192 protein-coding genes, 9 tRNA genes and 1 pseudogene (2 of these 202 only partly in view) are annotated in these 230,686 nt (G+C 66.9%); 142 read left to right on the top strand and 60 right to left on the bottom strand.

All coding sequences use genetic code 11. The annotated features are described in order from the left end of the window. Together ACJMKX_RS09940 and ACJMKX_RS09935 are read left to right on the top strand one after the other, a co-directional pair. Positions 1 to 550 carry the 3' portion of an SDR family NAD(P)-dependent oxidoreductase gene (locus tag ACJMKX_RS09940; protein WP_405224349.1) on the top strand. It extends 275 nt beyond the left edge of the window, so 550 of the gene's 825 nt are visible here — the last part of the coding sequence; its start codon lies off the left edge, out of view; the stop codon is at positions 548 to 550. Then, entirely contained in the window at positions 550 to 1,008 is a 459-nt protein-coding gene (locus tag ACJMKX_RS09935; protein WP_405224346.1) for a MaoC family dehydratase, read from the top strand. Before ACJMKX_RS09940 ends, ACJMKX_RS09935 begins: the two co-directional genes overlap by 1 nt. 40 nt (positions 1,009 to 1,048) lie before the next feature. Here the strand turns inward: ACJMKX_RS09935 and glcF are convergent, their stop codons facing one another. From glcF to ACJMKX_RS09905, 6 genes are all read right to left on the bottom strand, one after another. After that, positions 1,049 to 2,317, bottom strand: coding sequence for a glycolate oxidase subunit GlcF (gene glcF, locus ACJMKX_RS09930; protein WP_405224344.1), 1,269 nt, complete (start codon positions 2,315 to 2,317; stop codon positions 1,049 to 1,051). A gap of 1 nt (position 2,318) precedes the next feature. Next, the gene (glcE, locus tag ACJMKX_RS09925; protein WP_405224579.1) at positions 2,319 to 3,371 is read right to left on the bottom strand and encodes a glycolate oxidase subunit GlcE; all 1,053 of its coding nucleotides are present in this window, start codon (positions 3,369 to 3,371) and stop codon (positions 2,319 to 2,321) included. Between the two features lie 35 nt (positions 3,372 to 3,406). Further along, complete coding sequence (locus ACJMKX_RS09920; RefSeq protein WP_405224342.1) at positions 3,407 to 4,906, bottom strand: FAD-linked oxidase C-terminal domain-containing protein; 1,500 nt, start codon at positions 4,904 to 4,906, stop codon at positions 3,407 to 3,409. After that, on the bottom strand, positions 4,903 to 5,913 hold the full coding sequence (locus ACJMKX_RS09915; protein ID WP_405224339.1) for a glutathione S-transferase N-terminal domain-containing protein: 1,011 nt from the start codon (positions 5,911 to 5,913) through the stop codon (positions 4,903 to 4,905). Before ACJMKX_RS09915 ends, ACJMKX_RS09920 begins: the two co-directional genes overlap by 4 nt. 121 nt (positions 5,914 to 6,034) lie before the next feature. Beyond that, a complete protein-coding gene (locus ACJMKX_RS09910) occupies positions 6,035 to 6,400 on the bottom strand; it encodes a SpoIIAA family protein (protein ID WP_405224336.1) in 366 nt (121 codons plus the stop codon). A gap of 191 nt (positions 6,401 to 6,591) precedes the next feature. Then, complete coding sequence (locus ACJMKX_RS09905) at positions 6,592 to 9,342, bottom strand: TonB-dependent receptor (protein ID WP_405224333.1); 2,751 nt, start codon at positions 9,340 to 9,342, stop codon at positions 6,592 to 6,594. Positions 9,343 to 9,553: 211 nt separating this feature from the next. On the opposite strand from ACJMKX_RS09905, the gene ACJMKX_RS09900 reads away from it, so the two are divergent. From ACJMKX_RS09900 to ACJMKX_RS09890, 3 genes are all read left to right on the top strand, one after another. After that, on the top strand, positions 9,554 to 10,549 hold the full coding sequence (locus ACJMKX_RS09900) for an alpha/beta fold hydrolase (RefSeq protein ID WP_405224330.1): 996 nt from the start codon (positions 9,554 to 9,556) through the stop codon (positions 10,547 to 10,549). Positions 10,550 to 10,666: 117 nt separating this feature from the next. Continuing rightward, positions 10,667 to 12,805, top strand: a complete 2,139-nt coding sequence (gene ppk1 / locus ACJMKX_RS09895; RefSeq protein WP_405224327.1) for a polyphosphate kinase 1 — start codon at positions 10,667 to 10,669, stop codon at positions 12,803 to 12,805. 113 nt (positions 12,806 to 12,918) lie between these two features. Beyond that, positions 12,919 to 14,721, top strand: coding sequence for a GGDEF domain-containing protein (locus ACJMKX_RS09890; RefSeq protein ID WP_405224324.1), 1,803 nt, complete (start codon positions 12,919 to 12,921; stop codon positions 14,719 to 14,721). 9 nt (positions 14,722 to 14,730) lie between these two features. On the opposite strand, the gene ACJMKX_RS09885 is transcribed toward ACJMKX_RS09890, so the two are convergent. From ACJMKX_RS09885 to ACJMKX_RS09870, 4 genes are read right to left on the bottom strand one after another with little or no spacing between them, the layout of a single operon-like run. Beyond that, positions 14,731 to 15,018, bottom strand: a complete 288-nt coding sequence (locus ACJMKX_RS09885; protein ID WP_405224321.1) for an encapsulin-associated ferritin-like protein — start codon at positions 15,016 to 15,018, stop codon at positions 14,731 to 14,733. 27 nt (positions 15,019 to 15,045) lie between these two features. Then, positions 15,046 to 15,498: a methyltransferase family protein gene (locus tag ACJMKX_RS09880; protein WP_405224318.1), complete on the bottom strand. Its 453-nt coding sequence runs from the start codon at positions 15,496 to 15,498 to the stop codon at positions 15,046 to 15,048. A gap of 58 nt (positions 15,499 to 15,556) precedes the next feature. After that, positions 15,557 to 16,294, bottom strand: coding sequence for an ABC transporter permease (locus tag ACJMKX_RS09875; protein WP_405224315.1), 738 nt, complete (start codon positions 16,292 to 16,294; stop codon positions 15,557 to 15,559). Next, on the bottom strand, positions 16,291 to 16,746 hold the full coding sequence (locus ACJMKX_RS09870; protein WP_405224312.1) for a YiiD C-terminal domain-containing protein: 456 nt from the start codon (positions 16,744 to 16,746) through the stop codon (positions 16,291 to 16,293). The genes ACJMKX_RS09875 and ACJMKX_RS09870 overlap by 4 nt, the downstream gene beginning before the upstream one ends. 148 nt (positions 16,747 to 16,894) lie before the next feature. Between ACJMKX_RS09870 and ACJMKX_RS09865 the strand changes: the two genes are divergently transcribed. Both ACJMKX_RS09865 and ACJMKX_RS09860 read left to right on the top strand, forming a co-directional pair. Beyond that, a complete protein-coding gene (locus ACJMKX_RS09865) occupies positions 16,895 to 17,335 on the top strand; it encodes a hypothetical protein (RefSeq protein ID WP_405224309.1) in 441 nt (146 codons plus the stop codon). A gap of 24 nt (positions 17,336 to 17,359) precedes the next feature. Beyond that, positions 17,360 to 17,575: a helix-turn-helix transcriptional regulator gene (locus tag ACJMKX_RS09860; protein ID WP_405224307.1), complete on the top strand. Its 216-nt coding sequence runs from the start codon at positions 17,360 to 17,362 to the stop codon at positions 17,573 to 17,575. 3 nt (positions 17,576 to 17,578) lie between these two features. Here the strand turns inward: ACJMKX_RS09860 and ACJMKX_RS09855 are convergent, their stop codons facing one another. Further along, a complete protein-coding gene (locus tag ACJMKX_RS09855) occupies positions 17,579 to 18,013 on the bottom strand; it encodes a nuclear transport factor 2 family protein (RefSeq protein ID WP_405224304.1) in 435 nt (144 codons plus the stop codon). Further along, positions 18,010 to 18,507: a hypothetical protein gene (locus ACJMKX_RS09850; protein WP_405224302.1), complete on the bottom strand. Its 498-nt coding sequence runs from the start codon at positions 18,505 to 18,507 to the stop codon at positions 18,010 to 18,012. The genes ACJMKX_RS09855 and ACJMKX_RS09850 overlap by 4 nt, the downstream gene beginning before the upstream one ends. A 154-nt stretch (positions 18,508 to 18,661) precedes the next feature. Between ACJMKX_RS09850 and ACJMKX_RS09845 the strand changes: the two genes are divergently transcribed. Next, positions 18,662 to 20,305 (top strand): 3-(methylthio)propionyl-CoA ligase, encoded by a 1,644-nt coding sequence (locus ACJMKX_RS09845; protein ID WP_405224299.1) that lies wholly within the window; start codon positions 18,662 to 18,664, stop codon positions 20,303 to 20,305. A gap of 117 nt (positions 20,306 to 20,422) precedes the next feature. Further along, complete coding sequence (locus ACJMKX_RS09840) at positions 20,423 to 21,169, top strand: SDR family NAD(P)-dependent oxidoreductase (RefSeq protein ID WP_405224296.1); 747 nt, start codon at positions 20,423 to 20,425, stop codon at positions 21,167 to 21,169. Between the two features lie 27 nt (positions 21,170 to 21,196). Here ACJMKX_RS09840 and ACJMKX_RS09835 read toward each other — a convergent pair whose 3' ends face one another. Beyond that, positions 21,197 to 21,967, bottom strand: coding sequence for a DUF1499 domain-containing protein (locus tag ACJMKX_RS09835; protein ID WP_405224293.1), 771 nt, complete (start codon positions 21,965 to 21,967; stop codon positions 21,197 to 21,199). Between the two features lie 142 nt (positions 21,968 to 22,109). Between ACJMKX_RS09835 and tesB the strand changes: the two genes are divergently transcribed. Then, the gene (tesB, locus tag ACJMKX_RS09830; RefSeq protein ID WP_405224290.1) at positions 22,110 to 23,009 is read left to right on the top strand and encodes an acyl-CoA thioesterase II; all 900 of its coding nucleotides are present in this window, start codon (positions 22,110 to 22,112) and stop codon (positions 23,007 to 23,009) included. Positions 23,010 to 23,064: 55 nt separating this feature from the next. Next, positions 23,065 to 24,366: an MFS transporter gene (locus ACJMKX_RS09825; protein ID WP_405224287.1), complete on the top strand. Its 1,302-nt coding sequence runs from the start codon at positions 23,065 to 23,067 to the stop codon at positions 24,364 to 24,366. A 45-nt stretch (positions 24,367 to 24,411) separates the two neighbouring features. Here the strand turns inward: ACJMKX_RS09825 and ACJMKX_RS09820 are convergent, their stop codons facing one another. The 4 genes from ACJMKX_RS09820 to ACJMKX_RS09805 form a co-directional block, all read right to left on the bottom strand. Beyond that, on the bottom strand, positions 24,412 to 24,924 hold the full coding sequence (locus ACJMKX_RS09820; RefSeq protein ID WP_405224284.1) for a gamma carbonic anhydrase family protein: 513 nt from the start codon (positions 24,922 to 24,924) through the stop codon (positions 24,412 to 24,414). Positions 24,925 to 24,934: 10 nt separating this feature from the next. Further along, positions 24,935 to 25,675, bottom strand: a complete 741-nt coding sequence (gpmA, locus tag ACJMKX_RS09815) for a 2,3-diphosphoglycerate-dependent phosphoglycerate mutase (RefSeq protein WP_405224281.1) — start codon at positions 25,673 to 25,675, stop codon at positions 24,935 to 24,937. A gap of 48 nt (positions 25,676 to 25,723) precedes the next feature. Next, positions 25,724 to 26,494 (bottom strand): NYN domain-containing protein, encoded by a 771-nt coding sequence (locus ACJMKX_RS09810; protein WP_405224278.1) that lies wholly within the window; start codon positions 26,492 to 26,494, stop codon positions 25,724 to 25,726. A 63-nt stretch (positions 26,495 to 26,557) separates the two neighbouring features. After that, positions 26,558 to 31,396: an NAD-glutamate dehydrogenase gene (locus ACJMKX_RS09805; RefSeq protein ID WP_405224275.1), complete on the bottom strand. Its 4,839-nt coding sequence runs from the start codon at positions 31,394 to 31,396 to the stop codon at positions 26,558 to 26,560. Positions 31,397 to 31,583: 187 nt separating this feature from the next. On the opposite strand from ACJMKX_RS09805, the gene ACJMKX_RS09800 reads away from it, so the two are divergent. Then, positions 31,584 to 32,432: a tryptophan 2,3-dioxygenase gene (locus tag ACJMKX_RS09800; RefSeq protein WP_405224272.1), complete on the top strand. Its 849-nt coding sequence runs from the start codon at positions 31,584 to 31,586 to the stop codon at positions 32,430 to 32,432. Between the two features lies 1 nt (position 32,433). On the opposite strand, the gene ACJMKX_RS09795 is transcribed toward ACJMKX_RS09800, so the two are convergent. Together ACJMKX_RS09795 and zapE are read right to left on the bottom strand one after the other, a co-directional pair. Further along, entirely contained in the window at positions 32,434 to 32,898 is a 465-nt protein-coding gene (locus ACJMKX_RS09795) for a MarR family winged helix-turn-helix transcriptional regulator (RefSeq protein WP_405224270.1), read from the bottom strand. A 102-nt stretch (positions 32,899 to 33,000) separates the two neighbouring features. After that, on the bottom strand, positions 33,001 to 34,101 hold the full coding sequence (gene zapE, locus ACJMKX_RS09790; RefSeq protein ID WP_405224268.1) for a cell division protein ZapE: 1,101 nt from the start codon (positions 34,099 to 34,101) through the stop codon (positions 33,001 to 33,003). 190 nt (positions 34,102 to 34,291) lie between these two features. Between zapE and ACJMKX_RS09785 the strand changes: the two genes are divergently transcribed. Then, positions 34,292 to 35,938 carry an electron transfer flavoprotein-ubiquinone oxidoreductase gene (locus tag ACJMKX_RS09785; protein WP_405224265.1) on the top strand — a complete coding sequence of 549 codons (1,647 nt, stop codon included), beginning with the start codon at positions 34,292 to 34,294 and terminating at the stop codon, positions 35,936 to 35,938. Positions 35,939 to 36,017: 79 nt separating this feature from the next. Here ACJMKX_RS09785 and ACJMKX_RS09780 read toward each other — a convergent pair whose 3' ends face one another. The 5 genes from ACJMKX_RS09780 to ACJMKX_RS09760 all read right to left on the bottom strand — a co-directional run bounded on the left by ACJMKX_RS09780 (position 36,018) and on the right by ACJMKX_RS09760 (position 42,924). Continuing rightward, complete coding sequence (locus ACJMKX_RS09780; protein ID WP_405224262.1) at positions 36,018 to 38,024, bottom strand: acetyl/propionyl/methylcrotonyl-CoA carboxylase subunit alpha; 2,007 nt, start codon at positions 38,022 to 38,024, stop codon at positions 36,018 to 36,020. Positions 38,025 to 38,044: 20 nt separating this feature from the next. Beyond that, positions 38,045 to 39,589, bottom strand: a complete 1,545-nt coding sequence (locus tag ACJMKX_RS09775; RefSeq protein ID WP_405224576.1) for a carboxyl transferase domain-containing protein — start codon at positions 39,587 to 39,589, stop codon at positions 38,045 to 38,047. 67 nt (positions 39,590 to 39,656) lie between these two features. Then, positions 39,657 to 40,838, bottom strand: a complete 1,182-nt coding sequence (locus ACJMKX_RS09770; protein WP_405224259.1) for an acetyl-CoA C-acyltransferase — start codon at positions 40,836 to 40,838, stop codon at positions 39,657 to 39,659. Positions 40,839 to 40,894: 56 nt separating this feature from the next. Further along, on the bottom strand, positions 40,895 to 42,052 hold the full coding sequence (locus ACJMKX_RS09765) for an acyl-CoA dehydrogenase family protein (RefSeq protein ID WP_405224256.1): 1,158 nt from the start codon (positions 42,050 to 42,052) through the stop codon (positions 40,895 to 40,897). Between the two features lie 20 nt (positions 42,053 to 42,072). Then, the gene (locus ACJMKX_RS09760; protein WP_405224253.1) at positions 42,073 to 42,924 is read right to left on the bottom strand and encodes a leucine dehydrogenase; all 852 of its coding nucleotides are present in this window, start codon (positions 42,922 to 42,924) and stop codon (positions 42,073 to 42,075) included. A gap of 263 nt (positions 42,925 to 43,187) precedes the next feature. Here ACJMKX_RS09760 and ACJMKX_RS09755 point away from each other — a divergent pair, with 263 nt between their 5' ends. The 7 genes from ACJMKX_RS09755 to ACJMKX_RS09725 are packed head-to-tail and all read left to right on the top strand — an operon-like array spanning position 43,188 to position 48,731. Beyond that, complete coding sequence (locus ACJMKX_RS09755) at positions 43,188 to 43,979, top strand: DUF3450 domain-containing protein (RefSeq protein ID WP_405224250.1); 792 nt, start codon at positions 43,188 to 43,190, stop codon at positions 43,977 to 43,979. Next, positions 43,976 to 45,373 carry a MotA/TolQ/ExbB proton channel family protein gene (locus ACJMKX_RS09750; protein ID WP_405224248.1) on the top strand — a complete coding sequence of 466 codons (1,398 nt, stop codon included), beginning with the start codon at positions 43,976 to 43,978 and terminating at the stop codon, positions 45,371 to 45,373. Before ACJMKX_RS09755 ends, ACJMKX_RS09750 begins: the two co-directional genes overlap by 4 nt. A gap of 12 nt (positions 45,374 to 45,385) precedes the next feature. Then, on the top strand, positions 45,386 to 45,910 hold the full coding sequence (locus tag ACJMKX_RS09745; RefSeq protein ID WP_405224245.1) for a MotA/TolQ/ExbB proton channel family protein: 525 nt from the start codon (positions 45,386 to 45,388) through the stop codon (positions 45,908 to 45,910). Between the two features lie 19 nt (positions 45,911 to 45,929). Beyond that, entirely contained in the window at positions 45,930 to 46,334 is a 405-nt protein-coding gene (locus ACJMKX_RS09740) for an ExbD/TolR family protein (RefSeq protein WP_405224242.1), read from the top strand. Positions 46,335 to 46,355: 21 nt separating this feature from the next. Then, complete coding sequence (locus ACJMKX_RS09735) at positions 46,356 to 46,763, top strand: ExbD/TolR family protein (protein ID WP_405224240.1); 408 nt, start codon at positions 46,356 to 46,358, stop codon at positions 46,761 to 46,763. A gap of 40 nt (positions 46,764 to 46,803) precedes the next feature. Next, positions 46,804 to 47,433, top strand: coding sequence for an energy transducer TonB (locus ACJMKX_RS09730; RefSeq protein WP_405224237.1), 630 nt, complete (start codon positions 46,804 to 46,806; stop codon positions 47,431 to 47,433). After that, on the top strand, positions 47,430 to 48,731 hold the full coding sequence (locus ACJMKX_RS09725; protein WP_405224235.1) for a tetratricopeptide repeat protein: 1,302 nt from the start codon (positions 47,430 to 47,432) through the stop codon (positions 48,729 to 48,731). The genes ACJMKX_RS09730 and ACJMKX_RS09725 overlap by 4 nt, the downstream gene beginning before the upstream one ends. A 30-nt stretch (positions 48,732 to 48,761) precedes the next feature. On the opposite strand, the gene ACJMKX_RS09720 is transcribed toward ACJMKX_RS09725, so the two are convergent. After that, the gene (locus ACJMKX_RS09720; protein WP_405224232.1) at positions 48,762 to 49,586 is read right to left on the bottom strand and encodes a lysophospholipid acyltransferase family protein; all 825 of its coding nucleotides are present in this window, start codon (positions 49,584 to 49,586) and stop codon (positions 48,762 to 48,764) included. A 210-nt stretch (positions 49,587 to 49,796) separates the two neighbouring features. Between ACJMKX_RS09720 and xerD the strand changes: the two genes are divergently transcribed. Beyond that, entirely contained in the window at positions 49,797 to 50,735 is a 939-nt protein-coding gene (gene xerD, locus ACJMKX_RS09715) for a site-specific tyrosine recombinase XerD (RefSeq protein WP_405224229.1), read from the top strand. Between the two features lie 151 nt (positions 50,736 to 50,886). Next, positions 50,887 to 51,642 (top strand): DsbC family protein, encoded by a 756-nt coding sequence (locus ACJMKX_RS09710; protein WP_405224226.1) that lies wholly within the window; start codon positions 50,887 to 50,889, stop codon positions 51,640 to 51,642. 16 nt (positions 51,643 to 51,658) lie between these two features. Here the strand turns inward: ACJMKX_RS09710 and fdxA are convergent, their stop codons facing one another. The 3 genes from fdxA to ACJMKX_RS09695 form a co-directional block, all read right to left on the bottom strand. Next, a complete protein-coding gene (gene fdxA, locus ACJMKX_RS09705; protein WP_405224224.1) occupies positions 51,659 to 51,982 on the bottom strand; it encodes a ferredoxin FdxA in 324 nt (107 codons plus the stop codon). A 93-nt stretch (positions 51,983 to 52,075) separates the two neighbouring features. Beyond that, positions 52,076 to 52,609 carry an NUDIX hydrolase gene (locus ACJMKX_RS09700; RefSeq protein WP_405224221.1) on the bottom strand — a complete coding sequence of 178 codons (534 nt, stop codon included), beginning with the start codon at positions 52,607 to 52,609 and terminating at the stop codon, positions 52,076 to 52,078. Between the two features lie 78 nt (positions 52,610 to 52,687). After that, positions 52,688 to 52,772, bottom strand: a tRNA-Leu gene (locus tag ACJMKX_RS09695). 107 nt (positions 52,773 to 52,879) lie between these two features. On the opposite strand from ACJMKX_RS09695, the gene ACJMKX_RS09690 reads away from it, so the two are divergent. From ACJMKX_RS09690 to secF, 8 genes are all read left to right on the top strand, one after another. After that, the gene (locus ACJMKX_RS09690; protein WP_405224218.1) at positions 52,880 to 53,479 is read left to right on the top strand and encodes an RNA polymerase sigma factor; all 600 of its coding nucleotides are present in this window, start codon (positions 52,880 to 52,882) and stop codon (positions 53,477 to 53,479) included. A 2-nt stretch (positions 53,480 to 53,481) separates the two neighbouring features. After that, positions 53,482 to 54,051 carry a hypothetical protein gene (locus ACJMKX_RS09685; RefSeq protein ID WP_405224215.1) on the top strand — a complete coding sequence of 190 codons (570 nt, stop codon included), beginning with the start codon at positions 53,482 to 53,484 and terminating at the stop codon, positions 54,049 to 54,051. A 120-nt stretch (positions 54,052 to 54,171) separates the two neighbouring features. Continuing rightward, entirely contained in the window at positions 54,172 to 55,251 is a 1,080-nt protein-coding gene (locus ACJMKX_RS09680; RefSeq protein ID WP_405224212.1) for a PDZ domain-containing protein, read from the top strand. A gap of 14 nt (positions 55,252 to 55,265) precedes the next feature. Further along, a complete protein-coding gene (gene queA, locus ACJMKX_RS09675; protein WP_405224209.1) occupies positions 55,266 to 56,306 on the top strand; it encodes a tRNA preQ1(34) S-adenosylmethionine ribosyltransferase-isomerase QueA in 1,041 nt (346 codons plus the stop codon). Further along, positions 56,303 to 57,439: a tRNA guanosine(34) transglycosylase Tgt gene (gene tgt / locus ACJMKX_RS09670; RefSeq protein ID WP_405224206.1), complete on the top strand. Its 1,137-nt coding sequence runs from the start codon at positions 56,303 to 56,305 to the stop codon at positions 57,437 to 57,439. Before queA ends, tgt begins: the two co-directional genes overlap by 4 nt. Before the next feature lie 37 nt (positions 57,440 to 57,476). Next, positions 57,477 to 57,806, top strand: coding sequence for a preprotein translocase subunit YajC (gene yajC, locus ACJMKX_RS09665; protein WP_405224203.1), 330 nt, complete (start codon positions 57,477 to 57,479; stop codon positions 57,804 to 57,806). A gap of 48 nt (positions 57,807 to 57,854) precedes the next feature. Further along, entirely contained in the window at positions 57,855 to 59,666 is a 1,812-nt protein-coding gene (secD, locus tag ACJMKX_RS09660) for a protein translocase subunit SecD (protein ID WP_405224200.1), read from the top strand. Next, the gene (gene secF, locus ACJMKX_RS09655) at positions 59,663 to 60,607 is read left to right on the top strand and encodes a protein translocase subunit SecF (protein WP_405224197.1); all 945 of its coding nucleotides are present in this window, start codon (positions 59,663 to 59,665) and stop codon (positions 60,605 to 60,607) included. Before secD ends, secF begins: the two co-directional genes overlap by 4 nt. 46 nt (positions 60,608 to 60,653) lie before the next feature. Here the strand turns inward: secF and ACJMKX_RS09650 are convergent, their stop codons facing one another. Beyond that, positions 60,654 to 61,451 (bottom strand): inositol monophosphatase family protein, encoded by a 798-nt coding sequence (locus ACJMKX_RS09650; RefSeq protein ID WP_405224194.1) that lies wholly within the window; start codon positions 61,449 to 61,451, stop codon positions 60,654 to 60,656. A 98-nt stretch (positions 61,452 to 61,549) separates the two neighbouring features. Here ACJMKX_RS09650 and ACJMKX_RS09645 point away from each other — a divergent pair, with 98 nt between their 5' ends. From ACJMKX_RS09645 to metX, 14 genes are all read left to right on the top strand, one after another. Further along, positions 61,550 to 62,272, top strand: a complete 723-nt coding sequence (locus ACJMKX_RS09645; RefSeq protein ID WP_405224191.1) for an RNA methyltransferase — start codon at positions 61,550 to 61,552, stop codon at positions 62,270 to 62,272. Next, positions 62,265 to 63,449, top strand: a complete 1,185-nt coding sequence (locus tag ACJMKX_RS09640; protein WP_405224188.1) for a cysteine desulfurase family protein — start codon at positions 62,265 to 62,267, stop codon at positions 63,447 to 63,449. Before ACJMKX_RS09645 ends, ACJMKX_RS09640 begins: the two co-directional genes overlap by 8 nt. Continuing rightward, positions 63,446 to 63,820, top strand: a complete 375-nt coding sequence (locus tag ACJMKX_RS09635) for an iron-sulfur cluster assembly scaffold protein (protein ID WP_405224185.1) — start codon at positions 63,446 to 63,448, stop codon at positions 63,818 to 63,820. The genes ACJMKX_RS09640 and ACJMKX_RS09635 overlap by 4 nt, the downstream gene beginning before the upstream one ends. Positions 63,821 to 63,865: 45 nt before the next feature. After that, complete coding sequence (iscA, locus tag ACJMKX_RS09630; RefSeq protein ID WP_405224182.1) at positions 63,866 to 64,189, top strand: iron-sulfur cluster assembly protein IscA; 324 nt, start codon at positions 63,866 to 63,868, stop codon at positions 64,187 to 64,189. Positions 64,190 to 64,310: 121 nt separating this feature from the next. After that, positions 64,311 to 64,742: a nucleoside-diphosphate kinase gene (ndk, locus tag ACJMKX_RS09625; protein ID WP_405224179.1), complete on the top strand. Its 432-nt coding sequence runs from the start codon at positions 64,311 to 64,313 to the stop codon at positions 64,740 to 64,742. A gap of 31 nt (positions 64,743 to 64,773) precedes the next feature. Then, positions 64,774 to 65,886 (top strand): 23S rRNA (adenine(2503)-C(2))-methyltransferase RlmN, encoded by a 1,113-nt coding sequence (gene rlmN / locus ACJMKX_RS09620; RefSeq protein ID WP_405224176.1) that lies wholly within the window; start codon positions 64,774 to 64,776, stop codon positions 65,884 to 65,886. A gap of 14 nt (positions 65,887 to 65,900) precedes the next feature. Next, complete coding sequence (gene pilW, locus ACJMKX_RS09615) at positions 65,901 to 66,665, top strand: type IV pilus biogenesis/stability protein PilW (protein WP_405224173.1); 765 nt, start codon at positions 65,901 to 65,903, stop codon at positions 66,663 to 66,665. Beyond that, positions 66,655 to 67,623, top strand: coding sequence for a helix-turn-helix domain-containing protein (locus tag ACJMKX_RS09610; RefSeq protein ID WP_405224170.1), 969 nt, complete (start codon positions 66,655 to 66,657; stop codon positions 67,621 to 67,623). Before pilW ends, ACJMKX_RS09610 begins: the two co-directional genes overlap by 11 nt. A gap of 25 nt (positions 67,624 to 67,648) precedes the next feature. Next, the gene (hisS, locus tag ACJMKX_RS09605; protein ID WP_405224167.1) at positions 67,649 to 68,950 is read left to right on the top strand and encodes a histidine--tRNA ligase; all 1,302 of its coding nucleotides are present in this window, start codon (positions 67,649 to 67,651) and stop codon (positions 68,948 to 68,950) included. Positions 68,951 to 68,998: 48 nt separating this feature from the next. Beyond that, positions 68,999 to 69,667, top strand: a complete 669-nt coding sequence (locus tag ACJMKX_RS09600; RefSeq protein WP_405224164.1) for a YfgM family protein — start codon at positions 68,999 to 69,001, stop codon at positions 69,665 to 69,667. After that, positions 69,664 to 70,860, top strand: a complete 1,197-nt coding sequence (gene bamB, locus ACJMKX_RS09595) for an outer membrane protein assembly factor BamB (RefSeq protein ID WP_405224161.1) — start codon at positions 69,664 to 69,666, stop codon at positions 70,858 to 70,860. Before ACJMKX_RS09600 ends, bamB begins: the two co-directional genes overlap by 4 nt. A 46-nt stretch (positions 70,861 to 70,906) precedes the next feature. Next, entirely contained in the window at positions 70,907 to 72,286 is a 1,380-nt protein-coding gene (der, locus tag ACJMKX_RS09590; RefSeq protein WP_405224158.1) for a ribosome biogenesis GTPase Der, read from the top strand. Between the two features lie 42 nt (positions 72,287 to 72,328). Next, complete coding sequence (locus tag ACJMKX_RS09585; protein WP_405224155.1) at positions 72,329 to 72,871, top strand: DUF937 domain-containing protein; 543 nt, start codon at positions 72,329 to 72,331, stop codon at positions 72,869 to 72,871. A gap of 59 nt (positions 72,872 to 72,930) precedes the next feature. Then, a complete protein-coding gene (metX, locus tag ACJMKX_RS09580) occupies positions 72,931 to 74,055 on the top strand; it encodes a homoserine O-acetyltransferase MetX (protein ID WP_405224152.1) in 1,125 nt (374 codons plus the stop codon). 187 nt (positions 74,056 to 74,242) lie between these two features. Here the strand turns inward: metX and ACJMKX_RS09575 are convergent, their stop codons facing one another. After that, positions 74,243 to 75,139: a peptidoglycan DD-metalloendopeptidase family protein gene (locus ACJMKX_RS09575; protein WP_405224149.1), complete on the bottom strand. Its 897-nt coding sequence runs from the start codon at positions 75,137 to 75,139 to the stop codon at positions 74,243 to 74,245. Continuing rightward, on the bottom strand, positions 75,136 to 76,497 hold the full coding sequence (xseA, locus tag ACJMKX_RS09570) for an exodeoxyribonuclease VII large subunit (RefSeq protein ID WP_405224573.1): 1,362 nt from the start codon (positions 76,495 to 76,497) through the stop codon (positions 75,136 to 75,138). The genes ACJMKX_RS09575 and xseA overlap by 4 nt, the downstream gene beginning before the upstream one ends. Positions 76,498 to 76,630: 133 nt before the next feature. Between xseA and guaB the strand changes: the two genes are divergently transcribed. Together guaB and guaA are read left to right on the top strand one after the other, a co-directional pair. After that, entirely contained in the window at positions 76,631 to 78,091 is a 1,461-nt protein-coding gene (gene guaB, locus ACJMKX_RS09565) for an IMP dehydrogenase (protein WP_405224146.1), read from the top strand. Positions 78,092 to 78,098: 7 nt separating this feature from the next. Continuing rightward, the gene (gene guaA / locus ACJMKX_RS09560) at positions 78,099 to 79,673 is read left to right on the top strand and encodes a glutamine-hydrolyzing GMP synthase (RefSeq protein WP_405224143.1); all 1,575 of its coding nucleotides are present in this window, start codon (positions 78,099 to 78,101) and stop codon (positions 79,671 to 79,673) included. A gap of 18 nt (positions 79,674 to 79,691) precedes the next feature. Here the strand turns inward: guaA and ACJMKX_RS09555 are convergent, their stop codons facing one another. Next, complete coding sequence (locus tag ACJMKX_RS09555) at positions 79,692 to 80,864, bottom strand: L-lactate dehydrogenase (protein WP_405224140.1); 1,173 nt, start codon at positions 80,862 to 80,864, stop codon at positions 79,692 to 79,694. Between the two features lie 75 nt (positions 80,865 to 80,939). On the opposite strand from ACJMKX_RS09555, the gene tadA reads away from it, so the two are divergent. Further along, positions 80,940 to 81,428: a tRNA adenosine(34) deaminase TadA gene (gene tadA / locus ACJMKX_RS09550; RefSeq protein ID WP_405224137.1), complete on the top strand. Its 489-nt coding sequence runs from the start codon at positions 80,940 to 80,942 to the stop codon at positions 81,426 to 81,428. Here tadA and mltF read toward each other — a convergent pair. Continuing rightward, the gene (gene mltF / locus ACJMKX_RS09545; protein WP_405224134.1) at positions 81,425 to 82,879 is read right to left on the bottom strand and encodes a membrane-bound lytic murein transglycosylase MltF; all 1,455 of its coding nucleotides are present in this window, start codon (positions 82,877 to 82,879) and stop codon (positions 81,425 to 81,427) included. The two genes, tadA and mltF, sit on opposite strands and share 4 nt — an antisense overlap. Before the next feature lie 257 nt (positions 82,880 to 83,136). On the opposite strand from mltF, the gene ACJMKX_RS09540 reads away from it, so the two are divergent. Then, a tRNA-Ser gene (locus ACJMKX_RS09540) sits at positions 83,137 to 83,226 on the top strand. Between the two features lie 60 nt (positions 83,227 to 83,286). On the opposite strand, the gene ACJMKX_RS09535 is transcribed toward ACJMKX_RS09540, so the two are convergent. Beyond that, on the bottom strand, positions 83,287 to 84,012 hold the full coding sequence (locus ACJMKX_RS09535; protein WP_405224131.1) for a DUF3667 domain-containing protein: 726 nt from the start codon (positions 84,010 to 84,012) through the stop codon (positions 83,287 to 83,289). A gap of 104 nt (positions 84,013 to 84,116) precedes the next feature. On the opposite strand from ACJMKX_RS09535, the gene ACJMKX_RS09530 reads away from it, so the two are divergent. Continuing rightward, entirely contained in the window at positions 84,117 to 84,968 is an 852-nt protein-coding gene (locus tag ACJMKX_RS09530) for a Rossmann-fold NAD(P)-binding domain-containing protein (protein WP_405224128.1), read from the top strand. Positions 84,969 to 85,123: 155 nt separating this feature from the next. On the opposite strand, the gene ACJMKX_RS09525 is transcribed toward ACJMKX_RS09530, so the two are convergent. From ACJMKX_RS09525 to ACJMKX_RS09515, 3 genes are all read right to left on the bottom strand, one after another. Continuing rightward, complete coding sequence (locus ACJMKX_RS09525) at positions 85,124 to 86,689, bottom strand: WD40 repeat domain-containing protein (protein WP_405224126.1); 1,566 nt, start codon at positions 86,687 to 86,689, stop codon at positions 85,124 to 85,126. Between the two features lie 105 nt (positions 86,690 to 86,794). Continuing rightward, on the bottom strand, positions 86,795 to 88,678 hold the full coding sequence (locus ACJMKX_RS09520; RefSeq protein ID WP_405224123.1) for a LamG-like jellyroll fold domain-containing protein: 1,884 nt from the start codon (positions 88,676 to 88,678) through the stop codon (positions 86,795 to 86,797). Between the two features lie 36 nt (positions 88,679 to 88,714). Continuing rightward, entirely contained in the window at positions 88,715 to 89,665 is a 951-nt protein-coding gene (locus tag ACJMKX_RS09515) for a TMEM43 family protein (RefSeq protein WP_405224120.1), read from the bottom strand. 360 nt (positions 89,666 to 90,025) lie between these two features. Between ACJMKX_RS09515 and ACJMKX_RS09510 the strand changes: the two genes are divergently transcribed. Beyond that, positions 90,026 to 92,164, top strand: coding sequence for a hypothetical protein (locus ACJMKX_RS09510; protein ID WP_405224117.1), 2,139 nt, complete (start codon positions 90,026 to 90,028; stop codon positions 92,162 to 92,164). 16 nt (positions 92,165 to 92,180) lie between these two features. Here ACJMKX_RS09510 and ACJMKX_RS09505 read toward each other — a convergent pair whose 3' ends face one another. The 3 genes from ACJMKX_RS09505 to ACJMKX_RS09495 are packed head-to-tail and all read right to left on the bottom strand — an operon-like array spanning position 92,181 to position 96,401. Continuing rightward, entirely contained in the window at positions 92,181 to 93,053 is an 873-nt protein-coding gene (locus ACJMKX_RS09505; RefSeq protein WP_405224114.1) for a bile acid:sodium symporter family protein, read from the bottom strand. Continuing rightward, positions 93,050 to 93,964, bottom strand: a complete 915-nt coding sequence (gene menA, locus ACJMKX_RS09500; RefSeq protein ID WP_405224111.1) for a 1,4-dihydroxy-2-naphthoate octaprenyltransferase — start codon at positions 93,962 to 93,964, stop codon at positions 93,050 to 93,052. The genes ACJMKX_RS09505 and menA overlap by 4 nt, the downstream gene beginning before the upstream one ends. 10 nt (positions 93,965 to 93,974) lie before the next feature. Further along, on the bottom strand, positions 93,975 to 96,401 hold the full coding sequence (locus tag ACJMKX_RS09495) for a TonB-dependent receptor (protein ID WP_405224109.1): 2,427 nt from the start codon (positions 96,399 to 96,401) through the stop codon (positions 93,975 to 93,977). A gap of 166 nt (positions 96,402 to 96,567) precedes the next feature. Here ACJMKX_RS09495 and ACJMKX_RS09490 point away from each other — a divergent pair, with 166 nt between their 5' ends. The 11 genes from ACJMKX_RS09490 to acs all read left to right on the top strand — a co-directional run bounded on the left by ACJMKX_RS09490 (position 96,568) and on the right by acs (position 108,485). Continuing rightward, on the top strand, positions 96,568 to 98,286 hold the full coding sequence (locus ACJMKX_RS09490) for an MFS transporter (protein WP_405224106.1): 1,719 nt from the start codon (positions 96,568 to 96,570) through the stop codon (positions 98,284 to 98,286). Between the two features lie 90 nt (positions 98,287 to 98,376). Further along, complete coding sequence (locus ACJMKX_RS09485; RefSeq protein WP_405224103.1) at positions 98,377 to 98,772, top strand: DUF3461 family protein; 396 nt, start codon at positions 98,377 to 98,379, stop codon at positions 98,770 to 98,772. 88 nt (positions 98,773 to 98,860) lie between these two features. Next, positions 98,861 to 99,214 carry a metallopeptidase family protein gene (locus ACJMKX_RS09480; RefSeq protein ID WP_405224100.1) on the top strand — a complete coding sequence of 118 codons (354 nt, stop codon included), beginning with the start codon at positions 98,861 to 98,863 and terminating at the stop codon, positions 99,212 to 99,214. Positions 99,215 to 99,226: 12 nt separating this feature from the next. Then, on the top strand, positions 99,227 to 100,135 hold the full coding sequence (locus ACJMKX_RS09475) for a sulfotransferase domain-containing protein (protein ID WP_405224097.1): 909 nt from the start codon (positions 99,227 to 99,229) through the stop codon (positions 100,133 to 100,135). A gap of 66 nt (positions 100,136 to 100,201) precedes the next feature. Then, the gene (hemG, locus tag ACJMKX_RS09470; protein ID WP_405224094.1) at positions 100,202 to 101,545 is read left to right on the top strand and encodes a protoporphyrinogen oxidase; all 1,344 of its coding nucleotides are present in this window, start codon (positions 100,202 to 100,204) and stop codon (positions 101,543 to 101,545) included. A gap of 2 nt (positions 101,546 to 101,547) precedes the next feature. Next, a complete protein-coding gene (locus ACJMKX_RS09465; protein WP_405224091.1) occupies positions 101,548 to 102,918 on the top strand; it encodes a hypothetical protein in 1,371 nt (456 codons plus the stop codon). A 156-nt stretch (positions 102,919 to 103,074) separates the two neighbouring features. Further along, positions 103,075 to 104,157, top strand: a complete 1,083-nt coding sequence (gene hppD / locus ACJMKX_RS09460; RefSeq protein WP_405224088.1) for a 4-hydroxyphenylpyruvate dioxygenase — start codon at positions 103,075 to 103,077, stop codon at positions 104,155 to 104,157. 10 nt (positions 104,158 to 104,167) lie between these two features. After that, entirely contained in the window at positions 104,168 to 104,701 is a 534-nt protein-coding gene (locus tag ACJMKX_RS09455) for a VOC family protein (RefSeq protein WP_405224085.1), read from the top strand. 422 nt (positions 104,702 to 105,123) lie between these two features. Next, positions 105,124 to 105,582 carry a MaoC family dehydratase gene (locus ACJMKX_RS09450; RefSeq protein WP_405224082.1) on the top strand — a complete coding sequence of 153 codons (459 nt, stop codon included), beginning with the start codon at positions 105,124 to 105,126 and terminating at the stop codon, positions 105,580 to 105,582. Next, positions 105,582 to 106,454, top strand: a complete 873-nt coding sequence (locus ACJMKX_RS09445; RefSeq protein ID WP_405224079.1) for an HpcH/HpaI aldolase/citrate lyase family protein — start codon at positions 105,582 to 105,584, stop codon at positions 106,452 to 106,454. Before ACJMKX_RS09450 ends, ACJMKX_RS09445 begins: the two co-directional genes overlap by 1 nt. Positions 106,455 to 106,544: 90 nt before the next feature. After that, a complete protein-coding gene (gene acs / locus ACJMKX_RS09440) occupies positions 106,545 to 108,485 on the top strand; it encodes an acetate--CoA ligase (protein WP_405224076.1) in 1,941 nt (646 codons plus the stop codon). A 38-nt stretch (positions 108,486 to 108,523) separates the two neighbouring features. Here acs and tagH read toward each other — a convergent pair whose 3' ends face one another. Continuing rightward, positions 108,524 to 109,798 (bottom strand): type VI secretion system-associated FHA domain protein TagH, encoded by a 1,275-nt coding sequence (gene tagH / locus ACJMKX_RS09435; RefSeq protein ID WP_405224073.1) that lies wholly within the window; start codon positions 109,796 to 109,798, stop codon positions 108,524 to 108,526. 251 nt (positions 109,799 to 110,049) lie between these two features. On the opposite strand from tagH, the gene ACJMKX_RS09430 reads away from it, so the two are divergent. Continuing rightward, positions 110,050 to 110,382, top strand: a complete 333-nt coding sequence (locus ACJMKX_RS09430; RefSeq protein WP_405224071.1) for a DUF1820 family protein — start codon at positions 110,050 to 110,052, stop codon at positions 110,380 to 110,382. 53 nt (positions 110,383 to 110,435) lie between these two features. Then, the gene (gene purL, locus ACJMKX_RS09425) at positions 110,436 to 114,368 is read left to right on the top strand and encodes a phosphoribosylformylglycinamidine synthase (protein ID WP_405224571.1); all 3,933 of its coding nucleotides are present in this window, start codon (positions 110,436 to 110,438) and stop codon (positions 114,366 to 114,368) included. Positions 114,369 to 114,381: 13 nt separating this feature from the next. On the opposite strand, the gene ACJMKX_RS09420 is transcribed toward purL, so the two are convergent. Next, positions 114,382 to 115,074 (bottom strand): hypothetical protein, encoded by a 693-nt coding sequence (locus tag ACJMKX_RS09420; RefSeq protein WP_405224070.1) that lies wholly within the window; start codon positions 115,072 to 115,074, stop codon positions 114,382 to 114,384. 10 nt (positions 115,075 to 115,084) lie between these two features. After that, complete coding sequence (gene ettA, locus ACJMKX_RS09415; protein ID WP_405224068.1) at positions 115,085 to 116,758, bottom strand: energy-dependent translational throttle protein EttA; 1,674 nt, start codon at positions 116,756 to 116,758, stop codon at positions 115,085 to 115,087. A gap of 81 nt (positions 116,759 to 116,839) precedes the next feature. Here ettA and ACJMKX_RS09410 point away from each other — a divergent pair, with 81 nt between their 5' ends. From ACJMKX_RS09410 to ACJMKX_RS09360, 11 genes and pseudogenes are all read left to right on the top strand, one after another. After that, positions 116,840 to 117,790: an acetoin utilization protein AcuC gene (locus ACJMKX_RS09410; protein ID WP_405224066.1), complete on the top strand. Its 951-nt coding sequence runs from the start codon at positions 116,840 to 116,842 to the stop codon at positions 117,788 to 117,790. A 60-nt stretch (positions 117,791 to 117,850) separates the two neighbouring features. Next, entirely contained in the window at positions 117,851 to 119,101 is a 1,251-nt protein-coding gene (gene glyA, locus ACJMKX_RS09405) for a serine hydroxymethyltransferase (protein ID WP_405224064.1), read from the top strand. A gap of 54 nt (positions 119,102 to 119,155) precedes the next feature. Next, positions 119,156 to 119,671: pseudogene (gene nrdR, locus ACJMKX_RS09400) on the top strand (transcriptional regulator NrdR); the annotation flags it as partial. 49 nt (positions 119,672 to 119,720) lie between these two features. Beyond that, complete coding sequence (ribD, locus tag ACJMKX_RS09395; protein ID WP_405224062.1) at positions 119,721 to 120,860, top strand: bifunctional diaminohydroxyphosphoribosylaminopyrimidine deaminase/5-amino-6-(5-phosphoribosylamino)uracil reductase RibD; 1,140 nt, start codon at positions 119,721 to 119,723, stop codon at positions 120,858 to 120,860. Position 120,861: 1 nt separating this feature from the next. Continuing rightward, the gene (locus ACJMKX_RS09390; RefSeq protein WP_405224061.1) at positions 120,862 to 121,503 is read left to right on the top strand and encodes a riboflavin synthase; all 642 of its coding nucleotides are present in this window, start codon (positions 120,862 to 120,864) and stop codon (positions 121,501 to 121,503) included. A gap of 28 nt (positions 121,504 to 121,531) precedes the next feature. Then, positions 121,532 to 122,641 carry a bifunctional 3,4-dihydroxy-2-butanone-4-phosphate synthase/GTP cyclohydrolase II gene (gene ribBA / locus ACJMKX_RS09385; protein ID WP_405224568.1) on the top strand — a complete coding sequence of 370 codons (1,110 nt, stop codon included), beginning with the start codon at positions 121,532 to 121,534 and terminating at the stop codon, positions 122,639 to 122,641. Between the two features lie 29 nt (positions 122,642 to 122,670). Continuing rightward, a complete protein-coding gene (gene ribH / locus ACJMKX_RS09380; protein ID WP_405224059.1) occupies positions 122,671 to 123,144 on the top strand; it encodes a 6,7-dimethyl-8-ribityllumazine synthase in 474 nt (157 codons plus the stop codon). Positions 123,145 to 123,151: 7 nt separating this feature from the next. Further along, on the top strand, positions 123,152 to 123,598 hold the full coding sequence (nusB, locus tag ACJMKX_RS09375; RefSeq protein WP_405224057.1) for a transcription antitermination factor NusB: 447 nt from the start codon (positions 123,152 to 123,154) through the stop codon (positions 123,596 to 123,598). A gap of 28 nt (positions 123,599 to 123,626) precedes the next feature. Further along, complete coding sequence (gene thiL / locus ACJMKX_RS09370; protein ID WP_405224055.1) at positions 123,627 to 124,571, top strand: thiamine-phosphate kinase; 945 nt, start codon at positions 123,627 to 123,629, stop codon at positions 124,569 to 124,571. Then, positions 124,568 to 125,059 (top strand): phosphatidylglycerophosphatase A family protein, encoded by a 492-nt coding sequence (locus ACJMKX_RS09365; RefSeq protein WP_405224053.1) that lies wholly within the window; start codon positions 124,568 to 124,570, stop codon positions 125,057 to 125,059. The genes thiL and ACJMKX_RS09365 overlap by 4 nt, the downstream gene beginning before the upstream one ends. Then, positions 125,060 to 126,412, top strand: coding sequence for a protein kinase domain-containing protein (locus ACJMKX_RS09360; RefSeq protein WP_405224051.1), 1,353 nt, complete (start codon positions 125,060 to 125,062; stop codon positions 126,410 to 126,412). It abuts the gene before it with no gap. A gap of 31 nt (positions 126,413 to 126,443) precedes the next feature. On the opposite strand, the gene ACJMKX_RS09355 is transcribed toward ACJMKX_RS09360, so the two are convergent. Continuing rightward, positions 126,444 to 126,686, bottom strand: a complete 243-nt coding sequence (locus ACJMKX_RS09355; protein WP_405224049.1) for an exodeoxyribonuclease VII small subunit — start codon at positions 126,684 to 126,686, stop codon at positions 126,444 to 126,446. Positions 126,687 to 126,858: 172 nt separating this feature from the next. On the opposite strand from ACJMKX_RS09355, the gene ACJMKX_RS09350 reads away from it, so the two are divergent. The 5 genes from ACJMKX_RS09350 to parC all read left to right on the top strand — a co-directional run bounded on the left by ACJMKX_RS09350 (position 126,859) and on the right by parC (position 133,650). Next, entirely contained in the window at positions 126,859 to 127,278 is a 420-nt protein-coding gene (locus ACJMKX_RS09350; RefSeq protein ID WP_405224047.1) for a rubrerythrin family protein, read from the top strand. Positions 127,279 to 127,359: 81 nt separating this feature from the next. After that, positions 127,360 to 128,697: a heterodisulfide reductase-related iron-sulfur binding cluster gene (locus tag ACJMKX_RS09345; protein ID WP_405224045.1), complete on the top strand. Its 1,338-nt coding sequence runs from the start codon at positions 127,360 to 127,362 to the stop codon at positions 128,695 to 128,697. A 37-nt stretch (positions 128,698 to 128,734) separates the two neighbouring features. Further along, positions 128,735 to 129,319 (top strand): DUF3501 family protein, encoded by a 585-nt coding sequence (locus ACJMKX_RS09340; RefSeq protein ID WP_405224043.1) that lies wholly within the window; start codon positions 128,735 to 128,737, stop codon positions 129,317 to 129,319. A gap of 142 nt (positions 129,320 to 129,461) precedes the next feature. Continuing rightward, complete coding sequence (gene parE / locus ACJMKX_RS09335) at positions 129,462 to 131,360, top strand: DNA topoisomerase IV subunit B (RefSeq protein WP_405224041.1); 1,899 nt, start codon at positions 129,462 to 129,464, stop codon at positions 131,358 to 131,360. Positions 131,361 to 131,406: 46 nt separating this feature from the next. Then, positions 131,407 to 133,650 (top strand): DNA topoisomerase IV subunit A, encoded by a 2,244-nt coding sequence (gene parC, locus ACJMKX_RS09330; protein ID WP_405224039.1) that lies wholly within the window; start codon positions 131,407 to 131,409, stop codon positions 133,648 to 133,650. 16 nt (positions 133,651 to 133,666) lie between these two features. On the opposite strand, the gene ACJMKX_RS09325 is transcribed toward parC, so the two are convergent. Together ACJMKX_RS09325 and ACJMKX_RS09320 are read right to left on the bottom strand one after the other, a co-directional pair. Further along, positions 133,667 to 135,982, bottom strand: coding sequence for a type IV pilus assembly protein FimV (locus ACJMKX_RS09325; protein ID WP_405224037.1), 2,316 nt, complete (start codon positions 135,980 to 135,982; stop codon positions 133,667 to 133,669). 180 nt (positions 135,983 to 136,162) lie between these two features. Then, complete coding sequence (locus ACJMKX_RS09320) at positions 136,163 to 138,217, bottom strand: EAL domain-containing protein (RefSeq protein WP_405224035.1); 2,055 nt, start codon at positions 138,215 to 138,217, stop codon at positions 136,163 to 136,165. 299 nt (positions 138,218 to 138,516) lie between these two features. On the opposite strand from ACJMKX_RS09320, the gene efp reads away from it, so the two are divergent. Beyond that, complete coding sequence (gene efp / locus ACJMKX_RS09315) at positions 138,517 to 139,086, top strand: elongation factor P (protein ID WP_405224033.1); 570 nt, start codon at positions 138,517 to 138,519, stop codon at positions 139,084 to 139,086. A 9-nt stretch (positions 139,087 to 139,095) separates the two neighbouring features. On the opposite strand, the gene ACJMKX_RS09310 is transcribed toward efp, so the two are convergent. From ACJMKX_RS09310 to ACJMKX_RS09290, 5 genes are read right to left on the bottom strand one after another with little or no spacing between them, the layout of a single operon-like run. Next, positions 139,096 to 139,578, bottom strand: a complete 483-nt coding sequence (locus ACJMKX_RS09310) for a GAF domain-containing protein (RefSeq protein WP_405224031.1) — start codon at positions 139,576 to 139,578, stop codon at positions 139,096 to 139,098. Beyond that, entirely contained in the window at positions 139,575 to 140,594 is a 1,020-nt protein-coding gene (gene epmA, locus ACJMKX_RS09305) for an EF-P lysine aminoacylase EpmA (RefSeq protein WP_405224029.1), read from the bottom strand. The genes ACJMKX_RS09310 and epmA overlap by 4 nt, the downstream gene beginning before the upstream one ends. Continuing rightward, positions 140,591 to 141,478, bottom strand: a complete 888-nt coding sequence (gene asd, locus ACJMKX_RS09300) for an archaetidylserine decarboxylase (protein WP_405224027.1) — start codon at positions 141,476 to 141,478, stop codon at positions 140,591 to 140,593. The genes epmA and asd overlap by 4 nt, the downstream gene beginning before the upstream one ends. 3 nt (positions 141,479 to 141,481) lie before the next feature. Further along, complete coding sequence (locus ACJMKX_RS09295; protein ID WP_405224565.1) at positions 141,482 to 141,934, bottom strand: copper chaperone PCu(A)C; 453 nt, start codon at positions 141,932 to 141,934, stop codon at positions 141,482 to 141,484. Then, positions 141,934 to 142,578: an SCO family protein gene (locus ACJMKX_RS09290; RefSeq protein WP_405224025.1), complete on the bottom strand. Its 645-nt coding sequence runs from the start codon at positions 142,576 to 142,578 to the stop codon at positions 141,934 to 141,936. Before ACJMKX_RS09290 ends, ACJMKX_RS09295 begins: the two co-directional genes overlap by 1 nt. A gap of 189 nt (positions 142,579 to 142,767) precedes the next feature. Between ACJMKX_RS09290 and prmB the strand changes: the two genes are divergently transcribed. The 12 genes from prmB to miaE all read left to right on the top strand — a co-directional run bounded on the left by prmB (position 142,768) and on the right by miaE (position 157,403). Continuing rightward, positions 142,768 to 143,706 (top strand): 50S ribosomal protein L3 N(5)-glutamine methyltransferase, encoded by a 939-nt coding sequence (gene prmB, locus ACJMKX_RS09285; RefSeq protein WP_405224024.1) that lies wholly within the window; start codon positions 142,768 to 142,770, stop codon positions 143,704 to 143,706. 7 nt (positions 143,707 to 143,713) lie between these two features. Then, the gene (gene aroC / locus ACJMKX_RS09280; protein WP_405224022.1) at positions 143,714 to 144,802 is read left to right on the top strand and encodes a chorismate synthase; all 1,089 of its coding nucleotides are present in this window, start codon (positions 143,714 to 143,716) and stop codon (positions 144,800 to 144,802) included. A 47-nt stretch (positions 144,803 to 144,849) separates the two neighbouring features. Beyond that, on the top strand, positions 144,850 to 145,872 hold the full coding sequence (locus ACJMKX_RS09275; RefSeq protein ID WP_405224021.1) for an aspartate-semialdehyde dehydrogenase: 1,023 nt from the start codon (positions 144,850 to 144,852) through the stop codon (positions 145,870 to 145,872). Between the two features lie 105 nt (positions 145,873 to 145,977). Next, positions 145,978 to 149,238: a FimV/HubP family polar landmark protein gene (locus ACJMKX_RS09270; RefSeq protein WP_405224019.1), complete on the top strand. Its 3,261-nt coding sequence runs from the start codon at positions 145,978 to 145,980 to the stop codon at positions 149,236 to 149,238. After that, positions 149,239 to 150,063 carry a tRNA pseudouridine(38-40) synthase TruA gene (gene truA, locus ACJMKX_RS09265; protein ID WP_405224017.1) on the top strand — a complete coding sequence of 275 codons (825 nt, stop codon included), beginning with the start codon at positions 149,239 to 149,241 and terminating at the stop codon, positions 150,061 to 150,063. Between the two features lie 31 nt (positions 150,064 to 150,094). Next, positions 150,095 to 150,967, top strand: coding sequence for an acetyl-CoA carboxylase, carboxyltransferase subunit beta (accD, locus tag ACJMKX_RS09260; protein WP_405224015.1), 873 nt, complete (start codon positions 150,095 to 150,097; stop codon positions 150,965 to 150,967). 16 nt (positions 150,968 to 150,983) lie between these two features. After that, positions 150,984 to 152,375, top strand: coding sequence for a bifunctional folylpolyglutamate synthase/dihydrofolate synthase (locus tag ACJMKX_RS09255; RefSeq protein WP_405224013.1), 1,392 nt, complete (start codon positions 150,984 to 150,986; stop codon positions 152,373 to 152,375). A 70-nt stretch (positions 152,376 to 152,445) separates the two neighbouring features. Then, the gene (locus ACJMKX_RS09250) at positions 152,446 to 153,144 is read left to right on the top strand and encodes an SPOR domain-containing protein (RefSeq protein WP_405224011.1); all 699 of its coding nucleotides are present in this window, start codon (positions 152,446 to 152,448) and stop codon (positions 153,142 to 153,144) included. A 178-nt stretch (positions 153,145 to 153,322) separates the two neighbouring features. Next, positions 153,323 to 153,928, top strand: coding sequence for a CvpA family protein (locus ACJMKX_RS09245; RefSeq protein ID WP_405224010.1), 606 nt, complete (start codon positions 153,323 to 153,325; stop codon positions 153,926 to 153,928). Then, complete coding sequence (gene purF, locus ACJMKX_RS09240) at positions 153,916 to 155,466, top strand: amidophosphoribosyltransferase (protein WP_405224008.1); 1,551 nt, start codon at positions 153,916 to 153,918, stop codon at positions 155,464 to 155,466. The genes ACJMKX_RS09245 and purF overlap by 13 nt, the downstream gene beginning before the upstream one ends. 63 nt (positions 155,467 to 155,529) lie before the next feature. Next, on the top strand, positions 155,530 to 156,762 hold the full coding sequence (locus ACJMKX_RS09235) for a serine/threonine-protein kinase (RefSeq protein WP_405224006.1): 1,233 nt from the start codon (positions 155,530 to 155,532) through the stop codon (positions 156,760 to 156,762). Next, positions 156,750 to 157,403 carry a tRNA-(ms[2]io[6]A)-hydroxylase gene (gene miaE / locus ACJMKX_RS09230; protein ID WP_405224004.1) on the top strand — a complete coding sequence of 218 codons (654 nt, stop codon included), beginning with the start codon at positions 156,750 to 156,752 and terminating at the stop codon, positions 157,401 to 157,403. Before ACJMKX_RS09235 ends, miaE begins: the two co-directional genes overlap by 13 nt. A 393-nt stretch (positions 157,404 to 157,796) precedes the next feature. Here miaE and ACJMKX_RS09225 read toward each other — a convergent pair whose 3' ends face one another. From ACJMKX_RS09225 to folD, 3 genes are read right to left on the bottom strand one after another with little or no spacing between them, the layout of a single operon-like run. Further along, positions 157,797 to 158,519, bottom strand: coding sequence for a UDP-2,3-diacylglucosamine diphosphatase (locus ACJMKX_RS09225; protein ID WP_405224002.1), 723 nt, complete (start codon positions 158,517 to 158,519; stop codon positions 157,797 to 157,799). Positions 158,520 to 158,535: 16 nt separating this feature from the next. After that, on the bottom strand, positions 158,536 to 159,141 hold the full coding sequence (locus ACJMKX_RS09220; RefSeq protein ID WP_405224000.1) for a peptidylprolyl isomerase: 606 nt from the start codon (positions 159,139 to 159,141) through the stop codon (positions 158,536 to 158,538). A 43-nt stretch (positions 159,142 to 159,184) separates the two neighbouring features. Beyond that, positions 159,185 to 160,039: a bifunctional methylenetetrahydrofolate dehydrogenase/methenyltetrahydrofolate cyclohydrolase FolD gene (gene folD, locus ACJMKX_RS09215; RefSeq protein ID WP_405223998.1), complete on the bottom strand. Its 855-nt coding sequence runs from the start codon at positions 160,037 to 160,039 to the stop codon at positions 159,185 to 159,187. Between the two features lie 82 nt (positions 160,040 to 160,121). Here folD and ACJMKX_RS09210 point away from each other — a divergent pair. The 3 genes from ACJMKX_RS09210 to ACJMKX_RS09200 all read left to right on the top strand — a co-directional run bounded on the left by ACJMKX_RS09210 (position 160,122) and on the right by ACJMKX_RS09200 (position 160,757). Continuing rightward, positions 160,122 to 160,198, top strand: a tRNA-Pro gene (locus ACJMKX_RS09210). A gap of 382 nt (positions 160,199 to 160,580) precedes the next feature. Next, positions 160,581 to 160,656: transfer RNA gene (locus ACJMKX_RS09205), tRNA-His, on the top strand. A gap of 25 nt (positions 160,657 to 160,681) precedes the next feature. After that, a tRNA-Lys gene (locus ACJMKX_RS09200) sits at positions 160,682 to 160,757 on the top strand. 385 nt (positions 160,758 to 161,142) lie between these two features. Here the strand turns inward: ACJMKX_RS09200 and ACJMKX_RS09195 are convergent. After that, on the bottom strand, positions 161,143 to 163,797 hold the full coding sequence (locus ACJMKX_RS09195; RefSeq protein WP_405223996.1) for a helix-turn-helix transcriptional regulator: 2,655 nt from the start codon (positions 163,795 to 163,797) through the stop codon (positions 161,143 to 161,145). A 207-nt stretch (positions 163,798 to 164,004) separates the two neighbouring features. On the opposite strand from ACJMKX_RS09195, the gene ACJMKX_RS09190 reads away from it, so the two are divergent. From ACJMKX_RS09190 to ACJMKX_RS09140, 11 genes are all read left to right on the top strand, one after another. After that, entirely contained in the window at positions 164,005 to 167,628 is a 3,624-nt protein-coding gene (locus ACJMKX_RS09190) for a cadherin-like beta sandwich domain-containing protein (protein ID WP_405223994.1), read from the top strand. A gap of 146 nt (positions 167,629 to 167,774) precedes the next feature. After that, positions 167,775 to 167,859: transfer RNA gene (locus tag ACJMKX_RS09185), tRNA-Leu, on the top strand. 98 nt (positions 167,860 to 167,957) lie between these two features. After that, complete coding sequence (gene tig, locus ACJMKX_RS09180; protein WP_405223992.1) at positions 167,958 to 169,247, top strand: trigger factor; 1,290 nt, start codon at positions 167,958 to 167,960, stop codon at positions 169,245 to 169,247. A 137-nt stretch (positions 169,248 to 169,384) separates the two neighbouring features. Next, entirely contained in the window at positions 169,385 to 170,020 is a 636-nt protein-coding gene (clpP, locus tag ACJMKX_RS09175) for an ATP-dependent Clp endopeptidase proteolytic subunit ClpP (RefSeq protein WP_405223990.1), read from the top strand. A gap of 123 nt (positions 170,021 to 170,143) precedes the next feature. Then, positions 170,144 to 171,463 carry an ATP-dependent Clp protease ATP-binding subunit ClpX gene (gene clpX, locus ACJMKX_RS09170; protein ID WP_405223988.1) on the top strand — a complete coding sequence of 440 codons (1,320 nt, stop codon included), beginning with the start codon at positions 170,144 to 170,146 and terminating at the stop codon, positions 171,461 to 171,463. A 192-nt stretch (positions 171,464 to 171,655) separates the two neighbouring features. Beyond that, on the top strand, positions 171,656 to 174,091 hold the full coding sequence (gene lon / locus ACJMKX_RS09165) for an endopeptidase La (protein ID WP_405223986.1): 2,436 nt from the start codon (positions 171,656 to 171,658) through the stop codon (positions 174,089 to 174,091). Positions 174,092 to 174,222: 131 nt separating this feature from the next. Further along, complete coding sequence (locus ACJMKX_RS09160; RefSeq protein ID WP_405223984.1) at positions 174,223 to 174,495, top strand: HU family DNA-binding protein; 273 nt, start codon at positions 174,223 to 174,225, stop codon at positions 174,493 to 174,495. A gap of 81 nt (positions 174,496 to 174,576) precedes the next feature. Next, positions 174,577 to 174,652: transfer RNA gene (locus ACJMKX_RS09155), tRNA-Val, on the top strand. 5 nt (positions 174,653 to 174,657) lie between these two features. Then, positions 174,658 to 174,734 (top strand) — tRNA-Asp (locus ACJMKX_RS09150). Positions 174,735 to 174,798: 64 nt separating this feature from the next. After that, positions 174,799 to 176,694: a SurA N-terminal domain-containing protein gene (locus ACJMKX_RS09145; protein WP_405223982.1), complete on the top strand. Its 1,896-nt coding sequence runs from the start codon at positions 174,799 to 174,801 to the stop codon at positions 176,692 to 176,694. A 140-nt stretch (positions 176,695 to 176,834) separates the two neighbouring features. Continuing rightward, positions 176,835 to 178,130, top strand: coding sequence for a dicarboxylate/amino acid:cation symporter (locus ACJMKX_RS09140; protein ID WP_405223980.1), 1,296 nt, complete (start codon positions 176,835 to 176,837; stop codon positions 178,128 to 178,130). Between the two features lie 384 nt (positions 178,131 to 178,514). Here ACJMKX_RS09140 and ACJMKX_RS09135 read toward each other — a convergent pair whose 3' ends face one another. Then, positions 178,515 to 179,291 (bottom strand): ion channel, encoded by a 777-nt coding sequence (locus ACJMKX_RS09135; RefSeq protein ID WP_405224562.1) that lies wholly within the window; start codon positions 179,289 to 179,291, stop codon positions 178,515 to 178,517. Beyond that, positions 179,291 to 180,598, bottom strand: a complete 1,308-nt coding sequence (locus ACJMKX_RS09130; RefSeq protein WP_405223978.1) for a DUF2254 domain-containing protein — start codon at positions 180,596 to 180,598, stop codon at positions 179,291 to 179,293. The genes ACJMKX_RS09135 and ACJMKX_RS09130 overlap by 1 nt, the downstream gene beginning before the upstream one ends. A 149-nt stretch (positions 180,599 to 180,747) precedes the next feature. Between ACJMKX_RS09130 and ACJMKX_RS09125 the strand changes: the two genes are divergently transcribed. Then, the gene (locus ACJMKX_RS09125; protein WP_405223976.1) at positions 180,748 to 181,533 is read left to right on the top strand and encodes an enoyl-ACP reductase FabI; all 786 of its coding nucleotides are present in this window, start codon (positions 180,748 to 180,750) and stop codon (positions 181,531 to 181,533) included. A 674-nt stretch (positions 181,534 to 182,207) separates the two neighbouring features. On the opposite strand, the gene ACJMKX_RS09120 is transcribed toward ACJMKX_RS09125, so the two are convergent. Next, positions 182,208 to 183,698, bottom strand: coding sequence for a LysM peptidoglycan-binding domain-containing protein (locus tag ACJMKX_RS09120; protein ID WP_405223974.1), 1,491 nt, complete (start codon positions 183,696 to 183,698; stop codon positions 182,208 to 182,210). 208 nt (positions 183,699 to 183,906) lie between these two features. On the opposite strand from ACJMKX_RS09120, the gene ACJMKX_RS09115 reads away from it, so the two are divergent. The 28 genes from ACJMKX_RS09115 to ACJMKX_RS08980 all read left to right on the top strand — a co-directional run bounded on the left by ACJMKX_RS09115 (position 183,907) and on the right by ACJMKX_RS08980 (position 215,470). Further along, positions 183,907 to 184,659, top strand: a complete 753-nt coding sequence (locus tag ACJMKX_RS09115; protein ID WP_405223972.1) for a class I SAM-dependent methyltransferase — start codon at positions 183,907 to 183,909, stop codon at positions 184,657 to 184,659. After that, positions 184,656 to 185,096: a ribonuclease HI gene (rnhA, locus tag ACJMKX_RS09110; protein ID WP_405223970.1), complete on the top strand. Its 441-nt coding sequence runs from the start codon at positions 184,656 to 184,658 to the stop codon at positions 185,094 to 185,096. Before ACJMKX_RS09115 ends, rnhA begins: the two co-directional genes overlap by 4 nt. Positions 185,097 to 185,154: 58 nt before the next feature. Further along, positions 185,155 to 185,856, top strand: coding sequence for a DNA polymerase III subunit epsilon (dnaQ, locus tag ACJMKX_RS09105; RefSeq protein ID WP_405223968.1), 702 nt, complete (start codon positions 185,155 to 185,157; stop codon positions 185,854 to 185,856). 162 nt (positions 185,857 to 186,018) lie between these two features. Further along, positions 186,019 to 187,296, top strand: coding sequence for a Vi polysaccharide biosynthesis UDP-N-acetylglucosamine C-6 dehydrogenase TviB (gene tviB, locus ACJMKX_RS09100; RefSeq protein ID WP_405223966.1), 1,278 nt, complete (start codon positions 186,019 to 186,021; stop codon positions 187,294 to 187,296). Positions 187,297 to 187,336: 40 nt separating this feature from the next. Beyond that, positions 187,337 to 188,368, top strand: coding sequence for an NAD-dependent epimerase (locus ACJMKX_RS09095; RefSeq protein ID WP_405223965.1), 1,032 nt, complete (start codon positions 187,337 to 187,339; stop codon positions 188,366 to 188,368). Positions 188,369 to 188,372: 4 nt separating this feature from the next. Beyond that, positions 188,373 to 190,037, top strand: coding sequence for a glucose-6-phosphate isomerase (pgi, locus tag ACJMKX_RS09090; RefSeq protein WP_405223963.1), 1,665 nt, complete (start codon positions 188,373 to 188,375; stop codon positions 190,035 to 190,037). Between the two features lie 76 nt (positions 190,038 to 190,113). Beyond that, positions 190,114 to 191,124 carry a dTDP-glucose 4,6-dehydratase gene (rfbB, locus tag ACJMKX_RS09085; RefSeq protein ID WP_405223961.1) on the top strand — a complete coding sequence of 337 codons (1,011 nt, stop codon included), beginning with the start codon at positions 190,114 to 190,116 and terminating at the stop codon, positions 191,122 to 191,124. A 170-nt stretch (positions 191,125 to 191,294) separates the two neighbouring features. Continuing rightward, positions 191,295 to 192,719 carry a capsule assembly Wzi family protein gene (locus tag ACJMKX_RS09080; protein WP_405223960.1) on the top strand — a complete coding sequence of 475 codons (1,425 nt, stop codon included), beginning with the start codon at positions 191,295 to 191,297 and terminating at the stop codon, positions 192,717 to 192,719. A 2-nt stretch (positions 192,720 to 192,721) separates the two neighbouring features. Continuing rightward, positions 192,722 to 195,460, top strand: coding sequence for an SLBB domain-containing protein (locus ACJMKX_RS09075; protein WP_405223958.1), 2,739 nt, complete (start codon positions 192,722 to 192,724; stop codon positions 195,458 to 195,460). Between the two features lie 31 nt (positions 195,461 to 195,491). Further along, positions 195,492 to 196,424 (top strand): Wzz/FepE/Etk N-terminal domain-containing protein, encoded by a 933-nt coding sequence (locus tag ACJMKX_RS09070; RefSeq protein WP_405223956.1) that lies wholly within the window; start codon positions 195,492 to 195,494, stop codon positions 196,422 to 196,424. 264 nt (positions 196,425 to 196,688) lie between these two features. Continuing rightward, the gene (locus tag ACJMKX_RS09065) at positions 196,689 to 197,492 is read left to right on the top strand and encodes a sulfotransferase family protein (RefSeq protein WP_405223954.1); all 804 of its coding nucleotides are present in this window, start codon (positions 196,689 to 196,691) and stop codon (positions 197,490 to 197,492) included. 31 nt (positions 197,493 to 197,523) lie between these two features. Continuing rightward, positions 197,524 to 198,669 (top strand): hypothetical protein, encoded by a 1,146-nt coding sequence (locus tag ACJMKX_RS09060; RefSeq protein ID WP_405223953.1) that lies wholly within the window; start codon positions 197,524 to 197,526, stop codon positions 198,667 to 198,669. A 52-nt stretch (positions 198,670 to 198,721) separates the two neighbouring features. After that, positions 198,722 to 199,534, top strand: coding sequence for a sulfotransferase domain-containing protein (locus tag ACJMKX_RS09055; protein ID WP_405223951.1), 813 nt, complete (start codon positions 198,722 to 198,724; stop codon positions 199,532 to 199,534). 130 nt (positions 199,535 to 199,664) lie between these two features. Further along, entirely contained in the window at positions 199,665 to 200,744 is a 1,080-nt protein-coding gene (locus tag ACJMKX_RS09050; protein WP_405223949.1) for a hypothetical protein, read from the top strand. Next, entirely contained in the window at positions 200,734 to 201,642 is a 909-nt protein-coding gene (locus ACJMKX_RS09045; RefSeq protein ID WP_405223947.1) for a glycosyltransferase family 2 protein, read from the top strand. The genes ACJMKX_RS09050 and ACJMKX_RS09045 overlap by 11 nt, the downstream gene beginning before the upstream one ends. A gap of 198 nt (positions 201,643 to 201,840) precedes the next feature. Then, a complete protein-coding gene (locus ACJMKX_RS09040; RefSeq protein ID WP_405223945.1) occupies positions 201,841 to 202,605 on the top strand; it encodes a glycosyltransferase family 2 protein in 765 nt (254 codons plus the stop codon). 131 nt (positions 202,606 to 202,736) lie between these two features. Beyond that, entirely contained in the window at positions 202,737 to 203,387 is a 651-nt protein-coding gene (locus ACJMKX_RS09035) for a class I SAM-dependent methyltransferase (RefSeq protein ID WP_405223943.1), read from the top strand. A 930-nt stretch (positions 203,388 to 204,317) separates the two neighbouring features. Beyond that, positions 204,318 to 205,697: a UDP-glucose dehydrogenase family protein gene (locus ACJMKX_RS09030; protein ID WP_405223941.1), complete on the top strand. Its 1,380-nt coding sequence runs from the start codon at positions 204,318 to 204,320 to the stop codon at positions 205,695 to 205,697. A 25-nt stretch (positions 205,698 to 205,722) separates the two neighbouring features. Then, a complete protein-coding gene (gene gmd, locus ACJMKX_RS09025) occupies positions 205,723 to 206,808 on the top strand; it encodes a GDP-mannose 4,6-dehydratase (protein ID WP_405223939.1) in 1,086 nt (361 codons plus the stop codon). Further along, on the top strand, positions 206,801 to 207,736 hold the full coding sequence (locus ACJMKX_RS09020) for a GDP-L-fucose synthase family protein (RefSeq protein WP_405223937.1): 936 nt from the start codon (positions 206,801 to 206,803) through the stop codon (positions 207,734 to 207,736). Before gmd ends, ACJMKX_RS09020 begins: the two co-directional genes overlap by 8 nt. Beyond that, positions 207,733 to 208,812, top strand: a complete 1,080-nt coding sequence (locus ACJMKX_RS09015) for a mannose-1-phosphate guanylyltransferase/mannose-6-phosphate isomerase (RefSeq protein WP_405223935.1) — start codon at positions 207,733 to 207,735, stop codon at positions 208,810 to 208,812. The genes ACJMKX_RS09020 and ACJMKX_RS09015 overlap by 4 nt, the downstream gene beginning before the upstream one ends. A gap of 226 nt (positions 208,813 to 209,038) precedes the next feature. Beyond that, positions 209,039 to 210,103: a hypothetical protein gene (locus ACJMKX_RS09010; protein ID WP_405223933.1), complete on the top strand. Its 1,065-nt coding sequence runs from the start codon at positions 209,039 to 209,041 to the stop codon at positions 210,101 to 210,103. A 122-nt stretch (positions 210,104 to 210,225) separates the two neighbouring features. Further along, a complete protein-coding gene (gene hflK / locus ACJMKX_RS09005; protein WP_405223931.1) occupies positions 210,226 to 211,293 on the top strand; it encodes an FtsH protease activity modulator HflK in 1,068 nt (355 codons plus the stop codon). Continuing rightward, positions 211,290 to 212,237, top strand: coding sequence for a protease modulator HflC (gene hflC, locus ACJMKX_RS09000; protein WP_405223929.1), 948 nt, complete (start codon positions 211,290 to 211,292; stop codon positions 212,235 to 212,237). Before hflK ends, hflC begins: the two co-directional genes overlap by 4 nt. Before the next feature lie 199 nt (positions 212,238 to 212,436). Beyond that, positions 212,437 to 212,691 (top strand): type II toxin-antitoxin system ParD family antitoxin, encoded by a 255-nt coding sequence (locus ACJMKX_RS08995; protein ID WP_405223927.1) that lies wholly within the window; start codon positions 212,437 to 212,439, stop codon positions 212,689 to 212,691. Beyond that, a complete protein-coding gene (locus ACJMKX_RS08990; RefSeq protein WP_405223925.1) occupies positions 212,684 to 212,944 on the top strand; it encodes a type II toxin-antitoxin system RelE/ParE family toxin in 261 nt (86 codons plus the stop codon). Before ACJMKX_RS08995 ends, ACJMKX_RS08990 begins: the two co-directional genes overlap by 8 nt. Positions 212,945 to 213,082: 138 nt before the next feature. Further along, positions 213,083 to 214,438, top strand: coding sequence for a phosphohexomutase domain-containing protein (locus ACJMKX_RS08985; protein WP_405223923.1), 1,356 nt, complete (start codon positions 213,083 to 213,085; stop codon positions 214,436 to 214,438). A 219-nt stretch (positions 214,439 to 214,657) separates the two neighbouring features. After that, a complete protein-coding gene (locus ACJMKX_RS08980; RefSeq protein ID WP_405223921.1) occupies positions 214,658 to 215,470 on the top strand; it encodes a hypothetical protein in 813 nt (270 codons plus the stop codon). Positions 215,471 to 215,549: 79 nt separating this feature from the next. Here the strand turns inward: ACJMKX_RS08980 and ACJMKX_RS08975 are convergent, their stop codons facing one another. Continuing rightward, on the bottom strand, positions 215,550 to 216,224 hold the full coding sequence (locus ACJMKX_RS08975; RefSeq protein WP_405223919.1) for a PEP-CTERM sorting domain-containing protein: 675 nt from the start codon (positions 216,222 to 216,224) through the stop codon (positions 215,550 to 215,552). Between the two features lie 206 nt (positions 216,225 to 216,430). Here ACJMKX_RS08975 and ACJMKX_RS08970 point away from each other — a divergent pair. The 3 genes from ACJMKX_RS08970 (at position 216,431) to ACJMKX_RS08960 (ending at position 219,201) form a co-directional block, all read left to right on the top strand. Further along, positions 216,431 to 216,506 (top strand) — tRNA-Val (locus ACJMKX_RS08970). Positions 216,507 to 216,553: 47 nt separating this feature from the next. After that, entirely contained in the window at positions 216,554 to 217,783 is a 1,230-nt protein-coding gene (gene serA / locus ACJMKX_RS08965; protein ID WP_405223917.1) for a phosphoglycerate dehydrogenase, read from the top strand. Further along, positions 217,783 to 219,201, top strand: coding sequence for an FAD-binding oxidoreductase (locus ACJMKX_RS08960; RefSeq protein ID WP_405223915.1), 1,419 nt, complete (start codon positions 217,783 to 217,785; stop codon positions 219,199 to 219,201). The genes serA and ACJMKX_RS08960 overlap by 1 nt, the downstream gene beginning before the upstream one ends. Here the strand turns inward: ACJMKX_RS08960 and ACJMKX_RS08955 are convergent. After that, positions 219,149 to 220,138, bottom strand: a complete 990-nt coding sequence (locus ACJMKX_RS08955) for a hypothetical protein (RefSeq protein WP_405223913.1) — start codon at positions 220,136 to 220,138, stop codon at positions 219,149 to 219,151. The two genes, ACJMKX_RS08960 and ACJMKX_RS08955, sit on opposite strands and share 53 nt — an antisense overlap. 281 nt (positions 220,139 to 220,419) lie before the next feature. Between ACJMKX_RS08955 and ACJMKX_RS08950 the strand changes: the two genes are divergently transcribed. The 4 genes from ACJMKX_RS08950 to ACJMKX_RS08935 form a co-directional block, all read left to right on the top strand. Continuing rightward, a complete protein-coding gene (locus ACJMKX_RS08950) occupies positions 220,420 to 221,820 on the top strand; it encodes a TIGR03013 family XrtA/PEP-CTERM system glycosyltransferase (protein WP_405223911.1) in 1,401 nt (466 codons plus the stop codon). Between the two features lie 4 nt (positions 221,821 to 221,824). Beyond that, positions 221,825 to 223,900, top strand: coding sequence for an XrtA/PEP-CTERM system histidine kinase PrsK (gene prsK / locus ACJMKX_RS08945; RefSeq protein WP_405223909.1), 2,076 nt, complete (start codon positions 221,825 to 221,827; stop codon positions 223,898 to 223,900). 87 nt (positions 223,901 to 223,987) lie between these two features. Further along, positions 223,988 to 225,574, top strand: a complete 1,587-nt coding sequence (locus ACJMKX_RS08940) for a cytochrome c peroxidase (RefSeq protein ID WP_405223907.1) — start codon at positions 223,988 to 223,990, stop codon at positions 225,572 to 225,574. A 267-nt stretch (positions 225,575 to 225,841) separates the two neighbouring features. Beyond that, positions 225,842 to 230,686, top strand: the 5' portion of a protein-coding gene (locus ACJMKX_RS08935; protein WP_452233333.1) for a putative Ig domain-containing protein. The gene runs 1,737 nt beyond the window's last position; 4,845 of the gene's 6,582 nt are visible here — the first part of the coding sequence; the start codon lies at positions 225,842 to 225,844; the stop codon falls past the right edge of the window.

The raw sequence follows: 230,686 nt of genomic DNA, 5'->3' as shown, positions 1-230,686 counted from the left end.
CTACACCTGGGACAACGTGCTCCAGAAGATGAGCGACGAGCAGTTCCAGGCGATGCTGGAGATCCATCTCGTGGCGCCGTTCCGCATACTGCGCGCTGCGTTGCCGCACATCCGCAAGGCGGTGACGGCGGAAGGAGAGGTGGGCCGCATCGTGCAGCGCAAGGTGGTCAACATCTCCTCCACCTCCGGCGTGTACGGCAACCCGGGGCAGATCAACTATGCGGCCGGCAAGGCCGGCATCGTCGGCATGACGAAGACGTTGGCGAAGGAGTGGGGGCGTTATCATGTGAACGTGAACGCGGTCGCCTTCGGACTCATCCACACCCGACTCACCCAGCCCCTCAGGGGCGAGCAGGCCAGCATCGACGTGGGCGGGCGTGACATCAGCGTTGGCGTGCGCCAGGAACGGCTCGACGCTGCGGCGAAGACCGTGCCGCTCGGCCGCGGCGGTACGCCGGAGGAGGCGGCCGGTGCCGTCTATCTGCTGTGCACTCCGGAGGCCGACTACATCAACGGCCAGTGCATCGTTTGCGACGGGGGACGGGTCTGATGCCGGTCGTGCGCAGCGTGGCGGATGCGAAGGCGCTGGAAGGCGAGGAGGTCGGCGTCTCCGAGTGGGTCACGGTGGACCAGCACAGCATCGATCTGTTCGCGGAGGCGACGGGCGATCGCCAGTGGATCCACGTCGACCCCGAGCGTGCGGCCGCGGAGATGCCCGAGGGCAGGACCATCGCACACGGCTACATGACGCTGGCCCTCATACCGGCGCTCACCGCCGACTTCGTGGAGATGCCGACGCTCACCCGGACCATCAACTTCGGCTGCAACAAGGTCCGCTTCCAGAACATGGTGCCGTCCGGCAGCCGGGTGCGGGCGCGGGCCACGGTGAAGCAGGCGCGTCAGCGCGCCGGCGCGCTGCATCTGGTAAGCGAGGTCCGCATCGAGGTGGAGGGGCAGAAGAAGCCGGCATGCATCGCCGAGACCATCGGCATGTATTTCCTCGGCTGATATTTCCTGGACTGATATTTCCTGGACTGAGCGGCCGGCCTCAGCGCGTCGCCGGCAGTCGCTCCGCGAGCAGCTCCACCCAGTGGCGCACGGGCCGGTCGGTGCCGGCGGCCAGGTGGTGCAGGCAGCCGATATTCCCGGTCACGATCTCCGCCGGCTCGCCCGCCTCCAGGTCCGCCAGCTTGCGCTCGAGGATGCGTTCGGACAATGCCGGCTGCAGCAGCGAGTAGGCGCCGGCCGAGCCGCAGCAGGCAATGGACTCGCGCACCGGCGCCAGGTCCACCCCCTGGTCCGCCAGCAGCGCCCGCACCGTGTCGGCCTCGCCCAGCGCGTTCTTCAGCGTGCAGGGGCAATGCAGGGCCACCTTGCCGCCCCCGGCAGGCGACGGCTCCGACTGTTGCGGCTCTTGCGATGCTGGCGATTGCGGGGCCTGCAGCGGCGGAAGCTCCTCGGCGGCGAGCACGCGGCCGATGTCCTTCGCGGCAGTGGCAACACGGCCGGCCGGTTCGGCCAGCTCGGGATCGTCGGCGAACAGCCGCCCGTAGTCCTGCACGAATGCGCCGCAGCCGGTGGCGGTGATGACCACCGCTTCCGCGCCCTCGTCCAGCGCGTGCGTCCATTCCCGGATTCGCTGCCGGGCGAGCGCGAGGCCACCGGCCTGGTCGCCGAGGTGATAGTCCATGGCGCCGCAGCAGCCGGGCGGTGCGGGCGTGAGGGAGACGCCGGCGGCGTCCAGCAGGCGCGCCGCCGCCCGGTCGATGCCCGGCGAGACCACCGGTTGCACGCAGCCGTTCAGAGCGATCATGCGCCGCGGATGACGGGGTGCGGGCCAGGCCTCGGCCCGGCCGGGCTGCAGCAGACGGCCCTTGAGGCCCGGCGGCAGCAGGAAGCGGAACGCGTTACCCAGTTGCAGCATCGCTCGCAGCAGCCGGCGCGAGCCGAACAGGAAGCGCAGGGCCCGGCGCTGCAGGCGCTCTGCGAGCGGCCGGGGCACGCGGGCATCCACCCGGGCACGGCCGATATCCAGTAATTCGTGATAGCGCACGCCCGAGGGACAGGTGGTCTCGCAGGCCTGGCAGGTGAGGCAGCGGTCGAGGTGAATCTGGGTTTCCCGCGTCACCTCGCCGCCCTCCAGGGCGCGCTTGATCAGATAGATGCGTCCGCGGGGACCGTCGAGTTCGTTGCCGAGCACCTGGAAAGTGGGGCAGGTGGCGTTGCAGAAGCCGCAGTGGACGCAGGTGCGGATGACCTCGGCGGCGCGCCGGCCCTCGGGCCGGTCTTTCAGGTCCGCGGTCAGGTGCGTCTCCATGTCAGAGCGTCCCGTACATCCGACCCGGGTTGAACACGCCCGCCGGGTCCAGCGCGGCCTTCAGGCGCCGGTGCAGCGCGAGCAGCGCGTCGGGCAGCGGGTGGAAGGCGGGCACGGCGTCATCGCCGCCCCGGTAACGGGTGGCGTGGCCGCCCGCAGCCGCCGCGGCGGCGCGGACGGCGTGCGCATCGGCATCGGTGGCGATCCAGCGCTGGGCACCCGCCCAGTCGATCAGCTGACGCCCGGGCAGCTCGAGCGGCGGCGTGGCGGCCGGGACCGACAGTCGCCACAGGGGCAGCGGCGTCGCGAAGATGCCGGCGCGCTGATCCCGCAGCGCTTCCCAGTGCGCCGGATCGCTCTCCTCGCCGCCCGGGGATTGCTCGATGTCATCCCTGGCCGCGGCGACCGCACCCGCGGCACCGGACAGGCGCAGCCGCAGGACGCCGTCGCCGTAGCTCGCGGCGCTCAGCGGCAGCGGTTGCGCGGCGAGTCGGCACATCTCGCGGATGGCCTCCGCCTCGTCGCACTCCCGCGCCAGCGTGACCGTCACCGGTGGTGCGGGCAGCACCTTCAGGGAGACCTCCGTCAGCAGGGCGAGGCAGCCCATGCTGCCGGCCAGCAGGCGCGAGACGTCGTAGCCGGCCACGTTCTTCATGACCCGGCCGCCGAAGGTGAGTGGCTGCCCGCGGCCGTCGAGGACCCGGCAGCCCAGGACATAGTCCCGCAGCGCGCCGCGGAACGGCCGCGCCGGCCCGGACAGACCGGCCGCGACGGCGCCGCCCAGGGTGCTCTCCGGTGCCAGTCGGGGTGGCTCGAAGGGCAGCATCTGGCCTTCGGCGGCCAGCGCGGCCTCCACCTCGGCCAGCGGCGTGCCCGCCCGGGCGGTGATGACCAGTTCGCTCGGCTCGTGGGCCACTATGCCCGTGCAATCGCCGGTGCCCAGTTCGGTGCCGTGCACGGCGTGACCCAGGAAGTCCTTGCTGCCGCCGCCCCGGATCGCGAGCACCTCGCCGGCGACGGCGGCTTCACGGATGCGCCCGGCCAGGATCGTCATCGCGTCATCGCCCGTCGGCTTCGGCTCCGCCACAATCAGAAGCGTTCCAGCTCGGGATGGGGCAGCTCGCCGCGGTGCACGTGCATGCCGCCGATCTCGGCGCAGCGGGCCAGCGTCGGCACGGCCTTGCCCGGGTTCATGAGGCCGCGGGGGTCGAAGGCGGCCTTGATGCCGTGGAAAGCGGCCAGTTCGGCGTCGGAGAATTGCACGCACATCTGGTCGATCTTCTCCCGGCCCACGCCGTGCTCGCCGGTGATGGTGCCGCCGACGCTGACGCAGAGCTCCAGGATGTCGCCGCCGAGGCGCTCCGCCTTCTCGAGTTCGCCGGGGTTCATGACGTCGTAGAGAATCAGCGGGTGCAGATTACCGTCACCGGCGTGGAATACGTTCGCGACACCCAGCCCGTGGCGTTCGGCGAGGTCGCTGATGCCCTGCAACACCCGGGCGATCTCCCGCCGGGGGATGGTGCCGTCCATGCAATAGTAGTCCGGCGAGATACGGCCGACGGCGGGGAAGGCGCTCTTGCGCCCCTGCCACAGCCGCGCCTGTTCGGCCGCGTCCGTCGCCTCGCGGACGCCGCCGGCGCCGGCGGCATCCAGGATGGCGCGCACCCGGGTCGCCTCGTCGTCCACGTCTCCCTCCACGCCGTCCAGCTCGCAGATGAGGATGGCGGCCGCGTCGGTCGGGTAGCCGGCCCCGCAGAATGCCTCGGCGGCACGGATGGCCGGGGCGTCCATCATCTCCAGCCCGGCGGGCACGATGCCCGCGGCGATGATGGCGGCCACGGCGTCGCCGGCGGCGCCGACCGCGTCGAAACCGGCCAGCAGCACGCGCCGGCATTCGGGTACCGGCAGGAGGTTCACGGTGACTTCCGTGATGACGCCGAGCATGCCTTCGGAGCCGGTGAGCAGTGCCGTGAGGTCGAAGCCGGGGCCGTCCAGCGCAGCGGAGCCCAGGCGCAGGCGTTCGCCGTCGATGGTGACCAGCTCCAGCGAACGGACGTTGTTCACGGTCAGTCCGTACTTCAGGCAATGCACGCCGCCCGCGTTCTCCGCCACGTTGCCACCGATGGAGCAGGCGATCTGGGAAGAGGGGTCCGGCGCGTAGTAGAGGCCGAGCTCCCGCACCGCCTCGGAGATGGCGGCGTTGGTGACACCGGGCTGCACTCGTGCGCAGCGGTTGTCCCTGTCCACCTCGAGGATGCGGTCGAAGCGGGTCATCACCAGCAGCACGGCTTCGGCCAGCGGCAGCGCGCCGCCGGACAGTCCGGTACCGGCGCCCCGGGTCACCACCGGCACGCCCATGTCGTCCATCCGGCGCATGAGCGACTGCACCTGTTCCACCGTCTCCGGCAGCACCACGGCGGCGGGGCGCTGACGGTAGGCGGAGAGCCCGTCGCACTCGAAGGGCGCGATCGCCTCGTCGCTGTCGAGCACCGCTCCGGCGGGTAGCAGCGCGCGCAGGGCGGTGAGCAGCCGGTCGCGGTCCACCCGCGGCAGCGCGCCGTCCAGTCGCGGGTCGTGCATGGCGCTCACCCCGAACTCTCCGCGAGTATCGCAACGGCTGATTCATCGAGCAGTCCGTCCAACCGCTGACGGTCGCGGCCGCCGAGCGCCGCGTAGCGCTCCCGCAGCCGGGCCAGACACTTGGCCTGATAACGGAACGCGCCCTGTCGCCAGACATGGCCGCGGACCGTCAGTTCGAACTCGTCTTCGCCGCCATCGACGGCCGCCGCGTTCGCCGCCAGGAAGGGCAGATAGACCTCCCTGCAGAGAGTGAGCAGGCCGTCCAGCAGGGTGCCGCCCGCCGTCTCGAAATCGGCCCATTCGCCTTCGATGCCACTGGCATCGTCCAGGTGTGCGACCCAGCGGAAGGCGTAGGGCGTCTCGGCGCGCATCAGGCCGGCCGGCGTGGGGTCGCTCGCGAGCTGGGAGAGCTGTCCGTACAGGCCGAAATCGGCCACCGACGGCCGGCTGCCGAACAGGAAATGACGCTCGGTGACGTGATCATCGAGCAGCCCGACGAGTTCGCGGAAGGTCTCCTCGATGAGCGGCCGGTTGCCCTCCGTGCAGCCCACCAGCGGCATGCGGGCGATCTGCCGTTCCGCGAAGGCCGCGGCCGTGCGTTCGATGGCGGCGCGCCCGTGCCCCGCCAGCCGGTCGAAGGCGCCCCAGTGACTGAAGGCCCGCTGGTCGGGCTCCCGGTACCAGCGGTAGTGGAACATCATCTTCGTGCCCCATTCGTCGGCGAAGTCCTCGATCAGCCAGGCGAGAAACGCGAGCGCAGCGTCGTCCGGGAGCAGGGAGCGCATGGGGGGGAGGTCGCGCTCCAGCGTCTCGATGATCGGTGTCGAGTCCACGTGCCAGCTGCCGTCGGGGAACAACAGCACCGGTATCACCGGTGGGCGCACGTGAGCGATAGGCTCGTCGCCGGGCGTGGCACTCACAAAGATATGGGGCAGCCGCCGGTAGCGGAGTACGGCGCGCATCTTCATGGAGTAGGGCGAACCCAGCGCCCCGTAGATGGTGTATGGCCCTTCCATTCGGTACCCGGCGGCAGTCGGACTTCCTGCGGCCAGCTTACCGGCGGGGCCGGCTCAGACCAAGCCGGGAAGCCGGATGGCGAGCGGGCTTTGCCCGGATGCGGGATTCCCGTTTGGCCATTCAGGGCGCGGCGGCCCACTCCGTTGCGGCGTCCAGCTCGCCTGCCGGGAAGTGCCGGGTTTCCGCGGCCACGAAATGGCCGACGATGTGCGGGACCAGCTTCATGACCCTGTCGTCGCCCACCAGCGCCACCTTGGCGACCTGGCGATGGTGCTGGCGGATGAAGGTCAGGTGCTCGACGAGAGCGCCGAAGTCTTCCCAGCCCGGGAAATCCTCGGCGTGGATCACCACGCCGTTCAGGTCGCCGTGCATGCGTATGAAGCCGTCCACTGCCTTGGCCAGCTTGCGGAAGTCGTCCTCGCTCAGTTCGGCTTCGGGCTCAACGAAGAGGAGTCGGCGGCGGACGTCGAATCGGTGCTGCAGCATGTCTGGGCCTCGTCTGGATTGGCGGCTGTCCCGCAAACAGGAAGCGCGCGTCGATTATGTTACATCGTCGCCCCGGTTGAAACCGCGGCGGTCCGCAAAAAAAGGCGGCGAGCCGAAGCCCGCCGCCTTTTCGATCGACCCGTACCCATCGACCAGAACCGATCGACCGTCTCCGATCGACGGATGTCCCGTCAGTCGAAGTTGATGCCGAATGCCAGTCCGTAGCGCCGCGGCTCGAGGGTGAAAACGTTCGTGTACAGGCCGACAGACGGATCGGCGACATACAGTCCGGTGACCGCATCGCTGTCGTCCAGGTTCTGTACGAAGGCCTTGAGGTACCAGCCGCCGTCCTCGGGCATCAGCGTCACCTGCGCATTTATGATGTCCCAGCTGTCGATGCGGTCGATGGGCGAGCCAAAGATGCGGCCCTCGCTGTCGTCCTGCCAGTAGTAGTCGATGCGCGGCGTCAGCTCATGGCCGCCGGGCAGCGTGAACGAGTACTGCGCTCCCACGTTGAACGAGAACTCTGGGGTATTGGGCAGCGAATTCCCGTCCACGTCCTTCTCTACGCCGTCCGTGTACTCGTAGGGCAGGCCGAGGGCGCCGTAGGGGATCGCGGCCAGCGCCGCGCAATCGGAGAACGGAAGGAGGGCGAGACCAGGGTCGACGGCGGGCAGCGTCGTTGCGGGGTCTGGCCCGCCGTTCCACAGCAGCACGCAGTTCTGCGCATTGGTCAGGTCCTTGATGACCGTCGCCTCCTCGGTGCCGCCTGCGGGGTCCCGGGTGTCGATCAGGCTGACGTCCTTGACCTCGGTGCTGATCAGCGAGAGGTTCGCGTTCAGCAGCAGCCGGTCGGTGGCGGCCCAGGTCATCTCGGCTTCCAGGCCGGAGATCTCCGCGTCGACGTTGTCGTTGAATGCCGTGCGGTTGATGATACGCGATATCTGCAGTCCCTCGTAGTCGTACCAGAAGCCCGTGAGATTCAGCTGCATCGCGCCGTTGAGCAGCGTGTTCTTCGCGCCGATCTCGAAGGCATTGATGAACTCCGGCTCGAAGGTGACCGCCGTGTTCGGGAACAGGTTCGGGTCGAACGGCGGGTTGAAGCCGCCCGGCTTGTAGCCGCGCGAATACGAGCCGTACACGAGGGTGTCTTCGGTGACCGCCCAGTCGATGACGAAGCGGCCCGTCATCTCGTCGAACGTATCCGATGCATTGCGGAACGGTGGCAGCGTAGCCGGCCCCTCGGAGCCGAGCGGTAACGGCACGCCATCGAAGAGACCCGCGCCATCCCTTAACGTCTTGTCGTCCCGCGTGTAGCGCAGGCCGGCCGTGATCTTGATCGTGTCGCTGAGGTCGTAGTACAGCTCGCCGAAGATGCCGGTGGACTCCAGTTGATAGAGCGGTGTCTCGTTGCGGAAGTACGGCGAGGGCACGCCGACCCCGTCGATGCCGGTCTGATTGAAGACGGAGACGAACGAGAAATAGTCGGTCGTATTGCTGGCAACGAAATAGTCAACATCATGGCTCTCATACTCGAAGTAGATGAAGCCGGCGAGGAAGTTCAGCGGCCCGTCGAAATCCGAGGACAGCCGGCTCTCGACCATCCACTGCTCGCCGTTGGAGGTCGACCGGTCGTAGGCGAACAGCCGGTCATGGAATCCGCGAACGTTACCACCGATGACGCCGAGATCCGTGTCGTCCACTTCAGACAGGGGCAGGAGCCCGCCCTGATAAAGAGCGCCGGAGACATTCGGCATCAGCGTGGCAAAGCCGTCCGGTAGTGTCAGGTCGCGGCCGATTGTGGCGTCGTAGTCGGTCTCGGAGAAGACCATCGTCTCCTGATAGCCGCCGGAGACGTTCAGTGTGAGACCGTTCTCGAACACGTGCTCCAGAGAAAGGTTGACGAGCAATTCGTCCGATTCGTACTTTGGAAGAAAGTCGTTGTAGACCTCACGCATGTCGGCGGGATTCTCCGTCGCGTTCAGCAGATCCGTTCCGAAGGGAACGAGCCCAAGCGGACCGGCTGCGACATCGGTTGCGACGATACCGAACAACGATGCCATCGAATTCGGGTTCTCGAATTCCAGAGTGTCGGGCAGACAGCCGAGGTTGCCGACCGGATCCCGGTTGCACATCTGCTTCTGGGAGCGCAGGCGGTCCGAGCTCTCGTCGAACCAGGAGACCATCAGATCGACGGTGGTCGCGGCGGACGCCTGCCAGCGCAGCGATCCGCGCAGGCCGTACATGTCACGCCCGTCGATGCTGCCGCCGTCGAACAGGTTGTCCGTATAGCCGTCCCGCTGGGTCAGGATGCCGGCGAAGCGTGCGCCGAGGGTGTCTGATATCGGTATGTTCAGCATGCCCTTGACCTTGCGATTGGAATAATCGCCGACCTCGACCTCGGCGGAACCGAAGAAGTCGTCGAGCTGTGGCTTCGCCGTGATCATGTTCACGAGGCCGCCGGTCGCGTTGCGACCGAACAGCGTCCCCTGGGGACCGCGCAGGATCTCCAGGCGTTCGATGTCGAAGTACTCCAGTTCGTACAGTCGGGCCTGGGTCAGCGGCAGGTCGTTCACGTGCACGCTGACGCCGGCGTCGGCAGCCGCGCCGACGGTGGCATTGCCGATGCCGCGGATCTGGAAGCTGCTGGTCGTGAAGTTGGTCTTGCTGAAACTGAGATTCGGCGTATTCAGCTGCACGTCGGTGAAACTCTCGATCTGATTGCGATCGAGCGCCGCTGCATCGAAAGCCGATACCGAAATCGGCACTTCCTGCAGTGACTGGGCCCGGCGCTGCGCGGTGACCACCACTTCCTCGACGAAAACGCCTTCCGACGATTCCTCCTGTGCCTGGATTGCGGTGCCGGTTGTGAACAGCCCCGAGACGAACAGTATGGTTGCGCCTGCCGGCAGGTACCGGCGGCGTGATGAGACACGCTTCATAATCCTCCCCCTTACAGATTTGAAGCGGCCGGTCACATTGCGTAACCGACCGACGGCACGCCAATTGCCGAGGTCGAGTCTAGCAGGTCGAAAAGGACTTCACATGCTGCGGCTGCGATGACGCAGCGGGCGGCGGGGTGGTCAAAGATGCCCACTTCACATAGTGTATCGGCGTGTTCGAACAGGGACCGCACCGATGCTGAACAGCCCCATGCCGAGAAGACTGAGAACATTCCTCGCCGTCGCACTCCTCACCGCTGGGGGCGTGCAGGCGCAGTCCGTGCAGTTCACGGAGTACCCGACCTACTTCACCCATGCCAACGGCATCTCCATTGCGTACCAGGCGTTCGGGGAGGCGGACGATCCGGCGGTGCTGCTGGTCATGGGGCTCGGCGCCCAGCTCATACACTGGCCGGATCAGCTCGTGCTGGATCTCGCTGACGCCGGCTATCGGGTGATCCGTTTCGACAACCGGGATGCCGGCCTCTCCGAGAAGCTGTGGGAGGCGGACAGGCTCGGCTGGTGGCCGATGGTCAAGTTCCGGCTCGGCTGGGACCTGGATCCGCCCTACGACCTGAACGACATGGCGGCGGATACCGTCGCACTGATGGACACCCTCGGCATCGAGGAGGCTCACGTCGTCGGCGCGTCGATGGGCGGGATGATCGCCCAGATCTTGGCCGCCCGGTACCCGGACCGGGTCCTAACGCTGACCTCCATCATGTCGACCAGCGGCGATGCGGATCTACCGCCCGGCGATGCCGAGGTCACCGAGAAGCTGCTGACCCGGTCGTCTGAGTCGGCCGGCCGGGAGGAGGCGATCGCCCGCACCGTCGACCTGGTGGGAGCCATCGGCAGTCCCACCCACGGCTACAGCGAGGAATACCTCTACGCCTACCTCAGCCGCAGCTACGACCGCAGTCACTACACGCCGGGCGTCGGCCGCCAGCTCTGGGCGGTGCTCGGCTCCGGCGACCGGAACGAACTGCTGCCGCAGATCGGCGCGCCGACGCTGGTGATCCACGGCGAGGCGGATCCCCTTGTGCCTGTCGAGCATGGCCGTCACACCGCCGAGCTCGTGCCCGGGGCCGAGCTGCTCGTCGTCGGGGAGATGGGGCACGCCATGGAGCCGTATTTCCTGCCGGAGATCACGGACGCCCTGCTGGATCACTTCGCCGCCGAGACGGCGCCCGTCGCCGCTCGCTGATGCCGCCGTAACCTGCCCGTCACGGAGTCGGCGGGGAAGTGAGAGCTGTTCCCTGGTTCGCGGCGCGGCGCGGGTGTATTTTGTGATGTCCACATACTCGACAGGGAAGCGACGCACATGTCCACGGCAGCCGACGAGTTCGGTAACGGGTTCGCTAACAAGGGACACGGCGAACCGGGGGAGACCCCGTTCGACCCGGAGGACCCGGCGCTCTATCTGAACCGCGAGCTCACCTGGCTGGCATTCAACCGGCGGGTGCTCACGGAGGCGGAGCGCGAGCGGAATCCGCTGCTGGAGCAGCTGAAGTTCCTGGCGATCGTCAGCTCCAATCTGGACGAGTTCTTCATGAAGCGCATCGGCGGCCTGAAGCAGCAGGAGGGCGCCGGCGTCAGCACGCTGACCGTGGACGGGCGCAGCCCCTCCGAGCAGATCGCCGAGTGTTACGCGGAGATCAGTGACCTGCTGGCCGACCAGTCGGTCATCCTCGGCGAGTTGATGAAGGCGCTCGCGGCCGAAGGCATACGGGTGCTGGATTTCGAGGAGCTGGACGCGGAGCAGCGCGAGCAGACCCGCAGCTTCTTCGAGCAGAACGTCTTCCCGCTGCTGACGCCGCTGGTGATCGACTCGGCCCATCCCTTCCCGTTCATCTCGAACCTGTCCGTCAACCTGCTGGTGCACGTGTGCCAGCGCGGCGACGACAAGCCTTCGATCGTGCGCATCAAGGTGCCGCTGGGCGCGCGCACGCCCCGTTTCGTGCAACTCGGCCCGGGCCACACGTTCGTGCCGCTGGAACAGATCATCGAGCATCATCTCGATCTGGTGCTGCCCGGCGTCGATATCGTCTCCTGCGACTTCTTCCGCGTGACCCGCAACGCCGTGGTCGAGCGTGACGAGGAGCAGGCCAACGACCTGCTGGAGCTGATCGAGTCCGAGCTGCGCGAGCGGCGCTTCGCCCCGGTGGTGCGGCTGGAGGTCAGCCACGCCATGAGCGAGGAGGCGAGGGACTACCTGCGGCGCCAGCTGGAACTGACCAGCGCGGACGACATCTTCGAGACCGACGGGCTGCTCGGCAGGGCGGACTACATGCAGCTGGCCACGCTGCCGGTCGCGCATCTCCTGTACCCGCCTCACACGCCGGCGGCCCACGAGAGGCTGGTGCGCGCCAGCTCGGTCTTCGACGAGATTCGCGCCAACGGCCCATTGCTGCTGCAGCACCCGTACCAGTCCTTCACCAAGACGGTGATCCGGCTGCTGCGCGAGGCGGTGGCGGATCCGGCGGTGCTCGCCATCAAGACCACCCTCTACCGCACGTCGGAAGATTCGCAGATCGTGCCGCTGCTGATCGATGCCGTCACCAACGGCAAGCAGGTGGCGGTGGTGGTGGAGCTCAAGGCGCGTTTCGACGAGGCGGCCAACATCCGCTGGGCCAACCGGCTGGAGGAGGCAGGCATCCACGTCTCCTACGGCGTGGTCGGCTACAAGGCCCACGCCAAGATGATGCTGATCGTGCGGGATGAGGGCGGCCGCCTGCAGCGCTACGTGCATGTGGGCACCGGCAACTATCACTCGGGCACCGCCCGCCAGTACTGCGACCTGGGTGTGATCAGTGCCGACGAGGACCTGGGCGCGGACGCCTCCGAGTTCTTCAATTCCCTGACCACCGGTTCGCCGCGGCGGCGCAACTACCGCAAGCTGGTGACGGCGCCGGACCACATGAAGCCGGCGTTGCTCGCGCGCATCCGCCGTGAGGCGGAGCACCATGCGGCCGGCCGCGGGGCGCTGATCCAGCTGAAGACCAATGCGCTGGAGGACGCGGACGTCACCTGCGCGCTGTACGAGGCCTCCCGCGCGGGCGTGCCGGTGCAGCTCATCGTGAGGGATACCTGCCGCCTGCGCCCGGGCCTGCCGGGCATCTCCGACACCGTGAGCGTGCGCAGCCTGGTGGGCCGTTTCCTCGAGCATACCCGTATCTACTATTTCAGAAACGGCGGCGACGAGGAGTACTTCATCGGCTCCGCCGACTGCATGAGCCGCAATCTGACCAGCCGGGTGGAGACCATCGTGCCGATTCGCGAGGAGCGGCTGCGCGAGACGCTGCGCCACATCCTGGATCTGCAGCTGGCCGACACCGAGAATGCCTGGCAGATGCTGCCCGACGGGGACTACGTGCATTGCGAGCCGGGCGAGCACGCCATCGACTCGCAGCAGCTGCTGGCCGAGTGGGCTCAGGAGAAGGCGCAGTCGCCGGCGCTCTGATCCGCACTCCGACCCGCCCCGACCCGTGGCCCGTGATCGTGTGATCGGGGTCACGCCCGCGGGCGCCCCAAGCGGCTACCCTGCTCCGGATCGAAGACCGGCAGGCACGACCCATGTCGACCCCCAGGCAGCAGAGCATGATCGAAGAGCTCGCCCGCATCATGGAGGAGCGGGCGATAGAGACGCTGTTCCATGAGGTGATCGACCGCCGCGAGCGCCGCGTCTTCGGCTACGAGGCACTCGTGCGCGGCCCCGCGGGGAGCCCGCTGCACCTGCCGCTGAACCTGTTCGCCGCGGCCAGCGCGTTCGGACGTGCGCGCGAGCTGGAGCTGCTGTGCATCGAGGCGGCGCTGGAGGCCTTCGTGAGCCGGGGGCTGCAGGGCCACCTGTTCCTGAACGCCTCTCCGGCCACGTTCCTGCATTTCCGCGAGGAGGTGGACTATCTGCGGGAGGCCATGCACCGCTGGTGCGTGAAGCCGGCGGAGGTGATCCTCGAGCTGACCGAGCAGTCCATGATGCGGGACTACGAGTCCATGCGCGAGGCGGTGATCGGCATCCGCGATCTCGGCTGCCGCATCGCCATGGACGACATGGGCGCCGGCTATTCCAGCATGCGTACCTGGTCGGAGCTGCGCCCCGACTTCGTGAAGCTGAGCCGCGACTTCGTAAGTCACATCGATGTCGACCCCCTGAGGTCGGAGTTCCTGCGCTCGATCATCGACATCGCCCGCGCCGGCCAGAGTGCGGTGATCGCCGAGGGCGTGGAGGGCGCGGGGGAATGCCGCGAGCTGGCCGACCTGGGGGTCGAATACCTGCAGGGGTTCTACTTCAGCGAGCCTGCGCTGGAGCCCCCGGCGCCGGACAGGACGCGCATCGAGGACTGTCTGGCCGAACCGGAGCAGAACGAATTCGAGACGCCCGACGGCGTGCTGGCCGGGCGCCTCCTCAACCCGGCGCCGCCGATCGCGGCTTCAGAGTCCGTGCGGGAACTACTGCGCATCTTCAGCGAGAACGAGGACCGCACGTCCGTCGCGGTGGTGGAGTCGGGTCACCCCGTCGGCATCGTGCGCCGCGCCCGGCTGTTCCTGATCCTGTCCAAGCCGCTGCACATGGAGGTCTACGGGCGCAAGCCGGTCAGCGCGGTGATGGAGACCGACCCGCTGTGCGTCGACGTCGGGCTGCGCCTGGAGCAGGTGAGTCATTTGCTGACGGCCCACTCCAAGCTGCGGCTGGAGCACGATTTCATTCTGACCCGGGAAGGGCGCTATGAGGGCATGGGCCGGACGCTCGACCTGCTGAAGCGCCTGACCGAACAGCAGGTGAGGCGGGCCCGCTCGGCCAATCCGCTGACCTCGCTGCCGGGCAACGAGTCCATCGACCAGCACATCAACGCGCTGCTGCGCTCGGGCACGGCGTTCACGGCCTGCTACGTGGATCTGGACAACTTCAAGCCGTTCAACGACTTCTATGGCTATGCCCGGGGCGACGAGGTACTGATGCACATGGCGCAGCTGCTGACCCGCTACACGAGCCCGGTGTCGGATTTCGTCGGCCACATCGGCGGCGACGACTTCGTGGCCGTCTTCCGCAGCGACGACTGGCAGGACCGTCTGCGCAGCCTGGTGCGCGACTTCGACAAGGAGATCCCGTCGTATTACTCGGAAGAACACCGGGTGGCCCGCGGCATCACGGCCAGGGATCGCTACGGCGTGGAACGCCACTTCCCGCTACTGACGATGACCGTGGCCGGCGTCGCCTCCGATGCCCGCCCCTATACGGATGCCGACGAGGTGGCCGCCGAGCTCAGCCGGGTGAAGCAGAGCGCCAAGACGGCCGAAGGCAGCGGCATGCTGCTGCTGTCGGCTGCGGGGCTCGAGGACATCGGCGGGCCGCGCCTGGCGGTTGTCACCGCCTAGCCGTGCGACCTAGCCGTGGGCGATGGGCTCCTCGGTGAAGAGGTAGTCTTTCAGTTCGTCGTTGAACTTCGGATCCCGGCGCCGGATCCACTCGAGCACCATCGCCGCGTGTTCCTTCTCCTCGTCCCGGTTGTGCTCCAGGATCCGCCTGAGCTCGTCATCCTTGCAGACGTCGATGCGCTGCTGATACCAGTCCACGGCCTCCAGTTCCTCCATCAGTGAGATGATCGCCCGGTGCATGTCCCGGGTCTCGTCGCTCAGTTCGCTGACGGGTTCGTGGTATCCCTCGTTCGCCATTGCCGATCTCCTCCTGGCAGTCGAAAATTACATCCAGCGCCGTACCCGGCGCCGGTAATCCAGATAGTGCTCGCCGAACAGCCGCTCGAGCATCTTCTCCTCGGGGCGGACGAACCAGTGCTGCAGCACGAAAAAGAACAGCGGCACCGGCAGGAAAGCACCGAGCGTGCCCAGCAGTATAGCCACTCCGAGCAGCGTGGAGATCATGCCAAGGTACATGGGATTGCGCGACACCCGGAAGATGCCGTCGGTCACCAGCGCGCTCGCCTCGCGGAACGGACGGACGCTGGTGCCGGCCCTGCCGAAGGCCCGCGCGCCGGCTATGGCGGTGGCGAGGCCCAGCACCAGCGGCACCAGCCCCAGCCAGGTCAGTGGCGGCTCCACGATGTGCGCGACCGGTGCATACCGGTGCAGCGCCAGCATGGCGAGCAGGCTCGCCAGGAAGTAGATCGGCGGCACGATTCTCTGTGCGGGACTCATCGGGATCAGTGTAGGCGGGCGGGATCGCCGGTCCCAGTCGGGATTTACCACGGCGCCGTCAGCCGTCGCGTGCCTCGTCGGCCGGCCGGCCGGGATCCGAGCGGGCGACCAGGGCGAGGAAGCAGGCTGCGGAGAGGCCGGCCGAGCCATAGACCATGCACATCACCAGAATCTGGTAGCGCACGGCCACCAGCGGGTCCACGCCGGAGAGGATCTGGCCGGTCATCATGCCCGGCAGGGACACGAGTCCGACGGCCAGCAGGGAATTGGTCACCGGGATCAGCGAAGCCCGGAATGCGCGCCGGCGCGCATCCGCTGCCGCCACGCCGGCTGCCACTTCCGCCTGCAGGCGCTCGGCTGCGAGACTGACCGTGTTCATGGCGTTCGCATAGACCATGCCGGCCAGCGGTACGAAATAGTCCGGCCGGTACCAGGGGGCGAGGTCCAGCACGATTTCCGTCATCAGCAACAGCGTGACGGTACCGCCCGCTGCGATGGCGATCAGCGACGGGCCGAGCAGCGCGCGGCGGCGCGAGCGGACCGGCTGCAACGCGATCCAGGAAGAAGCCACGATCATGACCGCCACCACGCCGACCACGATCCAGAACGTGTCGGCCCGGAATATCCAGACGAGCAGATAGCCGATCAGGAGCAGCTGCACGACCATGCGCAGTACCGCATAGGCGGCGCCACGCCAGTCCTCGGACCAGCGGACCAGCAGGCCGATGACCACGGCGACCGGTATGAAGGCCAGGGCCAGGTTGGCCAGCGGGATCATGCGGATCGATTCGCTCACGGGCTGCGGTGCTCCTCGCCATCCAGCAGCACGAAGGCGCCGGCAAAACGGGCGGCGGCCGCGCCGGCGTGCTCCAGGTGGCTGTGCAGCTCCAGCCGGGCCCGGCGCCGGCGGTCGAGCCGTTCGATCGTCTTGCGCCAGAGATCTTCGTCCCCGAACTCGCAGACGGCCCTGAGCTCGCCGTCGATGGCGGCGCAGTATTCCATGCTGCTGCGCTGGATTACGACATTGGCCGCCCGGCCCGCCTGGTCGAGGCGCACGCGGACGAGCGACCACGCGGCCAGTGTGGCGAGCGCGGCGACGCTGCCGCCGAAGGCCGTCCCCTGGTGATTGACGTTCGGCGCCAGCGGCGCCGTGAGGACGACACGATCCGGGCGCTCGACATGCACCTCCACACCCATCGCCGCCGTCAGGGGGATGTGTGTGAGGAGATAGTCGCGCAGCCCGGCCATCGCTGCACTGTAGCGGGAGCGCCGGCGCCGGGGAAGCGGCTGCCGGTTACCGGCGCCGCAAACCGCCGGGTGGCAAGAATATGCTGTTGACGACTCAAAAAGAGTAGTATAAGTTACATTAAGAGTCGTTAAGGTTATAGGAGCAGCGATGGATGCGGAAACACTGGAGCGACGGCATACGCGGCGGTTGCAGGTCATGCTGCTCGGAATGGCGGTCGGCACGCTCGGGTTCACCGGTGGCGAATTGCTGGAGATGACCGGCATCGGCGGGGGATGGGCCGTGGCGCTTTCCCTGCTGACGCTGGCCGGCTGGCTGACCTTTGCGGCCGCGCTCATCGCCGCGGCCCGCCTGGACAGCCGGGAACTGTTGACCTCCGTCGTGGACGACGAGCGGGTGGCATATCTGCGCGGGCAGTCGTTCCAGTTCGGCTTCGCGGCCGTGCTGTTGCTGCAGGTGATACTGCTGGTCGGCAGCGACGTGCTGCGCAAGTTTGCGGGCGTCGAGCTCACCGTGGATTTCGTCGTGAATCTCACCATCAGCGTGGGCGTCCTCGCCGCACTCGGTCGCTTCCTCTACCTCAATCGATGATCGCCTGCAGATGACCCGTTAGTCATGACCTCAGAGCGCCTCTCGAACACCTTGAAAGTGCACCGGGCCATGCGCGACTGGACCCAGGCGGAACTCGCCGAACGGGTCGGCGTCACGCGCAAGAGCATCAATGCCATAGAGCGCGGGCATTTCGTGCCGTCGACGGCACTGGCTCTGCGCCTGGCGCGCGAGTTCGGGGTCAGCGTGGAGACACTGTTCCGGCTGCCGGACGAGGGTTGAGACTCAGCTGCCGCCGTCCGCGGCGGACCCGCCGGCCTGCGCGGCTTCGAGCATGCGACGCATCAGTTCGTGCAGCAGGTTGACGGCCTTCAGCGGACGCACCATCACCTTGAATTCGGTGATGCGCCCCTCGTCGTTCCACGAGATCATGTCGATGCCGTCGATCTCGATGCCTTCCATCCGGGTGCGGAACTCGAGCACGGCGCCCCGGGGCGCGTACCACTCGCCGACATAGCGGAAATGCTCGTTGCCGAGCACGTGCATGGCCGCCTGCAGGTACATCCGGGTCAGCGGCTTGCCGGCCTGGGGCGTGTGCACGACGGGCGAGTGGAAGACGACCTCGTCGGCCAGCAGCGCATCCAGCGCCGCCATGTCCCGGTCGGCGACCAGACGGTGCCAGCGTTCGATGACCGGCGGGCGGGCCTCCGGCGCGCTCATCGGCGATGCCGTCCGATGGGGCCGAGGCGTTCGAGTTCCTCGTCCACGAAGCGGCGGAAATCCGGTGCCGCGCTCTTCGAGCCGAAGTCCTGCCACCACTGACGCACGCCCTCGGACTGCAGCCAGTAGCTCAGGTGTGCCCGGCCTTCGTGCCACTGGTGTTCTTCCAGGTTGCCCATGTGCCGCTGGTGGTAGAGCGTCGAGAAATACCAGAACGCCTTCTGGGCCAGGTTGGAAAAGCGGTACAGGTCCTGGCCTTTCAGATTCCAGTAGTCCTTGCGGCCGCGGCGGTAGATGTCCTGCAGGTCCGGGTTCTGGATGATCAGATCGGTGAAGTTGCCGTGCAGCGAGAGGGCGCTCTGGCGCACGTTCATCCGCACCGCTTCGCTGTTGTCCCGGATGTGCCGGGCCAGCAGGACGACGGCGGCGATGACGCCGATGCTCGCGATCAGGTTGGCGATGGCCGCCACCACGATCCAGGCCGAGGAATTCATGGGCAGGCTCCCTGTGCGGACCAGGCATCAGTGTAACCCGCCACATCGTCCGGCGGGCATTCCCACCGTCGCAGCTCATTGTGTAGTATCGGTGGCCACCGTGCCGCCGCCGGCGCGGCAGGAATCATCGACGCACTGTCGGGGGAGGACAACGATGCAAGGTCTCATGATGCAGATGCCGCTGCTGATCTCGTCGATCGTCAGGCACGCGGAGCGGTTCCACGGCGATTCCGAGATCGTCTCGGTCACCGGCGACAACCCGCTGCACCGCTACACCTACCGGGACTGCTTCCGCCGCTCGCGGCAGCTGGCGAATGCGCTGGAGGAGGCCGGCATGAAGCTCGGCGACCGGGTGGCGACGCTGGCCTGGAACGACTACCGGCATCTGGAGGCCTACTACGCTATCTCCGGCATCGGCGCCGTCTGCCACACCATCAATCCCCGGCTGTTCCCGGAGCAGATCGTCTACATCATCAACCACGCCGAGGACCGGCTGCTGCTGACCGACCCGATGTTCGTACCGCTGCTGGAGAAACTGGCGGATCAGATCGAGGTCGTCGAGCGCTTCGTGATCCTCACCGACGACGAGCACATGCCGGCGACCACGCTGAAGGGCGCGGTGTCCTACGAGAGCTTCATCGGCGGCGCCAGCGACGAATACGACTGGCCGGAGTTCGACGAGAATACCGCCTCCGGCCTCTGCTACACCTCGGGCACCACCGGCAATCCGAAGGGCGTGCTCTACAGCCACCGCTCCTCCGTACTGCACGCCTATGCGGGTCTGATGCCGGACATTCTGAACCTGTCGCTGGACGACACGGTGCTGCCGGTCGTGCCGCTGTTCCACGTCAACGCCTGGGGCATCCCTTACGCGGCGCCGATCGTGGGCGCGAAGCTGGTCTTCCCCGGCCCGAAGATGGGTGACGGCGAGGCGCTGTACAAGCTGATGGAGTCGGAGAAGGTCACGATCTCGCTCGGCGTGCCGACGGTCTGGCTGGCGCTGCTGCAGTACATGGATCAGGCGGGAGTGACCACCAGCACGCTGGAGCGCACGCTGGTCGGCGGCGCGGCGGTGCCGGAGTCGATGATCCGCCGTTTCGACGAGCAGCACGGGGTCACGGTGCAGCAGGGCTGGGGCATGACCGAGACCAGTCCGCTCGGCGTCACCAACACGCTGAAGCCCCATCAGCAGCAGCTGCCGAAGGACGAGCAACACCGCATCATGGCAAAGGCCGGGCGCGGCATCTTCGGCTTCGAGATGAAGATCGTCGACGACCAGGGCAACGAGCTGCCCTGGGACGGCAAGTCCTCCGGCGCGCTGAAGGTGCGCGGTCCCTGGGTGTGCAGCGATTACTTCAAGCTGGAGGGCGAGAGCGACGCCCATGCCGAGCCCGGCTGGTTCGACACCGGCGACGTCGCCCATATCGACCCGGAGGGCTTCCTCACCATCACCGACCGCACCAAGGACGTGATCAAGTCCGGCGGCGAGTGGATCAGCTCCATCGATCTCGAGAACGCGGCCATGGGCCATCCCGACGTGGCCGAGGCGGCCGTGATCGGCGTCCATCACCCGAAGTGGACGGAGCGCCCGCTGCTGATCGTCGTGCGCAAGGAGGGCACGGACGTGGCGAGGGAGGACATCCTCGAGTTCCTCGACGGCAAGGTGGCGAAATGGTGGCTGCCCGACGACGTGGTGTTCGTCGACGAGCTGCCCCACACGGCCACGGGCAAGATCCGCAAGACCGACCTGCGCAAGGATTTCGGCGACTACACGCTGCCGGCCGAGAAGGCTTCCTGACCGAAAGTCGGCTGCCCGCCGATCCTCCGCTCCGTGAACCGCTCCCGCGCAAGGGAGCGGGCGGGGCGGTATAGTCCGCAGCCATCACACGCCGATCAGAGGCAGAGGGAAGGAGTTATGACCGTAGATCAGCGGTTGCACGGCATGAAGGCCGTCATCACCGGCGCCGCCGGCGGCATCGGCGAGGCGGTGGCCCTGCTGTTCGCGAAGCACGGCGCCGAAGTGCTCGCCGTGGACGGACCGGACAGCGGCCTTGAGCAGGCCTTCCGCCGGCGGGACGCCATCCTGCCGCTGGCGCTGGAACTCACCGACGACGGCGCGGTGGAGCTCGTCATGGAGACCGTGGCCAAGCGCTTCGGCGGCCTGGACATCCTGGTGAACGGCACCGGCATTCTGCCGGTCGGCGCCCCGGAAGAGGGCGACCGGGAGGAGGCGCTGGATGTCAATCTGGACGCCATGACCCGTCTCTGTCGTGCCGCGATCCCGTACCTGAAGAAGAGCCCCGCCGGGCGCATCATCAACATCGGCTCCGTGATGTCCAGCTTCGGCGCCGAGGATCGGGCGGCCTATGCGGCCTGCCGGCACGCCGTGTCCGGCCTCACGAGGACGCTGGCCGGCGAACTCGGCCGCGACGGCATCACGGCCAATTTCCTGGAGCCGGGCGCCATCGTCACCAGCAATACCCGGCAGGCGTTCCGCGCCGACCGGGAATTCCGCGACTTCTGGATCGGCAAGTCCGCCTCCGGACGGCTGGGCGAGCCGCTGGACGTGGCCAAGGTGGCACTGTTCCTCGCCTCGGACGACGCCGCCTTCGTCAGCGCCCAGGACATCCGGGTGGACGGCGGCGCGATGCAGGCGCCCTGACAACGGCCAATAGCCAATGGCCAATAGCTAGCCGGATGTGGCCAGCGACTCCTGCAGCGCTGCCAGGAACTCGCGGATGCGCGCAGCGTTGGTGCCGAGATCGCTCCGCCCCACCCGGGATTTCGAGCGGACGTCCACCTCGGTGCCTGCCGTCACGGTGCGGGCGCGCAGCACCACGTCGTCGCGGAAGCCGAACCAGAAGGTCGTGTCCACTGCCTCCAGCCGGCCCGCGTCGGGCTCGGCGGCGACGACCTCCCAGCCGAAGGCCCGGGCGATCTCCGCGGCGCGCCGGACCACGTCGGCGGGCGGCGCATCCACGACCAGACTGTCCAGGTCCGGATAGGCCCGGCGCTGCTGCTCGGCGTTCTCCGGCCCGGCCCAGGCGGCCGGATTGGGTGCGCCGGCCCTGAGCGGCGCGATCGCCGAGAACGCCGGCGGATCCTCGAGGTCGGTGCTGATGTCGTGGATGGGCGGCACGCTGCGGGCCTGCGCGAACCAGCCGTAGAGCTGCACCGAGATTGCCGCGCCGATCACCACGGCCACCACCGCGCTGCCGAGGGCGGGCTGTCCCGGCACCCGCAGGATGCCGATGACCGCGATGATGCCGACCAGCAGCGCCACCAGGGCGAGAGCGCCGCCGGCCATCGACAGCCGGATGCCGGGCATGACGCCGACGATGCCGAAGCGGTGGCCGGGTCCCGCAATCACCAGCGCGACCACGGCCGCCAGCGCCGCGTACAGCGCGAGGCGCCCCAGTCGCCGTGGCCACACGGAGCCGCCGCCGAGTTCGTCAGCCATCGCCTTCCTCCTCCGGAGGTTCCTCCACCGCCAGTGAATCCACTATAAACCGGGCTGCCACGTCCCGTCGATTCCGCCGGCCGGGCTGCCGACGGCGCCTGCTAGAATACCGGCCTCGTTTCTCCCGCCACGGAGCCTCCGGATGGACGCCGTACTCGCCGATCTGCTGCAACTGCTGAAGCTCGAGCGCATCGAGGAGAACATCTTCCGCGGCGACAGCCGTGATATCGGCAGTGCGCAGGTATTCGGCGGCCAGGTCCTCGGTCAGGCTCTGTCCGCGGCCCATCACACCGTGGAAGGCCGGGTGGCCCATTCCCTGCACGCCTACTTCCTGCGCCGCGGCGACGTGGAGGCACCGATCGTCTACGACGTCGATCGCGCCCGGGACGGACGGAGCTTCTCCGTGCGCCGGGTGGTGGCCATCCAGCACGGGCGGCCCATCTTCAACCTGTCTGCGTCGTTCCAGGTACCGGAGGAGGGCCTGGAGCACCAGGCGGAGATGCCGCAGGTGACGCCGCCGGAGGAGTTGCGCGACTCCCACGAGCTCGCCTCCGAGATCGTCCACGTGCTGCCCGAGAAGATGCGCCGGTTCTTCACCCAGAAGCGGCCGTTCGAATTCCGCCCCGTGGATCCGCCGGACTTCCTGAAGCCGGAGAGGCGGCCGCCGGTCAAGCATGTCTGGGTGCGCGCCGCGGACCGCCTGCCGGACGACCCCGACCTGCACCGCAATCTGCTTGCCTATTTCTCCGACTACGAGTTGCTGGGCACCTCGACGCTGCCCCACGGGCTGCGCTTCGGCACGGGCAACGTGCAGATGGCGAGCCTCGATCACGCGCTGTGGTTCCACCGCCAGGCGCGGGTGGACGAGTGGCTGCTCTACAGCTTCGACAGTCCCAACGCGTCGGCCGGACGGGGCTACTCCCGCGGCCAGATCTTCAGCCGCGACGGCGTGCTGGTGGCCTCAACGGCCCAGGAGGGCCTGGTTCGGGTCTGGCGCGAGCCGCTGGAGCGCAAGCGCAGAAGCGCCGCCGCCCAGGACTAACCATGGTGTGCGCTTTCCCCTGCGCCTGTCCGGGCGTCCGCGCGATACCGGGTCCATGCGCCACTATCTGAGCTGGTTCTTCTCGGCCCGCATGCCGTTCGTGGCCCGCGCGCTGTACGGCCGCGAACTGCGTGCCTGGACGCTCTTCTCCCTGGGCCTCGGCGCGGTCGAGGGCGGCGTGGTGGGCGTTATCGCCAAGAATGCCTTCGCCGGCGCCGTCGGCGACGTGGCCCTGAACCAGAGCGTCGCGCTGGTGGCCGGTGCGCCGGCGTTCGCCAACATACTGTCGTTCCTGTGGGCCGGCATGGCCAGCGGCCGGGACAAGGTGCGGGTCCTTACCGCGCTGAAGCTCGCCGCCGGATTGAGCCTCCTCGCCATCGCGCTGGCGCCCATCAACGGCTGGGGTCTGGCCCTGTTCGTCGCCGGCGTGATCGGCGCCCGGCTGTTCTGGTCCGGCATCGTGACGGTGCGCTCGGCGATCTGGCGCGCGAATTATCCGCGCCATGTCCGCGGCAACTTCACGGCGCGGGTGACCGTGCTGGCGGCGCTGGGCATGGCCACGACCGGCGTCGTCACCGGCCTGCTGCTGGACCGCGACCCGCTCGCCTTCCGCTACGTCTATCCCGCGGCCGCGCTGGCGATGTTCGGCGGCATGGCGCTGTATGCCCGGGTGCGCGTGCGCGGTCACCGGCGCCTGGTGGCCGCCGAGCGGGCGGAGCAGGCGGGCCCCGGCCGGCGCCGGCGCCGGGATCTGTTCGGCATCCTGCGCACGGACCACGACTACCGGCGCTATCTCACCTGCATGTTCGTGTTCGGCAGCGGCAACCTGATGGTGGTGGCCCTGCTGGTGGTGATACTGAACGAGCAGCTCGGCCTGTCGCGGCTGCAGCAGATGCTGATCACCTCGTCCATCCCCTTCGCAGTGATTCCGCTCTCCATCCCGCTGTGGGCCCGCTTCTTCGATCGGGTGCACATCGTGCGCTACCGCGCCATCCAGAGCTGGTCCTTCGTGGCCGCCATGGCCGCATTCCTCATCGGCGTGTTCACGGCGCGCATCGAGGTGCTGTGGCTCGGCGCGGCGCTGCTCGGCACGGGCTATGCCGGCGGACGCCTGGGCTGGAACCTGGGCCACAACGACTTCGCCTCGGATGCCCGCGCGACGGAATACATGGGCCTGCACGTGACCCTGACCGGGGTGCGCGGTCTGCTGGCTCCGATCGCCGGCGTCGGCGCCTATCAGATACTGCAGGGCGTGGAGGAAGGGCTGGGCATCTACGCGCTGTTCCTGCCGCTCGCACTCACGACCGGCGGCGCATTCGGTTTCGTGTGGCTGCGCTCGCAGCTGCCGGATGCCTGATCGCCTGCGGCCGGGCCCTGCCGACCCGGCTGCGCCACCTCTGCCTCAGTCGAGATCGCGCCGGTAGCGCCGCGCGTTCTCCACGTAGTGCTTCGCCGAGTGCCGGATCATCGCGATCTCCTCGTCGCTCAGCTCGCGCACGACCTTGGCCGGCGCGCCGAGGACCAGCACGCCGTCGGGGAACTCCTTGCCCTCGGTGACCAGGCTGTTGGCTCCCACCACCGTGTTCGAGCCGATGCGCGCGCCGTTCAGGATGATGCTGCCGATGCCGATCAGGCTGTCGGCGCCGACGGTACAGCCGTGCAGCATGACCTTGTGGCCGATCGTGACCCGGTCGCCGACCGTGAGCGGATAGCCCATATCCGTGTGCATCACCGTCCCGTCCTGGACGTTGGAGCCCTCGCCGATCTCGATCCACTCGTTATCGCCGCGCAGCACGGACTGGAACCAGACGCTGGCCCCGGCCTTCAGCCGCACGCGGCCGATCAGCCGGGCATCGGGCGCCACCCAGGCGTCCTCGTGGAGGTCCGGACTCGCATCGCCGAGATCGTGAATCATGGTCCTCTCCTCAGCCTTTCGCCTGGTTCGCCACGGCGGCGGCCGCCTTCGCCACCGCGTCCGGGTCGCCCAGGAACTCCCGGCCGCGCGGTTTCAGGTCGTCGTCCAGCTCGTAGGCGAGCGGGATGCCGGTGGGGATGTTGAAGCCGGTGATATCGTCGTCGGACATCCCGTCCAGCATCTTCACCAGTGCGCGCAGGCTGTTGCCGTGGGCGGCGATCAGTACGTGCCGGCCGGCCAGCAGGTCCGGCGCGATCACGTCGTCCCAGTAGGGCACCACCCGCTCCAGCGTGGTCTTCAGGGACTCGGTGGCGGGCAGGTCGGCGATGCCGGCATAGCGGCGGTCGAAGCGGGGATGACGGTCGTCGTCTTCCTCCAGCGGGGGCGGCGGGGTGTCGTAGCTACGTCGCCAGACGTGCACCTGCTCCTCGCCGTATTTCTCCGCCGTCTCCGCCTTGTTCAGGCCCTGCAGCGCGCCGTAATGGCGCTCGTTCAGCCGCCAGCTGCGGTGCACGGGTATCCACATGAGATCCATCTCGTCCTGGATCAGCCACAGCGTGCGTATCGCGCGCTTCAGCACGGAGGTGTAGGCCACGTCGAAGCGGTAGCCGGCCTCGGCCAGCGTGCGGCCGGCCTCCTTCGCCTCCTCGATGCCTTTCTCCGTGAGATCCACGTCGGTCCAGCCGGTGAACAGGTTCTTCAGATTCCACTCGCTCTGGCCGTGGCGGCAGAGGATCAGTTGTCCTGGCATCTCGCTAGTTACCTCTCTCGGTCCGTTGCCGGTGTCGGCAGTTAGGCCTTACACCGTGTGCACGATGTAGTTGCCCCGCGCGTCGTCGAAGTCGATCCGGATGAGCTTCTCCTTCTGCGCCGATTCCAGCAGCTCGGAGAAGTTCTTGAAGCCGTAGTAGTTCTCGTTGAAGCCCGGGTGCACGCGGCGCATGGTCTGCTTGACCAGTGAGCCCCACAGCGGGTCGTAATCGGCCTCCAGCGAGTCGACGATCTCCACCAGCATCTCCAGCGCCTCCTGGCGCTTGCCGTTGGTGCCGCTCCTCTGCTCGGTCTTCTTCTTCTTCGCGCCCTGGGTCTGCTTGCGCCCGGCCACGCGGGCCAGATCGTCGTAGTAGATGAACTCGTCGCAGTTGCCGATGAGCAGATCCGAGGTGGAGCTCTTGATGCCGCAGCCGATCACGCGCTTGTCGTTCTCCTTCAGTTTCGAGACCAGCGGCGAGAAGTCGCTGTCGCCCGATACCAGGGCGAAGGCGTCGATGTGGCTCTTCGCGTAACAGAGATCGATGGCGTCCACCACCATGCGGATGTCGGCGCTGTTCTTGCCGCTGAACTTGGTCTGCGGGATGTCGATCAGCTCGATGCCCTGCTCGTGGAAGTCGCGCACGTACTTCTGGTAGCGGCTCCAGTCGGAGTAGGCGCGCTTGTACACCAGCCGGCCCTTCTCGAGCAGGCGCTTCAGCACCAGCTTGATGTCGAAGGTGCCCTGGGGCGTCTCCTTGGCGCCCAGCGCCAGGTTCTCGAAGTCGATGAATACCGCGATGAGTTGTTCGTCTGCCATTATCTGTCAGCCATTGTTGTTCGGGGTTGTGTCCGGGATGGTCGTCGGCGTCCCGCGGTCCTGTCAGCGGCCCGTGAGTTTAGTCAGCTCGTCGGTGGCGACCGAGAGCGTAGCAAAATCGGTACGGGCGCTCTTCTGCATCTCGTCGAGCATGTGGCGCGCCACGCGCACCCGTTCGCCGGCGCCGTCCAGCCAGCTGAGCACGGCCTCGCCGGTGCCGAGCTCCGGCCCGGTCTCCTCCAGCAGCCGCTCCGTGAGGGTGCGCTGGACGTTGCGGATATTGTCACGCAGACGGCTGCGCGCCAGGGCCTGCCAGTGGCCGCGCGCCTGCAGCTCGTCGATCCTCTCTCGTACCCAGTCCAGGCGCAGTCCGCGGCCCAGCTCGAAATACAGCCGCGCGACCCGCCTGAGGTCCCGGTCGCCGGCGATGTCGACGATGTCCAGCGCCGAGGTGACCGCCGTCAGCGCGGCGATGCGCTGGGCGAGTCGGCCGGGCAGGCCCATGGACTCGAACTCGTTGCTCATGCGCGCAAGACGCTGGCGCGCGCTGTCGTGCAGCAGCGAACCGAGTTTCTGGAACACGAAGCTGACCCCGGGCTTGAGTGCCTGCACGGCGGCCTCGATGCTCTCGTAGGGCTGCTCGCGGCGCAGCAGCCAGTAGCACGCGTGGCGCAGTTTGCGGCTGACCTCGAACATGACCAGGTACTGGGTCTCGGCCGGTATGACATTGTCCAGCGCCTCGATGTCTGCCCAGATGTCGCGGGCGCCGCAGACCTCACGCGCCACCGCGTAGCCGCGGGCCACGCTCACCGCGTCGGCGCCGGTCTCGTCCGCCGCCCGCCAGGCGAAGGCGGGACCCATCCGGTTGACCATGCTGTTGGTGATCAGCGTGGCCAGGATCTGGCCGCCGAGGCGGTGCTCGCGGATCAGGTCGCCGTAGCGGCGGGGCAGCGGCGCCGGGAAGTACTGCTCGAGTTCTTTCGCCAGATAGCCGTCGGTGGGGATATGGGCGGCCTGCATGCGGGCGTAGAGCTCGATCTTCGAATAGCTGAGCAGCACCGCCAGTTCGGGCCGGGTGAGCCCCAGGTCGCGCTGGCGCCGTTCTTCCAGGGTCTCGTCGTCCGGCAGGTACTCGAGCTCCCGGTCCAGCAGGCCGGTCTTCTCCAGCGCCTGGATGAGATAGAGATGCTCGCTGAGGCGGTCGGCCCCGGTGGCCTGCATCATGCTGATGGCCTGGGTCTGCAGATAGTTGTTGCGCAGAACGAGTGCGCCCACGTCCTCGGTCATGTCCGCCAGCAGCCGGTTGCGCCGCCCCGTGGTCATGCGCCGCGTCTCGGCCACCTGGCCGAGCAGCACCTTGATGTTCACTTCCCGGTCGGAGCTGTCCACGCCGCCCGAGTTGTCGATGAAGTCCGTGTTGATGCGTCCGCCGGCCAGCGCGAACTCGATGCGCGCCCGCTGCGTGAGACCCAGGTTGCCGCCTTCGCCGACCACCCGGCAGCCGAGTTCGCTGGCGTTGACGCGCACGGCGTCGTTGCTGCGGTCGCCCACCTCGGTATGGGACTCGCTGCCGGCCTTGACGTAGGTGCCGATGCCGCCGTTCCAGAGCAGGTCGCAGTCCATGCGCAGGATGGCGCGTATCAGCTGGGGCGGGCTCAGGCTCTCCTCCGTGACGCCCAGCATGGCGCGCACCTCGGCGCTCAGCGGGATGCTCTTGGCCGAGCGGGGCCAGATGCCGCCGCCGGCGGAGATCAGCCGCTTGTCGTAGTCCTCCCAGCTCGAGCGGGACAGGGCGAACAGGCGCTCGCGCTCGGCAAAGCTCGCCGCGGCGTCCGGGTCCGGGTCCAGGAAGATGTGCTGGTGGTTGAACGCCGCCAGCAGGCGGATGGTCTCCGACAGCAGCATGCCGTTGCCGAACACGTCGCCGCTCATGTCGCCGATGCCGACCACCGTGAATTCCTGGCTCTGGGTCTCGATGCCCATCTCGCGGAAATGGCGGCGCACGGCCTCCCAGGCGCCTCGCGCGGTGATGCCCATCTTCTTGTGGTCGTAGCCGGCCGAGCCGCCCGAGGCGAACGCGTCGTGCAGCCAGAAGCCGTAATCCGCCGAGATGCCGTTGGCGATGTCGGAGAATGCGGCCGTGCCCTTGTCGGCGGCCACCACCAGGTAGGGGTCGTCGCGGTCGAGGCGCACCACGCGATCCGGCGGCACCACTTCGCCCTCGACGATGTTGTCGGTGATGTCCAGCAGCGAGCTGATGAAGATGCGGTAACAGGCGATCACCTCGGCCTGCACCGCGTCCCGGTCGCCCTTGTCACCCCCGGGCAGGCGCTTGGGCAGGAAACCGCCCTTGGCGCCGGTGGGGACGATTACCGTGTTCTTGACCGTCTGTGCCTTCATCAGGCCGAGCACCTCGGTGCGGAAGTCCTCGCGGCGGTCCGACCAGCGGATGCCGCCGCGCGCCACCGGGCCGGCGCGCAGATGGGTGCCTTCCACCCGCGGCGAATATACGAAGATCTCGTAGCGGGGGCGCGGCAGCGGTGCCTCTTCCAGCGCGGAAGGGTCGAACTTGATGGCGATGGCCGGCGGCTCCCGGCCGGCTTCGTCGACGCGGAAGAAATTCGTGCGCAGCGCCGCCTCCAGGACACCCGTGTAGGCGCGCAGTATCCGGTCCTCGTCCAGGGTCGCCGCCTCGGCGACCCGTCGGCCGATCTCGCGGCGGCAGTCCTCGAGCCCGGCGCGGGCGGTCTCGGCGTCGCCATCCGGGTCGAACTGCAGCCTGAAACGGCGTACCAGAAGCGCGGCCATCTGCGGATGGCGTGCCAGCACCGACTCCATGTAGGGCTGCGAGAACGGCAAGCCCAGCTGCAGCAGGTACTTGGAGAACGCGCGCAGTATCGAGGTCTCCCGCGCGCTCAGACCGGCCTCCAGTACCAGCCGGTTCAGCCCGTCGTTTTCACACTCGCCGGCGAGTACCCGCGAGAAGGCATCCTCGAAGCGGCGCTCGGCCTCCGCCGGGTCGATGGCGGCGCCGCGCGGATGCTCCAGCTCGAAGTCCTGGATCCACCAGGCGCTGCCGTCGTCCGGTTCCAGGTGGTACGGCCGCTCGCTCACGACCCGCACGCCCAGGTTCTCGAGGATGGGCAGGGCATCGGAGAGCGGCAGAGGCTCGCCGGGACGGAAGATCTTGAAATGCAGCCGCTCGGTGACACCCGGCGGCCGGTACAGCTCGGTGTCCTCGCCGGCGCCGGTCTCGCCGCCCGTCAGCCGGTCCAGCGTCGCCACGTCAGCGCAGGCTGCTGCCGGCAGCACGTCCTCCTCGTAGGCCAGCGGGAAGATGTGGCCGTAGCGGCGGGCGAGTGCGATACCGCGGGCCTCGCCCAGGTGCTCCACCAGCGCGTCGGCGAGACGGTCCTGCCACGTCACCACGGCCGCGCCGATGTCCTTCTCGATCTGGCGGATGGAGATCCTCGGCTTGCGGCCCTGCTCGATGTGCACGATGAGATGCAGCCGGGCCAGCACCGACTCCGACAACTCCACCGACGACTCGATGCTGAGCCCGTCGAACGCCTGCATCAGGATGCTCTCGATGCGCTGGCGCACCCGGGTGTTGTACTTCTCCCGGGGCACGTAGACGAGACAGGAGAAGAAGCGGCGGAACGCATCCCGGCGCAGGAACAGCTTCACCCGCTGGCGCTCCTGCAGGTTCAGGATGCCGGAGGTCGTGCGCAACAGATCCCGTACCGAGGCCTGGAACAGCTCGTCCCGGGGGTAGGTGTCCAGCACGTGCATGAGCGCCTTGCCGCGGTGGCCGCTGGGGTCCAGTTCCGCCCGTTCGATCACTCGCCGGACCTTCAGGCGCAAGAGCGGGATGGCGCGCGGGCTCTCGTTGTAGGCCACCGAGGTGAGCAGCCCGAGGAAGCGCTTCTCGCCCACCGGCTGGCCCGCCTCGTCGAAGACCTTCACGCCGATATAGTCGAGATGGCTGGGACGGTGCACCGTGGAGCGGGCATTCGCCTTGGTCAGGATCAGAAGCTCCCGCCCGCGGGCCTCGCGCCGCATTTCCGGCGTCATCGTGACCCAGCGCTCCGCCGAGCGGCGTTTCGACAGGATGCCGAGGCCCGTGTCTGCCACCGGCCGGAGCTGGGCATCGCCGTTACTGCGCACGACCTCGTATTCCTGGTAGCCGAGGAAGGTGAAGTGATCGTCCGCCATCCACTCGAGCAGATGGCGGCTCTCCTCCACCAGCGTCTCGTCCACGCGACCGGCCGGACCCTCCAGCGCGGCGGCGGCCTCGAGCATCTTCTCGCGCATGCGGCGCCAGTCGCGCACGGCCGCACGCACGTCGCGCAGCGTCTCCTCCAGCGCGCGCTTCAGGGCCGCCATGCGCCGGTCGCTCGTCTCCCGGTCGATCTCCAGGCGCACGAAAGACTCCACATGGCCTTCCCTGGCGGAGCGGGGATGGATGGCGGTCAGGGCCCCCTGTGCATCGCGCTCCAGGCGCAACAGCGGATGGACGGTCAGATGCACGTTGGCGCCCGTGCGTGCCACCGCCATCCCCAGCGAGTCCACCAGGAACGGCATGTTGTCGTTCACCATCTCCACGATGGTGTGGCTGGAGTCCCAGCCATCGCGCCCGGGGTCGGGGTTGTAGATTCGCAGCCGGTGGCGGCCGCGCCGCCGGGTCATGCCGAGTTCCAGGTGGGCGAGGGCCGCGCCGGCCAGGTTATCCGGTGTGGCTGCGCGCAGGTCCTCGACGTCGACGTCGGCGTAGTAGTGGCGGATGAAGGTGCCGAGGCGCGCGCGATTCCTGAACGGTCCGGAGCCGCGTACGGCGCCGACGATCTCTTCCAGGATCCGGTCTTTCTGGTCCGAGTTCCGGCGCAGCGCTTTGGGGCTCACTATGATCGCAGTTCCTGACGCCGCCGGCCGCGATCCCGGCGGGGGTGTGACCGTCTTCCAACGGGGCGCCAGTATACACGAGGACACTGCCCCGCCGTGGTCGCCCGCTTGCTGGTATCCTGCCGCGCATCCAGTCATGACAGGCCGCCGGCCGCGGTGCCGGTCGGCGAGGAGGAGACCGTCCCCCATGGCGTCCGACCATTACGACAACGCGTTCCATACCGACCTCGATCCTCGCGAGGACTATGCCGGTTATCTCCGTCTCGACCGGCTGCTGTCCGCGCAGCGCCCGCTGAGTGATCCGCCCCATCACGACGAGATGCTGTTCGTCATCCAGCATCAGGTGGCGGAGCTCTGGTTCAAGCTGACCGTACACGAGCTCGAGGCGGCAATGGCCGCCATCCGCGATGACCAGATCGCCCGCGCGGCGAAGATTCTGGCGCGGGTGAAGCAGGTGCAGCACCAGCTCTACAGTCAGTGGGACGTGCTGGATACGCTCACGCCCAGCGAGTACGCCGAGTTCCGCCACGTGTTCGGGCAGGCCTCCGGCTTCCAGTCACCCCAGTACCGGCTGGTGGAGTTCATGCTCGGCAACAAGGACCCGGCGAAGATCGCCGTATTCGCCCGCCACGAGGAGTGGCACCGGCGGCTGCGAGCGGCGCTGGAGGCGCCCGCCATCTTCGACGAGTTCCTGCGTCACCTGGCGCGCATCGGCCTGCCGGTGCCGCGGGAGGCCATCGAGCGGGATTTCACGGCGCCGCGGCAGACCGACGACCGGGTGGTGGCCGCGCTGGGCGAGATCTATGCGGAGCCCGAGCGCCACTGGCAGGCCTACGAACTGGCCGAGGCGCTCATGGACGTGTCCAACAACTTCCAGTTCTGGCGCTTCCACCACCTGAAGACGGTGGAGCGCATCATCGGCCACAAGCGCGGCAGCGGCGGCACGGCGGGCGTCACCTGGCTGAAGCGGGCGCTCGACTACGACTTCTTCCCGGAACTGATCCGGGTGCGCACGGAGCTCGCCGACGGCAGCTGACTCAGTAGTGGGGTGCGCCGAGCAGCCGCGCCCGCGCGAGCAGCCGCTCGAGCAGTACGTCCAGCGAGTGCACCTCGTCGTCGCTGAGTCCGTGCAGGAGTTCGCGCTCGAACTTCAGCGCCAGCGGCGCTACCTCGGCATACACTTCCTCGCCGGCCGGCGACAGGTGCAGGATGGAACGACGCCGGTCCTGATCGGCGAAGCGCCGGTTAATGCGCCCGCTCTTGATCAGCTTGCCCACCGCGCGGCTGACGGCGACCTTGTCCATCAGCGTGCGCTCGGCCACTTCCGAGGCCGACAGGCCCGGGTGACGGCTCAGCACGGCCATGATGCGCCACTCGGGTATCGACAGGCCGAAGCGCTTTGAATAGGCGCCCGCAATGGTGGCACTCACCGTGTTGGACAGTATGGACAGCCGGTAGGGGAGGAAGTCCTCGAGTATCAGTTCCTGTTGCTTCTCGGCCATGGTCTCCGTCCAGCATTTCGGCATCTCGCCGCAGACCGGGTGAGGTTAGCCTCCGCGAAGGGCGGTGACCAGCCCGGAGATGCCGCAATAGCGCGGCGGGCATCAGGCGAGGTGGGGCGCGGCGAGATACTCCCGCGACTGCATCTCGATAAGCCGGCTCACGGTGCGCTCGAATTCGAAGGCGAGGCGCCGGCCCCGGTACAGCTCGTCGGGCGCCGCCGCCGCCGACAGGATCAGATTGACCCGGCGCTCGTAGAACTCGTCCACCAGGGCGATGAAGCGCCGGGCGGGGTTCTCGCTCGAGCGGTCGAACACGGGCACGCCCGCCAGTATCACCGTGTGATAGCGTCGGGCGATCTCGATGTAGTCGTCCTGGCTGCGCGGGCCGTCGCACAACTCGGCGAACTCGAACCAGGCGACGCCCTCGGCCAGCCGGACGGTGCGCACCGGCCGGCCCTGGATGGTGAGGGTGCGGCCGCCTTCCTCGCGCCCCGAGGCGATGCGCCGGAAGTAGCCCGCCAGGTTACGGTCTGCGGCCTCGTCGAGTGGCGCGTGGTAGATCTCCGCCTCCTCCAGCACGCGTAGCCGGTAATCGGTCTCGGCATCCAGGTGGAACACCCGGCAGTGACGCTCGATGGCTTCGATCGCCGGCAGGAACTGCTGGCGCTGCAGGCCGTCGCGATAGAGTTCCGACGGCGGCAGGTTCGAGGTGGCCACCAGCGTGACGCCGCGGCGGAACAGCGCGCGGAGCAGCCGGCCGAGGATCATGGCATCGGCGATGTCGGAGACGAAGAACTCGTCGAAACACAGCACCCGGGTGTCCGCGGCCATGTCAGCGGCGACCCGGTCGAGCGGGTCCTCCAGGCGCCCGTGGCGCTTCAGCGCCTCGTGCACCCGCCGCATCATGCGGTGGAAGTGGATGCGCAGCTTGTCCTCGAACGGCAGCTCCTCGAAGAACAGGTCCATGAGCAGGGTCTTGCCGCGGCCGACGCCGCCCCAGAGATACAGGCCGCGCACCGGCTCGAGCGCGAAGCGCCCGGGGAAACGACGCGCCAGGCCGCGGCGCAGCGCCGCCGCCGCCCCGGCATCCCGGGTCAGTTCGTCGTGCAGCCGCTGCAGCTCCGTGACGGCCGCCTCCTGGGCCGGGTCCCGGGTCAGGTCCTCCCGGCGCACGCAGTCCAGGTAGCGGTGACGGATGGTCATGGCGCAACGGAGCGTACACCGTCCGCGCCTCTGCCTCCACAAGGCCTCGACAGGCGCCGCCCGGGCACGGGATGTTAGAATTGTCGGGATACTTCGCAAGCGCACGAATCGCATGCAGGAGGGGCTCCAGCCCCGAGCTATGTAGGAGGGCCTTCAGCCCCGATCCAGCAACCAACAGAGGGGATGACACGTGGAACGCGAATCCATGGAATTCGACGTCGTTATCGTAGGCGCCGGGCCGGCCGGTCTGGCCGCGGCCTGCCGGCTGAAGCAGCTGGCGCAGGACAAGGGCCGCGAGCTCTCCGTCGTCGTCGTGGAGAAAGGCTCGGAGATCGGCGCGCATATCCTCTCCGGCAACGTCTTCGAACCCAGGGCCCTGGACGAGCTGTTCCCCGACTGGAAGGAGCGGGGCGCGCCGGTGAAGACCGGCGTCAGCCGTGACGACATCTACTACATGACCTCGGAGAAGGGTGCCATGAAGGTGCCCGGGCCGTTCGTCCCCGGCCCCATGCACAACGAGGGCAACTACATCATCAGTCTCGGCAAGCTCTGCGTGTGGCTGGCCGAGCAGGCGGAGGCGCTGGAAGTCGACGTATTCCCCGGCTTCGCGGCCGCCGAGGTGCTGTACGAGGACGGCAAGGTCGCGGGCGTGATCACCGGCGACATGGGTGTGGACCGGGAAGGCGGGCAGAAGGACTCGTTCACCCCGGGCTACGAACTGCGGGCCCGCTACACCATCTTCGCCGAGGGCGTGCGCGGCAATCTCGGCAAAGAGCTGATGGACAAATACGATCTGCGCGCGAACTCCGATCCCCAGCACTACGGCATCGGCCTGAAGGAGGTGTGGGAGATCGACCCGGCGAAGCACGAGGAAGGTCTGGTGGTGCATTCTCTCGGCTGGCCCCTGCGCAACGACACCGAGGGCGGCGGCTTCCTTTATCACGCCGAGAATAACCAGGTATATCTCGGCTTCATCATCGCGCTGAACTACTCGAATCCCCATCTCGATCCCTTCGCCGAGTTCCAGCGCTGGAAGACCCATCCGAAGATCCGCCAGTACCTGGACGGCGCCGAGCGCATCTCGTACGGGGCGCGGGCGGTCAACAAGGGCGGCCTGCAGGCGCTGCCGAAGACCTGCTTCCCCGGCGGGCTCCTGGTGGGCTGCGACGCGGGCTACCTGAACGGCGTGAAGATCAAGGGTGCGCATACGGCGATGAAGACCGGCATGCTGGCCGCCGAGTCCGTGTTCGAGGCCTTCGAGGCCGGCGACGAGGGCGGCAGCGATCTGGTCGCCCACGAGGAGCGGGTGAAGAATTCCTGGGTGCACGAGGAGCTGTACAAGGCGCGCAATTTCGAACCCTCGCAGCACAAGTTCGGCACCTTCTTCGGCGCGGCGTTCACGTTCCTGGACCAGAACATCATGCGCGGGCGCATGCCGTTCACAATGCACAACCGGGTGCCGGACCACGAGGAGCTGAAGCCCGCCGCCGAGTGCGAGAAGATCGACTACCCGAAGCCGGACGGGGTGATCACCTTCGACCGGTTGTCGTCAGTCTATCTGTCCGGTACCAACCACGAGGAAGACCAGCCGGTCCACCTGCAGCTGAAGGACCCGTCGCTGCCCATCGAGTTCAACCTCCCCACCTACGATTGCCCGTCCCAGCGCTATTGCCCGGCCGGCGTGTACGAGGTGGTGGAAGAGGAGGGCAGCAAGGTCTTCCGCATCAACGCGCAGAACTGCGTCCACTGCAAGACCTGCGACATCAAGGACCCGAAGCAGAACATCCGCTGGGTCACGCCGGAGGGCGGCGGCGGCCCGAACTACAGCGGCATGTGAGACAGGCCGGCGCCCCTCGCGCCGGCGACTCCCGGGCTAATTCGGCGGCAGGCGGACGCTGCCGTCGGGACGGATGGTTTCACCGTTCCGCATCGGGTTCGATGTCGACAAGGACCGCCTCGGCTTCCACGAAATCGCCCTCCGCCACGCGTACGCGCTCGACCCGGCCGGCCGTGCCCGCGCGCAGCGTGAACTCCATCTTCATGCCCTCGAGCACCAGCACCTTGTCGCCTTCCGACACCCGGTCGTCCTCGGCCACCGCCACCTCGACGACGCGCCCGGGCATGGGTGCTGCCGGATGCGCGTCGGTCTCGGGCATGGCCGATTCCGTGGCCCACGGGTCGGCGATGTCGAACTCCCGGGTCTCGTCGTCCACCGTAACCTGGACCCGGCGGGCGGTGCAGGCGATCTCCACCGCGCGGGATGCGCCGTCGATCTCCGCCACCAGCCCGCGGCAACCGGTGTCGATCAGCCGCACCCGGTGCCATTCCCGGTCATCGGCGCTCGCCTGCTGCGCATCCCGGATGGCCATGGAGAAGGTCTGCGGACCACCGTGGGCCGTGATGCGCCGCTCGCCCGCGGCCGTGTCGAAGGCGATGGTCGTCCCGGCGGCGGGGCGGCCGCGCCAGGCGTCCGCGGCGGCCCAGGGCGAGGCGTCCTCGCCGCTGCTGCGCTGCAGCCGGCGCATGACGGCCGCCGCCGCGGTGAGCAGGACCCCGTCCGGCACCGGCGTCGGCCGGGTCAGGTCGTCGAGTTCCCGGTCCACATAGCCGGTGTCGCTGCGGCCCTCCGCGAACGCCGGCGTGCGCGCCAGGCGGCGCAGGAAGGCGAGGTTGTTACGCGGGCCGAACAGGACGCAGCCGGCCAGCGCGGACTGCAGGTGTCTGAGGGCGGCGTCGCGGTCCGGCCCGCTGGCGACGAGCTTCGCGACCAGGGGGTCGTAGTAGCGCTCGACGGCGTCGCCGGCCTCGTAACCGGTGTCCATGCGCACCAGGGGATCGCGCCGGGGCCAGTCGAATACCTCGATCCCGCCGGTGGACGGCAGGAAATCCCGCGCCGGGTCCTCGGCGTAGATGCGTGCCTCGATGGCGTGGCCGCGACTCGCGATCTCGCCCTGGGCGGCCGGTAGCGGCTCGCCGCTCGCCACCCGGAGCTGCCATTCCACCAGGTCCAGCCCGGTGGTCAGCTCCGTCACCGGATGCTCCACCTGCAGGCGGGTGTTCATCTCCAGGAAGTGGAACTGGCCGCGTCCGTCCAGCATGAACTCGACCGTGCCGGCGTTCACGTAGGCCACCGCCCGACCGGCGGCGAGCGCGGCGCCGTGCAGCGCGTCGCGCTGATTGCGTGTGAGCCCCGGGGCGGGCGACTCCTCCAGGATCTTCTGCTGGCGGCGCTGCATGGAGCACTCGCGCTCGTACAGGTGCACCAGGTTGCCGTGGCTGTCGCCGAAGATCTGCACCTCGACGTGGCGCGGGTGCTCGATGAACTTCTCCACGATGATCTCGTCGTCGCCGAAGGCGGCCAGCGCCTCCCGCTTCGCTGCGGTCCACGCTTCCTCCAGCTGGGCGGGATCGCGCACCACCCGCATGCCCTTGCCGCCGCCGCCGGCCGAGGGCTTCAGCAGCACCGGCAGGCCGAGGCCCTGGGCGCTGCGCCGCAGTTCGTCGACGCTGCCGATGCCCGAGACACCCGGGATCACCGGCACGCCGGCCGAATCCATGATGTCCTTGGCCGCGCGCTTGGAGCCCATGCTGCGGATGGTGTCCGTCTCCGGGCCGATGAAGACCAGGCCCGCCTGCCGGCAGGCGGCAGCGAAATCCGCGTTCTCGGCCAGGAAGCCGTAGCCGGGATGGACGGCCTCGGCGCCGGCGTCCAGCGCCGCGCGGACGATACGCTCGCCGTCCAGGTAGGATCCGGCGGCCGGCGCCGGGCCGATCGGCAGGCAGGCGTCCGCCATGCGCACGTGGCGGGCGCGCCCGTCGGCTTCGGAGTACACCGCCACCGTGGCGATGCCGAGCCGGCGGCAGGTCCGGATGATGCGGCAGGCGATCTCGCCGCGGTTGGCGATCAGGATGCGCTGGAACATGGCTACCCCGGCTGCCCCGTCTACATCCGGAAGATGCCGTAGGGACCCTCGCCGGGATCCGGCGCGCCGGCGCTCACCGCGAGTCCGAGGGCCAGTACCCGGCGGGTGTCCAGCGGATCGATGATGCCGTCATCCCACAGCCGGGCCGTCGCATAGTAAGGGTTGCCCTGGTCCTCGTACTGGCGGCGGATCGAGTCGCGGAAGGCGGCCTCCTCGTCTTCGGGCCACTCCTCGCCCCGGGCCTCGGCGCCGTCCCGGCGCACGGTGGCGAGCACGCTGGCGGCCTGCTCTCCGCCCATGACGGAGATGCGCGCGTTGGGCCACATCCACAGGAAACGGCCGCCGTAGGCTCTGCCGCACATGGCGTAGTTGCCGGCGCCGTAGCTGCCGCCGATGACCACGGTGAGCTTCGGCACCGTCGCCGTGGCCACCGCGTTCACCATCTTGGCACCGTCCTTGGCGATGCCGGCGTTCTCGTATTTACGCCCGACCATGAAGCCGGTGATGTTCTGCAGGAAGACCAGCGGTATGCGCCGGCGGTTGCAGAGCTCGATGAAGTGTGTGGCCTTCAGCGCGGACTCCGAGAACAGGATGCCGTTGTTGGCGATGATGCCCGCGGGATAACCATGGATGCGGGCGAAGCCGCACACGATGGTCTTGCCGTACAGCGGCTTGAACTCCTGCAGCTCGGAACCGTCGACGATGCGACCGACGATCTCGCGCACGTCGTAGGGCTGCTTCAGGTCGCTCGGCACCACGCCGTAGATGCCGTCGGCGTCCATCGCGGGTTCCGCCGGCGCGTGCGGGGGTGAAGTGTCCCGGGCCGGCGCCAGCCGCGCGATGCAGTCCCGGGCGATGGCCAGCGCGTGGTTGTCGTCCTCGGCCAGGTAGTCGGTCACGCCGGACACCCGGCTGTGCACCTCGCCGCCGCCCAGGTCCTCGGCGTCGACGATCTCGCCGGTGGCCGCCTTCACCAGCGGGGGGCCGCCGAGGAAGATCGTGCCCTGGTTGCGCACGATGATGGCCTCGTCGCTCATGGCCGGCACGTAGGCGCCGCCGGCGGTGCACGAGCCCATCACGACGGCCAGCTGCGCGATGCCCGCCGCGGAGAGACTGGCCTGGTTGTAGAAGATGCGGCCGAAATGGTCACGGTCCGGGAAGACCTCGTCCTGGCGCGGCAGGAAGGCACCGCCGGAGTCCACCAGATAGATGCAGGGCAGGTGGTTCTCCAGCGCGATCTCCTGCGCCCGGAGGTGTTTCTTCACCGTCATCGGGAAGTAGGTGCCGCCCTTCACCGTGGCGTCGTTCGCCACCACCATGACCTCGCGGCCGTGCACCCGGCCGATGCCGGTCACGATGCCGGCGCCCGGGGCGTCATCGTCGTAGAGGCCGTCGGCGGCCAGCGGCGAGAGCTCCAGGAACGGGCTGCCGCGATCGAGCAGCGCGTCGATGCGCTCGCGGACGAGCAGCTTGCCGCGCTCGGCGTGTTTCGCGCGGGCGCGCTCACTGCCGCCCAGGGCCGTCGCCGTCAGCTTCGCGCGCAGCTCGTCGACCAGCTCCTGCATGTAACGCGCGTTGTCGGCGACGCGGCCATCCGCGGGATCCAGATGGCTCTTCAGGGCGGGCACGGGATCAGACCGTCTCGATGGCCAGGGCCACGGCCTCCCCGCCGCCGATGCACAGCGAGGCGATACCGCGCTTCGCGTTCCGGTTGCGCAATGCATGCAGCAGCGTGACGATGATGCGGGCGCCGGAGGCGCCGATGGGATGACCGAGCGCGCAGGCACCGCCGTTGACGTTGATCTGCTCGTGGGCGATGCCCACGTCGTGCATGGCGGCCATGCTGACGCAGGCGAAGGCCTCGTTCACCTCGTACAGGTCCACGTCGTCCGGCGACCAGCCGAGCTCCTCCTGCAGCGCCCGGATGGCGTATACGGGCGAGGTGGTGAACCAGGCGGGCTCCTGGGCGTAGCCGCTGTGGCCGGCGATGCGGGCCAGCGGCTGCATGCCGCGGCGTTCCGCCTCGGCGGCGCTCATCAGCAGCAGCGTGGCCGCGCCGTCGGAGATGGAGGACGAGCTGGCCGCGGTCACGGTACCGTCCTTCGCGAAGGCCGGTCGCAGCTTCCGGATCTTCGAGACGTCCGCCCGGCCGGGCTCCTCGTCGGTGTCGACGGTGGTCTCGGCCTTGCGGGTCTTCACGGTGACCGGGGCGATCTCGGCCTCGAAGGCGCCGCTGTCCGCCGCTGCCCGCGCGCGCTCCACCGAGGCGATGGCAAAGGCATCCTGGTCTTCCCGGCTGAAGCCGTACTTCTTCGCCGTCTCCTCGGCGAAGTACCCCATCATGTTGCCGTCGTACGGGTTCTGCAGGCCGTCGAAGAACATGTGATCCAGGATCTCCTTGTGGCCCATGCGCAGGCCGGCGCGTGCGCCGGGCATCAGGTAGGGCGCGTTGGTCATCGACTCCATGCCGCCGGCCATGACCACGGCGGCGGAACCCGCGCGGATGAGATCGGCGCCGAGCATCACGGTCTTCATGCCGGAGCCGCAGACCTTGTTCAAGGTGGTGCAGCCCACCGACTCCGGCAGGCCGGCGGCCAGCGCCGCCTGGCGCGCGGGTGCCTGGCCGATGCCGGCGGGCAGGACGCAGCCCAGCAGCACTTCGCTGATCTCGGCGGGTTCGAGGCCGCAGTCGGCCAGGGCGGCGCTACTGGCCGCCGCGGACAGCTCGGGGGCGGGCGCCGGCGCGAGGCCGCCCTGGAAGGCGCCTATCGGGGTGCGTCGGGCGGCAACGATGACGATGGGGTCCTGACTCATGGCGATCTCGTTCTCCAGTCTTCCGGGCCGGGCGGCCATTGTAGCGCGGGACGTGCTCAGTCGGCGGCCAGCAATTCCCGGCCGATCAGCATGCGGCGGATCTCGGTGGTGCCGGCGCCGATCTCGTAGAGCTTGGCGTCGCGCAGCAGCCGCGCCATAGGGTATTCGTTGATGTAGCCGTTGCCGCCGAGGCTCTGGATGGCCTCCAGCGCGACGGCGACCGCCTCCCGGGAGGCGTGCAGCAGGCAGGCGGCGGCGTCCTGGCGGGTCGGCAGTCCCTGGTCGAACTGGGCGGCGGTGCGGTACGTGAACGCCCGGGACGTCTGCAGCGCGGTGTACATGTCGGCCAGTTTGCCCTGCATCATGCCGAAGCTGCCGATGGGCCGGCCGAACTGCTTGCGCTCGCGCAGGTACGGCATCACGGCGTCCAGACAGGCCTGCATGATGCCGATGGGCCCGCCGGAGAGCACGAGACGCTCGGAGTCGAGGCCGCGCATCAGGATGTAGACGCCGCGGTTTACTTCGCCAAGGACGTTCTCCGCCGGTATGCGGCAGTCCTCGAACACGAGTTCGCAGGTATCCGAGCCGCGCATGCCCAGCTTGTCGAGCTTCTGCGCCGTGTGGAACCCGGGCATGTCCTTCTCGATCAGGAAGGCGGTGATGGAGCGCGAACCGTCCTCCTTCGGCGCCGTGCGCATGTAGGTCACGATCACGTCGGCGCGCGGGCCGTTGGTGATCCACATCTTGGAGCCGTTGGCCACCCAGCTGCCGTCACTCTGACGCTCGGCGTGGCAGGTCATCGAGCCCACCACGTCGGAGCCCGCGCCCGGTTCGGACATGGCAAGCGCGCCCAGCATCTCGCCACTCACCAGGCCCGGCACGAAGCGTTCGCGCTGCGCCTCGGTGCCGTTCAGCCAGAGGTTGTTCAGGCACAGGTTGGAATGCGCGCCGTAGGACAGCCCCACAGAGGCGGAGGCCCGCGAGATCTCCTCCATGGCCACCACGTGGGCGAGGTAGCCGAGACCGGTGCCTCCGTCCTCCTCGGGGATGGTGATGCCGTGCAGGCCCAGCTCGCCGAGCTTCGGCCACAGGTCGGCCGGGAACTCGTTGCTCGCGTCGATCTCGGCGGACCGCGGCGCGATCTCCTCCTCGGCGAAGCGGTGCACGGTCTCGCGCAGCAGGTCGATCTCGTCACTGATGCGGGTGTTGATCATGGGCTGCGCGCGCTCCGGTCTCAATGCGTCGTGGTCGTGTGATGGGCCCGGCCCGAGAGCCGGTCCTTGAACCGCCGGGTATAGGGCAGCCTGGTGCGGCCCACGGCGGCGATGCGCTCCTCGGCCATGCGGTCGGCCGCCTGCCAGCTCGGTATCCCGTCGCGCTCGGCGATGTCGAATATCCGGCCGAGGTTATTGTAGATGAGCGAGACCTGCCGGTGGGCGCGTTCCTTGTCATAACCCTGCAGCTCGATGGCCACGATGATGAGGCCGCCGAGCGCGCAGGGCACGAACACATCCATCTCCTGCTCGTAGATGTGCTGCATCGGCACGGCGGCCGCGCCGTATTCTTCCACCACCGACTGCACGCGCTCGTCGTTGATGTCGGTAACCGTCACCCGGGCGCCGCGCTCGCGCAGCCTGTGTACGAGGTGGCGGCCGACGTGGCCGACGCCCTGCACGCCGAAGCTGAGCTTGCCGAGATCGGTGTGGCCGAACCTGCGCTCGGTGCAGGCCTCGATGCCCTTCAGCGCGCCCAGCGCCGTGAACGGGGAGGGGTCGCCGCTGCCCCCGTGCACCTCGTGGCCGCCCACCACCCGGTCGGTCTCCTGGAAGATGTGGTCCATGTCGTCGACGGTGGTGCCGACGTCCTCGGCAGTGATGTAGCGGTTGTACAGCGAGCCGATGAAGCGGCCCAGCATGCGGAACAGCGCCTCCTCCTCGTTGATATAAGGCCACATGCGCAGCCCGCCCAGGGCCGGGCCGAGCACCGTGGAGTGGATCGCGACGATGGGGCTGAGGCCGGTCGGGCGATCCTGGAAGAACACGACCTGCTCGTGGCCGCGGTCGCTCATGGTGTCGAGCAGTTCCATATCCCCCTCCTGGAAAAGCACGGCGACAGCGCCCCGCGCGCCGCGCCTCCGCGTGCGCTCCGGGGTTATCTGTCACACGACGATTATAGGGCCCGGCGTAATCGGTTGCATCCGTAACGATCTGGCCGGCATTCGTCCGACGCCGGCGGTTGCGGCGGCGTTGCCGCGCTTTTTTTTGCACCGGTATTCTGCTAGTTTCCGGCGATCCGCTGGCGCGATTGGGCGCGCCCCGGGACACCTCTAAAGTCCAAGGAATTCTCATCATGGTTCGATTCCCGCGATTGCGGTCCGTCGACGTGAGTCGCTTCCCGGCCGGAGTGCTGGCGCTCTTCGTGCTGGCCGCCCCGGCCGGCGGCCAGACGACGCTCGGTCAGGTGCTCGGCGAGCAGACCGAGGTCAACCGCTCGGCACAGCGCTCGCAGGTGCGTATCAGCCAGCTGGCCGATCAGACCTCGGAGCTGCTGGGCGAATACCGGGTGACTACCCAGCAGCTCGACCGGACCAGGATCTATAACGACAACCTGCAGCGCCTGGTAGAGGATCAGGAGGAGGAGAAGGCATCCATCACCCGCCAGCTCGAGGAGTTCGGCGACGTGGAGCAGGGCATCGTACCGCTCATGCTGGAGATGATCTCGGACCTGCGCGCCTTCATCGAGCTGGACATGCCCTTCCAGCTGCGCGAACGCATGGAGCGGGTGACCCGGCTCGAGGACAACATGGAACGCTCCGACCTGACGGTGTCCGAGAAATACCGTCAGATCATGGAGGCCTACAAGGAAGAGGCCCGCTTCGGCCGCAATATCGAGGCGTATACGGGCAGCCTGGACATCGACGGCGTCGATACCCGGGTGACGTTGCTCAGGGTCGGGCGCGTCCTGCTCGCCTATCAGACGGCCGACCGGTCCCGCACCGGCTTCTGGAACAAGCAGACGCGTCAGTGGGAGGAGCTGGATTCTTCCTACCGGCGCCCGATCACCGAGGGCATCGCCATCGCCAGGAAGCAGGCCGCCCCGCAGTTGCTGACATTGCCGGTCCCGGCCGCGGAGCAGGAATGATGAGTGCATCGATCGGCAAGGCGCCCATGGCGGTCAGAGCAGCCGGTTTGATAGCCCTGGCCATGGCCGTGGCCGTGGCCGTGGCGGCGGGAGCGGGTACGGCACTCGCCCAGGACGCGCCCCGCGACATGGACGAGCTGCTGCAGACGGTCCGGGAGCAGGGCCAGCGGCTGAGCCAGGAGAACCGGCAGCGGGAGCAGGAGTTCCTGCAGAAGCGCGATCAGCAGCAGGCGCTGCTGGACAGCGCGAAGCGCGCGCTGACCGAGGAAGAGCAGCGCAGCGAGCGGCTGAAGACGCAGTTCGACGAGAACGAGCGCCAGCTCGAGGAGCTGAACGAGACGCTGCGCATCCGGGTCGGCGACATGGGCGAGCTGTTCGGCGTCGTGCGCCAGACGGCCGGCGAGGTGAACGGCATGGTGGATACCTCGCTCATCACCGCCGAGTATCCGGATCGGGGCGAGATCGCGACGGAGCTCGCCTCCGCCCGCGATCTGCCTTCCATCGCAGACCTCAAGTCCCTGCAGGTGCTCATCCTGGAGGAGATGGCGGGCTCCGGCGACGTCGACCGGTTCGCGGCCACCATCCGCAACGCGGCGGGGCAGGAGGAGAGCGCCGAAGTGGTCCGGGTGGGGCTGTTCAACGTGATCACCGGCGACCGCTTCCTGCAGTACGACCCGGCGGCGAACGAGCTGCAGGAGCTGGCCCGGCAGCCCGACGACCGCTTCCGCAGCCTGGCGGAGAACCTCTACGCCGCGCGGGAGGGCAATGCACGCATGGCGGTGGATCCCAGCCGCGGCGCGCTGTTGAGCCTGGTGGTGCAGTCGCCGAGTCTCGGCGAACGCGTCAATCAGGGCGGCACCGTGGGCTACGTCATTATCGCCATCGGCTGCGTCGGTCTGCTGATCGCGCTGTGGCGGCTGCTCGCGCTGCTGGTCACCGGCCGCAAGCTGCGCTCGCAACTGAAGCGCGACGGCGCCTCGGAGGGCAACCCGCTCGGCCGCATCCTGAAGGTGTTCGAGGACAACAGGCACATCGACACCGAGACCCTGGAGCTGAAGCTCGACGAGGCCATCCTCAGGGAGACGCCGCGCCTGGAGCAGGGACAGGGCTGGATCAAGGTTATCGCGGCGGTGGCGCCGCTGCTCGGCCTGCTCGGCACGGTGGTCGGCATGATCCGCACCTTCCAGGCAATTACGCTGTTCGGCACGGGCGATCCGAAGCTCATGGCCGGCGGCATCTCCCAGGCGCTGGTCACCACGGTGCTGGGCCTGGTGGTCGCCATCCCGCTGGTGTTTCTGCACAGTCTGGTCGCCGCGCGCAGCCGCGCGATGGTGGAAGTGCTGGAGGAGCAGAGCGCCGGCATGATTGCGCGCCACTCCGAGAGGGGCGTGTAGCGGGGCGCACCGGTGTATCTGCTCGAGTCCGCATTCATCGCCATCCGCAGCTTCTTCGAAGCCGGCGGCGACGTGCTCTGGGCCATCCTGGCGGTGACCACGCTGATGTGGACGCTGATCATCGAGCGATTCTGGTTTTTCCGCTGGGTACTGCCCGGGCTGGAGCGGCGCGCTATCGAGGAGTGGGACCAGCGTGACGACACCACCTCCTGGTTCGCGCGGCGCATCCGCGATCAGCTGATCTCGGAGGTCTCGGTGGAGAGTCACCGCTACATCCTGATGATCAAGACGCTGATGGCGATCCTGCCGCTGCTGGGGCTGCTGGGCACGGTGACAGGCATGATCCTGGTATTCGACGTGATGGCATTCGCGGGCACCGGCAACGCGCGTCTGATGGCCGGCGGCGTCTCGGCGGCCACCATCCCCACGATGTCCGGTCTGGTGGCGGCGCTGTCCGGCCTCTATCTGGCCACCTATCTCGAACGACGCGCCGGCAAGGAAGTCCAACGTTTCGAGGAGATGCTGGTCCAGCACTGAGGGGACCGCGGAGCAAGCGATGCGCAGACGGCTGAAACGACACGACGAGGAGGCGGAGATCAATATCACGCCGATGCTCGACATTGTGTTCATCATGCTGATCTTCTTCATCGTGACCACCTCCTTCGTGAAGGAGTTCGGCGTCGACCTGAACCGCCCCTCCAATGAACCGCCGAAGGACCAGAAACTCTCCGAGGTGATCGCCATTCGCATCAGCGACACGGGGCAGATCTCGATCAAGGGCCGGCCCACGGACATCCGCGCCGTGCGGGCCAACATCGAGAGCGGCCTCGCGGCGGATCCCGATGCCGCGGTGGTGATCGCGGCGGACCGCAACGCCGACGCCGGCATCCTGGTGCGGGTGGTCGACCAGGCCCGGGTGGCGGGCGCCAGCAAAGTCTCACTGGCGGCGCTGGCCGACTGACCGGGCGGATCGGGGAGAGTCATGCCACGCAAGCACTCGACGCCGGAAGAAGAGACGGAGATCAACATCACGCCGATGCTCGACATCGTGTTCATCATGCTGATCTTCTTCATCGTGACCACCTCCTTCGTGAAGGAGACCGGTATCGAGCCCACCCGGCCGCAGGCCGAGACGGCGGAGGCGCGCCCCCGCGGCAACATCCTGATCGGCGTGGATCAGACGGGCGACATCTGGATCAACAAGCGGGAGGTCGAGGTGAACCAGATCCGCCAGATCGTGGAAGACGCTCTGACCGAGAATCCGGAGAGTTCGGCGGTGATCATCGCCGACCAGGAATCCCCCACGGGCACCTTGATCGACATCATGGATCAGGTGAGACTCGGGGGGGTGGTCGACATCTCGGTGGCGGCCGAGCCGGAGGGCACGTGAGAACGAACGACACGCAGACTCGCGCACGAGGGGACAGGACATGAGGTTCCTGGTGTCCCTCGGTGCCGGCATCCTGGTGGCGCTCGGCCTGTTCCTGCTGATGCACCAGCTGATCTCGGGTTCGCCAAACATCCGCAAGGACGACGACGACCGACTCTCGCTCGACTTCGTCCGCGTGGAGCAGGACGAGATCGAAAACATCAAGGAGCGCAAGCGGCCGCCGGAACCGGAGAAGCCGAAGGAGCCGCCGCCGCCGCCGAAGCTGAGCCAGCCTTCGCAGGACAAGCCGCGGCCGGACCTGCCGCGCATGGAAACCCCGCGCATCGACATGCCGGCAGGCGCGGGGGGCGGCCCGTATCTCGGCCAGTGGAGCGCCGGCGACCCCGGCGCCGAGGGCGACGTCATCCCCATCGTGCGCATCGAGCCCCAGTGGCCGCGCGAGGCCCTCATCGAGGGCATCAGCGGCTGGGTGCTGATCGAGTTCACCATCAACGAGGACGGCACGGTCTCCGACCCGAAGGTGGTGGACGCGGAGCCGCGTCGGATGTTCGAGCGCAACGCGCTGCGCGCCATCTACAAGTGGAAGTTCAAACCCCGCATCGTCGACGGCCAGCCGGTGAAGCGGCGGGCTACCCAGCGGATCGACTTCAACCTCGACGAGGCGACATGAGCGGAGCGGCACTCTCCTGTACAGGCATTGTGCGGGCCGGCATGGGGGTCATGGCTGCGCTGTGCGTTCTGGCAACCGCGCCGGCCCTGGCCCAGGGCAAGGTCTGCCTGGATACCACTGCCGTGGAGCGCAAGGACCCGGGCACCACCATGGGTGAGCTGGCCTACAAGCGGCTGTCCAGCATCCACGAGCTGATGGGCGAGGAGCGCTACGACGAGGCCCTCACCGAGGTCGGCAGGATGGAGAACATGCGCCTGAACGATTACGAGCAGGCGCTGATGTGGCAGACCTACGGCTTTATCTATTCGGCGCGCGGCGACTTCGATCAGGCCATCGATTACTTCGAGCGCAGCCTGGCCGAGGATGCCCTGAGCACCCAGGCCCAGCAGGGCATGCTCTACTCGCTGGCCGGCCTGTACCAGTCCGAGGGTCGCTTCGAGGACGCCATCGAGACCATGCGCACCTGGTTCGGCTACGCCGAGGAGCCCGAGGCCGGGGCCTATATCCTGGTGGCCGGCAGTTTCGCCGAACTCGAGCGTTACCGGGAGGCGCTGCCCTGCGTGCAGCTCGCGATCGAGAAGGCCGAAAAGCCGGAGGAGTCCTGGTACCAGCTCGAGCTGGCCATCCACCTGGAGCAAGAGGCCTTTCGGGCGGCCGTCGATGTCCTGCGCACGATGGTCCGGCTCTGGCCGGACAAGCGCCGCTACTGGGAGACGCTGTCCGGCGTGTATCTGGAGCTCAAGGAGGAGCAGCTGGCGCTCGCCACCATGATGGCCGCCTACAACCGCGGACTGATCACGGACGGCGCCAAGATCCTCAACCTGGTCCGCCTGAATCTCTACCTGGACAGCCCCTACGTCGCCGGCCGGATACTCGCCCGCGGCCTGGAGGAGGGCGCCGTCGAACGCGACGTCGAACACCTGAATCTGCTGCGCTCGGCCTGGACCTCGGCGAAGGAATACGACCGTGCGGTCGCGGTCATCGAACAACTGGGTCAGCTCACCGGCGATCCTGCGTACTATATGGATAAGGCGAGCATCCTGAACGAGCAGGCGCGCTGGGAGGAAGTCGTCGCGGCGGCCCGCCAGGCGCTCGATGCCGGCACGGAGACGCCCGCCCGGGCCTGGCTGCTGATGGGCATGGCCTACACCGAACTCGATCGCCTCGGCGAGGCGCTGCAGGCCTTCGACAGGGCCCGCGAGACCGGCGACGCCAGGGAGCGCCAGAATGCCGCCGCCTGGATCGCCTTCGTGCGTGACCGGCAGGCAGTGGAGGCCGCGCGCGTCGCCTCCGGCTGAAGCCGTCCGGTCAGAGCCTGTCAGCCGGCTCTAGATGCCGGCCGGACCTCGGGTCTCCGTCCCGGCTTCGGCCTCCGCTCTCGTCTCGTCCTGCCGGTCCTCCCCGGGCGCCGTTGTCTCCGCCGCCGGATGCAGGTCTGGCTCGTCCAGATGCTCCAGGATCCGTGTCCGTGACAGGATGGCGAGCGACGCGGGGCTCTGGCCCGCGGTGTCGATCGGCTCCAGCAGCGTGACGTGGAGGCGTTGCGGGCGGGGCAGTAACCGGCGCGACGGCAGCGCATGGCGGGAGCCGTGGATAACGGCCGGCACCAGCGGCGCCTGCGCCTTGACCGCAACGGCGAAGGCGCCGCCGCGGAAGCGGCGCAGCCCCGGTTCGGCGTGAAAGGTGCCCTCCGGGAAGAAGGCCAGCGACTCGCCCACGTGGGCGCGGCGCAGGATGGTGCGCGCATCCCGCGCGCTGCGGCCGTGGTGGAAACGCTCCACGAACTGGGCGCCGATGCGCCGCAGCAGGTAGTGCGCCAGCGGCACCCGCTGCATCTCGCTCTTGATGACGAACGCGAAACGCGGCGGCAACGCGGCGCAGAGGATGATGCCGTCCAGGTAGCTCGCGTGGTTGGCCACCACCACGCAGGGCCGTCCCGGCAGATGACGGCGGTTATCGATGCCGGGGCCCATGCCGGTGGCCAGGAAGAGCAGGCGGGCGCCGCTGCGCGCGGCCGCCCGGCGCGGGCCCAGGCCGGGCAGGACGGTGACCAGCGCCAGCGTGACGGGAACACAGACGAGGAACACGGCAGCGAACCACAGGCCGTACAGCGCATGCCACGCCTCGCGGGCGAGTCGGATCAGTCTGGTCATTTTCCCTCATCGTAGCGGGTTTGCATTGCAGAGTGTGAACCCGGTCACGTTATGTTAATGGTTTGGGGAATCTGTGACAGCGGTCACGCCCCCCCTGGGCAGGGGCGGACATACTCGCTTCCCGATCCGCCAATGGCCATCACACTTGGCCATCGCCGTTGGCCAGCGCAATTGGCCGCACACCGCGAGCAGCCACTGAAGATACGCAAGATGAGCTACAGCCCAGCGCGCAAGCATACCGAGGAGGCCGCCGTCAGTGCTGCCTCCGAGGCCATGATCGACAAGTTCCTCGACGCCATCTGGATGGAGCGGGGCCTGTCGAAGAATACGCTGGGCGCCTACCGGGCGGACCTCATGGCGCTGGCGCGCTTCGTCGCCGACGACGGCACGGAGATCGTGAAGGCCGGCAAGCCGGAGCTGCTCGCGTTCATCGCCTGGCGGGTGGAGCAGGGCGCCAAACCCCGTTCCACGGCGCGCCAGCTGTCCAGCTTTCGCCGCTTCTTCCGCTATCTCTGCCGCGAAGGCGTGATCGCCGACGATCCCACGGCGGACATCGAGATGCCGCGCATCGGCCGCTCGCTGCCGAAGTCGCTCACCGAGGAGGAGGTGGAAGCGCTGCTGGCTGCGCCGAACACGGAGGAGCCTCTCGGCCACCGTGACCGTGCGATGCTCGAGCTGCTCTACGCCACCGGCCTGCGGGTCTCCGAGCTGATCAACCTCAAGCAGAACCAGGTCAACCTGAATCAGGGCGTCCTGCGCATCGTCGGCAAGGGCGACCGTGAGCGGCTGATCCCGCTCGGCGAGGAGTCCCAGCGCTGGCTGCGGGATTTCATGGAGGGTCCCCGGGTCGAGATCCTGCTGGAGCGCCAGACCGATTACATGTTCCCGACCCGCCGGGGCGATCGCATGACCCGGCAGGCCTTCTGGCACATTATCAAGCGCTATGCCCAGAAAGCCGGCGTGAAGAAAAAGCTCTCCCCCCATACACTGCGCCATGCCTTCGCCACCCACCTGCTGAACAACGGTGCGGACCTGCGGGTGGTGCAGTTGCTGCTCGGCCACAGTGACCTGTCGACCACGCAGATCTACACCCACGTGGCGCGGGAACGGCTGAAGGATCTGCACGGGGCACATCACCCCCGGGGCTGATTCGGCCGGCTGCCGGATCCCGGCGCACCCTCTGCTACAATGCGCGCCGCCCGGCCCCGGCGGGAACGATGGACGGATCGTCTTGTCCCATCCCCCATGTTCCCGGCCCGCCCCAGGCGCGGCCGGTCAACCGTCAATCAGAGGACTCTCTATGCGTAGTGTCATCGGATCGCTGTTGCCGATATTCTCACTGAGCGTCTCGCTGGCCGCCGGCCTGGCTCCTGCCGCGGCCCTCGCGGACGCGGACGAGGACCTCGCGCGCGTGCGCGCGGAGATCAGCGAGCAGTTCCCGCAGATCGAACCGGAGAGTATCAACGAGGGTCCCATCCCGGGCTTGTTCGAGATCCGCCAGGGCATGCTGGTGGCCTACGTCACCACGGACGGCCGCTACCTGTTCCAGGGCGACCTCATCGATCTGGAGACCAGCACCAACCTGACCGAGGCCGCCATGAACGGTGAGCGCCGGCGTGTGTTGGATGCGCTCGGGGACGACGATGCCATCGTGTTCGCGCCGGCGGATCCGAAGCACACGGTCAGCATCTTCACGGACATCGACTGCGGCTACTGCCGCAAGCTGCACCGGGAGATCGACGATTACAACGAGGCGGGCATCGCGGTGCGCTATCTCCTGTACCCCCGCAGCGGTCCCGGCAATGCGTCATGGCAGAAGGCGGAGAGCGTGTGGTGCGCCGACGACCGGAACACGGCTCTCACGCGGGCCAAGAACGACCAGCCGGTACAGTCCCGGGATTGCGATGCGTCCATGGTGCAGCGCCACTACGATCTCGGCCGAGACATCGGCCTGCGCGGCACGCCGACCATCGTGACCGGGACGGGGGAAGTGTTGAGCGGCTACCTGCCGCCGGCGCAGCTGCTGGAGCGGCTGGAGGACGGCGGGGACGAGTGACGGGCGGGAGCGCGTCTCAGCGCTCCAGATGCTCCAGCTTGTCCGGAACGCCTTCCCATTCCTTCGCGTCTTCCGGCGGATCCTTGGCCTCGGTGATCACCGGCCACTCGCGGCTCAGTTCCGCATTCAGCTCCAGGAACTTCTCCTGGCCTGACGGCAACTCGTCCTCCGAGTAGATGGCCTCAACCGGGCACTCCGGTTCGCACAGCGTGCAGTCGATGCATTCCTCGGGATCGATGACCAGGAAGTTCGGGCCTTCGTGGAAGCAATCCACGGGGCAGACTTCGACACAGTCCGTGTATTTGCACTTGATGCAGCTCTCGGTGACGACGAAGGTCATTGTTACCTCGTTTCCTCTGTTCGCTCGTGAACCGTGACCCGCCGGAGCGGAGGCCGGATTATGCCATAGAGTCCGCGCTGCGCTCAGACCCCGTCAGAGCCGGATGCGTGGCGCCTTGTGGCTGTGCACGCCGCGGTCCCTGCCGGCATCTTCGAAGTAACGCTCGAGGGCGAAGCGCACGCTGGGGAAGGAGATCTCGTCCCAGGGGATGTCGGCCTCGGCGAACAGGTTCACCTCCTGGCTCTCGTCGCCGACGCCGAAGCCGCCCAGCAGCCGGGCCGTGTAGAACACGTGCACCTGGCCCGCCTGCACCACATCGACGGTGGCGAACAGGCGACCGATCTCCACCTCCGCCAGCGCCTCTTCCCGGGTCTCGCGGGCCGCGCCTTCCTCCATGGTCTCGCCCAGTTCCATGAAGCCGGCGGGCACGGTCCAGTAGCCCAGCCTGGGCTCGATGGCCCGGCGGCAGAGCAGCACCTCGTCGCCCCGCGCCGGTACGCAGCCGACCACGATCCGCGGGTTCTGGTAGTGCACGTAATCGCACTCGCCGCAGACCCAGCGCTCGCGGTTGTCGCCCGCGGGTATGGTCTTGGAGACGAGGCTGCCGCAGTTGGAACAATATTTCATACGGGAGAGTACGGGAGATGCCGCGGGGGCGGGCGTGTCGCCGGATGGCAGGCCGTCCGCACCGCGGGTTGCTGCTTGTGGTGCCGGGAGTGGGACTCGAACCCACACGGGTAACCCCACTGAATTTTGAGTCCAGCGCGTCTACCAGTTCCGCCATCCCGGCGGGAGGGCGCTAGTATAGGTTGCGGTCGCCTGCCAGGCCACCTTGCGACGAACTTTCCGGCGATCGTTGCGACGATCCTCTCCCCTCGCGCATCAAGAGTTGTCGACATGTCGGGATTTACAGGCATCAGCGTGGATGAAGCGGTCATCCGCCGCGCTCGTCGCGGGGATGCGAGTGCCCACGAGTCCCTGTACCGGGCGCTGGCGCCGGCCGTCTACACGCTGGCCCTGAGGCTGGTGAAGGCACCGGCAGCTGCGGAGGACATGCTGCAGGAGACCTTCATCGAGGTGATGCGCAGCCTGCCCCGCTATCGGGGCGACGCCTCGCTGGCCACGTGGGTGCGCCGCATCGCCGTGAGCAAGTGCCTGATGCATCTGCGCTCGGCGTGGAACCGGCGCGCCGGCGAGTTCGGCGACGGCGACGAGCCGGTGGACGGCGGTGCGCCGGTGGCCGAGTCGGTGGGCCTGCGCATGGACCTGGAGGCGGCACTGGCCAGCCTCCCGGCCGAGAGCCGGGTGGTGGTCTGGCTGCACGACGTCGAGGGCTACACGCACCGGGAGATCGCGATGGTGATGCAGAAGACCGAGAGCTATTCCAAGTCCCAGCTGTCCCGCGCCCACCGGCGGCTGCGCGGTCTGCTGGATGCGGGCGGCGGCGAGCCCGGTGCGGCGATGAGTCGGGCGACCGGGGTGCTGCCGGGAGGCTGAAGATGTACGAACAGACGAGCACAGAAACGGACCGGGAGCTGGCCGAGGCGCTGCGGCGATTGCCGCAGCAGGCGCCGCCCCGCGGTGCATGGCGGGAGATACGCGGCCGGGCCGAGCGCGAGGGGCTGGTGCCGGCGCCGCGGCGCCGGCGCCTGCGGCGGGACCTCGAGTGGCTGGCTGCCGGCGCTGTGGCCGCGACGGTGGTCTTCGCGCTGCTGGACCTGCCGTTTTCCGGCACGTCCCCGGGCGAGAATCCGGTTCCGCCGGAGGAGGCCGGTTTCGCCGCCACCCCGGCCGAGAACGACGCCAGCCTGGGCAGCCTGATGGCCCGTTCCCGCCTGCTGGAGGAGGCGCTGCGTGCGGCCCCCGAGACCCCGCGGGTGATGCGCGCCAGCACCGCGAGCATGATCGCAACACTGGAGGACCGCATCGCCATGATCGACCAGCAGCTGAGTTTTCCGGAACGCCCGCTGAGCGAGGCCGAGGCCAGGGCGCTGTGGCGCGAGCGGGTGCAGCTCATGGATTCACTGGTGCAGCTGCGTTACGCGCAGGCACGGAGGGTGGTGCTGTGAAGTGGCCGCGGTCGCGGCAGGCGTAACGGCGATCCGGACGATTGGCAGTGACCGGTAATCGATTGCGCATCGAATGGGAATCGATTGGGAATCGATTAGGAATCGAATGGGAGTGACACGATGAAGACGACGACAGCGGGCCTGAGCATGCTGATACTGGCGCTCGGTTTGTGCGGCCGGATGGCGCCGGCGGCGGCGCAGGAGAGTGCGCCGGAGGCCGAGCGTGAGGAGGCCGCCGAGCAGCGCATCATCATCCGCGAGGAACGGCATGCGGCCGACCAGGCCCGCAGCGCGGCGGAGACGGAACGGCTGCATGCGGCCGAGGAACGTCTGGCAGAGGCGGCCCGGGAGATCGCCGAGATCACCTCCGGCGTGGTTCCCGGCGCGGTCGAGTATGCCCGCGGCGTCATCGCCTCGGCCCGCCGGCCCGTGCTGGGCGTCAGCATCGGCGGGGGTTCCGGCGAAGGCGACGGTCCGGTCGAAGGCGTCGAGGTGCTGGGCGTCTCGCCCGGCAGCGCGGCCGCCGAAGCCGGCATCCGGGCCGGCGACGTGCTGACCGCCATCGACGGCGAGTCCCTGGCCGCCGAAGACCCGGCCGCCGCCAACCGCCGTCTGCTCGGCGCACTGGCCGAACGCGAACCCGGCGACAGCATCGACATCGAGCTCCGCCGGGACAGCCGGGAACTCGTGCTGGGAGTGAAGACCCGGGACCAGGACGCCCAGGCGTTCACGTTCTTCGGTGACGGCGGGAACCTCGATTTCGACTTCCGTGCCGATGCGCCCATGGCCTGGTTCGGCCCTGCCCGCCCGTGGGGCGACATGGAGCTGGTGGAGCTCTCGCCCGGCCTCGGCCGCTATTTCGGCACCGACAGCGGGCTGCTGGTGGTGAGGGCGCCGTCGGACCCTGCGCTGAAGCTCGAGGACGGCGACGTCATCCGCCGCATCGGCGGCCGTGAGCCCGGCTCCGTCTCCCACGCGATCCGGATACTGCGCTCCTACGAGGAGGGCGAGGAACTCGAACTGGAGATCATGCGCGAGAAGCGCAGCCGCAAACTGGCGGTGCAGATTCCGGCGAGTCAGGGCAGGCTCGCGCCGCTGCCTCGGTTGCCCTCACTGCCCGGCCTCCGCCCGCCCGCGGCGGCGCCGGAGCGGACTCCGGCACCGCCTCCGCAGGCGGATTTCGGCCTGCCGGAGGTCTGATACCATGCGCCGCCATGCGCGCGCAGGACTACAGTTACGAGCTGCCCGATGAGTTGATCGCCCACGCGCCGGCCCGCCCCCGCAGTGCCAGCCGTCTGCTGGTGCTGCAGGGCGACGGCGCGCTCGTGGACTCCGCGGTTACCGAACTGCCCGCGCTGCTCTCGCCGGGCGACCTGCTGGTATTCAACGACACCCGGGTGATCCCGGCGCGCATCCACGGCCGCAAGGAGACCGGCGGCCGCATCGAGCTCCTGCTGGAGCGGGTGCTGGCGGAACGGGACGCGCTGTGTCACCTGCGCGCCAGCAAATCGCCGCGGCCGGGTACATCGCTCACGCTCGAGGGCGGGGCCACGGCGACGGTGACGGGCCGGGAGGGCGATCTGTTCCGGCTCACCTTCGACGTGCCGGTGCTCGAGCACCTCGAGCGCCACGGCCACGTGCCGCTGCCGCCCTACATCCGCCGCCCGGACAACGCCGGCGACAGGGACGATTATCAGACGGTCTTCGCGCGGGAGCCCGGCGCCGTGGCGGCGCCGACGGCGGGCCTGCATTTCGACCAGGCCCTACTCGACGCGCTGGAGGCCGCAGGCGTGCAGCGCGCCTTCGTCACGCTGCACGTCGGCGCGGGTACCTTCCAGCCGCTGCGCGAGGAGAACATCGCCAGCGGCCGGCTGCATGCCGAGCAGGTGCACGTCAACGAAGCGCTCTGCGCCGCCGTGAGCCGCACCCGCGAGCGCGGCGGGCGGGTCGTGGCCGTGGGTACGACGGCCGTGCGCAGCCTGGAGACCGCCGCCGCCGACGGTGCGCTCGCGCCCTGCCGCCGCGAGACCGAGCTGTTCATCATGCCCGGCTACCGCTTCCGGGTGGTCGATGCCATGATCACCAACTTCCATCTGCCGGAGTCCTCGCTGCTGATGCTCGTGAGCGCCTTCGCGGGCCGGGACAACGTGCTCGCGGCCTACCGCCACGCGGTGGCAGAGCGCTACCGCTTCTACAGCTATGGCGACGCCATGCTGGTCTGGCCGGCGCCGGGCGCGCTCGGGCTGCGCCCGTGAACTTCGAGCTGCTGAACCGGGAGGGCGCCGCGCGGCGCGGGCGTCTCACCTTCCGCCGCGGCACGGTGGAGACGCCCGCCTTCATGCCCGTGGGCACCTACGGCACGGTGAAGGCCATGACGCCGGAGGAGGTCGCCGGCACCGGCGCCGAGATCATCCTCGGCAACACCTTCCATCTCATGCTGAGGCCCGGCCCGGAGGTGGTGCGTGCCCATGGCGGACTGCACGAGTTCATGAACTGGACGGGCCCCATCCTGACGGACTCCGGCGGCTACCAGGTGTTCAGCCTCGCGGCCCTGCGCAAGGTCAGCGAGGACGGCGTCACGTTCCGCTCGCCCGTCAACGGCGACGAGATTTTCCTGGGGCCGGAAGGCGCCATGGCCATGCAGCAGGCCCTGAACTCGGATATCGCGATGATCTTCGACGAGTGCACGCCGTATCCGGCCAGCGAGCGCGAGGCGCGGGAGTCCATGGAACTCTCGCTGCGCTGGGCGGCGCGCAGCCGCCGCGCCTTCGACGAGCTGCGCGAGCGCGAACCGGGGCGCGGCGAGTCGGTATTCGGCATCGTCCAGGGCGGTATGTACCCCGCCCTGCGGGAGGCCTCGCTGGCCGGACTGGTCGAGACCGGCTTCGACGGCTACGCGATCGGCGGGCTGTCGGTGGGCGAGAGCGAGGACGAGCGGCTCGCGGTGCTGGATGCGATCGTCCATCATATGCCGGCAGGGAGTCCGCGCTATCTCATGGGCGTCGGCACGCCGTCGGATATCGTCAAGGCGGTGGCCCGTGGCGTGGACATGTTCGACTGCGTGATCCCGACCCGCCACGGGCGCAACGGCTATCTGTTTACCTCGAGCGGCACGCTGAAGATACGCAACGCCCGCTACGCCGAGGACCTGGGTCCGCTGGACCCGGAGTGCGATTGCTATACCTGCACCCATTACAGCCGCGCCTACCTGCGCCATCTGGACAAGTGCAACGAGATGCTCGGGCCCCGGCTGGCGACGCTGCACAACCTGCATTTCTACCAGCGGCTGATGGACAACATACGTGCGGCGCTCGAGGCCGGTACATTCGAGGCATTCGCCGCGGAGTTCCTGGCGCGGCACGGGACAACGGGGCCGCGTGTTGTGTAATAATAGCGCGCCGTATCCCCGCTAAGACGGTGTCATTATGGATTTCCTGATCGAGAGTGCCTGGGCGCAGGGTGCGCCGGCCCAGGAGAGCCCCCTTGGGTTCCTGTTGCCGATGATCATCCTGTTCGCGGCTTTCTATTTTCTGCTCATCCGGCCGCAGCAGAAGCGCCAGAAACAGCACCGGGAGATGGTCTCCCAGCTGTCCGCCGGCGACGAGGTGGTGACTGCCGGCGGCATCCTCGGCAAGATCACGTCGGTGAACGAGCAGTTCCTGACGATCCAGGTCGCAGACGGCGTCGAGCTGAAGATACAGAGACAGACTATCAGCGCCGTGCTCCCGAAGGGCACGGTGGAGAGCGCCGGCTGATCGTCGGACGATCGCCGGGTCCATTCTTCCAAACCCCTCTGGTCCGCCATGAATCGATATCCCGCGTGGATGTATGCCCTCGTCATCGGCATCGTCGCCGTCGGGGCGTTGCTCGCCCTGCCGAATGCATTCGGCACCGTGCCGGCCCTGCAGGTGGCGCGCACCGACGCGGCGCCCCTCGATGCCTCCATGGTGGACCGCTTCCGCGACATGCTGGTGGAGGAGGAACTCACGCCCGAGGCCGCCTACCTGGACGACGGCCGCGTGGTGATGCGTTTCGATCGCGTCGAGCGGCAGCTGCAGGCGAGCGACGCGCTGCGCGAGGCCGTCGGCGACGACTACGCCGTGGCGCTGACGCTGGCGTCCCGCTCGCCGCCCTGGGTGCGGGATCTGGGGCTCGAGCCCATGAGCCTCGGACTCGATCTGCGTGGCGGCGTCTACTTCCTCTACGAGGTGGACATGGAGGCCGCCATCCGCAAGCGGCTCGAGATGTACGTGGAGGACTTCGAGACCCGGCTGACGGAGGCCGGTATCTCCCGCCGGGTGCGGGTGGAAGAGGACAGGGTGCGCGTGCAGGTGCGCGACGCAGAGGATCTCGCCGAAGCGCGCCGCATCATCCGCAACGCGGATCAGGACCTGAACATTGCCGACGGCGGTGACGGCAAGTCCCTGCTGGTGACGATGACCGAGCAGCAGATCCGCGAGCGGCAGAACTTCGCCATCGAGCAGAACACCACCACGCTCAGGAACCGGGTGAACGCGCTCGGCGTGGCCGAGCCGCTGGTGCAGCGCCAGGGCGTCGACCGCATCGTCGTGCAGCTGCCGGGCATCCAGGACCCGGCGCGGGCCGACGCGATCCTCGGCGCCACGGCGACGCTGGAATTCCGGCTGGTGGACGAGGACTGCTCGGGACTGGGCTCGCAGCGCTATCCTTTCCGCGACGGTCCCGATACCTGCCTGAAGCGCGAGGTCATCGCCTCGGGCGACCAGATCGTCGACGCCAGTTCGGGTTTCTCCCAGGACGGCGGGCCCGCGGTGTTCATCCGCCTGGACGCCGCCGGCGGCGACCGCATGCTGAAGACCACCCGGGCCAACATCGACAAGCCGATGGCGGTGCTGTTCATCGAGACCACCCGGGACGTGGTCGAGCGCAACGGCGACATCGAGTACGTGACCCAGCGCTCCGAGGAGATCATCAACGTCGCCACCATCCGCGGCGTGTTCCGGAACGAGTTCCAGATCACCGGACTGAACCCCGCCGAGGCGCGGGACCTGGCGCTGCTCCTGCGCGCCGGTTCGCTGGCGGCGCCCATCTTCAAGGTGGAGGAGCGCACCATCGGCCCGAGCCTGGGCCAGGAGAACATCGACCGGGGCTTCATGGCAGTGACCATCGGCTTCCTCGCGGTGGTGCTGTTCATGGCCGTGTACTACCGGTCCTTCGGCCTCATCGCGGACCTGGCCCTGTTCACGAACCTGGTGCTGATCGTGGCGCTATTGTCGCTGTTTCAGGCCTCGCTCACCCTGCCGGGTATCGCGGGTATCGTGCTGACGGTGGGTATGGCCGTGGATGCGAACGTGCTCATATTCGAGCGAATACGCGAGGAGATCGCGAACGGTAATTCGCCCCAGGCGGCGATCCATGCCGGCTACGAGAAGGCATTCTCCTCCATCGCCGACGCCCAGATCACGACGCTGATCGCGGCCATCGTGCTGTTCACCTTCGGCACGGGCCCCATCAAGGGCTTCGCCATCACGCTCACCTTCGGGATCATCACCTCCATGTTCACCGCCATCATCGGGACCCGGGCGGTGGTCAATGCGGTCTACGGTTCCCGGCGGATCCAGACGGTGCCGGTATGAGCCTCAAGCTGCTGCCAGACAATACCCATATCGACTTCATGGGCCGGCGCTGGCCGGCCATCGTCCTGTCGCTGGTACTCATCGCCGTCTCCATCGGCTCGCTGGCCGTGCAGCGGCTCAACTTCGGCATCGACTTCACGGGCGGCATCCTGCTGGAGCTCGGTTACCCGGAGGCCGCCGATCTCGAGCGCATCCGCGGGGTGCTCACCGAGGCGGACTTCCCCGAGGCCGAGGTCACCAACTTCGGCACCGCGCGGGACGTGCTCGTGCGGCTGCCGCCCCGCGAAGGCGTGAGCGGTACCGAGGTGCGGGAGGATCTTCGCGACGTGCTGCAGGCCGACGAGCCGGACGTGGAACTGAGGCGCGTGGACTTCGTAGGCCCCCAGGTGGGCGAGGAGCTCACCGAGAAGGGCGGCCTGGCCATGATCTTCACGCTGATCATGATCTTCGCCTACGTGATGTTCCGCTTCCAGTGGCGCTTCGCCGCCGGCGCCGTCGCGGCGCTGGCCCACGACGTCATTATCACGCTCGGCTTCTTCTCGCTGTTCCAGCTGCCCTTCGACCTGTCGGTGCTGGCGGCCATCCTGGCGGTGATCGGCTACTCGCTGAACGACACGGTGGTGGTGTTCGACCGGATCCGGGAGAACTTCCTGAAGCTGCGCGGCCTCGAGCCGATCGATGTCATGAACACCTCGATCAATCAGATGCTCGGTCGCACCATCATCACCGGCATGACGACGCTGCTGGTGCTGGTGGCGCTGCTGGTGCTGGGCGGCGAGGCGATCGGGCCGTTCTCGGTGGCGCTGATCGTCGGCATCATCATCGGTACGTATTCCTCCATCTACACGGCGAGTGCCACGGCACTGGAGCTGGGCGTCAGCGCCCAGGACCTGATGCCGCCGGAGAAGGATCCCGAAGATGAGGTGGACGAACTGCCGTGACGCGCCTGCGTCCTGACGGGTCTGTCCCGCGTCCCGGCGGACCGCTCTAGGCGAGGATCCCGGTGAGGTGGGGAGCGGTCAGCCGGGCGAGCGCCGCGTAGATCTTCGGGCTGCCGGCGAGTACGTGGCCGGTCTCCATGAAACCCTCGCTGCCGTCCAGGCCACTGATGATGCCGCCCGCCTCGCGGATGAGCAGCGCACCGGCGGCGAGATCCCACGGCTTCAGCCCCGTCTCCCAGAACCCGTCCAGCCGACCGGCGGCCACGTAGGCCAGGTCCAGAGCGGCGGCCCCCGGCCGGCGTACGCCGGCGGCGTTGCGGATGACGTCCTTCAGGAGCGCCATATACGGGTCGAGGCCGGCGGTGCCCCGCCGGTACGGGAAGCCGGTGCCGATCAGGGCGTCGGCCAGGTCGCGGCGGTTCGTTACCCGGATGCGGCGCCCGTCCAGCTGCGCGCCCTCGCCGCGGGAGGCCGTGAACATCTCCTGGCGCAGCGGGTCGTAGATGACCCCGTGCTCCAGCCGGCCGCGGATCTGCAGGCCCACCGAGACACAGAACACCGGGAAGCCGTGCAGGAAGTTGGTGGTGCCGTCCAGCGGATCGATGATCCAGACGTGATCGGATTCGCCCTGGGCGCCGCCTTCCTCGGCCAGGATCGCATGGTCCGGGTAGTGGTTCAGGATGGTATCGACGATGACCGCCTCCGCCTGACGGTCGGCCTCGCTGACGAAGTCGTTGCGGCCCTTGGTCTCCACCTTGAGCCGGTCGAGCTGGTTCAGCTGGCGTAGCAGCATGTCGCCGCCCTTGCGTGCCGCCATGGCGGCGATGTTGGCGAGTGGTTGCATGCGCGGTTGTTGTCCGGTGGCGGGGTGTGTGGGTGCGGGCGGTAGAATACCAGACCGGATGGTGAGCGAGATGACCGAAGAGAGATGAACGAGGGCAGATGACGATCCGTATCGTACTGGTGGGCACGACCCACCCGGGCAACATCGGGGCTACGGCGCGGGCCATGAAGAACATGGGCCTCGGCGAACTCGTGCTGGTGGCGCCGCGCAGTTTTCCCCACGAGGAGGCCACGGCCCGCGCGTCGGGGGCGGAGGACGTGCTTGCCACGGCGCGCGTGGTCGACACGCTGGAGGCCGCCGTCGCCGACTGTGTGTGGGTGGCCGGCGCCAGCGCGCGCCAGCGCAGTATCGCCTGGCCGGAGCTGAGCGCCCGGGAGGCGGCGGAGAAGGCCATGGCCGAATCCACGTCCGGGCCGGTCGCGCTGGTGTTCGGGCCGGAGAAGTCGGGCCTCAGCAACGAGGACCTGGCCCGCTGCCAGGCGCTGCTCTACATACCCACGGCGCCGGACTTCAGCTCGCTGAACCTGGCGATGGCGGTGCAGGTGGTGACCTACGAGGTGCAGATGCAGCGTGCGGCCGGCCGCGAGCCGCCGCCCAGGGAGGTGCGGCCAGCGACCGCCGGGGAGATGGAGAACTTCTACCACCACCTGGAGGAGCTGCTGCTCGCCGCCCGCTTCCTGGACCCGGACAATCCCCGGCACCTGATGAAGCGGCTGCGCCGGCTGTTTGCGCGCGCCGAACCGGACATGAACGAAATCAATATCCTGCGGGGCATACTGGCCTCGCTGGCGCCCGCCGAGCGGAGACGCAACCATGAATGACGCCCGCACCATCTACCTGGACTATGCGGCCACCACGCCGGTGGACGAGGCCGTGGCTGCGGCCATGGCGGGTTGTCTCGGCCGGGGCGGTGTGTACGGCAATGCGGCCTCGCTGATGCACGAGCCCGGCCGACGGGCCGCTGCCGCCGTCGATGCCGCGCGCGCGGAACTTGCCGGCCTGCTCGGCGCCCGCCCCGGGGAACTGGTCTTCACCTCCGGCGCGACCGAGGCGGACAATCTCGCCGTCATCGGGGCGGCACGGTATTTCGCCGGCCGGGGGCGTCATCTGGTCACCACGCGCATCGAACACAAGGCGGTGCTGGACGCCGCCCGCCACCTCGAGCGGGACGGCTGGGAGGTGACCTGGCTCGAGCCTGACGCCGAGGGCCGCATCGACCCGGCGTCGGTCGCGGCGGCGCTCCGCGACGACACCGTGCTCGCCGCCGTGATGTGGGTGAACAACGAGACCGGCGTGGTGAACGATGTCGAGGCCATAGGCCGCCTGTGCCGCGAGCGGGGCGTGCTGTTCCACGTCGATGCCGCGCAGGCCGTGGGTAAACTCCCCATCGACCTCGCGCGCCTGCCCGTCGACTTGCTGGCTCTCACGGCGCACAAATTCTACGGTCCGAAGGGGGTGGGGGCGCTGTATATCGCGGATCGTCCCGGCGTACAGGTGCAGCCGCTCCTCTACGGCGGCGGCCAGGAACGGGGCCTGCGGCCGGGCACGCTGCCCGTGCACCAGATCGTGGGGCTCGGTGCCGCGGCGGCGCGTGCGGGCGAGGAGCTGTCCGCGGAACGGGCGCGGCTGGCGGCGCTCCGGGACCGCCTGAGTGCGGGCCTCACCGCCGTGGATGGCGTCTTCGTCAATGGCGGCGGTGCCGAGCGGATCCCGGGCATCGTGAACGTGAGCGTGGCGGGCGTGGACGGGGAGAGCCTGTTCGCATCGCTGGAACCGCTGGCGGTGGCGTCCGGCTCGGCGTGCAATACTACCTCGGGCGAGCCTTCCTACGTGTTGCGGGCCCTGGGCCGCGAGGACCGGCTTGCCGGCGCCTCGGTGCGCTTCAGCCTCGGGCGCTACACGACGGAGGACGAAGTAGACCGGGCGGTCGGTGTTTTCACCGGCGCGGTGGGGCGCCTGCGGCGCATCGCGGCACCACTGGGAGGCCGTGCGGCTTGAATTACGGCGCCGAAGTCCTCACCCTTTTCCGGGAGGCCGCCCACGCCGGGCAGGTGGAGGGCGGCGCCAGCGGCCGTGCCCGGGGGCGCACCAGCGGCGTGGAAGTCGTGTTCAGCGCCCGGGTCGCGGGCGGTAGAATAGGCCGCATGCGTTACGGTGCGCTGGGCTGCCCGTGGGTCATCGCGGCATGCGAATGGGCCTGCCGGCAGGCGGAAGGCAGGCCGGTCGCCGGCCTGGCGTCACTGGATGCGGCCGCGATGGCCGGGGCGCTGGCTGCGCCGGTGGAGAAAACGGGCAGTCTGCTGGTCGTAGAGGATGCACTGGCCGATCTGGGTCGTGCGCTGGCGGCGGGCGAAGACGCCGACGGCTGATGAAGCGATGGATGAACTGGCGAGCATAGTTAAGCGAGAACGGATATGGCCATCTCACTGACACAATCCGCAGCGGAGCGGGTAAGAAACCACATCGGCACCCGCGGCAAGGGGCTGGGTCTGCGACTGGGCGTGAAGAAGACGGGCTGCTCCGGATTCGCCTACGTCATCGACTACGCCGACGAGGTCGCGGACGGCGACTACGTGTTCGAGGATCACGGCGTCAAGATCGTCGTGGACGGCGACAGCCTCTCCTACATCGACGGCACGGAAGTGGACTTCGTCAAGCAGGGCCTGAACGAGGCGTTCAAGTTCCGCAATCCGAACGTGAAGGGCGAGTGCGGCTGCGGCGAGAGCTTCAACGTCTGAAAGCGTTGCCGGGCACGGCTAAGCCGAGTAAAATTAATAGCTTATGCTCCCGACCCGCACGCGGGACGGGAGTTTTTCGTACCCGATAACTACCCTCTGACAAAACAACGAAGGAAAGACCATGGCTCGTGAGCGCACGCTCTCCATCATCAAGCCCGATGGCGTGGAGAAGAACATCATCGGAGAAATCTACCGCCGGTTCGAGAACGCGGGCTTGCGCATCGTCGCCGCGCGCATGATGCACCTGACGACCGACCAGGCCGAGGGCTTCTACGCCGTCCACAAGGAGCGTCCCTTCTTTCCGGATCTGGTCTCCTACATGACCTCCGGGCCGGTGATGGTGCAGGCGCTGGAAGGCGACAACGCCATCGCGCTCAACCGCGAGCTCATGGGCGCCACCAATCCGGCGGACGCCGACGAGGGCACCATCCGCGCCGACTTCGCGAAGAGCATCGAGGAGAACGTGGTGCACGGCTCCGACGCGGCGGAGACGGCGGCCCAGGAGATCGCCTTCTTCTTCCCGGACGGCGTCTGCGAGCGCACCCGCGGCTGAACGCCGCCCGAGGACCGGATACAGAAGGATCATGAGCACCCCCGCGGAAAGACAGGAACTGCTCGGGCTGTCCCGGGACGAGCTGGAGGGATTCTTCGCCGGTCTCGGCGAGAAGCCGTTCCGCGCCCGCCAGCTGCTGCAGTGGCTGCACCGCCGGGGCATCACCGACTTCGGCGAGATGACCGATTTGGCGAAGTCGCTGCGCTCGGCGCTGGGCCTCACCGCCTCGGTCTCGCTGCCGCGCGTCATCTCCCGGCACCAGTCCGCGGACGGTACCGTGAAATGGCTGACGGCGGCCGGCGGCGGGCAGGCGGTGGAGACCGTGTTCATCCCGGAGCCGGACCGGGGCACGCTGTGCATCTCCTCCCAGGTGGGCTGCGCGCTCGACTGCGCCTTCTGCGCCACCGCGAAGCAGGGTTTCAACCGTAATCTCTCCGCGGCGGAGATCATCGGCCAGGTCTGGCTGGCCCAGCGCGAACTCGAGCCGCGGCCGAACGGCGACCCGGCCGTGACCAACGTCGTCTTCATGGGGATGGGCGAGCCGCTGGCCAATTACCGCAACGTGGTGACGGCGCTGCGGCTGCTGATCGACGACTATGCCTACGGCCTGTCCCGCCGCCGTGTGACCGTGAGCACCTCCGGCCTGGTGCCTCAGATGCGCCGGCTCGGGGAAGAGTGCAACGTCTCGCTCGCCGTGTCGCTGCATGCGCCGGACGACGAGCTCAGAAACCGCCTCGTCCCCATCAACAAGATGCATCCCATCGCCGAGCTGCTCGACGCCTGCTGGGATTACGCCGCTGCCCGCAGTAACCGGCACATCACCTTCGAGTACGTGATGCTGGACGGCGTGAACGATTCGCCGGCTCACGCGGACCGACTGGCGAAACTCCTGCGCGGGCGGCCGGCGAAGGTGAACCTGATCCCCTTCAATCCCTTCCCGGGCATCGAGTTCCGCCGCTCGCCGGCCGGGGTCATCGACGACTTCCGCGACCGTCTGCGCGGACGCGGCATCGTGGCCACGGTACGCCGCACCCGCGGTGACGACATCGACGCCGCCTGCGGCCAGCTGGCCGGCCAGGTAACCGACCGGGTGCGTATCCGGCTGAGCGAGAAGCCCGTGCGTCGGGCGCTTTCCGGAGGGTGAAGCGGATGAGGTCAGTGGCGTTGCGGAAGATGGTGGTCATTGCGGTGGCGCTCGTGCTGGCCGGCTGCGTCACGACCGAAAACGGCAAGCCTCGCTCCGAGGGTTCGCCCGAGGAGGCGGCACGCATCAACTACGAGCTGGGCGCCGAGTACATCCGCCAGGGCAACCTGGAACTCGCGCGCGAGCGGCTCGAGCGGGCCGTCTCCCAGAATCCGGACCTCGCGGTCGCACGCGCCACGCTGGCGCTCGTCTACGACCGCCAGGGCGATACCGAACTGGCCGACGACCAGTACCGCAGGGCGGTGCGGCTCGCGCCCGATGACGCCGGCGTGCAGAACACCTATGCCGTCTTCCTGTGCAAGCGCCAGCGTTACGACGAGGCCATGGACTATTTTGCCCGCGCCGCGTCGAATTCCCGCTACGGTACGCCCGCGGCGGCGCTCACAAACGCAGGCGTCTGCCTGCTGCAGAAGCCGGACTACGTGCAGGCGGAGCAGTATTTCCGCCGGGCGCTGCAGCGCAACCCCGCCTACAGCGAGGCCCTGCTGCAGATGGCGGCGCTGAGCGTCGACCGGGGCAATTTCCTGCGCGCCCGGGCGTTCGTGCAGCGCTATCTGGCCCAGCATCCGGCCGCGCCGGAGATCCTGTGGATCGGCGTGCAGGCCGAGCGCGCGCTCGGCGACGGCGAGGCGGCCGCCCGCCATGCCTCGGTGCTGCGGGAGAAATTCCCTTCCTCGGCCGAGACGCTCCGGCTGAACGAGGAGTCCGATGACTCGTGAGGAGATGAGCCAGGACGAGAGGGGCGAGGAGGAGTCGCGCGAGGAAGAGGAGGTCGACGGCCGCGAGGCGACGCCCGCCAGCCGCGGACCGAAGGCCGGCGCGCGCCTGAAGGCGGCGCGGCAGGGCCGTAACATCTCCCTCGACGAGATCGCCAGGGAACTGCACCTGGACGTAGACAAGCTGCGCGCCCTCGAGGCCAACCGCTTCGAGGTCTTCAGTGCGCCGGTCTTCAGCAAGGGCTACCTGCGACGCTACGCCGGCCTGGTCGGCGTCTCCGAGGACGAGGTGCTGGCCGGCTTCGACGAGCTGAGCGACGTTGCCGGGCCGCCGCCGGTGGTCATCAAGCCGTCGCAGGTGGCGCGTCCTCGCTACGCGCCGTCCCTGCAGGCGGTACTGCTCGTGTTACTGGCCGTGCTCCTCGGCCTGCTCGGCTGGTGGGCCTTCAGCGGGGCCGTGCTGAAGCCGGTGCCGGAAGTGGCCGGCGACGGCGCAGGCGAGCCCCTGCTGCCCGCCCGCGACGAAGACGCGCCGGCCGGCGGCACCACGGTGGTCGGAGCCGTCCCGCCGTCGCCCGCCGAAGCGACAACAGGGACGGTCGACGAGGCGGCCGATGATGGCGCCGCCGATCCGGCGCCCGCGACGGTCGAATCGACGCCGTCGGCCGGCGCTGCCGTCGGCGCGGATGCCGAGCCGCCACCCGCAGACACGGCGGAACTGGCCCTGACGCTGAGCTTCACCGACGAATGCTGGCTGCAGGTAACCGACGGCGACGGCGAGCGGCTCTACGCCGGTATCGCCCGGGGCGGCCAGGTGCGCCGTTTCAGCGCGGTTCCGCCGGTATCCCTCGTGCTCGGCAACGCGGACGCGGTGAGCATCGAGGTGGACGGCGAACCCTATCCCATCGGGCCGGCGGACCGGCGGGGCCGCACGGCGCGGATCACGGTACCGGGTTCGTGAGCGGCCCGGCCGTCGGCAGAAACCCATGAGCGCGAAGGTACGCCCGATCCGGGGCATGAACGACGTGCTGCCGCCGGACACCGGCCGCTGGCAGTATCTGGAAGACACGGTGCGCGACGTGCTGGAGTCCTACGGCTACCGGCAGATGCGCCTGCCGCTGCTCGAGTACACCGAGCTGTTCCGCCGCTCCATCGGCGAGGTCACGGACATCGTCGAGAAGGAGATGTACACCTTCGAGGATCGCAACGGTGACAGCCTCACCCTGCGTCCGGAGGCCACCGCGGGCGTCGTGCGCGCGGCCATCAGCAACGGCCTGCTGCACAACCAGCGCCACCGTCTGTGGACCGCGGGGCCCATGTTTCGCTATGAGCGTCCGCAGAAAGGGCGCTACCGGCAGTTCCACCAGATCGACGTCGAAGCGCTCGGTTATCCCGGGCCGGACATCGACGCGGAGATGATCCTGATGTCGGCGCGGCTGTGGCGGCGGCTCGGCATCCGCCGGATCCGGCTGGAGATCAACTCGCTCGGCACGCCGTCGTCGCGGCAGCATTATCGGGAGGTACTGGTGGAGTACTTCCGGTCACACCGGGACCGGCTCGACGAGGACAGCCTCCGCCGCCTGGACACCAACCCGATGCGGATCCTGGACAGCAAGAACGCGGACATGCAGGACATCGTCGCCGGCGCGCCGGACATTACCGAGTATCTGGACGACGAGTCCGCGGCGCATTTCGCGGAGCTGCAGCATATCCTCTCGGCCGCCGGCGTCGACTACACGGTGAACCCCCGGCTCGTGCGCGGCCTCGATTACTACACGCGCACCGTGTTCGAGTGGGTGACCGACGCCCTCGGGGCCCAGGGTGCCGTGTGCTCCGGAGGCCGTTATGACGGCCTGGTGGAGCATCTCGGCGGCGCTCCCACGCCGGCCATCGGCTGGGCGCTCGGGATGGAGCGACTGGTGGCGTTGTTCGAGGAGGAGGGCGGCGCGGAACCCGACGGCACGCCGGCCGTCTACGTGGTAGCCGTGGGCGAGACGGCAGCGGCCACGGCATTCGCGCTGGCCGAACGGCTGCGTGACGGTCTGCCGGGACGGGTGGTCGAGGTCAATGCGGGCGGCGGCAGCTTCAAGTCGCAGCTGAAGCGTGCCGACCGCAGCGGAGCGCGCTACGCCGTCGTCCTCGGCGAGAGCGAGATCGCCGCGCGCGAGGCGGGTCTGAAGCCGTTGCGGACGGACGAAGCCCAGCAGAGCGTCGCTTTCGACGAGCTGGCGGCGGTGCTCGCCGAGCGGCTGGACGGCGACGGGACGCGGCAAGGGCAGAAGGTTTAGAATGTCGGCCCCCCGCGGCCGGCGCTCAACGAGAAAGGGTCAGAGACATTGAACGATCTATCCGAGAAGGAAACCGTCGAAGCCATCCGTAACTGGTGGCAGGAGAACGGCAAATTCATCGTCGCCGGCATCGTGCTCGGTGTGGGCGGCCTGGTCGGCTGGAATCAGTGGCAGGCTCACGAGGCCGGGGAGGCGGAGTCTGCCTCCGCGGTCTTCGAGAAGCTCGTCACCGCGGTGGAGAACGGCAGCGAGTACGACGCGAAGGCCCATGCCGCCACCCTCGCCGAGCAGTACGCGGCCACACCCTATGCGCTGCAGGCGCACCTCGCCATGGCCAAGTTCTACATGGACCAGGGGGAGACCGAGCAGGCCGCGGCCGAGCTGCGGACCCTCGTGCAGGACGGCCAGCCACCCATCAGCCTGATCGCGCGCCACCGACTGGCGCGGGTGCTGCTGTACCAGGACAAGCCGGAGGAGGCACTGGCGGTACTGGATGTCCCGGATGCGGGCGCGTTCCGGCCCCGCTTCCTCGAACTCCGGGGTGATGCGCAGTTCGCCCTCGGGCAGATCGGAGAGGCCCGTGAGTCCTGGACGGCAGCGATCGCCGAGCCGGGTGACCCGCCGCTGATCGACGTGCGGCTCGTGCAGATGAAGCTGGACGAGCTGGGTGCACCCGCGATGGCCGGGACCGGGGCGCCGGAGGGAGGCGCACCGTGAGGGCTGCGCCCGCGCCGCATTCGACCGGACGCCTGGCGACACGGGCAGCGACATTAGGCGTCGCGCTGCTGCTCGGCGGCTGCGGTATCTTCGGCGGCCGCGACGAGGCCGTCGAGCCGCCGGCGGAACTGGTGGATTTCCGGCCCACGCTGGACGTGCGCCGGGTGCTCTCCGTCGGCCTCGGCGACGGCGCCGAGGATCTGCGCCTGGCGCTCGCGCCGGCCGGCGACGGCACGCGCATCTTCGCGGCCAGCCGCGACGGGCGGGTGCACGCCTTCGACGGCGAGAGTTCGGATCGGCTGTGGGAGACCCGGCTCGAGGTTCAGCTCTCGGCCGGCCCCGGCGTCGGCGACGGAAGGGTGGTGGTCGCCGGCAGCGACGGCGACGTCATCGCCCTGGCGGCCGGCGACGGCCGGGAACTCTGGCGCGTACGCATCGCCGGCGAAGTGCTCGCCCGGCCCGCCGTGGGCGGCAACCGGGTGGTCCTGCGTACCGCCGACGGACGGCTGCTCGCGCTGGCCGGCGACGACGGCGGGCAGCTCTGGCAACTCGAGCAGAGCGTGCCGCCGCTGACCCTGCGCGGCACCGCCGCGCCGGTGCTGGTGGCCGATGCCGTCGTCTGCGGTTTCGACAACGGCCGTCTGCTGGCGGCCTCCCTGCTGGACGGCGAGGTGCTGTGGGAGCAGACCATCACGCCGCCCCAGGGCAGCACCGATCTGGACCGGCTGGTGGACATCGACGGTGCGGTCGCAGCCATCGGTCAGGACATCTACGTGGCCGGCTATCAGGGCCGTGTGGCGGCGCTGGCGCTGGAGTCGGGCTCGGCCCTGTGGTCACGGGAGCTGTCGAGCTACTCCGGCCTCGGCGTGGATTTCACCAACGTCTATCTGGTGAGCGACGAGAGTGAGGTGGTGGCACTGTCGCGCTCCAACGGCACGGAGTACTGGCGTCAGGACGCGCTGCTGCGCCGTGGCCTGTCCACGCCCGCGCCCATGCCCCGCTCGGTGGTGGTGGGTGATTTCGAGGGCTATCTTCACTGGCTGGACGCGCGCTCCGGCGAGATGCAGGCCCGCGAGCGGGTGGACAACGCCCGCATCAGCGGCGATCTCTACGTCCAGGACGGGCGCATCTATGCCCAGACCGAGAGCGGCCGCCTGGTCGGCTTCGCGCTGCCGGCCGGCGACGGGGAGTAAGGGCCGCCGCCGGCCCGGGTAACGCCAGGGACGCCGGTACGACATCATGCTGCCCGTCATCGCACTCGTCGGACGCCCCAATGTCGGCAAATCCACGCTGTTCAACCGGCTGACCCGGTCCCGCGACGCACTGGTGGCCGACTTCCCGGGCCTCACACGGGACCGCCAGTACGGCTTCGGCAAACTCGGCCCGTTCCCCTACATCGTCATCGATACCGGCGGCCTGGCCGGCGCCCGCGAGGGCATCGACGAGCTCATGGAGCAGCAGACCCTGAAAGCGCTGGAGGAGGCGGACCGGGTCGTCTTCCTGGTGGATGCCCGCGAGGGCCTCACCGCCGCCGATGAGCACGTGGCGGACCTGGTGCGCCGCCGGGACGTGCCGGTGACCATCGCCGTGAACAAGGGCGAGGGGCTGGCCAGCGACATGGCGGCGAGCGAATTCCACGCGCTCGGGCTGGGTGACCCGGTGGTGATCTCCGCGGCCCACGGCGACCGGGTATCGGCCATGATGGATGCCATCCTGGCAGGCTTCGAGCCGGAGCCCGAGCCGGCGCCGACCGACAGCGTCGCCGTCGCGGTGATCGGTCGGCCAAACGTGGGCAAGTCCACGCTCATCAACCGGCTGCTGGGCGAGGAGCGCCTGGTCACCTTCGACCAGCCGGGCACCACCCGGGACAGCGTGCGCGTGCCGTTCAGCCGCGACGGCAGGGACTACATGCTCATCGACACGGCGGGTGTGCGGCGCCGGGCCCGCGTGCACGAGTCCATCGAGAAATTCAGCATCGTCAAGGCCCTGCAGGCGATGGAAGAGGCGGCCGTGGTCATCGCCGTGGTGGACGCCCGGGAGGGCGTCACCGAGCAGGACGTCTCCCTGATGGGGCTGGCGGTGGAGCGTGGTCGCGCCATTATCGTCGCCATCAACAAGTGGGACGGGCTCGCCGGCGACCGGCGTCGCCAGATCCGCGATGAACTCGACCGGCGGCTGCCGTTCATGGATTTTGCGCCGCGCTATTTCATCTCGGCGCTGCACGGCACCGGCGTTGGCGACCTCATGGCGAGCGTCGACGCGGTCTATGCCGCGGCCTGGCGTGACCTGCCGACGCCGGATCTCACCCGGGCGCTGCAGTCGGCGGTAGAGGCCCATCCGCCGCCGCTGGTCAGGGGCCGACGCATCCGGCTGCGCTTCGCCCACCAGGGCGGGCGCAACCCGCCGGTAATCGTCATCCACGGCAATCAGACCGACCGGCTGCCGGGCAGCTACAAGCGTTACCTGATCAACCATTTCCGCCAGACCTTCGGCCTGGACGGGACCCCCATACGACTCAGTCTCCGCACCGGCGACAACCCGTACAAGGGCCGCCGCAACAAACTCACGCCGCGACAGCAGCGGCGACGCAAGCGCCTGATCAAGCACGTCAAGCGCTGACCTGACCGCAGGGATCACACCAACCAGAAGAAGGACTCCACCATGAAGATACTGCAAGACATCCTCGAGGCCCGTAACGGCGGCGCCGTGAAGCAGCTGGCCGCGCAGTTCGGCCTGGGCGACGCCGAAGCCGGCGCCGCGGTGGCGAAACTGCTGCCCGCACTAACCGAAGGCCTGAAAAAGAACGCGGCGGCGCCGGGCGGCGCGGAAGCCCTGCTGGCGGCCCTGCAGAACGGCTCCCACCGCCGCTATATCGAGGACCCCGGCCGGCTCGCCAGCGAAGACACCGTTCGCGACGGCGAAGGCATCCTCGGCCATCTGCTCGGCAGCAAGGACGTCAGCCGCCGGGTGGCGGCGGACGCCGCGCAGGAGACCGGCATCGACGTCGGCAAGCTGAAACAGATGCTGCCGCTGGTTGCCGCGATGGCCATGGGCTCGCTGAGCAAGGAAAGCGCCGAAGGCAGCGCCGTGCAGGAAGAGCAGGGCGGCGGAATCGGCGGACTCCTGTCCGGCATGCTGGACGGCGACCGCGACGGATCGGTAACCGACGACCTCTTCGGCATGGCGAAGAAATTCCTGCGCTGACGACACGGCGGCGGTCGACGGTAGCAAGCGCTGCCGTCACCCCGCACAATGTAGGCCTGATGGACGCACCGAAACAGGAACCGAGGCCGAGCGCCAGGAAGATCCACCGCATCGAGGGCGAGTTCCCCATGCGCCGCGGCGGCGTGCTGGTGGATCCGCAGATCGCCTACGAGACGTGGGGCAGGCTGAACGCCGCCCGCGACAATGCGGTCCTGATCTTCACTGGCCTGTCGCCCTCCGCCCACGCCACTTCGTCCCGGGAGGACCCGGCGCCGGGCTGGTGGGAGGAGATGGTCGGGCCGGACCGGCCGGTGGACACCGAGCGCTATTTCGTCGTCTGCGTGAACTCGCTGGGCAGCTGCTACGGTTCCACCGGCGCGGCCTCCGTCGACCCCACCACCGGCGAGCCCTACCGGCTGAACTTCCCCGTGCTGAGTCTCGAGGACGTCGCCCGCGGCGGCCATGCCGTGGTCGAGTATCTCGGCATCGAGCGGCTGCACACGGTGATCGGCTGCAGCATGGGCGGCATGACGGCGCTCGCCTACTGTCTGCAGTACCCGGGCAGGGCGCGCCACATGGTCTCCATCTCGTCCTGCGACCGGGCGCTACCCTTCTCCATCGCCCTGCGCTCGCTGCAGCGGGAGATGATCCGCAAGGACCCGGCCTGGAACGAGGGAAACTACGAACTCGGCAGCGGACCGATCACCGGCATGCAGCTCGCCCGCAAGCTCGGCATGATCACCTACCGCTCGGCGAAGGAGTGGGAGCAGCGCTTCGGCCGCGAGCGGGTGTCGGAGGAGCATCTCTCGGGCGATCCCTTCTGCATCGACTTCTCTGTGGAGTCGTACCTGGAGAACCACGCCCGCAAGTTCACCGGCCAGTTCGACGCCAACTGCTATCTGTACCTCTCCCGGGCCAGTGACCTGTTCGACCTGGGCGACCATGGCGGCTCCCGCCAGGTGGCGTTCTCGCGCATCGACATCGAACGCGCGGTGGTCATCGGCGTGGAGACGGACTTCCTGTTCCCGATCCGCCAGCAGGAGGAGCTGGCCGACGGCCTGCGCAAACCCGGCCGCGACGTGGAGTTCGTGCGGCTGCACTCCCTGCAGGGCCACGACTCGTTCCTGGTGGATATGGATTCCTTCCGGCCGGTGATCTGCCGCTTCTTCGAGACCTGCAGCTAACCCCGGTAGGAGGGCCTTCAGGCCCGATCCGGCTTTCTTTTGGCGTTGGCCCACCCGCTGACAGGCCCGTAGCCGAGAAGCTTGGCACCGGTCAGAGAGCGTCGCTGACTGGCGGATCCTCCCGGCGACCATGACGGCCAGAATAGAACGGAGGTCTGGCAGGGCCGGATCGGGCCTGAAGGCCCTCCTACCTCAGGAAGACGGCCGGGTCTACCGCGGTGGCGTTCAGGTACACGCCCCAGTGCAGGTGGGGGCCGGTGACGCGGCCGGTCGCGCCGACGGTGCCCAGCCGTGCGCCTGCCTCCAGGTCTTCCCCTTCCGCGACGTCGATGCGCTCGAGGTGGCAGTAGAGGGTGACGAGTCCCTGGCCGTGATCGACGATGACCGTGTTGCCGTTGAAGAAATAGTCGCCCGTCGCCACCACACGGCCGGGCAGCGGATTCTCGATCGGCGTGCCCTTCGGCGCCGCGATGTCCATGCCCTTGTGGGGCGAGCGGGGCTGGTCGTTGAAGAAGCGGCGCAGGCCGAAGCTGGAACTCCGCCGGCCCGGCACCGGGGCCTCGAAGCCGAGTTCCGGCACTCGTGTCTCGCTGAAGCGGCCGAGGGCCGCGTCGATGATCCCTCGCTCGCGGCCGATGCGCTCGAGGTCCGCCGGATCGGGCGTCACGTGGCGGCGGTTCGGCACCGTCAGGTGCTGGGTGGCGTAGTCCGCCTCGCCGATCTCGAAGGGCACCTCGGTGCGTTCGCCGTCCGCCGTCTCGACCGACAGGGTCGCCGTGCCCGGCTCCCGGTCCAGCGGGATGCCGGCCACCGCCACCCAACGCCCGTCCTGCCGGCGCAGCATGACCCGGCGCTCGCCGAGGAAAGCCCGGGCGGGAGGCGAGGCCGTGTCCGGCAGGGTCACGGCCGCGATACCGCCCGGCCGGGGCGCGTGGGGCAGGGCCGTGCCGTCGGCCTGCGCGGCCTGGGGCACGGCGGCAGCCAGGCCGGTCACGAATGCGGTCACGAGCGGGGTCACGATTGCGGTCACGATAACGACGGCCCGCGGGCCCGTGATCGCGTGTTGAATCCTCTGCAGTCTCATTCCTCGTCCTCCGGCGTCTCGGCGGACTGCACGGTGGCGGTGAGCGCGCCGCGGGCGAGGCGGGCACGGATCCGCGTGCCGGGTTCGATTCCGGCCGCGTCCCGCAGGACCGTACCGTCCGGTTCGGCGGTTACTATCGCGTAGCCGCGTTCCAGGGTGGCGAGCGGACTGACGGTGTTCAACGCCCGGGCGTCGCCGGCAAGACGGGTTCGCAGGGTCTGCAGGCGCTCGGGCATGGTCCGGCGCAGCGCTCGGTCGGCCAGGGTCCAGCGGCCGTGCAGTTCCTTGAGCCGGCCCGCCGGTGAGGCGGCGAGCAGGCGCGCCTCCAGGCGCTCGAGATGGTGCCCCGCCGCGGTCAGCAGCGCGCTGCGGGCGGAGGTCATGCGACGCGACAGCGAGTCCAGGCGTTCCTGCTGGTGGCGAAGCCGGCGGGCCGGGCTCGCCAGCGTCAGGCGCCGCGCCAGCCGGTCCAGGGTCTGGCCGCGATCTTCCAGCCTGCGGTCGAGGCCCGTGGCGAGCCGCCGGGCGGCCTGATCCAGCCGCGCCGACCAATCACGCCAGTCCGGCACCACCAGTTCCGCCGCGCCCGAAGGCGTGGGCGCCCGCAGGTCGGCGGCGAAGTCCGCGATGGTGAAGTCGATCTCGTGACCGATGCCGGCGACCACCGGCACGGGACTGGCCCGTACCGCGCGTGCCACCGCTTCCTCATTGAACGACCACAAATCCTCCAGGGAGCCGCCGCCCCTGGCCAGTATGAGCACGTCACACTCGGCGCGCCGGCCGGCGGTCTCGATGGCGGCTACGATCTCCGCCGGCGCGGCGTCGCCCTGGACGGCGGTGGGGTAGACGATGACCGGCACCGCCGGGAAACGCCGCGCGAGCACGTGCAGGATGTCGCGGACGGCCGCGCCGGTGGGCGAGGTGACGATGCCGATCCGCCGCGGCAGGCGCGGTATGGGCCGCTTCAGCGCCTCGTCGAACAGCCCCTCCGCGGCGAGCTTCTTCTTCAGGGCGTCGAAGCGCCGTCGAAGCTCTCCCTCGCCGGCTTCTTCCATCTGCTCGACGATCATCTGATAGTCGCCACGGGGCTCGTACAGGCTCACCCGGCCGCGCACCAGCACCTGTTGTCCGTTCTCCGGGCGGAAGGCCAGGCCGCGCTGGCGCTGGCGGAAGAAGGCGCAGCGGATCTGCGACCCGTCGTCCTTCAGGCTGAAGTAGACGTGCCCCGACGCAGGGCGGGCGAGATTCGAGATCTCGCCCTCCACCCACAGGCGGGGCAGTTCGGTCTCCAGCAGCACTCGCACATCCCGATTGAGTTCGGAGACGGTGAGCGGGCGTTCCCGGCCGCCGCCGGGCAGTGGGCCATCCACGGGTTCCATGGCGCGACAGTATAGGCCACGGATTCAGCCTTGGGCGCGCCGGGTATCCGGTTTACCGGCCGAGCGGCGAGGCATACAATAGACCGTTTAACCCCACCCCCAGGCAGAACCCATGCGCATAGCGAAGGAAGCGCTCACATTCGACGACGTCCTCCTGCAGCCGGCCTATTCCGAGGTGCTGCCGAGGCAGGTCAGCCTGGCGACCCGGCTGACCCGCGAGATAGGGATGAACATCCCGCTCACCTCCGCCGCCATGGATACGGTCACCGAGGGCAGGCTGGCGATCACCATCGCCCAGGAAGGCGGCATCGGCATCATCCACAAGAACATGACGCCCGAGGAGCAGGCCCGCCAGGTGGTGCTGGTCAAGAAGTACGAGAGCGGCGTCATCTCCGATCCCATTACGGTGTCTCCGGATCTCACCATCCGGGAGGTCATGGAGCTCACCCGGTCGAAGAACATCTCCGGCGTGCCGGTGGTGGACGGTGACGAGACCGTCGGCATCGTCACCAACCGGGACCTGCGCTTCGAGACGAAACTGGACGCCGCCGTCTCCTCGGTGATGACGCCGAAGGAGAAGCTGGTCACTGTTCGCGAGGGCGCCGGCAAGGAGGAGGTTCTGTCCCTGCTGCACAAGCACCGCATCGAGAAGGTGCTGGTGGTGGACGACGACTTCCGCCTGCGCGGCATGATCACCGCCAAAGACTTCCAGAAGGCCACCGACTTCCCGCTGGCCTGCAAGGACGAGCGCGGTGCGCTGCGGGTGGGCGCCGCCGTGGGCACGGGCGCCGACACGGACGAGCGGGTCGAGCTGCTGGTGAAGAGCGGTGTCGACGTCATCGTCGTCGACACCTCCCATGGCTTCTCCCGCGGTGTGCTCGACCGGGTCTCCTGGATAAAGCAGCATTACCCGGACACCCAGGTGATCGGCGGTAACGTGGTCACCGCGGACGCGGCGCTCGCGCTGGTCGAGGCCGGTGCCGATGCGGTGAAGGTGGGTATCGGCCCCGGGTCCATCTGTACCACCCGGGTAGTCGCCGGTGTCGGCGTGCCGCAGATTTCCGCCGTGGCGGAAGTGGCCGATGCGCTGGCGCCGAGCGGTATTCCGCTGATCGCCGACGGGGGCATCCGCTTTTCGGGCGACATCGCCAAGGCGCTGGTCGCCGGCGGTTATTGCGTGATGATCGGCGGCCTGTTCGCCGGCACCGAGGAGTCGCCGGGCGAGGTGGAGCTCTACCAGGGCCGTTCCTACAAATCCTACCGCGGCATGGGCTCCATCGGCGCCATGGCCAAAGGCTCCAAGGATCGCTACTTCCAGGACGCCACCGAGGAACTGGAGAAGCTGGTGCCGGAAGGCATCGAAGGCCGGGTGCCGTACAAGGGCAGCATGGTCGCCATCGTCCACCAGCTGATGGGCGGCGTGCGTGCGGCCATGGGCTACACCGGCTGCAGCTCCATCGACGAGATGCGCACCAAGCCGCAGTTCGTACGCATCACCGGCGCGGGCATGCGCGAGAGCCACGTCCACGACGTCGCGATCACGAAGGAAGCCCCGAACTACCGGACCAAGTGAGCCGCCGATGTCACGGGACATCCATGCGCACCGCATCCTGATCGTCGACTTCGGCTCCCAGTACACTCAGCTGATCGCCCGCCGCGTGCGCGAGGCAGGCGTCTATTGCGAGATCCATCCCTGGGACATGGACGAGGCGGCGATCCGCGGTTTCGGCGCCAGTGGCGTCATCCTCTCCGGCGGTCCGGAATCCGTGAACCTGGACGACCCGCCGCGGGCGCACGAGGCGCTGTTCCAGCTGGGTGTACCCGTGCTCGGCATCTGCTACGGCATGCAGGCCATGGCGGCCCAACTGGGCGGCCGGGTGGAGGCTTCGGCGCACCGGGAGTTCGGCTACGCCGAGATCCGGCCCGCTGAATCAGGGCTGCTGGCGGGACTCGCCGACGAGCACACCGCCGACGGCACGGCGCTGCTGAAGGTCTGGATGAGCCACGGCGACCGGGTCGAGGCCCTGCCGCCGGGATTCGCGGCGGCGGCGGCCAGCGACAACTCGCCCCTGGCCGCCATGGAGGATCCGGAGCGCCACTTCTACGGCCTGCAGTTCCACCCCGAGGTGACCCACACCCTGCAGGGCGAGCAGATCGTCTTCCGCTTCGTGCGGGATATCTGCGGCTGCCCCGGCGACTGGACGCCGGGCAATATCGTGGCCGACGCCATCGCCGCGGTGCGCGAGCAGGTGGGCGACGGCCGCGTGTTGCTGGGGCTCTCCGGCGGTGTGGATTCTTCCGTCGTCGCCGCCCTGCTGCACGAGGCCATCGGCGACCAGCTCGTCTGTGTGTTCGTCGACCACGGCCTGCTGCGCCTGAACGAGGGCGACCAGGTCATGGACACCTTCGGCCGCCACCTGGGCGTGAACGTCATCCGCGTGAATGCCGCCGAGCGCTTCTTCGCGGCGCTGGAAGGCGTCGCGGATCCGGAGGAGAAGCGCAAGATCATCGGCCGGGAGTTCATCGAGGTCTTCGACGAACAGGCGCGGGAACTGACAGGCATCGACTGGCTGGCCCAGGGCACCATCTACCCGGACGTGATCGAATCCGCCGGCGCTAAGACCGGCAAGGCGCACGTCATCAAGTCTCACCACAACGTGGGCGGCCTGCCCGAGAAGATGAACCTGAAGCTGGTTGAGCCGCTGCGCGAGCTGTTCAAGGACGAGGTGCGGCGCATCGGCGTGGAACTCGGCCTGCCGCGGGAAATGGTCTATCGCCACCCGTTCCCCGGGCCAGGCCTCGGCGTGCGCATCCTGGGCGAGGTCAAGCGGGAATACGCTGCGCTACTGCAGCGCGCCGACGAGATCTTCATCTCCGAGCTGCGCGCCCACGATCTCTACGACCGGACCAGCCAGGCGTTCGCCGTGTTCCTGCCGGTGCGCTCCGTCGGCGTCATGGGTGACGGGCGGCGCTACGACTGGGTGATCGCGCTGCGTGCGGTCGAGACCATCGATTTCATGACCGCCCGCTGGGCACACCTGCCGTATGAGTTCCTGGAACGGGTGTCGCTCAGGATCATCAACGAGGTGGACGGTATTTCCCGGGTGACCTACGACATCTCCGGCAAGCCGCCGGCTACCATCGAATGGGAGTAGGGCGAGGCGGTATCGCCGCTAGTCTTTTTCGCGTGGCTCGAGGATCTCCGGCGTGAGGTCGCCGATGGTCGTGCAGGCGGTGAGCGCCATCGACACCTTCATCTCGGCCTGGAAGGTCTTCAGCAGCGCGCGCAGCCCGGCCTCGCCCCGGCCGGCCACCGCCCAGATCCAGGGTCGCCCGATCAGCGCCGCCTTCGCCCCGCTGGCCAGCGCGCGCACCACGTCCTGGCCGTTGCGCACGCCGCTGTCCACCAGCACCTCGGTCCTGTCACCGGCCGCCTCGACCACCCGCGGCAGCATATTGATGGTGGAGGAGACGCCGTCGAGCTGACGGCCGCCGTGATTTGAGACGATCACGGCATCGGCGCCGGCCTCCGCCGCCGCCACCGCGTCCTCCGGACTCAGCACGCCCTTGATCACGATGCGCCCGTCCCAGATGGAGCGCAGCCACTCGATATCCTGCCAGGTGACGGCCGGATCGAACTGGGAGTCCACCCACTCGCGGAAGTCGTCCGGCGTCGAGGCCTTCGGTACGTACTCGGTGAGGTTGCCGAAGACGTGCGGTTTGCCGTTCACGCCCACGTCCCAGGCCCAGCGGGGGTGCAGCAGGATCTCGCCGAGCTTGCCGCGCAGCTTGCCCCACAGCCCGGTGCCGCCGCTGAGGCCGTTGCGCACGTCACGGTAGCGGGCGCCGACGACGGCGAGATCCACGGTGAATACCAGCGTCCGGCAACCCGCGTTACCTGCCCGCTGCACCAGCTCCTTCACGTGGCCCCGGTCGCGCATCATGTAGAGCTGGAACCAGAACGGGCGCCGCGCCGCCTCGGCCACTTCTTCGACGGAGCAGATGCCCACGGTGGAGTGGCAGAAGGGGACGCCGAGGGCGTCGGCCGCCCGCACGGCCTGTACCTCGCCGCGCCGAGCCATCATGCCGGCCAGGCCCACCGGCGCGAGCGCCAGCGGCATCGTCCACTGCTCGCCCAGCAGCTCGATGCCGGTTTCGATGCGGGAGACATCGCGCAGCACTCGCTGCTTCACGCCCAGCGCCCGGAAGTCGGCGACATTCTTTGCGAGTGTCACCTCGTCGTAGGCGCCGCCGTCGATGTAGTCGAACAGGAAGCGCGGCAGGCGCTGTTCGGCGAGGCGGCGATAGTCCTCGGTGGAGGCGGGCGCGAGTCGCAGGGTGCCCATGCTGATCTCCTGTGGCGGATGAAAGGCGGGACGCAGAGGGCAAACTTAGCCAAAAGCGATACCATCAACAAGACAATGGAGGAGACGACCGACAGCATCGAGACCACGGACGAGGCCATGATGCGCCTCGCCATCGCCGAGGCGCGGGAGGCCGAGCGTCTCGGCGAGGTGCCGGTGGGTGCCGTCATCGTGAAGGACGGCGAGATCTGCGGCCGCGGGCGCAACACGCCCATCGGCTCCTGCGATCCCACGGGACACGCGGAGATCGGCGCGTTGCGGGAGGCCGCGCGCCGGCTGGGCAACTATCGGCTGACCGGCACCACCCTCTACGTCACGCTGGAGCCGTGCATCATGTGCGCAGGCGCCATGCGTCATGCCCGGGTGGAGCGCCTGGTGTTCGGTGCCGCCGACCCGAAGAGCGGCGTGGCCGGCACGGTGGTGGATCTGTGCCGCGGGCCCGGCGCCAACCACGACCTGAAAGTCACGGGCGGTGTGCTGGCCGAGGAGTGCGGTGAGCTGCTGCGGGCGTTTTTCCGCTCCCGGCGGGCAGCGGCGGGCGGCTAATCGACCGCGGCCGCCTGCGACTCGTCCTCGCCGCCGGTCTCGGCGGGCGCTTCTTCGCCGTCTTCCTGCGCGAGCACGGTCCCGTCCCTGCGTTCCTGCTCACGCTGCTCCCGCTCCGTGAGCCAGCGCAGGATGTCGAGGTAGGTGCGCACGTTCTCCACGTAAAGCACCGGTTCCCAGCCGCGAGCGTAGCCGTACATCAGCCGTGAATACCACTTGCGCCGGGCCAACAAGGGCAGCGTCTCGCTCACGTCGATCCAGGCGTCCGGGTTGCCGCCCTGGATCTCGACGATGCGCCTGGCGTCCATGAGATGGCCGTAGCCCACATTGTAGGCGGCCAGCGACATCCAGGTGCGGTCCGGCTCCCTGATGGAATCCGGCAGTCGCTGCTTCAGCCGGCGGAGGAAACGGGCGCCGCCGGAGATGCTCGACTCCGGATCCACCCGGTCCTCGATGCCGAGATAGTCCGCCGTCGCTTCGGTCAGCATCATGATGCCGCGCACCCCGGTGGGCGACACGGCGCCGGGCCGCCAGTGGGATTCCTGGTAGCCCATCGCTGCCAGCAGGCGCCAGTCGATGGCGTTCTCGTCGGCCGCCTCCTCGAACATCTCCCGGTAGCGGGGCAGGCGCCGCTCGTAGTGGCGCATGAAGGCGCGGGTGCCCACGTAGTCGAACTTGTCGGTGTGGCCATAGTAGCGCTCGAGGATACGGGCGAGTCGGCCGCCCTGCTCCGTGCGCCGCAGGTAGCGGTTGGCGGCCTCCACCAGGCTGTCGTCGGCGTCTGCGGGGAAGGCCCAGGCGATGGGGTCGGCCATCTCCAGGTCCAGCGCCACGCGCAGTTCGGGGTGGTAGTTGCGGATGATGTTGAAATCCGTGGAGTCGGCCACCGTGTAGTCGATCTCGTCGGCGGCGACACTCATGAGCAGGTCGGCCACCTCGGCGCTGCGCTCCTCGGTCCAGTCCAGCGCCGGCACCTCCTGCTGCAGGGACTCCAGCGTCTCCACGTGGCTGCTGCCCGCCATCACTGCGATACGGCCGTCGGTGAGCTCTTCCACGCTGCGGGGTTTGCCGGTGCCGAGCCGGTAGATCAGGTGCTGCGTCACCTCGTGATAGGGGATGCTGAACTGCACGCGCTCCTTGCGGGATTCGGTCGCAGAGAGCCCCGCCGCCGCCATATGCGCTTCGCCGGCCACGATGGTGGGTATGATCTGATCGAAGCTCTCCACCGCGGTGACCTTCAGCTCCACGCCGAGGCTGTCGGCGAAGCCTTTCACCAGGTCGTACTCCGGCCCTACGGGTCCGTTCACGCCGATGTAATACGCGGTGGGGCTGTTGCGGGTGACCACCCGCAGCTCGCCGAGGGTCTTCACCTGCTCGAGCTGGGGCGGGAGTTCCTGGCAGGTGCCGAGGAGTGCCGCGATCGCCAGATAGATGCCGATTCTGAAGACCATCAATCTCCTTCGCTGCCCGACGCCATCTTCTGCTTGCTCTTGGCGGCGGTGGACGCATCGCCGTGTCCCCGGCCGTATCTTCATTATAGGCGCCACACGAGGCCGCGGCTTGACAGCCGTCTCACACGTGACCATGATCCGCAGCCCATTCCCGGCAATGCGGCAACCGGGCGCGGTCCGCACCGAAAACGTGCAATCGGGCGGTGCGGCACCTAACCTGTTGATATAATTAGGCCGCCAACCCGCTTTTCAAGTACGGAGGGGTGCCGGAGTGGTCGAACGGGCCTGACTCGAAATCAGGTGTGCGCGTCAGCGTACCGTGGGTTCGAATCCCACCCCCTCCGCCAGAATCAGAGGGCCCCCGCGGCCCTTTTTTTCTCGCGTACCGGCCTCTGCCGGCAGCTCGGCTAGTCCGCGATGATCCTGAATTTGCTGGTGTTCTCGATCACGACGGAGACTACGAGCGTATAGCCGAATAACACAATGGCCGACTTCAATACGCTCGTCAGCCAGCCTGATTGATAGACGCGGCGCACAGCGACCAGGAAATAGGCGAGGAAGCAGACGAACAGGGCAAACTGAGAGATCAGGAAGGTAGTATGCCGGTCGGACAGGTTCTCGAGCGATAGAATCACGGCGAGTATCACGTAGGCTGCACTGTGCAAATGAAGCGAAAAAATCATGTGGTCGAAGTACAGTCGCCTGAGATAGACAATCTTCAGAAGCAGCGCGAACACGGGCAGCATGATGAACATCAGGCGCGGCAAATCCTCGGACAGAAAACGCGCCTGGACGGCCGCATCGAAACCCGGGTCCTGACCGGGATCGAGCAAGGCGCCGCTTTGTGCGAACCAGGCGAAAAGAACGAAAAACGAGATGCTGATTGCGAGATAGAGCCGCAGTGGCGGCGTAAAGGTCTGGCGACGACCGGCAAGAAACTCGGATGTCAGCATTCCAGGGTGGCGAAACAGGGTCTTGAGCGTCACGGCTGCCCGCCCGTCCAGTTCGAAGGTCTCTTTGACGACGTCCCGAATCAGGCTCCAGACCGGCCGCTCGAGATCGATGTCTCGCTGACCGCAGGCTGCACAGTAGGGTCCGTCGAGCCTGCGATGGCAATTCTGACAATGGGACATCAGACAGAGATACCGGGCTCGATGCACCGCGTCAATTCCGCATGCGATTGGTACGCCAGGCCGACCGGCCCTGGTTTCCGTCACCGGTGCCAGGATATCGAGCGATGAGACTTCTTCGGGCGCGCACGATTTTCCTCGCACCGCTGGTTTTATTTGCATTCCTTTACCTGGGTCTGCTCGTTTCCTCGCTGGTGGACGACCGAGTGATTGCACGGCTTGAAGGGCCGCCTTCCCGGCACCATACGGTCGCGATCTTCGGCGCCAGCGGGACCGCAGGCGACGGAATACTCAAAGCCGCGCTGGCCGATCCGGACGTCTCCCGGATCTACGTGTTCACCCGGCGTTCGACGCCCCGGATCGATGCAGGCGTGGCTTCGGGCAAGGTAGAAATGACGCTGCACCGGGATTACCTCGATTATTCGGCACTCCACGCGCAAATGGCATCGGCCGATGCCGTCTACTGGGCCATCGGGACGAGTAGCGTAAACGTCGACGAGGAAACCTACGGTCGGATCCACGTGGATTTCCCGGTGCGGTTCGTCCGGGAGTGGCTCGGTGTCAGCGACAATCCGGATATCTCGTTCCACTACATTAGTTCCAGCGACATTTCAGAGGATTCGCGCATGATGTGGGCGCGTGAGAAAGTGCGTGCGGAGAATACGCTCTTCGGCGTTGCGGAAGGTTCGAATCTCCGCGTGATCGCTTATCGGCCGGACTACATTGGTCCAACAAGAGAGGAAGCGCATTTGGGTCAGGATCTGCTCTACTGGTTTTTTGCACCCGTCGGGGCGGCGGTGGGGGCCACGCAGATAGGTCAGGCTATGTTGGAAGTGACGGCGCGGGGCCCCGAATTCCGGAACGGCGATCGACTCGCAACCCGCAGGATAATCAGATACAGCGATGCATATGAGCGGCGGCAGGCTTCTGTCTCCGCAGCATCGTTCGCTCCGGACTAGCTCGTCCGCCAGACAAGCAGGCATTCACTGAGTCTCTGCAGGGAGACTCGGTAAACGCCCTTTCTTCCCGCGAGCGGGCGGACTTGGAGAATTCCGACGCCAACGAGGGCAGCAGAGTGCTCAGCGTCTCCTCCGCCGGAAATGCCGTTCCGGTATCACAGCTCCTCCGTGATTTCCCAGAGCCTCAATATATGCTCACGGTTCTGCCTGGCGACGACCGCCAGATATCGCCCGTTGGGACTAATTCCAATCAGTGAGATGTTTGCCGGATAGGTATGGTCGCCTTTTGGAAAGGCCGTGAAGCTGGCCACTTCTGTTCCGCCAGCAATGTCGTAGATGACGAGCGTGTCACTGATGCCTTCCTCGACTGATGCCCCGGCTGCGCGCACGCCGAAGATCTGCCCGGAGTCTGATCCGAATACGACCTTCTCCAGCCCATCCAGTGTTGCAAGAGACTCGCCGCTGCCGACCGTCCAGACCGCGACCATATTGCCGTCATTATTGCCACCGACATTGGCCACGCTTTTTGCGTCGCGGCTGAAAAGGACCGAGCCAGGACTGAATTCAGCCACGGACAGACGCTGAAGGACGTTTCCCTCCGGATAGGCATGGACGACCGTTGCACCGCCTGGCTGCCGAAAGCGGCTGGTATAGGCGAGCGCCGATCCATCCGGCGCCCAGACGAGCGATCCTTCCGGCGTCTCGGCCGGGATGTCCGCCGGCGTATCGGCCGAACCCGTGAAAGCGATCACGTCGCCGCTCTCTCCGGACAGAGCAAAGGCCGCCACGTCCTGTTGCGGGTGATACTGTTCGAGGCCGTAACGATAGACCTCGCCAATCGAGTCACGCTTCGGCGCCAGATCCAGTCCTTCGAAAAAAGGCGCATCGGGTGGCGCATCGAGTGCCGCATTCAGCGCCAGGTCGATCCGTATCGGAAGCCGAGACCGGCCCTCTGTTAAATACGATCTCCCATCGTGACTCAACGTGCCGCCGAAGAAAGTGCTGTTTGCCCATCCGCTCCACAATGGCTGGAGGTCAGGCAGAGCGTAGTTCGCAATCTTGTTATTGTTGCCGATTAACAGGTAATTCCCATTCGGATCCCAACGCATCTTGTTGGGATTCTCGACAGCTTCGAGTTTACGCTCGGTGATCAGCTTGAACTGTGCGGGGCTCGTAACGACGACACCCGGCCAGTCGGTGCGACCCGGCCCGGCTTTTGCCACGGCGGGAGTTGCTGGCTGGGTTGCCGGCATCCGGCTGGTCACGCGCCACGATGCAGGCCGGGGATCGGTGACCTTCCAGCCGTCGCTCTCGTGCACCATGTCGACGGTGGCCGTCATGGCCGTGCGAACGTCGTTCTCCACCGATTCGGTTTCCAGCATTAGCTGTGCGCTGCTGCCATCCTCCATCACGTCCGCAAGGACGATCTCGTCGGCCGTCGGTTGTCGGTCTTCGGCGCTTTGCGGTGCGAACAGCATTCGGCTCATGCCTTCCAGTTGCTCCGGCGGCATCGCCTCGAGCTGTTTGACCTGTGCCGAAGGCAGGTAGGCATAAATGTCCTCAACAGAGGATGCCTGGCTGCGTGCCCCGAGGAATGACTGGTAGGCAGTGAAGGGGGCCGCGTCGTCGGGCATTACGTCGTTACTCGCATAAACCGCCGACGACAGACCGGCCAGAAATACGCCCACTCCGGCAATCAGGAATTTAATAATAGTTGTCATGCGTTCTCCCCCTCTATCCGTTCAGTTTGCGCGGGTACGATCGATGTCAAACTGCAATACAATGTCTCCGTGCGAATGCGTGGTCGCCGTATTGAATGCCGATGCTTATTCGTATATCGGAACGACCTTGCGACAGTAAAGGCTCAGACCGACGAGCTCTTCCGAGCCGCTGCGCGTATCGAAATGCGCGACAAGACCGGTGGCAGCATCGCCGACTCCACATGCAGTCATCATGTGCCAAGGCTCCACACAGTTAGTATGCTTCTCAGTGTCCTCGCGATAAGTGCCGAAAGAGCCATCCGAAAGAATTCGATGGCCGCGGATATTGATGCCTTTTACACGATTCTTCGATATTGAGTTTTCACTGGAGCACACCGAAATTGCGGTAACGGTGGAGTTGCCAATCGAAACATCAAGCTCTTGTGAAAGACTAAGCGCCCAATCACATTGATTTGTATTCCAAGCGATTTCTGACCACGAATACAAAAGCACTCTGCATGGGACGTTGTTTGTTTCCCAAACAGCCAATCGGTTAAAGCCTTTCTTATCCCCTCCGAATTCGTGTGGCTTTACGATGTCTCCCTTTTTTCCGGAAATTGCAGACCGGTAACGTTCGTCTCCGAACTTCCAGCCGACAATCCGTCGGGTCGTGTCCGTCGATGTTTCATCGGTCGCTGTCGTGCTACCGCTGGTGACCGAAGACCCTTCTACGGTAGCCGGATCACTGCCTTCACGAATCATCTGCTCGAGCTCTGAGTCCCCGGTTGCGAATATCGCATCGTCTTCGGAGTCGAGTTGCTGCTCTATACTCGACTCGACCTCGCTGGTCGTGGGTAGATTCCCGGCCAGACTGGCCCTGCTGGCAGTACCCGACGAACCATCCTTGGCAGAACTCGCCTCCTGCTGTTCCCGCAGGCGTTGAAAGGCCTCCGCGTCGGAAAGCGACGAGTCACCCGTCTGCCGGTCGTACTGATCGCCAGGCAGCGCCTGCGGGTCGTACTGATCGCCAGGCAGAGTCTGCGGGTCGTACTGATCGCCCGGCAGCTTTTGGGGGTCGTACTGATCCCCAGGTAATGTCTGCGTGTCGTACTGATCACCGGGCAGAGTTCGTAGAGCATCCTGATCGCCCGGTTCCGAGAGTCCCAAGTTCGGATTGAGTTCGTCGTCTGACACCTGACCCGGATCATATTGAACCTGGCCCGGCGTAATGGCGGTCTGGCCGTCGTCTCCCGCCGCGGTCCCCGCTCCACTCTGTGCATTGATTTCCTGAGAGGTGATCGCCTGCGTTCGGGTCCGGCTTGTGGCCACGCTTTGCCCCATCCAGAGTCCTTCAAGCTGCTCGGGCGTTAGCGCCTGATCGTAGATTCTGAGGTCGTCGATACGTACGTTCTTGAGAACACCCTGCAGCGTGTCATCCCAGGCCCCGACCCATAGATCGATCTCGCCCGGACGCGACTTCTCCGCAAGCTCGGCAGTCTCCGACCGGCGATCATAGTGCAGCCGCATCGTGCCCGCCGTTTTGTCCCAGACTGCGGCAACAAATAACCAGCGGTCCGGCCGAACGGCTGTCTCTGAAATCTGCGCCCTTGGCCCTTTCGCACCGACAGCGCGGCTTCCCACGGTCATCGTCGGTCCGGTGGGAGACCGGTTGGACACGATATAGCCGTTGCCATCGCCTTCAACGTAGACCCAGGCGGAGATGGTCAGCTGCGGATACAGCTCGTAGTTGATATCAAGGGGTAACCGGATAGCCTTGTCGCCCGGGAAAAATACCGACTGACCGTATTTTCCTTCGCGAAATTCTGGTGACGAAGTCGGTTCGCCGCCGGCAGCAATCGTCTGTACTTCCAACGGCAGACTGCCCTGATTTTGCAGGGAGCCGTCAAACGGGAGATGAAGGATCAATCCGCCCGGTAGTTCGTGTGCCGCCGGCATGCCCGCCAGGAGTATGCCGACTCCGATAACTGTCAATTTTGCCAATCGTCGCATCAGTCCTCTCCTACTGTTTGCCATACCAGCACACCTTCATTCTGGCAGCAGCAGGCCGATTACGGCCGTGATCGCCGCAGCCACGCCGACGGTCATGGCGAAGCGCTTGCCGGACGGTGCGCCAGTAAGCTTATCGAGGCGGCTGAATTGTCGAGCGACAGGTTGGATCAGTAGCATCAGTCCGGCGAACGTGAAAAAGATCCAGTGCTGCTGGATATCCCGCACCTGTCCTCCCGCCGTTTGTATAATGTCAGTCGCCTCCACCATGCCTGCTGCGAGCAGCGGTGCGCCTGCCAGCTCCTCGGTGAGAGTCAACCTTCCGTTGTCAGGAATGGCGATCAGGCTCACGGGACCCACGGGCGCAAACGTGGCGTCGTAGCGGAAGCGGACGTCGGGATTATTCCGGCTATAGACGTAGCCTCCTTCGGCCCACCAATTCGCATCGAGTTCGCTTGAATCAAGGTCGTCGGCGGTGACGGTTCGCCTTTCGAATGCCGAGGTGAAGAATTCCGTGGGGACGCTCCACACGCCTAGATCGAGCGTCTGCGTCACAAAGCTGGGTTCCTCGAACGGCTTTTCTGTCGGGTTGACGTGCTTGCTCTCGCCAACGATTGGAGTGGCGAATTTGTCGGAATCGATGAGGTCGAGGCTCCACACACGGTTGTAGTAGACACTGCAATCTCTTGCGCTGCCGGTTGAGCTTCGCCTGCAGCGCGAACGCTGCTCCCACTGACGGAGCTCGACCAGGCGTTTGAGCCAAACCCCGTTCAGTGTCACGCCGGTCAGCGGGTCGGCAACGCTCCCGCCCGCCAACTCGCCCCGGATCAGTACCAGTTCCCCATCGTATTGGTTGGTGAGAGTGTCGGCCGAGATGACTGGCAAGCCGTCGACTACGGCATCCTGCAATTCCTCGAGTGCGCTCTCGGTTGCCGCTTTCCGTGCGGACTGGTCGTAAGCACTCCACACGCCGAGCAGCAGGATCGCCAACCCCAAAAGCACTCTCAGAGTCGTTGCCAGGAGAGTGCCCGCCGATTCTCGCGCGGAGTCCTGATCTTCTTGATGAATCAAGAGAACCCTCTATTTTTCTTGGTATTTTGATTTTTTATCTCTTATTCCGGAACGCATTGTCAACCATTTGGGCAAAATCAACGGTTTAGAAGCAGGATCGAGCGCAGTCCGGCCATGCGACGACCAGTGACGGCCGATCCACGGCTGAATCCCGCCCCCTTCACTGCGTCATTCCTGGACTCTCGGGCGGGGATGACGCACCTATAATGCGACGAGTTTCGTCTTTCCGCGCCGAACTCGCTGTCTGCGGGTGGGTCGGAGTCCTTGGAGGTGTTTTCGATGCAGGACAGGTCGGATTTGCTCAGGAGTTGGTACCGCGTCGCCGGGATCGCCGGGCTGTGTCTCGTATCCCTGGCGGGAATCTCCGGCTGCGGCGGTGGCGGTGGCGGTGACGGTGGAGGTGGAACTGAGCCACCGGCGATCGTCGTCAACACGCTGCTGGACGACGGGTCGCCTGCAAGTGGCACGGTAACCCTGCGATCGGCTCTCGCATCCGCTTCGTCCGGACAGCCGATCACCTTCGATCCGAGCCTCGACGGCGGGACGATCGATCTGATCCTCGTGGACGAAGAGCATACGGTGCTGGTCGGCGAGGTCATGGGCTTCGACACCGCGAACAATATCTCCTACCTGGTCGGATATTTCGATCGGGATTACGGCCGATCTGCGTTGTTCGCGAACAAGGACGTCGTCATCGATGCGTCGGCGCTTCCCCGGGGCATAACCGTGAACTGGGACGGTGCAGAGCCGGCGAGGGTGCTGGCGGTGTCCGGCGACCTGACGCTGAACAATGTGTCGGTCACCGGTGGCAACAGTGTCTTCGATGTGGCCGAAGACATTGGCCAGCACCCGGACGACAACCAGACATCGACGCTTGCGCGGGGCGCCGGACTCGCTGTCTGGGGTGTGGCCACCCTGATCGACTGCGCCATCTACGATAATCACGCCGTCGGTGACGATGCCGATACTTCGCGTGACGGCGGCGCTTACGGCGGCGGTGTCTATGCGGACACGGTGCGGATGGAGAACTGCATCGTCAGCGGCAATACGGTCTACGGGGGCGGCGCGGCCGGCGGTGGCGTCTTTTCAGTGGGCGGGCGCGACACCGGGATCAGCGTCTCGTCGATCGTCGAGTCCGCGATCACCGAGAACCGGATTACCGGACTGTTCGCGTACGGGGGTGGTGTGTATTCGGACGGCGGCGGCATCGGGCTCTCGACCCGGATTCATGTGGAGAACAGCACGATCGCGCGAAACCTCGTCGAACCGCCGGTACTGCCTCCCTTCCTGTTCGACCTGCTGGATATCGGCTACTGGCGAGGCGCCGGCCTCTACATGTCCAACGGCTACATGCAGATCCAGGGCAGCACGGTCGTCGAGAATCAGGTATTCGGAAAATCGCGGACGAATGAGCTGGACAAGCCGAATATGGCAGGCGGTATTGCCGCGACCATCGGCGATGCGCACGCCGTGGAGGACATGGTCATCGGCCACTCCATCGTGGTCGGCAATACGGTGCACGAGATCGAAGGGGCCGGACCGGCCGGTTATACCATCGGCACGGTCTATCCCCACGATGTATTCACGGGGTCCGTCTTCGAGTTCCGCAGCATGGGCTACAACCGGATCGGCGTCATCGATTTCAGCCAGATTCTGGTGCCGGTCGGAGAGCCGGGCTGGGCTTCGCTGTCACGCAGACACTATCCGAAGCCCAACGACGTGGACGGCGTCATCCCGGTTGAGGTGCTCGGCAACGCCACGCGTTCCACGCTCATCGGTTCCGCCGGTGTCGAGGCCGATCCTTACGCCGTGCTCTACTACGATCCCGCCGGCAGCGCTCTGAATCAGATTCCGGCCAGTGACTACGAGGTCACCGAGGTGCTCGGCGAGCTGGACGGAGGGCCCGACGAGGGTATGAATCCGCTGCTTCTTCCGTTGGTGCTGGACCGGATCGAGGCGACCCACGGTCAACCGGGATTCGCCCGCGACTTCCGGGACTATTTTCAGGGCTATCTGTCGGATGTCGATCCGGATGCCGCGAGCGCCCAGCAATACCGCAACTGCGACGGCGTCGTGGTGGATACGTTGGAGCAGGCGTACTGGTGCGGTCCTGCGCAGACGTGGCCGAAACGGGAATACAACCATGCCTACATCGAGTTCTGGCATCATCTCGATGCCGCGCTCGCCGGCGAAATCGCTGCAGTGGGCACGGACCAGATCAGCGGCATCGGGGCGGCCCGCATCAACGACGACGTCTGGGTCTCGCTCTTTGGTCCCGGTCAGAGTCACTTCAACGGCATCACGGTAGAACTCGCCGAGAGGGTCGTCGGCATCGACTCACTGGATTCCGATCAGCGCGGCAACCCCCGGCCGGCCGACCTCAACGCCGATATCGGCGCCGTCGAAACCGACGATTAGCGGCCGGCTGCGCTGCTCACGCAGGCGGCGCCATAGCGCGGCCCACCTGCAACTGCCGCACGACGATCAACCCGAGCGCCGTGATATTCATCAGGAACGCATAGATCACGCTCGGCACTGCCAGCCCGGACACGCTCAGCAGGCTGACCGCCACCGTGATCCCCAGCGCGCTGTTCTGGATGCCGCACTCCACCGCCAGCGCGATCCGGCCGGCAGTGGGCAGGCGCCCGATCACCCCCAGCAGGGCGCCGGTCGCCATCGTCGTGACGTTCAGCACGAGGATCGCCGGACCCACCTTCGAGAAATGTTCCGTGATGCTCGGCCATTCCGTGTAGAAGGTCACGAACACGATCATCAGGAACACGGCGGTCGCCACCTTGCCGATCAGCTTCGCCACCCGGCACGCCAGCCATCCGGCCTGATTGAGGGCGAGACCTACCCCGACGGGCAGCAGCGTGATCAGGAACAGGCTGCCGATGGCCTGGCCCAGCGGATAATCGACAGGCGCCGCCTGACCGAGGAAGTGCTGCAGCGACAGACCGACGGTGACCGGCACCGTGATGAACGACAGCAGGCTCGTACACGCGGTGAGCGTGACGGACAGGGCGGTGTCGCCCCGCGAGAGGTCCGTGATCATCGCCGCGGTGACGCCGCCCGGACAGGCCGCGAGGATCATCAGCCCGACCGCGGCCTCCGGCGACAGGTCGAACAGCAAGGCGATGCCGAATGCGGTGAGCGGCAGCAGCAGCGTCTGGGCCGCGAGCCCCAGCCCCACCGCCAGCGGATAGGTGAGCATGCGGCGGAAGTCCGCGAGGCTCAGCTTCAGCCCGAGCGCGAACATGATGAAGGCGAGGCCCGCCGGCAGCAGCGTCGAGAGCACCGGGTTCACGTGAGCTTTTCCACGATCAGCAGCACGCCCACAAGCACCTGGATCATGGCGGTCCTGCCGAGTTGCGCGTTCATCCCCGGGCCCACCGGCATGCGGGCGAACAGCACGATCGCCCACAGGCAGACCGGCAGGGCAAGCCAGACGTAGCCGAGCGGCCGCACGCCCCAGGCGGCGGCGAGCAGCGGGAAGGGCGCCAGCAGGAGGAAGCCGTACAGCCAGCGGGAGCCGCGTGTGCCGAGCCGGCCGGCCAGCGTTCTGCGGCCTGCTTTCAGATCCGCGGCCGTGTCACGCAGGTTATTCACCAGCAGCACGGCGGCGGCGTAGCTGCCGATGGCGATGCCGGTCAGCAGGACGCCGGTGCCCGGCAGCACCTTTGCCTGCAGGTAATAGCTGCCCGCCACCGCGATCAGCCCGAAGAAGACGATCACGTAGGTCTCGCTGAAGGGTCCGTGCGACAGCGGCCGCGGACCCGAGGAATACGCGTAACCGGCCACCAGCGAGGCGAGGCCGATGGCGAGTATCGGGATGCCGCCGACGAATACCAGGTAGATGCCGGCGACGAGGGCGGCGAAGAAGCAGGCAAGGGCGGCGCGCCGCACCTGCCTCGGTTGGGCCAGGCCGGCGCCGGTGATGCGCACGGGCCCGATGCGGTCCGGCCCGTCGGCGCCGCGCTCGCCGTCTCTCGCATCGTTGAAGAGGTTGGTGCCGATCTGTATCAGCACCGCGCAGGCCAGCGTCACCACGAACGTGAGCCAGTCGGGGGTCACCCCCTCTCCCCATGCGAGGGCCGCACCGACGGCGACGGGTGCCGCGGCCATGGTGAGGGTGCGGGGCCGCATGCCGAGCAGCCAGATGTTCGGTGTAGTCGCCGCGGAGTCGCCCTTACGGGTGTTTCCCGATGTCGTCTTCATGCGCGGCCGATCAGAACTCGTAGCGCAGCGAGGCCAGCAACTCCCGCGGCCGACCATAGACGCGTTCCACGTAGGCGGCGGGTGTGTCGAAAGCGGAGTTGCCGGTCACGATGTAAGTCTCGTCGAACAGGTTGCGCGTCGCCAGCGTGAGCTGCCAGCGGCCGGAGGGCGGCACGAACGCGAGCGAGGCATTCACCAGATGGAACGCGGACTGGCGGATGCGCAGGCTGTTCACCGCGTCGTGGTACTCGCTGTCCTGCCACGACCAGTCCACCCGCGCGGTCACCTCGCCCAGGCGTCCCAGGCCGAGGCGGTAGGCGGTGCCGGCGGCCAGGCTCCACATCGGGGCGTTCGCGAGCCGGTTGCCCAGCTCCACGCCCGAGTCCTGCGCCGCCTGGTTCAGGCGTCGGTAACCCGTGTCCAGGTAGCCCGCCGAGACGCCGATCTCCCAGTCCGCCGACGCGAACCATTCCAGCTCGAGTTCTCCGCCCCGCACCCTGGCGTCGCCGGCGTTGAAGGTGAGCGGGTTGAAAGACTCGCGCACAATGATCTGCAGGTCGTCGTAGTCGGCATCGAACACGGCCACGTTCGCCCGCAGGCGCCCGCCGAAGGACGACGTCTTCAGGCCGAATTCCAGGCTGTCCACCGACTCCGGCCGGTACGAACTCGGCGCACGATCCGACGTGGGGCCCACGAAGCGCTGGTCGAAGCCGCCGCTCTTGTAACCGGTGGCGAAGGTGACGTAACCGAGCGCGTCGTCCGAGAGCCGGTAGCTCAAGTCGACGGTGACGTCCGTCGCGTCGAAGGCGAGCTCGCTTTCGCGGTAGTCGAGGATGCGCTCGCCGGCCGCCAGCGGGCCCGTCGGCGCGAGGTAGAAGCCGGCGAGTTCCGGCCAGGTCGGCGGGAAGAGGCCGGGTGCCGATCCGGCCGAGGCATCGCCGAGCGAGAACTGGTCCGGCAGATAGGTCTTGCGGTCCTCCGTGTGTCGCGCGCCCGCCGATAGCGCCAGCCGTTCGGTCACGTCCAGCGTGCCGTGGGCGAAGACCGCGTAGGACTGGTTGTCGTAGAAACCGCCGCTCTGGATGGCGCCGGGCGGCACCGTGACGTCCACCAGGTTGAAGCCGGACTCGTCGTAGTAGAACAACCCGAGAACCGCGGAGAGGCCGGGGTCGTCGGCGGCGTAGCGCAGCTGCAGCTCCTGGCTGAACTGCTCGTGCTCGAAGTCGTCGCGGGTGGCGAAGATGTTGGCGGGCGTGTTGTCGCCGTCCCGCGAGGACAACATGTCCATCTCGCGGTAGCCGGTGATGGAGCGCACGCCCCAGCGCTCGTCGAGGGTCCAGTCCACGGTGAGCGCGGCACCCCCGCTGTCCAGCTCGGAGGTGACCGGGAAGGTGCCCTCGGAGACGAAGGGGCCCGGCACCGAGCCGGCGCCGTAGCAACCCGGGGCGCTGCCGGTGGGTGCGCCCGGCGACGGGAAGGTGGGCGGTCCGCCGGCCGGCGTGGCGTCGAAGGCCGGGTTGATCACCACCGCCTCGCAGCTCTCGAGGACGGCGTTGCCGAAGGTCGCGAAAGGCTGCAGGTCGTTGACCCCGCCGGAGACGACCGGCGCGCCGTTCTCGTCGATGGTGGTGTAATCGATCACCAGCGACGCTGCCAGCCGGTCGGTCGGCTCCCAGCGCGCCGCCCCGCGGGCCGACCAGCGATCCCGGTCGCCGGTCCATACGCCGTCCCAGGGCCGCTCGACGTAGCCGTCCCGTTCGAGACGGCCGAGCGCGAAACTCGCGGCGAGCGTGTTCGACAGCGGCAGATTCCAGCGGAAGTTCAGCCCGCGCAGATCGTCGTTGCCGAGTCGCAGCTCCACGCTGCCGTCGGTATCGTCGAACCCGGGCTGGCGGCTGTGCACCTTGATGGCGCCGCCGATGGAATTGCGGCCGAACAGCGTCCCCTGCGGCCCGCGCAGGACCTCGATACGCTCGATGTCGAGCAGATCCAGCACGTTGCCGGGCGAGCGGCCGATGTAGATGCCGTCCACGTACAGCGCGACGCCGGGATCGGTGACCGGCGTGTAGTCGGCCTGGCCGATACCGCGGATGAATATCTGGCCGACGGAACTGGAACCGGAGGAGGGCGCGGCCTTGTCGAACTGCAGATTCGGCACGACGAAGCCGAGCTGGTCCATGGCATCGACCTGCCGCGCCGCGAGTTCGGCGCCGCTGAGTGCGGTGACCGAGATCGGCACCTGCTGCAGGTTCTCCGTGCGGCGCCGCGCGGTAACGACGATCTCCTCGATCTCCCCGGCCTGCCGGTTCGCGGCATCGGTATCGGCAGCACCGAACGTCGCCGCATGAGCCGGCGCGGCCGGCGACAGCGTCATGGCCACGGCCGCCACGACTGCCGCGACCATCGCTGGCGCTGTGTGGCACGGCGCTGGATTCATCGTGTGGTTTCCTGCGGCCCGAAAGCGGCAATACTAACCGTGCGGCCGGGGCATGTCAGTGGTGGCCGGCGGCGCAATTCCTGCCCCGGGCCGGCGGAGCCCGGGCAGGCCCATCCGGACGAAAACCTGTAATATTGCGCCCGGTCAAAAAAGAAGAACAACGATCATGACGAGTCCCGTTCTTGCCGACAGTCCGCGCGCACGTTTCCTGACGGGCTCCATGATGTATTTCGGGCAGGGCATCCCCTATGGCCTGCTCAGCATTGCGATTCCCGCCTGGCTCGCCAGCGAGGGCGTGGCAGCGGGAGACATCGCGTCGTTCCTCGCGGTGATCACGCTGCCCTGGGCCTTCAAGATCGCCGGCGGGCCGCTGATGGACCGCTACGAGTTCCTGGCGATGGGCCGGCGCCGTCCCTGGGTCCTCGCCATGCAGCTCGGACTCACGCTTTCGCTGCTCGGGCTTGCGCTGGTCGAGCGCCCCGGCGAGCAGATGGGGCTGCTGATGCTTCTCGGCGTCCTGATCAATATCTTCGCGGCCAGCCAGGACGTGGCGGTGGACGGCATGTCCATCGATCTCACGCCCGTCGAGGAGCAGGGACGCCTGAACGCCTTCATGGCCTTCGGCAAGTCCATCGGGTGGGCGTCCGCCTCGGCTGCGACCGGCATCGGGCTCGTGACGTTCGGTACCGGCGTCACGGCGATCGCCTGTGCGTCGGTCGCCGGTATCATCCTGCTGGCGTTCGTCATGATCCGTGAGCGCCAGGGTGAACGGCTGCTGCCCTGGAGCGAGGGGGCCGCGGCCTCGGTGCACCGGCCGGCCCAGTCGTTCCGCACGATGTTCGGTGAACTGAATGCCGTGCTGTGGAAACCGGCGAGCCTCATCGTCATGAGCATCATGTTCTTCGATGGCCTCGTCAGCGGCTACGGTCATGCACTGATGCCGATCGCGGCGATCAACGTGTTCGGCTTCTCTACCCCCCAATGGTCGCAACTGGTCGCCGTCATGGGCCTGATCGGCGCGGTCGCGGCGCTGGCCCTCGGACCGTTTATCGACCGCTACGGAGCCAGGCGGATGATGCTGGCGACCGTCGCGCTCGTGGCCGCGCATGCCTTTCTGCTGGCCGAGACCCAGCACCTCTGGGCGGACACCCTGTACGTCAGAACCATGCTCTCTATCTGGGTCCTGATGAACCCCGTCGTCATGGTCTGCATGATCGCACTGGCCATGGCTATCTGCGCGAGCCGAGCCTCGGCGACCCAGTTCGCCCTGTACATGTCGATCGCCAACCTGGGCAGCGCCGCCGGCTCCAAGACCTACGGCCTGATCGCCGATAGCACCTCTTACGTGCAGTCTTACCTGTTGATGGGACTGCTGGCCCTGTTCCTGATCGTGACGCTGCTCCTTTACCGGCACCGGGCGGCGGCGGGGCCCGGGACGAAGACCGCGCCGCGCTACACCGTGGGTATGGGCGCCGGCGGGGGCGGTGGCGTGTTCTGGTCCGGCGCGATGCGCTGTCCGAAATGCCGTGCCGACATGGAGGTGCTGGACGTGGACGGCACGGAGATCGACCGCTGCGTTCGGTGTCACGGACTCTGGTTCGACGCGGGTGAAGCAGAGCGGGTAATGCGCAAGAAGCGCGCGGCGGCCGAGATCGATATCGGCGACGTGGCCGTGGGCCGGGCGCAGAACCGGGTGGACCGTTACCGCTGTCCGCGTTGCGGAGGTGGCATGGTCCGGATGGTGGATCCGCGCCAGCCCCACATCTGGTACGAGAAATGCGGCTCCTGTCTCGGCACGTTCTTCGATGCCGGCGAGTTCGCCGACCTGAGCGAGTTCTCGATCGCCGACCTGTTCAGGCGCTGGTCGGTGCCGGAGCGGACCTGAGGCGCGGGCGGCAGATGACAGCGTTGTCAGTTTTTGCCAATATAGCGGGGCCACGATCAGCCCGACGATCGCATGGGGGATGCAGACAAGATGACCAAGACCAGTTCAAGCGCTTATCCGACGCTGTCCGAAATGGGCGTGGAGAGTCCGAAGCAGATCGCCCGCTACTACATCTCCAGCCTGAATTACGTCGATGTCCTGCGGGTCACGTACGAGCGGCCGAAAGGCTCGATACTGCCGTCGAGCCGGACCTACAAGTTTCCGCGGGTACAGGACGAGGGCGAGGGCAAGGCATCGGGTGTCATGCGAACCCATCCGAAGCTCCGCGCGGCCCTGGAGGAGCTCGATAGCATCATGGCAGCCAAGACCAGCAAGGAGACCATCACCCAGGAGATCCTGAACGAGATCGAACTGTTGGAAGAGGACATTGCGATGCGCACGGAGTGCCTGAAGGTGCTGGTCGGCAGGATCCCGCACGCCGATTGAGCTGTCGCTCTTCGGCATCGCGTCCGGGGGTTTCCCGTCCGGCATTCCGGATACCGGAGTCCGGCCCCGCTGGTAAACTCGCCGGACGATGAAACGCAATGAATTCGAAGGCGTGGTCCGCGAGGCCATCGACGGCCTGCCCGACTGGGTGCGCGACGCCCTGCACAACATCGACGTGATGGTGATGGACGAGGCCGACGAGGAGCTGGACCCGGAGGGCGGCGGGCTGCTCGGCCTGTACGTCGGCATCCCGCTCACCGAGCGCAGCGTCGAAGACGTGGCGGAGCTGCCGGACATCGTCTACATCTTCCGCAACCCCCATCTGGAGATGGGCCTGCCGCGGGACGAGCTGCTGATGGAGATCCGCAAGACCCTGCTGCACGAGATCGCCCACTACTTCGGCATCGACGACGATCACCTGGACGAGATCGGCTATGCCTGACCGGAGCCGTCAGTGACGCTTCCGCCCCGCGGCCGGCGGGCCCGGACCTTCGAGCAGTTCGCCGCCGCGCTGGAGGCGCTGATCAGCGACGAGGGCGTCGCCCGGGGCATGGCCTTCCGGCCGCGGCCGGACGACGTGATCATCACGCCCTTCGCCAAGTCCGGCACCACCTGGCTGCAGCAGATCGTCCACACGCTGCGCACCGGCGGGGACGAGGGCTTCGACGACATCTCGGCGGTCGTACCCTGGATCGAAACGGCTCACGACCTCGGCATCGACCTGGATGCGATCCAGCGAGCGGAGCCCCGCGCGTTCAAGAGTCACCTGCCGGCCGACCGCGTGCCGGCCGGCGCGCTTTATATCGTCAGCGTGCGCAATCCGGGTGACGCACTGGTCTCCCTGTACCACTTCATGGAGGGCTGGTTCTTCGAGCCGGGCAGCATCGACATGGAGACCTTCGCCCGTGGCAAGTTCCTGCCGCGCGGACAGGGCCGGGACTACTGGCATCATCTCGCCTCCTGGTGGCCGAGGCGCGGCGACGGCGACGTACTGCTGCTCTGCTACGAAGGCATGCGGGCGGATCGGGCCGGTGCCGTCAGGCGCATCGCGGAGTTCATCGGCGTGGCGCTGGACGATGCGTTGCTGGATCTCACCCTCGAGCGCTCGTCCATGGAGTACATGCTGGCCAACCGCCACCGCTATGACGACCGCCTGATGCGCGAACTGAGCGAACGCCGCATCGGCCTGCCCGCGGGCAGCGACTCCGCCAAGGTGCGCCGGGGAGAGACCGGCGCGCACAAGCGTGAACTGACGCCGGCGATCGAAGGCGAACTGGCGCGGATCTGGGCGGAGGAGATTGCGGCACGCTTCGGGCTGGCGGACTACGAGGCTTTCCGGACGGCAATGGACCAGCGACGCTGAGCGCGCGACGCTTCCTTGTGTCTGCGCGCCCCCTCGGGGAAACTCGGGTCTCATGAGAATCGCCCTATGAAAATCGCGATAGTCGGGGCCGGCATCAGCGGTCTCACCACTGCCTTCTATGTCAAACGGGCCCGGCCGGACTGGGAGCTCACGATATTCGACGCCGAACCCGTCCCGGGCGGGACCATGTACACGGCAGACGTGGAGGGCTTCCGCTTCGAGGCGGGCGGTAATGGTTTTCTCTCCAACAAGCCGGACAGCCAGCAGCTGGTGGAGGACGCGGGCGCGGATCACCTGCTGCTGCCCAGTTCCGATCTCGCACGGCGGCGATTCGTCTACAAGGACGGCCTGCATCCCCTGCCGGAATCGCCCCCTGCCTTCCTGAAGACGAAGCTGCTCGGCTGGCCGGCCAAGCTGCGGGTGGCCATGGAGCCGCTGGTCCCGCGGCGGAAGAAGACGACGCCGGAGACGTTGCAGCAGTTCGGCTATCGGCGCCTCGGCAAGGGCTTCACCGACGTATTCCTGGACGCGATGGTAGCCGGCATCTACGCGACGACGCCGGACAAGGTTTCCGTCGAGGCCGCTTTCCCGCTGGTGGTGGGGCTGGAGCGCGAGCACGGCGGGCTGTTCCGCGGCATGCTGGCGAGGCGCAAGAAGCAGGCGGGCCCCGGCGGCATCCTCATGAGTTTCAGGGGTGGGGTGAGCGCGCTGATCGAGCACCTGCACGAGGTCATCGACGCGGAATGGCGCCTGGGCGAGCCGGTGGCCGGCGTGTTGCGGCAGGGTAAACAGAGTCGAAGCTACGTGCTGCGCACACCGTCCGACACCCCGGAATTCGACCGGGTGGTGATCGCCTCGCCGTCCTACGCGGCGGCGGAGATCGTGAAGGACCTCGACGCCGGACTCGGCAAGCGCATCGGCGCGATCGGGTACTCGCCGGTGGCGGTCGTCGGACTCGGCTACCGGCAGCTGGATCGGGAGCTGCCGGGCTTCGGCCTCCTGACGACCACCAGCGCGAACCTGCCGGTGCTGGGGGTGCTGTGGGACAGCAGCATTTTCCCGGACCGGGCGCCGGAGGGCGGCCGGATCCTGAGACTCATCATCGGTGGTCAGCGCAATCCGGAACTCGTCGACCAGGACGACCAGGGTCTGGTCCGCACCGCGCTCGAGGGTGTTCGTGCCACCATGGGCCTGACCGCCGACCCGGACGTCAGCTACGTGAAGCGCTGGCCCCGCGGCATCCCGAGCTATGCGCCCGGGCACATCGCGCGAGTGGATGCCATCTTCGAGCGGCTCGCGAGCCACCGGGGCCTCTATCTCAACAGCAATGCCTATCGCGGCATCGCGATGAACGACTGTGTGCGCAACGGCAGACTGCTGGCCGAGCGCATCGTCGGGGAGGGCGGCTGAACATGGCGTGGGATGCTGCATTGCTGTCGTTGCTGGCTTGTCCGCGCTGCGACCGGTCCCTCGAGACCGACGGCGATTCGCTGCGCTGCCCCGGCTGCTCCACCGGTTTCCCCTCGCTCGCCGGCGTACCCTGGCTGTTCGCCGACCCGGATAATGCGCTGGCGGAGTGGCGTCAGCGCTTCGATTTCGCGCTGGCGGATATCGCGAAGGACAAGCAGGCGGCTGCGGCCGCGCTGGGTGAGGGCGGGCTGCTCGCGTCCACCGAACACCGGCTGCGCCATCAGGTCGCGGCCTGGCGCGCTCACGCCGAAGAGCTGAAGTCCCTGCTCGCCCCCCTGGGCGCGGGCGCATCCGAGGCCACCTACGAGACGCACCTGGCGTTGCGCACCCGGCTGCCGACCGAGGTCGGCCTGACCGCCTACTACGCGAACATCCACCGGGACTGGGCCTGGGGTGACGAGGAGAACCGTCAGTCGCTGGAGGCGGTGGTCGGAGCGCTGGGCGGCCAGGCGCCCGGCCGCCTGCTGGTGCTCGGCGCCGGCGCGGGCCGGCTTGCTTACGACCTGCATCAGACGCTGGCCCCCGAGCTCACCGCCGCCCTGGACTTCAATCCGCTGCTGGTGCTGGCGGCGGCGAAGCTCTGCGCCGGCGAGACCGTTTCCCTGCACGAGTTCCCGATCGCGCCGCGCCGGGTCGATGACGTGGCGGTGGCGCGAGAGCTGGCGGCGCCCGAGGCAGCGCTGCCGGGTCTGCAGCACGTCCTGGCGAGCGCGCTCAGGCCGCCTTTCCGCGCGGGCGCCTTCGACACCGTCGTCACTCCCTGGCTGGTGGACGTCCTGCCGGAGGACCTGGCCGTGCAGGCGGCGCGCTGGAATCGTCTGCTCCCCACCGGCGGCCGCTGGGTCTGGTTCGGTTCGGCCGCCTTCCGCACGCCATCGCCGGCGGCGAACTACAGCCTGGAGGAGGCGCTGGAGATTATTGCTATGGCGGGTTTCGGCGAACCGACCGTGACCGAGCGGGAGATCCCCTATATGGACTCGCCGCTGAGCCGCCACGGCCGCCGGGAGCAGGTGGTCACCGTCATCGCCGAGAAGACCGCGGAGGCTGCACGGCCGCCCCGCCACAAGGCCCTGCCGGACTGGCTGGTGGTGGGCTCCGAACCGGTGCCGGCGCTGGAGAATTTCCGCATGCAGGCGGTCTCCACGCGCGTGCACGCGTTCATCATGAGCATGATCGACGGTCGGCGCTCCATCGCCGACATGGCGAAGCTCATGGAGGAGAAGCGGCTGATGACCCGGGCCGAGGCCGAGAACGCGATACGCGGCTTCTTCATCCGCATGTACGAAGACAGCCAGCGCCCGCCGCCGCTGTAGGAGGGGCTTCAGCCCCGATCTTCGCCTGAGGTGGCCGAGCGCTGGTCGGGCCTGAAGGCCCTCCTACCAAATCTTCGTCCTTGAATGTGGTTTCATCTGTAACTAACATGGTGGTTTTCGCACAGGGCGCGGGGATACCGCGCGGGGAGAGACATAATGGCAGACCTGTTCGAAAACCCGATGGGACTGGACGGTTTCGAGTTCGTCGAGTTCGCGTCTCCCGAGCCGGGCGTGCTCGAGCCCGTGTTCGAGATGATGGGTTTCACCGCGGTCGCGAAGCACCGCTCGAAGGACGTCACCCTGTATCGCCAGGGTGAGATCAACTTCATCATCAACAACGAGAAAAAGCACCCGGCCTGGTATTTCGCCGAGGAGCACGGACCGTCGGCCTGCGGTATGGCGTTCCGCGTGCGCGACGCCCACGAGGCCTATGCCCGGGCGCTGGAGCGGGGCGCTCAGCCCATGGAGATCCCCACCGGGCCGATGGAGCTGCGCCTGCCGGCCATCAAGGGTATCGGCGGTGCGCCGCTGTATCTCGTCGACCGCTACGGCGACGATCAGAATTCCATCTATGACATCGACTTCGAGTTCTTCGAGGGCGTGGACCGGAACCCGAAGGGCTGCGGCTTCCAGTTGATCGACCATCTCACCCACAACGTCTATCGCGGCCGCATGGACTACTGGGCGAAGTACTACGAGCGGCTGTTCAACTTCCGCGAGATCCGCTACTTCGACATCAAGGGGGAATACACCGGCCTGCACAGCCGTGCGATGACGGCGCCGGACGGCAAGATCCGCATCCCGCTGAACGAGGAAGCCTCCGAGGGCACCGGCCAGATCGAGGAGTTCCTGATGGCGTACAACGGTGAGGGCATCCAGCACATCGCGCTGGCCACCGACGACATCCTCGCAAGCTGGGATGCGCTGAAGGAGCGCGGCCTGCCGTTCATGACGCCGCCGCCGGAGACCTACTACGAGATGCTGGAGGAGCGCGTCCCGGGCCACGGCGAGCCCGTCGAGGAGCTGAAGAAGCGCGGCATCCTGCTCGACGGCAGTACGGAGGAGGGCAATACGCGCCTGCTGCTGCAGATATTCTCCGAGACCCAGATCGGCCCGATGTTCTTCGAGTTCATCCAGAGGAAGGGCGACGAGGGCTTCGGCGAGGGCAACTTCACCGCGCTGTTCGAGTCGATGGAGCGCGACCAGCTCCGCCGCGGCGTGCTGAAGCAGACGGGTTGAGGGCAGCGTCATGGCACTGAAACGCATCCATCACGTGGCCTACCGCTGCCGCGACGCGAAGGAGACGGTGGAGTTCTACCAGCGGGTGCTGGACATGGACTTCCTCCTTGCCATCGCCGAGGACGAGGTGCCCTCGACGAAGGAGCCGGATCCCTACATGCACGTCTTCCTGGATGCCGGCATGGGCAACGTGCTCGCCTTCTTCGAGATCCCCAACTCGCCGGAGATGGGCAGAGACCCGAACACGCCGGCCTGGGTGCAGCACATCGCCTTCGAGGTGGAGTCGATGGACGAGCTCCTGCGGCTGAAGAAGAAGGCCGAGGACGAGGGCCTGGAGGTGGTGGGTCCCACCGATCACAGCCTGTTCCAGTCCATCTATTTCTTCGACCCGAACGGGCACCGCCTCGAGATCGCGGCCAACACCGCCACCGACGAGATGCTGGAGAAGCTCCGCGAGGTGGCCCCGGCGATGCTGGAGGAGTGGTCGCAGACGAAGCGCGCGCCGAAGCACGCCGCCTGGCTGCACGAGAAGGAACTCTCCTGACGACCGTGTAGGAGGGCCTTCAGGCCCGATTTCTTCCAACCCGGCTCCCGTTCTATTGTGGCCGCCCTGCGGGGGTATCCATCTTGCTCCCGACAAAAGGTCGCGGCGATGGATACCCCCGAATGACGGCCGTGCTCGCGGTGGCGTGAAGGAAGCGCCAGTCAGCGGCGTCTGCTGACTGGTGCCAACCCTTCCGGCTACGGGCCCGTCAGCGGGTGGACAAGGGTTGCGGGGTCGTCCGGACCGACTGGAGCCATGACGGTGGGAAGGAGGTCTGGCCGAAGCGAGCGAGGACACGACGTCCGAGTGAGCGTCCCCGCGACCCTTGTCCACCCGCTGGCGGGCCAACGTCAGAAGAAAGCCGGGTCGGGCCTGAAGGCCCTCCTACACGCCGGTGGGCGGGCGCGCTATCATCCCTGACCATGCCTGGTCTGTACTTCGAAGAATTCACCGTCGGACAGACGTTCGACCATCCCATCCGCCGCACCATCACGGAGGCGGACAACGTCTTCTTCACGGCGCTGACCCACAACCCGGCCGCCATCCACCTGGATGCCGAGTACTGCAAGGGCACGGAATTCGGTCGGCCGCTCGTCAACAGTGCCCTGACCCTCGGCTTCATGGTCGGTATTTCGGTGAACGACACGACCCACGGCACCACCGTCGCCAACCTCGGTTGGGACGAGGTGCGCTTCCCGCATCCCCTGTTCCACGGCGACACCATCCGGGTGGAATCCGAGGTGCTCGAAGTGCGCGAGAGCCGCTCGCGGCCGGAGAACGGCATCGTCGTCTTCGCCCACCGGGCCTACAACCAGGAAGACGTGCTGGTGGGCAGCTGCCGGCGCAGCGCGCTGATGCTGCGCGAGCCCGGAGGCGCCTGATGCGTTCCTATCTCTTCGTCCCGGCCGACAGCGAGCGCAAGCTGGCGAAGGCGGACGAGGCGGGCGCCGATGCCCTGATCCTGGACCTGGAGGATTCTGTCGCCCCGTCGCGGCGCGAGGTCGCGCGCCGGCTCGCCGCCGAGTTCCTCGCCGGGCCGCGGGGCCGGGCCGAGCGCTGGGTGCGTATCAACGGACTGGCCAGCGGCGCCGCGGGTGCGGATCTGCCGCCGGTGGTCGTCGAGGGCCTGGACGGCGTGGTCGTGCCCAAGGCCGGCGGTCCCGAAGACGTGCTGCGGCTGGATCGCTGGCTCGGTTCACTCGAGGTCGCCGCCGGCATGACGCCCGGCGGCGTGCGCATCCTGCCCATCGCCACGGAGACCCCGGCCGCGGTATTCCGTCTGGGCGAGTACGCCGACGCCGGTCCGCGCCTCGCCGGGCTGTCCTGGGGTGCCGAAGACCTGTCCGCCGCCATCGGCGCCATGGGCGCGAGGGATGGCCATGGCCGCTGGCTGCCTACCTTCCAGACGGTGCGCTCGCTGTGCGTGCTGGCGGCGGCGGCGGCCGGTGTGCCGGCCATCGACACCGTCTACACCGATTTCAAAGACATGGACGGCCTGCGCGGCTGTGCCGGGGCTGCCCGCCGGGACGGTTTCCTGGGCATGCTGGCGATCCACCCCGCCCAGGTGCCGGTGATCAACGAGGCGTTCACGCCGACGGAGGCCGAGGTGACGGGCGCCCGGCGCATCGTTGACGCATTCGAGGCGCAGCCGGACGCAGGCGTGCTGAGCCTGGACGGCCGCATGGTGGACCGTCCGCATCTGCTGCAGGCTCGCCGCGTGCTGTCGCTGGCCCGCGCGGCAGCCGGACGCTGAAGGCGGCAGCGCGCATCCGGTACACTGCAGCCAGAGCAAGCGGCCAGAGAGAATAACCAGCCACATTGCAGTCATCGAGGAGGGGAGCTGATGAGCAAGGTCTATCCGGTCAACGACTACTTCCGCGATCGCGGGTACATCGACGAGAAAACCTACGACGACATGTACCGGCGCTCCCTCGCCGACAACGAAGGCTTCTGGGCCGAGCAGGCCGAGCGCATCGACTGGATCAAGCCCTTCACCGAAGTGAAGGACGTCTCCTACGCGGCCGACGACCTGCACATCCGCTGGTACGCGGACGGCACGCTCAACGTCTGCTACAACTGCGTCGACCGGCACCTTGACGACAAGGGCGACCACCCGGCGATTGTCTGGGAAGGCGACGATCCGGCCCGGGACGAGACCATTACCTACCGCCAGCTGTACGAGCGCGTCTGCCGCTTCGCCAACGTACTGAAGAAGATCGGCGTGAAGCGCGGCGACCGGGTCACCCTCTACATGCCCATGATCCCGGAGGCGGCCGTGGCCATGCTGGCCTGCGCGCGCATCGGCGCGGTGCACTCGGTGGTATTCGGCGGCTTCTCCCCGGACGCGCTGGCCGGGCGTATCGTCGACTGCAAATCCAATGTGGTGATCACCGCGGACGAGGGCCTGCGCGGCGGGCGCAAGGTGCCGCTGAAGGCCAACGTGGACGCGGCTGCGGCGAAGCCCGGCGTGACCACGCTGGAGAAGGTGCTGGTGGTGCGCAACACCGGTGCGGATATCGACTGGGACGCCGGCCGCGACGTGTGGCTGCATGAGGCGGAGCAGGACGTGGACGCCGACTGCCCGCCGGAGGAGATGGGCGCCGAGGATCCGCTGTTCATCCTCTACACTTCCGGCTCCACAGGCCAGCCGAAGGGCGTGTTGCACACCACCGGCGGCTACCTGGTGTACGCCTCGCTCACCCACCAGTACGTCTTCGACTACCATCCGGGCGACGTCTACTGGTGCACTGCCGACGTGGGCTGGGTGACCGGCCACAGCTACATCGTCTACGGCCCGCTCGCCAATGGTGCCATTACGCTCATGTTCGAGGGCGTGCCGAACTATCCGGATTCCAGCCGTTTCTGGCAGGTCTGCGACAAGCATGAGGTGAACATCGTCTACACGGCCCCCACCGCCATCCGCGCGCTGATGCGCGAGGGCGAGGGGCCGGTGAAGCAGACCTCGCGAAAATCCCTGCGGCTGCTCGGCTCGGTGGGTGAACCCATCAACCCGGAGGCCTGGGAGTGGTATTACCACGTGGTGGGCGAGGACCGTTGTCCGATCGTCGATACCTGGTGGCAGACCGAGACCGGCGGCATCCTCATCAGCCCGCTGCCGGGTGCCACGCCCCTGAAGCCGGGATCGGCCACACGGCCGTTCTTCGGCATCCAGCCCGCACTCGTGGACAACGACGGCAATGCGCTGGACGGCCCCGCCGAGGGCAACCTGATCATGAAGGACAGCTGGCCGGGCCAGATGCGCACCGTCTACGGCGACCATCAGCGCTTCGTCGACACCTACTTCTCGACCTTCGAGGGCGCCTATTTCACCGGCGACGGCGCACGTCGCGACGAGGACGGTTACTACTGGATCACCGGGCGGGTGGACGATGTGATCAACGTATCCGGCCACCGCATGGGCACGGCCGAGGTGGAGAGCGCGCTGGTGGCGCATTCGAAGGTCGCAGAGGCGGCGGTGGTGGGCTATCCCCACGACATCAAGGGGCAGGGCATCTATGCCTACGTGACGCTGATGGAGGGTGTCGAGGCCAGTGACGAAGTGCTGGCCGAACTCAGGCAGTGGGTGCGCAAGGAGATCGGCCCCATCGCCTCGCCGGATCTGATCCAGTTCGCGCTCGGGCTGCCGAAGACCCGCTCGGGCAAGATCATGCGGCGGATCCTGCGCAAGGTGGCAGAGAACGACTACGGCAACCTGGGGGATACCTCCACGCTGGCCGACCCGGGGGTCGTCGACGACCTGATCGAGAACCGGCGCAACCGCTGAGCGGTCCGCGCCGGGTCAGCGTTGCCCGGAAGGGAGACTCAGCGGCCGGCCTGGCGGGCCCGGTCGTCGCCGTCGCCGCGGCGCTGCGCGTCGCGCTCGAGGCGCTCCAGGTGTTCGGCATAGGCGCGAGAGAAGTCCTCGCCGAACTGGCCGGGCAGTTTGCCCTCGGCGTGGCGGGTCAGCACCTCGTAGAGATCCGAGTAGAGGTCCCAGTACTTCGCCTTGTTGTTGCCGCCGAACAGTGAACTGCGCTTCAGTGTGCCCTCGAACTTCTGCTCCAGGTCCTCGGGATCGAAGCGCTCGGCGAAGTCGTCGAGCGCTTCGCGCATGGCGCAGATCACGGCGATCTCGTGGTGTTTCAGGTCCCGCACGGCCTCGCGGACGCTGTCCACCGCCGGCCCGTACTCGTTGCGGCTGCCCGTGAGCAGCGTACGCACGGCATCGTCGGCGCTGGCCGAGAATTTCAGCGGGTTGTTCGAGCCGGGCTGGATCGTGGTCTGCTCCAGGCGGAAGCTGTTCTTGACCGAGGCCCGATTCTGCAGCAGCTCCATGGCGCCCAGCACGAACTCGCGCAGTGCGAGCCCGGCGTTGTGCAGGATGCGCCGGCTGTCCGCATTGCCCAGATCCTCCGCGCTCATACCGAGCCCGCGCAGGAAGGCTTCGACGGCGTCCTTCGGCAGCGGGGTGCTTTCCCGCGGCACCGCCGGCGGTGTCTGCTCCGGCCTGACGGGCTTGTTGCCCTCGGGCCGGGGCATGTGGGTCACCTTCGCACTCTTCCGCTCGGCCTTCTTCTTGTCCTCGGCCTTTTGCCGCTTGACGTAGCTGTCGGTCACGGTGTCGCCGAACAGCCGCGAGCTCAGTTCCCGGGCGCCGGTGATCTCCTCGGCATCGACCAGGGAGAACTCGTCCGAGTCGTCGTCCAGTTGCACCAGGTCTTCACGGGCGATGGAGCTTCTGTGGTCTTCCTCTTCGGCGAGGAGGTCGAAGCCCTCGTCGATGGTGACGCTGATGATGTACTCGCCCATGCGCAGCACATCGCCGTCGAACAGGCGCTGGGGCTTGGCGCGGCCCACCGGCACGTCCGAACCGTTGATGTAGACGCCGTTCATGCTGGTGTCGATGAGGTAGTAGCTGCCGGCCTGGAAGTCGATGGTCGCGTGGTGGCTGGAGATGTAGCGTTCGGAATCGGGCAGGCGCCAGTCGTTGTCTTCGGCGCGCCCGATCGTGCCGCCCTCGCGGCCGAACTGCCGGACTACGTTATCGCCCAGCCGTTCTCTCTGCGTGCGGCTGGTTACTTCGAGTGTCAGTGCCATCGTCGGCCTCTCTGTCGGTGGGCCCAAGCGCCGTGACGAACGCCGTGACTTCCGTGTACACGGACGGACAGTGGCCTATTCTGGTGACTGCGGGCCCGGGTGGCCTTGTCACAGTTCACATTTACGCCAGCCCGGGCGCGGGAAACCCCTTGAAATTCCGTCCCCCATGCCCGATCCACGTCGTCCGACGCCGGCAGCCGGCGGCGGAATTCGGTTACACTCGCCCGCAGAAGACGGAACTTCCGGAAACCATGTCAGCGAAACGCATCTACAGGATCTCTTTCGTCAATCAGGGCAAGGTCTACGAGGTCTACGCGGGCGGCGTGAGCCACGGCGACCTGTTCGGCTTCCTGACCGTCGAGGATCTGCTCTTCGGCGAGCGCAGCAGCGTGGTGGTGGACCCCTCGGAGGAGAAGGTGAAGGCCGAATTCGAGGGCGTCAGCCGCACCTATCTGCCCCTGCACTCGGTACTGCGGATCGATGAGGTCGAGAAACAGGGAGCCAGCAAGATCAGCAAGGCGGAGGGGGGCAACGTCACCCAGTTCCCCATGCCGATGTACTCGCCCCCGGGCGACAAATCCTGAGCCGGCCGGGCGGCGTGGCGGACTTGTCTCCAGATCCCGCTCCGGATTCCCTCCTGTTCGTGCTGGCCGGCGCAGACGCCCTCTCCGCATTCCGCCTCGAGCGGCTGCGCGACACGCTGCAGCCGCTGCTGCCCGGCCTCGGGGAGCTTCACGCGCGCTACCGCTACTTCGTGGAGGCGGATCGGGAACTCGAGGACGCCGAGCGCGAGGTGCTGGGCGCGCTGCTGGGCACACGGGCCGACGACGCGACCGAGCCGCAGGATGGTCCGACTCTGGTGACCACGCCCCGCATCGGCACCATCTCGCCCTGGTCGAGCAAGGCGACGGACATCGTGCATGCCTGCGGCCTGGACGCCGTGCGGCGGGTGGAGCGGGGCATTGCCTGGCGTCTGGCGGGCGTGCGGGCGGACGAGGGCATCCTGCGCGCCGCGGCGCAGCGCCTGCACGACCGCATGACGGAGAGCGTTTTCCGGGATGCGGCCGACCTGGCGGCCATGTTCGCCCACCGGGAGGCGGCGGCGCAGCGCAGGATCCCGCTGGCCGCAGAGGGACGCGCCGCGCTGGAGCGGGCCAACGGGGAACTGGGGCTTGCGCTCGCGGACGAGGAGATCGACTACCTGGCCGAGGCGTATGCGGGCCTGGACCGGGACCCCACGGATACCGAGCTCATGATGTTCGCTCAGGCGAACTCGGAGCACTGCCGCCACAAGATCTTCAACGCCGAGTGGACCGTCGACGGCGAGGCGCAGCCGCTGAGCCTGTTCGCGATGATCCGCGAGTCCACGAAGCAGAGCCCGGACGGCATCCTCTCCGCCTACAGCGATAACGCCGCCGTGATCGAGGGCTGGCGCGCGCCGCGACTCATCCCCGAGCCAGGCACGCGGCGCTACCGCTACGTGGAAGAGCCGGTGCACATCCTCATGAAGGTGGAGACCCACAACCACCCCACGGCCATCTCGCCGTTCCCTGGCGCGGCCACCGGCTCCGGCGGCGAGATCCGGGACGAGGGCGCCACCGGCCTGGGCGCGAAACCCAAGGCCGGCCTGACCGGTTTCACGGTCTCACACCTGCACATCCCGGATGCGCCGCGGCCCTGGGAGCGGCACAGCGGCCGGCCCGACCGCATTGCGCCGGCGCTGGACATCATGCTGGAAGGACCGATCGGTGCGGCCTCGTTCAACAACGAGTTCGGCCGTCCCAACCTGGCCGGCTATTTCCGGGCCTGGGAGGCGCAGCCGGACTGGCTGCCGGACGGCGAGAGCCGCGGCTACCACAAGCCCATCATGATCGCGGGCGGCCTCGGCAACGTGCGCGAGGGCCACGCCGTGAAGGGCGAGGTGCCGGCCGGTACCCGGCTGGTGGTGCTGGGCGGCCCGGCCATGCTCATCGGCCTCGGCGGCGGTGCGGCTTCGAGCCTGGCCAGCGGCGCCAGCAGCGAGGAGCTGGACTTCGCCTCGGTGCAGCGGGGCAACCCGGAGATGCAGCGCCGGGCCCAGGAGGTGATCGACGGCTGCTGGGCCCGCGGCGAGGACAACCCCATCGTGCTGATCCACGACGTCGGCGCGGGCGGGCTCTCCAATGCCGTGCCGGAGGCGGTGGATCACAGTCAGCGCGGCGGGCGCTTCGAGCTGCGCGAGGTCCCGAACGACGAGCCCGGCATGAGTCCGATGGCCGTCTGGTGCAACGAGGCGCAGGAGCGCTACGTGCTGGTGATCGCCGAGGAGCGCCTCGGCGAGTTCGGCGAGCTCTGCCGCCGGGAGCGCTGCCCGTATGCGGTACTCGGCGAGATCACCGATGACGGCCGTCTGACCGTCACCGACCGCTGGCTGGGCGAGCCGGCGGTGGACCTGCCCATGGAGATGCTGCTCGGACGCACGCCCCGGCTCACCCGGCAGGCGGAGCGGCTCGTGCCGCCCGCGGCGGCGCTGGAGACCGGCGACATCGACCTGGCCGAGGCCTGCGCCCGGGTGCTCGCGCATCCGACGGTCGCGGACAAGTCGTTCCTGATCCACATCGGCGACCGCACGGTGGGCGGCCTCACCGCCCGCGACCAGCTGGTGGGCCCCTGGCAGGTGCCGGTGAGCGACGTGGCCGTCACCTGCACCGGCTTCCGGGGCTACACCGGCGAGGCAATGGCCATGGGCGAGCGCACGCCGCTGGCGCTGCTGGACGGTCCGGCGTCGGGCCGCATGGCGGTGGCGGAGGCGGTGACCAACATCGCGGCGGCGGCCATTGGCAACACGGGCGAGACGGATACCGCGGGCAATGCGGATGACGCCGGCGGTATCGGCCGTATCCGCCTGTCGGCGAACTGGATGGCGGCGGCTGGCCACCCGGGCGAGGATGCGAAGCTCTACGACACCGTGCGTGCCGTCGGCCTGGAGCTCTGTCCGGCGCTCGGTATCGCCATCCCGGTGGGCAAGGACTCCCTGTCGATGCGTACCGCCTGGCAGGAAGGCGGCCGCGACCGGCAGGTGGTGGCGCCGGTGTCCCTGATCGTCTCCGCCTTCGCGCCGGTGGAGGACGTGCGGCTCACGCTGACACCGCAACTCAGGCAGGCTGACGAGCCCTCGCACCTGCTGCTGATCGATCTCTCCGCGGGCGCCGACCGGCTGGGCGGCTCCTGTCTGGCCCAGGTCTATAACCTGGAGGGCGGCGAGCCGCCGGACCTGGACGAGCCGGCGCGGCTGCGCGGCTTCTTCGCCGCCGTGCAGCGGCTGAATCGGGAGGGCCGCCTGCTGGCCTATCACGACCGCTCCGACGGCGGGCTGTTCGCCTGTGCCGCGGAGATGCTGTTCGCCGGGCGGATCGGCATCGACCTCACGCCCCCGGACGGCGAGAACGGTACCCTGGGCGCGCTGTTCGCCGAGGAACCCGGCGCCCTGGTGCAGGTGCGCGAGAGCGAGCTCGAGGCCGTGGAAGCGGTGCTGGCGGAGGCGGGACTCGCCGGCTGCGTGCGCCGGGTGGGCCGGCTGCGGGACGATCAGTGCCTGGTGATCCACGCCGGGGACGAGCCGGTCACCTTCGAGCGCGGACCGCTGCAGCAGGCGTGGGCGGAGACCAGTTACCGGATGCAGGCGCTCCGGGACAATCCGGAGACCGCCGCCGAGCAGCACGGGCAGATTGCGGACGACGACGACCCGGGACTGAACGCGGCGCTCTCCTACGACCCGGCCGAGGACGTGGCCGCACCGTTCGTCGCGGCGGGTGCCCGGCCGAAGGTGGCCGTGCTGCGCGAGCAGGGCGTGAACAGCCAGCACGAGATGGCGGCGGCGTTCGTCGCGGCCGGCTTCGAGGCCGTGGATGTGCACATGAGCGACCTCGCGGCCGGCCGGGACAGCCTGGCCGACTACGCCGGTCTCGTCGCCTGCGGCGGCTTCTCCTACGGCGACGTGCTCGGCGCGGGCGGCGGCTGGGCCAAATCCATCCTCTACGACGAGGCCATGCGCGAGCGCTTCGCTGCCTTCTTCGAGCGCGGCGATACCTTCACGCTGGGTGTCTGCAACGGCTGCCAGATGCTCGCAACTTTAAAAAGTTTAATTCCTGGTGCCGGACACTGGCCGCGGTTTCTCGCCAACCGCTCGGAGCAGTTCGAGGCCCGGCTGTCGCTGGTGCAGGTGGAGGCCTCGCCGTCGCTGTTCCTGGCCGGTATGGCGGGTTCGCGGCTGCCCATCGCCACCTCCCACGGGGAGGGCAGGGCGGCATTCGACAGCGAGGGTGATCGCCGCGCCTGCGAAGCGGCGGGCCTGGTGGCCGTGCGCTACGTGGACAACCGGGGCGAGCCCACCGAGGTCTATCCGGCGAATCCCAACGGCTCGCCCGGGGGCATCTGCGCGCTCACCACCGCGGACGGTCGCGCCACCATCGTCATGCCCCATCCGGAGCGGGTGGCCCGGAGCGTCCAGAATTCCTGGCATCCCGCGGACTGGGGCGAGGACGGCGGCTGGCTCAGGATGTTTCGCAACGCCCGTGTGGCCGTCGGCTGACCGTCAGCTTCGCTCAGCCGATCTCCCGTTCGTCCGGCGTCTCGCGGACGAACAACTGGCGCACCTTCAGCGCCCGTGTGAGTTTCGAGCGGCGCACGAACAGCTGATAGAGCATGTCCTTGGCCAGCTCCAGCAGTACGCCCGCCTCGGCGCGGCCGAGCTCCGGCAGGGGCGCGTTCTCCGGTGAGCCGTCGAACAGCGTCCGCCGGGCCGGCTGGAAGATCTCGTCGTCCAGGCCCGCCAGCTTCTTCGCCGACATGACGATGTCGAAAGCGGCGAGTTTGCCGCCGTCGCCGGCGGCGGCGAAAGCGCTCTCCGCGGTGCGCCGGCACATCGAGGCGAAGGCGTTGAGGTGGCCGTCGGAATAGCAGCCGAGCGCCTCGCGGAACAGGCCCTGGGTGTCCTCGGGCAGGTAGTTGAAGGGGAACTTCTCCTTCGGCCGTTCCAGTTCGGCGAAATTGCTGTAGAGCTCCACCCGCTGGCCGGCATACTCGCGCACCGAGAAGCGCAGGAATACCGGCGCGGCACAGGAATCGCACTGGAACACGAGTCCCACCCGGGTGGGGCGGGTGCGCAACAGCGGGTCCACGTCGGGCACCGCCTGGGGCGTCATATGCGCGTAGACGTCGCAGTACGGGCACTCCAGCGCGAAGTGGCCCGCGTCCCCGGTATGCAGCCCCTGTTCCCGGTCCAGGTAGAAACTCATGCCGTCCCCCTCAGGCGCTCAGCCTCCGGTAGCGTATGCGTTGCGGCCGTTCCGCGCGGTCGCCGAAGCGCCGCCTGCGGTCTTCTTCGTATTCCTGATAGTTGCCGGCGAACCAGGTCACCTGGCTCTCGCCCTCGTAGGCGAGGATGTGGGTGGCGATGCGGTCCAGGAACCAGCGATCGTGCGAGATCACGATGGCCGAGCCCGGGAATTCCAGCAGCGCCTGCTCCAGCGCCCGCAGCGTCTCCACGTCGAGGTCGTTGGTGGGCTCGTCGAGCAGCAGCAGGTTGCCGCCGTCGCGCAGCACCTTGGCGAGATGCACCCGGTTGCGTTCCCCGCCCGAGAGCAGCCCGATCTTTTTCTGCTGATCGGCACCGCGGAAGTTGAACCGGCCCACATAGGCCCGGGACGGGGTCTCGTAGTTGCCCACCTTCAGGATGTCCTGGCCCTCGGAGATCTCCTCCCAGACCGTTTTGTCGTCGTTCAGGCTCTGTCGCGACTGGTCCACGTAGGCGAGCTCGACGGTATCGCCCAGCCGGATGGTGCCGGCGTCGGGCTCCTCGGTGCCCGTGATCATTCGGAGCAGCGTGGTCTTGCCCGCGCCGTTCGGGCCGATGACGCCCGCGATGCCGCCCGGCGGCAGGCTGAAGGAGAGATCCTCCATCAGCAGCTTCTCGCCGTAGCCCTTGCTGACGCCGTCGAGCTCCAGCACGACGTCGCCCAGGCGCGGGCCGGGCGGGATGTAGATCTCGTTGGTCTCGTTGCGGGTCTGGTAGTCCCGTGAGGAGAGTTCCTCGAAACGGCGCAGCCGGGCCTTGGCCTTGGCCTGACGGCCTTTCGGATTCTGCCGCACCCACTCGAGCTCCGCCTGCATGGCCTTGCGCCGGGCCTGCTCGGTCTTCTCCTCCTGGGCCAGGCGCATCTCCTTCTGCTCCAGCCAGGAGGAATAGTTGCCCTGCCAGGGGATGCCATGGCCCCGGTCCAGTTCGAGAATCCAGCCGGCCACGTTGTCCAGGAAGTAGCGGTCGTGGGTGACCGCGATGACGGTCCCGGGATACTCCTCCAGGAAATGTTCCAGCCAGGCCACGGATTCGGCATCCAGGTGGTTGGTGGGCTCGTCCAGCAGCAGCATGTCGGGCTTGGACAGCAGCAGGCGGCACAGGGCCACCCGGCGGCGCTCGCCGCCGGAGAGCTTGGTCACGTCCGCATCCCACTCCGGCAGGCGCAGCGCGTCGGCGGCCACCTCGAGCTGGCGCTCCAGCTCCCAGGCGTTGGCCGCGTCGATGGCGTCCTGCAGCTTGCCCTGCTCGTCCAGCAGCGCGGTCATCTCGTCGTCGTCCATGGGCTCGGCGAACTTCATGCTGATCTCGTTGAATCGCTCGATCAGCGCCTTGGTCTCCGCCACGCCTTCCTCGACGTTGCCGCGCACATCCTTGTCCGGGTCCAGCTCCGGCTCCTGGGGCAGGTAGCCGATATTGATGCCCGGCTGCGGCCGTGCCTCGCCCTCGAATTCCTTGTCGAGGCCTGCCATGATGCGCAGGAGGGTGGATTTGCCGGCGCCGTTCAGCCCCAGCACGCCGATCTTGGCGCCGGGGAAGAACGACAGCGAGATGTCGTGCAGGATGTAACGCTTGGGCGGCACCACTTTCGCCACCCGGTTCATTGTGTAAATGTATTGAGCCATGTCCCGGTATCTTTTGAGCCCGGCGCCCATTATCGGTGATGGCACAGGTGCTGGCCAGCGCGGGGGGAGGTCTGCGGCGTCATGACGGAACGCGTGCGCGTCTACAAGGGCGGGGCCCTGGCCCGCTACGGCTTCGGCGAGGACCATCCCTTCGGCCCGGATCGCCATGACGTCTTCCACGACGGCCTCATGGAAGCCGGCATGGACATCGAGGTGAGTTACGCCGATCCCTGCGACGGCGACCGGGACCTGCTGGCCCTGTTCCATACCGACGCCTACATCGATCACGTCGCCAGGGCCTCGGCCACCGGCGACGGCTGGCTGGATGCCGGCGATACCCCGGCCTTCCCCGGCGTCTACGAGGCGGCCACCACGGTCGTCGGCACCGTCCGTCACGCGGTGGATGCCATCATGGCCGGCGAGTGCCGCACCGGTTTCGTGCCCATCGCCGGCCTGCACCACGCGCGCCGCGACAGCGCCGGCGGTTTCTGCGTTTTCAACGACTGCGGCATCGCCGTGGAGTATCTGCGCCGGCAACACGGGCTGAAGCGCATCGCCTATGTGGATATCGACGCCCATCACGGCGACGGCGTGTTCTACGGCTTCGAGGACGACCCGGACCTGCTGTTCGCCGACATCCACGAGGACGGGCGCTTCCTCTACCCGGGTACCGGCCATCGCTGGGAGACCGGCAAGGGCGCCGCCGAGGGCACCAAGCTCAATATCCCCATGCCGCCGAGCGCGGACGACAGTGTGTTCCGCGCGGCCTGGAGTCAGGTGGAGACCTATCTGGCCGAGAACCGGCCGGAGTTCATCATCCTGCAATGCGGGGCGGATGCGATGGCCGGCGACCCCATCACCCATCTGGCCTACACGGAGGCGTCCTATTCGCTCGCCGCCTCCCGGCTGTGGCAGATCGCCGCGGAGCACTGCGAGGGCAGGCTGCTGGCCACCGGCGGCGGCGGCTACAACCGCCCGAATCTCGCCCGCGCCTGGCGGGCGGTGGTTAGAAGCCTGCTCGACGCCCAGTGACGCTCGCCCGCCCGGGGCATACAATTACCGGATTTTCCCGCCCACAGACCGGAGGACCGGATGTACCCACAGACGATGAGCATCGCCAGCTTCGACGAGGAACTCGCCAGCGCCATGGCCGAGGAGTCGAGGCGCCAGGAGGAGCACATCGAGCTCATCGCCTCGGAGAACTACGCCAGTCCCCGGGTGCTGGAGGCCCAGGGCTCTGTGCTCACCAACAAGTACGCCGAGGGTTATCCGGGCAAGCGTTATTACGGCGGCTGCGAATACGTGGACATCGCCGAGCAGCTGGCCATCGAGCGGGCGAAGGAGCTGTTCGGCGCTGACTACGCGAACGTGCAGCCGCATTCGGGCTCCCAGGCAAACGCCGCGGTCTACCTGGCGCTGCTGAAGCCCGGTGACGGCCTCCTGGGCATGAGCCTGCAGGACGGCGGCCACCTCACCCATGGCGCGGCGCCAAACTTCTCCGGCAAGCTGTTCGACGCCCATCAGTACGGCGTGGACGAGGACGGCTACATCGATTACGACCAGGTGGCGGAGCTGGCCGAGACGCACAGGCCGAAGATGATCATCGCCGGTTTCTCCGCCTATTCGCGGGTGATGGACTGGCAGAAGTTCCGCGACATCGCCGACGGCGTCGGCGCCTGGCTGCTGGTGGACATGGCCCACGTGGCCGGTCTGGTTGCCGGCGGCGTGTATCCGAACCCGGTGCCGGTGGCCGACGTGGTCACCACCACCACCCACAAGACCCTGCGCGGGCCCCGCGGCGGGCTGATCCTCGCCCGCGAGAACGACGAGATTACGAAGAAGTTCAATTCGCTGGTCTTCCCGGGCACCCAGGGCGGGCCGCTGATGCACGTCATCGCGGCGAAGGCGGTGGCGTTCCTGGAGGCCATGGCGCCGGAGTTCCGCGATTACCAGCAGCAGGTGATCGACAACGCCCGCGCGATGACCGACGAGCTGATCGGCCGCGGCCACAAGATCGTCTCGGGCGGCACCGACAATCACCTGTTCCTGCTCGACCTCATCGCCAAGGACATCACGGGCAAGGACGCCGACGCCGCCCTCGGCGCCGCGAACATCACCGTGAACAAGAACACGGTGCCGAACGAGCCGCGCTCGCCCTTCGTCACCAGCGGCCTGCGCATGGGCACGCCGGCGGTCACCACCCGCGGTTTCGGCGACGCCGAGTGCCGGCAGCTGGCCAACTGGATCGCCGACGTGCTCGAGGACATCACGGACCAGAGCCGTATCGATGCGGTACGCCGGCAGGTGCTCGAGCTCTGCGCACGATTCCCGGTCTACGGCTGATGCGCCGGCCGACGTGCTGGCCCACGTATCGGCCGATGTTCTGAGGGCGCCGCCGTGCACTGCCCGTTCTGCGGACACGCCGAGACCAAGGTCATCGACTCCCGGCTCGCCGCGGAAGGCCGGCAGATCCGCCGCCGGCGCCAGTGCGAGGACTGCCGCGAACGCTTCACCACCTTCGAGACCGCCGAGCTGGTCATGCCGCGCATCATCAAGCGCGACGAACGACGCCAGCCCTTCGACGAGGAGAAGCTCCGTGGCAGCCTGGTGCGGGCGCTGGAGAAGCGGCCGGTCAGCGCGGAGGCGCTCGAGCAGGCCATCGGCCATCTCATCCACCGGCTGCGCACCCTCGGCGAGCGCGAGATCTCCTCGACCCTGCTCGGCGAGATGGTGATGGAGGAGTTGCGTGAACTGGACGAGGTGGCCTACGTGCGCTTCGCCTCCGTCTACCGCAGCTTCCAGGACGTGACCGAGTTCCAGAAAGAGATCCGCAAGCTGCAGGCGCTGTCCGGCGCCAGCCGGGAACAGATGTCGCTGCTGCCGGCTCTCGAGGGCAGGGCGGGCGGCAAGGCCGGCCCTGGTGACGGCCGTGGTGACGGCAATAATGCCGGCGGGAAGGACAATGACGGCGACTGAGGTCGACGTGCACGACCGGATCTGCATGGCGCGCGCGCTGCGTCTGGCCGAGCGCGGCCGCTACACGACGGCGCCGAACCCGCGGGTGGGCTGCGTGCTCGTGCGCGGCGGTGAGGTCGTGGGCGAGGGCTGGCACGAGCGCGCCGGCGGACCCCACGCCGAGATCGTGGCGCTGGCGGCGGCCGGTGCCGCCGCGCGGGGTGCCACCGCCTACGTCAGTCTGGAGCCCTGCTGTCACCACGGGCGCACCGGTCCGTGCACGGAGGCGCTGAGCGAGGCCGGCGTGGCGCGCGTGGTCTATGGCGCCGACGACCCCAATCCCCGCGTGGCCGGCGAGGGGGCGGCGCGGCTGCGGGCGGCCGGCATCGAGGTGGCCGGCGGGTTGCTGGCCGCGCAGTCGCAGCGCCTGAACGCCGGCTTCGTCAAGCGCATGCGCCACGGCCGGCCGCGGGTGACGCTGAAGACGGCCTCCAGCCTGGACGGGGCCACGGCCATGGCGAGCGGCGAGAGTCGCTGGATCACCGGCGAGGCGGCGCGGCGGGACGTGCAGCGGCTGCGGGCGGCCAGCGGGGCCATCGTTACCGGTATCGGCACCGTGCTGGCGGACGATCCCCGCCTCACGGTGCGGGACGAGGAATTCGGTGCCGAGCCCCGGCAGCCCTTGCGTGTGGTACTCGACAGCCGCCTGCGTACGCCGGCGGCGGCGAAACTCCTGGCCGGTCCGGGCGCACTGCTGATCCACGGCCCTGCGGCGACCCGGCCGGACGCGCTGCCCGGCGGTGCCGAGTGCGTCGCCGTGCCCGCCGGCCCCGCCGGACTGGACCCGGGCGCGGTGCTGGCCCTGCTGGCCGAGCGGGAGGTGAACGACGTCCTGCTGGAGGCGGGCCCGGAACTGTGCGGCGCCTTCCTCGCAGCCGGACTGGTCGACGAGCTTGTGATTTACCTCGCGCCCCATATCATGGGTAGCGAGACCCGCCGCCCCTTCGTCACGCCGGGGTGGACCCGGCTGGCCGAGCGCGGCGAGGTCGACGTCATCGACGTCCGGCGATTCGGGCCGGACCTGCGCATCACGGCCCGGCCCGTCGAGCGCCGCCGGGGCCGCGCAGAAACCGACACGGAGACCTGACATGTTCACCGGTATCGTGCGCGCCGTCGGCCGCATCGAGCGCATCGACCAGCGCGGCGGCGACGTCCGTCTCGCCATCGCCAGCGGCCCCGACCTGGATTGCAGCGTCTACGGCACCGGCGAGAGCATCGCCGTCTCCGGCGTCTGCCTTACGGCGCTGAACCTGCATGCCGGCGGTTTCGAGGCGGACGTGTCGCGGGAGACGCTGGACGTCACCAGCCTCGGCGACAAGGGCGTGGGCAGCCGGGTCAACCTGGAGCCCTCGCTGGCGCTTGGCGAGCGGCTCGGCGGCCACCTGGTCACCGGCCACGTGGACTGCCTCGGCCGGCTGGAGAGTCGCAGCGAGGACGCGCGCTCGGTTAGACTGACGTTCTCGCTGCCGCGGGAGTACGCGCGCTACGTGGCCCGCAAGGGCTCGGTGGCCGTCGACGGCGTCAGCCTGACGGTCAACGAGGTCGGGCCGGAGCGTTTCGAGGTGAACATCATCCCCCACACGGCGGCCGTCACGACCCTGGGCGAGCTCGGCCCCGGCGCCGCCGTGAACGTCGAGGTGGACCTCATGGCGCGCTACGCCGAACGGCTGTTGAGCGCGGAAGGAGGCGGCGTGGATCTGGACTTACTGAAGGCCAATGGTTATGCCTGAGACCGCAAAGAAGGACACGGGCGAGAAGATCCGTTTCTCGCCCATCGACGAGATCGTCGCCGACATCCGTGCCGGGCGCATGGTGATCATGGTCGACGACGAGGACCGCGAGAACGAGGGCGACCTCATCATGGCCGCGAACTGCGTGCGGCCCGAGGACATCAACTACATGGCCCGCTACGGGCGCGGCCTGATCTGCCTGACCCTGACCCGTGAGCGCTGCGAGCAGCTGCGCCTGCCGCTGATGGTGGGCCACACCAACGCGATGCACGCCACCAATTTCACCATCTCCATCGAGGCGGCCGAGGGCATTACCACCGGCATCTCGGCCCACGACCGGGCCCGCACCATCCAGGCCGCGGTCGCACCGGACGCGAAACCCGAGGACCTCTCCCAGCCCGGCCACATCTTCCCGGTCATGGCGCAGCCCGGCGGCGTGCTGACCCGCGCGGGGCACACCGAGGCCGGCTGCGACCTGGCCCGCCTGGCCGGCATGGAGCCCGCGGCGGTGATCGTCGAGATCCTGAACGAGGACGGCAGCATGGCCCGGCGGCCGGACCTGGAGGCCTTCGCCAACCGGCACGGGCTGAAGATCGGCACGATCGCGGATCTGATCCGCTACCGGCTGGAGAAGGAGGTCTCGGTGGAGCGCATCAGCGAGCATTCGGTGCAGACCGGCGAGGGCGAGTTCCGCCTGTTCTGCTTCGAGGACCACGTGAACCGCACTGTGCACGTGGCCCTGGTGCACGGCACGATCCGGCCGGACTCGACGCCGCTGGTGCGCGTGCACATCCAGGATACGCTCGGCGACGTGGTGGGCGTGCGCGACCCGGCCTTCGGCTGGCCCCTGCGCGACGCCATGCACCGGGTGGCGGCGGAGGAGAGTGGCGTCATCGTCATCCTGCGCGACCAGGAGGGGCCGCGGGAGTTCATGGAGGCCGTGGCCGCCATGGAGCGCCCGGTGGAGGAGCTGGAGCGGCGCCGGGACGGCGCGGCCGTGCTGCGCACCTATGGTGTGGGCGCCCAGATCCTGCGCGATCTCGGCGTGCACCGCATGCGGGTGCTCTCCGCGCCGAAACAGATGCATGCCATCTCGGGCTTCGGCCTCGAGGTGGTCGACTACGTTCAGGGCCAGTGACCGGCCACCGGGTGACGGACGGGAAATCGATGGACACTATCAAGACCGTGGAAGGCGACCTGCTCCTGCGCGATGCCCGCATCGCCATCGTGGCCGCGCGCTTCAATGACTTCATCGTCGACCGGCTGGTGGCCGGCGCCGTCGATACCCTGCTGCGCCACGGCGCGGCCGAGGCGGATCTGCAGCTGATCCGGGTGCCCGGCGCCTGGGAGATCCCGCTGGCCGTCGACAAGGCGGCGGCCAGCCGGCGCTTCGAAGCGGTCATCGCGCTCGGCGCGGTGATCCGCGGCGCCACGCCGCATTTCGATTACGTCGCCGGACAGTGCGTCAAGGGCATCGCGGCCGCGGGCGAACGCCACGGCGTGCCGGTGGCCTTCGGCGTGCTCACGGTGGACACCATCGAGCAGGCGGTCGAGCGGGCGGGCACCAAGGCGGGCAACAAGGGCGCGGAGGCCGCGCTGTCGGCCATCGAGATGATCAATCTGCTGCGGCGACTCGACTGAGCCGCCCATGAGCAGAGCCCCCGCAACCTCCCGGCGCAGCCGCTCGCGGGAACTCCTGGCCCAGGCGCTCTACCAGGCCCAGCTGACCGGGCAGGAGCACGCCGAACTCGCCCGTCAGTTCGCCGAGCGCGACGAGTACGCGCGGGTGGACCAGGACTGGTTCCGCGAGATCCTGAAAGGGGCCATGTCGCACCGGGCCGACCACGAGGCGGACATCGCCGGGTTCGCGGACCGGCCCTTCGACCAGCTGGATCCGGTGGAGATCGCCGTGCTGCTGGTGGGGCTGGAGGAGCTCCGCCATCACCCGGAAGTGCCGTTCCGCGTGGTCATCAACGAGGCGGTGTCGGTGGCGCGGCGCTACGGCGCGGCGGACGGCCACAAGTACGTGAACGCCATCCTGGACAAGGCCGCCGCCCGCTACCGCCAGCCGGAGAAGGCCGTCGTCCGGCGCTAGCCCCTCCGACCCGTCGCCTGGGGATCCCGTGGACGAATTCCAGCTCATCGAACGCTACTTCCGCCGGCCCGCGCCGGGGGGCGCCGGCGTCGAGGTCGGCGTGGGCGACGACGGCGCCATCGTACGGCTGCCGCCGGGCCGCGAACTGGTGGTCGTCGTGGACACGCTCGTTGCCGGCGTGCACTTCCCGGCGGACATGGTGCCGGCGGACGTGGGCTACCGGGCCCTGGCCGTGAATCTCAGCGACGTGGCCGCGATGGGCGCGGAGCCTGCCTGGATGACGCTGGCGCTCACGCTGCCGGCGCCGGACGCCGACTGGCTGGAGGGCTTCGCCACCGGTCTCTGGGACCTGGCCGAGCGCCACGGCGTCGCGCTGATCGGAGGGGACACCACGCGGGGACCGCTGACCGTCAGCGTGGAGGTACTGGGCCACCTGCCCGCGGGCACCCGCCTGCTGCGCGGCGGTGCCCGCCCGGACGACCGGGTCTTCGTCAGCGGCACGCCCGGCGATGCCGCGGCGGGCCTGGGCCTGCCGTTGCCCGCCGACGATGCGCAACGCCGGCTGCGCTCGCGCTTCCTGCGGCCCGAGCCCCGGCTGGGTCTCGGCCTTGCGCTCGCGGGCCGGGCCAGCGCCGCTATAGACGTCTCCGACGGCCTGCTCGCCGATCTCGCCCATATCTGCGAGGCCAGCGGCGCCGGTGCCGTGATCGACGAGGAGCGTCTGCCCCTGTCGGCGGCACTGCTCGAGTTCGCCGGCCGCGAGCGCGCGGCCGGGTTCGCGCTGACCGGCGGCGACGATTACGAACTCTGCTTCACTTTGCCGCCGGACGTGGATCCGGATCAGCTCTCGGCCGATGTCGCCGTCACCGCGATCGGCGTCATGACGCCGGAGCCGGGCATCCGCCTGCGCCGGCAGGGACGCGACGTGGCGCTGCCGGCGGGCGGCTACCGGCACTTCGGAGACGAGCCGTGAGCCGGCCGTCGGCGCGCACCGTCTTCGGCGATCCGGTGCACTTCCTGGCCTTCGGCGCGGGCGCGGGGCTGGCGCCGAAAGCGCCCGGCACCGTGGGCTCCCTGTGGGGCGTGGCGCTCGCCTGGCTGACCGCCGGCTGGGCGCTGCCGGCCCAGCTCGCGCTGCTTGCGGTGCTGATCGTGGCGGGCTTCGGCATCTGCGGCGAGAGCGCCCGGCGGCTCGGCGAACACGACCACCCCGGCATCGTCTGGGACGAGATCGCGGGCTGCTATCTGACCCTGCTGGTGGCGGGTCCGGAACCCGTGTGGCTCGTCGCCGGATTCGCCGCATTCCGGCTGTTCGACATCTGGAAACCCTGGCCGATTCGGGACCTGGATCACAGACTCCACGGAGGCGCCGGAATTATGCTCGACGACGTCGTTGCGGGGGTCTACGGCGCCCTCGCTCTCGCCGCCCTCGAATGGATCAGCAGCACCTCGTTAAGTTAAATGGGACAGCCAGTCGCCACAGACGCCTCTTCGTCCGCCGTATCGTCGACGATACCGGAGAAGATCGGCAAGTACGTCATCATCAACGAGGTGGGGCGGGGCAGTACCGGCAACGTCTACCTGTCCCATGACCCGTACTATCGGCGCGACGTCGCCATCAAGGTCTACAACATCGGCAACGATGAGGACGACGCGGAGCGCACGCGGGTCACCCGCAAGATGTTCTTCAACGAAGCCCACATGGTGGGCATGCTGCAGCATCCGAACATCCTGCCCATCTACGACGCGGGCGAGGAAGACGGCAAGTACTACGTCGTCACCGAGCACGTCCACGGCGCCCGCACGCTGGCCAAGTACTGCAAACCGGACAATCTGCTGCGCATCGACGACGTCGTGGAGATCATTTACAAGTGCGCAAAGGCGCTGCACTACGCGCACAGCCGCGGCGTGATCCACCGCGACGTCAAGCCGAGCAACATCATGCTCACGACGGACAACGATGTGCGCATCATCGACTTCGGCATCGCACTGGTGACCGACTCCGATGTCTCCCAGATCCAGGGCATCGCGGGCTCGCCCAGTTATATGTCACCGGAGCAGGTGCAGTCCTATGCGCTCACCAACCGGTCGGACCTGTACTCGCTGGGCGCCGTGATGTACGAGCTGCTGACCGGCTTCCGGCCGTTCCGCGCCAACAATCTCTCGAAGCTGCTGCACCAGATCGTCTACGCCACGCCCCAGCCCATCCTGCGCTACCGCGACGACATCGGCGAGGAGCTGGAGAACGTGGTGGCGGTGGCGCTGCAGAAGGACCCGGACAAGCGTTACGCCAACGGCCTCGCACTGGCCGCGGAACTGACCCGGGTCTACCAGCAGCTGCGCGAGCGCTACGACAGCCTCGACAACAACGAGCACTTCAACCTGCTGCGCCAGCTGCGCTTCTTCCACGACTTCTCCCACAGCGAGATCTGGGAAGTGCTGCGGGCGAGCGACTGGCGCGAATACAAGGAAGGCGAGGAGATCGTGCGCGAGGGCGAGATCGACGATCGCTTCTACATCATCGTCGCCGGCCAGGTATCGGTGTCGAATCACGGCCGCGAGGTCGGCCGTCTCGGCCCGGGTGAGTGCTTCGGCGAGTCGAGCTACGTCAGCGGCGCAAAGACCCTGGCGTCCATCAGCGCGCGCAAGCCGCTGACATTGCTGAGGGTGAGTGCCACCCTGATGGAGCAGGTGTCCTCATCCTGCCAGCTGCGCTTCAACAAGGTATTCCTGCGCTCGATGATCCACCGCCTGCAGCTCGCCAGCCAGCCGCTGGAAGACACCGCGCCCCACGACGTGCACCCGGCCGGCTAACGGCCGGTATAGGCGAGGCCGGCTGACGCCACTAGTCTCCCGGTTCGAACGGCGCGGTCTCCTCCTCGCTGCCGGCCTTCTTCAGCAGGACTTCCACCTTCTGCTCGGCCTCGCGCAACGCCGTCTGGCACTGGCGCGTGAGCGTGATGCCGCGCTCGAATTTCTTCATGGCTTCTTCCAGGGGCAGGTCGCCGGTCTCCATCTCCTCGACCAGCGCCTCCAGTTCGCCGAGCGCCTGTTCCAGATTGATATCTTTATCCTTCTTGTCGGCCATGCACGTTCCCCTTGCAGATGGCGGCTACGCTACCGGCGCCACCCCGGCGGGTCAACGCGCGCCCGCGCGCGGGCGCGCGCTTGACAGGGGCAGGGGGCCTTTCTAGACTTCCTGTTAAATTTAGACTCAGTCTAAACCCACCGTTCACCCACCCTGCTTAAGGAGCATCGAGATGGAACTGAAAGGCAGCAAGACCGAACAGAATCTGAAGGACGCGTTCTCCGGCGAGTCCCAGGCCAACCGCCGTTACCTGTACTTCGCGTCGAAGGCCGACGTCGAGGGCTACAACGACGTGGCCGCCGTGTTCCGCTCCACCGCGGAAGGTGAGACCGGCCATGCCCACGGCCACCTGGAATACCTGGAAGCCGTCGGCGACCCGGCCACAGGCGAGCCCATCGGCGACACCGCCTTGAACCTGAAGGCCGCCATCGCCGGCGAGACCCACGAGTACACCGACATGTACCCCGGCATGGCGAAGACTGCCCGTGATGAAGGCTTCGACGAGATCGCGGACTGGTTCGAGACGCTGGCCAAGGCCGAGCGCTCTCACGCCAACCGTTTCCAGAAGGCCCTGGACACGCTGGACAGCTGATACGGCCGAAGGGGGCGGCCGGGCCGGCGCGGTCCGGCCGCCCTTTGTCTTTTCTGCGGTCTTTTCTGCGGGAGAACAAGAATGAGCGACGAGCGTCGGGAAGGCAGCCTGGAGGCGCCCACACGCCATCCCATCGACTGGAAGAACCCGGAATTCTGGGATGAGAAAGCGCTGTTCGACGAGATGGAGCGCGTGTTCGACATCTGTCACGGATGCCGGCGCTGCTTCAACCTCTGTCACTCCTTCCCCACGCTGTTCGACGCGGTCGACGAATCCGAGACCATGGAGCTCGACTCGGTGCCGAAGAAGGCCTACTGGGACGTGGTCGACCACTGCTACCTCTGCGACATGTGCTACATGTCGAAGTGCCCCTACGTACCGCCCCATCCCTTCAACGTCGACTTCCCCCACCTCATGCTGCGGGCAAAGGCGTTCCGCTTCCGCCGCGACGGCGCCTCCACCCGGGACAAGATCCTCTCGTCGACCGATACGGTGGGCCGGCTGGCGGGCATTCCGGTGGTAGTGCAGGCGGTCAACGCCGCCAACCGGAGCAAGACCGGGCGCAAGCTCCTGTCCAAGACGCTGGGCGTGCACCCCGACGCACCGCTGCCGCCCTACCACGCGTCCACGGCCCGCAAGCGGCTGAAGTCCCACCTGGGGCGCAGCGGCGAGGGCGCCGAGCCCGCCGGCCGCACGAAGGGCCGGGCGGTGCTGTTCACCACCTGCTACGGCAACCGCAACCTGCCCTCCATGGACGAGGACCTGGTCGCCGTGTTCGAGCACAACGGCATACCGGTGACGCTCGCGGCGAAGGAGCGCTGCTGCGGCATGCCGAAACTCGAGCTGGGTGATCTGGATGCGGTGGCGAAGGCGAAGGACGTCAACGTGCCGGAGCTCGCGCGCTGGGTGGACGAGGGCTGGGACATCGTCGCCCCGGTGCCTTCCTGCGCGCTCATGTTCAAGCAGGAGCTGCCGCTCCTGTTCCCGGAGGACGAGCAGGTGGCGAAAGTGCGCGACGCCATGTTCGACCCCTTCGAGTATCTGGCCCTCCGCCACAAGGAGGGCAAACTGAAGACGGACTTCTCGAAGCCGCTGGGCAAGGTGTCCTACCAGGTCCCCTGCCACCTGCGGGTGCAGAACATCGGCCAGAAGACCCGGGAGATCCTCGCGCTGGTGCCCGATACCGAGGTGAAGGCCATCGAGCGCTGCTCCGGCCACGACGGCACCTACGCCGTGAAGCAGGAGTTCCACGATACCTCGGTGAAGATCGCCCGTCCGGTGGTCCGCCAGGTGGACACCGCGGCGCCCGATCACTTCGTGAGCGACTGCCCCATGGCCGCCGAGCAGATCGCCCGCGGCACCGACAAGGTGGACGCCAACCATCCCATGAGCCTGCTGCGCAGCGCCTACGGGATCTGAGAGTTACGACTGAATCGACCACAGGGACGCGAAGACTATGGACAAACTGACCGCCGACGACCTGATGACGCTGGAGACCTATGCGCGCGAACGGGCCGGCTTCAGGGCGAAGGTGCTGGAGCACAAGAAGAACCGCCAGATCAACCTGGGCGAGAACGCCACCCTGTATTTCGAGGACCGGCTGACCATGCAGTACCAGGTCCAGGAGATGCTGCGCATCGAGAAGATCTTCGAGCCCGAGGGTATCGCCGAGGAACTGGAGGCCTACAACCCGCTGATTCCGGACGGCAGCAACTGGAAGGCCACCTTCATGGTGGAGTTCCCGGACGAGCAGGAACGCCGCGAGCAGCTGAAGCTGCTGCGCGGCATCGAGGATGCCGTCTGGCTGCAGGTGGAAGGCTGCGAGAAGATCCGCGCCATCTCCGACGAGGACCTGGAGCGCGAGGACGACACCAAGACCTCCGCCGTGCACTTCATGCGCTTCGAACTCGCGCCGGAGATGGTCGAGGCGCTGCAGGGCGGCGCGAAACTCTCGGCGGGCATCGACCACGACCGCTACAAGGCCGAGGTGGACCCGGTGCCGGAAGCCACCCGGGGATCGCTCGCCGCCGATCTGGACTGAAGCGCCGCAACGCCCCCGCCGCAACGGCCCCGGCGATGGCCGGCATATCTGCCCGACCGCCGGGGTTTTTTCTGCCCAGCGCGGCCGGCCATCCTGCTAGAATCCCGGCCGTGATACTCGCCGTCCCGTTGCGTAACACCGTATGAATCAGAGATACAGCGCCGCCGACATCGAGGTGTTGAGCGGTCTGGAGCCCGTGCGCCGTCGCCCGGGCATGTACACCGACACCACCCGCCCGAACCACCTCGCCCACGAGGTGGTGGACAACAGCGTGGACGAGGCCCTGGCCGGCCACTGCCGGCTGATCTATGTCACCGTGCACGACGACGGTTCGGTGGCAGTGAGCGACGACGGCCGCGGGATGCCGGTGGACATCCACCCCAAGGAGAAGATGCCCGGCGTCGAGCTGATCCTCACGCGCCTGCATGCCGGCGGCAAATTCTCCAACAAGAACTACCAGTTCTCCGGCGGCCTGCACGGCGTGGGCGTCTCGGTGGTGAACGCCCTGTCGAAAAACCTGGAAGTCTGGATCCGCCGGGACGGCAAGGAATACAACATCTCCTTCGCGGGCGGGAACAAACGCAGCAAGCTGGAGGTGGTCGGCAGCGTCGGCAAGCGCAATACGGGCACCACCATCCGTTTCTGGCCCGACCCCCAGTACTTCGATTCGCCGAAGGTCTCGCTCTCGCGGCTGCGCCACGTGCTGAAGGCGAAGGCCGTACTCTGTCCCGGCCTCACCGTGCGGCTCACCGTCGAGAAGACGAAGGAGACCGAGGAATGGTGCTACCAGGACGGCCTGGAGCAGTATCTCACCGAGGCCGCGGGCGACGTGGAGCACCTCCCGGAGACGCCGTTCTCCGGCAGCATGAGCGGCAACCAGGAGGCCGTGGACTGGGCGCTGTACTGGCAGGCCGGCCAGGGTGACCAGGGCGGGACCGGCGTCGGCGAATCCTACGTCAACCTCATCCCGACCCTGCAGGGCGGCACCCACGTCAACGGCCTGCGCACGGGCCTCACGGACGCCGTGCGCGAGTTCTGCGAGTTCCGCAGCATCCTGCCGCGGGGCGTGCGTCTGGCGCCGGAAGATGTCTGGGACGGGGTCGACTACGTGCTGTCGGTGAAGCTGGAGGATCCGCAGTTCTCCGGCCAGACCAAGGAGCGGCTCTCGTCCCGCCAGTCGGCCGCCTTCGTCTCCGGCGTGGTGAAGGACAGCTTCGGGCTGTGGCTGAACCAGCACCCGGAGACCGGCGAGAAGATCGCGGAGCTGGCCATCGGCAAGGCCCAGCGGCGCCTGAAGGCGGCCAAGAAGGTGGTGCGAAAGCGCGTGGTTTCCGGGCCTGCGCTGCCTGGCAAGCTCGCCGACTGCACGGCCCAGCAGCCGGAGCTCTCGGAGATCTTCCTGGTGGAGGGCGACTCGGCCGGCGGCTCGGCCAAGCAGGCCCGCAACCGTGAGACCCAGGCGGTGATGCCGCTCCGGGGCAAGATCCTGAACACCTGGGAGGTGGATACCGCGGAGATTCTGGGCTCCCAGGAGGTGCACGACATCAGCATCGCGCTCGGCGTGGATCCGGTCGGCGGCGACACCGCCAACCTGCGCTATCACAAGATCTGCATCCTGGCCGACGCCGACTCCGACGGGCAGCACATCGCCACGCTGCTGTGCGCGCTGTTCCTGCGGCATTTCCCGGACCTGGTGGCGCAGGGGCACGTCTACGTCGCCATGCCGCCGCTGTATCGCATCGACGTCGGCAAGGAGGTGTACTACGCGCTGGACGAGGGCGAGCGCCGCGGCATACTCGACTCCCTGGCTGCGGAGAACCGCAAGGCGAAGGTGGCGGTGACCCGATTCAAGGGCCTCGGCGAGATGAGCCCCGCACAGTTACGCGAAACCACCATGAATCCCGACACCCGGCGGCTGGTCCAGCTCACCGTCGAGGGCAAGGAGCAGACCGACCAGCTGATGGACATGCTGCTCGCCAAGAAGCGCGCCTCCGACCGGCGTCGCTGGCTGGAGCAGAAGGGCAACCTGGCCGACGTCTGACGACGGCCGCCTCCCCCGCGGGGGATAGAGACAACCGGTCAACACTATGCAGAACACCCTGAATCTCGAGGGCGTGGAACGCCAGCCGCTGAAGGAGTTCACCGAGAAGGCGTATCTCGACTATTCGATGTACGTCATCCTCGACCGGGCGCTGCCGCGCATCGGCGACGGCCTGAAGCCCGTGCAGCGGCGCATCATCTATTCCATGAGCGAGCTGGGGCTCTCGGCGGCCTCCAAGCACAAGAAGTCGGCGCGCACCGTCGGCGACGTGCTGGGCAAGTTCCATCCCCACGGCGACGCTGCCTGCTACGAGGCCATGGTGCACATGGCCCAGTCGTTCTCCTACCGCTATCCCGTCGTCGACGGCCAGGGCAACTGGGGCTCCACCGACGACCCCAAGTCCTTCGCCGCCATGCGCTACACGGAGGCGCGGCTGACCCCTTACGCGGCGCTGCTGCTGGCCGAACTCGGCGAGGGCACGGTGGACTGGGAGCCCAACTTCGACGGTTCCCTGGACGAGCCCCTGGTGCTGCCGGCGCGGCTGCCGAACCTGCTCCTGAACGGCACGACGGGTATTGCCGTGGGCATGTCCACGGACGTCCCGCCTCACAACCTGACGGAGGTGGCCGAGGCGCTGGTGCTGCTGCTGGACAAGCCGCGCTCGACGATCAGCGACCTGATGCAGCATATCCGCGCACCGGATTTCCCCACCGGCGGCGAGCTGGTGTCCTCTGCGGCGGACATCGAGCAGATCTACGCGACGGGCGGCGGCACGCTCCGGCTGCGCGCGACGTGGCGGGAGGAGGGCGAGCACATCGTCGTCACCTCGCTGCCGCACCAGATCTCCGGCTCCCGCGTGCTGGAGCAGATCGCCTCCCAGATGCGTGCGAAGAAGCTGCCGATGGTGGAGGACCTGCGCGACGAGTCCGATCACGAGGAGCCTACGCGGCTGGTGATCACACGGAAATCGCAGCGAGTGGACAGCGGGCAGCTCATGTCCCACCTGTTCGCCACCACGTCGCTGGAGCGCACGCTCAGGGTGAACCTGAACGTCATCGCCCTGGACGGCCGGCCGCGTGTGTTCGACCTGAAGTCGCTGCTGGCCGAGTGGCTGGAGTTCCGCAAGGCCACGGTCACGCGGCGGCTCGAGTACCGGCTGAAGAAGGTCACGGAGCGCCTGCACATCCTGGAAGGACTGCTGATCGCCTACCTCAACATCGACGAGGTGATCGCGATCATCCGCGAGGAGGACGAGCCCAAGGCGGTGCTGATGGAGCGCTTCGGCCTGACCGACGTCCAGGCGGAGGCCATCCTGAACCTGCGCCTCAGGAATCTGGCCAAGCTGGAGGAGATGAAGCTCAGGGGCGAGCAGGACGAACTCGCCGCCGAGCGCGCGGACATCGAGAAGACGCTGGGCAGCAAGGCGCGCCTGAAGACGCTGCTGAAGAAGGAAATACGGGCAGATGCCGAGCGTTACGGCGACGAGCGGCGCACCCGCATCGTCGAGCGCGAGGCGGCCCAGGCGCTGGACGAGACGCAGCTGGTGGCCAGCGAACCGGTCACGGTCGTGCTGTCCGAGCACGGCTGGGCGCGCGCGGCGAAGGGTCACGAGATCGACCCGACCACCCTCAATTACAAGTCCGGCGACGGCTTCCGGGCGGCCGCGCGGGGCCGCAGCAACCAGACCGCGGTGTTCATCGATTCCACCGGGCGCGTCTACAACGTGCTCGCCCACCAGCTGCCCTCGGCGCGCGGGCAGGGCGAGCCACTGTCGGGACGCTTCAACCCGCCGGATGGCGCGAGCTTCCAGGGCGTGATGATCGGCGACGCCGACGACCGCTGGGTGCTGGCGAGCGACGCGGGCTACGGTTTCGTGGTGACGCTGGGCGAGCTGGCGACCCGCGCCCGGGCGGGCAAGGCGGTGCTGCGGGTGCCGAAGGGCGGCAATGCGGTGGTCCCCGCGCCCACCGAGTGGGTGGAGGGTGAGTTGCTGGCCGCGGTGAGCAGCACCGGCCGGCTGCTGGTATTCGACCTGGACGACCTGCCCGAGCTGGCCAAGGGCAAGGGCAACAAGATCATTGGTATTCCGTCGAAGAAGTACCAGAGCGGCGAGGAGCGGATGGTGGCCGTTGCTGCGGTGCCGCCGGGCGCCGGGCTGGTCGTGCACTGCGGCAACCGCCACATGACGCTGAAGGCCGGCGACCTGGAGCAATACCTCGGCGAACGGGGCCGCCGCGGCGCGATGCTGTCGCGGAACTACCGCAAGGTCGACCGGCTCGGCCTGGACTGAGCCGCACGGTCAGACGTCAGGCGCGGCGCTTCTCCGACAGGGGGATGACGGCCGTTTCCCGGTCGCTTTCGTCATCATCGTCCGCGCTGTCGTCGGCCGCCGCCTGAGAGTCGGGCTGCTCCGCCGACGGCAGTTCCGCCGTGGCCGCGGCGTACACGCCCGTATGCTCCACCGTATCGCCCGCGTCTTCGGGCTGTGACGGCATCTCCGTGGTCGCGTCGTCGGCGGACAGCACCGCGGTCTGATCGCCTTCGTCGATGATGTCGCCATCCCGCTCCAGGACGGCCGTGGCACCCGTCTGCTCTCCGTCCCCGGCAGCCGCGGCCCGCGCCTCTGCGGCCCGCGCCTCCGCGGCCCTGGTTTCGGCCCGGGTCGCCGCAATCGTTTCGGCAATGCTCTCGTCGACCTCGTCGCCGTGGGTGGTGATCTCCTGGTCCAGCGCGATGGCGGCGTCGACGAGCTGCTTCGCGAGCCGCTGGGTGGCCGTAAATTCCTGCTCGTAGTCTTCCTCGAGCATCTCCAGGTCGGCCACCGTCGCCAGGGTGCCGGTGTCCTCGGCGTCCCCGTTGCGCTCGTCGCTGGTGTCCTGGGCGTCCGTGTCGGCGGCCAGCTCGGCGCCGGTGTCGACCTCCATGATCATGCTCTCGTCGATGCGCTCCTCGGGCGGCAGCACGGCGCCGCCGTCCGTCTCCTCCACAGTATCGCTGTCTTCGAACTCGGGGAAGTTCATGCGGGCGACGGCCAGTTCCTGTTCGGTTATGACGTCGTCTACTAGCTCGTCCGACGCGTCGTCCGACAGGTCTCCAATTGCCTTGCCGCCGGCGTCGCCGTCCTCCTCGTCGCCGAAATCGAGGTCGAGAGACCTGAGCTTCGACTGCGCGGCGTCGGACCACTCCTCTTCGGAGACGATGACGTCCGGCTCCTCGCGCTCGAAGACCGGTGTGGCGATGACGTCGGTGTCCTCGCCCTGGTTACCGTCGGCCACGGCGCCAGCGCCGGCCGCGGGCAGGCCCTTGCGTGCGGCCGCAGGCGTGGGTGCGCGGCGGAAGAACTCCCGCAGGCTGGAGCGGAAGATCACGAGTCCGAGCAGCAGGCCGATGCCGGCGCCGAAGAGGGCGGCGAACAGCGGGCTCACGCCGGAGCGCGGTGCCGGATCGCTGTCCGTGATGCGGGGTGCGGGACCGGCGGGCGTCTGCACGACGCCGGTATCGCCCCCGGCGGTGTCGCCGGCAGCCTCGGACTTGAACGGGCTCGGCGGCTCGGCGGCCATCTCGTCCATGGCCTGGCGCACGGCGGGGCGTATCCGCTCGGCCGCGGCGGCTGACGCCGTCGATGTGGCGGGAGCGGTTGCGGGAGTGGCACTAGTGGCAGTCGCGGCAGTCGCACTCGCGGCGGGGGCCGCTGCTTGCGCATTCCCGCCGGCTCCCGCCGTCGGCGCAGAGCGCGCGGGCTCGCCGCCCGCCGCGGACGGGTCCGCGGGCTGCGTGGCGGGATTCGGAGTGTTAGCGGCCGTCACTATCGTATCCGTCGCCGGAATCTCGAGCACGCTGCCGGCCCGCAGCCGATCCATGTCGCCGCCGATGAAGGCCTCCGGGTTGGCTGCGAAGATCCGCTCGGCGGTCGCCCAGATGCCGCCGGGGCGGTCGGTGACCCGCTGGGCGATCGTCGACAGCGTATCGCCGACCCGTACCCGGTATGCGCTGCCGGGGCTGACCGGTTCCGACGGCGCCGGCACGGTCCCCCGGCTGGCGCGTCCGCTCGCTGGCGCGGCCGGCAGCACGGCGGCCGGTTCCGCCGGCGCGCGGCGGGGCGCCGGCACGGGCGCGGGCTCCGCGGCGGCCGCTGTGAAACCGGGCGGGTCGATGATCAGCGTGTAGGAACGGATGATGAACGGGGTCGAGGGGCAGTCCACCTTGAGGTTCATGCCCAGCAGCGGTTCGCGGATACTGCGGTCGCTGCGGATCACCAGCCGGTTGCCGGCCGTGGAGCTCACGCGGCCCGATGTCAGCGCCGGCAGGCCGGCGGAATCGCCAGGCTGGCCGCGCACGAGACTCACGCAGTCGGCCGTCAGCCGTTCGTTGCCCCAGGTGGCGTAGGGGACGACCACCTCCAGCGGCTGCCCGAGGCCGGAGCGCACGACCGGCTCGCCCAGTTCCAGCGCGGCGGCGGGCCCGCCGGCCAGCAGGGCGCAGACACAGCTCGCTACCAGGGTCGATCGGGGCGTCGAGTGTGAGGAAGACCGTGCGCCCGCTCGCTGCGCGCGGCCGGCCCGATAGGCCGGGTCCGCCCGGTCGACGGCCGTCCCGGTCGCCTGTTTGGTTTCGTCGTTCATCGGCGGCGATATCCTCGTTCGCTGTGGACCCGCGATGCGCGCTTCGCGGGTGAGTGTCGCGGGAGCATCGCCGCTCGGGCCGGTGCGCACCATGAAACCCGTCATAATTTCGGAAAAAAGCAGGACCGGACGTCCCGTATGCGGACAGAGTGTGAACCGGGTCACACGGGGCGCACGCCCTCAGGCGGTCTCCTGCAGCACCACCTCGGGTTCGTGCACGTAGTAACCCTGCATGTAGGAGATGCCGAGCTGCCACAGCACCGCCATGGTGTTGGCGTCCTCCACCCGTTCCGCGATAGTGCGGGCGCCGACGGCGCGGGAACGCTCCACCAGGGTCTGCACCTGACGCTGCAGGGCCTCGTCGCGGGCCAGCGACTGGACCAGCGAGCCGTCGATCTTGACGTAATCCGGTTGGAGCTTCTCCACCGTCCGCAGCGAGCGCTCGCCCGTGCCGACGTGCTCGAGCGCGAAGTTCGCGCCCAGGCTGCGCAGCGTGTGGGCGAGCACCGAGAACTGGTGCAGGTAGCGGATGGCGTCCTCCTCGGCCAGCTGGAAGCAGAACTGCCCGGGTTCGGCGCCGAAGGCGTTGAACTGCTCGCGCAGCCAGTCCGGCAGGCTCTCGTCCACGATCGAGTGCCGGGACAGGCGCACGAACAGCTTGCCTGCCTGGCTCGAGGCAGCCAGCTGACAGGAGGCGCCGATGACCCAGCGGTCGATCACCTGCATGAGATTGTTGCGTTCTGCCGCCGGCAGGAATTCCGACGGCAGTACCTTGTTGCCCTGCTCGTCCAGCATGCGGATGAGGATGTCGAACATGCCCTGCTGCTCGCCGTCCAGGCTCGCGATGGGCAGCTGCAGCAGTCGGAAGCGGTTGTCCATCAGCGCCGACTTCAGGTGCCGCACCCAGATGGCGTCGTTGCGCCGCATGCGGGTGTCGGTCTCCGCCGTCTCGTTCATCAGCACCGTGGCGCCGCCGGCGTCGCGGCCGTGGGCATAGGCCTCCGCGGCGCTCGCGATCAGCGGGCCGGATTCCCGGATCATGCCCGTGGCGGCGCACAGGCCGATGGTGCAGGTGAGGCCGACGGCGCCCTCTTCTGCCGAGAAGCGGTGCGCCTTGACCTTCTCCAGCAGGCGCTCGCCCCAGCGCTCCGCGTCCCGCTCCGAGCCGCGTTCGAGCAAGGCGAGGAAGGAAGTGCCCTCGAAACGGCCGGCCAGCTCGTCCTCGCCCAGTTCCTCGCGCAGCTGTGCCGCGAACTCGGCCAGCACGTCCTCGGAGCGGAAGATGCCCACCTTGGACTGCACGTCGCCGAAGCGGTCCGGCTTCACCCAGGCCAGCACGCGCACGCCGGATTCCATGGGCACGGCCAGGCGGGCGTCCAGCGCGTCGACGAAGTGCTTGCGGGCGAGCAGTCCGGTGGTGGGATCGGCAGTGAGGGCCCGGTGCACCATCTCGCCGGTCTCGCCGCCTTCCGGCGCCGACGGGGCGATGGAGACACGGATGGCGGGTTCGCCGTCGTGCTCGGTCTTCTTCAGTTCGAGTTCGACCGCGAGCTCCGTCTCCTCGCCGGTCAGCGCCCGGGCCTGCAGGACGTCGTCCTTCCACTTGTCCTTGTCCGCGGCCACCAGCGCGCCCTTCAGCGGCCCCTGAGAGGCGGCGGCGAAGCTGTCCATCAGTGGCATGCCCACCAGGGCGCTGGCGTCGGCGGCACCGAAGAGCTCCAGCCAGGCCGGGTTCACGTCGACGATGATGCCTTCCTGCACGTAGGCGATCGCGTCCGCCGACTGGTTCATGTAGGCGCGCAGCTGACGCTTGTATTCCGTGGCCGTCTCCAGGGTCGCGTTGAGCGCGCGCTCCATGCGGTGGTTTCTGAGTTCGCGCTCCAGCACCGCCTGCAGGCGGTGGCGCTGGTCGAACGAGACGAGATCCCGGGCGCCTGCCTGCATGGCGGCGGCGATCGCGTCCTCGTCCACCACCCGGCCGATGAGCACCAGCGGCGTCTCCGGTGCGTAGCGGTCGCGCAGGCGGGCCACGCCGGTGACCTCGGCGATCTGGTCGTCGAGTACCTGCAGGATCAGCTCCAGCTCCCCGGCCAGGGCCGCCTCCAGCTGCTCCGCGCTGCGCACCCAGACGCAATGGGCGGGATGGCCCGCGTCACGCAGCGCGCTGTTCACGCGCTCGACGTTGTCCTGGGTGGCGGTCAGGACCGCCAGTGGTACGCCTGTCTTCTGGGTCAACCTGGAGGGCTCCGGTTACGGCTCTGCGGCGGCCGTGCAAGGCGTCGGGTGTGTTCTTACCCGATAGCGTCAATCGACATACTCGATCGACAGTCATGGGCCGCCCTAGTCGGTCCGGATACTACCTCAGCGTTTCTGCCGGTTGTTTTCGGCGTCGCAAAAACGTGACACAGATCATGCGGGGGCCGCGGCGGGCGCCGACGGATCGGCAGCGGCGGCGCCTTACGCCGGGCGCGCCCGGCGCGGTATCATGAAGGGATCGAGCACACTCCTCGCAGGAACAAGATGGCGACGACCTAATGGCAACATACAGCACCAACGAATTCCGCTCCGGCCTGAAGATCATCCTCGACGGCGATCCCTGCAACATCGTCGAGAACGAGTTCGTCAAGCCGGGCAAGGGTCAGGCGTTCAACCGGGTGAAGATCCGCAACCTGAAGACGGGGCGGGTGGTCGACAAGACCTTCAAGTCCGGGGACAGCGTGGAGGCCGCCGACGTGATGGAGACGGAGATGCAGTATCTCTACAACGACGGCGAGTTCTGGCACTTCATGGTGCCCGATACCTTCGAGCAGTACGCGGCGGACGAAAACGCCATCGCCGAGGCGCGCCAGTGGCTGAAGGAGCAGGACACCTGCGTGGTGACCCTGTGGAACAACTCCCCGCTGGCGGTCGCGCCGCCGAACTTCGTCGAGCTCGAGATCACCGAGACGGACCCGGGCATCCGCGGCGACACCGCCCAGGGCGGCGTGAAGCCGGCGAAGCTCGAGACGGGCGCCACGGTGCGCGTGCCGCTGTTCCTGGAGCAGGGCGACGTCATCCGCGTCGACACGCGCTCCGGCGAGTATGTCTCACGCGTGAAGGACTAGGGCCGGCGTCTAGAGCGAACGCGCCGCCGCGCCGAGGTGCGCGGTGAGCAGGGCCGCCGCCGCTTCCAGTCGTGCGACGTCGTCGTCGGCGAAGCGGCCGGCCTCCGGGCTGTCGACATCCAGCACCCCGTACACCTCGCCGTCGCGGATCAACGGCACGACCACCTCCGAGCGTGAGTCCGGATCGCAGGCGATGTGGCCTTCGAAGGCGTGCACATCCGCCACGCACAGCGTCTCGCGCCGCTCGGCTGCGGTGCCGCACACGCCGCGGCCCAGCGGGATGCGCACGCAGGCGGGCTTGCCCTGGAACGGACCCAGCACCAGTTCGTCGCCGCGGCGGATATAGAGTCCCAGCCAGTTGACCCGTGGCATGCGCTCACAGAGCGCTGCGACGAAGTTCGCGCAGGTGGCGAGCGGGTCGTGCTCACCGGCCAGCAGCGCCTGCAGGGCCGTGAGGAGTTCGTCGTCGCCGGCGGTCGATGTGCGGCTCATGTCTCCTGCTCCTTGTCCTGCCCCGTCCCGGCGTCCCGGTCCGGATCGATGACCGGGAAAGCCTGCACGCGGCGGATGTCGTCGATGCTGGCCGCGGCCATCATCACCCGGTCGAAGCCGACCGCCACGCCGGCGGTCTCGGGCAGGCCGTGCGCGAGCGCCGCCAGCAGCGCCTCGTCCGCCAGCATGTCCGGCCGGCCCCGCGCGCGCCGGGCGGCGCGGTCGCGCTCGAAGCGGGCCCGTTGTTCGTCGGCATCGGTGAGTTCCACCCAGCCGTTCGCCAGCTCGCGGCCGTCGAGGAAGACCTCGAAGCGCAGCGCGAGCCGCGGGTCGGCGGGGTCCAGGGCGGCGAGCGCCGCCTGGGCGGCCGGGTAATGGGTCACCGCGGTGAGCGTCTGCGGCTCGGCGAGGGCGGGGGCGACCACGGTGCCCATGAGGAAGTCGAGTGCGGCATCCCGGTCCTCTGCCGCCGCGCCGGCTCCCGCGGCGGCCGCGGCCGCGAGCACGGCCTCGTCGCCGGCCTCCACCGGGTCGACGCCGGCGGTTTCGCGGAAGACGTCGCGGTGGCGCCGTGTGGCCGTTTGCAGCTCGCCCCGCACCGGCCCGATCAGCGTCGTCAGCAGCGACAGGGTATCGGCGACCACGGCGTCCAGATCCTGGCCGTGCCGGTACCACTCCATCAGGGTGAACTCGGGCTGGTGGCGGCGGCCATGCTCGCCGTCGCGGAACACGTGGCAGATCTGGTAGATATCCGGTGCGCCGGCGGCCAGCAGCCGCTTCATGGCGTACTCGGGCGAGGTATGCAGGAACCAGCGTCGGCCCGGCGTGGCGGCGAGTTCCGCCCGCACGCTCTCGATGTTGGCATCCGTGACGCCGCGGCGCGTCAGCACCGGCGTGTCCACCTCGGTGAGGCCGCGGTCGGCGAACCAGGTGCGGGCGGCGGCCAGCAGACGGGCGCGCAGGGCGAGTACCGGCCAGTCGGCGCCCGGCCGCCAGTGCGCCCGCCCCGCGTTCACGGCGCCGGGGCGGTGAGGTTGCCGACCACCTGGCCCGTGCGCAGGCGGGTGCCCGGCACCAGGCCGGCCGAGAACGCCGCGGCGCCGGCCGGCAGCAGCAGGATCACCGTGGAGCCCATGTTGAACCAGCCCAGCTCGTCACCCCGGGCAAGCGCCGGGGCGTCCGCGCCGCCGCGCCAGTCCCGGCGGGTCGGGAACGGATTGCCGGCCCGGTACTCCGGCTGCCAGACCGTGCCGATGGTGCCCACGTTCAGTGCGCCCACCAGCACCACCGCCATCGGGCCGCAGGCGGTGTCGAATACGGTGACGAGCCGCTCGTTGCGCACGAACAGCCGCGGCACGCCCGCCGCCGTGGTCGCGTTGACGCTGAACAGGCGGCCCGGGACATGCGCGGTACGCACGAGGCGGCCCGCCAGCGGCATGTGCACCCGGTGGTAGTCGTACGGTGCGAGATAGACTGTGAGGAAGGCGCCGTCGGTGAAGGTCTCGGCCAGTGCCGGGTCGCCGCCGAGGAGCTCCGTGGCATCGTAATGCCAGCCTTTAACCTGCAGCAGACACCGCCCCTCCAGCCTTCCGGACTGGCTGATGACGCCGTCGCAGGGGGAGGCCAGGGCCCGGTCGTCCTCCGGCTGGGGGCGCAGCCCCGGCTTCAGGCGGCGGGTGAAGAAGTCGTTGAAGTGCTCGTAGCCGTCGGGCACCGGCCGCTCAGCCTCGGACGTGTCCACGCCGAACTGCCAGCAGAACCAGCGGATGGTGGCGTTGCGGACGAGGCGGTTGCGGATGCGGGTGAGGCGGTAGACGAGCCGGGTCAGGAGTTGCTGGGGCGCGACGTACTGCGCCAGCACGAACAGCCGGGGTCCGATGCCGAGGGACGTGCCCGACACGGGTCAGTCGGCGCCGCGGCGCACCGGCGCCTCGAAGGCCAGCACCCGGCCGTCGGCGAACGCGAGCTCCACGGTCACCGTGCTGCCCGCGGCGGGCAGCGGGTCGGCGAACAGCATCAGGTGGCGGCCGCCGGGCGCAAACGTCGCGGTCTCCCCCGCGGCTATGGCCACGGTGTCCAGGCGGCGCATGCGCATGACGCCGTCGGCCATCGTGGTCTCGTGGATCTCGACCCGCGGGATGCCGGTTGCCGTGACCGCCTCGAGTACCACGTCCTCGCCGCTGCCGTTCTCGAGGACGAAGTAACCGGCGGTGGCGGAGGCGGTCGGCGGCACGGCGCGTATCCACGGATCCTGCACGCCGATGGCCCCGGTCGACGAGTCCGGCTGACAACCGGCCAGCGTTACCAGGCCCGCCAGCACGGCGAGCGCCGCGAGAAAGACGGCCGGCAGGCGCATCACCCCGTGCCTCCGGGCGCGGCGGGCACCGCCCGGCCGTCGAGGATGGCGGCGATGTCCCGCGCCATCGGCTCCACCCGGTGGGGCGTGCCGAAGACCGCCCGCAGCCGCGCATCCGGCCCGATCAGCAGCACCGAGGCGCTGTGATCGACGGTGTAGGCGGAACGGTCCTCGTTCCAGACCTTCGCGCTGATGATGCCGAGTTCGCGGGTGAGTGCCGCGATGGCCTCCGGCGTGCCGGTGGCGCCCTGGAAGGCCGGGTCGAAGTAGCGCACGTAATCGGCGATCGTGCCCGGGTCGTCACGCTCGGGGTCCACGCTCGCGAACAGCACCCGGGGCACCGGGTCGCCCTCGCTCTGAAGCCGGCGTTTCACCGCCGCCAGGGTCTCGAGCGTGGCCGGGCAGATGTCAGGGCAGTGGGTGAAGCCGAAGAACACCAGCGACCAGTCGCCCTCGAAATCGGCCCGGGTGAACGCGCTCGCGTCCTCGCGGACGAGTTCGAAGGCGGGCAGGGGGCGGCCGGGGGAGAGCAGGGTGGCGCTCTCCACCTCGACGTCCCGGGGCAGCACCAGGCCGCCTATGACGATGCCTGCCACCAGCGCAAGGGCGGCGGCGGGCAGGAGTGCAGTGCTGGATCGGGGCATGGCGGGAAGCTCGTGGCTGGCAGTGATGCAGGGTTTGACGGTTGAATTCGTTCGGGGTTCGGTCGCGGATTCTACCGTGTTCCACCTCCCGCTTCGCGCTATCATTAGCGGTTATTGGTCATTGGTCCGCCCTCGCTTCGCCCGCTCCCGAAACGCACACGCGCCAGACACGTTCCAGGTCCACGTCAGATGAGCCCCGCCACCACGGCCGGCAACCCGGCCCTCGCCGCTGCCCGCATCCCGCGCAGGGTCGCCGACGCCATCCCCTGGCTGGCCGACTGGTTCGAGGCGGCCGATCTGTGCTTCGGCCACGGCACCGACAATTCGCTGGATGAGGCCGCCTGGCTGGTGCTGGCGGTGGCCGGGATCGACTTCGACGACCCGTCCGCGCCGCAACTGCTGCTTGCCGACACCGAGCGCAGGCGCATCGCCGAGCTGGCCACGCGGCGGCGGCGCGATCGCATCCCGCTGGCCTATCTGCTCGGCGAGGCCTGGTTCGCCGGACGTCGCTATTTCGTAAATGAGAACGTGCTGGTGCCGCGCTCCCCGCTGGCGGAACTGATCCTGGAGCGCTTCGCGCCCTGGGTGCGGCCGCAGCAGGTGCGCCGCATCCTCGATATCGGCACCGGCAGCGGCTGCCTCGCCTGCGCCCTCGCGCACGCGTTCCCGGACGCCCGGGTCGATGCGGTGGACGTCTCCGCCGACGCGCTCGCCGTCGCCCGCCGCAACGTGCGCGAACACGCACTCGGCGACCGCGTGGAACTCCTCGAGGGCGACCTTTTCGCGCCGCTGGCCGGGCGGCGCTACGACCTCATCGTCAGTAACCCGCCCTACGTGGACGCCGACGCCATGGCCGCCATGCCGGCGGAGTATCGCCGCGAGCCCGCCATCGGCCTGGCCGCCGGCGAGGACGGTCTGGCATCGGTGCGGACTATCCTGAATAATGCGGCCGCATATCTCGCGCCGGACGGGGTGCTGGTGGTCGAGGTGGGGGACAGCCAGCGGGCGCTGGAGCGGACGCGGCCGGATCTGCCGTTCGTCTGGCTCGAGTTCGAGCACGGCGGCAGCGGCGTCTTCCTGCTGACGGCCGGGGATCTGGATCGCGCCGGCGGCGCCACAACAACCTGAGCAGAGCATGTCCGGAAACACATTCGGCCGGCTATTCACGGTCACCACCTTCGGCGAGAGCCACGGCCGCGCGCTGGGCTGCGTGGTGGACGGCTGCCCGCCGGGCATGGCGCTGGAGGAAGCCGACATCCAGCGCGATCTCGAGCGCCGCCGCCCGGGCAAGAGCCGCCATGTGAGTCCCCGCCGCGAGCCGGACCAGGTGCAGATCCTCTCCGGCGTGTTCGAAGGGGTCACCACCGGTACGCCCATCGGCCTCGTGATCGAGAACACCGATCAGAAGTCGAAGGACTACTCCGAGATCAAGGACAAGTTCCGCCCCGGCCATGCCGATTTCACCTACCAGCAGAAATACGGCATCCGCGATTACCGGGGCGGCGGCCGGGCGTCGGCGCGGGAGACCACCATGCGGGTGGCCGCCGGGGCGATCGCCAGAAAGTACCTGGCCGAGCGGCTCGGGGTGGCCATCCACGGCTACGTCTCCCAGCTCGGCCCTCACCTGATCGAGGCGAAGGACCCGGCCGCCGCCGAGGACAATCCCTTCTTCTGCCCGGATCCGGAGCGCGTGCCCGAGTTCGAGGCCTACATGGACGCGCTCAGGAAGGAGGGCAACTCCATCGGTGCACGGGTGACCGTGTCCGCGAGCGGCGTGCCCGTCGGACTCGGCGAGCCCGTGTTCGACAAGCTGGAGGCGGACCTGGCTCACGGTTTGATGAGCATAAACGCGGTAAAAGGGGTGGAATTCGGAGCGGGATTCGCCGTGGTCGCACAGAAGGGCAGCGAGCACCGGGACGAGATCGACGCCGGCGGCTTCCGGAGCAACCGGGCGGGCGGCACGCTGGGCGGCATCTCCAGTGGCCAGGACATCCTGGTGAGCATCGCGCTGAAGCCCACCTCCAGCATCCGCATCCCGGGCCGCACCGTCGACCGGAGCGGCGCGGAGACGGACATCGTCACCAAGGGCCGTCACGACCCCTGCGTGGGATTGAGGGCCACGCCCATCGCCGAGGCGATGGTGGCGCTGGTGCTGATGGATCATTATCTGCGGCATCGGGGGCAGAATGCGGATGTGCCGAACGGGGGCGGGGATCGGGCCTGAAGGCCCTCCTACATGCATTAGAGACGTAAGGAGATAGACGGGAACCCATGTCGAAAACGTATGACGTCGCAGTCGTCGGGGCCACCGGCCTCGTGGGCGAAAACATGATCCGGATCCTGGAGAGCCGGGGCTTCCCGGTAGGAAGGCTCTATCCGCTCGCCAGCGCGCGCTCGGTCGGCCGCACCGTGAGCTTCCGCGGCGAGGAGGTCGACGTGGAGGACCTCGCCGAGTTCGATTTCTCGCGGGCGCAGATCGCGCTGTTCTCCGCCGGCGGCTCCGTCTCCGAGGTGCACGCGCCCCGGGCCTGGGATTCCGGCTGCGTCGTGGTCGACAACACCTCGTTCTTCCGCTACGACGACGACATCCCGCTGGTGGTGACCGAGGTGAATCCCGAGGCCATCGCCGGCTACACCACCCGCGGCATCATCGCCAATCCCAACTGCTCCACCATGCAGTTGCTGGTGGCGCTGAAGCCCATCCACGACCGTGCCCGGATCCTGCGCATCAACGTCGCCACCTACCAGGCGGTCTCGGGTGCCGGGCGCAGCGCCGTCGAGAAACTCGCGAAGGACTCCGCGGCCATGCTGGGCGGCAACCCGCCCGATGACGAAGGCCCGGAGAAGCGGGTGGCGTTCAACGCCGTGCCCCACATCGACGTCTTCCTGGATAACGGTTACACCAAGGAAGAGATGAAGATGGTGTGGGAGACCCGCAAGATCTTCGACGACGACACCATCGAGGTAAACCCGACGGCGGTGCGGGTGCCCGTGTTCTACGGGCATTCCGAGGCCGTGCACATCGAGACCGAGGTGAAGCTGAGCGCGGACGACGTGCGCTCGCTGCTGATGGAGGCGCCGGGGGTGAAGGTGATCGACGGGCACGAGGCCGGGGCCTATCCCACCGCCGTCACGGAGGGCGCGGGCACCGACGAGGTCTACGTCGGCCGCATCCGCGAGGACATCAGTCACCCGTCCGGCATCGACCTCTGGGTGGTGTCGGACAACGTACGTAAGGGCGCGGCTCTAAATAGCGTGCAAATAGCTGAAATATTGGTCAAAAATTATTTATAGGCTATAGTTGGCCACGGATTAATGTTAAACGAGCTTGCTAATCTGATCCCGCAGCCTGCCCGCGTTGCACGGCTGCGGGTCAGTTTTATGAGCCGGAGAAGACTTATGCTCGGAAGACTCGCTGGCGCCACGCTGATTCTGCTCCTGGCGTGGTCGGGGACGGCTCAGGCCCTGGGCCTCGGGGACATCAGGCTCGAGTCGGCACTGAACGAGCCTTTCCGGGCCCAGATCGAGCTCCTGTCGGTGACGCCGGAAGAACTCGAGGGCCTCACGGTCCAGCTGGCGTCGACCGAGACGTTCCGGCGCTACGGCATCGACCGCCCTTCATTCCTGAGCGGGTTCCGCTTCGAGATCCGGCAGCTGTCCGGCGACCGGGGCGTTGTCCGCATCACCTCCCGCGAGCCGGTCACCGAGCCCTTCGTGACCTTCCTGGCCGAGGCCATCTGGCCGCGGGGACGCCTGCTGCGTGAGTACACCGTGCTGCTGGACCCGCCGACCTTCGCGAGTGAGGAGGCGACGGAGCAGGCCGCCCCGGTGCGGGCGCCGGCGGCGCCGGCGCAGCGCAGCCCGGATGCGGGCAGTATCCGGCGTGCGCAGGAACCCCGTCAGGCCCCGGCCGGACTCGATGCCGGCGACACCTACCGGGTGCCGCGCAACGAAACCCTGTGGGGCATCGCGCAGCGTGTGCGGCCGAGCGGCCTGACCATGAACCAGGTCATGGTGGCGCTGTACGAGAACAACCCTGAGGCCTTTGACGGGAACATCAACCGGCTGCGCGAGGGCGCCGTCCTGCGCATCCCGTCCGAAGATGCGATGTACGGCATCAACCGCTCCGAGGCGGTGGCCGAGGTCAGCCGGCAGAACCAGGCCTGGCAGGGCGGCGAGTCAGGCAGCCTGCGCCTGGTGCCCCCCGACGAGGCGGCGCAGACGGCAGCGACGCCGGGCACCCCCGGCGGTACGGCCGGTGCAGGGACCGCGGCCGGCACCAGCGCGGCGGAGGCCGAGCGGCTGCGCCGGCTCGAGTCGGAGCTGGCCGAGCGCGAGCGCCTGCTGGCCATCAAGGACCAGGAGCTCGCCCAGCTGCGCCAGCAGCTGGCGAGCCGTGAGGACGCCGCGGAGACACCGCCGGCTGCGGCCGAGGACGAAGCGGTCACGGCGGCGCCGGGCGTCGATCTGGAGGCCGAGGGTGAGGCGGCCGCGGAGGCGGGCGGCGACGAGATCTTCGCCGAGTCCGAGCCCGCCACGGAAGCCGACGATACGGCGGCCGAGACCGGGCAGCCGGCGGCACAGGAACCGGCCCCCGCCCGCACGACGCCGGCTGTCGTGACGACCCAGCGCGACGACGACGGCGGCATCATGGGGCTGCTGGGCGGCCTGCTCGGCAGCATCTGGACCTACGTGGGCCTGGGCGTCGTCGTCATCGCCCTGCTGCTGCTCGTGCTCGCACGGCGTCGCGGCGGCGAGCCGGAGGACAGCACCGGCACCTGGGAAGCACTGGACGACGACTTCGAGGACGACGAGGAGCGCGAGGCCACCGAGCGTCTGCGCGCGCTCGCGAGCGACGACGACTCCATCGTGGTGGTGGAGAAAGAGGAGGCCCCCTCGAGCAAGGGCACGGGTGCCGCGGCGGCGGCAGCCGGCGCAGGCGCCGCGGCAGCGGCGGCGGGCGCAGGCGCCAGGGCCGACGAGCAGCCGGATACCGGTGCGAGCGGCTCCTATTCGCTGGAGGACACGTTCAGCAGCGAAACCGCGATCAATCTGGACCAGTCCGACCCGCTGGCCGAGGCCGACTTCCACATGGCCTACGGTCTCTACGATCAGGCGGCCGACCTGATGCGCAACGCCATCGCCGCGGATCCGGACCGCACCGATCTGAAGGCAAAGCTCGCCGAGGTGTACTTCGTCTGGGGCAACAAGGACGCGTTCGTGGACGCGGCCGAGAACCTGCACGACGCCCTCGGCGGTGAGGCCGGCGCCAAGGACTCCGACTGGGACAAGATCGTGATCATGGGCCAGCAGATCGCGCCGGACCACGAACTGTTCGCCGGCGCAGCGGCGGCCGGCGGCGGCGACGTCGACCTGTCCTTCGACGAGGAGAGCGGCGTCGGCACGCTGGACGTGGACTTCGGCTCGGACGAGGAAGGCGGCGTCGATCTGGCTTTCGGCGACGACGACAGCGGCGACGCCGACCTCGAGGGCACCTCGGGAGGCCTGGATTTCGTGCTCGACGAGACCGGCGAGCGCACCGGCACCAACGAGATGCTGCTGGATCCGGCGGATCTGGCCGAGACAGGTGAGTACGAGGCGTCGGACGACAGCCTCGGCGGCGAAGAGCCCACCCAGGAATCGCCGACGCTGGAGAGCCGGTTCGACGAGGATACCCAGGAGTCGCCGACGCTGGAGACGCCCTTCGAGGAAGAGGATACCCGGGAATCGCCGACGGTGGAGACGCCGGCGGGCAGTTCCGCGGACGAGGGGGCCGACCAAGAGATCACCCAGGAAACACCGACCATCGAGACCTGGGGCCTGGGCGAGGACGACACCAGCGAGCTGCCGGCCATCAGTGAGGAAGAGCAGCGCCGCTCCGAGCAGACGGCAGAGATCGACCTGGACGACCTCGGCCTGGATCTGGACGGTATGGAGGAGTCCGGCGAGCGTTCGGCCACCGTGCTGCAGTTCCAGGACGACGGCAGCGACTCCGATGACGACCTGCTGGACCGTACCGGCGAGACCCAGGTGCTGGGCGACGACGATGCGACGATGCTCGCGCCGGGCGCTGCCGGCGCCGATAAGCCCGTGGGTCGCGAGTCCGGGAGCGAGGAGCCGGGCGACGACGATGCGACCACCCTGGCGCCCGCGGCGGATCCGGACTTCGCCGAGACCGAGGCGCTGGACGAGCGCGACGATGACGACGACACCGGTGCCACGGGCCGCATGCCCCGCCCGGGCGCGGAAGACGTCGACGTCGACCTGGACGATCTCACGGCCGCCATCAAGCAGAGCGACCTCGGCGACCTCGAGACACCGCGGGACGAGGAAGACACGGTCGAACAGCCCGCCTCGACGGATGCGTCGGGCCGGTTCAGCAACGAGGTCTTCGACGACGACGAACTGGACTCCATCCTCGACCTCGACGTGGGCGAGGACCTCTCCGACGACGACGATGCACCCACCGAGACGGGCATGCAGGAGACCGGCGAAGGCCGCACCCAGACCGAGGTGGGTACCAAGCTGGACCTGGCGCGTGCCTACGTGGACATGGGCGACCCGGAGGGTGCCCGCAGCATCCTGCAGGAGGTGCTGGAGGAGGGCGACGAGGGCCAGCGCCAGGAGGCCAACCGGCTGCTGGACGCGCTGCCCGACTGAGTGGCCGACCGGGACGACCGCCCGGCCGCCCGAGTGGCCATCGGCGTCGAGTACGACGGCACCGCGTTCCAGGGCTGGCAGCGCCAGTCCCACGGACGCGCCATCCAGAACGCCTTCGAGGCTGCGTTGTCGGCGGTGGCCGACCAGCCTGTCGAGGCCGTCTGCGCCGGCCGTACCGATGCCGGCGTGCACGCCACCGGCCAGGTGATCCACTTCGACCCGCCGGTGCAGCGTCGGCTGCGCAGCTGGCTGCTCGGCACCAACAGCAACCTGCCCGCCGACGTCAGCGTGAGCTGGGCGCGCGCCGTCAGCGCGGACTTCCATGCCCGTTACTCCGCCGTGTCGCGCAGCTACCGCTATCTCATACTGAACCGGCCGGTGCGCTCGGCGCTGCACCGCCACCGGGCCTGCTGGGTGCACCAGCCACTGGACGAGGGGCGCATGGACGAGGCGGCGCGCCATCTGATCGGCGAACACGATTTCTCCGCCTTCCGCGCCGCCGGCTGCCAGTCCCGTTCGCCGGTGCGCAACGTCACCGCCATCACGGTGTGCCGGCAGGGCGAGTGGGTCGCCATCGACGTGAGCGCGAATGCGTTCCTGCAGCACATGATCCGCAACATCGCCGGCCTGCTGATCACGGTGGGCCGGGGCGAGCGGGAGCCGGGCTGGGCGGCGGAGCTGCTGGCCGGCAGGGACCGCACCGCCGGCCCCTTCGCCGCAGCCGCGGCCGGCCTGACGCTGGTCGCCGTGGACTATCCGCCGGAGTTCGGCCTGCCCGACGGCCGTGATTTCGCGGGCCTGCCGGCAGGGCTGCCGCCGGTCTGACAGGGAAAGGACGAGGGGGTATCATCGCCGCATGAGCTGGTTCTCGAAAATCATGCCGTCTCGCATCAGCACCGAGGGACGGACCCGTTCGGTGCCGCGGGGCATCTGGATCAAATGCCAGGCCTGCGATGCGCAGCTCTACCGCGCCGAGGTGGAGCGCAGCCTGCACGTCTGCCCGAAGTGCGACTACCACATGCGCATCGGCGCGCGGCAGCGGCTCGAGTCCTTCCTGGACAAGGACTCCATCAACGAGCTGGATGCGGGGATACAGCCCCGCGACCCGCTGAAGTTCCGCGACAGCAAGCGCTATCGCGACCGCCTCTCCCAGGCCCAGAAGCAGACCGGCGAGAAGGACGCGCTGGTCACCGTCACCGGCGCCCTGCACAGCCGCCCGGTGGTGTGCTCTGCGTTCGAATTCAGCTTCATGGGCGGCTCCATGGGCTCGGTGGTCGGCGAACGCTTCGCCCGCGCCGCCGAGCACGCACGGGAGACCAGCATGCCGTTGATCAATTTCTCGGCCAGCGGCGGGGCACGCATGCAGGAGGCATTGTTCTCGCTGATGCAGATGGCGAAGACGAGCGCCGCGCTGGCGGCGCTGGCCCGGGCGAAGGTGCCGTTTGTCTCCGTCATGACCGATCCCACCACCGGCGGGGTCTCCGCCAGCCTGGCGATGCTGGGCGACGTGAACATCGCCGAGCCGCGCGCGCTGATCGGCTTCGCCGGCCCGCGGGTCATCGAGCAGACCGTGCGCCAGACGCTGCCGGAGGGCTTTCAGCGCAGCGAGTTCCTGCTCGATCACGGCGCGCTGGACATGATCGTCGACCGGCGGCAGATGCGCGACACCATCGCCGACGTCATCGCCATGCTGGAGCGCCGCCCCTCGCCGCTGCCGGCCTCTTCCTGATCCGGCACCCGCCCGCGTGGATGCTCCCCTCATAACCAGGAGGGATTTCGATACCCTCGACGAGTGGCTGGACTGGCAGTCCGGGCTCAGTGCCGCCGAGATCGAGCTCGGCCTGGAGCGCGTGACCCGCGTGCTCGGCGACATGGGGCTTTCGCGTCCGCCGCTGGTGATCACCGTCGGCGGCACCAACGGAAAAGGTTCGGCCGTGGCCCTGCTGGAGCAGCTGGCCCGGCAGGCCGGCCGCCGTCCGGGCGTCTACACCTCGCCCCACCTCGTGCGCTACAACGAGCGCATCCGGCTGGACGGCCGCGAGGCGGAAGACAGCGAGATCATCGCCGCCTTCCGGCAGGTGGAGTCGGCCCGCGGCGAGGTGCCGCTGACCTATTTCGAATACGGCACGCTGGCCGCGCTGGCGGTCTTCGAGGCGGCGGGTACGGACTGCGTGCTGCTGGAGGTGGGCCTCGGCGGACGGCTGGATGCCACCAACGCCGTCGATGCCGATGGCGTGATCATCACCAGCGTCTCTCTGGACCACGAGGAGTGGCTGGGCAGCGACGTCGAGTCGATCGGCCGGGAGAAGGCGGGCATCATGCGCCACGGCCGTCCGGCCGTCTTCGGCGGCCGGCAGCCGCCGGCCTCGGTGGCCGGGCATGCCGCCGCGGTCGGCGCCGATCTGCGGCTCGCGGGCCGGGATTTCCGTGCCGTGACCCCGGATGACGGCCTGCCCGGGCAGGGTTCCCGGGGGCGCTGGGACTGGGAAGGGCGCCGCATCACGCTGGCCGACCTGCCGCGGCCGGTCTTCGGCGGATCGGAGCAGATCGAGAATGCCGCCGCGGTGTTCGCGCTGCTGGAGGCGCTCGAACTGGACGCCTGGCTGCAGCCGGAGGCCGTCGCGCGCGCCCTCGCGCTGCCGGGCCCGGCGGGGCGCCAGCAACGGCTGCGGGCGGGCGCGGACTGGTGGCTGGACGTGGCCCACAACGGCGCCGCCGCCCGGGCCCTCGCCGACCGCCTGGCCGCAGAGCCGGCCGCCGGCACCACCTTCGCGCTGGTGGGACTTCTGGCCGACAAGGACGCGCTGGAGTTCACCACCGCCCTGGCCGGCGTCGTCGACGAGTGGCTGGCGGTGCCGCTGGAATCGTCTCGCGGCACCCCGGTGACCGCGCTCGCGGCCACCATCGCGAACGCCACCGGCCGGCCCTGCCGCATCGAGCCCTCGGTGGCCTCGGCAGTGGCAACCGCGCAGGCGCTTGCCGGCCCGGCCGACCGGGTCGTGGCGGCGGGCTCGTTCTACGTCGTCGGCCCGGCTCTCGAGGCGCTTCGGCTATACTCGCCGCCGGAGCGGGAACAGCAACAACCGCTGCCGCCGGGCGATCGGACCCGGCAAGGCGGGCCCGAGGATCGGCGCTGACGAAACTCGAATGGCAACACGAATAGAAACGCGAACAGAAACACGGATGGGGGTATAGCTGCCTGTCGCCATGGATCGATCCACCAAAGAACGCCTGACCGGGGCCATCGTGCTCGTCGCCGTCGCCTGGCTCGTCATCCCGGTGTTTTTGGACGGGCCGGAAGAGGAGACCGGGACGGTGCGCCAGAGCGTGGACCTGCCGGGACAGGAGGGCCAGCCCACCCGCACTCGCCGCATCGTGCTCGACCCCCGGCCGGAGACCGCCCGCGGCGAGGAGGCCGGGGAGAAGATCACCGACCCGCCACCGGCCACGCGCAGGCTGCCGGCGCCGGCGAGCGGCAGCGCGACGACGGCAGCGCGCGAGGAGACGGCGGAATCCGAGCCCGCCGGTACCGCGCAACAGACAACGCCCGAGCCGGCAGCTCAGGCTGCCCGTGAACCCGAACCGGAGCCTGAGGCGGAGCCGGAATCTGAGCCGGAGCCGGAGCCCGGGACCGCCGCCGCGCCGGCGCAGCAGCCATCGCCCGCCGCCACGGAGTCTTTGTGGGCGGTGCAACTCGGCAGCTTCTCCAGCGAGGAGAACGCGGAAGGCCTGGCGACCGATCTGCGCGACCAGGGTTTCCCGGCCTTCCTCAGCCGGGTGCAGAGCGGCGGGCGCACGCTGCATCGGGTGCGCGTCGGGCCGCAGGGCAGCCGCGACGAGGCGGAGAAAGTGGCGGCGGCCCTCGCGAAGGCCGGGCAGAACGGGCAGGTGGTCACCCATCCGTGAGGACGATTGTCGCCACGATCGTGAAGGGGATTGTCAGTACGATCGTGATAAGGATTGTCGCGACAATCGTGAGGACCATTGTCAGTCTGATAAACTGATCGCGATCCGACGCAGCGCCGTCCCCATCCCACACTGACTCACACTGACTCACACTGACGATACTGAGCGAACACACGCCATGGTCCCGGTCGCAGATATCGCCATCGCCGTGCTGGTCCTGATCTCCATGATCGTCGGGGCCTGGCGCGGGTTCTTCAAGGAGGCCGTCTCCGTCATCTCACTGGTCGTCGCCATCTGGCTCGCCTTCCAGCTCGCCCCGCTGGGCGCGGGCGTCGTGGAGACGGTGGCCGGCGACTGGATCGGCTCCGAGGGGCTGCAGGCGTGGATCGGCCGCGGCCTGATCTTCGTGGCGGTGCTGCTGATCGGCGGCCTGGTGGGCTGGCTGATCTCCATGGTGGTGGAGGCGAGCGGCCTGAGTGGCACGGACCGTTTCCTCGGCCTCGGCTTCGGTTTCGGCCGCGGCGCGCTGCTGGCCGGCGTGCTCGCGCTCGCCGGCGGCTATCTCGGCTTCTCCCAGGACCAGTGGTGGCAGGAGTCGCGCCTGATGCCGTACGCCGAGCGCGTCGGTAACGGCATCCGTGTGCTGGCACCGCGGGCCCTGGAGGCGATAGACGGGATCAACGACATGGACGGTGCGGACGGCGACACCCCGGAGGGGCCGGATAGCCCGATAGCGATGCGACCCGCCTCTGAAGCGCCCGGGAGCCCGTCATGTGCGGCGTAGTCGGCATCGCGGGTACGAGCCCGGTCAATCAGGCCATCTATGACGCCCTGACCGTGCTGCAGCACCGGGGTCAGGATGCCGCCGGCATCGTGACGTGGGACGGCCAGCGGCTGCATTCGCGCAAGAGCAACGGCCTGGTCCGGGACGTCTTCCACCAGCGCCACATGCTGCGCCTGAAAGGCAACATCGGCATCGGCCACGTGCGCTACCCCACGGCCGGCTGCTCCAGTTCGTCCGAGGCACAGCCGTTCTACGTGAACTCCCCCTACGGCATCTGCCTGGGGCACAACGGTAATCTCACCAACGCCGCCGAACTCTCCGAGCTGCTGCGCCGCGAAGACCGGCGCCACCTGAACACGGGCTCCGACTCCGAGGTGCTGCTGAACGTCTTCGCCCACGAGCTGCAGCAGCGGGCGGACGGCGAACTCACGCCGGACGTCGTCTTCGACTCGGTGGCCGCCGTGCACGAGCGCTGCCGCGGCGGTTATGCGGTGACCGCGCTGATCATCGGCCAGGGCATGCTTGCCTTCCGTGACCCCTACGGCATCCGCCCGCTGGTGCTGGGCAGCCGCCGCACGCCGGCCGGCACCGAGTACATGGTGGCCTCCGAGAGCGTGGCGCTGGATGCACTCGGCTTCCGCCTGGTGCGCGACATCCTGCCCGGCGAGGCGATATTCGTGGACACCGCCGGCGAGTTGCACATGCGTGCCTGCGCCGAGCAGCGCGCCTACGCCCCCTGCATCTTCGAGTTCGTCTATTTTGCCCGGCCGGACACCATCATCGATCGGCTGAGCGTGTACAAGACGCGTCTGCGCATGGGTGAGACGCTGGCCGACCAGATGCTCGCCGCCCGGCCGGACCACGATATCGACGTGGTGATCCCCATACCGGATACGAGCCGCACGGCCGCGGTGCAGGTGGCCCACCGCCTGGGCGTGAAGTACCGGGAAGGCTTCATCAAGAACCGCTACATCGGCCGGACCTTCATCATGCCGGGCCAGGCGATGCGCGAGCGTTCCGTGCGCCGCAAGCTGAACGCCATCGACCTGGAGTTCCGCGGCAAGAACGTGCTGCTGGTGGACGACTCCATCGTACGCGGCACCACCTCACAGCAGATCATCCGCATGGCGCGGGAGGCCGGCGCGCGCAAGGTCTACTTCGCCTCGGCGGCGCCGCCCGTGCGTTACCCGAACGTCTACGGCATCGACATGCCGGCGGCCACGGAACTGGTGGCCCACGGCCGCTCCGAGGCCGAGGTGGAGAAGCTGATCGGCGCCGACTGGCTGATCTACCAGGACCTCGACGACCTGGTGCGGGCGGTGCAGCACGACGACGCCCAGATCAACGAGTTCGACACCTCCTGCTTCTCCGGCAAATACGTTACCGGCGACGTCACCGAGGATTATCTGCGCCAGCTCGAGAGCGCCCGCTCCGACGAGGCCAAGCAGCTGTACCTGGGGCTGGGCGGTGAGGCCGGTGCCGGGCAGGCGGCCGACGCGGGCACGGAAGACAGCGACGCGGCCATGAGCACGGTCTAGGACCTCGCGGCCCTTATCGACCCTAGTCCATAGACCTGGCCGGCGCGGCGGGAGAGCTCCGGGATGAGCCACAGATTCATGATCATCGACGCTCATCCGGAATTCCGGACACTGCTGATGCATCACATCACCACCGTCTGGCACGACGCCGTGATCACCGAATACGACCCCCACGTCTCGGGCGCGCTCGCCGACAACTTCGGCGGCGCCGACCACGACGTCGTCCTGATCGGCCACCGGCTGGGCAGCATGGACGGGCTGCAGGCGCTGCGCCGCTATTGCGCGCGCCCCTCGTTCCCGCCGGCGATATTCTTCACCGCCAGCCGGGATCCGGCCGACGGCGCCCGGGCACTCCAGTACGGTGCCCAGAGCTTCTTCCACAAGTCCGACATCGGCCATGCGGCCCTCATCGCGGCGCTGCGCCGGGCGCTCAGCTCGCGTCGCAGCCTCGCCTCCACCGACAGCCTGTTCTTCGGCGAGAGCGGCGAGGACGGCAAGGGTGGCACAGGTGGCAGCGCACGGGGCTATCGGCTGCGGCGCAAGATCGCCTCCGGTGACGGTTCGGCGGTGTATCTCACCGAGCACGAGGCCAGCGGCCGGGAGGTCGTGCTGAAGATCCTGCGCGAGGTCCCGGACGCCAGCGACGAGGACGAGGACGCGCTGACCCGCTTCCTGCAGGAGTTCGAGGTCATCGCCGAGCTGGACAACCCGAACATCGTGCGCATCCACGACCTCGGCATCGGCGACGATCACGCCTACATCGCCATGGAGTACTTTCCGGCCGGCGACCTGCGCACCCGTATCCGCGCGGGCATGGATGCCGACGAGGCACTGGACGTGGCGCGCCAGATCGCCGGCGCGCTGAAGGCCATCCACGCCGTCGGCATCCTCCACCGCGACCTGAAGCCCGGCAACATCATGCTGCGCGAGGACGGCAGCATCGCGCTCATCGACTTCGGGCTGGCCAAGCGGCTGCGGCTGCGGGCCGAGATCACCGGCACCGGCGAGATCTTCGGCACGCCCTACTACATGAGCCCGGAGCAGGGCCACGGCCGGGAGACCGACGAGCGCTCGGACCTCTACAGTCTGGGCGTCATCCTGTACGAGATGCTGACCGGCGAGAAACCCTACAGCGCCGATACCGCCATGGGCATCATCTACAAGCACGGCCATGCGGACATCCCGCGGCTGCCGGCCGAAACCGCTGCACTGCAGCCGCTGGTGGACGGCCTGCTGGCGAAAGACCCGGCGGACCGTTTCCAGTGCGCGGACGAGGTGCTGGCATGGCAGCCGTGAGGCCGGGCGTGTCGGACAACGCGCCGGTGGCCGTCCCGCAGGCGATACGCGAGTTCCTCGACGCCGCGACGCCGGCGGCCTGGGTGGACGCTGCGGCCGCGGAGCCGGGCCTGATCCTGATGGATCACGCCAACTGCGAGCTGAAGGCGGCCTCCACCGCCATGAACCTCATTTATCGCTACCCCGAGCGCACGGATATCGGCTGGCAGATGTCCCGACTGGCCCGCGAAGAACTGCGTCACTACGAGCAGGTGCAGCGCCTGATGAAGACCCTGGGCATCGCCCCCCGTGCCCTGAGCGCCTCGCGCTACGCCGCCGGCCTGCGCGAGGCCGCCCGCCGCCGCGACCCCGGCCGGCTCACCGACCTGCTGCTGATCGGCGCCCTCATCGAGGCCCGTTCCTGCGAGCGCTTCGCGCTGCTCGCACCGCGGCTGGAAGGGCGCATGGCGGCTCTCTACGCCGGCCTGCTGGCCTCCGAGGCACGCCACTTCGAGAACTACCTGGCCTTGGCCGGGACGGGGGAGGGGGCCGACGCCGTCGAGGTGCGGCTGGCCGACCTGCGCGCCGTGGAGAACGAACTGGCCACATCCCCGGACACCGAACTCCGCTTCCACAGCGGCCCACCCCCGCCGACCACGTAGGAGGACCTTCAGGCCCGATCCGGCTCTTCTGACCGCGGCATCCTTCTATCGGGGTTGGCCCGCCATCGACTGAGGCGGACTACGGGGGACGCTCAGTCGGACGTCCTGTCCTCCTTCGCTTCGGCCGGGCCTCCTTCCCGCCGTCATGGCTCCAGTCGGCCCGGACGACCCCCGCAGCCCGCCCCAGCCGCTGACGGGCCCGTAGCCGAGAGGCTTGGCACCAATCAGCAGGCGCTTCTGACTGTCAGCTCCGTCACGCCACCACGAGGCGGCCGTCATGCGGGGGTATCCGTCGCCGCGACCTTTTGTCGGGAGCAAGATGGATGCCCCCGCAGGGCGGCCACAAGAGAAGGGGAGCCGGCTGAAAAAGCGGGGTCGGGCCTGAAGGCCCTCCTACAGGACTTTCCAGCGGTAGTCGGGGCCTTCGGGGGTCCAGCGCAGCACGGTGCCCTGCTCGTACCAGTCGCCGAGCACGATGCGGGTGGCGGGCGTGCCGTCCAGGTCCAGTTCGTGCACCGCCGGGCGGTGGGTGTGGCCGTGCACGAGGGTGGTCACGCCGGCCCCGCGCAGGGCGTCGGCGACGGCCGCGGCATTCACGTCCATGATGTCCTCGGCCTTGTCCACCATCGCGGCGCGGCTCTCCTCCCGGGCCTGACCGGCCAGGGCGCGGCGCTGCTCCACGGACATCGACAGCACCTGCTGCTGCCAGGCCGGGTCGCGGGACTGGCGGCGGAACGCCTGGTATTCGACGTCGTCGGTGCAGTAGGCGTCGCCGTGACTGAGCAGCACCGGCGTGCCGTAGAGGTCGTGGACCACCGGATCGTCGAGCAGCGTGAAGCCCGTGCGTCCGGCGAACGCATCGCCGATCAGGAAATCCCGGTTGCCGTGCATGAAGTAGCCGGCAACGCCGGTGTCGGTGAGTCGGCGCATGGCCGCCTGCACTTCCCGGTTGTGCTCGTCCGGATCGTCGTCGCCGATCCAGGCCTCGAACAGGTCGCCCAGGATGTAGAGCGCCTCCGCCTCGGTCGCCTCTGTCTCCAGGAAGCGGAAGAAGCGCTCGGTGATGTCGGGTCGGGCGGCCTGCAGGTGCAGGTCGGAGATGAACAGCTTCGTCATCGGATCGGGCGCGGGACTATTCCGGCGGCGTATAGCCGGAGGGGTGATAGATCATGTCCTCGATGATCACCGGCATGGTCGGCACGTCGGCCGGGAACGGGCCGCCGGCGCCGGTGGGCAGTGTGGCGATGGCGTCCACCACGTCCATGCCGTGGATGACCGAGCCGAACACGGCATAGCCCCAGCGATCCGGCTGCGGATCCAGTTTCGGGCCGTTGTCCACCAGGTTGACGAAGAACTGGGTGTTGGCCGAGTGCGGATTGCTGGTGCGCGCCATCGCAATGGTGCCCTGCTCGTTGCCGAGGCCGTTGCCGGACTCGTTGGGGATGCTGTCGTCCGGTTCCTTCAGCACGTACTTCGGCGTGAAGCCGCCGCCCTGGATGACGAAACCCGGCACGATGCGGTGGAAGACGAGGCCGTCGTAGAAATCGGCTTCCACCAGCGACAGGAAATGCGCGACGGTCAGCGGTGCGCGCCTGCCGTTCAGTTCCAGCACGAAGGTGCCCTCGGTGGTACGTACCTCCACCTGGGGGAAGGAGGGCACGTCGGCGGCGCAGGCCGCGCCGCCGGCCAGCGCGATACCGGCGGCCAGGGCCGCGAGGGTCGCTCGGATCGGTCTCATTGCACTCATCGGATTCCTCGTTCTCGGCCGTGGCGGGCCGCGATCACTCGTCGGCGGCCTCGGCGGCCGCCAGTGTGTTGTAGATCAGCATGGCAACGGTCATCGGGCCGACGCCCCCGGGCACGGGCGTGATCCAGGCGGCACGCTCCTTCGCGGCGGCGAACTGGACGTCGCCCACCAGCCTGCCGTCCTGCTGGCGGTTGATGCCCACGTCGATCACGATGGAGCCCTCGGGCACCCACTCTCCGGGGATCAGGCCCGGCTTGCCGACAGCGACCACCAGGATCTCGGCCCGCTCCACGTGCTCGCGCAGGTTGCGGGTGAAGCGGTGGCAGACCGTGGTGGTGGAGCCCATCAGCAGGAACTCGAGCGCCAGCGGCCGGCCCACGTGGTTCGAGGCACCGACTATGACCACGTGCTTGCCCTTGGGGTCCACGCCGATGCGGCTCAGCAGCGTTACGATGCCGAAGGGCGTGCAGGGGCGCAGCGTCGGGATGCGCTGGGCGAGCCGGCCGACGGTGTAGGGATGGAAGCCGTCCACGTCCTTGGCGGGGTCGATGCGCTCGATGACCTTCACCGCATCGATCTGATGGGGCAGGGGCAGCTGCACCAGGATGCCGTGCACGCTCTCGTCCCCGTTCAGCTCGTCGATCAGCTCCAGCAGCGCCGCCTCGGTGGTGGTCGAGGGCAGATCGAAGTCCACCGAGCGCATGCCGGCGGCGTCGCAGGCCTTGCGCTTGTTGCGCACGTAGATCTGGGAGGCGGCGTCGTGGCCCACCAGGATCATGGCCAGCGACGGCTGGGGCCTGCCCGCGCCCATCCGCTTCTCGACCCGTTGCCGGACTTCCTCGCGGATCTCCTCCGCGATCCCTTTGCCGTCGATTATCTTCGCCGTCATGGCGCGCAGTTTAACGCGAAATTGACGCATCTCCGCGGCGCCACGTATTATTTCGGCCCCCGGCGAGCCGGGGTGTTCGCGGCGGGGCATGGCGCAGTCTGGTAGCGCATCTGCTTTGGGAGCAGAGGGTCGGCGGTTCGAATCCGTCTGCCCCGACCAAGTAATCGTGGTTCGGAGAACGACTATCGAATAAACGACGCGCCCGTAGCTCAATCGGATAGAGCATCGGCCTTTGAGTGAGGAGCCTGCAGCGGGAAACGGAACCGCTGCAGTGGACCGCACCGTAACGGGGAAACCTTAACAGGTAGTGCTGATGGCAATCCCGTGGAAACCTGCATAGTTCAGCCCCTGGACGTCGCGGGGCTCCGTAGAGACTATACGTGCGGCGCCTGAGACGGCGAAGAGATAGTCCAGACCACAAACCCGCGTTGCGGGGCCGCGAAAGCGGTAGCTGGTAAGCTAAGCCGAGGGTTGCAGGTTCGAGTCCTGCCGGGCGCGCCAAGTCGGAAATTACGGGTTATAATGCCCGGCTGGAACAATGGTGGACGTAGCTCAGTTGGTAGAGCCCCGGGTTGTGATCCCGGTCGTCGTGGGTTCGAGTCCCATCGTCCACCCCAGTTCTTTCAAGCGCTCTAATCGGAAGGGCCGTTAGCTCAATTGGCAGAGCAGTGGACTCTTAATCCATTGGTTGTAGGTTCGATTCCTACACGGCCCACCATCCTCCCGAATCCCCGTCTCCTCTCGTAGGAGGGCCTTCAGGCCCGATCCGGCTTTCTATCGGCGTTGGCCCGCCATCGACTGGGGCGGACTGCGGGGACGCTCAGTCGGACGTCCTGTCCTCCTTCGCTTCGGCCGGGCCTCCTTCCCGCCGTCCTGGCTCCAGTCGGCCCGGACGACCCCCGCAGCCCGCCCCAGCCGCTGACGGGCCCGTACCCGAAAAGTCTGGCGCCAGTCAGCCGGCGCTACTGACTGGCGCTTCCTTCACGCCACCGCGAGCATGGCCGTCATGCGGGGGTATCCATCGCCGCGACCTTTTGTCGGGAGCAAGATGGATACCCCCGCAGGGCGGCCACGAAAAAAGGGAATCGGGCCTGAAGGCCCTCCTACCGGTCTTTTGGCATCAGCCAGGGTTCGTTGTGGATGCGCAGGGTCGCCTCCATGCGGTTCTGCACGTTCAGCTTGGTCAGGATCGACGAGACGTGGTGCTCGATGGTGCGCTTCGAGCGCGAGAGCTGCTCCGAGATCTCCGCATTGCTCGCCCCCTGGACCATCAGCGCCAGGATGTCCTGCTCCCGGCGAGTGAGGCCCAGCGGATGGTTGCGCGCCGCCTTGTAGGGGCCGCGCCGGGTACGCGGCAGCCGGTTGGCCACGCCCAGGGTCTGCGCCACCCGGTTGGTCTTCTCCAGCGCCGCGCCCGCCTCGATGCGGCGGAAGATCTTCGCGGCGCTGGCGAGCGCCCCGGCGGCCCCGTCGCCCTCCACCTGCAGCCAGGCGAGACCGGCGGAGTAGGGGGCGCCGAGAGCGAGCCACTGCTTCGCCGCGCCGGCCGGGTCGCCGGCGATCTCGGCGGCGTAGGGCGCCGGCGAGTCGGCGATGAAGGCCTCCGGCGCCTCCATGCCCTCGATACCCAGGCGGCGCGCCCAGGCCGCCGCGTCGCCTGCGCTCCACTGGTTCATGCGCTCCGCGCCCATCGACCACAGTGCCTCCAGGTGCGGTATCGCCGCCTCCGGGTCGTCGCGCAGCCAGGCGGCCTCCACGAAACCGAGGCGCACCGGGATCATGTACTGGAGCTCGTCGGTGGCGATCGCGTCCTGCATCGCCCGGTCCAGCAGCTCGTCGGCGTCCGGTTCGCCCAGGCGCAGGCGGGCGCGGGCGAGGACGATCAGCGCCGGCAGGCGCATCAGCAGCGTGAGCCGGTCGAGGTTCTGCACGCCCGCGGCGATGGTCTCCGCGTCCCTGAGCCGCCCCTGCTCGAGGCGCAGCTGTGCCTGCCGGCCGACCAGGTAGTGGGTCCAGGCGTCGAGGTCGTGCTGGGTATCGAAGGCGATACCCTCCGAGATGATCCGCTCGGCCAGGGTGAAGTCCCGGAAGTCCACGCCGTACTCGGCCAGGTTGGTATAGACCCGCGCGGCATGCTCGTGCAGGCCGTGGCGCGAGGCCAGCGCCAGGCTCTCCTCCAGCTGGGAAATGCCTTCCTGGTTGCCCCGGAACGCCCGCGCGGTGCCCACGTTGTTCAGCGCGTGCACCTTCACCTCCACCGCATCCAGCTCGTCCGCCAGTTCGATGGCGCGTTCGCCCCAGCGCACGGCCTCGTCCATGCGGTCGTTCAGCATATGCAGCTGGGAGCGCAGGCTGTAGGCCATGGCCCGCTCGGCGGACGGCGGCGCGCTCTCCAGCACCCGGATGGCCTCGTCGGCGAAGCGGTCCGCCTCGCCGGCTTCGCCCCGGTACCAGTGCATGCGGGAGAGCCAGCGCAGGTTTTCGCCCACCTTGTCCATGCGGTCCAGCGCCCGCCACAGGGTGATGGCGTAACGGCGCGCCTCGATCACGTCGTCGTCGATCCCGAGCGCGAGCCCCGCCTCGTAGGCCCAGCTCTCGTAAAGGGTGGCGGCCAGCTGCGGCGTCGCCTCGTCCACGAAGCGCAGCGCGGTGGCGAGGTGCGCGGCGGCCTCCCGGTGTCCGCCAACCTGCGCCGCCACCTCCGCCGCCCGGGGCGCGAACTCGAGCACCTTCGCCGCATCCAGCGCGCCTGCCGCGTGGAAAACCAGCTGATCCAGGCTCGGCGGTATCGGCAACTCCAGGTATGCGGCGAGGATGCGCCCGTGCGCCGCTTTCTGCCGGCTCGCGGACAGCCGCTCGAGCGTGGCGAGCCGGGCCAGCTCATGGCGAAAGTGCAGCCCGTCGGCCTCTCCGTGCACCAGCAGATTGCGGCCGACGGCGGCCATCGCGAGGGTCTCGCCGGCCTCCCCGAACAGGGGCTCGAGCAGCGCCGCCGGGATGCCGCCGGGGATGAGGCTCACGGTCTCCAGGAATTCCCGTTCCGCCGGCGCCAGTCGATTCAGCCGGGCATTGACGGCGTCGCGCACCGAGGCCGGTATGGCCCGTTCGCCCGGACTACCGTAGGCGAGCAGCTCGGAGACGAAGAACGGATTGCCTTCGGTGATCTCGTACAGCTCGTCGGCGCTGTAGCCCGAATCCGCGCACAGCCGGCCGATGCCCTCCGGCGTCAGCGGCTGCAGGTCGATCCGCCAGGTGAACGAGGGCGGCAGCTCGCCCAGCACGTGGGTGAGCGGATGGTCGTGATCGATCTCGTCGTTGCGATAGGTGACCACCAGCAGGGTGCGCATCATCGCCACCCGGCGGCCGAGGAACTTCAGGAAATCGAGCGTGGCGTGGTCCGCCCAGTGGGCGTCCTCGATGATGAGCACGCTGGTGGACGGCTTCCGCTCCAGCTCCTCGACCACGGCCTGGAACAGCTGGATCGGCGGAGCCCCTTCGTCTAGCAGGCCACGGATGCGGGGCCCGAGGCCGAGGGCCATGTCGTGCACCGGCCCCAGCGGGCGGGGCGTGAACAGGGAGTCGCAGCCGCCCCAGACCACGTTGCAGTCCGGCGCGAGCCGCCGGCGCAATTCCCCGGTGAGCGTGGTCTTGCCGATGCCCGCCTCGCCGCCCACCAGCGCGATGGCGCCCTGGCCGCCGTCGGCGCGCTCCCTGAGCGCCACGAGTGTCGACAGCGGCTCTTCTCTTTCTACGAGCAAATGTTTCTCCTCCGCCCGGGCTCGTCAAGGCCGAACAGTCGTGTTTGTCCCAAATATGAGTACCCAGTATCCGAAAATTAGGTACCGGATGGCAAAAACCCCGGGTGCGCACGGAAGTCAGGGTGGCGTCGAGTTGCTGCAATCGGACACGCAACGGTCGATCGACCAATCGCCGACACGATTACGTCCAGCAGGGGGGACTACATCATGAACGCACGGCCTGCCTTCAAGGCTTTCATCTTCCTTCTACTCATGCTGCTGCTGAGCGTCGGGCTCACCGGTTGCCTCGACGACGACGACGGCAACGACGGTCCGCCGCCGCCGCCCGCAGCCAGCAGTGACGCTGATCTCTCGGCGCTGAGTGTGTCGGCGGGGACGCTGGACCCCGCGTTCTCGCCGGACGTTACCGACTACGCGGTCACGGTCGGCAACGCCGTCACGGAGGTCTCGGTGACGGCAACTGCCAGCGACGATGCCGCTACGTTGACCGTCGACGGCGCGGCGACCGACTCCGGCGCAGCCTCCGCACCGGTCGCCCTGATGGTCGGCACGACCTCGATCGACATCGTGGTGACCGCCGAGGACGGCACCACGAAGACTTACGCGATCACCGTCACCCGGGAGCCGTCCGACGATGCCACGCTCTCCGCGCTGGAACTCTCCGCAGCGGCGCTGAACGAGACGTTCGATCCGGCGGCGACGGCCTACACCGCCGTTGTCGCCAACGACGTCGACAGCACGACGGTGACCGCCACCGCCAACGACGATGCGGCCACGCTGGAGATCGACGGCACCGCCATCGATTCCGGCAGCGCGAGCGACCCGATCGCGCTCGAGGTAGGCGAGAACACGATCACGGTCAGCGTGACGGCCGGGGACGGCACGACCACGGAGACCTACACCGTCACCGTCACGCGTGCCGACCCAGCCATCGTCTCCGCTGACGTCAGCATCCTGGTGCTCAGCGCGGACGCGCGGCTGATAGAAGGCGCCACCCTTACCGTGGAGTCGAGCGGCGAGACGGCGACCACCGGTCCCGACGGCCGCGCCACGGTGCCGGTTCCCGAGGAGAGCCGGCAGCTCATCCGTGCCACCGCGCCGGGCTATCTGCCACAGACGCTGCCACTGAATCTGCCGGCCGAGGCGCGACCCGGTGTCTTCAAGGTCGCCCTGATCGCCGAGGCCGATCCGATTCAGATCGCCGCCGCCGAGAACGGTGGCAGCGCCGCGGGCGCGGACGGTGCCTCCGTGACGCTGCCCGCCGGCGCGCTCGTCGACCCGGCGGGCCAGCCGGTGACCGGCCCCGTTGACGTCTACATCACGCCGCTGGACGTCGCCGACGACCGCGCCTTCGCCGCCTTCCCGGGCGGCTTCGAGGCCGAGAACGCCGCCGGCGATCCGGGCTTCATGCTGAGTTACGGCACGGTGGACTTCCGCTTCGAGCAGAACGGCGAGGTGCTCAGTCTCGCCGACGGTCAGACGGCCACCATCGAGATACCGATCTACGTGAGCGAGGACTCCCAGGGGGCTCCGCTCTCAGCCGGTGCGGCCATTTCGCTGTGGTCGCTCGATGAGGACACGAGCCTCTGGCTGGAGGAGGGGCAGGGCACGGTGGTCGCCTCCGCGTCCTCGCCCACCGGTCTCGCGCTGCGCGGCGAGGTCTCCCACTTCAGCTGGTGGAACTGCGACGACTTCCGCGACACCGGCGAGATCGATGTCACCATCGACTGCTCCGGCCTGGGCGCCAGTTGCACGGCCGAGGTGCCCGTGCCGGCCTCCAACCTGGTCTGCGAGGGCGGTGCCGATGGCGGCCCGCGTTACTCGGGCATGTACGGGCTGAGCGGCGGCGCGACGCTGCCCCGGCTGCCGGTCCCGAGCGGCACGGATCTCGACTGCTCGGTGGATGCGGACGGGGGCATCGCGGCCACGACCGACCCCGACCCGGTGAATGCCACGGCCGGGTCCGTGCTGCCCGTCGACGTGATCCTGGGGCCCGCGCACCTGAACGACGACCGCTTCCTGCCCGGCGAGCGTCTGCGCGGCGACATGACCGCCGTGGGTGAGGTCCACACCTATCGCTTCGACGGCATCGCCGGCGAGATCTTCCGCGTGACCGCCTACCCGGCGATGGACGGTACGTCCGAGCCGGGGCTCACCGGCAACCTGGGCGCAACGGTATCCGTGTACTCGGGCACTACCGAGCTTGCCAGTGCGCCCTTCGAGAGCACGATCGCCGGCGAGATAGAGGTGACCCTGCCGGCCGATGGCGAGTTCGAGGTCCGCTTCCGCGCCGACGGCAAGGTGCCCGGTTGGTACCTCGCCACCACGGAGCTGCGCTCGCCGGCGCTGTCCGGAGCCAACGGCAAAGTCGCCTTTCTGGCGCGGGACCGCGGCAGCGCCGGGCGACCGGGTGCCCGGCTTCACACCGTGCCGGAGGGGGCGAGCCCCTATCTGGAGCTCTCCGACGAATTCGTGGATGATTTCTCCACCGACGGCGTGCGCTTCAGCCCGGCCAGGTTCACCGGCGCCCGGGAACTGCCCTACTATCGAGAGGTGGTGCCTGGTCGAATCATCTATCTGGCCGACCATGACACGCCGGGCACCTATGAGCTCTACATGGTGGACCTCGCCAGTCCCGGTGCGGCGACGAAGCTGAACGGTGCCGAGACGGCGAGTGGGGAGGTGAGCTATTTCCGCGTGAGCCCGAACGATCCCACCCGCGTCGTCTACCGGGTCGGCAGCGAGGACTTCGGTCGCCAGATCTGGTTCGTCGACACCGACGACCCGGGTAATTCCGTGCGCATCGCCGAGCCGCTGTCGGATCCGCTCTACAGCGGCAACCAGGCGCACTTCGAGTTCGTGGCCGGCGGTGACGCCGTGGTCTACCAGGCCGACTACACCACCGACAACAACCTGGAGGATGGCGATCTGTATCTGGTCGACCTGGATGATCCGACGGTGGCGACCCGGCTGAATGCGCCACTGGACCACGATGGGGGCGAGCGGATCCAGCAGTTCGATTCGCGCAGCGCGGTCAGCCCGGACGGCAGTCTGGTCGCCTATGTTGCGAACCTGACCGATGAGAGTGGCGTGCTGCATCTCGTCGATGTCAGCGATCCCGGTAACGCCATCCCGATCCAGCTGGACGAGATCAACGAGGAACGCACGATCGGTGTGCAGTTCAGCCCGGACGGCACCAAGCTGGTCGCGGTGCGCGATCGCTTCAGCGGGGCGGGCAACGGGCCGCTCTACCTGGTCGACGTCACCGACCCCGCGCAGCCCGCCGCCGCGCAGCCCCTGGACGACTTCATCGACCCGGATTACATCTGGATCGACCCCGCCAGCACGCTCGTGCTGGCCTGGCGCAGCGACAGCATCCGCCGTTACAACTTCGCCCCGCCAGGCGACTTCGTCTTCGAGTGGAATTTTCCGGCACCGGCCAGTGTCTACCGGCTCCGCTTCACCGCCGATGGCACCGCGTTCGTGGCACAACTGCACGACGACGCGACCAGTCTGGGTCAGCTCTGGCTGCACGCGCTTGGCGAGGATCGCGCGACCCAGACAAGGATCGGACCGCGGGACGAGGCCTTGGTCGACAGCGACTACGGCGTGATCTACTTCGACCTCGCGGCGGACGGCGAAACCGTCTACTACATGGCGGACATCGTCTTCCGGGAGGGCGAGATATTCCAGACGACGCTGACGGACCCGGACGGCGACCGGCAGGTCGTGGTCGAGCGCATCGACGACCAGGTGATCATCGATACGCCGGCCGACGGCCGCAATCCCACCTTCCTGATCCTGGAGGCCGGCCAGAATCCGGCGCCCTGAGCCGCGCGACGACGGCCCGCCGGGGGTCCGGGACACCTGCTTCGACAGGACCCCTGCCCCGAAACCCCCGGCGGGCCGTCCCTCCTACACGCGTATCCTCGCTTGCGTTACAATTGCCTGTTCGGTGAGCGCGCTCCCGAGACCGGGCGAAAGTGGCGGAATTGGTAGACGCGCAGGATTTAGGTTCCTGTGGGGCAACCCGTGAGAGTTCGAGTCTCTCCTTTCGCACCACTCGACCCGGGTGAGTCCCGGGCCGGTCCCGGGTCTTGAGCGAGCGGGCCGCCTTTTTTTATCCACGGTTCAAACAGTCAATACGGATGTCCGAGAACATGCAGGTTTCAGTGGAAGCCACCGGTAATCTGGAGCGACGCCTGCGCGTCGAGGTGCCGGCTGAGCGCATCAACAAAGAGATCGAGAACCGGCTGCGCCGGGTCGGCAAGACCGCCAAAATCAAGGGCTTCCGCCCGGGCAAGGTGCCGGCCAAGGTGATCCGCCAGCGCTATGGCGACCAGGTACGCCAGGAAGTGCTCTCGGAGATGATGCAGACGAGCTACTCCGAGGCCCTGCAGCGCGAGAGCCTCGTGCCGGCCGGCGGCCCGCAGATCCAGCCGGAGAAGGCCGGCGACGAGGGCCTGGTCTACACGGCCACCTTCGAGGTCTACCCGGAGGTGGAGCTGGCCGACCTGGACAAGATCTCGGTCAGCCGCCCCGTGGTGGAGATCACCCCGGCCGACGTGGACCAGATGATGGAGAATCTCCGCCGGCAGAAGGCCGAATGGGAGACCGTCGAGCGGCCGGCCGCCGAGGGTGACAAGGTCATTGTCGACTTCGAGGGCTCCATCAAGGGCGAACCCATCGAGAACGGCAAGGGCGAGAAGATCCCGGTGATCCTCGGCGAAGGCCGCATGATCGAGGACTTCGAGAAGGCGCTGACGGGCGTGGCCGCCGGCGACGAGAAGACCTTCAAGGTCAAGTATCCCAAGGACTATCCGGCCGAGGACCTGGCTGGCAAGAAGGCGGAGTTCAAGGCCGTGGTCCACGAGGTCCAGGGCCAGGTGCTGCCGCCGCTGGACGAGGAACTGGCCAAGGCCTACGGCGTCGAAGAGGGCGGCGTCGAGCAGCTGCGCGCGGACGTCGAGGACAACATGCGCCAGGAACTCGAGGGCCGCATCAAGGCGGACATGAAGAACCAGGCCATGGAAGGGCTCCTCAGCAACAACCCGCTGGAGGTCCCGGAGGCCCTGGTGCAGCAGGAATCGCAGACGCTGCAGAAGGACGCCATGCAGCGCATGGGTATCGAAGACGCCGAACAGGCACCGCCTCTGGAGAGCTTCCGCGAGATGGCGGAACGCCGGGTGCGCCTCGGCCTGCTGGTGCAGCAGCTGATCAGCGACAAGGACATCCAGCTCGACGCGGACCGGCTGCGTGGCAAGGTGGAGGAGATGTTCGCCGGCTACGACCAGTCCGAGCAGCTCGTCTCCACCTACCTGGGCAACCAGGACTTCATCTCGCGGCTCGGGCCGGTGGTGCTCGAGGAGCAGGCCGTCGAATGGCTGATAGACAACGGCCAGACCGAAGAGAAAAAGGTGCCCTTCAAGGACTACATGCAGGCCCCGTAGGAGGGGCTTCAGCCCCCCGACCCGGACCACAGGAAAACGTCAACCGAAGCATGTAGGAGGGCCTTCAGGCCCGATTCCGAAACGCAGGGAATCTGATTGGCACGCACACACGAATTCAATTGCCGAGGCAAGAAAGCATGAAAGAAACAGCCCTGAACCTGGTGCCGATGGTGGTCGAGCAGACCGCCCGGGGCGAGCGCGCCTACGACATCTTCTCGCGCCTCCTGAAAGAGCGCGTGGTGTTTGCCGTGGGCCCCGTGGAAGACGGCATGGCGAACCTCATCGTCGCCCAGCTCCTGTTCCTGGAGTCCGAGAATCCGGACAAGGACATCCACCTCTATATCAACTCGCCGGGTGGCGTGGTGACAGCGGGGCTCTCGGTGTACGACACGATGCAGTTCGTGAGATGCGACGTGAGCACCATCTGCGTGGGCCAGGCGGCCAGCATGGGTGCCCTGTTGCTGGCCGGCGGCGCGGCCGGCAAGCGCTTTGCACTGCCCCATTCCCGCATCATGGTCCATCAGCCGAGCGCGGGCTTCCAGGGCCAGGCGACCGACATCGACATCCACGCCCGGGAAATCCTGGAGATGAAGCGCCGGCTCAATCACATCCTGGCCCACCACACGAAGCAGAGCGTGGAGAAGATCGAACACGACACCGAGCGCGACAATTTCATGAGCAGCCAGGCGGCCGTGGACTACGGCCTCATCGACACCGTGCTGGAGCGCCGCACGGAACTGGGTTCGACGGAGGGCTCGCCCGCCAAGAAATAGCCGCTGGTTATAAGGCCTGCAACCGAGACATTCGTCTTTGCACGCCCGCACTTGCGCATGTTATATAAACCGGGTCTGAATGAGGCGTTCTGCGCGTAAAGACGCGGCCGGGAAGGAAATATTATGAGTGACGACACCCGCGGCAAGAACGACGAAGGCAAGCTCCTTTACTGTTCGTTCTGCGGCAAGAGCCAGCACGAAGTGCGCAAGCTCATCGCCGGCCCGTCCGTGTTCATCTGCGACGAGTGCGTCGAGCTCTGCAACGACATCATCCGCGAGGAACTCGAGGAGCATGCCGAGCAGGGCCGCACCAAGCTGCCGAAGCCCCACGAGATCAAGGCGGTGCTGGACGAGTACGTCATCGGCCAGCAGCGCGCCAAGAAGGTGCTGTCGGTGGCGGTGTACAACCACTACAAGCGCCTCGAGAACAAGGGCAGTGCCAAGGGCGGCAAGGACGAGATCGAACTCGCCAAGTCGAACATTCTGCTGATCGGCCCCACCGGCTGCGGCAAGACGCTGCTGGCCGAGACGCTGGCGCGGCTCCTGAACGTGCCGTTCACCATCGCCGATGCCACCACGCTCACCGAGGCGGGCTACGTCGGCGAGGACGTCGAGAACATCATCCAGAAGCTCCTGCAGAAGTGCGACTACGATGTGGACAAGGCCCAGACAGGCATCGTCTACATCGACGAGATCGACAAGATCTCCAGGAAGTCGGACAACCCGTCCATCACGCGCGACGTCTCCGGCGAGGGCGTGCAGCAGGCGCTGCTGAAGCTCATCGAGGGCACGGTGGCCTCGGTGCCGCCTCAGGGCGGGCGCAAGCACCCGCAGCAGGAGTTCCTGCAGGTGGACACCGGCAACATCCTGTTCATCTGCGGCGGCGCCTTCGCGGGTCTGGAGAAGATCATCCAGAATCGCTCGGCGAAGAGCGGCATCGGCTTCGTCGCCGAGGTGAAGAGCGTGGACGACGTGATGAACGTCGGCGAGGTGCTGCACGACGTGGAGCCGGAAGACCTCATCAAGTACGGCCTCATCCCGGAGTTCGTCGGCCGCCTGCCGGTGGTCGCCACCCTGGAGGAGCTGGACGAGGACGCGCTGGTCACCATCCTGGTGGAGCCGCGCAACGCTCTCACCAAGCAATACCATCGTCTGTTCGACATGGAGAACGTGGAGCTCGAGTTCCGCGACGACGCGCTGCGGGCCGTCGCCCGCAAGGCCATGGCGCGCAAGACCGGCGCGCGGGGCCTGAGGACGATTCTCGAGAACGTGCTGCTCGACACCATGTACGACCTGCCTTCCGCGGCGAACGCCCGCAAGGTGGTGGTGGACGAGGCCGTGGTGACCGGCGAGACCAAGCCCTACGTCATCTACGAGTCGGACGAGCCGGCGCCGGTGGCCGTCGAGGAAGAGCGTCGTCCGACGGGCTCCGACCGCCACTGAGCCTGCCGCCCGGGCAACGGCAGCCTTCCCTTCGACGGGGCTTGATCGCCCGTCTCCCGGCCCCATATCCCGTGTCAATCCGAGCGTGAATCCGGGTATCCTGTGCAGGAGATCCGGTAACGCGTATCCGCTGAACCCGCACATTCCCCGTCTCCCGCGCGCCGGGAGACTACAAGCCACGAGGTCTGATCAGTGTCCAACGAAGAGCTGCTAACGAGCGAATCCGGCCGCGAACGCCACGGCATCCCGGTGCTGCCGCTGCGCGACGTGGTCGTGTACCCCCACATGGTGATTCCGCTGTTCGTGGGCCGGGAGAAGTCCAAGGTGGCCCTCGATCTGGCCATGGAAGAGAGCAAGGAGATTCTGCTGGTGGCCCAGCGCGAGGCCGAGACCGACGAGCCCGCCGGCCGCGACCTCTACGACATCGGCACCGTCGCCACCATCCTGCAGCTGCTGAAGATGCCCGACGGCACCGTGAAGGTGCTGGTGGAGGGTGGCGAGCGCGCGCACATCGACGCGCTGCACGAGGGCGAGCACTTCTCCGCCGACGTCACCCTGCTGCCCGACGACGACCGCTACGACGAGCGGGAGATCGACGTGCTGACGCGCTCGATCATCGCCCAGTTCGAGCATTACGTGAAACTGAACAAGAAGGTGCCGCCGGAGATTCTTACCTCCCTGTCCGGCATCGACCAGGCGGGGCGCCTCGCCGACACCGTGGCCGCCCACATGGCGCTGAAGCTCTCCGAGAAGCAGCGCATCCTCGAGATCGAGGACGTGAAGACACGGCTTGAGCAGGTGCTCGCGCTCATCGAGGGCGAGATCGACGTGCTGCAGATCGAGAAGCGCATCCGCGGCCGCGTGAAGCAGCAGATGGAGAAGAGCCAGCGCGAGTACTACCTCAACGAGCAGATGAAGGCCATCCAGAAGGAGCTGGGCGAGATGGAGGACGCGCCCAACGAACTCCAGGATCTCGAGAACAAGATCGAGAAGGCCGGCATGCCGAAGGAGGTCAAGGAGAAGGCCACCGCCGAGCTGAACAAGCTGAAGCTGATGTCGCCGATGTCGGCCGAGGCCACCGTGGTGCGCAACTACATCGACTGGCTGGTGAAGGTGCCGTGGAAGAAGTCCACCAAGATCCTGCGCGACCTCACGAAGGCCGAGGATGTGCTGGAAGCCGACCACTACGGGCTGGAGAAGGTGAAAGAGCGCATCCTCGAGTATCTGGCCGTCCAGCACCGGGTGAAGAAGCTGAAGGGCCCCATCCTCTGCCTGGTGGGACCACCGGGCGTCGGCAAGACCTCGCTGGGCCAGTCCATCGCCCGGGCCACCAATCGCAAGTTCGTGCGCATGTCGCTGGGCGGCGTCCGCGACGAGGCGGAGATCCGCGGCCACCGGCGCACCTACATCGGCTCGCTGCCGGGCAAGATCGTGCAGAACCTGGCCAAGGCAGAATCGCGTAACCCGCTGTTCCTGCTGGACGAGATCGACAAGATGGCCATGGACTTCCGTGGCGACCCCTCGTCGGCGCTGCTGGAGGTGCTGGACCCGGAGCAGAACTCCACGTTCAACGACCATTACCTCGAGGTGGACTTCGACCTCTCCGACGTGATGTTCGTGTGCACGGCCAACAGCCTGAACATCCCGCCGCCGCTGCTCGACCGCATGGAGGTCATCCGGCTGCCCGGTTATACCGAGGACGAGAAGGCGAGCATCGCCGAACGCTACCTCATCCCGAAGCAGCTGGAGGCGAACGGTCTCAAGGACGAGGAGCTGCACATCACCCGGCCCGCCGTCTACCAGATCATCCGGCTCTACACCCGCGAGGCGGGCGTGCGTAATCTCGAGCGCGAGATCGCCAAGATCTGCCGCAAGGTGGTGAAGGAACTGCTGCTGAAAAAGCAGAAGAAGCGGGTGACGATCCGACCGAAGAGCATCAACCGTTATCTCGGCGTCGAGCGTTTCCGCTACGGCCGTGCCGAGGAGAAAGACCAGGTCGGTCAGGTCACCGGTCTCGCCTGGACCGAGGTGGGGGGAGAGCTCCTCACCATCGAGGCCGCCGTCGTGCCCGGCAAGGGCAAGCTCACCCACACCGGCCAGCTGGGCGAGGTGATGACCGAGTCGATTCAGGCGGCCATGACCATCGTGCGCGGTCGCAGCAAGCTGCTCGGCATCGACCCGGACTTCCACCAGAAGTCCGACGTGCACATCCACGTGCCGGAGGGCGCGACGCCGAAGGATGGCCCCAGCGCGGGCGTCGGCATGTGCACGGCGCTGGTCTCGGCATTGACCGACATCCCGGTGAAATCCGACGTCGCCATGACCGGCGAGATCACGCTCAGGGGTGAGGTGCTGCCCATCGGCGGGCTGAAGGAGAAGCTGCTGGCGGCACACCGGGGCAACATCACGACCGTGCTCATCCCGGAAGAGAACGCCAAGGACCTGGTGGAAATCCCAAAGAACATCAAGGACAAGCTTAATATTCTTCCAGTGAAGTGGATTGACCAGGTGCTCGAGCTCGCACTGCAGCACATGCCCACGCCGGCCGCAGAAGAGGACGCGAGCGCCGACAAGGAGGCTGCCAAGCCCGCGGAGGAGAAGGGCGGCGACGCCGTGCGGGCGCACTGATCGGGCCGATGCGTTGCGCGGTGCCGCAATTGCAGTCATGGGCGCTTTAGGAGTAGTCTGCCCTCTGAAACAGGGGGGTCGCGGGCTGTCCGTGCCTGAAATTTCTTGAGGAAGTCATTCGAGGGTGAGTAATGAACAAAGCTGAACTGATCGAAGCCGTTGCCGATTCAGCCGACCTGTCCAAGGCGGATGCGACGCGTGCCGTGGACGCTGTCCTGGACAGCATCACCGGTGCCCTGAAGCAGGGCAACACTGTCTCGCTGGTAGGCTTCGGAACCTTCTCGGTGAAGCACCGCGCTGCACGTACCGGGCGCAACCCGCGCACGGGTGAGAGCATCCAAATCAGCGCCAGCAATGTGCCCGGATTCAAGGCTGGCAAAGGCCTGAAGGATGCCGTAAACTAGCCGGCCTTTCGGCACCGGGCTCGCCCGGTGTCGTGCTGCAGGGAGGTCGAAAGACCGCCTGATCGAACCGTCGGAACGCCCGGGTGCTTAGCTCAGCTGGGAGAGCGTCGCCCTTACAAGGCGAAGGTCGGGGGTTCGATCCCCTCAGCACCCACCAGCAATGGAGTGGTAGTTCAGCTGGTTAGAATACCGGCCTGTCACGCCGGGGGTCGCGGGTTCGAGTCCCGTCCACTCCGCCATAAGAAGAAGGGCCTCCACGCGGAGGCCCTTCGTTTATGAGGGTAGCGCTTTAGAGTTCACGCCATGCTCCAGAACATCAGACAGAAGATCACCGGTCCGATGGCGCTCGTCGTCCTGGCCCTCCTGTGCATCCCGTTCATATTCGTCGGCTACAACTACGGCGGCATGGCACAGGGCGGGTTCGCGGTGAAGGTCAACGGCCAGGAGATTCCGCCGCAGCAGATCCGCGTGGCCTACCAGAATCAGGCGGCCCGCATCCGCGAGCAGCTGGACGAGATCCCGCCGGTGCTCGAGGACCAGCTCCGCCAGGCCGCCTACGAGGGCGTCATCCGCTCCACGCTCCTCACCCAGTACCTGCGCGAGCAGGGCTACCGGGTCAGCGACGCCGCCGTCCAGCAGTCCATCCGCGAGATCCCGGCCTTCCAGGAGAACGGCCGGTTCTCCTTCGAGCTCTACCGCGGGCTGCTCGCCAGCCGCGGCATCGTGCCGGCCGGCTTCGAGGCCGACCAGCGCCGCGCGCTGCAGATCGACCAGCTGCAGAGCGCCGTGGAGGCCACCGCCTTCTCCACGCCCTCGGAGCTGCGCCGCTACATCGAGCTCGATCGCGAGACCCGCACCATCAGCTACCTCGAATTCGGCATCGAGGACTACATGGACGCCGTCGAGATCGGCGACGAGGAACTGCAGGCCTACTACGACAGCCACCCGGAGCTGTTCCAGACCCCGGCCAGCGTCACCTTCGACTACATCGAGATCTCCCGGGATACCATCGCCGAGCGCATCACGCCCTCCGAGGAGGAGCTCGCCGCCTACTTCGACGACGTGAAGGACTCCTACACCCGGGACCAGGAACGTAACCCCAGCCACATCCTCCTCACCACCGACGAGCGCAGCGAGGACGAGGCCCGCGCGCTGGCCGCGGAGCTGACCGAGCGGGCGAAGGCCGGCGAGGACTTCGCCGCGCTGGCGGCCGAGTACTCCGACGATACGCTGAGTGCGGAGCAGGGCGGCGACCTCGGCTGGGTGGCCCGGGGCCAGTTCGTCGAGTCGGTGGAAGAGGCCGTCTTCGACATGCAGGAGGGCGAGATCCGCGGTCCGGTCGAGAGCGAATTCGGCTTCCACGTGCTGCGCCTGGACGGCGTGCGCGGCGGCGGCTCGCCGACCCTCGACGAGGTTCGGGACGAACTCGTGGCCGCCTATCGGGCCGAGCGCATCGGCGAGCAGTATCTCGAACTCAGCAACGCGCTCGCCGACCAGCTCTTCGACACGCCGGACCTGGACGAGGCGGCGGCGGCGCTGGACATGCAGGTGAGCACGGCCGAGGACTACAGCCGCAGCGGCAGCGCCGAGCTCGGGCCTGCGCCGCTGCTGCTGGACACCCTGTTCGGCGAGAATGCCGTGCCGGAAGGCGCCACCAGCGACCTTCTGAACCTGGCCGAAGACCGGGTCATGGTGGTGCAGGTGACCGAGCACCGGGAAGCCTCCCGTCAGCCGCTGGCCGACGTGCGCGACGAGGTCGAGCGCCGCGCCCGCCGCGAGGCGGCCGCCGTCATGGCGCGGGCGAAGCTCGAGGAGCTGCGCGCGAACGTCGAAGGCGGCATGCCGCTGGAGGAAGCGGCCGCCGAGATGGAGGCCGAGGCCGTCGCCGACCGCCAGATCAACCGCAACGCGCAGGACCTGCCCCAGGCACTGGTCGCCGCCGTGTTCTCCGCGGAGATGCCGGCCAGCGGCGCGAAGGTCGGCAGCGTCGCCACCGCCGACGGCGGCTACGTGCTCTACCGCCTGACCGACGTATCGCCGGGCCGGCCCGAGACCATCCCGCCGGAGCAGCGCGAACAGGCCCGCCAGGGCCTGGCCCGCCAGGCCGGCATCTCGGACCTGAGCGCGTTCATCGACCAGCTGGTCGAAGAGGCGGAGATCGTGCGCGGCACGGCGGCACCGTTCGACGACAGATTTTAATGTAGGAGGGCCTTCAGGCCCGACCGGCGCCTGCGTTTGTTAGAGCTGATCGGGGCTAAAGCCCCTCCTACATTTCTAATCACGTAGGAGGGCCTTCAGGCCCGACCTGCCAATAAGAAAACAACCCGCGGGGGGGCAACGTGTTGAGATTGAAGCTCCACTGGCAGATCGCCATCGCCATCTTCCTGGCGCTGATCGCGGGCATCTCCACCGGCCTGCTGCCGGCGGAGTCGCCAGGCCGCGGCTTCCTCACCGCCGGCTACGGCTTCATCGGCGACCTGTTCGTCAACGCGCTGAAGATGCTGATCGTGCCCCTGATCACCTCGTCCATCATCGTGGGCGTGGCCGGCATGGGCAAGGGCAGCGCCATCGGCCGCCTGGGCGCGCGCACGCTGCTGTTCTACGCCACCACGGGGCTTGCCGCCATCCTGGTCGGGCTGGTCCTGGTCAACATCTTCCAGCCGGGCATCTACAACGGCGAGCCCGCGAAGCAGCTGCTGGCGCTGGAGGCGAGCACCGAGGACGTGGAGGACCGGGTCGGCGGCCGCGACGCCAGCGACATCGTCGAGATTTTCATCCGCATGATCCCGCCCAACATCATCGCCGCCGCGGCGAACGGCGAGATGCTCGGGCTGATCTTCTTCAGCCTGCTGTTCGGTTACTTCATGACCCGCCTGGACGACGCCTACGCCGGCACGCTCTACCGGTTCTGGGAGGCGGTCTTCGAGGTCATGATGCGCATGACCGACCTCATCATGCGCTTCGCCCCCATCGGCGTGTTCGGGCTCATCGCGGGCGTCATCGCGAGCCTCGACTTCAGCGAGGTGGCGGACTTCCTGACCATCCTCACGAAGTACGCGTTCATCGTCGCCGGCGCGCTCGCCATCCACACCTTCCTGACCCTGCCCCTGTTCCTGCGCTACATCGCGCGGGTGCGGCCGGCGGCCATGTTCAACGGCACGGCGCCGGCACTGCTGACCGCCTTCTCCACCGCCTCGTCCTCCGCCACCCTGCCGGTGACCATGGAGTGCGTGGAGGACAACGTGGGCGTCTCGAAGAAGATCGCGAGCTTCGTGCTGCCGCTCGGCGCCACCGTCAACATGAACGGCACGGCGCTGTACGAATGCGTCGCCGCCATGTTCATCGCCCAGGCCTACGGGCTGGAGATCACCCTCGGCGTGCAGTTCATCATCGTGCTCACGGCGCTGGTGACCTCCATCGGCGTCGCCGGCGTGCCCCAGGCCTCGCTGGTGGCGATCGCCATCATCCTGCAGACCATTGGGCTGCCGCTGGAGGCCATCGGCGTGCTGTTCGTCTTCGACCGCATCCTCGACATGGCCCGCACGGCAGTAAACGTCTTCGGGGATGCCTGCTGCGCGACGATAATCGCGCGGCTCGAAGGCGAGGAGACGAACATCGCCATCGAAAGAACGTAGGAGGGCCTTCAGGCCCGATTCGGCTTTCTGTTGGCGTTGGCCCGTCATCGACTGGGGCGGGCTCCGGGGGACGCTCAGTCGGACGTCCTGTCCTCCTTCGCTTCGGCCAGGCCTCCTTCCCGCCGTCCTGGCTACAGTCGGCCCGGACGACCCCCGCAGCCCGCCCCAGCCGCTGACGTGCCCGTAGCCGGAAGGTTTGGCAGCTGTCAGTAACCGTCACTGACTGGCAATCACTTCACGCCACCACGAGGCGGCCGTCATGCGGGGGTATCCATCGACGCGACCTTTTGTCGGGAGCAAGATGGATACCTCCGCAGGGCGGCCACAAAAGAAGGGAACCGGGCCTGAAGGCCCGCCCACAGCGGATCGGGCCTGAAGGCCCTCCTACCCCTCGCCGCCTTCGGTCTCGATCTTCAGCGACTCGCCGCAGTGCTTGCAGTGGATGGCGTCCGGGTCGTGGCGCGTCAGTCCGCATCCGGGACACTTGTAGTGCACCTTCGAGGGTTGGACGATCGCACGCGCGAGCTGGAAGAACAGCGCGACGCCCACCACCATGATGAACACCGCCAGCAGTTTGCCACCCGGCGTCGTCATGGTGATGTCGCCGAAGCCGGTCGTCGTCAGCGTCGCCACAGTGAAGTAGAGCGCGTCGATGTAGGCGGCGGCGCCGGTTCGGTCCTCGAAGGCGAACACGAATACGAAGGAAGTCGTCACGAACAGGAACACGAAGAGGTTCACGGCGGCCAGGACCGAGTCCTCGTGCAGCCGGAAGAAACGGCTCTCGCGTCTCAGATCGCGGATCAGGTGATAGGCGTGGATCAGCCGCAGACCGCGCAATACGCGGAGAAAAGCCAGCTCTTCGGTGAAGAGCGGTGCCAGCAGCAACGCCGCCACCACGATGATGTCCGCGAGGGTGTAGATCCGCAGCAGTTCCTTGCGCCGGTTGGTCGAGATCCAGAGGCGCGCCGCGAGGTCCGCGAGTATCAGCACGCCGAGTACGGTGCTGATGCCGCGCAGCAGCGGCGTGGGCGTCGCTGCCGCGGTCAGGATGAAGTAGCCGATGGTGAGGGCGTCGAACGCGATCAGCCCGTAGCGGAAGCGCCGCGCATTGCGGCTGCGGCCGGTGTAGAGCAGCCGGATCTTGCGGTGGAGTTTCTCAATCAACGTTGTGCCTCTCCGGGCCCGGCCGTTCCGGCGGCAGCGCCTGTTGCGCTGTCCCCGATCGCGGCTTCCTCCAGCGTGGCGAGTTCGGCCGGCCGGAGCCCCGCCGCCCGGGCCCGATCCAGTGCCGCGCGGGAAGCCGCGACCACCGCGTCCGCCAGATTCGGCGTGCCCGTATCCCGCAGCGCGCGAAACGCGGCCTGCAGCCGTAGCTGGACCTCGATCAGGCCCGCGCCGTCCCTCGCGATCGGACGGAAGGCATCCTCCAGAACGTCTTCCGGCGTGATCGGTTCCACGAAGACGTGCGGATAAAGCACCTCGGCATCTTCCGCCGGCTGCCAGCGGGAGAGGATGGCGACGAGTCGGCCGATGACGGAGATGGCCGTGCCCGGATCGTTCACCGCGGGCGAGAGGGCGCGCGAGGCGATCTCCGAGAGGACGATGAGACCGAAGCGCGGATCCTCCTCGAAGGTGCGGTCGCGGCCGATCGAGAAAGCGCTGCGGATCCGCTCTTCGCTTTCCGGATCGAGGTCGCTCGCCGTCACGCGGACCAGCGGTGCCGCCAGATGCACGAAGCTGCCGGGCAATGCGGTAACGTAGATGCGGGCATCGAGCTCCGCCGCGCACTCTTGCAGCGCCTGCACGTCGAGGTACTGCACGTACCCCGTGTGCTGCGACGCGACGGCCGTGAGGCGCTGCGGCAGGGTCTGCGGCATGGGATTGGCGCCGAGATAGGGGCGCTCGACCCGGCGTTCGAAGGCGTCGCTGGCCGCCGCCTCCACGCGATCCAGCGTGTCGTGCATGCGGCCGAAGCTCATCAGGTGGCCGATCCAGTGGATCAGCGCGACGATCACGAGCGCGACCACCAGCACGGTAAACAGAAACAGGATGACCGTGCCGGAATCGTCATAGACATTCGCCCGCAGACCGATCAGTCCCAGCAGGCTGAACAGGAACGCGCCGAGGAAAGTGGCCAGCACGTTCTGGGTGGTGTGATCTTCCTGCAGCAGCGCCGTGGCCCGGGGCGTCGCAGTGCTCGCGGCCGCGGCGAAGGCCGAGACGGCGATCGACAGCGAGAAGGTCGTGACCGCGAGCATGGAGGAGGCCAGAGTGACGAGGATCTGGCCGACCGCGTCCGCGCCGAGACGGGGGGCGAGCTCCGCGGGCACGAACGGCGACAGGAGACGGGCGAGTACCGCGGATGCCACGGCGAGGATGGCGAATCCGACGACCCGCACCCACACCTTGCGGAGCGTCCGGCGCAGCCAGAAGCCCATGCGCTGCCAGGGGAGGATGCGGGCGATCACCGGTGCACGGGTCCTGCGCCGCCGCTGCTGCTTCCCTGTCTCTTCATGCGCGTCACGAATCCACCGGTCCGGTGCACAGCCAGGCTCTGGGTAGTATAGAGCAACGACGGTACAATGCCGGCACAGTCAGCTGGGCACGAGGGGATGCTATGGGATTTCTCGCAGGCAAGAAGGCGCTCATCGTCGGGCTCGCCAGTAACCGCTCCATCGCGTGGGGCATCGCCCAGGCCATGCATCGGGAAGGCGCCGAGCTCGCGTTCACCTACCAGAACGACAAGCTGAAGAAACGGGTGGAGGACATGGCGGCCGAGGTGGGCTCCGATCTCTGCTATCCCCTGGACGTCGCCTCGGACGCCGAGATCGACAACGTCTTCGCCGAACTCGGCAAGGCCTGGGACGGGCTCGACATCCTCGTCCACTCGGTCGGCTTCGCCCCCCGCGACCAGCTCGCCGGCGGCTACCTCGAGAGCGTTACCCGCGAGGGCTTCCAGATCGCCCACGACATCTCCAGCTACAGCCTGGCCGGCCTCACCAAGGCCGCGCTGCCGATGATGGAGGGCCGCGACGCCTCGGTCCTGACCCTGACCTACCTGGGCGCCGTGCGCGCCGTGCCGAACTACAACGTCATGGGCCTGGCCAAGGCGAGCCTCGAGGCCAACGTGCGCTTCCTGGCCGCCGACCTGGGCGAGAAGGGCATCCGCGTGAACGGCATCTCCGCCGGCCCCATCAAGACCCTGGCCGCCGCCGGCATCGGCGGCTTCCGCAAGATGCTGAAACACGTGGAGCAGGTCTCGCCGCTGAAGCGCAACATCACGGCCATGGACGTGGGCAACACCGCGGCGTTTCTGTGCTCGGACCTGGCCGCGGGCATCACGGGCGAGATCGTCTACGTGGATGGCGGCTACCACCACATCGGCATGTCGCTCGACGACTGAGGGCTCCCGGACCGCGTCGGCACTCGTGTGGGAGGGCCTTCAGGCCCGATCCGGTTCTCCTGGCGTTGGCCCGCCATCGGCTGGGGCGGACCGCTGGGGACGCTCAGTCGGACGTCCTGTCCTCCTTCGCTTCGGCCGGGCCTCCTTCCCGCCGTCATGGCTCCAGTCGGCCCGGACGACCCCAGCAGTCCACCCCAGCCGCTGACGGGCCCGTAGCCGAGAGGCTTGGCGCCAGTCAGTCGGCGCTGCTGACTGGCAGCCCCTTCACGCCACCACGAGCACTCGGGCCTAATGACCCGCCTGCATCCTTGCAAATCGGAAGTAACATTCCGCAATTGCAAGGATGTTAACGCGACGACTGCAAGGGAAATCGCAGGGGCTCCTGCAGGAATAACCCTGCTGTTGCTCTCCTCGGACCTCGTCAGGTGGGCAACACGACGTTCGCTCACCAGATTGTGGCCGAACGGGTTGGCAGCCGAGATTGGCGAAGTGGATCGGGTCTGAGGCCACCGACTCCTCGGCGAGAGGACCTTGAGGCCCGGTTCCCTGCTTTCGCCCCCCAGCGGGGCGTAAGGGAAGCGCCAGTCAGCGACGCTTACTGACTGGGTGCCGATCCTCTCGGCTACGGGCCCGTCAGCGGGTGGACACCAGTAGAAGGTCGGGTCGGTCGCGAGTCAGCTCGACTGCGCCGTCACGTCCACGTACATCGTGATCTTGTCCCCCGGCCGCAGGATCTTCGACGCATCGATGCCGTTCCAGCGGGTGATGTCCCGCACGCTGACGCGGAAGCGGCTCGCGATCAGCGACAGCGAATCCCCGCGCCGCACCGTGTAGCGTACCTTCCGCACCTTGCCTTCAATGGACGCGGTCGGCGTCGGCGCCTCGCGCACGGTGGCGTTGTGCACCACCAGCCTGCGGCCCACGGAGAGCGTGTCGCCCGGCGCCATGCCGTTCCACTTGGCGAGTTCCCGCACGCCCACGCCGTACTTGCGGCTGATGGTCCAGAAGCTCTCGCCGCCGCGCACCACGTGCTCGACAGTGCCGGCGCCGCTCTGGCGTTCCTGCAGCTTCGCCAGCCGCGCGTCCGCGCTCAAGGAATACGCCGAGAGCGGCTTCGTCGCCGCCGGGATCAGCAGGTAGCTGCCGGCGCGGATCAGGTTGCCGTTCAGGTTGTTGCTGCGGCGGATGGCGCCCATGGTCGTGCCGTGGAGTTCGGCGATCTCCGACAGCGTCTGGCCGTTGGCCACCTTGTGCCGCTTCCAGCGCACCCGCTCGGCCACGGGCACGCCCGCCAGCCGCTCGCGGAACAGCTCCGCCGCCTCGATGGGCACCGTCAGCCGGTGAGGCCCGGTGGGATCCGTGGCCCAGCGATTGAGGCCCGGGTTGTAGGCGTAGAGCTCGTCGATGTCGATGCCGGCGAGTTCCGCCGCCAGCGCCAGGTCCAGCTGGCTGCCGATCGCCACCACCTCGAAGCGGGGCTCGTCCGGCACCGCGGGCAGGGCGATGCCATGCGTGGCCGGATCCGCCACCAGTTTCGACAGCGCCAGCAGCCGCGGCACGTAGGCGCTGGTCTCCCGCGGCAGGCGCAGGTTCCAGAAGTCGACGGGCTTGCCCGCGGCCTTATTGCGGCGGATGGCTCGGCCCACGTTGCCCTCGCCGGAGTTGTACGCGGCGATGGCATGCTCCCAGTCGCCGTCGAACAGCCCGTGCAGGTACTCGAGGTAGTCCAGCGCCGCGCGGGTGGACTCCACCACGTCCCGGCGGCCGTCGTACCACCAGTTCTGCTTCAGCCCGAAGCGCCGCCCGGTGCCCGGGATGATCTGCCACAGCCCCGCGGCGCGGCCGTGGGAATAGGCGAACGGGTCGTAGGCGCTCTCCACCACCGGCAGCAGCGCGAGTTCCATCGGCAGCCCGCGGCGGTCGATCTCCGCCACGATGTGGGGCAGGTAGGCCGAGGCCCGGGTCAGCACCCGGTCCAGATAATCCGGATGGCGCGAATACCAGGCGAGTTCCTGGCGCACCCGCCGCTCGTCCGGCACGGGCAGCGACATGCCGTCGCGGATGCGGTCGATCAGGTTGACCGGCCCCACCGGCTTCGGCTCGCCCAGCGGGCGGAGGACGTCGCGGCGCAGGGCCGGGTGGAGGGAAGGGTGCGTTTCAATCAACGTAGGAGGGGATTTATCCCCGATCCCGGCCCCGATTCCGATATCCGACACCCCGCCAACAACCGGCGCGGCCCCTGCCATCAGGGCCGCCACCACCACGTTTCCGATCCACATGCGCATTCGGCTATCCTACCCACCAGGCGGGCCGGCGCAAGCACGCGGCTCACATCTTCGCAGCTGGACCGTTTTCCGAGGACCCGGCAGGCTTATGGCACCGATCTCAATCACCGATCCGCTGCAGGAGTGGCTGCAGACCCCCATCGGCAGCTCGCTGCTGGAGGTGGAGGCGCGTCTCGCCCGCGAGATGCTGGACGGGCTGTTCGGCGAGCAGCTGCTGCAGATCGGGTTGTGGGGCAGCCGCGAGCTGTTCCTGCCCTCCGCCCGCACCCAGTCGGCCTGGCTCACCACCATGCCCGGCGCGCCGGAGACCGGCGACGTCATCGCCGAACCGGCCCGGCTGCCCATCGAGAGCGACTCTGTCGATGTCGTGTTCATGCCCCACACCCTCGACCTCACCGACCACCCGCACGCGGTGCTGCGTGAGGTCTACCGCGTGCTCCGCGCCGACGGCCAGCTGGTGGTCATGGGCTTCCGCCCCGGCGGACTCTGGGGCCTGCGCCGGCTGCTGACCTGGGGCAGCTACCCGCCGGGCCGCCCCACCATGATCTCGGATCGCCAGCTCTCGGACTGGCTGCGGCTCCTGGACATGAAGATCCACGGCGTGCGCCGTTATTTCTTCCGCTGGCCGGTCGGCGGCAATCGCAAGCCCGCCGTGCGGCGCTGGGAGGCCATCGGTGATCGCTGGTGGCCGGAGCTTGCCAGCTGCTACGCCCTCACGGCCAAGAAGCAGCTCTACACCCTCACACCGGTCCGCCAGCGCTGGCGCCGGCCGGCCGCGGCGGTCGGCGGCCTCGCGCGGCCCACGGCCCGCACCGTGCACGAGCTCCGCGAAGAGAATTGAGCCTCCCCCGGGTCGACATCTATACGGACGGTGCCTGCCGCGGCAACCCCGGCGTGGGCGGCTGGGGCGCGCTGCTCCTCTCCGGCAGCCGCCGCAAGGAACTCTGGGGCGGCGAACGCCACACCACCAACAACCGCATGGAGCTGACCGCGGCCGTTGAGGCGCTGAACGCGCTGAAAAAGCCCTGCCACGTGGTCCTGCACACAGACTCCATCTACCTTCGCGACGGCATCAAGTCCTGGCTCGCCAACTGGAAGCGCAAGGGCTGGAAGACGGCAGCGAAGAAGCCGGTGAAGAACAAGGACCTGTGGCAGGCCCTGGACCTGGCCCAGGAGCGCCATGAGGTAGACTGGCGCTGGGTGAAAGGCCACTCGGGCGATCCCGGCAACGAGAAGGCGGACGAACTCGCCAACCGGGGCATCGACGAACTGGGCTGACGGGCCGGGCTGACAGCGGACCGGCGGACGCTAAGATAAGAGAGGAGGGCAGACAGGCGTGCGGCAGATCGTACTGGACACCGAGACCACCGGCCTGGACCCGGAGCAGGGCCACCGCATCATCGAGATCGGCTGCATCGAAATGGTGAACCGCCGGCCCACCGGCAGGCACTTCCACCGCTACCTGAACCCGGACCGGGAGATCGAGGAGGGCGCCATTGCCGTCCATGGCATCCGTAACGAGGACCTGGCCGACAAGCCCCGCTTCGCCGAGATCGCCGAGGAGCTGCTGGAGTTCCTGGCCGGCGCCGAGCTCGTCATCCACAACGCCCCCTTCGACGTGGGCTTCCTGGAGCACGAGCTGAAGCTCATCGAGCACCGCATCTGCCAGCTGGACGGCCACTGCGGCATCCTGGACACGCTGTCCATGTCCCGGAAGATGCACCCGGGCCAGCGCCACAGCCTGGATGCGCTCTGCAAGCGCTACGAGGTGGACAACTCCCAGCGCGACCTCCACGGCGCGCTCCTCGACGCCCGCCTGCTCGCCGACGTCTACCTGGCGATGACCGGCGGCCAGGGCGCGCTGTCCCTGGATGCCGGCGAGGGCGGCGACGGCGCGGCCGTGGACACCGTGGTCAGCATCGACCGCGGCAACGCCCGCCTGCGCGTCATCGAGGCCTCGGAAGAGGAGGTGGCGGCCCACGAGGCGTTCCTGAAACGGATAGAGGAGGCCAGCGGGGGCGCGATCTGGCGAGGCTGACGGATCGGGGCTGTAGGAGGGCCTTCAGGCCCGATTCGAATAATAAATCGGGGATAAATCCCCTCCTACATGTGATCGGTGCCCATGCCAGACCACCAAACCCGCGCTAGAATCCCTCCAATTTGACACCACCACCGCCGGCTCACCGGCACTGGAAGCACCGTGTTCGACATCGACAAGATCCGCATCGGCGTGGTCGGCCTCGGCTACGTCGGCCTGCCGCTGGCGGTGGAATTCGGCCGTTTCTATCCCACCGTGGGCTACGACCTGAAGGCCGAGCGCGTGGCCGAGCTGCAGGCCGGCGAGGACACGACCCTGGAGACTACGCCGGAGGAGCTGGCGGCGGCCGAGCATCTCTCCTACACCACAGATCCCGACAAGCTCGCCGAGTGCAACTTCTACGTGGTGACCGTGCCCACCCCCATCGGCCAGTCCAAGCGCCCGGTGCTGACCCCGCTGAAATCCGCCAGCGAAACCCTGGCGCGGGTGCTCTCACCCGGCGACACCGTGGTCTACGAGTCCACCGTTTTCCCCGGCGCCACCGAGGAGTTCTGCGTGCCCCTGCTGGAAGCAGGCTCCGGCCTGAAGATGAACAAGGATTTCTACGTAGGCTACAGCCCCGAGCGCATCAACCCGGGCGACAAGCAGCACCGCCTGCCGAACATCCTCAAGGTCACCTCCGGCTCCACGCCCGAGGCGGCGGAATACATCGACTCGGTCTACAAGACCATTATCGAAGCCGGCACCCACCTCGCCTCCAGCATCAAGGTGGCCGAGGCGGCCAAGGTCATCGAGAATACCCAGCGCGACCTCAACATCGCGCTGGTCAACGAACTCGCCCTCATCTTCGACCGCATCGGCATCGACACCGAGGAGGTGCTGGTCGCCGCCGGCACCAAGTGGAACTTCCTGCCCTTCCGTCCGGGCCTGGTGGGCGGCCACTGCATCGGCGTGGACCCCTACTACCTCACCCACAAGGCCGAGGACGTGGGCTACAACCCCACGGTCATCCTGGCCGGCCGCCGCATCAACGACTCCATGGGCTACTTCGTCGCCGGCAAGGTCATCAAGCTCATGATCCAGCGGGGCATGCAGCCGAAGGACGGCAAGGTGCTCATCATGGGCCTCACCTTCAAGGAAGACTGCCCGGACGTGCGCAACACCCGGGTGGTGGACATCGTCGCGGAGCTGGAATCCTACGGCCTGCACGTCGACGTCCACGACCCCTGGGTGGACCCCGCCGAGGCGCGCCACGAATACGGCATCGACCTCGTCGAGAACCCGAAGAAGGGCGACTACGACGGCATCATCGTCGCCGTCGGCCACCGGCAGTTCAAGGAGATGGGCGCCGAGGGCATCCGCGCGTTCGGCAAGGAGCAGTCGGTGCTGTACGATATCAAGTACGTCCTGCCCGCCGACGCGGTGGACGACCGGCTCTGACCGGGTCTCTCCGGTCAGAGACCGACGACAAGGAACGCACATGAAAGTACTCGTCACGGGCGCCGCCGGCTTCATCGGCTACTACACCGCCAAATATCTTCTCGACCGCGGCGACAAAGTCGTCGGCCTCGACAACCTGAACGACTACTACGACGTCAACCTGAAGCTCGCGCGCCTGAAGAACCTGGAGGGCCGCGAGGGCTTCCGCTTCGTGAAGATGAACCTGGAAGACCGGCCGGCGATGGACAAGCTGTTCGCCGACGAGCGCTTCGACCGGGTCGTCCACCTCGCCGCCCAGGCAGGTGTGCGCTATTCGCTGGAGAACCCGCACTCCTACATCGACTCCAACATCGTCGGCACCCTGCACGTGCTGGAGGGCTGCCGCCACAACAATGTGGAGCACCTGGTGTACGCCTCCTCCAGCTCGGTCTACGGCGCCAACACCGAGATGCCGTTCTCCATCCATCACAACGTGGACCATCCGCTGGCCCTCTACGGCGCCACCAAGAAGGCCAACGAGTTGATGGCCCACACCTACTCGAACCTCTACGACCTGCCGACCACGGGCCTGCGGTTCTTCACCGTCTACGGTCCCTTCGGCCGGCCGGACATGGCGCTGTTCATGTTCACGAAGAACATCATCGAGGGTAAGCCCATCGACGTGTTCAACTACGGCAACCACCGCCGCGACTTCACCTACGTGGACGACATCGTCGAGGGCGTCATCCGCACCATGGACCACGTGGCCGAGCCCAACCCGGACTGGGACCCGGCGAACCCGGACCCGGGCACCAGCCGCGCGCCCTACCGCATCTACAACATCGGCAACAGCCAGCCGGTGGAGCTCATGCGCTACATCCAGGTGATCGAGCAGTGCGTGGGCCGTGAGGCGGAGAAGAACCTGTTGCCCATGCAGCCCGGCGACGTGCCGGACACCTGGGCGGACGTGGACGACCTCATCGCCGATGTTGACTACCAGCCCAACACCACGGTGGAGGAGGGCGTGCGGCGTTTCGTCGAGTGGTACGTGGACTTCTACAACGTCGACCTGCAGGCGGCGAAGGCCTCCTGAGCCCATGGCGGATCCGCGCAAGCTCTCCGCCCGCTATCCCACCGACCTGCCGGCCTGGCGCCGGCTGAAAGGCCACCGCAAGGATCTCGGGGACACGCACCTCAAAGACCTGTTCCGGCGCGACAAGCGCCGCGCCACCCGGCTAACGCTCGAAGCCGGCGACCTCCTGCTCGACTACTCCAAGAACCTGGTCACCGCGGAGACCCTGAAGCTCCTTACTGCGCTCGCGCGGGAGGCGGGCGTGCCGAAGCTCCGCAACGCCATGTTCGCCGGCCAGCACATCAACCGCACCGAGGACCGCGCCGTCCTGCACACCGCGCTGCGCGCGCCGCGGGATGAGGCCTACCGTGACGGCGAACAGGACGCGAGTCACGACGTCCACGAGGTGCTGGACCAGATGGCCGCCTTCGTCGACGGCGTTCATGCCGGCGGCATCCGCGGCAGCAGTGGGAAACGTTTCACCGACGTCGTCAACATCGGCATCGGCGGCTCGGATCTCGGCATCGTCATGGCGGCCACCGCGCTGCATCACCACCGGGTGAAGAGCATCCGCCTGCACTGCGTCTCAAACGTCGACGGCACTCAGCTCGCCGACCTCACCGAGAGGCTGGACCCTGCCACCACGCTGTTCGTCATCTGCTCCAAGACCTTCACCACGCTGGAGACGGTGACGAATGCGGAAGCCGCCCGGCGCTGGGTGGCCGGGCAGCTGGGCGAGGACGCGGTGCCGGACCACTTCGCCGCCGCCAGCACCAACCACCAGGCCATGGACGAGTTCGGCATCCACGCCGATTACCGCTTCGCCTTCTGGGACTGGGTGGGCGGGCGCTACTCGCTGTGGTCGGCGGTGGGGCTCTCCATCGCGCTGGCCATCGGCAGCGAGAACTTCCGCGAGCTGCTGGCCGGCGGCCACGCCATGGACCGCCATTTCCGCGAGGCCAAGCTCGGCGAGAACATGCCGGTGATCCTCGCGCTGCTGGCCGTCTGGTACAACAATTTCTTCGGCGCGGAATCCCAGGCCATCCTGCCCTACGACAACCGCCTGGAACGCTTCCCGGCCTTCCTGCAGCAGCTGCAGATGGAGTCCAACGGCAAGCGCGTGCGCATCGACGGCAAGCCCGTGCGCTGCGACACCGGCATGGTCATCTGGGGCGAGGCCGGCTCCAACGCCCAGCACTCCTTCTACCAGCTCCTGCACCAGGGCACCCGCTTCATCCCGGTGGACTTTTTGCTGCCGGCGAAGTCCTCCGGCGCCAGCCAGGAACAGCAGGACCTCGCCATCGCCAATTGCCTGGCCCAGGCCGAGGCGCTGATGGAGGGCCAGTCAGAGGACGACGTCCACGCCGACCTCGAGGCGAAGGGCATGGATTCCGACGAGATCGAGGCGCTGGTGCCCCACAAGGTCCACCCCGGCAACCGGCCGAGCAACCTGATCCTGTTCGAAGCCCTGACCCCGCGCACCCTCGGCCAGCTGGTCGCCCTCTACGAGCACAAGGTCTTCGTGGAGAGCATCATCTGGGGCATCAACGCCTTCGATCAGTGGGGCGTGGAGCTGGGCAAGAAGCTGGCGACGGGGCTGGTGCCGGCGGTGGGCGATCCGGCGAAATACGAGGGGAAGAACGCCTCGACCCAGACGCTGCTGGAGCGGGTGCGGCGCCTGCGCCGCTAAACCCATGTAGGAGGGCCTTCAGGCCCGATCTGTCGTGCCTCCCAATAACCTCGAACAAGCAGGCCTCCACCGCATCTTGGTCACCGGCGGCGCCGGCTTCATCGGTTCGGCTCTCGTCCGCACTCTCATCCGCGACACCGCTTGCGAGGTCCTGACGGTCGACAAGCTGACCTACGCCGGCAATCGTGAGGCACTGGCCGAGGTCCTCAATGATCCCCGCCATTCTCTCGAGGTAGTCGATATCCGGGACCGAGCGGCCATCGCCGGCCTTCTGAGCCGCTTCCGGCCTGACGCTCTCATCCACCTCGCCGCCGAGACCCACGTCGATCGCTCCATCGACGACCCGTCCCCCTTCATCCACACCAATATCGTGGGCACTTTCGAGCTGCTGGAGGCGGTGAGGGCGTGGCTGCTTGGTTCCCGTTCGCCTGAGCACTTCCGGCTGCTGCACGTCTCCACCGACGAGGTCTTCGGCGACCTGGATGCCGAGGACGCGCCATGGTCCGAGCGGTCACGCTACGACCCCCATTCGCCGTATTCCGCCAGCAAGGCGGGCAGCGACCACCTGGTGCGAGCCTGGCACCGGACCTATGGCCTGCCCATCCTCGTCTCCAACAGCAGCAACAACTTCGGGGCGTGGCAGCATCCGGAAAAGCTCATACCGCTGACCATCACCCGCGCACTCGCCGGCGAGCCGCTGCCGATCTACGGCGACGGCAGCAACGTGCGCGACTGGCTCTACGTGGATGACAACGTGACCGCTCTGCTCGCTATCCTGGCAGGCGGTCAGGTTGGCAGAACCTACAACGTGGGCGCCGGCAATGAACGGACCAACCTCGCGGTCGTCCGCGCCATCTGCGACCACCTGGACCGGACAGCGCCGCGAGACGCCAGCTCGTACCGCGATCTGATCCGATTCGTGGACGACCGGCCGGGGCATGATTTCCGCTGCGCCATCGACAGCGGGAAGGTCTGTGAGGAACTCGGCTGGAAACCCCGACACGATTTCGAAAGTGCGCTTGCCCGCACGGTCGATTGGTACTGCCGTCACCGGCGTGGCTTTGACCGCCCGAGCCAGGATTCATGACATAAGTTGCGACTCCCGCCCGGGCTCTCTAGAATCCTGTCTTTCGGGCTTGGGCGGCTGTATCAGTGGGACTTCTCCAGGGACACCGGAGTGACCACGGCGGGGGCCGTGGGAGGCAACGACTGCTGTCGTTTGCTGCCGCCCTGACTCTGCTCCTCCCGCCTCTTGCCATGGCCGAACCCTGGATCGCACCCGGCGACCCCTGGCTCAAGTCCGACATCCAGCGCCTCGCCGACGAGGGCGTCATCGAAGGCCCCGTCTCCAGCTGGCCGCTCTCCACGGGCGATATTGCGTCCGGCGTGGAGACCTTCCACGACATGGAGGCCATCTCGGCGCCGGCCGCCCGGGCGCTGGAGCGGACCCGCGACCTCGTCAAGCAAGAAACCCGCACCGGGCGCTGGAACACCGATGGCTCCGTCGCCTTCGCCGAAAAGCCGCTGGAAATCCGCAACTTCGAGGACACGCCCCGCGGCGACGTCGAAACCAGGGCTTCCACCGACTACGTGGGTAACCGGGTCGCCGTGAAGCTCCAGGTCGGTTTCTCCGACGATCCCATCGACGATCAGGACTGGCGGCTCGACGGTTCCTACGCCATGCTCGCACTGGGCAACTGGATGGTAGGCGCCGCTGCGGTAGACCGCTGGTGGGGCCCGGGGTGGGGCGGCGACCTCATCCTCTCCAACAACGCGCGGCCGATCCCGGCTTTCGTGCTGCAACGCAACTTCTCCACACCGTTTGAGACGCCTCTGCTGTCATGGCTCGGCCCCTGGTCCACCAGCCTGATCTGGGGCCAGCTCGAGGACGACCGGGCTGTTCCGAATACCAGATTCTTCGGCTGGCGGGTCAACTTCAAGCCGTTGCCGTCGCTGGAGATCGGGCTGTCACGCACCGCCCAGTGGTGCGGCTCGGGCCGTCCGTGCGACCTGGATGCCTTCCTGAAGATCCTGGCCGGCGACACCAACGTGGAAGAAGGCGAGGGTCGGGAAGGCGACGAGGCCAACCAGCTGGCCGGTTTCGACGCTCGTTGGCTGTCGCCCATCGGCGACCTGCCGTATGCCGTCTACGGCCAGTTCATCGGCGAGGACGAGGCAGGCGGATTCCCGAGCCGGTACATGGGCATGGCCGGTGTCGAGTTCTGGGGGCGCAGCGAGATGCTCAAAACGGACTGGCATGCGTATGCCGAGTTTGCCGATACCACCTGCCAGTTCCACGAGGACTCCAAGATCCCGAATTGCGCCTACAACAACGGCGCCTACCCGACCGGCTATCGCTACAGAGAGCGCCCCATCGGTTACTCCACCGACAACGACGCGCGTACCGTCACCGCAGGCGTGCTGGCGCAGCACGACAAGTACGGCAAATGGCACATCAGCGCCCGGGTTTCGGAACTGAACCGCTTCGGCGCGCCTGACGAGCGCAATACGATCACCGCCACGCCCAAGGATCTGCTCGACCTCAGCGTGACCCACAGCCGGGATACGAAATTCGGCAAGCTGGATCTGGGCGTGGGCGTCCAGCAGCTCGATGACAAGGTCGCGGACACGGACTCCACCGATGTGCGCGTATTCGTAAGACTCACACAGCAATTTGGATAACCGTGCAAGGTCCATTCAGGCTTCTCGTTCTTTTCGCCGCGCTGCTCCTGACTGCTGGCGTGGTTTTGGGTTTCGGCTCCGTTGCGTACGCCCAATCCGTATCGCTCACTCCCGAGCAGCAGCGGATGCTGAACCAGCTGCCGCCGTCCCAGCGGCAGGCGGCGATGGAGCAGCTTCGGAATCTGCGGGTCTCTTCTGGCCAGGCTGAGCCGGAGCCTCAGGACGAAGCGGCCGGTGAGGAGATGCCGACCCCTCAGGCGCAGGAGGTGGAAGAAAGGCCAGCAGGTCCGCCGGTTTTTGGTGCGTTTGACACGCTGGTGCTCGAGGTCAGTGACAGAGTCACTGATGCTCCAACGCTGAGCGAAGCGGTGCAAGAGGGACGAAACGCTCTGCGCCAGCGGCTCCTCAATGGCAATCCCTACCAGTTGGATGCGCTGGGCCGATTGGCGCTGCCCGGGGTCGGAGACATAGCGCTGGCTGGGCTGACCGAGCGACAGGCGTCACTCAGGTTGGCGGCCGAACCCTCGCTTTCGCTGCTGTCTATTTCGGTGAGTCGCTTGCCGCTGGAGCCCATGGGTGTCGAGGCTCTCGAGCCTTTCGGCTACGAGATCTTTCAGGCAGATTCCGAGAGGCTGCGGCCAAACCGTGCTGTGCCGGTGGCGGCCGACTACATCATTGGTCCTGGCGACACGCTGCAAATTCAGCTCTTTGGTAACCAGAATGTGGAGTACGAGTTGCCGGTCGAGCGAAACGGTGCGATCCGCTTTCCGGAGATTGGTCCGATCACCGTGGCGGGCCTCACCTATTCGCGCGCTCAGGAGCTGATCGGGCAGCGCGTGCGCGAGCAATTCATCGGCACTCAAGCCAGCGTGACACTGGGAGAACTCCGCGCGCTGCAGATATTCGTGGTGGGAGACGTCAAAGAGCCGGGTTCGTATTCGGTCTCACCCATGGCGACGATCACGACCGCACTGGCTATCAGCGGTGGAGTGGCCGAACAAGGCACGTTGAGACGTATCCAGTTGAAGCGTGCCGGCGAGGTGGTCCGCACCCTGGATGTGTACGACCTGTTGCTACGTGGTGATACCCGCGATGATCTCCGGCTGCAATCCGGCGATGTGGTTTTCGTTCCACCTGTCGGTACACGTGTAGCCGTATCCGGTGAGGTTAACAGGCCCGCCATTTACGAGTACCGCGGAGGTGCAGACGTCGAGGATGCCATATCTCTCGCGGGCGGCCTCAGGCCCACCGCCTACAAGGCGGGAGTCAAGGTCCGGCGTCTGGAACCTGCGGCCGGGTTTCTGGTGCTCGAGGCCGATCAGGAAACCGCTGGAGGCCGCGACCTGAAGCTACTGGATGGCGACACTGTACTCGTTCCTACGGGTATTTCGGAGATGCAGGAGTCCATCCGACTGGTCGGCAACGTCCAGCGGCCCGGTGACTATCAGTGGCGGCCCGGCATTTCCATTTCGGGTCTTATCCGCAACAGCCGAGAACTCAAAGAGGGCAGTGACCTCCACTATGTACTGATTCGACGCGAATTACCGACCAATGGCGACCTGAATGTCCTCTCCGCGGACCTGGACGCTGCGTGGCGCGCGCCGGGCAGTGCTGCGGATGTTCGTCTACAACCTAGGGATACCGTTTACGTATTCGATCTCGAGGTCGGCCGTGAGCACGTGGTTGGTCCACTGCTGGATGAACTGCGGCTACGCTCGTCGCGGAGCAAACCGCTTCCGCTCGCTCGGGTGGGCGGCCGTGTCAACGCAGAGGGAGAGTATCCCTTAGAGCAGGATATGCGTGTCTCTGACCTCATCCGTGCCGGAGGCGGTCTGGATGAGTCGGCCTATCTCGCGGAGGCGGAGCTGACGCGTTACGAGATCGTTGAGGGCGAGAGGCGAGAGGTCGAGCTGATCGAGATTGACCTCGAGAAAGCGCTAGCCGGTGATCCGCAGGAAGACCTCTACGTACAGTCGTTCGACTATCTGAACGTCAAGGAAATTCCGCGCTGGCAGGATCAGCAGTTCGTAGAGATCCAAGGCGAAGTGGCTTTCCCTGGCCGGTATCCGATTCAGCGTGGTGAGACTTTGCGGTCGGTACTGGAACGAGCGGGTGGCCTCACGGAGTTTGCATTCTCAGACGGCAGCGTTTTTACGCGTGAGATACTCAAAGAAAGAGAGCGGGAGCAGTTAGATGTGCTCGCGAATCGTCTGGAGAGCGATCTCGCGTCCATGTCCCTTTCTGACTCTGGTCAGTCTGAGGCTGTAAGTATTGGGCAGGCCCTCCTGAAGCAATTGCGGACGACCGAGCCCGTTGGGAGGCTTGTCATTGATCTGGAGGCGGTTCTCGCTGATAAGGCTGAGGATATCGTACTACGGGATGGTGATCGGCTTATGATTCCCGTGCAGGCACAGGAAGTAACCGTTCTCGGAGAGGTTCAATATACGACTTCGCATCTGCACGATTCGGGCTTGAGTCGAGAGGACTACATTGAGCGAAGTGGCGGGGTGACTCGAAAAGCAGATGCCAAAAGAACCTATGTAGTCCGAGCTAATGGTGAGGTTGTGGTTGGCAGTCAGTCCAGATTCTTTGCGCGATCCAGCGGGTTGAATATAAAACCTGGGGATACAATCGTGGTCCCTCTTCATGCGGATAAGGTCAAGCCGATTACGCTTTGGACTAACGCGACGCAGATTGTCTATAACCTCGCTATCGCTGCGGCCGCCGTGAATTCATTCTAGTCGACGTCTAGATCCAGCGCCAAGTAATTCGATGGCTAACCGAAACAAAGCCCGTACTTCCCCGCCGCCCGATATGCCAGATTCCGGTTTATTGCGTGTGCCTAAAGACAATGGGCGGCAGATTGGTTATGAGGGCCTGGATCTAGTGCAGTTACTGCAGCGAATCTGGAATTACAGATGGCTCACCCTTCTTGCCATGTGTGGTGGAGTTATAGTGGCTGTGGTTTACATCGTATTTGCTACGGAATGGTATCGAGCTAGTGTGCTCTTGATGCCGGCCGACGATGATTCAGTAAGTGCGCTAAGCGGGCAATTCGGAGGATTGGCAGCGCTGGCGGGGGTGAACGTCGGGGATCGAGACTCTCAAGAGGCTATTGCAACCATAGAATCTCGCGAATTCGCGCGTGACTTTATCCAAGCAAATAGCTTATCGACGGAGTTTTTCGGAAACGCCAATCAGGATAGCGCATCGAATCAGCAAGCTCCTGAGTTGCGCGAGGAACCTGATCTTCGAGACGCGGTTGACTATCTTCACGACAAAGTACTCGAAGTTCGAGAAGACTCGAAATCTAGTTTGGTTACAGTGACTATCAAATGGACTGATCCTGCCTTGGCGGCTGCGTGGGCGAATGACATTGTAAGTCGCCTTAACGACAAGTTGCGTTTAAGAGCCTTGCGTGAATCCGAAGAGAATGTGGCCTATTTACGCGAGCAACTTGCGAGTACAAATATTGTTACTTTGCAGCAATCGATTGGCCGTCTGCTCGAGAACGAATTGCAGAAGTTGATGTTAGCGCGTGGAACTGAGGAGTACGCGTTCCGGGTGATTGACGGTGCGGTTGTTCCCAGCAGGCCTGACTGGCCGAAGCCGGTCTTGATAGTGGCCATAGGTCTTGCTGTCGGGCTCTTATCAGCATTTTTCGTGACCGCGATAATCGGAATGCGGGCAGGGCTGCGATTTTAGTCGACAAACAAGACCTTAACCAACCGTGCTGCGGGCCAGCGAAATGCACTAGCTTACTGCGGTAGGAGAGGCTCCTCAATTGACCGATATAGGCTTTTAGAAACGTTGCGGCCTTGGTTATGGGGTAATCGGGCCTAGCATCAGGGAAAATCGCGATATTCATGCATGGAGGCCGCTTTGGGGTCTACTCAAGGTGATGTACTCACGCTGAGTTATACCTCATAAACCCACGCTTGTTTCTGAAACTGACGCGGATGATTCGTAATGCGAGCATTAATTAATTCAGTGCCGAAATCCGGCACGAACATGCTTCACAAAGCTCTCGAGTTGCTTGGATACAGATATGCGCAGCTTGGAATCGCCGACACGCTGTTAAGCGGCCGGTTTCAACTCGTACGTAAGCTCATTCGAAATAACCCGTTGGATCGAACGAAGATCGATATCGGAATGTATCGTCAAACATGCATTGGGAAAAAGTGGATAGAAAGTAAACTTGGTGGGCTGAACGATGGGGAGTTCATAACAGGGCATGCAGGCTATAGTTCGGAGTTCGCGGATCTTCTGGAAGCAAAGCACGTCGTGCCGATACTAGTGGTACGAGATCCGCGAGATGTATTGCTGTCGCACTTGGATTATTTTCCACGTCGGCGCGATATCTTTCTGGGTCGAGCACTGACCGGATACCCGCAATTCGATCTAAATATCGTTCTCAACGGTCTTCGTGACGACAGAGAGATCATCCATTCGTTCCGCCGTGCTTACGAGCGATTCCTCCCCTGGTCGGAGCGGTTTCCGAACAACGTGTTCCGCTTTGAAGACCTTGTCGGCCCAAATGGAGGTGGAACATATGAAGGTCAGTGGTCGCAGATCGAACGTATTGCGAAACTTCTAGGAGATAGCGTAACGGAGCAGGATATCGAATCGGTGGCTTCAAGGCTCTTTGGTGGTACCCCTACGTTCTCGAAAGGTCAGGCGAATAAATGGAAGGGCGATAGTCTATTTCGAGAGAATGAGGCCAATTTTCGAAGGTCGATGGGTGATGTTCTGGCCGCTTTAGGTTATCAGTAACGTGTAGGAATTATGGCTTGAGAAGTCCTAAGTGACGGTTTCGAGAAGAATTGCGGTTGGTTTTCTAGCGCAAGGTATCGGTGTCGTTGGTCAACTGATTTTTGCCTGGGTTGCGGTCACGCATCACCAGCCGGAGAATGCAAAATCAACTGTTGAGGCAATCGTATTAGCATCTATCTTTTCAACGATCTCGCGCTTGGGAATAGACAATTTCTTTATATCCCGATTTCGACATCGGCGTTTATTTTCAACGTTGTTAGCACTTTTCTACGGTGTGGCTTTGGCAGTGGCGATCTCTGGTGTGTTGCTGGTGGTTGCTGTCGCATTCGCGAGTGTGTTGCATGATGCTACCAAGTTTTTCGCCATCGCTCCGTTAACAGTAGCGTTATCAATCAATACGGTATCAACGAACTTTCTGATCGTAAGGGATCGCGCGCCTATTGCGCTGCTTCTTAGGGGTAACGTGGTTTTCTTCACGGCGGCAATTCTGTTGCTTCTTAATGCCGGTAGTACGTGGATCATTTGGCTTTGTACGCTCTCTGCTCTGATCCCTGGTGCAGTAATTCTCCTTAGTGGTTATGCGGATGCTAGGTCCATAAGACGAATTGCTAGTGCACGATACTTTCTCCGGTGGACAAGAGCGTATATCTACGCGGGAAGGGGCGGTATTCTGTTCGGGATCTTAAGTAATGTGTGGGCTAATTGGATCTATATTCTCGCGAACCTGGAGTTTCTCCGCGTTGAGGAACTGCTTGCAAATTTGATGCAGCGAGTAATAAACGGGTTTGGTGTTATCGCGCGCATGTTCTTCGCTGTGGACCCGTACGCTCTGAAGCAGGGCGCCGTGTACGCGGGCCTTGTCTCGATATCGCTCTTGTCTCTTGTCCTCCCAATTTTCCTCCCGCTTCCTGGAGGTGCTACAAGTGTAATGGTGCTCGTGGGAATAGTGCTGGGGCTTTTTCAACTTGCTCGCGTGCGCCTTTACGAGGCGAGGAGATATCAAGTGCTTTCACTGCAAGTCTTCGCTTTACTATTGAGTACGCTTTGGCTGGCTAGGGACAGCCAAACGCTATTGGTAGCGGTGGGGGCGGGGGCATTGATCGGTGTGAGTATTGACTTGGTAACGCATGAGCCATCGGTCTATGGACGCTTGCTTCACAAGCGCAGTGGTCGGTGACAACGCCGGCCGCCCTCTTGCTCACGCGGAGCGAGGCTAGGATGGGGGGGCGATGCTGGCGTGTGGTAGGAAACCAACTATCCAAAGGGTATCGAAGAGACTGGCTATGCTAATTGTATGCAATGGTGTGTATAAGTCGGGCTCGACATGGATCTTTACGATGCTCGTCGATCTTATCGATCAAAAGGAGTTACCAGAAGATTGGGAGGCGGCACGGCACCCCCGTAACATCAACTTATTCCACGATCCTCAAGGAATATTCGATGCGGCGCGGGAGCTGCATCTTGTCGCAAAGATACACAGTTATGATCGGGACTGGCTTCGGTTCCTGATTGACAAGGGTGCACGAGTTGTCGTTACTCGGCGCTCTCGAGTCGACACTCTCCTCAGCCATTATCACCATTTCTCTAACGAAAAATTCCGCCTTCCGTTTGTATTGTATGCGATGACGATTGGCCTTCTTAAATCGATTGAAATCGTGCTGTACGAGAGTGTTGCAACGCAGCCTGAATTCGCGCACTGCGTAATCGCTTATGAGGACATGCGCACTGACCCCCGCGCGGCCTTAATGACCGTGGTAGAGAAGTTGGGGATTGGTGCGACTGAAGAAAGGATCTCCACTGTGGCAATAGAGGCGAATATGCGAAGCCGCGCCTTTGCCGAAAAATTTCCCGGGCGCGAGGATCGCGACTGGTTTTTTAGGCGCGATAGAAAAGCCACAACGGCTGTTCAGCGTAGCTTGGCCGGCATAGCGGTAAAGGTAGCTGAGGCTCTGATCGGGGTTGGACTCTTACGTCGGGCAGCATACTGGGTAGCAATGCGGGATCCTCGCAGAAATCAGTCCTCGTTTGCGCGAGAGAGATGAATTGACGGTGCCTACTACGATAGATGGCCCCCGGAATTCACTGGAAATCGCTCTCCTGTGGCTCGTGCTTTGTGTGTATGCGGTGTCGGGTGACCCAACGCCCGAGACAATATCAGCGACTGAGGTCGTAATGGCGGCGGGGCTAATGCTCGCCGTCTTTTCATCATCTTTGAAGCAGATAGACTTTGGGCCTGAGCCATGGTTTGCACTGTTCTTTTTGGTGGCAATGTTGATTGGGTTATCAGGTGCTCCGCAAAATGGCGAGACACAGATTCTGCGTGATCTCGTCGCGCACTGCTTCTTGGGAGTTGGAGTGCTCTTGGGGCGAAGTATGTCCGGTCGGACAATTGACTGGTTATTGTGCTGGATAGCGATTCTTGGGGGAATTATAGCGCTGCGCTTTCTGATTATCGCGGGCTTCAGTTTGCAGGCCGTCGGAGAAGAGACGCGCTTTACTTTCGATCAGTTCCTCAAACTGAATACCGATCCTTTCGTGACCTTTAGTGCCGCGTACGGCTGGTGCGCACTGCTCGATCGACGTCAAGTGGCTTGGTGGAGGGGCGCGTTGTTTCTTGCAGGGGTCGTGTCAACTGCCGCGATCAGTGTGTCGGCGCTTCGCGCGCCAATGGCAATAGTCGCTGTGGTTGTGGTGGTAGCTATCTGGCGGGCATTGGCGGAGAGTCGGCCTGTCTATAGAGTGTTCCTCTTGGCCGTACTTTCTTTGATCTTTTTGCCGATGGTGCCTCTTATAGAGATAGCGATCACCAATTTCTCGGAGAAAATGGTCTACGCTGGATCATCTGAGAAGTTTCGTGAAATGTTATATGTCTTCAAGGATAGCGCATCGCGATTTCCAGAGGTTCTAACTGGGGACGGGTTCGGGGCGATGATTGATGTTGGGGGGCGGGAACTTCCATTTACCCACAGCATCTTCAGCTACTACCTAGCGAAATCGGGTTTCTTACCGGTAGTGATTCTAGCGATCTACTTGGTGAGTATCTCGTTTAGGGCCCTGTTGCGGGGATTACTCGCGAATCCGGTTGATCTGTGCATATATTTGATTCTCTTGTACGGGTTCTTCTTGAATCCTCATTACAAGTACTTAACCTTCGGTGTGTTGATATCGCTTTTTCACTACAGACTGCAAGCTATTTCGCGTAGCGTTGCCCCACTTCGGCCGGCGACAGGAGGAGGTGACAATGCGCGGTGATAGGATTACTGCCCTGATTCTAACGCTCAACGAGGAACTGCATCTCGAGCGGTGTATTTTGAGTGTTAGATCGTGTGTAGACGAGGTGGTGGTAGTGGACAGTTACTCTACGGATAAGACGATAGAGATCGCACGACGCTGTGGTGCCCGGGTGGTCCAGCATAAGTGGGTTAATTATGCCACTCAATTTAACTGGGGGTTAACCTGCTTAGCGGACAGCACAGGATGGGTTCTGAGAATAGATGCGGATGAGTACATAGACGGAACGCTTTCGAGCGAGATCAAGGCGAGAGTGTCGACCCTTCCGGAAGATATCGATGGGGTCTACCTCGCGAGACGGATGAAATTTCAAGGCAAGAGAATTAAATATGGTGGCGTCTTTCCCATTAAAGTGATACGAATCTTCCGTTTAGGGCGTGGCCGGTGCGAAGAACGGTGGATGGATGAGCATATTAAAGTATCTGGTAAGACAGTGGAGTTAGAAGGTGAGCTATTAGATGACAACCTTAACTCATTGAGTTGGTGGATCGATAAGCACAACAGCTACGCTAGTCGGGAAGCAGTAGATCTGTTGAATCTGGAGTTTGCATTTCTGCCTTTCGATACTGTGGCTAAATCGAGAGGGGCTGGCCAAGATGCGCGCAAGCGATGGGTGAAGGAATCCGTGTATTCGAGGCTGCCGTTAGGGGCAAGAGCGCTGCTCTACTTCGTTTACAGATATTTTCTACGTGCTGGGTTCCTAGATGGGCGTGAGGGGACCTCGTTTCATTTCTTACAGGGATTCTGGTACAGATATCTGGTGGATGCGAAGGTCGCTGAAGTGCGTCGCTGTATGGAAGAGGATGGAGTTGATGCTCTCACAGCCATAAGAAAGAAGCTGGGGATCGAGGTGAAGTGAGTCCCATACGTTTCAGTAACATATCCAATCTTCGCGCTGACGCTATCGCGCGGTTCAAAAAGCGAGTTTGGTATTTCTCTGCAGACGGTAACAATTTTCCGTGAAAGCGCCGGTAAGTGCACAGCTATTGTCGGTTATCTGCACGAACGATACGGGCGAAGCAGTATCGCGATTGAACCTTCTGGGCAAAATCGGCCTATGAAAATCTCTATCATAACAGCGGTTTACAATCGCAAAGCGACAATAGCGCATGCAATCGAGAGTTGCGGGAGCCAGTCATTTTCGAACATTGAGCACATAATCCAAGATGGGGGGTCGACAGACGGGACACTGGAGCTCGCGAGAGCGTTGGCGGGCCCGGGAGTCAAGGTATATAGCGAGGCTGATAAAGGCATTTATGACGCGTTAAACAAGGGTATTCAACGTGCGACTGGGGATGTAATTGGTCTCTTGCACTCAGATGATTTCTTTGCATCCGAATCGGTGATAGAGAAGGTTGCATCTATTCTAGAGAGATCTGAGGCAGATGGTGTGTACGGGGACTTACAGTATGTGTCTTCACATGAGCCGCACAGCGTTATTCGAAACTGGCGAGCGGGTGAGTATAACCCGAGTAATCTGTCACGCGGGTGGATGCCGCCGCATCCTACGCTCTATTTGAAGCGGGAAGTCTTCGAGAGATGGGGTCTGTATGACACGTCTTTCCGTATAGCGGCGGATTACGATGCGATACTGAGATGGCTAGGGATTGGGAAGATTTCCCTAGTTTATATAAGGGAAGTCCTGGTCAAGATGCGCCTGGGTGGCGAGAGCAATAGGTCGCTGTATCATCTGATTAGGAAGAGCAGTGAAGACTATCGGGCGCTGCGTCAGAACCAGATTGGAGGAGCGAGGGCGCTGTTTCTCAAGAACGTCAGTAAACTCGGGCAGTTTTTCCATTGGTCTACTGGCAAAGATAGATAGACCAGAACCGATAACGATGCTGGGCTTTGACTTCGGGCCCACTGGTATCCGTACCACCTTGAATCTAATTGAGTGTCTCTCGCCGCGAGCAAAGCTCAGGCTAATTGAGGTCTCATACCGAGGAATTTTGCATGAAGGATATAGAGGAAATATCCGGTTACAGTCATCCGGACGCAGGTCATGCATCGGCTCATACTTACCTCTTGCCTACGGTCCTTAAAGAGTTGCAGTATTCTTGGGCAGTGCTAAAGGGAAATGGGCAACGGCCTAGACTCTTCGATGTTGGTTGTGGGAACGGCAGCATTGCAGCACGGTTGGCGGAGGAAGGATGGCATGTTGCCGGTATAGATCCATCTCGTGAGGGGATCTCGCAAGCCAATAGGAGTTTTCCAAGCTTAAGCCTTGAGAGGGGCTCTGCTTATGACGACCTAGCGGGGATGTACGGCACGTTTCCCGTAGTGATAAGTCTAGAGGTCGTTGAGCATCTGTATTCTCCAAGGGAGTACGCTAGGACAGTTTACGACTTGCTCGAGGTGGGAGGCAGAGCCATATTGTCGACGCCCTACCACGGCTACTGGAAGAACTTAGCCTTGGCGATCACGGGCAAAATGGACGATCACTTTACGGCGTTATGGGATCATGGGCATATCAAGTTCTGGTCGATTCAGACTTTATCCGCTCTGCTTGAAGAGGCCGGATTATCCAATTTAAAATTTTATCGTGTGGGGCGCATTCCTCCCTTGGCTAAATCTATGATTGTCGTGGCTGAAAAACATGCCTAGATCGCGCGAGTAAAGGGTGTACTGATGGGGTGGGCAAGATGTGTTGCGCGCGTCAACGCTACCCGATTCGGCGTTTGCGAGGATGGCAAAGAGGTATAGATTTGGCCATTCTTTCCTTAGCTTTGGCGAAGCACCATCAAGAGGTCTCCCGAACTGTATACTTAATGGGGTCCAGTTAACCTGGTACCGTGTCTGGGCCAAGAGAAGATCGCCTAGATGCGACACGGAGTCCATATTAAGGGGGGGCGATACGATGCGATGGAGGATCTTCCGTAGCAGTAAGACGAGTGCCCAAGATAGCCTCCCGCCGCAGAGCGACAAAATTGACACTTGGGAAGTTGCCCCTTGATGAGAAGTTCTCGAGTTTTTTTAAGGTTTGTGACTCGCTGGGCATCGACCAGCGCTAGAGGACTTGTGTTAATGCCGGAGTAACAATGCAAGGCGAAATCGCTTTCTACAGTGGCATATCGCGTATCTAACGCAATTCTCCTTTGGTTTTTCCTTATGTCCTTCCTTGCGGATTTGGCCTAAAGCCTGACGGTGTTTTTGGGGTGGGCAATGCCCTATCTATTCTCACATATCTACACGCTGTAATACTGGATTGACAGCGATTATCGGAACTCCGCTTGTTTTCGTGAAGGGACAGGTTGGTTGCGGTGATGATGGCCTGCCGAAGTGGTTCTGCTCCAGCATGGAAATCTGCTCCTGATCGGTACTGCTTCTGCTTCATCGCTGAATCCCCTAGGCTTTAGACGTAGGAATCTTCGGGGCGATCCCGCATTTCTCACGGCCGACATGTGAGGGTGTGCATGGAATTGTGTCGATTTTCCAAAGTGAGAAGGAGGTCTGGTCCAGCGGTGCACTAAAGGGATAGGATTTTACGCTTTCCACAGACCATGCAGTGCAATCCTGCGTTTTTTGGCAGCTATTATGAGACTTACAATTTTCGGCTCTGGCTACGTGGGCCTAGTCACCGGTGCCTGCATGGCGGAGATGGGCAACCACGTGGTCTGCGTGGATATCGACGAGGACAAGATCAAGCGCCTGAACAAGGGCGAGCTCCCGATCTACGAGCCAGGACTGGAGCCACTGGTGGAGCGCAACATCGAGGCAGGCCGCCTCGATTTCACCACGGACATTGAGAAAGGCGTCGACCACGGCACGTTCCAGTTCATCGCCGTAGGAACGCCGCCGGACGAAGACGGGTCGGCGGATCTCAAGCACGTGCTGGCTGTGGCCGAGAGTATTGGCGAGCACATGAACGAGTACCGTATCATCGTGGATAAGTCTACGGTGCCGGTCGGCACGGCTGACAAGATCCGCGAGCGTGTCTCGCAGGTGCTCGCCAAGCGCGGGGTGCCGCTGGAGTTCGATGTAGTATCGAATCCAGAGTTCCTGAAAGAGGGCGCCGCGGTCAATGACTTCATGAAGCCGGACCGCATCGTCGTGGGCGCTGACAATCCTCGTACAACTGAACTACTGAGGGTTCTTTATGAGCCATTCACTCGCCAGCATGATCGGCTGATTGCCATGGACGTGCGCTCGGCGGAGCTGACTAAGTACGCGGCTAACGCTATCCTTGCTACGAAAATCAGCTTCATGAACGAACTCGCCAATCTCGCCGAGCGATTCGACGCGGACATCGAGCAGGTGCGCATCGGCATAGGCTCGGATCCGCGCATTGGTTACCAGTTCATCTATCCTGGCATAGGCTATGGAGGCTCGTGCTTTCCGAAAGACGTACAGGCGCTCGCCCGGTCCGCGACTGCGGTAGGCTATGATGCCGAGTTGCTCAATGCTGTGGAGTCGGTAAACAACCGACAGAAGCGTCGCTTGTTCGAGAAAATCCTGGAACACTATGATGGGGACCTGGACGGTAAGACGTTTGCCCTCTGGGGCCTCGCATTCAAGCCGAAGACAGACGATATGCGCGAGGCGCCCAGCCGTGTCCTAATGGAAGCGCTCTGGGACGCGGGCGCGGCGGTCCGCGCGTACGATCCGGTTGCGATGGAGGAGGCGGAGCGCATCTACGGTAAGCGCGATGATCTCGTCTTCTGCGAATCGTCCATGGAGGCGCTGGAAGGCGCTGATGCGCTGACCATCGTCACAGAGTGGCAGGAGTTCCGCAGTCCGGATTACGACTCCATCAAGGACAAGCTCACACAACCGGTAATTTTCGACGGTCGTAACCTGTACGAGCCGCACTTGATGGAGCACATGGGCTTCACCTACTACGCCATTGGTCGCGGGCATATTCCTGGCCGCGAGGAGCGTATCGCACATCCGAAGCGTCGGCGGGGCGATGGATAGACGACCACCAATACAGAAGAGCGACATGGGCAAGACGGCACTGATTACCGGCGTCACCGGCCAGGATGGCGCGTACCTGGCAGAGTTCCTCCTGAAAAAGGGTTACGAGGTCCATGGCGTTAAACGGAGGGCCTCCTCCTTCAATACAGACCGCATCGACCACCTCTACCAGGATCCCCATGAGCCGAATCCGCAGCTGATCCTGCACTACGGCGACCTGACGGATTCGACGAATCTGATCCGAATCATCCAGCAGGTACAGCCGGATGAGATTTACAATCTTGCAGCCCAAAGCCATGTCGCCGTGTCATTCGAGACGCCGGAATACACGGCAAATGCGGATGCCGTAGGATGCCTCCGTATCCTGGAAGCGATCCGGATTCTGGGCATGGAGGAGAAGACTCGCTTCTATCAGGCCTCGACGTCGGAGTTGTATGGGCTGGTACAGGAGACTCCCCAGACCGAGACCACGCCGTTCTATCCGCGCTCGCCCTACGCTGTTGCCAAGCTCTACGCCTACTGGATCACGGTAAACTACCGTGAGGCTTACGGGCTCTACGCCTGCAACGGCATTCTGTTCAACCACGAATCGCCCATTCGTGGAGAGACCTTCGTGACCCGGAAGATCACTCGCGCTCTGGCCCGTATCAAGACGGGACTTCAGGACTGCCTGTATCTCGGTAATCTCGATGCGCTGCGTGATTGGGGGCACGCCCGCGATTACGTCGAGATGCAGTGGCTCATGCTTCAACAGGAACAGCCGGAGGACTTCGTGATCGCGACGGGTGAGCAGCACTCGGTGAGAGAGTTTGTGGAGCTAGCTGCGGCTGAACTGGGAATCACTGTCAGCTGGCAGGGCGAGGGCGTGGAGGAGCATGGGGTGGACGCCGATGGCAATGTCATCGTCCGTATCGATCCCCGTTACTTCCGGCCTACGGAGGTGGAGACGCTGCTCGGCGATCCCACCAAGGCGAAAGAGAAGCTCGGCTGGACGCCGAAGATCAGATTCAGGGAACTGGTGAGCGAGATGGTGGAGTCGGATCTCGAGATTGCCGGGCGGGATGCGCTGATCCAGCGCGAGGGCTATCGGGCCTTCAATTATCATGAATAGGGGTGACCGCATCTTCGTGGCCGGCCATCGCGGGCTGGTCGGGTCGGCCGTGGTGCGCGAACTTGAGCGACAGGGTTACGAGAACCTTGTTCTGAAGACCCGCAGCGAGGTCGATTTGACCAGCGGCGATGCCGTACGGGAATTCCTGGAGACCAAGCGTCCCACCGTGGTCATCGATGCGGCGGCCAAGGTGGGCGGAATTCTGGCCAACGACACATATCCTGCCGATTTCATCCGCGACAATTTGCGGATTCAGACGAATCTCATCCAGTACTCGTACGAGGCGGGCGTCGATAAGTTTGTCTTCCTGGGTTCTTCCTGTATTTACCCGAAGATGGCGCCTCAGCCGATGAGCGAGGATACGCTGCTGACCGGTCCTCTGGAGTCGACGAACGAGTGGTATGCGGTGGCAAAGATTGCCGGCATCAAGATGTGCCAGGCCTATCGAAAGCAGTACGGCTTTGATGCCATCTCCTTGATGCCGACTAATCTGTACGGTCCTGGCGACAATTTCGATTTGCAGACCTCTCACGTGCTGCCAGCGCTGATCCGCAAGTTCCACGAGGCGAAGCAGCGCGGTGACGCTGCAGTGCCGATCTGGGGCACGGGCGATCCGCGGCGGGAGTTTCTGTACGTGGATGACCTCGCTAATGCAGTTGTATTTCTCGCGGAGACATACAGTAATCCGGAGATCGTGAATATCGGAGTGGGAGAGGATATCCCCATCGGCGATCTTGCAGAGCTCGTGGCGGATGTCGTCGGGTTCGATGGCTCGCTCGAGTACGATACCTCAAAGCCGGACGGTACTCCGCGGAAACTGCTCGACGTATCCAGACTGCACAGCCTGGGTTGGGAGGCGAAATGGTCGCTTCGCGCCGGGATAGGCGCGACCTACGAGTGGTATCGGGAGCACGGGGGTGCCGCTTGATCATCCCCGTCATCCTCTGCGGCGGCTCCGGCACTCGCCTCTGGCCGGCGTCTCGCGCAGGGAATCCGAAGCAGCTTCTCCGCCTGACCGGCGAACGCTCCCTGCTGCAGGAAACGTTGCGTCGCCTGGAAGGATTGGGTGACGCCTGTGAGTCACCGATCGTCGTCTGCAACGAGCAGCACCGATTCGCCGTAGGCGAGCAGCTGACAGAGGTACTTGGGACTGAAGCTGCATCCGCTGCCTCGATGGTGCTGGAGCCGGCGGGCAGGAACACGGCACCGGCGGCGGCTCTCGCAGCCTTGCTGGCCGAGGTTGTCCACCCCGACGAAAACCCGTTGCTGCTCATCCTGCCCGCAGACCACATGATTACGAATCCGCAGGCCTTCCTCGCCGCGGTTCGCACGGCGTTGCCGACGGCCGAGGCCGGCAATCTGCTGACCTTCGGTGTGGTACCGGATCATCCCAACACGGGCTACGGCTACATTCAGGCGAAGCCAGAAGGCAATGGCGCGGTGCCGGTTGCCTCTTTCGAGGAAAAGCCGGATGCCGCCACTGCCGAGCGCTATGTAGCCGGCGGCGAGCATTTCTGGAACAGCGGCATGTTTTTCTTCCCTGTTCGGGAGCTGCTGGCTGAGCTGGAAATCCACGCACCGGAGATCCTGGCCGCCTGCCGCCGCGCAGTAGACGGTCGGGAGGAGGGCGACTTCGTCCGACTCGACGCCGAGGCCTTCGATGCCTGCCCGTCGGACTCCATCGACTACGCGCTTATGGAGAAAACGACGCGCGCGATGATGGTGCCGCTGGATGCCGGCTGGAGCGACGTGGGCAACTGGTCGGCGCTGCACGATGTGGCCGATAAGGACGGCGACGGTAATTCGCTGTTCGGCGATGTCATTGCCGAAGGTTGCCGGGATACCTACGTGAGCGCCGGCAGCCGGCTGGTGGCCGCGGTGGGGCTGGACGGCTTCGTGGTCGTGGAGACCGCAGACGCGGTGATGGTGCTGCCGAAGGAGCGCGCCCAGGACGTGAAGAAGATCGTGGAGTGGCTGAAAGAGCAGCGGCGGTCGGAGATCTGATCGACTACGTGATTTTTGTGATCTAAGTAGTTGTTTTTTTCATAATCCGGGGTACCATGTGCGCCAAGACCCACATACGGTCTTTTTAGTCGTGACACCGTGGCGACTAAGAGCACAATAAAGCATCGGTAAGAGCGTCGAAAAGCCTGCAAGGGTTGGGGTTAACGGACTAATCGATTTAGTCGCTTTGGGTTTTCGCTGCTGACCACAAGGGAAGTGTCTGCCGATGGCTGACGGAATGCCTTTTTCCGCCGTACTGGCGTTTTCCATAACGATTCTCTTTCTCCTCGCGCTGCGGCCGGTCGCGGTCGCCGTCCACCTCATCGATACGCCTGGCGGCCGGAAATCCCATATCGGGGATGTGCCGGTCATCGGCGGTCTGGCGATGTTCGCGGGGCTCACTTTCACCCTCCCGTTCTTGTGGTCCGCAGAACCCAGCGTTCCCGGTTTCTTCTACCTCGCGGCACTGCTGCTGGTGGTCGTTGGCTCTATCGATGACCGCTTCGACCTGCCGGCCGCGGCCCGGCTCATCGGCCAGGCGTGTGCTGCGCTGATCGCGGTGTACGGCGCCGGCATCCTCGTTGCGGACATCGGCGACCCGCTGTTCGCCGGCGTCATCGAACTGGGTCCGTTCTCGCTCGTGTTCACGGTGCTGGTGATTGTCACCGTCATCAACGCCTTCAACATGCTGGACGGCATGGACGGGCTGGCAGGCTCGGTGACGCTCATGGCGCTGGTGGGCTGTCTGCTGGTCGGGTTCAACACGGCATGGCAGTCGCTGATCCTGGTGCTGTGCGCCGCCATCGCGGCTTTCCTGGTGTTCAATTTCCCGATGAAGGGGAACCGGCGTGTTCGCACCTTCATGGGCGATGCGGGCAGCACGGTGCTCGGTTTCGCGGTGGCCTTCGTGGTCATCGGGCTGTCCCAGGGTGAAGGACGGGTCATGTCGCCGGTGGTGGGGCTGTGGTTCGCCGCGCTGCCGCTATTCGATCTCTTCGGCAGCATGTTTCGGCGGATTTTGAAGGGGCAGTCGCCTTTCCGCGCGGACTCCGAGCACATCCACCACATCCTGCAGCGTATGGGTCTGTCCACCCGCGGCTGCCTGACAGTCATGGCCGGCGCGTCGGCCCTGGGCGTTGCCATCGGCTACGGCGGGCACGTTCTCGGCGTCGCGGACGGTTTGCTCTTCGCGCTCTGGGTTGCTTTCGGCGCCGCGCACTTCCTGGTGATGCGGCGTGCGTGGCGGATCAGCCGGTTCATTCGTCGCACGCAGGCGGTGTCGCGAGGGTAGGACGAGCCTCTGTAGGAGCGGCTTTAGCCGCGATCCCCTGCCCAGTCGGGCCTGAAGGCCCTCCTACATCTCTCCTCCCAAAACCCGTACACTCTGCCCCCTGATTCCACAGGGAGCTCCCCATGATCCGAGTGGTCGACTCGAACGGCAAGGGACGCGGCGGCGACGGGCCCGCCGACATCAGCGACATCATCAACCGCCTGAAATCCGCGGGCGGCGGCGGTGGCGGCGGGCCGTCGGCGCAGCCGATCATCATCGGCATCGTCGTCCTGCTGCTGGCCTGGGGGGCGATGACCTCGTTCTACACCGTGCAGCCCGAGCAGCGCGCGGTGGTGAAACGCTTCGGCGACGTCATCGGTATTTCCGATCCGGGTCTCCACTTCAAGCTGCCCTTCGGCATCGACCAGACCCAGTTCGTGGCCACCGAGCGGGTGCTGAAGCAGGAGTTCGGGTTCCGAACCCAGGAGGTGCGGGACCAGGGCACCACCCGCTACAGCCAGGCGGATTTCGAGAACGAGTCCGCGATGCTCACCGGCGATCTCAACATCATCAACGTCGAGTGGGTGGTGCAGTACCGCATCAACGACCCCATCAAGTTCCTGTACGAGCTGCGCGAGCCCACCCGCACGCTGCGTGACATCTCCGAGTCGGTGATGCGCCGGGTGGTGGGCAACCGGCTGGGCTCGGATGTGCTGACCGTCGGGCGCGTGGATATCCAGTCCCAGGGCCGCGACGAGATCCAGGAGATCATGGACCGCTACGACTCCGGCATCTACATCATTACGGTGGAGCTGCAGGACGTGGTGCCGCCGCGCGCGGTGCAGCCGGCGTTCAACGAGGTGAACGAGGCGCGCCAGGAGCGCGAGCGCATGATCAACGAGGCGCAGAAGCGGGTGAACCAGGAGATTCCGCGGGCCGAGGGCGCCGCCATCCGCACCGTCGCGGTGGCGGAAGGCTATGCCACCGAGCGGGTGAACCGGGCGCTCGGCGAGAGCGTGCGTTTCACCGCGGTGCTGGACGAGTATCGCGACGCGCCGGAGGTGACGCGCTCGCGGCTGTATCTGGAGACGCTGAACGAGGTGCTGCCGACCATCGGCCAGGTGCTGGTGGTGCAGGACGAGCAGGTGGGCCCGCTGCCGCTGCTCGACGTGAACCGCAACCGCGCGCCGCGCACGGGAGGTGACGAATGAAGACCGTGATTGCAGCAGGTGCGGTGCTCGTACTCGCCCTGGCCGGCATTACCATGCTCTACATCGTGGACGAGGCCGAGCAGGCCATCATCGTGCAGTTCGGCGAGCCCATCGGCGACGTCGTCACCGAGCCGGGCATGCACGTGAAGATGCCCTGGCAGAACGTGCGCTATTTCGACAAGCGTCTGCTGAGCTGGGACGGCGACGTCACCCAGATCCCGACGCTGGGCCGCGAGTTCATCCTGGTGGACACGACGGCGCGCTGGCGCATCGCCGACCCGCTCCAGTTCCTGAGGAGCGTGCGCGACGAGCTCGGCGCCCGCACCCGGCTGGACGATATCGTGGACTCCGTCGTGCGCGACATGGTGTCCTCCACCCAGCTGGAGGAGATCATCCGCTCGCGGGACTGGGAAGTGGACATGGAGGCGCTGGAGGACGATGACCCGGCACTCGCCCAGCGCGACGACGTGGACCTGCAGCAGAAGCCGAAACTCGGCCGCGAGCTGCTGGAGCAGGAGATCCTCACCCGCGCCCGGCGGCTGATGCCGGAGCTCGGCATCGAGCTGGCGGACGTGCGCGTGAAGCGCGTGAATTACATCGAGTCCGTCCGCCGCCAGGTGGAGGCCCGCATGATCGCCGAGCGCCAGTCGATTGCGGAACGCTTCCGCGCGGAAGGCCAGGGCCGCGCCCAGGAGATACTCGGCGAGATGCAGCGCGAGCTGCAGCGCATCCAGTCCGAGGCCGCCCGCGAGGCCGAGGAGATCCGCGGCAACGCCGACGCCGAAGCCACCCGCATCTACGGCGAAGCCTTCGGCGCGGACCCGGAGTTCTACGCCTTCTTCCGCACCCTGGAGAGCTACCGCGCGCTGGGCCCGAACAGCACGCTGATGCTGAAAGCGGACTCGGACTTCTTCCGCTACCTGGAGGAATCCCAGGCGCGCTGATGATGTAGGAGGGCCTTCAGGCCCGATTGGAAAATGGATCGGGGCTAAAGCCCCTCCTACATTTATTTGCCTCCCTTTCCGCGGCAATCCAACGACTTTCTGGTCTGACTGTCCTGACGGCATCCAGGCAGATTCATTGGCACGGGATCGGTGCCTTATGTATGATATTGTCATACTTTGTTACCACTCGGACACCGTGATGAGCATGACACGCAAGACGATAACCGTTACCGATCAAATGGATAAGTGGATCAAGGCGCAGATTCGTTGTGGCCGCTATGGCAACGACAGCGAGTATGTGCGCGACTTGATTCGCCGCGATCAGGAACTCCGACTGGCGGAACTGAAGCTGGGCGAACTGATAGACGCGGCCGACGCCGGCGGCTTGAGCGATTTGTCGGCCAGCGAAATTTGGGAAGACGCGCTGGAACGCGCCACCGAGAAGGTTGGCTGAGTATCGTCTCTCTTGGCGCGCCACCAAGGACCTCCGAGAGATCGCAGAGTTCTCGGTTCGCCAATTCGGGGCTGCCCAGGCCAGGTCATACGGCCGAGGTTTGATCTCGGCTATGGAAATGCTGACCCGCCATCCTTTGCTCGGTAGCGATCTGGGCCATGTCCGACCGCGAATCCGCCGTTACGTTTACGGGTCCCACACGGGTCCCACACGGTCTACTATCGCCTCAACGACGATGGCGTTGTCATTCTAAGGATCCTGGGCTCTGGCCAGGACCCGTTGCGGCACATTTGAGCTCGAAAATCGCTCGCGATCACGGTCACGCCGTCACAAACACCGTATCCTTCATTTGCTATTCTTGCCTGCGCCAACACTGACAGGAATTCCACCCATGCCCATCGAGATCACCTGCTTCAAGGCCTACGACGTCCGCGGCCAGATCCCCGGCCAGCTGAACGCCGACATCGCCTACCGCATCGGCAACGCCACGGCCGAGTTCCTCAAGGCCGAGAAGGTGGTCATCGGTCGCGATATCCGGCTCTCCAGCCCGGAGATGGCCGACGCCATCGCGAAAGGCCTGATGCAGGGTGGCGCAGACGTCATCGACGTCGGCGTCGGCGGCACCGAACTCGTCTACTTCGCCACCGAGGCGCTGGAGGCGCATGGCGGCATCATGATCACGGCGAGCCATAACCCGGCCGACTACAACGGCATGAAATTCGTGCGCGAGGAGTCCAAGCCCATCAGCGCCGACACCGGCCTCGCCGACATTCGCCGGCTGGCCGAGAAGGACGAGCGCTACGAGCCGCGCGAGTGGGGCACTCGCAGCGAGCACGACATCTGGCCGGCCTACGTGGAGAAGCTGCTGAGCTACGTCGACGTCTCCGCGCTGAAGCCCTACAAGGTGGTGGTGAACGCCGGCAACGGCGGCGCGGGCCCGGTCATCGACGCCCTCGAGCCGCATCTGCCGTTCGAGTTCATCAAGATCCATCACGGGCCGGACGGCAGCTTCCCGAACGGCGTTCCGAACCCGCTGCTGCCGGAGAACCGCGACGTCACCATCGACGCCATCCGCGAGCACGGCGCCGACTTCGCCATCGCGTGGGACGGCGACTATGACCGCTGCTTCCTGTTCGACGAGAACGGCGGCTTCATCGAGGGTTACTACATCGTGGGCCTGCTCGCGATCTCCATGCTGGCCAAGCAGCCGGGCGAGAAGATCGTGCATGACCCACGCTTGACCTGGAACACGATGGCGATGGTGGAGGAGGCCGGCGGCATCCCCATCCAGTCGAAGAGCGGCCACGCCTTCATGAAGGAGACCATGCGCCGCGAAGACGCCATCTACGGCGGCGAGATGAGCGCGCATCATTTCTTCCGTGACTTCGCCTTCAGCGACTCCGGCATGATCCCGTGGCTGCTGGTGGCCGAGATCATGAGCCGCCAGGGCAAACCGCTCTCCGAACTGGTGGCCGAGCGCATCGCCGCCTACCCGGCCAGCGGCGAGATCAACCGGGAGATTTCGGGGACGGACGCCGCTTTCGCAGCCGTGCGCGAGCGCTACGCCGACCAGGCGCTGTCCATAGACGAAACCGACGGCATCGGCTTCGAGTTCGAGAACTGGCGCTTCAACTTGCGCGCGTCGAACACGGAGCCGGTGGTGCGGCTGAACGTGGAGAGCCGCGGCGACCGCAGGCTGATGGAGCGAAAGACGGCGGAGATTCTGGAGCTGCTCGACAGCCTGTAGGAGGGCCTTCAGGCCCGACTAAACCTTCAGGCCCGACTAGACCTTAAGGCCTGAAGGCTGCTCGGCCGACGGCTGGTCGCGGCTGAAGCCGCTCCTACACTCTGATATCCGCTTCCTTGACGTCTGCTGCATCGCCGCTTACGGTTGTTCGACCTCCGCAGAAACCGATCCAAAGTGGCGCACCCGAGTCGACAACGGCGGCTTGTATTCGCCCTTCTGATGCTGGCGGCCGGCGCCGCTCACGCCACCACGCTGCGCGAGTCCACCTGCACTGGCATCGACGTCTTCGAGGTGTGCCAGGGCCGGGTCGGGATCGCTTTCGACGGTGACGCCGATTCCCTCTCCGCCACCGTGGACATGAAGCGGGCGGGCGACGCTTCGGAGATTCGCCCGCAGTTCGCCTACACGGTCAGCCTGTCCGACCGCGCAACGCTGGCAACCGGTATTACTGCCGCCGCCAGCACGACGGCACCGGGAAGCGCTTCCACCGCTCTGAACGCCACGCTAGATATCCGCCAGCCGCTGCCGATCATCGAATCGTTCCGATGGCAGCTGCGGGAGAACGAGGCCGGCGAGACCAGCCACGCGCACATCGCACTCGCCAGTCCCCTGGACAGCATCGAACAACTGCAGGCGGATCTTCGGTCCGCGCCCGACGGTACGGCCACCTACGAGGCCCGGCTTGGCATGAGTGAAACGGCACTGTCTGCCGGAGAGGCGGTCCCGGCGATCCGCAGCCTTGCAACCGTGCGCCGGGTGGTGAGAGAAGGCGCGGACGCACCAGTCCGGGTCGGCGTAATGACCGAACTGCGACAACCGCAGATGCCGGCCGCTGCCTTTCCGTGGTCGCCGCTAAACAACTACCTGGTGCGGCTGCGCTACGAGGAGGGCGAGGCGGCGCGTCCGTCTCTGGAATACCGCCGCATCTGGAGCCTGGAGGATGCGGGCGAGATGACCTTCGACCTATTCCTCCGCGACGAAGCCACCACCGAAGGCTGCGCGGCCAAGTTAACGTGGAATATGCGTTTCTGAGGACACATCACACCAAGTCCCACAAAAAAAAGCCCCGCACGAGGCGGGGCTTCGACAGAAAGCCTGAGTTGAGTGAGCTTCAGGAAATCCGGCGGCGCCGCGCAACGCCGATCCCGAGCAGACCCATGCCGAGAAGCGCCAGCGTACCTGGTTCCGGCACGGACTTTGCCGTCACGTTGATATCAAAACCGGTTCTGCCGCCATGGTCACCACGGAGTATTGCCAGCCAATGGTTACCGGCAGCCAGCCCTGAGACGGCGATGTCATATTCGTCGAGGTTAGATCCGCCCGGCGCGGTCGCACCAAACAGGAAATTGCCATTGAGCCAGATGAAGACGCCGTTATCAACGCCCACGTCGATGTGAAGATCCGACGTGCTGTCAAGGTCGAAGTTGTAGACGATAGCGGTCTCGTCGTTGATCGTCCAGGTGGTGGGAACGGCGACCGGTTCCGTGCTCCAGGCGCCACCGTCGTTGTCGAAATCGCCGATCAACCAATTGTCGCCGAAGGCACCAACGTCGCCGAACGGCAGATTAGGGTCTCCATCGAGCAGGATGGTTGGGTCGCCTTCTGTCGGGATCGGTGCCGGGAGGATGTTGCCGTCTCCGCTGCTCTCACCGTCCAACTCTTCCAGATCGCCAAGACCGTCGTTGTAGTACCCGAGGGTATCGTCGTCGATGATCACATCGGCCATTACCGGCGTGGTGCCAATCAGGCCGAGAACTGCTCCAAGCGCCAGAATTCTGAGTTTCACAATATGCCTCCAAGCAAAATTTAGTCCCTCAGCGCATAACAAAGCAAGAATCGAGCCAATTAAAAATCCGCATTTCTTTCAATAAGTTGGAGATATCGTGACCTGTCCGCCGAGCGTATTTGTAAAGCGGTCCGACGTTCCAGACAAGCACGCGGCGCCCAATTGCCTGAAACCTCGCCCAACGGTATGATTAGCGCCCCTCGGGCGGGCGATTAGCTCAGCTGGGAGAGCGCCGCAGTCACATTGCGGAGGTCGCAAGTTCGATCCTTGCATCGCCCACCAGTCCACCACGGCGGCGGCCAGCCGCCGCCACTTTGACCAGGGCCCCTATGACCCGACTGTCGCTGTCGAAGGACCGCATCCGCTTCCTGTTGCTGGAAGGGGTCCATCCGGTCGCCCGTGAGGCCCTGCGCGAGGCCGGCTACACCAACGTCGAGTCCGTCACCGGCTCGCTGACCGACGACGACCTCAAACAGGCCATCGCTGATGCCCACTTCGTCGGCATCCGCTCCCGCACCCAATTGACCGCCGACGTGCTGGCCGAGGCCCGCAAGCTGGCCGCCATCGGCTGCTTCTGCATCGGCACCAATCAGGTGGACCTGCAGGCCGCCGAGATGAAGGGCGTGCCGGTCTTCAACGCGCCGTTCTCCAACACCCGCAGCGTGGCCGAGCTGGTGCTGGCCGAGGTCATATTCCTGCTCCGTGGCATCCCGGCTAAGAACGCCGCCGCCCACCGCGGCGAGTGGGCCAAGACCGCCACCGATTCCTACGAGATCCGCGGCAAGAAGCTCGGCATCGTGGGCTACGGCCACATCGGCAGCCAGCTGGGCGTGCTGGCCGAGGCGCTCGGCATGCAGGTCATCTACTACGACATCGAGAACAAGCTGCCGCTGGGCAACGCGTCGTCCCGCGGCCACCTCTCGGACCTGCTCGCCGAGGCCGACGTGGTCACCCTGCACGTGCCCGAGACGCCGGAGACCCGCCGCATGATCGGCGCGGGCGAGCTCGAGACGATGAAGGAGGGCGCCCACCTCATCAACGCCTCCCGGGGCAGCGTCGTGGACATCGACGCGCTGGCCGCGGCGCTGGAATCCGGCCACATCGCCGGCGCCGCCGTGGACGTCTTCCCGGAAGAGCCGAAGTCGAATACCGATCCCTTCGTCTCGCCGCTGGCGAAGTTCGACAACGTAGTGCTCACGCCCCACATCGGCGGCAGCACCCAGGAGGCCCAGGAGAACATCGCGCTGGAGGTCGCCGGCAAGCTGATCAAGTATTCGGACAACGGCTCCACCACCCAGGCCGTGAATTTCCCCCAGGTCTCGCTGCCCTACAACGTCGACTACCGGCGCATCCTGCACGTGCACCGCAACGTCCCCGGCGTGCTGGAGAAGATCAACCACATCTTCTCGGAGGAGGGCGTCAACATCGCCGCCCAGTACCTGCAGACTTCGGCCCGTATCGGCTACGTGGTCATGGACGTGGAGCTGGACGACGCCCGGCCGCTGGTCGATCGGTTGAAGGGCATCGAGGGAACCATCCGCGCCCGGTTGCTGCACTGATGGGCAATCCCGACCGCCAACAGGCCCTGGACCGCATCCGCGAGATCGTCGGCCCGAAAGGCCTGGTGGACGCCGCCGCCGCCGAGGGCTACCTCATCGACGAGCGCCGCCTCTACCGCGGCGAGGCCGCCCTCATCGTGCGTCCCGCCAACACCGCCGAGGTGGCCGAGGTCATGGCCACCTGCTACCAGGCCGGGCTCGGCATCGTGCCCCAGGGCGGCAACACCGGCTACTGCGGCGGCGCCACGCCCGACGACGCCGACGGCCAGGTGCTCATCTCCCTCTCGCGCATGAGCGAAGTGCGCACGATCGACCCCGTTGGCTTCACGATGACGGCAGAAGCCGGCGTAGTGTTGGCGAATGCCCAGGCAGCCGCCGCCGGGCACGACCTGCTGTTCCCCCTGAGCATGGCCTCCGAGGGCAGCGCGGAGATCGGCGGCGTGCTGGCCACCAACGCGGGCGGCCTGGCGGTGCTGCGCTACGGCACCGGCCGCGAACTCTGCCTCGGCCTGGAAGTGGTGCTGCCGGACGGCCGCACCATCCACGGTCTCACCGGGCTCAGGAAAGACAACACCGGCTTCGACCTGAAGTCGCTCTTCTGCGGCGCCGAGGGCGCGCTGGGCATCATCACCGCCGCCACGCTGAAGCTGTTCCCCCAGCCCAAGTCCCGCCAGACGGCCTGGCTGGCGGTGGAAGACGCAGAATCCGCCTGTCGGCTGCTGGGCCGCGCCCGCCGGGAGAGCGGCGACTGCGTTACGTCCTTCGAGTACGTCACCCGGCCGTCGCTGGAGCTCGCCTTCCAGCACACCGACGGTCTGGTCGACCCGCTGGACGAGCCCCACGACCACTACGTGCTGCTGGAGCTTTCCTCCGGCCAGAGCGACGAACAGCTGCGCGAGGTCAGCGAAGCCATCCTCATGACCGGCATGGAGGAGGGCGAGATCACGGACGGCGTCATCGCGGAATCCGGCCAGCAGCGCGAGCAGCTGTGGCGCCTGCGCGAGTCCATCCCGGAATCGGAGAAGCACGAGGGCGGCTCGGTGAAGCACGACGTCTCCGTCACCATCGACCGCATCCCCGAATACCTGGCCGAAGCGCCGAGGCGCCTGGCGGATATTGCCGAGTGCCGCTTTTCCATCTACGGCCACATCGGCGACGGCAACCTGCACTACAACCTGCTGGCGCCGGCCGGCGAGGACGCCGAGGCGTTCAAGCGCGAGCACGGCGCGAACCTCTCAAAGTGCGTCCACGACCTGGCCGCGGAGCTCGGCGGCAGCTTCAGCGCCGAGCACGGCGTCGGCAAGCTGAAGAAGGGTGAACTGGCGACTTACAAGGATCCGGAGGCGCTGGCCGCCATGCGCGCCATCAAGGCGGCGCTGGATCCGAAGGGCCTGATGAATCCGGGCAAGATCCTGTAGCCAGCCGGACTGCGTCCAGCAGGAACACCTCCGTCCCCTCCGTATCGATCAGGAAGAACGTCATGCCGGCGATGGCGGCGAGGTCCATGCGGCGCGTGTCCGGCGCGTTCTCGATGTCCGCCATCGGGATGCAGTACTCCCGCGGCTCCGGCCCGATGGCGAAGGTCCGGTTGAAGCGGTCGGCGAAGCGGTTGTCGTGGATCTCGTCGTGGATGCGCAGCGTCAGGTTGTGGCTCTCGCCGTTACCAGCGGCCGCGACGAAGCGCAGCTCCGTGAACCCGCCCCAGTGGGGATACGGATCCCGAAACTGCACCCCGGCGTACCGCCGCGCCGGCGTCTCCACGCGCAACAGGTAATCCCCGGTTGCGGGCCAGCCAGCCGGCGTCGCCACTCGTTCTCCGGCGGTGATCAGCGCCGTCTCCCAGGCCCCCTCGAAGTCCGCGATCACCGGTGCCGCGGCCGCGCGGGCTGCCAGCACCCAGGTCCACCAGAGCACCGGCGCGAGCACGATCACCAGCAGAAACGTGCCGCCGGCCATCACGGCCCGGGCCCGATCCGGCCGCAACCGACCCTCCCGCCGGCCGTGCCGCCCGATCATCAGGCACAGCGCGGCGGCCGTGCCCAGCGCATCCTGGCCGATGTCCCGCAGTGAGTATTCCTGGCCGTTCAGCCACTGGGCGAGTTCGCCGGCCGGGCCCGCGAGCAGCGAGGCGGCGGCTGCGAACAGCGCGGCGCGGTACACCCCCAATCGCGGCAGCGCTAGCCGGAAGATGATCAGCGTGAAGACGAAGAACGCCAGGCCGTGCAGGGAGTCGCGCAGGGACTGGCCGATGTAGGAGTGGCCGCCGAGCGGCAGCAGGTGGCCGAGCAGGAGGATGACAATGCCAGCAGCGGCTAAGGCGAGGAGGCGTAGCGGAACGGCGGGAGATTTCTGCACGGAAAGTCGGCCTGGTCGGGACGGGCACAAGCATCGGCTAAGCCGGGGTCGCCCTCAAGTCCCGGCGGCATTTCGAGCACCGATTTCACCCCACCGTCACGCACCCCCGCTACCCTGAATAGGCAGAACGTAAACATTTCACATAATTCTGTGGAATGCGTCACAACTTGCTGAAACCTTTGGCCTATAATGTGATTGGATAAGATGGGCTGATGGGACGGTGTATCCCATCGGCAGTTGCTCATGCCCGCCTGACGGGAGCGACGGTGCATATCGGCCTGATGCCACTCCGCCTCTTCAATAACTACCTGCGGCTGCCGGTAGTGCTGCTGGCTGCCGCGGAATGCGCGGTGGTCTTTGCGTCGTTGTACATTGCCGCCTGGGCGCGGTTCGACTGGAGTTTCCAGGCCTACGCGCTGATCCACGGGCCCATCTGGTCCCAGGCGCTGGTGCTGACCGCCGTCGTCTGCGTCTGTCTCATCGCGCTGGGCCTCTATCAATTCCATCAGCGGTTGTACTTCAAAGAGGCGCTGGCGCGGCTGGTCGTTGCCTTTATCCTGGCCGGCTTCCCGCTGGCCGTCGTCTGGTACGCTTTCCCGGGTATCGCGCCCACCCGGGGCGTGGCGGTTATCGCCGCGCTGGTGTCCTTCGTGGGGCTGTCCGCGATCCGCTACTTCTTCCTGCGCACCGCCGACGAGAACATCTTCCGCCGGCGCACGCTGGTCTATGGCGCCGGCGAGCGGGCGTCTTCCATCCAGGAGATCCGCCGCAAGGCGGACCGCCGCGGCTTCCGCGTGGTCGCCAACGTCGGCGCACCGGGCGATACCGGCGTCTTCAGCAAGGACCACTTCATCCGCCACGAGCAGCCGCTGCTGGCCATCGCCCGCGAGCGCAACGTGGACGAGATCGTGGTCGCCATGGACGACCGCCGCGGTAACCTGCCCATCGACGAACTGCTGGCCTGCAAGGTCCGGGGCATCGACTGCCTGGATCTGCTCGCCTTCCTCGAGCGCGAGACGGGGCGCATCCGTATCGATCTGGTCAACGCGAGCTGGATGATCTTCTCTTCCGGTTTCCGCATCACGCCGCTGCGCCGGGCGACCAAGCGGGGCCTCGACCTGTTCGTGAGCCTTCTGGCCATGATCATCGCCTTGCCGGTGATGGCCCTCTGCGCGCTGGCCATCAAGCTGGAGGACGGGCTCCGCGCGCCGGTATTCTACCGCCAGCGCCGGGTCGGGCTGTACGGCGAGGCCTTCGATGTCCTCAAATTCCGCAGCATGGTGATAGATGCCGAGGCGGACGGCCAGGCGAAGTGGGCGGAGAAGAACGACCCTCGTATCACGCGAGTGGGGGCGGTGCTCCGCAAGATGCGCTTCGACGAACTGCCCCAGCTCCTCAACGTGCTCAAGGGCGAGATGAGCATCGTGGGACCGCGGCCGGAGCGCCCCGAGTTCGTCGGCGAATTGAAGCAGGAAGTCCCGTTCTATGCCGAGCGGCACACGGTGAAGCCTGGCATCACCGGCTGGGCCCAGCTCAAATACCCCTATGGCGCCACGCAAAAAGACGCCGTCGAGAAACTGCAGTACGATCTCTACTACGTGAAGAACCACAGCCTGCTGCTGGACCTGGTGATCATGCTGCAGACCGCCGAAGTCATCCTCTGGGGCAAGGGCGCCCGCTAGAACCATGCTGGCCAGCCTACCTGCGATCGGCTACGGCCTGGCTGGCGCGGCATTCCTGATCCTCACCCTCCTGCTCCTGACCAGCTGGCAGGGACGGCTGCACGGCGCGTTGCTCACCACTGCCGCCGGATTCTCGGCGCTGTGGGGCGTGGCGTTAGCCGTCAGCATCTCGCCGGATCCGGCTCTGGCCGTCCTGAAGGTCTTCCTGGCCGAGACGCTCAGGAACGGCGCCTGGCTGGTCTTCCTCTCTGCGCTATTCGCCGGCGGCCTCGGCGGCGGCGCCGGCCACCGCGTGCTGGTATTCGGTGGGCCCGCGCTGGCGGCCGCCGTGCTGTTGGGCGGCGTCGGCCTGTTCGTTGCGGAGGCGGCCGGCATGCCGTCTCCCGGCGTCGGTCAGGCGTTAATCACGGGCTCGCTCGGCCTGTCGCTATTCGCGCTGATTATGGTGGAGCAGATCTACCGTAACGCCCGCTCGGCCCAGCGAGCGGCGCTGAAGTTCCTGTGCCTCGGGCTGCTCGGCCTGTTCGCTTACGACCTCGTGCTCTACTCACAGGCCATCCTGTTCGGCCGCATCGACGAGGTGCTCTGGAGTGTGCGCGGTATCGTTGCGGCCTTCTGCGTCCCGCTGATCGCCGTCTCCGCCCAGCGCAACCCGGACTGGTCCGTAGGCATTTTCGTCTCCCGCCAGGTGGTCTTCTACACCACCACCCTGATGGGCGTGGGTATCTACCTCATCCTGATGGCGGCCATCGGCTACTACATCGATACATTCGGGGGCGAGTGGGGACCGGCGGGGCAGGTAGTGTTCTTTGCCGCCGCCATCCTGATCCTCGGTGTGCTGGTCTTCTCGGAGCGCCTCCGGGCGCGGCTCAAGGTCTTCATCAGCAAGCACTTCTTCCGCAACCGCTACGACTACCGGGAGGAGTGGCTGCGGCTGATGCATACGCTGTCCGCCCCGGAGGACCCCGGGCTGCCGCTGACCAAGCGCGGCATCAAGGCGCTCTGCGACATCATGGAGGCGCCCGCCGGCGTGCTCTACCTGCGCGAGGACGGGCGCTTCCGCTGCAGCGCCGGCTGGAATACCGCGCCAGGGGGCGAGACGCTTCCTGTGGACCACTCCCTCGTGTGGTTCCTGGAGCAGACCGGCTGGGTGATCGACGCCGACGAGTATCGGCGCGAACCACCTCGCTACGAGGGCCTGGAAGCGGATCTCGGCGTGCTCGGCGTCGAGCCGCCGGGGGTCATCGTGCCGCTGGTCAGCGAGGAGCAGATGCTGGGTTTTGTGGCTCTCGCCCGTTCCGAGCGGCCGCGCAGCCTCAATTATGAGGATCACGATCTGCTGAAGACCGCCGGCCGCCAGATCGCGAGCTACCTCGACCAGGAGCAGAAGAAATACCAGCTGGCCGAGAGCCGCCAGTTCGAGGCCTTCAACCGGCTCACCGCGTACCTGATGCACGACCTCAAGAACCTCATCGCCCAGCAGTCACTGGTGGTGGAGAACGCCCACAAGCACAAGGACAAGCCGGAGTTCATCGACGACGCCATCCGCACGGTGGACAGCGGTGTCGCGCGGATGAAGAAGGTGCTGGAGCAGCTGAAGCAGGGCGCGCCCATGCAGGCCGCCAGCCGCATCGAGGTGGGCAAGCTGGTGATGGAAGCGGTGTCCCAGTGTGCGGATCGAAGGCCCGAGCCACGGACCGGGATCGGGGAGGAGCGGCTGTGGATTAGGGCGGACCGGGAGCGGCTGCTGGCGGCGCTGATCCATGCCATTCGTAATGCGCAGGATGCCACGCCGCCGGATGGGAGCGTGCGTGTGACCGCGGAGCCCTGCAACGGCGAGTGCGCGATCCGGGTGATCGATACCGGACGGGGAATGGATCAGGCGTTTATCGAGACCCGTCTGTTCAAGCCGTTCGACAGTACCAAGGGGACGTCCGGTATGGGTATCGGGGCGTATCAGGTGCGGGAGACGGTGCGGGCGAGCGGCGGGGAGTTGCATGTGGAAAGCGTGGTAGCGAAGGGTACCAGGCTGTCGATGGTTCTTCCGCTCGACAGGCCGACCACGCACGACGACCTTTAGCGTCGTTCTCCCGGTTATGTCATTCCGAGGTTCCGCGCGGCTGTCGAGCTTGCGTGCGGCATCCGAATAGGGCAATCATCCGTCGCTATGCGTTCTCTGGTTGGAATCCTGCTCGGCTTGGTCTTGCTGCTTGGTTCGGCAGGATCGTTGCCGGCCGCACCTCTGGCAAAGCAGACCGATGCCGGCCTCTACCGTATCGTCATCCAGCCGCGCTCCGGCGATATCCCGATCGCGGAGCGCCACGCCTGGACGATCGAGATACGTGACGGTGACGGGGCACCGATAGAGCCTACCCAGCTCGCTTTCTACGGCGGCATGCCCGGGCACGGCCACGGGCTGCCTTCGGCGCCCCGCGTAACACAGCGGCTCGAGCCCGGCGTCTATCTGGTCGAGGGCGTGGTCTTCAATATGTACGGCGAGTGGGAGCTGGTGGTCGGCGTGGTCGGGCCTGCGGGGCCGGACAAGGCCCTGTTCGAGCTGTCACTCGCGCCGGCGGTCGTCGACGAGGAGCCGGATGAAAAGTGGTCTCCCCGTGAAGTCGCGATGATGCGCTCGCTGACGCTGCCGGAGAAGCGCAAAGCGCCGGAGGATCCGTCCAACCGTCTTCTCGGCCGCCCGAAGGCGATCTCCCTTGGCCAGGCCCTGTTCTTCGATCCCGGGCTCAGCCTGAACGGCGATCTGTCCTGCGCGTCCTGCCATGATCCGCGGCTCCATTTCACGGACGGCAAGAAGAAGAGTTTCGGCAGCCGGGAGCTCAAGCGGAATTCGCCGACATTGCTGGGTTCGGCGCACGGCGACTGGTTCTACTGGGACGGTCGGCGGGACAGCGTGTGGTCGCAGGCCCTGTCGCCCATCGAGACGCCGGGCGAGATGGACAACAACCGCACGCGGGTCGTGCGCTACGTGTTGACGAGCGAAGCGTATCGCGATCGTTTTGTAGAGTTGGCGGGTGGCGCGGTTCCTGATCTCGAACAACTACCCGATTCCGCAGGGCCTTACGGTTCAGCGGAGGACAAGGTGCGCTGGAATCGGCTCGCGGAATCCCAGCGGCGGCAGGTGAATGGGGCGTTCGCGACCGTCGGCAAGATCATCGCGAGCTACGTATCCACTTTGGAGCCGGAGCGGAGCCGCTTCGATGCGTACGTGGCATCGCTCGATGATGAATCGGAGTCAGACACATTGCTGTCCGAGCAGGAGGAACGCGGTCTGCGCCTTTTCCTGTCCCCGGAGAAAACGCAATGCCTGCGCTGCCATAACGGTTCCTACTTCACCAACTTCGGCTTCAACAATATCGGCACCGGCTTGCCGGCCGAGGGGCAGTTACCGGACTTCGGTCGTCTAGTCGGACTACGGGCCGCCTTGGTCGACGAGTTCAACTGCCTGGGGCCATACAGCGACGCGGACGGGGAAGAGTGCGAGCATCACCGCTTCGCCGCGCAGAACCATGCCGACAACGGCGCATTCAAGGTGCCGACGCTCCGTAACGTGGCCGAAACGGGCCCCTACATGCACGACGGGCGTTTCGAAACGTTGATCGAAGTTTTGCAGTTCTACCGTGATCCGCCGACCAAGGAGATGTCCAACCATGAGCTGCCTCCGTTGGACCTGAGCGACTCTGAGCTCCAGGATCTGGCGGCCTTTCTCAGGACGCTGACCAGCATGGAAACGGACTGAGTCAACGTCGGATTTCTTTACACCTGCTACGCATTCTCCACAGTGGGGCTGTGGTAAGCCACTAAGGCAGCGCAATAATTCCCCAGTGGCGTGAGTCTTGCATGCTGCCCCCTGAAACGCCTCAAGAAAAATGGACTGCGGGGGTCGGGGATCGTGACAGCAAGTGGCCGCGTTGGCGTCTTCTCGTTCTTCCTGGCGCTTGTAGCGCCGGGTTTCCTTCAAGCCGGGCCGGAGGATCCCGCTGACGGCGGCCAGTGGGGCCCCGTCATGGACTGGCCGCACATCGCGGTCTCCGCGGCCAATCTCCCCGACGGTCGGATCCTGACCTGGTCGGGCTCCGAGCGCGAGACCTGGCCGACCACCGAGCAGACCTACAGCGCCACCTGGGACCCCGAGACCGGCGAGTTCGTCGAGCTCTTCCACGAAGGTCACAACATGTTCTGCGCTCACCTGGCCATGCTGGAAGACGGGCGCGTATTCGTGAACGGCGGCCGTAATCAGACGAACAGCCCCTGGACCAGCATCTTCGATTTCCGCGACGACGAGTGGCTGCAGATCGAGAACATGGAGTCCGGCGGCCGCTGGTACCCCACCACGGTGGCCCTGGCCGACGGCGACATCCTCACCGCCATCGGCACCGCCTCCCTGCAGCAGTACCCGGAGCGCTGGAACGTCGATTCCGGCTGGGAGATCAAGAACGGCATCGACTTCGGCGAGATGGTGCTGAGCCCCTATTTCAACTCCGGCACCCACGGCGAGAGCCGCTGGTGGCCCCTGCTGCACGTGGCGCCGAACGGGCAGATCTTCCACTCCGGTCCCACGCCGCGGATGCATTACATCGACCCGGAGGGCAACGGCAGCTTCCAGCAGGTCGGTCCGGAGATGACCGACTTCTATCACAAGCACGGCACCACCATCATGTACGACGAGGGCAAGCTGCTCACCGCGGGTGGATGGGTTGCCGGCGGGAACATCGCCAGCTCGAACCAGGCGTTCACGATCGATCTCAATGGTCCGAGCCCCGTGGTGGCCGCAACGAACAGCATGACCCACGCGCGCAAGTTCCATAATGGCGTGATGCTGCCTACGGGCGACGTGCTGGTAATCGGCGGCAACACGTCCGGGCGCAAGTTCAACGACACCGGCACGATCTACGCCACCGAGATCTGGGACCCGGACACGGGCACCTGGACGGTGGGCGCGTCGATGGCGACGCCGCGCAACTACCATTCCATCGCGCTGCTTCTGACCGACGGGCGTGTGCTGGCAGCCGGCGGTGGTTACTGCTCGGGCTCGGCGTTCTGCGGCGGGGCCAGCCACCGGGACGGGGAGATCTACTCGCCGCCGTACCTTTTCAACGCCGATAACACGCCGGCCATCCGGCCCGAGATCACCAGCGGCCCGGCCCGTGTCAACAGCGGTAACACGTTTACCGTCAGCGGCACCCCTGGCCTCGCGCGCTTCACCATGATCAAAATGAGTTCCACCACCCACGGTGTGAACAGCGACGTGCGCTTCGTCGAGGTACAGTTCACCGAGACCTCGCCGGGCACCTACGAGCTCACCGCGCATCCCAACCGTAACGTGCTGACGCCCGGCTACTGGATGCTGTTCGGGCTCGACGCCAGTGACGTGCCGTCCGAGGCCCATGTCGTCCAGGCCAATACGTCCGGTCAGCCCTGGATCGCGTCCATTCCGCAGCAGAGTTCCCAGGAAGGCGAGGCCGTGTCCGTCGCCGTGGAAGCCGGCGATACGGACGACGACCCGCTGACGTTCAGCGCGGCCGGCCTGCCGGCAGGCCTCACGATCGATCCCGCGACGGGTGTCATCTCGGGCGCAGCGACGGTGGCGGGCGTCTACAACGTCACCGTGACTGCCACTGACAACGACGAAGGCGCGAAGAACCGGTCCTTCGAGTGGCTGGTCTTCGGCCAGGGGCTCGGCAGCATCCGGCGTGACTGGTGGACCGGCATCGGCGGCAGCGCCATCAGCGACCTGACGTCCAACGCCAACTATCCGGCCACACCGTCCGGTAGCGACGGCCTCACCAGTTTCGAGGCGCCCACCAATTGGGCGGACAACTACGGCACCCGGATCCACGGCTACCTGACGCCGACGGAGACGGGCACCTATACCTTCGCCATTGCCACCGACGATGCCGGCGAATTGTGGCTGAGCCCCGACAGCAACCCGGCCAATCGCCAGCTGATCGCCCAGGTACCCGGTTGGGCCGGGCCGAGGGACTGGACCAAGTACCCGGAGCAGCAGTCGGCGCCGATCACTCTCACCGCCGGAGAGACCTACTACATCGAGGCCCTCCAGAAAGAGGGCGGCGGCGGGGACAACCTCGCCGTGGGCTGGATCCGTCCGGGCCAGTCGACCATCGACGTCATCCCGGGTGCGGTCCTGTCGCCGGATAACGTGGGCATCGAGGCGCCGGCGGAAGCGCAGCTCTACACCGGGACGGTCACCGGTGTGGGCAGCGACTGGGTCACCGTCGACCTCCCCGATACCTACGACGATATGGTCGTGGTCGCGACGCCGGCGTATTCCGGCACCGACCTGCCGGTGGTGAGCCGCGTGCGCAATGCGGCCGGCAGCGCCTTCGAGCTGCGGGTGCAGAACCCGGGTGACGGTGCCATCCCGGCCACCTACACCGTGCATTTCGTCGTCGCCGAGAAAGGCGTCTACTCCGGTGACGGCATCGCGATGGAGGTCGCTACGGTCGCCTCCACGGTCGTCGACAGCGACTCGAGCTGGGCCGGCCAGGCGGTGCCCTACCAGCAGGACTACCTGTCACCGGTGGTGATCGGGCAGGTCATGGGCGACAACGAGCCGCGCTGGAGTGTGTTCTGGGCCTCCGACGGCTCCGCCGGCAACCCGCCGAGCGCCGGCGCACTGCATGTGGGGCGCCACGTGGGCGAGGATGTGGACACCACGCGCGCCGGCGATACGCTGGGCTACATCGTCATCGACAGCGGCAGCGGCCAGGTGGGTGACTGGCTGGTCGAGGCCGCCGTGGGCGCCTCCTCGATCGCGGGTATGGGCGATTCGCCGCCGTATACCTACGCGCTCGTGTCCGAGGCGGAGACGGCCGTCGTCGCAGCGGCCGGCATGAACGGCGCCAACGGCGGCTGGCCGGTTCTGTACGGCGCCACGCCGTTTGCCGGCACTGCGCTCGGCCTGGCGTTCGATGAGGACCAGCTCGGTGACGCGGAACGGGCTCATGCCGCGGAAGAGGTCGCGTACCTGGCGCTGGCAGCGGTCCCCGACGAGCCGCTGGACCTCGAGCCGATCACGACCACGGCAGACGTGACCGGCGCCCAGATCACCTTCGACGCCGCGGCGAGCGGCGGGACCAACCTCGTCTACAACTGGAACTTCGGCGACGGCACGCCCGAAACCGGTTTCGGCGACTTCCCGTCGGTGGAGCACTCCTATGCCGCCCCGGGACGCTACGTGATCTCCGTGACCGTGCGGGATCTGGATACGCTGGAAGAGGTGACCTACCAGGTGGTCCAGCTCGTGCATCGCCCGCTGACGGCGAACGCACCGACCTCGAGCTCAACAATCGCGCTGAATGAACCGCTCGGCCAGATCTGGAGCGTCAATCCCGATAATGACACGGTCACGGTGATTACTGATGTCGCGATGGGCACGAAGACCGAGCTCGCGACGGGGAACCACCCCGTCGCCGTGCAGATCGCACCGAACGGTGACGCCTGGGTGGTAAACCGCCGGTCCGCCACCATCTCCGTGTTCGATTCGACGGCGCTGTCGCTGGCTACCACCATCCAGCTCGCAGCCGGTTCGGCGCCCTACGGTCTGGCGTTCCATCACGGCGAGAACGTCGCGTTCGTCGTGCAGGAAGGCACCGGCGAGCTGCTGAAGATCGATGCCGGCACTCGCACACTCATCGATTCCGAATACCTCGGCCCCAACGCCCGTCACGTGGCCGTGACGGCAGACGGCTCGAAGGTATTCGTCACGCGCTTCATAACGCCCACGTTGCCCGACGAGTGGACTGCCAGCCCAATCGTAGAGTTCAGCGGTCAGAAATACGGCGGCGAGGTCGTCATCGTGGAGCCGTTCACGATGACCGTGCAATCGACAACGATCCTCCAGCACAGCGAGCGGGTCGCCTCGGAGCACACCGGGCCTGGTGTGCCGAACTATCTCGGCCCTGCCGTGGTGTCGCCCGACGGGACCTCGGCCTGGGTTCCCTCGAAGCAGGACAACATACTCGCCGGCGCCCTCCGTGGTGGCCAGGGCATGACCTTCGACCAGACCGTTCGCGCGATCACGTCCAAGATCGACCTGGCCACCGGCAGCGAGGACTTCACGTTCCGTATCGACCACGACAATGCGAGCGTTGGCAAGTACGCTGCATTCGGTCCCTGGGGCGCCTATCTCTTCACGTCGCTGGAAGGCAATCGGGAGATCGCGGTCAGCGACGTGTATACGGCGACGGAGCTGGGCCGCTTCGATGTCGGCCGTGCGCCACACGGCGTCGTGACGTCGAGTGACGGATCCACCCTGTACGTGCACAACTTCATGGACCGGACGGTCGGTGTCTACGACATCTCCGGCATTACGTATGGCAACCAGCTTGCGGTCACCGAGGTCAACACCATCGGCACCGTGGCCAACGAGGCGCTGGCGGCCGACGTCCTGAAAGGCAAGCAGTTCTTCTACGACGCCCGGGATCCCCGCCTGGCACTCGACTCTTACATGAGCTGCGCTTCCTGCCACAACAATGGCGGTCAGGACGGGCGTATCTGGGACTTCACCGGCATGGGCGAGGGCCTTCGCAACACCATCATGCTCCGCGGACGGGCGGCCACAGCCCACGGTTTCCTGCACTGGAGTGCTAACTTCGACGAGCTGCAGGACTTCGAGGATCAGATCCGTACGTTCTCGGGCGGCACCGGCCTGATGGACAATGCCGACTATCTCGTCGGTTCCCGGTCCACCCCGCTCGGCGATCAGAAGACCGGCCTCAGTGCCGATCTGGACGCGCTGGCGGCCTATGTGGCTTCCCTCGACGAGTTCGACGATAGCCCATACCGAAACGAGGACGGTTCGCTGACCGCAGCCGGCGAGGTTGGCAGG

Origin of the sequence: Lentisalinibacter sediminis (genome assembly GCF_040706615.1) — a bacterium.
Taxonomy (GTDB): Bacteria; Pseudomonadota; Gammaproteobacteria; order Steroidobacterales; family Woeseiaceae; genus Lentisalinibacter; species Lentisalinibacter sediminis.
Note: the sequence above shows the minus strand (reverse complement) of the source record. Positions and strands in the feature narration are given on the sequence as shown.

What these genes read in the sequence shown, in the direction of transcription:
- ACJMKX_RS09825 (WP_405224287.1), top strand. Translation starts at nt 23,065, where the DNA reads ATGCGCCACTATCTGAGCTGGTTCTTCTCGGCCCGCATGCCGTTCGTG.
- folD (WP_405223998.1), bottom strand. Translation starts at nt 160,039, where the DNA reads ATGACGGCGAAGATAATCGACGGCAAAGGGATCGCGGAGGAGATCCGC.
- zapE (WP_405224268.1), bottom strand. Translation starts at nt 34,101, where the DNA reads ATGACCATCCGTCACCGCTACCTGGACTGCGTGCGCCGGGAGGACCTG.
- mltF (WP_405224134.1), bottom strand. Translation starts at nt 82,879, where the DNA reads ATGGTCTTCAGAATCGGCATCTATCTGGCGATCGCGGCACTCCTCGGC.
- ACJMKX_RS09310 (WP_405224031.1), bottom strand. Translation starts at nt 139,578, where the DNA reads ATGAGCCGCACATCGACCGCCGGCGACGACGAACTCCTCACGGCCCTG.
- menA (WP_405224111.1), bottom strand. Translation starts at nt 93,964, where the DNA reads ATGAAGACGACATCGGGAAACACCCGTAAGGGCGACTCCGCGGCGACT.
- ACJMKX_RS09035 (WP_405223943.1), top strand. Translation starts at nt 202,737, where the DNA reads ATGAAGGATATAGAGGAAATATCCGGTTACAGTCATCCGGACGCAGGT.
- tig (WP_405223992.1), top strand. Translation starts at nt 167,958, where the DNA reads ATGCAGGTTTCAGTGGAAGCCACCGGTAATCTGGAGCGACGCCTGCGC.
- hppD (WP_405224088.1), top strand. Translation starts at nt 103,075, where the DNA reads ATGGCAGACCTGTTCGAAAACCCGATGGGACTGGACGGTTTCGAGTTC.
- clpX (WP_405223988.1), top strand. Translation starts at nt 170,144, where the DNA reads ATGAGTGACGACACCCGCGGCAAGAACGACGAAGGCAAGCTCCTTTAC.
- ACJMKX_RS09910 (WP_405224336.1), bottom strand. Translation starts at nt 6,400, where the DNA reads ATGCTGCAGCACCGATTCGACGTCCGCCGCCGACTCCTCTTCGTTGAG.
- ribH (WP_405224059.1), top strand. Translation starts at nt 122,671, where the DNA reads ATGGACACTATCAAGACCGTGGAAGGCGACCTGCTCCTGCGCGATGCC.
- ACJMKX_RS09710 (WP_405224226.1), top strand. Translation starts at nt 50,887, where the DNA reads ATGCGTAGTGTCATCGGATCGCTGTTGCCGATATTCTCACTGAGCGTC.
- serA (WP_405223917.1), top strand. Translation starts at nt 216,554, where the DNA reads ATGACCCGACTGTCGCTGTCGAAGGACCGCATCCGCTTCCTGTTGCTG.
- ACJMKX_RS09905 (WP_405224333.1), bottom strand. Translation starts at nt 9,342, where the DNA reads ATGAAGCGTGTCTCATCACGCCGCCGGTACCTGCCGGCAGGCGCAACC.
- acs (WP_405224076.1), top strand. Translation starts at nt 106,545, where the DNA reads ATGAGCAAGGTCTATCCGGTCAACGACTACTTCCGCGATCGCGGGTAC.
- ACJMKX_RS09770 (WP_405224259.1), bottom strand. Translation starts at nt 40,838, where the DNA reads ATGAGTCAGGACCCCATCGTCATCGTTGCCGCCCGACGCACCCCGATA.
- tesB (WP_405224290.1), top strand. Translation starts at nt 22,110, where the DNA reads ATGGACGCCGTACTCGCCGATCTGCTGCAACTGCTGAAGCTCGAGCGC.
- guaB (WP_405224146.1), top strand. Translation starts at nt 76,631, where the DNA reads ATGCGCATAGCGAAGGAAGCGCTCACATTCGACGACGTCCTCCTGCAG.
- secF (WP_405224197.1), top strand. Translation starts at nt 59,663, where the DNA reads ATGAGCCTCAAGCTGCTGCCAGACAATACCCATATCGACTTCATGGGC.
- guaA (WP_405224143.1), top strand. Translation starts at nt 78,099, where the DNA reads ATGTCACGGGACATCCATGCGCACCGCATCCTGATCGTCGACTTCGGC.
- ribD (WP_405224062.1), top strand. Translation starts at nt 119,721, where the DNA reads ATGACGGCGACTGAGGTCGACGTGCACGACCGGATCTGCATGGCGCGC.
- ACJMKX_RS09765 (WP_405224256.1), bottom strand. Translation starts at nt 42,052, where the DNA reads ATGATCAACACCCGCATCAGTGACGAGATCGACCTGCTGCGCGAGACC.
- ACJMKX_RS09650 (WP_405224194.1), bottom strand. Translation starts at nt 61,451, where the DNA reads ATGCAACCACTCGCCAACATCGCCGCCATGGCGGCACGCAAGGGCGGC.
- pgi (WP_405223963.1), top strand. Translation starts at nt 188,373, where the DNA reads ATGGCGGATCCGCGCAAGCTCTCCGCCCGCTATCCCACCGACCTGCCG.
- ACJMKX_RS09290 (WP_405224025.1), bottom strand. Translation starts at nt 142,578, where the DNA reads ATGCCCCGATCCAGCACTGCACTCCTGCCCGCCGCCGCCCTTGCGCTG.
- ACJMKX_RS09125 (WP_405223976.1), top strand. Translation starts at nt 180,748, where the DNA reads ATGGGATTTCTCGCAGGCAAGAAGGCGCTCATCGTCGGGCTCGCCAGT.
- ACJMKX_RS09640 (WP_405224188.1), top strand. Translation starts at nt 62,265, where the DNA reads ATGAATGACGCCCGCACCATCTACCTGGACTATGCGGCCACCACGCCG.
- hflC (WP_405223929.1), top strand. Translation starts at nt 211,290, where the DNA reads ATGAAGACCGTGATTGCAGCAGGTGCGGTGCTCGTACTCGCCCTGGCC.
- ACJMKX_RS09575 (WP_405224149.1), bottom strand. Translation starts at nt 75,139, where the DNA reads ATGAGACTGCAGAGGATTCAACACGCGATCACGGGCCCGCGGGCCGTC.
- ACJMKX_RS09855 (WP_405224304.1), bottom strand. Translation starts at nt 18,013, where the DNA reads ATGAGCGCGCCGGAGGCCCGCCCGCCGGTCATCGAACGCTGGCACCGT.
- ACJMKX_RS09020 (WP_405223937.1), top strand. Translation starts at nt 206,801, where the DNA reads ATGAATAGGGGTGACCGCATCTTCGTGGCCGGCCATCGCGGGCTGGTC.
- ACJMKX_RS09835 (WP_405224293.1), bottom strand. Translation starts at nt 21,967, where the DNA reads ATGGCTGACGAACTCGGCGGCGGCTCCGTGTGGCCACGGCGACTGGGG.
- ACJMKX_RS09480 (WP_405224100.1), top strand. Translation starts at nt 98,861, where the DNA reads ATGAAACGCAATGAATTCGAAGGCGTGGTCCGCGAGGCCATCGACGGC.
- ACJMKX_RS09555 (WP_405224140.1), bottom strand. Translation starts at nt 80,864, where the DNA reads ATGGGCACCCTGCGACTCGCGCCCGCCTCCACCGAGGACTATCGCCGC.
- ACJMKX_RS09530 (WP_405224128.1), top strand. Translation starts at nt 84,117, where the DNA reads ATGAGACTTCTTCGGGCGCGCACGATTTTCCTCGCACCGCTGGTTTTA.
- yajC (WP_405224203.1), top strand. Translation starts at nt 57,477, where the DNA reads ATGGATTTCCTGATCGAGAGTGCCTGGGCGCAGGGTGCGCCGGCCCAG.
- prmB (WP_405224024.1), top strand. Translation starts at nt 142,768, where the DNA reads ATGAGCCCCGCCACCACGGCCGGCAACCCGGCCCTCGCCGCTGCCCGC.
- ACJMKX_RS09860 (WP_405224307.1), top strand. Translation starts at nt 17,360, where the DNA reads ATGACCTCAGAGCGCCTCTCGAACACCTTGAAAGTGCACCGGGCCATG.
- ACJMKX_RS09225 (WP_405224002.1), bottom strand. Translation starts at nt 158,519, where the DNA reads ATGACGAAGCTGTTCATCTCCGACCTGCACCTGCAGGCCGCCCGACCC.
- hisS (WP_405224167.1), top strand. Translation starts at nt 67,649, where the DNA reads ATGAGCGCGAAGGTACGCCCGATCCGGGGCATGAACGACGTGCTGCCG.
- ACJMKX_RS09680 (WP_405224212.1), top strand. Translation starts at nt 54,172, where the DNA reads ATGAAGACGACGACAGCGGGCCTGAGCATGCTGATACTGGCGCTCGGT.
- ACJMKX_RS09845 (WP_405224299.1), top strand. Translation starts at nt 18,662, where the DNA reads ATGCAAGGTCTCATGATGCAGATGCCGCTGCTGATCTCGTCGATCGTC.
- rlmN (WP_405224176.1), top strand. Translation starts at nt 64,774, where the DNA reads ATGAGCACCCCCGCGGAAAGACAGGAACTGCTCGGGCTGTCCCGGGAC.
- ACJMKX_RS08960 (WP_405223915.1), top strand. Translation starts at nt 217,783, where the DNA reads ATGGGCAATCCCGACCGCCAACAGGCCCTGGACCGCATCCGCGAGATC.
- ACJMKX_RS09190 (WP_405223994.1), top strand. Translation starts at nt 164,005, where the DNA reads ATGAACGCACGGCCTGCCTTCAAGGCTTTCATCTTCCTTCTACTCATG.
- ACJMKX_RS09525 (WP_405224126.1), bottom strand. Translation starts at nt 86,689, where the DNA reads ATGACAACTATTATTAAATTCCTGATTGCCGGAGTGGGCGTATTTCTG.
- ACJMKX_RS08995 (WP_405223927.1), top strand. Translation starts at nt 212,437, where the DNA reads ATGAGCATGACACGCAAGACGATAACCGTTACCGATCAAATGGATAAG.
- ACJMKX_RS09030 (WP_405223941.1), top strand. Translation starts at nt 204,318, where the DNA reads ATGAGACTTACAATTTTCGGCTCTGGCTACGTGGGCCTAGTCACCGGT.
- ACJMKX_RS09610 (WP_405224170.1), top strand. Translation starts at nt 66,655, where the DNA reads ATGACTCGTGAGGAGATGAGCCAGGACGAGAGGGGCGAGGAGGAGTCG.
- ACJMKX_RS09725 (WP_405224235.1), top strand. Translation starts at nt 47,430, where the DNA reads ATGAGCGGAGCGGCACTCTCCTGTACAGGCATTGTGCGGGCCGGCATG.
- ACJMKX_RS09870 (WP_405224312.1), bottom strand. Translation starts at nt 16,746, where the DNA reads ATGGCCGGGCTGCGCGACTATCTCCTCACACACATCCCCCTGACGGCG.
- tagH (WP_405224073.1), bottom strand. Translation starts at nt 109,798, where the DNA reads ATGGCACTGACACTCGAAGTAACCAGCCGCACGCAGAGAGAACGGCTG.
- ACJMKX_RS09325 (WP_405224037.1), bottom strand. Translation starts at nt 135,982, where the DNA reads ATGAACGACGAAACCAAACAGGCGACCGGGACGGCCGTCGACCGGGCG.
- ACJMKX_RS09345 (WP_405224045.1), top strand. Translation starts at nt 127,360, where the DNA reads ATGAGCGACGAGCGTCGGGAAGGCAGCCTGGAGGCGCCCACACGCCAT.
- glyA (WP_405224064.1), top strand. Translation starts at nt 117,851, where the DNA reads ATGTACCCACAGACGATGAGCATCGCCAGCTTCGACGAGGAACTCGCC.
- glcF (WP_405224344.1), bottom strand. Translation starts at nt 2,317, where the DNA reads ATGGAGACGCACCTGACCGCGGACCTGAAAGACCGGCCCGAGGGCCGG.
- ACJMKX_RS09510 (WP_405224117.1), top strand. Translation starts at nt 90,026, where the DNA reads ATGCAGGACAGGTCGGATTTGCTCAGGAGTTGGTACCGCGTCGCCGGG.
- iscA (WP_405224182.1), top strand. Translation starts at nt 63,866, where the DNA reads ATGGCCATCTCACTGACACAATCCGCAGCGGAGCGGGTAAGAAACCAC.
- ACJMKX_RS09885 (WP_405224321.1), bottom strand. Translation starts at nt 15,018, where the DNA reads ATGGCGAACGAGGGATACCACGAACCCGTCAGCGAACTGAGCGACGAG.
- ACJMKX_RS09865 (WP_405224309.1), top strand. Translation starts at nt 16,895, where the DNA reads ATGGATGCGGAAACACTGGAGCGACGGCATACGCGGCGGTTGCAGGTC.
- ACJMKX_RS09690 (WP_405224218.1), top strand. Translation starts at nt 52,880, where the DNA reads ATGTCGGGATTTACAGGCATCAGCGTGGATGAAGCGGTCATCCGCCGC.
- gpmA (WP_405224281.1), bottom strand. Translation starts at nt 25,675, where the DNA reads ATGCCAGGACAACTGATCCTCTGCCGCCACGGCCAGAGCGAGTGGAAT.
- ACJMKX_RS09485 (WP_405224103.1), top strand. Translation starts at nt 98,377, where the DNA reads ATGACCAAGACCAGTTCAAGCGCTTATCCGACGCTGTCCGAAATGGGC.
- ACJMKX_RS09585 (WP_405224155.1), top strand. Translation starts at nt 72,329, where the DNA reads ATGAAGATACTGCAAGACATCCTCGAGGCCCGTAACGGCGGCGCCGTG.
- ACJMKX_RS09065 (WP_405223954.1), top strand. Translation starts at nt 196,689, where the DNA reads ATGCGAGCATTAATTAATTCAGTGCCGAAATCCGGCACGAACATGCTT.
- ACJMKX_RS09045 (WP_405223947.1), top strand. Translation starts at nt 200,734, where the DNA reads ATGCGCGGTGATAGGATTACTGCCCTGATTCTAACGCTCAACGAGGAA.
- ACJMKX_RS09350 (WP_405224047.1), top strand. Translation starts at nt 126,859, where the DNA reads ATGGAACTGAAAGGCAGCAAGACCGAACAGAATCTGAAGGACGCGTTC.
- ACJMKX_RS09730 (WP_405224237.1), top strand. Translation starts at nt 46,804, where the DNA reads ATGAGGTTCCTGGTGTCCCTCGGTGCCGGCATCCTGGTGGCGCTCGGC.
- xerD (WP_405224229.1), top strand. Translation starts at nt 49,797, where the DNA reads ATGAGCTACAGCCCAGCGCGCAAGCATACCGAGGAGGCCGCCGTCAGT.
- ACJMKX_RS09010 (WP_405223933.1), top strand. Translation starts at nt 209,039, where the DNA reads ATGGCTGACGGAATGCCTTTTTCCGCCGTACTGGCGTTTTCCATAACG.
- ACJMKX_RS09495 (WP_405224109.1), bottom strand. Translation starts at nt 96,401, where the DNA reads ATGAATCCAGCGCCGTGCCACACAGCGCCAGCGATGGTCGCGGCAGTC.
- purF (WP_405224008.1), top strand. Translation starts at nt 153,916, where the DNA reads ATGTGCGGCGTAGTCGGCATCGCGGGTACGAGCCCGGTCAATCAGGCC.
- ACJMKX_RS09780 (WP_405224262.1), bottom strand. Translation starts at nt 38,024, where the DNA reads ATGTTCCAGCGCATCCTGATCGCCAACCGCGGCGAGATCGCCTGCCGC.
- ppk1 (WP_405224327.1), top strand. Translation starts at nt 10,667, where the DNA reads ATGTCCACGGCAGCCGACGAGTTCGGTAACGGGTTCGCTAACAAGGGA.
- ACJMKX_RS09275 (WP_405224021.1), top strand. Translation starts at nt 144,850, where the DNA reads ATGTCGAAAACGTATGACGTCGCAGTCGTCGGGGCCACCGGCCTCGTG.
- ACJMKX_RS09115 (WP_405223972.1), top strand. Translation starts at nt 183,907, where the DNA reads ATGGCACCGATCTCAATCACCGATCCGCTGCAGGAGTGGCTGCAGACC.
- tadA (WP_405224137.1), top strand. Translation starts at nt 80,940, where the DNA reads ATGGAGGAGACGACCGACAGCATCGAGACCACGGACGAGGCCATGATG.
- ACJMKX_RS09040 (WP_405223945.1), top strand. Translation starts at nt 201,841, where the DNA reads ATGAAAATCTCTATCATAACAGCGGTTTACAATCGCAAAGCGACAATA.
- ACJMKX_RS09160 (WP_405223984.1), top strand. Translation starts at nt 174,223, where the DNA reads ATGAACAAAGCTGAACTGATCGAAGCCGTTGCCGATTCAGCCGACCTG.
- ACJMKX_RS09810 (WP_405224278.1), bottom strand. Translation starts at nt 26,494, where the DNA reads ATGGCAGACGAACAACTCATCGCGGTATTCATCGACTTCGAGAACCTG.
- ACJMKX_RS09445 (WP_405224079.1), top strand. Translation starts at nt 105,582, where the DNA reads ATGCGTTCCTATCTCTTCGTCCCGGCCGACAGCGAGCGCAAGCTGGCG.
- accD (WP_405224015.1), top strand. Translation starts at nt 150,095, where the DNA reads ATGAGCTGGTTCTCGAAAATCATGCCGTCTCGCATCAGCACCGAGGGA.
- ACJMKX_RS09760 (WP_405224253.1), bottom strand. Translation starts at nt 42,924, where the DNA reads ATGGAACTGCTCGACACCATGAGCGACCGCGGCCACGAGCAGGTCGTG.
- ACJMKX_RS08940 (WP_405223907.1), top strand. Translation starts at nt 223,988, where the DNA reads ATGCGTTCTCTGGTTGGAATCCTGCTCGGCTTGGTCTTGCTGCTTGGT.
- ACJMKX_RS09050 (WP_405223949.1), top strand. Translation starts at nt 199,665, where the DNA reads ATGGCGGCGGGGCTAATGCTCGCCGTCTTTTCATCATCTTTGAAGCAG.
- ACJMKX_RS08985 (WP_405223923.1), top strand. Translation starts at nt 213,083, where the DNA reads ATGCCCATCGAGATCACCTGCTTCAAGGCCTACGACGTCCGCGGCCAG.
- ACJMKX_RS09455 (WP_405224085.1), top strand. Translation starts at nt 104,168, where the DNA reads ATGGCACTGAAACGCATCCATCACGTGGCCTACCGCTGCCGCGACGCG.
- secD (WP_405224200.1), top strand. Translation starts at nt 57,855, where the DNA reads ATGAATCGATATCCCGCGTGGATGTATGCCCTCGTCATCGGCATCGTC.
- ACJMKX_RS09245 (WP_405224010.1), top strand. Translation starts at nt 153,323, where the DNA reads ATGGTCCCGGTCGCAGATATCGCCATCGCCGTGCTGGTCCTGATCTCC.
- ndk (WP_405224179.1), top strand. Translation starts at nt 64,311, where the DNA reads ATGGCTCGTGAGCGCACGCTCTCCATCATCAAGCCCGATGGCGTGGAG.
- ACJMKX_RS09535 (WP_405224131.1), bottom strand. Translation starts at nt 84,012, where the DNA reads ATGTCCCATTGTCAGAATTGCCATCGCAGGCTCGACGGACCCTACTGT.
- ACJMKX_RS09880 (WP_405224318.1), bottom strand. Translation starts at nt 15,498, where the DNA reads ATGAGTCCCGCACAGAGAATCGTGCCGCCGATCTACTTCCTGGCGAGC.
- ACJMKX_RS09775 (WP_405224576.1), bottom strand. Translation starts at nt 39,589, where the DNA reads ATGCAGGAGCTGGTCGACGAGCTGCGCGCGAAGCTGACGGCGACGGCC.
- clpP (WP_405223990.1), top strand. Translation starts at nt 169,385, where the DNA reads ATGAAAGAAACAGCCCTGAACCTGGTGCCGATGGTGGTCGAGCAGACC.
- nusB (WP_405224057.1), top strand. Translation starts at nt 123,152, where the DNA reads ATGAGCAGAGCCCCCGCAACCTCCCGGCGCAGCCGCTCGCGGGAACTC.
- ACJMKX_RS09900 (WP_405224330.1), top strand. Translation starts at nt 9,554, where the DNA reads ATGCCGAGAAGACTGAGAACATTCCTCGCCGTCGCACTCCTCACCGCT.
- ACJMKX_RS09465 (WP_405224091.1), top strand. Translation starts at nt 101,548, where the DNA reads ATGGCGTGGGATGCTGCATTGCTGTCGTTGCTGGCTTGTCCGCGCTGC.
- hemG (WP_405224094.1), top strand. Translation starts at nt 100,202, where the DNA reads ATGAAAATCGCGATAGTCGGGGCCGGCATCAGCGGTCTCACCACTGCC.
- ACJMKX_RS09800 (WP_405224272.1), top strand. Translation starts at nt 31,584, where the DNA reads ATGGCGTCCGACCATTACGACAACGCGTTCCATACCGACCTCGATCCT.
- ACJMKX_RS09430 (WP_405224071.1), top strand. Translation starts at nt 110,050, where the DNA reads ATGTCAGCGAAACGCATCTACAGGATCTCTTTCGTCAATCAGGGCAAG.
- ACJMKX_RS09070 (WP_405223956.1), top strand. Translation starts at nt 195,492, where the DNA reads ATGGCTAACCGAAACAAAGCCCGTACTTCCCCGCCGCCCGATATGCCA.
- hflK (WP_405223931.1), top strand. Translation starts at nt 210,226, where the DNA reads ATGATCCGAGTGGTCGACTCGAACGGCAAGGGACGCGGCGGCGACGGG.
- ACJMKX_RS09390 (WP_405224061.1), top strand. Translation starts at nt 120,862, where the DNA reads ATGTTCACCGGTATCGTGCGCGCCGTCGGCCGCATCGAGCGCATCGAC.
- ACJMKX_RS09295 (WP_405224565.1), bottom strand. Translation starts at nt 141,934, where the DNA reads ATGCGCCTGCCGGCCGTCTTTCTCGCGGCGCTCGCCGTGCTGGCGGGC.
- ACJMKX_RS09755 (WP_405224250.1), top strand. Translation starts at nt 43,188, where the DNA reads ATGGTTCGATTCCCGCGATTGCGGTCCGTCGACGTGAGTCGCTTCCCG.
- ACJMKX_RS09355 (WP_405224049.1), bottom strand. Translation starts at nt 126,686, where the DNA reads ATGGCCGACAAGAAGGATAAAGATATCAATCTGGAACAGGCGCTCGGC.
- ettA (WP_405224068.1), bottom strand. Translation starts at nt 116,758, where the DNA reads ATGGCTCAATACATTTACACAATGAACCGGGTGGCGAAAGTGGTGCCG.
- ACJMKX_RS09820 (WP_405224284.1), bottom strand. Translation starts at nt 24,924, where the DNA reads ATGATTCACGATCTCGGCGATGCGAGTCCGGACCTCCACGAGGACGCC.
- ACJMKX_RS09795 (WP_405224270.1), bottom strand. Translation starts at nt 32,898, where the DNA reads ATGGCCGAGAAGCAACAGGAACTGATACTCGAGGACTTCCTCCCCTAC.
- ACJMKX_RS09840 (WP_405224296.1), top strand. Translation starts at nt 20,423, where the DNA reads ATGACCGTAGATCAGCGGTTGCACGGCATGAAGGCCGTCATCACCGGC.
- ACJMKX_RS08950 (WP_405223911.1), top strand. Translation starts at nt 220,420, where the DNA reads ATGCCACTCCGCCTCTTCAATAACTACCTGCGGCTGCCGGTAGTGCTG.
- ACJMKX_RS09685 (WP_405224215.1), top strand. Translation starts at nt 53,482, where the DNA reads ATGTACGAACAGACGAGCACAGAAACGGACCGGGAGCTGGCCGAGGCG.
- aroC (WP_405224022.1), top strand. Translation starts at nt 143,714, where the DNA reads ATGTCCGGAAACACATTCGGCCGGCTATTCACGGTCACCACCTTCGGC.
- ACJMKX_RS09890 (WP_405224324.1), top strand. Translation starts at nt 12,919, where the DNA reads ATGTCGACCCCCAGGCAGCAGAGCATGATCGAAGAGCTCGCCCGCATC.
- ACJMKX_RS09360 (WP_405224051.1), top strand. Translation starts at nt 125,060, where the DNA reads ATGGGACAGCCAGTCGCCACAGACGCCTCTTCGTCCGCCGTATCGTCG.
- ACJMKX_RS09450 (WP_405224082.1), top strand. Translation starts at nt 105,124, where the DNA reads ATGCCTGGTCTGTACTTCGAAGAATTCACCGTCGGACAGACGTTCGAC.
- ACJMKX_RS09645 (WP_405224191.1), top strand. Translation starts at nt 61,550, where the DNA reads ATGACGATCCGTATCGTACTGGTGGGCACGACCCACCCGGGCAACATC.
- miaE (WP_405224004.1), top strand. Translation starts at nt 156,750, where the DNA reads ATGGCAGCCGTGAGGCCGGGCGTGTCGGACAACGCGCCGGTGGCCGTC.
- prsK (WP_405223909.1), top strand. Translation starts at nt 221,825, where the DNA reads ATGCTGGCCAGCCTACCTGCGATCGGCTACGGCCTGGCTGGCGCGGCA.
- ACJMKX_RS09095 (WP_405223965.1), top strand. Translation starts at nt 187,337, where the DNA reads ATGAAAGTACTCGTCACGGGCGCCGCCGGCTTCATCGGCTACTACACC.
- parC (WP_405224039.1), top strand. Translation starts at nt 131,407, where the DNA reads ATGCAGAACACCCTGAATCTCGAGGGCGTGGAACGCCAGCCGCTGAAG.
- ACJMKX_RS09145 (WP_405223982.1), top strand. Translation starts at nt 174,799, where the DNA reads ATGCTCCAGAACATCAGACAGAAGATCACCGGTCCGATGGCGCTCGTC.
- fdxA (WP_405224224.1), bottom strand. Translation starts at nt 51,982, where the DNA reads ATGACCTTCGTCGTCACCGAGAGCTGCATCAAGTGCAAATACACGGAC.
- ACJMKX_RS08980 (WP_405223921.1), top strand. Translation starts at nt 214,658, where the DNA reads ATGCTGGCGGCCGGCGCCGCTCACGCCACCACGCTGCGCGAGTCCACC.
- ACJMKX_RS09250 (WP_405224011.1), top strand. Translation starts at nt 152,446, where the DNA reads ATGGATCGATCCACCAAAGAACGCCTGACCGGGGCCATCGTGCTCGTC.
- ACJMKX_RS09420 (WP_405224070.1), bottom strand. Translation starts at nt 115,074, where the DNA reads ATGAGTTTCTACCTGGACCGGGAACAGGGGCTGCATACCGGGGACGCG.
- queA (WP_405224209.1), top strand. Translation starts at nt 55,266, where the DNA reads ATGCGCGCGCAGGACTACAGTTACGAGCTGCCCGATGAGTTGATCGCC.
- ACJMKX_RS09740 (WP_405224242.1), top strand. Translation starts at nt 45,930, where the DNA reads ATGCGCAGACGGCTGAAACGACACGACGAGGAGGCGGAGATCAATATC.
- metX (WP_405224152.1), top strand. Translation starts at nt 72,931, where the DNA reads ATGGACGCACCGAAACAGGAACCGAGGCCGAGCGCCAGGAAGATCCAC.
- ACJMKX_RS09750 (WP_405224248.1), top strand. Translation starts at nt 43,976, where the DNA reads ATGATGAGTGCATCGATCGGCAAGGCGCCCATGGCGGTCAGAGCAGCC.
- gmd (WP_405223939.1), top strand. Translation starts at nt 205,723, where the DNA reads ATGGGCAAGACGGCACTGATTACCGGCGTCACCGGCCAGGATGGCGCG.
- ACJMKX_RS09735 (WP_405224240.1), top strand. Translation starts at nt 46,356, where the DNA reads ATGCCACGCAAGCACTCGACGCCGGAAGAAGAGACGGAGATCAACATC.
- ACJMKX_RS09700 (WP_405224221.1), bottom strand. Translation starts at nt 52,609, where the DNA reads ATGAAATATTGTTCCAACTGCGGCAGCCTCGTCTCCAAGACCATACCC.
- efp (WP_405224033.1), top strand. Translation starts at nt 138,517, where the DNA reads ATGGCAACATACAGCACCAACGAATTCCGCTCCGGCCTGAAGATCATC.
- glcE (WP_405224579.1), bottom strand. Translation starts at nt 3,371, where the DNA reads ATGACGATCCTGGCCGGGCGCATCCGTGAAGCCGCCGTCGCCGGCGAG.
- ACJMKX_RS09340 (WP_405224043.1), top strand. Translation starts at nt 128,735, where the DNA reads ATGGACAAACTGACCGCCGACGACCTGATGACGCTGGAGACCTATGCG.
- ACJMKX_RS09720 (WP_405224232.1), bottom strand. Translation starts at nt 49,586, where the DNA reads ATGACCAGACTGATCCGACTCGCCCGCGAGGCGTGGCATGCGCTGTAC.
- parE (WP_405224041.1), top strand. Translation starts at nt 129,462, where the DNA reads ATGAATCAGAGATACAGCGCCGCCGACATCGAGGTGTTGAGCGGTCTG.
- ACJMKX_RS09080 (WP_405223960.1), top strand. Translation starts at nt 191,295, where the DNA reads ATGGCCGAACCCTGGATCGCACCCGGCGACCCCTGGCTCAAGTCCGAC.
- ACJMKX_RS09220 (WP_405224000.1), bottom strand. Translation starts at nt 159,141, where the DNA reads ATGAGACCGATCCGAGCGACCCTCGCGGCCCTGGCCGCCGGTATCGCG.
- ACJMKX_RS09270 (WP_405224019.1), top strand. Translation starts at nt 145,978, where the DNA reads ATGCTCGGAAGACTCGCTGGCGCCACGCTGATTCTGCTCCTGGCGTGG.
- ACJMKX_RS09235 (WP_405224006.1), top strand. Translation starts at nt 155,530, where the DNA reads ATGAGCCACAGATTCATGATCATCGACGCTCATCCGGAATTCCGGACA.
- ACJMKX_RS09410 (WP_405224066.1), top strand. Translation starts at nt 116,840, where the DNA reads ATGACGGAACGCGTGCGCGTCTACAAGGGCGGGGCCCTGGCCCGCTAC.
- ACJMKX_RS09915 (WP_405224339.1), bottom strand. Translation starts at nt 5,913, where the DNA reads ATGGAAGGGCCATACACCATCTACGGGGCGCTGGGTTCGCCCTACTCC.
- ACJMKX_RS09520 (WP_405224123.1), bottom strand. Translation starts at nt 88,678, where the DNA reads ATGCGACGATTGGCAAAATTGACAGTTATCGGAGTCGGCATACTCCTG.
- ACJMKX_RS09850 (WP_405224302.1), bottom strand. Translation starts at nt 18,507, where the DNA reads ATGAATTCCTCGGCCTGGATCGTGGTGGCGGCCATCGCCAACCTGATC.
- ACJMKX_RS09935 (WP_405224346.1), top strand. Translation starts at nt 550, where the DNA reads ATGCCGGTCGTGCGCAGCGTGGCGGATGCGAAGGCGCTGGAAGGCGAG.
- ACJMKX_RS09055 (WP_405223951.1), top strand. Translation starts at nt 198,722, where the DNA reads ATGCTGGCGTGTGGTAGGAAACCAACTATCCAAAGGGTATCGAAGAGA.
- ACJMKX_RS09490 (WP_405224106.1), top strand. Translation starts at nt 96,568, where the DNA reads ATGACGAGTCCCGTTCTTGCCGACAGTCCGCGCGCACGTTTCCTGACG.
- der (WP_405224158.1), top strand. Translation starts at nt 70,907, where the DNA reads ATGCTGCCCGTCATCGCACTCGTCGGACGCCCCAATGTCGGCAAATCC.